Below are 230686 nucleotides of genomic sequence, written 5' to 3' on the forward strand. Positions count from 1 at the left end.
GCTTGTCCCGAAAAGCCGATACAATTTCTTTTTTCGCAATGATGAGTGTATTCAAACCATGGCCCCCTTTTTAATCGCGCAACTGTCTTCCGGTCAAGGTCAGGAACACGGTTTCCAAATTAGGCGCTTTTTCTTCCAATGAACGAATCTCGGCCCCGTTTTTCATCAGCTTCTCAATAATCTGGTTTAAATTATTGACACCTGCATCCGAGTTGATTTTGATCGTATTGTCTTCAAGAGCAGCCGCCTCCACGCCGCTGATCGTTTTCAGTTCGCCGATATCGACATTTTCCGCCGATTTAAGAACGACCTGAATATCTTTCGTGTTGGTAATGATCGATTTCAGCTGCTCCTTCGTTCCTTCGGCGATAATTTTTCCATGATCCACGATGGCGATCCGCGTACAGATCTCCTCAACTTCTTCCATATAATGGCTGGTGTAAATAATCGTGCAGCCCATCGCATTTAACTTTTTGACGGATTCCAAAATATAATTTCTCGAATGCGGATCAATTCCCACCGTTGGTTCATCCATGATGATCAACTTTGGCCTGTGGGCGATCGCGCAGGCGATATTGAGCCTTCTTTTCATTCCGCCTGAAAAATTTTTCGGGAAGCTTTTATGCTTATCGCTTAAACCGACGAACTGCAATGCTTCTTCCACCCGATTGCGCAATTGGGCCCCGCGGAGACCATAGAGTCCGGCGAAAAACTTCACATTTTCATATGCCGTTAAATCCTCGTAAATGGCCAGATCCTGCGGGACAATGCCGATATTCATCTTGGCGAATTTGCGGTGTTTCGCAATGTTTTTTCCGAGAATCAAAATCTCGCCTTCATTGCATCTCAGCAAACTCGAGATCATGTGAATGGTCGTGCTCTTTCCGGCCCCGTTTGCGCCGAGCAATCCAAATATTTCGCCCTCTTCGATCGAGAGTGATATATTGTCGACGGCAACGAAGTCGCCAAATTTTTTTGTTAGATGATGGATTTCCAATACATTCATGTTCTCACCTCATTTTGATTTCATTATAAAAAAAAGATGAATGGTGCGGCAGTGCAGCATTTCATCTTTTTCACATGAGAAAATTCATATTCAATTCATGAAATCATTCATGCTTGGGCAGCAAGGTGGTGACAGAGAAGCCGTTCGAACCGTCAACAATCACCTTTCCGTTAACAGAAGCGGCCCGTTCCTCCATCCCGATGATCCCCATCCCTTTCTTGATTTTCTGCCGCCCTTTTCCATTGTCTTTCACTTCGGCTTTAATGAGCGTATTCAGCACATGAATATAGATGGATACATGTGTCGCTTCTGCATATTTCACCGAGTTTGTCAGTGCTTCGGTGATATTTTCAAACATAATCTTCCACTGAATTTGAGAAATAACATCCAAATCGCCTTTATGCAAAAATGAAATATTCATATGATACCGCGCCGAACATTCATCGATAAACAGCTTCAATCTATGGATACCCATCTGTTCTGAGGGCGGCTTGACGCTTTTTAACGTCAATCTGATATTTTCGATCCCGTCCTTGGAGATGTTAATCGCGTTTTGCAGGAGCTCGGAAGCTTTTTCCTTGTCTATGTCAAGGACGCGCTTCGCCGCTTCGAGCTGAATTAGCGCTCCTGTCATGGAATGGCCGATTTTATCGTGTATTTCCTGGGAAAGCCGGTTCCGCTCCTCAAGCTTATACGTATATTCGGATTGTCTGATAAACTCTTTGTTTTCCCGCAGCATGTTTGTTACCTTCTCCAGGTCTCTTCTCGTTTGATCGATATGATGTTCAAGCTTTTCAATCCGCGCTGCATCTTGGCTTGCCGCCCAGTACAGCAAAAATTGAAAAGCGGCTGTCAACGCGTAGACCGCTGAGATGCTTTCATTGATAAACAAAACCGGAACGATTGAAGCGGCAAGTACCATCCACTTCGGCAGCCCGAAATCAGCTGCTCCTTCATACAGGCTAAAAGGAAGAAATAAAATAAATAGGGGGTGCACCTCGGCATAAGAAAAAATTGAAATGATGACAGACATAATAATAAAAAGCTTTTTTATTTTTCCTTCAGGTAAAATTGCAATCCCGAGGTTGATACAGGCGTAAACAAGAATGCTGAACACAAGCCACGGCAGATTGTCAATTTCCGAAGAAACGCATTGATAGATGATAAATCCCAGCAAAATCAGTTTGCCGGTCATAATCCGCAATTCCATGGTGATCCCCCAGATTAAAAGTTAACTTTTCCAGTTAAATAATAAATTGCGATTTGCGTCCGGTGTTCAAGCCCTGTTTTCCCCAAAATCGAGGAAATATAATTGGCAATCGTACCTTCAGAAATAAACAGTTCTTTCGATATTTCTTTATTGGACAGCCCTCTGGCAATCAGGGCCATAATTCCGAGCTCGCGTTCGGTAAACAGGCTTTCGTCTATTTTGGATTCCGCTTCTTTATGCTCCGCCAAATTGGATTTAATCTTGTCGAGGATGATATCCTGCATGACAGTATGACCGTTGTACACGCTTTTAATTGCGTCTCTAATTCGCTCAGGATCGGCATTTTTCAGCAAATATCCTTTTGCTCCGTTCCGTATTGCAGCGACGATGTATTCGTCATCATCAAACGTTGTTAAAATAAAAGGCTTGGCGCCCGTTTCTGAAATGAGCCGCGCAGCTTCCACTCCATCCATGTTGGGCATGCGGACATCAAGCAGTGCAATATCCACAGCTTGGCCGCGGCAAAATTCGACCGCTTGCAAGCCATCCTCCACCGTCGCCAGCACTTCACATTCATCATAAGTGCTCAGTATGATTTTCATACCCTCTCTTATGAATGAATTGTCATCCGCAATGATCACTTTAATTTTCATCTTTGAACGGAGACCGGTCCTCCGCCATGCACATCCCTTCTGTCAAAATGCAAAAGCCGGGTCTTTCGCCCTGTTCATAACATTAAATTACCATGAATCAGCCCCTGTTAAAATAAAAAAAAGCCAATCCTTTCAGGAGATTGGCTTTTTAGTAAGCTACAAGTATTTAACAGCTGATACAACAACCATGATCCATGCGGCAATAAACGCCACGCCGCCCAGCGGAGTAATCGCACCGAGGACGCTGATTTGCGTAAGGCTGAGGACATATAAACTTCCTGAAAATAAAACGATTCCTGCAAACATCAGCCAACCTGCCGCAGTTACGCTTCCCGCATCTGTAAGCTTTGATGCGATGAGCGCGACGGCAATTAAACCGAGCGCATGATACATATGATACTGGACGCCGGTCTGCCAGATTTGCAAATATTTCTCGGGAATTTTCCCTTCAAGACCATGAGCTCCGAACGCCCCTAAAGCAACTGCAAGCATCGCATTGACAGCACCTAAAATTAAAAATAATTTCACGATCAAATCGCCCGCCTTTCTTTTATCATCATAGCGCACACGCCTTTAATTTCAACGTTTGCACATCTCATGACACGATATTGTCAAATTTCTTTTTCCGTAGCTGCATCTGTTCCGCAGCAATCGCTACAATTGTTCCAAGGACAAGCCCATTGCTTAAAATGGAAACAAAAACAGGATGCATTCCTTCCAAAGCACTTTCAGGTACAAACATGACCCCCACGCCGGCAAGGAGCGCAATCCCGGTAACAAAACGGATGCGGCCTGCCTCGTCCTTTTCATAAGAATCGAATTCGGCAAATGCCAGGCCGACCATCGTTGAAAACACGACGAAGTTCACCGCAAAGCCGACCGGAGACGGCAGGCTGGCAAAAGTATTCATGACCAGCGGGAAAAAGCTGATGACGATCACGATCAAACTCCCGAGCAAAAACGGTTTTTTCGAAGACATTCTCGTCGTTTGAATAAACCCGGCCGCCCCGGATATCGGCACCGTGCCTACAGCTCCGAGCAATCCGCTCAGCAAATGGCTGACGGAGGCGATAAATCCGGCAGGACGTGCCCGCCTCCTCTCCTCCAGCTTCTCAAACTGTCTGACCGCTCCTTCAACCACCCGTATGCTGGCGAGCATATTGACGATTAACAATACTGTAATAAATAGCGAAGTAACGACTAATCCGCTGTCAAACAGCGGCATTCCGAACGGAAAAATATCCGGAAGGCGGAACAGCTGGTTCGCATGCTCAGGCGCCTTCGCCACGCCGAATACGGCAAATAAGACCCAGCCGCCGAAAAGCGCAATTAAAATTGAATATTGCTTGAGAACCGGAATGTTTGACCGGCTCATCAGAAACGTAGCCAGCATGACCACAACCGCCAGCAAAAACACGGGTATATCGACCTCGTTTTTCCGGTAGCCGATCCCCATGACACCTTTAACGATCGGATCGCTAAGCTGGATGACCAGCAGCAGTAAATAAATGCCCGTCACAACAGGAGTAAACATCACAGCCAGCTTATCAATAACTTTAAATAAACTAAAAATAAAGAAGAAAACCGCGCTTAGCAGCATCGCTCCCTGCAGCCCCTGAAGCGTTTCAATATGAGTCGCAAATACGGTCCCTGTAAGACCGGAATAAATCGTGTACACGCCCCACCAGAGGCCGGCCGGACTCTCATTAATCGGCAGGCGGTGTCCCAATAAACATTGGATAAAAGCCGTTGTGCCGAGCACGAAAAAAGTGCTTTGAACCAGCCCTGCGGTCTCTGCCTGGTTCAGCCCGAATGACTGCCCGATTGCAATGGGCACCACGATTGCGGCCGCAATAATAAATGCCGTCCATTGTAAAGCCCCAAAAAGCAGTTTCAAGTTGATCAACCTCTCTTTTTTAAAACAGCCGACGGCGCCTAGAAATCAAAAATAGAATCTCCGTTGCCGTCATCTTCGTGCTTTTGTTTCTCTTGTTTTTTGTATTGTTCAGCACCGGCGCTCCCCATCATTTTTTCTAGCATCAGCTGGTCGCTCGATGGTTTATTGGCCGTTTGAACATAGGGTGAAGACTGGACGGACGGCCGCTGCTGCGGTTCAACAATGACGTCGCAAAGGGAGCGGATAACCGCGATGTGCATTTTCAATTCATTTTCCTGGCTGCATTCCTTTGCTTTTTTCAATTCGTCCTCCATCTTCTGCAGCAAACTTGATATATGTATGTTCATCAAATCGATCCTCCAAACCGTTTTCAGTTTCCATTTCATTTTACCAAATTAACTTCTCCCGTGCCGAATGCACTTTGCAAATATCCATTGCGAAAAATTGCCTCTCCTGCTGTGAAATATCACCTTTTGCACTTTTAAAAAAGATATCTGCAGGCAAACGCAGGTGGAAAACGCCGATTTATTACGGCTAAAAGTTGACAGCTGAAAAGGCTGTCACACATAATGAAAAAAAACTTCACTCGAATTTCTAAAAGCGAAAGGAATCAGGGAATGGCAGAACGTACACCCTCCATCGAAACGACCGTTACCGAGCAAAAGCGATATTTTTTAAGCGGGGCAACACTCGCTGTTGAAAATCGTCTGGAACAGCTCAACATTCTTAAGAATGCTGTAAAAAAATATGAACGGGACATACTCGAGGCCCTTCAGAAAGACCTTAATAAATCAGAGCACGAAGCCTATATGACGGAAATCGGCATTGTACTGGAAGAAATCCGCTTCATCAGCAGACGATTAAAAAAATGGGCCAAGCCGAAAAAGGCCAAAACGGCCGTCTCGCACATCGGTTCAAAAAGCATCGTCATTGCGGAGCCTTATGGCACGGTCCTGATCATCGTGCCATGGAACTATCCGTTTCAGCTTGCTGTTTCGCCTCTGATCGGCGCACTTGCTGCGGGGAATACGGCCGTCATCAAACCGTCAGAGCTTGCTCCCGCCGTATCCAGCGTCATATCCAAGATGCTTAAAGAAATCTTTCCCCCCGAATATGTATCCGTTATTGAGGGCGGGGTGGAGACGAATCAAGAGCTTTTGCGGCAAAAATTTGACTATATCTTTTTTACAGGCAGTGTTCCCGTGGGCAAAGTCGTCATGGAAGCCGCAGCAAAACAGCTCATTCCAGTCACACTTGAGCTTGGCGGAAAAAGCCCCTGCATCGTGCACAAGGATGCTGATCTTAAGCTTGCAGCTCAAAGGATTGTTTTCGGAAAGCTGACAAACGCAGGACAGACGTGCATTGCGCCTGATTATCTGCTCGTACACAAAGATGTGAAAAGCGGGCTGTTGCACGCTCTGAAGCAATCGATCCAAACATTTTACGGAAAAGCGCCGGAAAGCCATCCGGCGTACGGAAAAATCATAAGCGAACGTCATTTCGAACGGTTACTCCGCTTTTTACACAACGAGAATATCGTAACAGGCGGAACGTATCAAAAAGACGCACTTAAAATTGCTCCGGCCATTATCGATGAACCCGACTGGGAATCGCCGATCATGCAGGAAGAGATTTTCGGGCCGCTCCTTCCTGTCATCGGCTATGAAACAATCGAAGACGTTATCCAAATGGTTCAAAGCCGCCCTAAACCGCTCGCGCTCTATTTGTTTACGAATGAAAAACCGGTACAGAAGCACATCCTCAGCCGGATTTCATTTGGCGGGGGATGCATCAATGACACGCTGATGCACACAGCCACACCTTACCTCCCCTTCGGCGGCATAGGCGAAAGCGGAATCGGAAGTTACCATGGGTATCACAGCTTTAAGACGTTTTCCCACGAGAAAAGCGTTTTAAAACAGACAAACCTGTTTGACATTTCATTCCGTTACCCTTCATCAAAAAACGGGCTGCGAATCATCAAAAAACTTCTCAGGTAGATAGGAGCCAGACAAACGAAGAACCGCTTATTTTAGCGGTTCTCGCGATTTTAAAGATTCGGAAGGGACCAATCAATCGGCTCATCACCGATTTGTTCCAAATACTGATTGGCTCTTGAAAACGGTCTGCTCCCGAAAAACCCGTTTCTAGCCGAGAATGGGCTCGGATGCGGCGACTGGATAATGAAATGCTTGGATGTATCGATTCGCTCTTTTTTCATTTGGGCATGCCGGCCCCAGAGAATAAAAACGACCGGCTTATCTCTTTTGTTTAAAACATCTATGATACTGTCTGTCAGCTGTTCCCACCCTTTTCCTTTATGCGAATTTGCCTGGCCCCGTCTCACAGTCAAAACGGTGTTCAGCAGCAGAACGCCTTGCTTGGCCCAACTGACGAGAGAACCGTGATTAGGGATGTCGGCGCCAATGTCATTCTGCAATTCTATAAAGATATTTTTCAAAGAAGGCGGCGGATTGACACCGGGTTGTACGGAAAAGCTTAAGCCATGGGCCTGCCCCGGGCCATGATACGGATCCTGGCCGAGAATCACGACTTTAACATTTTCATAGGAAGTATAATGCAAAGCATTGTATATATCGTTCGGTTCAGGATATACGGTGTGCTCTGCATACTCCCTTTTCAGCATTTCCCTCAGTTCTTGATAGTAAGGCTTATTAAACTCGTCCTTCAGCTGCTGCCACCAGCTGTCATTCAAAATCTGTTTCAATGTTCAGGCCTCCTTAACTCAATTGCCTTGCAGCGGAAAGCCTGGATGCGACCGGTTTTCCGTCCCAGACGATTTCGCTTTCCGCTTCCCTTTTTTTCATAGCAGGTTCTTCGAGAAGTACGAAAAAGTTCTTTGTCGGAAGCTTGCCAAGCTGATGCTTTTCACTCAAGACATCCAAATAATACTGTCTCATTCCGCCAAGATCTCCGGATTGGTTGTCACCCTGATCTGAAAACGCATAGATGACGCTTGCAAAAGGAACCCTTTTCACGCGAAAGCGCTCAGCTGCTCTCAGGAAAAAGTCCCAATCCCAATAATTGTGGACAGCAGGATCAAAATAGCCGATCTCGTCATGAAGAGACCGTTTGTACATACTCCCTGAAGGAACATATGTAGAAAACTTCCTCATTTCATCCAAGTTAAAGGAATACGCAAAAAGATAACGGCTTGTCGGAATTCTTTTATCCTCTTTTTCTTCGAAAGACACAATCTCAGCATCCGAATAAACAAAATCGGCGGTCTCCAGCGCATTCAACATTCTTTCCATATGGCACGGAGTGAAAAAATCATCATCATCACACAGCATAATAACATCTCCGGAAGCTTCTTTCACCCCTATATTTCTCGCTTTTACATGCTTCACGTTTTCTTTCAGATGGATAACTCTGATCGGAAGGTCTGAATAAAGGCGCTCAACAAAGTCGACGCTCTCCCCGGCATCATTAACAATAATGACTTCAAACGGTGCAACAGACTGTTTTGTAATGGATTCAAGCAATTCGCACAAAGCGGTGACCCGGTTGTGCGTGACAACTACGATAGATATGTTCATATTTGTGATATACGCTCCTTCTTATTTCATTCTAAACATATTAAATCATAATGCGAATAATTTCACATGGATCAAAAGATGGTTTGGTTTTTTATGCCAATCCATTCACGAAATTTGGCAGAGGACCGCTGCACTATAAAGCGGCAGCCATTTCATTGTGATCTTGCGAAAAGCTGTCTATAATAAGTAATAAACCAACTTTGGATGGAATCTCTTATCGTGGAGGATTGACTGAACATGACAATGCACAAAGCACTGACAATCGCCGGCTCTGACTCAAGCGGAGGCGCCGGCATTCAGGCGGACTTAAAAACGTTCCAAGAAAAGAACGTCTATGGAATGACGGCCCTTACGGTTGTTGTCGCCATGGATCCTGAGAACAACTGGGATCACCAGGTATTCCCAGTTGATACAGAAGTCATCCGCGCCCAGCTGTCGACGATTGTGGACGGCATCGGGGTAGATGCGATGAAAACGGGCATGCTTCCGACCGTTGATATCATTGAATTGGCGGCAGACACAATCAAGAAGCACAGCATGAAAAATGTCGTCATTGATCCCGTTATGGTATGTAAAGGAGCAAATGAAGTGCTGTATCCCGAACACGCAAAGGCTTTAAGAGAGCTTTTGGCTCCGCTTGCCACGGTCATTACGCCAAACCTTTTTGAAGCCGGCCAGCTCAGCGGACTTGGAGAAATTAAAACGGTTGAGCAAATGAAGGAAGCGGCAAAAGTCATTCACGGCCTCGGCGCTGAACACGTCCTCATTACAGGAGGAGGCAAACTGAATCACGAAAAAGCGGTAGATGTACTATTTGACGGCCGGGATGCAGAAGTCATCGAAGGAGAAAGAATTGAAACTCCATACACGCACGGGGCGGGCTGCACCTATTCCGCAGCGATTACGGCTGAACTCGCCAAAGGTTCAAATGTAAAAGAAGCCGTTTATTCTGCAAAAACATTTATTACGGAAGCCATCCGCGAATCATTCCGTTTGAATCAATACGTCGGGCCGACGAAGCACTCCGCTTTACGGCTCAGCGGCAAATAAAAGCCAGCCCCATTAAAAGGGGCTGGCTTTTATTTAGCTTTCGCGTTTGATCGTTCTTGCAGATGATCTTAAGAAAGTCTCGATCGATTCCACAAAAAGAGCATATTCTTTCATTTGTTCATAAGTGTCTTGAAGTTTCTTTTGTATTTCTTCATCATCCGGAATTGTTTTATCTTCAATACCGCCGATCAGCTTCTTCATCTGAAGGAGCAAACCATTGTATTCCTCTCTCGTATCCTCAATATGATCCGCTATTTTTTTCAAACGCACAGCTGTCAACTTCTGCTGGTTTTGATCCAAAAAAACAACCCCTTTTTCACTGCACTCTCTCTAAAAAAAGCATATCATAAAGGGATTGTACAGAAAATAGCAAACCGCACCCGCTCCCTTTATGCGACCGTCCAGGATGTTACATTCACTATGATTTCTTTTCTGGCACCGATCCAAACATCATTATTTCCCGGGTAAGGAAAATATCTTGCCGTAAAGACTTCCTCTCCCCCATTGACGAAGATTTCAATCGCAGACGCGTCTAAAAAGATGTTTAAATCGCGGAGCTCATGCAAACGACAATGTCTGGCTTCCGTTCTTTCATCAACATAGCTGTTTCTTTCCAAAGTTATGATGCCGTCAGCTTTATTGTAAATGAGTCGCGCGGCACCCCTGAAGGAAATCTCAAAGCTGTCTTCAATAAGTTGCGGGCTGATGAAAAGCTCGGTTTTGTCCGGTTGAACAATGTCCAGTTTTTCGGTGCCTTGATTAAGTGATATTGCTGCGCGTTTTTCGTTTTGGCGGAGCGTTCTAAGCTCCGCGACCGGTTTTTGAACGATTTTATCGTTTTGCAAATGCAATTCCCTCGGCAATGTCATACAGTGCACCCATTGATGCTGAATCGTCGGCTGGCTCTGTTCATCCTGGTCCGGAACACCCATCCAGGCAACCAGTATCCTCCGGCCTGATTCGTCTTTTGTCGTCTGCGGCGCATAAAAATCAAAGCCGCGGTCAAGCTCTTCAAAGTCTCCGTGTGTAAAACCCGGTTTCTGCTCGTTCAATTCACCGACAAAATAACCTGACTGATAGACGTTTTGGTAGCGCATCTCTTTTGCTTCAAGGCCTTGCGGACAGACAATTAAGACGTCTTTGCCGTTTAGTTCGAACATGTCAGGGCATTCCCACATATAGCCGAATTCCCCGAGCTGATCTGTATTTGAACCTGTGATGTCGCCAAGGAACTGCCAGTCTTTCAAATTATCCGATTGAAACAGAACGGCTCTGCCCTCAAGTTTTTCAGTCTGGGCGCCGAGCACCATGTACCAGCTGCCACTCTTTTTCCATACTTTCGGATCGCGGAAATGAGCCGTGTATCCTTTCGGAAGCCTTGCAACAACCCCCTGTTTTTCAAACGAGATGCCGTCTTTCGAGACGGCGAGACATTGATAGGTCTCCCTATTTCCCTCGTCATCTCTGACATTCCCCGTATAAAACAGGTGGAGCACATTATTTTCAGCGATCGCGCTTCCTGAATAACAGCCGTTTTTATCAAACCAGTCGCTCGGCGTGAGGGCGATCTCTTCATGCCGCCAGTTCACGAGATCTGTTGAAGAGTAGTGCCCCCACAGCTTTGCACCGTGCCCCGTTTTAAAAGGCATCCACTGATAAAAAAGATGGTAAACTCCCTTCCACTGAATGAATCCGTTCGGATCATTCAGCAGTCCGACAGGAGGCATGATGTGATAATGCAGCCGATAGGGATCAAGATTTACAATATCCCGGTATTCTTCAACCCGGTTTATTGCCTTTTGACGAAGCTCCTGATCTTGATTCATCGTTTTCCCCTCCTTCCGTCACTTTTTCTCGTCTTCATTAATTCCTAAGATAAAGGCTGTGATAAACGCGACAGACACAGAGATCGCCATTCCGATTAAATAATGGATCAGGTTGCCCATTCCAAGCGGGGCAACAATCGCAATCATCGGTATTCCCGTCAAACCGTAGGCGTTTGCCGCAACATTCATAAAGACAACGTATGCAGCACCGAGCGCTCCACCGGCCATTGCCGCGATAAACGGCTTGCGGTAACGGAGGTTAACACCGAAAATAACAGGTTCGGTAATGCCGAGAAAAGAAGAGAAAGCAGCAGGTAAAGCGATTTCTTTTGTTTTTGCGCGCTTTGCCAAAAAGAATACGGCAAGTCCGGCCCCGCCTTGGGCGACATTGGACATAGACCAGATCGGAAGCAGGTAGTTCCTGCCGATATCAGCGATAAGGCCGGCCTCAATCGCGTGGAAACTGTGGTGAACACCAGTTAAAACGATCAGCGAGTATGTTCCTCCGAAAATCAGTCCGGCAACAGGTCCGGCAAGATCATACACATAAGTTAAAACGTTCGTGATCCCTGTACCAAGCATTCTTCCTAAAGGACCGATTGCGATAAAGGCAATAAATCCCGTTGAAATAATCGTGACAAACGGTGTCACTAAAAGATCGATCGCGTTTGGAACAATTTTTCTTACGCCTTTTTCGATTTTACTCATCACATACACGGCAAGCAAAATTGGAACAACGGTTCCTTGATAGCCCAGCATCTCAATTTTGAGCCCGTAAAAGTTCATCACATCCGGAGATGCAGTTGCCAGTCCCCAAGGATTGAACAAGCTCGGGTGAATTAAAATACCTCCAAGTACAGCCCCCAGGTAAGGATTGCTGCCAAATTCTTTCGCAGCACTGACACCGATCAAGATCGGAAGGATAATAAATGCCGCGCTTGAGAACATATCAAGCATTTTATACAGCGCTGCATCAGGATCGACCCACTGAAATGCCTTCATCATCCCCAACAGCCCCATTAATAAACCGCTTGCAACAATGGCCGGGATGATGGGCACGAAAATATTTGACAGCGTTTTCGCGAATCGCGCTAAAGGATTCATTTTTCCCTTTGCGGCATCGCTGTGCTGAACCGTTTCCTTTTGGTCAAGATTCAGCTCTTTGGCAAACTGTTCATACACTTTATTAACAAGTCCTGTTCCGAAAATAATCTGGTATTGGCCAGAGCTCGAAAAGGCTCCTTTTACACCTTCCAGCTCTTCGACCTTTTCCTGGTCGATTTTCGCTTCGTCCTTGATCACCAAACGAAGCCTTGTCGCACAATGAGCTGCACTGATGACATTATCTTCTCCGCCAAGAAGCTGTATAAGACGTACGGCGATTTCTTTGTGATTCATGATGACTCCTCCTTTTTTTTAAAAAAAAAGCAGAAAAGACCTAAAATTCACCAACGAATGGCGGATAGATTCTCCCCATTCATCTAGCAAATTTTAGGTCTTGCCTGCTTTACCAGTCACAATCCCCGGTATTTATTTTTTAATACGCTTTCATTTTATTATGTGATAACGCTTTCGTCAACTACTTTTTTATTTTCTGTGAAAATCGACCTAAAAAAAGCCTGATCGCGCGTTATCAGGCGGTATTACCTATAGGAATCATTTAAACGCTGGACATGCAGCGTAATATATCCGACTTCCGATTCCGGAAGATGAAGATCATATTCAGTTTTCACGTAATCCGCCAGCCCTGCCGCACACTGGTAGCTTTCAGAATACTTTTTCCGGATGAAATAAAGCATGTCATCGTCCATGACATGAAACGCTTCATTTGATTCCAGCCTGTTGATGGCATACCTGAGATGCGTGACAAGACGCTGATATGAGATGCTGTTTTCGTCAATCTTCTGATTGAAACAGCATTCGATTTTTTCTATCAATTCTTTGATGATGTTCGTGTATTTAAGCGTCTTCTGCATGTTTTCCGCATCCATTTTTGCGGTATGAATATGCAGCGCAATATAACCCGCTTCATCATCAGGCAATTCGACTTTCAATTTTTCTTTGACCAAATCGATTGCCCAGAGTCCGATCTCATATTCTTTTTTATAAAGCGCTTTGATTTCATTTAATAATTTATTTTGAATGACGAATCCTTTGCGGACTCGCTCGATCGCAAATGACAAATGATCCACAAGGGCGATGTGGATATGATCACTCAACGGTGCGGACAGCCGCCCTTCCGCATAGCTGATGATCTCTTCGGCAGCTTCAATATGTTCTTCCGGAAGTGTTTCGAGGATTTGTTTAAACTTTTCATTTTCTTCATGAATGGTAAAAATTTTTTCTACCTTGTTTCTTGGAATGGTATCGTTTTTGCCTTTTTGAAAAGCGATACCAGGCCCCATGACAATTTTTTCTTGACCATCCTCCTTTATGATTGCTGCATTGTTGTTCAATACTTTATAGATTTTCAAAGCCGTCACCCACTTCCCGTTATGAGTGGGATTTTACCTTGTTTAAGTTCCCGTGTAAAGAGTTGGTCCGGCTCTTACCCTCTTCACCGCTTTTTGGCAAACAGCCCGGTCGGGTTCTGTCGTAAAACTGCCGGGCATCGCTCTCTTACAGCCCGACATCCGCTCTGTTGATTCTTCTCTTTTTTCCGAAAAGCCGCCTGCCTGATAAGCATCGGCAGCCTGATATGTACCGCCGGCGAACGCCATCACCTTCATTTGAGTCTCTCTGACAGGCACCACCGCATTCAGCAGCACGGCCGTCCATAATTTTAAAAATGATATCAAACCTTTCATACCGATCCCCTCCAGTTTCGTTGTGGTAAAACTAGCAACTCTATTAAACTTTCTTGCTCTATCTTATCCCAGCAAAATGAAAATGTTTGTCACAATGTGTGTGCAAAATGATTCTAGTTTTTAGAAGTTTTGTTGAAAACTGATGGAAACGCATGATTCAACGGAAACAAACCATGAATGTAACTTACTCACAGCTTATCCTAAGGATAAACACATATTACCCACAGGGTATATCCACATATCCACATATTTATTCAACATTTAGTATAAGAACGTATATTCCCTACAATATCTATACACAAGTTTATTCACTTATACACAGTAAATTGTGCATAAATCTAAAGACATCCACTCCAATACATTGAATCTTTGAAAATTATTTCTATATATAGAAGGATTTTTTTGAAACTGAGAGAATATTTTAAAAGTTCGAAACTCTAAGGATTACAAAGAAACCATTTATCCGTAAGGGGGAAAACAGATTGAGAAAAAGTATCATGCGCTATTTCGTTATGGCTTTTATTCTATTATTTTCGTTATCCACATTCCTCACCGGAGTGCAGGCAACATCCGTTCCCGATCAAAAGTCGCCTGAACTTGAGAAAGCTGAAATCTACGGTGATATTGATGTGACGTCTGATAAACAGACAACAGTTATTGTGGAGCTGAAAGAAAAGTCGCTTGCCGAAGCAAAAGCGGATGGGGAAAAGCAAACGAAAGCTTCTTTAAAAACCGCTCGCAGCAAAGCGAAAAACAGTGCGCTGAAAACACTCAAAAAAGCGAAAATAAACCGCGAATACGACCGTGTATTTTCGGGTTTTTCAATGAAACTGCCGGCCAGTGAAATTCCGAAGCTGCTCGCCGTCAAGGAAGTAAAGGCGGTTTATCCGAACGCAGCTTACAAACCTGACAGCATAAAAGGAAAAGACGTGACACTTGCAGCGGATGCCATTTATCCACAGATGGATAAAAGTGCACCGTACATCGGAGCAGATCAGGCATGGAAATCAGGCTATACCGGTAAAGGCATTAAGGTAGCTGTCATTGACACGGGTGTGGATTACACACATCCTGACTTAAAGAAAAATTTCGGCCCATATAAGGGGTATGACTTTGTGGATAATGACTATGATCCACAAGAAACACCGGCAGGCGACCCGCGCGGAGAAGCGACTGATCACGGCACCCATGTTGCGGGGACCATCGCCGCGAACGGTCAGATTAAAGGGGTGGCGCCTGAAGCAACGCTTCTTGCTTACCGTGTGCTCGGCCCCGGCGGCTCAGGAACAACCGAGAACGTGATTGCAGGCATTGAAAAAGCCGTCGCGGACGGAGCAAAAGTGATGAACCTCTCATTGGGCAATTCACTGAACAGCCCTGATTATGCAACAAGCATCGCACTGGACTGGGCGATGGCCGAAGGAGTTGTCGCCGTTACGTCAAACGGAAACAGCGGACCGGAAAACTGGACGGTCGGCTCGCCGGGAACTTCAAGGGATGCGATTTCCGTCGGCGCCTCGCAGCTTCCATATAATGAATATTCTGTGACGCTTCCTTCGTATTCGTCAGCAAAAGTGATGGGATACCAGGAGGAAAAAGATCTTGAAGCTTTGAACGGTCAAGACGTGGAACTTGTTGAAACCGGCATCGGACAAGCTGACGATTTCAAAGGCAAAGATGTGAAAGGAAAAGTAGCGGTTATCCAGAGAGGCGTCATTCCATTTGTGGATAAGGCCGAAAACGCCAAAAACGCCGGCGCTGTCGGAGCCGTGATTTACAATAATGTAACAGGGGAAATCGAGGCCAACGTTATGGGGATGGCCGTACCGACTGTCAAATTGTCGAAAGAAGAGGGTGAAAAGCTTGTTCAGCAGATCAAAGAAGGGGAACGCTCTGCTGTCTTTTCTTTCAAATTGGACAAAAAGCTCGGGGAAACGATTGCCTCCTTCTCGTCGCGCGGACCTGTCATGGATACATGGATGATTAAACCTGACGTTTCAGCGCCAGGCGTCAATATCGTCAGCACCATTCCGACCCACGATCCGAAAAACCCTCACGGTTACGGTTCAAAGCAGGGTACAAGCATGGCTTCCCCGCATGTCGCGGGAACGGCAGCCCTATTAAAGCAGGCCAAACCGGATTGGACGCCAGAGCAAATCAAAGGCGTGCTGATGAATACGGCGGAAAAATTGACGGATGAAAACGGAAAGCCTCTCCCTCACAATACGCAAGGAGCGGGCAGCATCCGCATCATCGAGGCCCTTCATGCTTCATCAATTGTAACGCCGGGCAGCCACTCATACGGAACGTTCCTGAAAGACAAAGGAAAACAAACGAAAAAACAAGCGTTCACAATTGAAAACCTTTCTTCATTCAGAAAAGCCTATCAGCTCGAATACTCCTTTAAAGGAGCGGGCATCACGGTATCAGGAACGGAACGAGTCGTGGTACCGGCCCATCAAACAGGTAAAGCAACGGCAAAAGTAACCGTCAATTCCGCCAAAACGAAAGCAGGCACATATGAAGGCACGGTTTACGTCCGTGAAGGAGGCAGAAAAGTCGCCGAAATTCCGCTCCTGTTGATCGTCAAAGAGCCTGACTACCCGCGCGTCACATCCGTAACGGTTGAACCGGGGGCAAAGCAGGGTGCTTACACGATCGAAGCCTACCTGCCGGGCGGGGCTGAAGAGCTCGCATTTCTCGTCTATGATGAAAATCTGAACCTTCTCGGGCAGGCCGGCGTTTATAAAAACCAAGGCAAAGGCTATCAATCTTATCAATGGAACGGCAAAATCAATGACGCCGCAACCCTTAAGTCCGGAAAATACTATATGCTAGCCTATGCGTCCGCCAAAGGAAAATCAAGCTACATTCTGACGGAAGACCCTTTTATCGTCGAATAATGACAAGCCTTGTTGAGAACCACTCAACAAGGCTTTTATATGTTAAAATACGGATAATGCGTTCAGGAGAAGCTCTCCCTTCTCTTCAAAACGTGAAAAAAGCAATCGGAGGACATCGTATATATGCTTTCTTTTATCGTATTATTCGGCTTATCCTTCCTTATTGTCTGCTTTATATTTTTCACGATTTTGTACTTCGCCGTCAACCTGCAGAAGCGCGAGCCCAAGCCTTTTCAAAAAGCAACGGAGCAAACCGTCGATACCGTCATCCTCGTTCCGCTCAGCTGGCTGTTTACCGCTTTATACATATGCATTCTGTTTATTCTTTTCCCGATCCGCCATTTTCTCGATTTTTTTCAGCAAAAACGTTAAATTGACTGATGAAACGCTTCGGCCAGCAGCCGGTAAGATTCCAGCCTGTCTTGAAAATCGTGGGTGATCGTCACCGCCATGATTTCATCCGTTCCGTAAGCGCCGGCCAGTTCAAGCAGCTGTTCCTTCACCTGCCGCGGCGTCCCGATGACCATCCGTTTTCGATTGTCTTCCACTCTCTTTCTTTCATAAGGAGAATATTGATATGACAGCGCCGTTACCAATGATGGAAAGCCTTCGGTCACTATCCCCTGTTCATTGGCTAATAAAGAGAAATCCAAGCTTTTTGCAAGGTTCTCCGCTTTCTCTTCTGTCTCAGCGCAAATCACAAATACAGCAATGATCACGTTTGGCTGTTCACCCAATACAGAAGGTTCGAACCTCTCTTTGTAAAGTCTGGCCGCCTCTTCTCCGCCTTCGCCGTTAATAAATTGGGCAAATGTATACGATGCCCCTGTTTGGGCGGCAAGCCTCGCGCTTTCCCCTGAGGAGCCGAGCAGCCAGACAGCGGGCGCTGCGGCCACGTTCGGCGATGCGGTCAAGTTGGGAAAGCGGTGGTGTTCATCGGCTTGATCGTGTAAATATGTGACGAGATCCTGAATTTGTTCGGGATATTGGTCAGTCATCCGTCTTCCTCCATTTTGAAGAGCCATGGAAGCGATCGGCATCCCTCCCGGAGCACGTCCGACACCGAGATCAATCCTGCCGGGCGCAAGTCCTTCCAAGACGCGGAAGTTTTCTGCCACCTTGTAGGCGCTGTAATGGGGAAGCATGACGCCGCCGGATCCTATACGGATCTTCTCTGTTTTAGCCGCAAGATAACCGATCAGAACCTCCGGACTTGACCCTGCCAAGTTCCTTGAAAAATGGTGCTCAGAAACCCAAAATCTCTTGTATCCGAGCCGCTCCGCCGCTTGCGCAAGCTCCACCGTATGCTGTAAAGCCTGTTCAGGTGTGCTTCCTTCAGAAACCGGAGTCTGATCAAGTATGCTTAATGACAACATCTTTTCCACCCCAAATCTTCGTTTACTTTTCCTGCGCAAAAAGAAATAATAGTATCATGGATAAACCTAAAGGAGCTCATAATACTGATGAATGAGACGAAGCAAAAAACGCACCCGCCAGTCGTAGAAGAACGCTTTGCAAAAGGCTGTTTATTCGGAATCCTTTTCAGTCTTCCCTTTTGGCTGATGTTTTATCTTTTCCTTCAATACATGCTGACAAGATAAGTCCCCTCCGAGTCGGAGGGGACGTTCCTTACCTTTTGTTCAAACCTTTTCCTTTAACGAATTCATTCATATACGCACGCGGCGGCTTTTTGAGGCTGCCGGTGATCTGGTCTGTCCATTTGTCAGACCGTTTGCCGTCTGTCCGCTTTTGATAATAGTTTGAAATCGTTTCGTCATATGCGGACATATGTTTTTTAAACTCGGCATCGTCCGCTTGATAGGCATTTTCATGATAAATGTGATCAAGCGGCAGACGCGGCTTTTTATCCGACAGGTTGGCCGGATGGCCGACGACAAGCCCGAACAGCGGCAGAACGTATTCAGGTGTTTCCAGAAGCCCGGAGACTTCGTTCAAGTTATTGCGAATCCCGCCGATATAGCAGATGCCGAGGCCCATTGATTCGGCCGCTATTGACATATTTTGAGCGGCAAGAGCTGCATCGATGACGCTGACCATAAAGGTCTCCGTCCCTTCAAGAGAAGCTGTGATATCTACACCCTTTTCCCGGGCCATTTTGTCATGCCGGTAAAGGTCTGCGCAAAATACAAACAGATGGCCGTTTTTTTCAACATATGGCTGATTTCCGGCCAATTCCGCAAGCTTGCGCTTCTTGTCCGGGTCGGTGACACCGATGATTGAATAAGCTTGAATATAGCTGGACGTCGATGCGCTTTGAGCGCTCTCCACAAGCAGGCGAACCTCTTCTTCGGTCAGGAGCTGATCTGTAAAAGACCTGATCGAACGGTGATTTAAAATTGTTTCAATCGTTTTATTCATCCTTTTACCTCCTCAACCTTTATCATATCCAATATCTGCTTTTCCCTAAAGCAAAACGGTTTGGCGGACTGCAGATGGATTCAATTTCATATGGTAAAATGATAGAATCGTCTTACAATTTTTGAAGCGGAAAGGGAGATGACGGTGAAGTCTGTAATTGAAGAATTAGATGCATTATATCCGGAAATGATCGAACTCAGGAGACATTTTCACCAATATCCGGAGCTTTCCCACCGCGAGGTCAATACACCGCGCACCATTGCAAATTACTTGGAAAACCTCGGGATTGACGTGAGAACAAATGTCGGCGGACAAGGGGTCGTCGGTCATATTAAAGGCGGCCGCCCCGGCAAGACGGTCGCCTTGAGAGCCGATTTCGACGCTCTGCCATTACAGGATCAAAAAAATGTTCCGTACCGGTCGACTGTCCCCGGCGTCATGCACGCTTGCGGACACGATGCCCACACGTCGGCTCTCCTCACAGCCGCAAAAGCCCTGGCAAAGCACCAAAAAGACTTGAAGGGAAATGTCGTGCTGATCCATCAATTCGGTGAAGAGGTCACACCAGGCGGCGCCAAGCCGATGATTGAAGCCGGCTGTCTCGAAGGCGTGGATGCCATTTTCGGCACCCACATCTGGGCTCCGATGCCCGTCGGTCAAGTCGGTGTTACATCAGGCCCGATGATGGCAGCCGCTGATAAATTTAAAGTCACGATATCCGGGCGGGGCGGACACGGAGGCGCGCCTCACTTAACGACGGACGCTTTAATCACAGGAGCCTCGGTCGTCAACCATCTTCAGCAAATCGTCAGCCGCAGAATCGATCCGACAGAAGCAGCCGTTTTGTCGATCGGAACATTTCATTCAGGCCAGGCATTTAACGTCATCGCCGAAGAAGCGGTCATCGAAGGAACGGTCCGCACCTTTTCAAAGCATGTCCAAGAGACGATCATCGCCGAGATGGAACGCGTCATCAAGGGCGTCTGCGACAGCAATGGCGCTTCATTTTCACTCGATTATGAAAAAGGCTACCCGCCTGTCGTCAACCATGAAAAAGAAACGGACATCGTCCGCCAATGTGCCAAACGAATCGTCGGCCTTGAAGCTGTCATCGAACTCGAACCGAATATGATCGGCGAAGATTTCTCTTATTATCTAGAACATGTCCCTGGATCATTCTTTTTTACCGGCGCGGGCAATCCGCAGACTGGAGCCGTTTACCCGCACCATCACCCGCTGTTTGATATCGATGAAAAAGGCATGCTGAACGCGGCGAAAATTCTTGTGTCGGCAGCTCTCGCATTTTTAAACCAAGATTAAAGACAGCCTGATTCGGCTGTCTTTTTTACTTAAACATATACCCTTTATATTTTGTCAGCTGGCAGCTGGCGTTATAAACGATCGCATAGCCGATCAAAGCAGACAACACAGAGCTCCCTCCGTAGCTGATGAACAGAAGGGGAACGCCCGTAACCGGCATCAGTCCGACGTTCATTCCGATATTTTGGAATGTATGGATGACGATCAGCGCCGTATACCCAACACAGAAAAATGACGCAAACTTATTATAAGGATGTATCTTATCGATCAGCACGACAAGCCGGTAAATGAAAAGGAAAAACAGGATGACGACAAAAGTACAGCCAATAAAACCGAAACTTTCCCCGATGACGGCAAAGATGAAATCGGTTTGGCCTTCAGGAACGTAGACTTTCAAATTGTTCATACCCGTTCCGAAGATTTCTCCAGAGCCGATCGCCGTAACGGCCTTTTCGGTCTGATACGTATCGTTCGCGTCCTGCTGGCTCGAATCGACCCATGTCATCACCCGGTTGATCTGATATTGCTGGATGTGCAGCGTATCCTTCGAAAACTCCGGAAAATTGATCACCAAAAACAGAACGAGCAGTACGAGGGTGATTCCTGACCCCGCCACAATCGAAATCAGCTTCCAGTTCACACCTGATAAAAACACCATAACGGCGACAAAGAACATGCAGATACCGGCCGTACCGGCGTCCTGCATTAAAATCAAACCGACCGGAACCGCAGATACCCCTGCGATTTTCAGCAAAAGGTGAACATCCTCCTGCATCGAGCGCGAGCCTTTCGGACTTGCTTTGGAAATCACCGAAGCCAGCATCATAATCAGGCCGATTTTCATAAATTCCGACGGCTGCAGCGTGACCGAACCAAATTGAAACCAGCTTTTCGCTCCTTTGATAATCGGTGCGATCGACGTTGGACTGAACTTTAACACGATCAATGACAAGATGCCGAATAGATATATGTATATGCTGAATTTTTCAAGCTGCTCCAGATCAAAATAGAGAAAGCCGACGATCACCGAAATGCCGAGCAGATAAAAGAACAATTGCTTTGCCGGATAGCCCTTCAGTGAAAAAGACGGCTCTGCAGCGTAAACAGCGATCACACTGATTAAAAAGAACATGGCTAATATAAAAATCAAATCTCCCTGATAATAGGGACTTGTCGTATTTTTCTTCTGACCCATTGTACCCCGCCTTATTTCTTCATCAAAAGCACTAACTTTCATTATAACATGAACAACCGTTCACATTGCGAAAAAGGGTGAATAAAATAACAGCCTGCATGCATCAGGCTGTTATTTGAACATATAGCTTTGATACTTTGTTAACTGGCAGCTTGAATTGTAGACAACCGCGAAGCCGATCAAGGTTGCTACGACTGAGCTTCCTCCATAGCTGACCAAAAGCAGCGGGACGCCGGTCACGGGCATAATGCCGATATTCATTCCGATATTTTGAAAGGTATGAATGACAATTAAAGCGGTAAAGCCCGCACAGAAAAATGAGGCAAACCTGCTGAACGGATGTATTCGGTCTATGAGCACGACAAGCCGGTAAATTAGGAAGAAAAACATAATGACAACAAAAGTGCATCCGACAAACCCGAAGCTCTCGCCGATGACGGCAAAAATAAAGTCTGTTTGCGCCTCAGGTACATAGACTTGAAGATCGCTTACACCATTTCCAAATACTTTCCCCGAACCGATCGCCAGCTGCGCCCTTTCGACCTGCATTTTATCGTCGGCATTCTGTTCGCTCGGATTGACCCAGGTCATGACGCGGTTGATTTGGTATTGTTCAACCCCGAGTGCTCCCGCGACATCGGGAAATTTGATAATGACAAACAAAATCAAAACAATGACTGTAAGACCCGTTCCGAAGATGAGAGAAATCAATTTCCAGTTCACGCCCGACAGGAATACCATCACAAGAATGACAAACGCGACGATTCCGGCTGTACCCGTATCCTGTTCTAAAATCAAGCCGAACGGAACAATGATAATACCGGCGATTTTCAGCAGAAAGATGCAGTCTTCTTTCAACGTACGCTTGCCGACAGGCCCGTTTTTCGACATGAAGGAAGCCAAATACATGATCAGCCCGATTTTCATGAATTCCGACGGCTGCAGCGTAAACCCGGGAAGCATAAACCAGCTTTTGGCACCGTTGATAACCGGCGCAAACCTGTATGATCCGATATATGCCGGACTGAACTTTAACACGATCAGCATCAAAATCCCGAGCAGATAAAAATAAAAGCTGAGCTTTTCAAGCTGCTCCAAATCAAAATAAAGAAACACGATGATGATAAAGGCCCCCAGCAAATAGTAAAGGGACTGTTTCATCGCAAAGGGTTCATTATATTGATTAAACTGCTGAGCGGCGTACACAGCCACAACGCTTATGATAAAAAAGACAATATAGACAAAAATCAAATCCCCCTGATAAAAGGGATTTGTAATATTCTTTTTCTGACTCATTCGAAATCCCGCCCTTATAATATGACACGATGAAATAATCCAGGAAGACGGCATCCGCTTCCTCACAAATGATATGACGTACAAAAGAATAAAATGTTTCGATTTTATTGCGAACAAATTCCTATTCTATTTTAAAGGATTTTTCCAACTATTGTCGAATGTGATAAATTCATTGATTTTTGATTGATTTGTATTAAAATGAGTAATGTTGCATAAAATTAAACTTTTGCCTCCGGCAGAAGCGATACAGAATCACCAATTCATAAGGAGTTTTTCATTTGGATAAAGCACTTCAAAAGCGTAAACGGCTTGATCTCATAAAATTTTTGGTCCCTTCGCTTATCGGAATTATTCTGTTTATGATTCCCGTTAAAATCGAAGGAAATTTAACGATTCCAATTGCTGTCTTTTCAAATGCATTGCAGAAGCTGCTTCAGCAGCAATTGCCGTTAATCATGACGGTCATCGTAACCGCAACATTTATCTTAACCTTTATCACCAAAACCTTTCATCCGGCTTTCATTAAAAAAAGCGAGTTTTTCTATAACTTGCTGAATGTATCTTTATTTTGGTATATCGTCCGCCTGTTCGGCATGATTTTCGCAGTGATGGCATACTTTAAGATCGGCCCTGAAGCGGTATATGCCGACAGTACGGGCGGAACATTATTATTCAGCTTGCTGCCCGTTCTTTTCTCCGTCTTTTTATTTGCAGGCCTGTTTCTGCCATTTCTGTTGAACTTCGGCTTGCTTGAGCTGTGCGGCGCTTTGATGAAAAAGCTGATGAGGCCTGTCTTTAAGCTGCCGGGACGGTCATCGATCGATTGTATGGCCTCATGGCTCGGCGACGGCACGATCGGCGTGCTCCTGACAAGCAAACAGTATGAAGAAGGGTTCTACACGAAGCGTGAGGCCGCCGTCATCGGCACGACTTTCTCAGTCGTCTCCATCACGTTTTGCCTCGTGATTATTTCACAGGTTAACCTTGCCCATATGTTCGTTCCGTTTTATTTGACGATATTGCTGGCGGGTGCCGTAGCCGCGGTGATCAGCCCGCGGATTCCGCCTTTATCAAGAAAGGCTGATACTTATATTACAGACCAAGCGGATCAGGATCAAGAGGAGATTCCCGAAGGATACACTCCATTCCAATGGGGACTCAGCCGGGCTGTCGCAAAAGCAAAACAAAATACAAGCGTCAAAGATTTCTTGCAGGACGGAGCCAAAAACGTGCTCGATATGTGGATGGGCGTCGCTCCCGTCGTCATGGCGCTCGGCACAGCCGCACTGATTGTCGCTGAATATACACCTGTTTTCAAATGGCTCGGGCTGCCGTTCATTCCCCTTCTCGAACTGCTCCAGGTTCCTGAAGCCGCCGAGGCCTCACAAACGCTTGTCGTCGGGTTCGCCGACATGTTCCTTCCGTCTGTGCTCGGAAGCGGGATTGAAAGTGAAATGACCAGGTTCATCATCGCCTGTTTATCGGTTACACAATTAATCTACATGTCGGAAGTCGGCGGTCTTTTGCTCGGTTCCAAAATTCCGGTGACATTCCTTGACCTCGTCTTGATTTTTCTCGTTCGGACGCTGATTACGCTGCCTGTCATCGTACTGTGCGCCCACTTTATTTTTTAGACAAATAAGAGGCTCTCGGCGCCAAATGCCGAGAGCCTTTTTTGTTTAGAAAAAGTCGTTGATCCAAGGGGGCTGCGGCCTTATCGTGCGGTCCAGCCTGTCACTTTCTCTTCGTTTTCGGAATCCTGCCGGTTTCGTATAGGGAACGCGCGGTCTTGACTAACTTTTGCAGGATCAATTTCCTCCACGCATTTTCTCTCCTTCATCCTTTATGTCCTATTGAATCGCCGCGAAAATTGAGCCGATAGTTGGAGCGGAAAATGCTTTCCAGTATGTATCATTTTTCGAAGAACGTGGTATAATAAATGTAACAGAATGTTCACAAATTATTCTCCAATTAGACACAATTGTTGTTTCATTCCGCTTTTTTGGCAGCGCTATCATTATTGAAAGGGGCTGAAAACGCATGGATATGTTTTTCGCTTACTTGCTGATCGCAAGCGCCACTCCTTTATTTTTATGGCTGGACAACAAAAAGGTCGCAATTTCTTCTATTCCGCCAATCATTTTAATGTGGGTCTTCTTCTTTTTCTATATGACCAGCAGCCTTTCTCCTACAGGACACTCTCTCATGATCGTACTCTTTATTCTCAACGTTGTCATCGCCCATGTCGCCGCTTTCATCATTTACGGACTTCCATTGATTCGAAAGCACATGAGCCGATAAAAAAGTGCCGGTTGTTCCGCCGGCGCTTTTTTTGCTGTAAGAGACACCATTATAGATCAAAGTTAAATGCTGAATGGGAGTAATCTTTGATGAATGTTTGATACCGGCCGCTGAAATCAAGTAGGTTGTATATTTTTGATTTTTCTGCAAACCGCTTTTGGTTGTCTCTGGCCGGATAATAAACGGACATGCCGCTTCCTCTCGGGTGCTCAGGAGACTTGATGTTCATGATGACAGCCTTTTTGACGGATTTTACGACCTCTTTTGCTTCTTTCTCAGCTCCGATCTGCTGGCCGATCAAGCTTGACAGATCCGCCAAATCAACCATATCCGATTCATCTGCATAATCTTCGGCTGCGAGACGAGCGTAGTGAAGCAGGCGCTTTCCATCCGGCTCTTTCAATGCCCGGTTCATGCTTAAGCTCAACCTGTCGAGGGCATCGACAGCGCCTTTGACGCGGTTCAATTGAATTAAAGACTGCTGCAGGTCTTCTGTTTCACCGTTTTCTTTTGACTGCTTTATGTAGCCTGCCGCGATTTCCCTGCCAAGCTCTTTCGGATCGATTGAAGGGTCGTCTTGAACAGACTGCAGCGCATATTTGTAATCCCAGCCGTTTTGATTCGTATAGTCGACTGAAGCCAGCATGTACTTTCCATAATCCCTCAAGGCATATGCCGTTTCAATCCCGGCCATTTTACAGTTGTCAAAACCGATTAAATCAAACTTTTGCTTCGTATGTTCATAGGCCTTTTTGATTCCCGACTGGAGCTCGCTTATTTTCATTTTTTTATTGCCGAAGTTTTCGTCTCCCCCGTAGCCGTCAACGGAGCCAAGCCCATGCCCCCAGAAGATCAATACATATTTTTTAGCCGGGTATGTTTTGACTCCCCATGTGATAAAATCTGTGACGGAGCCGGGACTGTCCATATTTGTCTTCCCGATATTTTCGAGGGGCGCCAGCTTCTGATGTTCGACTTTCCACCTCTGATTCACCTTGTGACTGATCGACGGGTTCGCCCATTTTTTTGCTCCTCCTGTCTGAAGAACGACATTGACGTTTAAAGATGAACCCGCATCCATCATTTCCTGAATGTCATCGCTTGCCATATGAAAATCGCTTTCCATGTCAGAACCAATCATATATACAAGAATAGTGTAGTCGTCTTTTTCTTTTAATAGAGCGGCTGATGCCGGCTGAAAAAAGGCGACTGAAATAACGGAAACCACAATCCATTTGATCAAGTTCATCTTCTTATGCTCCTTATTTAAGATTCCGGGAAATAAATAAGAGAGTAGTAGCCGTCCTCGTCCGGCTGTTCATGTTCCAATGAATATCCAACGGATCGGAAGCACGCTAAGCACCTCTCGTTATCCTCTTCAATTCCGGCAAACCATTTGTTGATCCGGCTCATTTCCGGCAATGCCATCGTCCTTTTGATGAGCGCTTTTCCATATCCCCCTCCGCGCAAAAACGGATCGACTACAAGGGCAATGTTCCCGGTCAAGTCCTCCTCAACTTCAACCATGACAACGCCGACAGGCTTGCCGTCCTCTAAAGCCGCCCATACCCGGTAGTTTTCATTCCCGTCTGCAAAATTGAACCACTCGTCAAGCGGCATCATCCCTTCCAGCCGCCTTTTCACTTCTGCATCCTCAAACCAAGTCTGCAGCCATTCAATATCTTCTTTTCGAAACAGACGTAGTTCTTCTATATTGCTCATTGTTTTCTCCTTTACTGCGCGTATTTTTCAGCCTGCAGGCGATACAGCTCTGCATACTGGGCCTGATTTTTCATCAATTCTTGATGGGTGCCGGCCTCCGCTACCCTTCCTTTTTCTAAAAATACGATGTGATCGGCAAAACGGGCCGTGCTTAACCGGTGCGAGACAATAATGACTGTTTTGCCTTGCGTCAGCTTTTGCAGCTTATCAAATATCTCTTCCTCAATAAACACATCCAGCGCAGAGGAGGGTTCATCGAATATCAAAATGTCGGCAGACTCATCACGCATAAATGCGCGGGATATGGCGATCCGCTGCCATTCTCCCCCCGACAAATTCCTGCCGCCGAACAGTCTGCCAAGCTCTGTTTCATAACCGTCTTCAAGCTTATGTAAAAACTGATCCACTCCGCCGAAGGCCGAAGCACTTTTTATTTTAGCCAAGTCGGTGCAAGAAGAAATGTCGCCCAAGCCGATATTGTATTTCAATGTCATTTCGTACCGTAAAAAATCCTGAAACACAGCCGCGGCATTTGACCGGTAATGTTCAATATCATACTTATAAAGCGGTAAACCATTATAAGAGATCGTGCCTTGATTAGGATCAAAATAACGCAGGAGCAATTTAACGAGTGTGCTTTTGCCTGATCCGTTTTCTCCCACGAGAACGGTCGTCTTATTCAATGGAATATCGAGCTTATGAATATCAAGAACCGTTTTGGTTCCATCATAAGAAAATTCCACTTGATCACATGTAAATCCTTTTTCCTTTTGAGCAGCTGGGGCGGTTTCCCCATTTTCCATGGCATTTTTGCTGTTTAAAAAGGAATGAACATTTCCGAGGTGCCTCGTTTCTCTTGCACCGATCGCAAACGCAGCGAACATTTCATTGATTCCTTCGTTGAACTGAACCGCGGCTCCGATAAACAGCATCACATCCCCGATGGACAACCGACCATAAAAAGCCTGGTGAACGATGTAAATCAGAACGGCACCTGCGGCCAAAGATTGTAATACCGACCAGAACAGCTGATACAGCGCCAGTTTTTTTTGATCGTTGGACAGCGTATGGAGGAGCTCCATCGAGGTGTTTTTATAAAAAGATTTAAAAAAAGGAACAAGATTGTATATCTTGACCTCTCCGGCTGTTTCAGACATGAGAGGGACACCTGCATAATATTCCGCGCGCCGTCTCAGTTCCTGAACCTCTTTCCGTCCTTCAAAGGTCGCGTTGTTTAATTTCGCCTCCCAGTACAGTTTAGGAACGGCCAATATGAGAAACAGCAGCGGCACCCACGGTGCAGACATGCCGATCAGTAAACTGCTGGCTGCAATCATCACCATTCCGCCGAAGGTTTGAGACACGATGGAAACCCACATCGTGACAAAATATTCATTATAGCGGATGATTTGTGTATTGGTATGAAAAGATGCGTCTTCAAAAGCCGCGATATCAGGAATGGAAATTGCCTTTTTCATGAGCATTTCATCAAGATAAGCTTCGAGCTTGGCGGTAAGGAGCCTTTTCTGCATTTCAGCCACAGGCTGAAGGGCATCTACGATCAGCGTAAAAGCAATGTATGCAAAGGCCGCCCAAACAAGCGCATTCCAAGAAGACAGCTCAAACGGCGCCCGTGCAATCTCATCGATCACCTCTGCACTCAGCCAGACTAGGAGCGGTCCGAGCATTGCATTCAGCAGTGTAATAAAAAATAGAACAGCCGACTTAAAAGGGTCGCAGCGCCAAAACAACGATAAACCATAAAAGATGATGGAAGCGGTTTGAGGCAGCTTTTTGAAAAAGGAACAAAATTTCAGCAATATACCTCATCCTTCCCCTGAAACGATTTGGCCTGCATGCGGAACATTCTGCTGTATTCCCCGTTCTTGTCCATAAGTTCCTGATGGCTTCCCTCTTCCGCAATTCTTCCGTTTTTCAAAACCAGTATGCGGTCAGCCATTTTTACCGTACTGAACCGATGGGAAATCATGATCACCGTTTTTCCCTCTGTGAAGCTGTGAAATTGCCGAAAAATATCATACTCAGCCCGAATATCCAAAGATGCGGCCGGCTCGTCCAAGATGACAAGTCCGGCATCTTTCATAAACGATCTGGCTAAAGCAATCCGCTGCCATTGGCCTCCCGAAAAATCGGTGCCCCCCCATTCAGGGCCGATCATTGTTTCCAGCCCTTCAGGCAACTCTTCGATGATTGGTTCCAGCTTAGCGGACCGGGCGGCGGCGCGAAGTTTTTCTTCATCACCTAAAGCTTCCGTTCGGCCTACCGCGATATTGTACCGGAGTGACAATTCGTACTTACCAAATTCCTGAAACACGACCGCCATCTTGTTTCTCAGCTCTTGAAGATCGATCTTGCGGATGTCTTTGCCGTTCACTTTAATCTCACCCTCATCATATTCATAAAAACGGCAGAGCAGTTTGATGAGCGTTGTTTTCCCCGATCCATTCGCCCCTACAATGGCAATTCTTTCTCCCGGTGATACTGAAAAGCTGATTCGATTTAGAACATCGCCTGTGTGCATGTCATTCGGTTCAGGCTGCTCGTCGTGTTCCCGCATTTCTTCATCTTCAAGCTCATCGAGCATATCCAAATCTTCCTCATTCACATCAGCTTCATTTTCCCGGGAGCCGGCAGCCGCTTCTCTGAAAGGATAGCGGAAGGTGACATTTTTGAATTCGACTGCCAGCGGTCCTGCGTCCCCGAGAGATTCGCCATTGGAAGGAAGCCTGATATCCTTTTCGGCGTTCATAAAAAGAAAAAAGTCTCTTCCCATTCTCCATATATCCAACGTATCTGCACCTTCCTTGGCGATATCCCGGAGAGCCGTTGATAATTGGAACACGGCCCCCAAGTACAACGATATATCCCCCACAGAAAAACTGTTTGAATGGGATTGGGACAGAATCCAAAAGTACCCCAAACCCGTCCCCGCCCCCGATAAGAAACCCGTTAAAACCGACCAGCGCGCGCTTCTGACTTGAATATTCCGCAGCACAGAATACAAGCCTTTAAAAGCAGATTGATATAAATCAAGAAAGAAAGATCCCAAGCCAAACAGGCGTACTTCTTTGGCGGATCGTCTCCCGAGCAGAATGTGGCGAGCATATGCGGCCCTCCTTCTGACAGGGGCGTAATCCTTGTGATATTCCCACTCCATTTCATTGTAATGATTATGGACAAAAGCGAATGGAGCGGTAGATAAAATGAGGATGACAGCAAGAATTGGCGACAGATAGGCAATAATTAAAACAACGCCCGCCAAAGACATAACGGCTGTCACCAAGTTCGAACTGATATTAATGAATTGGGAAGGAAGCCATGTCGAGCGATCCCGCAGTGTTTCCAGCCGGTCCCTGTACTTTGGATCCTCAAAAAAACGCATCCCCGGAATGCGGTCAAAAGCGTCGATTAACAAACTGTTGACTGTGATCATCGACCTCTCAGAAAGCATGGCCTTCACCCATTTTTCCAATGATTTAACGACACTGATCATGACCAGGCTTCCCGCATAAATGACAGCCCATATTTCCGCATAGATGACCGCTTCCTGCTCGACAATGCCGTCGATCATTTGCTTTGAAGCGTACAATTGGATTAAAGGTGCTCCGGCTTCGATCAGCATGAAGATAACCATGCAAATCATCAGCCGCGGACCGGATTTCCAGACCATTTTCCCAAGCAGGCCCGCCGTTTGCAGCGGCTCTTGAATATGCTTCATCTTCCACACATGCTTCACCTTCATTTTCTATACCTATTGTGGTCATTGATACGAGTATATTTTGGCTTTCTCCGGCGTATTGACGGTTTCGATATCAGCCATGACCCTTGGTTTTCCAGGACGGCTCCGGTCGAGAAGGTGCTCCTTCCCCTTGGATGCTTCCCTGAGCCATATTTCCAAGTCAATGACAGATCTCATGTACTGATAGCCCATGCCCAGATCATTATTTGGATCTTCAGAGCGAATAGCCATAGCCAGCAAGTGTTTCCACCATATACCGCGCTTAATGATGCCGAGCTCTTCAACAAAGACGCGCTCTCCCGGTTCAAATAGCTGAAGAACGTGTCTGCGGTCATTCATAAAGCTTTTCCTGGCCATATGGGCATATGTTGTTTTCGTTGATCTGTTATAAACATAGGCAGGCAGGATATCGGTGAAAGATTTGCGAAGAAGCATTTTAGAGCCTGCATAATGTTCTTCAAGCCCTTTTAAAACATCAAAATGCTGTTCAGGCGGTACGGAAAATGAAAATTCGATCAGCCTCCGATCCAAAAACGGATGGTACGTAGGCAATGTCACACCAACAGCATCCATGTACCTCGCTCTCGGCCACAAAAAGTCATAATGGAACCTCTTACCCCACACCGAGAGCTCCCGGCTTTTTCGATAGCGAAGATGATCCTCCTTATTGATCTCCCGTTCTCTCTTTCGGTGTTCTTCAGTAAAATATTCAGGCAGCTCATATTCCGTATCTGACCACAGCAGGTCGTAATAGAGCTTTTCTCCGATATAAGGCATGAAAGGGGCGATTCCGTATTGAAATCCCAGCTTCAGCATCTCTTTCATGCTGCCGCCTGACCATTCGCGAAGCAATTTGTAGATTTCAGAAAACCGTCTCTGCCGAAGCAGAGAATCGATCACTGACACTTCTCCGCTAAAAATGAAATCCCCGCCCTCACCCGTCAGGACAGACGAAGCACCATACTCCTCAGCGATCACTGTAAAAGTCTCATTAACCAGTGAATTGGCTCTCGGATCAGGACCGTCTACAAACCAAAGCGGATCACGCCCGATTTCCGCGTTTGGAATTTTGGCTGTGGCGTCTCCGAGAATGATCAGGCCGGGAATATCCATATCGCGCATCATATTTTTTACAAGGTCCTTGTCATGGCTTAATATCATGTCAGGTTCGGCAAATGATATATTGACGGCCAGCAGCTGTTCCTTCCGTCCGCCTGCAATTGCGGCGGCGGTTACGGCAGCTGAATCCAGTCCGCCGCTTAATTCGACAATATGCTTTTCATCTTTTAAACGATCTGCTGTCACTTCCTGAAAAAGCTCCCGGAACCGCGGAACTGCGTCTCCAGCAAGATCTTTCCCGTTTAACAGCTGCGAAAGTCCCCAATAGCTGTGCGCATGAACCGCATGATCCCGGCCAAGAAAAGCGTAGGACGCCGCAGGCACTTTGCGTATTCCTTTAAAAAACGTCCGATCTTCAAAGCCGTTTTCTCCTACAGCAAAGCCTGAAGTAGGAAACATTCTGCACACATTTTGATCGATCGCAAAAGGAATGTCATGAACAAGCAAAAGGATGCGCAAGTCATTCGCTGCAAACCATTCTCCTTTCGGACTGACCCAGTAGTAAACAGGACGGGTTGCGTATATATCAGTCGCCAAAACAAGGCTATGTAGACTGTCATCCCACCACATCATCGTAAATTCGCCATGCGAGTGAGACAGCATGGCAGCTTGATCCTGCTTCAAAGACCCGTACAGCTTGTCATATTGTTCAATCTTTCGGGTGCCATCCGATTTTGCGTTAAGACCGCCGCTGATCCAGCCGTCTAAGATGACGGGATGCAAAAGATTTATTTGAGTTGTAGGTCTAAAAGCTTCATCGTATCGGATATGCGCTTCAGCCATGTTGGCGATCCCGCGGCTGTAGCTGTGAATCCGTTCCACCCGTCCCCATTTCTTGACGGCGGAAACCCACTCATGCCATGCAACGGTGTTGTCTCCCTGCATTCCAAACCATACTTTCATACTAGAGATAACACCCACCTTTCAGCGTAAGCGCTCATCTTATACGTCTGTAAAACTTTTAAACCCTTATTTTTATGATTCGGATCGATCGATTTGCCGTTTTCCGTTTGAACCCACGCATGAGAAAACAGCTTGTCATCAATTTTCTTGACCCCGATCATGAGATCAGCATCAAACCCATTGCTGAATAATATAGATTGAATCGTTAATGCAATAGAAACGCATGAAGTAACCAAATGGTCGTCTTCATCAAGCGAATATAAATATTCGCCGTTCTGGTGCAGTTCGTCTATATCAAGCAGCCCTGCACCTCTTTGCTGTGCGCTTGCATACAGCGGAAACAGATGGATCGCAATTTTTTCATAAGCTTCTTCAAAATCATGATTTAACAGCATCATACGTACAAAAGCATGAACGGTTGTAAAATATTCGTGATTTTTGACAAGCGCTCTTTTTTTCATCAGCTTTTATCCTCTATTTCAATCAGCTTATGATGTGTCAGTTCCTGTATCGCCTCATTTAATATCGCTGACAGTTCTTCCTCTGTCTGATCGAACGCCGATTGCCACTTGATTAGAATGTCTTTTTTATCCTTTCGCTCATTTTCAATTTCGATCCACAGCTCTTTTAAAGCCCCTTCCAATCCGAAATACTGCCCATTGTCCAGGTTTAGGACGATGCATTCATTTTCCAACACGGTTGTCGCTGTCTCTTGATTTCGAATAATTTTCAAAAATTAGACCTCCCCGGTATGCATGATTTCAGAAAAATAAAGGAGAAGAGAGCCGGCAAGCTCTCTTTCAGCACTTTATGCATGATGTTCTTTCCACGCCCTAGGCGAATGCCGTTATCATTTCAGCTTTGGAGCGTTTTAAAAAGAGTCTGCAATGCGACGATACCCCTGAATTTACCAACTGACCACATGAATCAGATTATCACAGGACAATATCAAAAAAACCGCAAAAAACTACCGAAAACCGACATGAATAGCCAATGGCATCAATGGGCCATTATTACGGGATTTATTCGGAGGAAAAAGAAAAAGAGAGCCTATCGACTCTCTTTTGCAGGGAAAAGCAAATATATACTTTGTCTAAACTTTCTGCTTGATCAAATTAAGCATCGTTCCTTTTTTTACTGCGCAGTACCGTGACGTTACTTTGAGCTTTTTATAGATTTTGCTCAAGTGATACTCTACGTTGCGCGTCGACATTTGTAGGTCTGCTGCGATCTCTTTATTTGTTTTACCGCTGGCCACCTTCTGCAAAATATCCAGTTCTGTGTCTGTTAAATGCTCGTCCACCGCGAGATCCGAGTCGAGCCTCAGTTTTTGCAGCAAGCCATCGGGAAATAACACAGCCCCTTTTAAACACAATAAAATACTCGAAGCAATCATGCTGTCTGTATACGATTTATCGATAAACCCTTTAACTCCGGCCTCAATCAGCTTATTAAAATATGAGTGAATTTCATCTCCCGAAAACATAATGATAATTTTGGATTGAGGTGCGGTTTCCAGCGTTTTAAGAGACAGTTCCAACCCGTTCATCCCCGGCATTTTTAAATCATAAAGAAAAACGTCTATATGTACCTCTTGATTTTTTAAGAGGTCGAGAGCTTCATTTCCTTCGTGGCAAACGATGACATCCATATTATATTTTTTTAAGATTTCCTTCATTCCGGATGTCAGAACCCTGTAGTCGTCTACTAACAACACGCGTATCATCAGTAACACTCTCCTTAAATCAGTTTCCTCCGAACAAATACCGCAATAAAAACCCTATGAATAGAATTGAAGGATGATGTCGGGTTTTAGTGCCTTTTTGTGGTTTTTACCACTTTATTCTATGATAGCATGAATATGTAATCAACTGGAAGTAATAAGGAGGTGACACAGATGCGCAAATTGGAAACTGCACAAGTTAAAAACTATGGTACATTCCTGACTGTTACTCTTTCTAAAAAGAGCAAGCCGGGCGACGGCAAATTCGGCCGCGGCGTAAAACGCGGTTAAGAGTGTATGAGAAAGAGAGAGCCTGTGGCTCTCTCTTTTTCCGTTCAGCAACCAAAAAAGAGTGCGGATCGTTGAAATCCGCACTCTTTTGCCAATCAATTAATGTCCGCTGTGCTCAGAATGTTTTGCACCTGGAGTACCGCCCTCAGGGTTGTCTCCGTGATAGTTGTGAGCAGCGAAGATCCAGACGGAACCGGCAATAATCGCAACCGCAATAAATGCGGCAAACAGCGTATTCCCGACTTGGATTTTGCCGCTGTCACTTTCAGTCATATGCATAAACATTAAGAGCTGAAGTCCAGCTTGGATGATCGCAAAACCGAAAATAATCCACAGCTTTGCAGCCATGCTTAAGTCCGTATAGATCACCCACAAGGCCAATAAGGTCAGCACAATGGACAACACGAACCCGACAATATGCTTCCAAGGAAAGTGGCTGTGTTCAGCCGATTGTTTTGCTGCCATTATACATTCACCAACCCTATCAAATAGACGCCGGTAAAGATGAAAATCCATACCACGTCTAAGAAGTGCCAATACAAACTTGAGATAAACAGCTTAGCAGACGTTTGCGGGGTTAGGCCGCGCTTTTTCGTCTGAAGCAAAATGCCGATAATCCAGAAGATACCGATCGATACGTGCAGTCCGTGTGTTCCCAATAGAACAAAGAAAGATGACCAGTAAGCACTTGTCGATAAAGTGGCACCTTCGTGTACATAATGATTGAACTCATAAAGCTCATAGCTGACAAACCCAGCACCGAGCAACAGGGTAATGATCATCCAGATCATCACGCCTTTCAAACTGCCGCGGCGCATCTCATGCACTGCGATGCCGCATGTGAAACTGCTCGTTAACAGCAGGAACGTCATGATTAAAACGAGCTTTGCGTCGAACAGTTCTGCCGGCAGTACGCCCCCCGCTGTTCTGTTATGAAGAACAGCATAGGTCGCAAATAACGTAGAGAATAAAGCAATCTCCGCTCCAAGAAAAATCCAAAAGCCAAGGATATTCAACCTTCCGATTTCAGAACGGTATTCCATAGGAGCGTTAGAATTGCTGTGTTCTGCATGTTCCATCAATCCCGCCTCCTTTACTTGGCATTCTTTCGTTCAGTCTCTTTTATTTCCTCAACACTTACATAGTAGCCGTCGTCATATTCAAATGAACGAAGAATCATACAGAGGAATACACCGATCAGACCGACGATTCCCATCCAGAACCATTCAAAGACAAGCCCGAATCCAGCAAATCCGAAGCATAATGACATGAGAAACGGACGGCCTGAATTGCTCGGCATATGAATCTTTTTAAACTTGCTTTCAGGATGAATCTCGACATTGTCTTCTTTCATTTGCGCAAATGCGTCAGGTGATGTAACCTCAGGCAGAACCGCAAAGTTATAGTGCGGCGGGATCGCAGAAGATGTAGCCCATTCAAGCGTACGACCCATTCCCCAAGCATCTCCTGATTCTTCGCGTTTTGAATGACGGAAGCTGTAGAAAATGTTGTAGCAGAGAACGATGAATCCTGCGGCCATCAGCAATGCGCCGAATGTCGCAATCATGTTCAATGCAGTCCAGCCGTCTTCTGCTCCGTATGTGTAAATACGGCGAGGCATTCCTTGCAATCCAAGGAAATACATCGGGAAGAAGCAGATGTTAAAGCCAGTCATGAACAGCCAGAAGAACCATTTTCCGATGCGTTCGTTCAGTTTGTGACCGAACATTTTCGGATACCAGAAGATCAATCCGGCGAAACATGCAAACACAGTACCCGCGATCAGCACATAGTGGAAGTGCGATACGAGGAAGTATGTGTTGTGATATTGATAATCCGCAGCTGCCATCGCAAGCATAACGCCCGTAACACCGCCGATGACGAAGTTCGGAATAAATGCAAGCGACCACAGCATCGGCGTTGTGATTTTGATTCTGCCTCGATGCAGCGTCAACAGCCAGTTAAAGATTTTAACTCCGGTCGGCACCGATATCGCCATCGTCGTAATCGAGAAGAACGAGTTGACCGCCGCACTGTTGCCCATTGTGAAAAAGTGGTGCAGCCAAACGACGAAGCTGAGAACCGAAATGGCAACAATTGAATAAACCATTGCTTTGTAGCCGAACAGCTGCTTTCTTGCGAATGTCGCAATGATTTCTGAAAAAATACCGAAAGCAGGCAAAATAACGATGTAAACCTCAGGATGTCCCCAAATCCAGAACAAGTTCGCCCACAGCATCGGCATACCGCCGTTCGCCAAGGTGAAAAAGGCTGTTCCGAACAAGCGGTCAAATGTCATCAGCGCCAAAGCCACTGTCAAGACAGGGAAGGCGAAAATGATAATCACACAAGTAATCAGCGTTGTCCAAGTGAACATCGGCATCCGCCATAGGGTCATGCCTTTTGTACGCATTTTCAGGATGGTCACCATAAAGTTAATCCCGGTGAGAAGCGTACCGATACCCGCTATCTGAAGTCCGAGCAAGTAATAGTTCTGCCCAGGCCCAGGACTCAGCTCATTGCCTGCAAGCGGCATGTAAGCCGTCCATCCTGCATTCGGCGATCCGCCGATGACGAATGAAATATTAAACAGCATCGCTCCGACCATGAAGGTCCAGAAGCTCAAGTTGTTCAAATACGGGAATGCAACATCGCGCGCACCGATTTGGAGCGGTACGACGACGTTCATTAATCCAATAAGAAACGGCATCGCCATGAAAATGATCATGATCGTACCGTGTGTCGTAAACACTTCATTATAGTGGTTTGAATCTAAAAAGCTATTATTAGGAAGCGTGAGCTGGGCACGCATCATTAACCCGTCGACACCGCCGCGGAAGAACATAATGACTGCGGCAATGAGGTACATGATTCCTAAACGCTTATGATCGACGGTGGTAATCCATTCTCTCCAAAGCCATTTCCATTTTTTGAAGTATGTCAGCACAAATACGATTGCAATGGATGTAAGCAAAATGGAAATCTGTGCTCCAAGAATTAATGGGTCACCTGTAATTATGAATTCGTCCCATTTCAAATTCATGCAAGCTTCCTCCTTTCCTAGTGAGAATCTTGGTCTTCAGATTGTTTTTGATCTTTGTTTGTCTTCACGTTTTCAAACGGATCTGATTTTGAGTGCGGAGACAATGGTTTATAGCCCAATCTTTCGCGCGCTTTAATGGCGTATTCCGCATCATTTCCGTGGTTAACATACTTCAGGTGTGTCGATGAGAACGTCATTTCGTCCGCATGCTGAGGAAGCATCAGTTCATCGTACTGGTTTTTCGTCAGCTTAGGAGCTTCTTTCTGCGTTTTCTTCACCCAGTCGTTAAACTTGCTTTCAGATACCGCTTTGACATTAAACTGTTGTTCTGCAAAACCTTCACCTGTGAAGTTTGCATTTCGGCCTTTATAAGTACCCTCATGGTCTGCCTGTAAATATTGCTCCATTTCCATTCCGGACATGGCATATTTTTGCCCGCCAAGCTGCGGAATCCACAGTGACGCCATAGAATCGGCAGATGAGATTTTAAACAAGATCGGTCTGTCTGTCGGGATATTCAAATAGTTGACCGTTTCGATATCCTGTTCCGGGTAGCTGAATACCCATTTCCAATCGACAGATGTCGCATATACGACCAAAGGTTCCTTGTCCTTTGATGCTTTTGGAGCCTCTTCTAGAGAATAAATTGTTTGAACTGTCGGCACTGACAGCGCAATAACAATTAAAATCGGAACCACTGTCCAGACGATTTCTAAAAATGTATTGCCTTCTACTTCCGGGCTGTAAGGAGACTTTCTGTCTTTACGCTCACGGTATTTCACAATCATCACAGTAAAAAGGACAAATACGACCGCTACGATAAACAGCATAAATCCAATCGATAATAGAATAAGATCTCTTTGCTGCGAAGCAACCGGTCCTTTAGGATCCAATACCGCGATTTGACTGCAGCCGCCCAATAAAAAAATGGAGGAAAGTAGAGTCAGCATAATCAGTGGTTTAAATGCTCTGAACAAGAGGATCACCATCCTTCCTTAAATGATGTCTAAAATTTGGTCAGAATATCTAAGATAAAAGGATTCTGAAAAACTTTTTTCTTCTACCTTGCTATGCTATCAAAATCTTCACCAATTAGCCTTATTTTTTTCGATTGTTCACCTTTTTTTCACCCAAATGTCACAAAATCGTCAAAATTTGTTCATGATATTATGAATAATGAAGGAAATAGACTGGTAATTTTTTAGTTCTTTTTACACACATAGCAAGAGCTGACAAATCCCTCCGAAACAAAAAATCTGTCAAATTTAGGTTTACCACAATAAAAAACTTTGGTCAATCATTAATTTAACATTGTTAAATTTTTTCATAGTGAATCATTATCTTCCTCCATTCCTTTTCCCTGTTGACAGCACGCTTTAAACATCAAAAAAGAGCTTCCTTCTGTAACTGAAAGCTCTTTTTCATCCTATTTAATAGGCGTCACCGCATTCTAGCTTTGATAGCCGTTCGGATGTGCTTTAAACCACTTCCACGCGCTGTCAATGATCGTTTCCAGCTCGGCGTATTTCGGCTGCCATCCCAGTTCTTTCACTGCTTTTTCAGAAGAGGCGATCAGCTGTGCCGGGTCTCCAGCACGCCGCTCTGCAACCTCCGCCGGTATCGGGCAGCCTGTCACTTTCCGGGCTGTTTCAACGACTTCTTTGACCGAAAAGCCCGTGCCGTTTCCGAGATTGTATACAGTGCTTTCTCCGCCCTTTCGAAGCCTTTCGACAGCGAGAATATGCGCGTCGACCAGATCCATTACATGGATGTAGTCTCTGATGCACGTACCATCTGCAGTCGGATAGTCGTCGCCGAAAATCATAATCTTGTCGCGTTTGCCAAGCGCGACTTGAAGAATGATCGGGATCAGGTGCGTCTCAGGCTGATGATCTTCGCCGACCAATCCGTCTACATGCGCACCGGCAACATTAAAGTAGCGAAGGACGACATGACGGATTCCATATGCTTTTTCAGACCACTTCAGCATTTTTTCAATCGCGAGCTTCGTTTCCCCATACGGGTTTGTCGGATCCGTCGGATCTGTTTCCATAATCGGCACACGATCCGGTTCTCCGTATGTTGCAGCCGTTGATGAGAAGACAATTTGCTTTACATCGAACTCTTTCATGACCTTTAACAGGCAAACGGCTCCGTAAACATTGTTGTCATAATATTTGAGAGGATCTGTTACGCTTTCTCCAACCAAAGAATCGGCCGCGAAATGCATGACAGCCTCAATCTCGTTTTCCTGAAATACTTTTCTTAGGAATGCTTCATCGCGTAGATCTCCATTATAGAAAGAAGCTCCCTTTAAAGCCGCCTCTTGATGTCCAGTTTGCAGGTTATCAATAATCACGACTTCTTCATTGCGGCTTAACAGTTCCGCTACAGCATGGCTTCCAATATAGCCCGCCCCTCCGCATACTAATATTGCCAATTCATTTCTCTCCTTTCAGCGGCGTTATTCTTCCATTTTAAGTCTATAAAACGCCTGTGAATCTCTTTTTTAATCCTAAGATGATATATTCGCTTTTCATTTTACCACCTTCAGCATTTTCCAGCTCGTATTTTCATCATTTCTTCAAATAAAAACTAGGGGCAAAACAAGTGGAAAGGTTTCTGTTCCATTAAATGCCTTACAAGGAATAGTTCGGGTTTTTATCCATTACAATGGTTTCATCCTGGTGAATTAAAGCGATTTTGAGGCAAAAGCTATACTTTTTTCTCTGCATTTGAAACCAATGTTCTTTTTTTCCACTTAATACTGGTCGATAATAGTATTTTCGTATTACCCTTCTTTAACCCATACAGCAACTAAGCCGAAAGGACCCTCCCTACCCACCATGTCTTTATTCTAAATCATTCCTTGAAACTATTGATTTTCCAATACTTTTGCGTAATAATCTGCCAAAAATCTCTTTCTTATTTTTAGAATATTCAAAGGATATTCGGCTGCAATTGAGAAATTCTTAATAGGGAAAAATGATCATTTTTAATTGAATACTATCCAGTCAGTAATTGATTGTTTATTATTATAAGTAAGAATCTAAGATTTTTTGGTTTTTTTAGTCAGTTATTTAGGGAATAGGTAGGTTTATCAAAGATGACTTTGTGAATTTTTTATGAAATTTGTCATTGTTTTCACATGGCTGTTGTTTTATAACTTTTATTGCATCTCAAGGAAAAACCGTTTTTTTCTTTGAGGTGAACAACGTCTTATCATATTGGAGGAAGCTATGAATACTCAAACGAAACACAAGTTGGACAAAGATTGGGTGATTTTGATGAAGGAGGCGAAAAAACTTGGGCTGCAAATTGAAGATGTGAAAGAATTTCTTCACAGTCAGCCCGTCCAAAGCGATGCTGAAAAACCGATAAAGCAGTAAGCGTTTAGAAGCATCAGTTATCCAAAAAAACAGGCGGTTCTGTTGAATCTTGATCTATCAAGATGATCCAACCGGCTGTTTTAACGAGTGTTTTAATTGATAATGACGTATTTGAGCAGCAGGCCTGCTGCCTGTGTATAGATTCTGTCTGCTCCATAGAAACGCGCGTTTTAAGGAGCAGCCTTACCTTTGCCCTGTACATAGGTCGTTTCATTTTTCCAGCTTCACTCTCTTAAGGGGTACCAGACCGGATTGAATAAGGCGTTTTAGAGCCATTGCTAACCAACGCTGACGCCAGCAGTCCCATTCACTTTCTTCTGCATCGGTTTCGATTGCCTTTCTCCCGAAGGGGGGCGGAGCTTTTCGTCTTGATCCTTCTGATAATATCCTCATGCTTCCTTTCCATTCTCTCTTTTCTGTTAAGTTTGCCTATATAATCGATTTTTCCGATGGTAAATATCTAAAATATCAATTTTACTGATGATTGTTGTTATCTTAAACTGAATTCATGACCGATTCCAAAGGAGGATGAAACAATATGGGGATAGCAGCAATCTGCGGAAGCTCCCGTGAAAATGGAAATACGGAAGAACTGATGAATCGATTAGTAGACGGACTTGATGCCGATAAGATATTTCTGCGAAACTATCACATTCAGCCCGTATCGGACTACAGGCACAGCAATACAGCCCCTTTTTACCCTGATGATGACTACAGAGACCTGATCAGCCGGGTGCTGGAGAAGGATATCCTAGTTTTCGCCACTCCGATCTATTGGTACGGCATGTCGGGTCTGATGAAAAATTTTATTGACCGCTGGTCACAGACATTGATAGAGCATGGAAGATCTGCATTTAAACAGCAAATGGCGAAAAAAACGGTCTACGTGGCAGCTGTCGGAGACGATGATCCCCGCTTGAAAGGGCTGCCGCTCATTCAACAGTTTCACTACATATTTGATTTTATGAACATGACATTCGACGGCTATTTGCTCGGCAAAGGAAACAAGCCCGGGGGCGTGATAACAGACCGGGAATCGATTGCGTCTGCAAATGAACTGAGAAGGAAGCTGACAGAGGCGGAAACGAGGCGGAAGGTATGACAAATGAGAAGAAAAAGGTGAACAAACGGTTTCTTTTATGGAAAAAACATTTATTCGAGATGATCAGGTCTTTCATCTTATATAAATAAAACGCTGTGTGAAAATTGAAGAATAAATCCGGAGCGTGTTACATACCTTTGTTGTATCTTTTCAGACAAACACAAGGAGGGGCAAAGAACAAATGAGAGAAGGCAAAATAGATTACAGCAAAGCTGCGGCATCTCCGGAGTTCCAGCGGTTGTTATCACGGAAACGGGCTTTTATTGTACCGATGACGATTTTCTTTCTGCTCTTTTATTTCCTGCTGCCGGTTATGACATCATACTTCACATTTTTGAATCAGCCGGCAGTCGGAGCCATCACATGGGCATGGGTTTTTGCGATAGCTCAGTTTGTTATGACATGGACGCTGTGTATTATGTATACAAAAAAAGCCGGTCAATTCGATCAAATTGCAAGCGATTTCAAAAAGAAGATTGGAGGCGTTGATTCATGAGTGCCACAGCCTTTATTCTGTTTCTTGCCATTGTTGCTCTCACGCTTGTCATTACGTATTTCGCGGCCAAACAGACAAAAACGGCCAATGAGTTTTACACGGCGGGAGGAGGGCTTACCGGCATTCAAAACGGACTGGCTATTGCGGGAGATTACATGTCAGCGGCTTCTTTCCTCGGCATTGCCGGGATGATCGCTTTGAACGGGTTTGACGGTTTTTTCTACAGCATCGGCTTCCTCGTCGCTTATTTAGTCGTGCTTTACATTGTGGCAGAGCCGCTCCGAAACCTCGGCAAATTTACAATGGCGGACATGATTGCCTCTCGTTTTAAACAAAAGAAAATTCGCGGTGTCGCCGCATTAAACACGATCACGATCTCCACCTTTTATATGATTGCACAGTTAGTCGGCGCCGGTGCGCTGATCAAGCTTCTGCTCGGCATCGATTATACGCTGGCCGTGTGCATTGTCGGGGTTTTGATGACCATCTACGTCGTATTCGGAGGAATGATCGCAACCAGCTGGGTCCAGATCATCAAGGCCGTTCTCTTGATGGCAGGGACGCTCATTATTTCAATCATCGTTTTTTCAAAATTCGGCTTCAGCCTGACGAACATGTTTGAACAAATGAAAACAGCTACTCCGCTTGGGGCTGATTTTTTGAACCCCGGCAATAAGTATAATGTTCCTCTTGAAACACTCTCACTCAATTTGGCACTCGTCCTCGGGACAGCCGGCCTGCCTCACATTCTCATCCGGTTTTATACAGTAAAAGATGCCAAAACGGCAAGGAAATCGGTAATCTCGGCTACATGGATTATCGGTATATTTTATATTATGACGGTCTTTCTCGGTTTTGGTGCTGCCGCGTTTGTCGGTTTTGAAAACATTTTAGCTGCCGATAAAGCGGGGAACATGGCTGCACCGCTGCTTGCTCAGGCGCTCGGCGGAGATTTTCTGTTCGCCTTCGTCTCAGCCATCGCGTTCGCAACGATTTTGGCGGTGGTCACAGGCCTTGTGCTGTCGGCGGCATCCGCTTTTGCGCATGATATATACAGCCAGATTATCAGAAAAGGCGCGGCTACGGAAAAAGAGCAAATCATCGCTGCAAGATGGGCTTCCATCGGCGTATCCGTCCTTTCGATTCTGCTTGCTGTCTTCGCCCAATCGCTGAATGTCGCGTTTCTTGTCTCGCTTGCATTTGCCGTGGCGGCAAGCGCCAATCTGCCGCTCATTATCTTCACCGTCTTCTGGAAAAGATTTAATGCGGCCGGCGCTTTGGCCGGCAGTCTGACCGGTCTTTTAAGCGCGCTGATTCTCGTCTCCATCAGCCCGAGTGTCTGGGACCCGGCCGGAAACGCTATCTTTGTTGGAGAACCGCTGATCCCGCTTTCCAACCCGGGTATCATCTCCATTCCGCTCGGCTTTTTAGGCGCTTATCTCGGGACGATTCTGTCTTCAAAAACCCCTGATCAAGAAGCATTTGCAGAAATTCAGGTCAAAGCACATACAGGCATTCACATGGATCAATCTTAAACTGGATGCACACCCGAAAAAAACTTATGAGCCGGCCGGCTCATAAGTTTTTTTATTCCCGAAAGCTCGCCAGCCGCTCGTTCAGCGCTTTCGTGTGCCGGTAGACATCTCTGTAAATTTGAAACAGAGCTTTGTATTGTCTGCTGTATTCACGGCGGGGTGAAAAGGTTTCTTTGATGAGAACGAATCGGTCTGCACAAGCTTCAAGCGACGGAAACCAGCCGCACCCGACGGCCGCGATCATGGCTGCTCCATATGCCGGCCCCTGTTCGCTTGTGAGTCTGATGATGTCGGCGTTGAAGATATCCGCCTGGATTTGCAGCCATTGATCGCTTTTGGCGCCTCCGCCGATTGAAATCACGCGGCTGATATCCTTTCCCGCGGCACGGAATTGTTCAATGCTCTCGTGTAGGGAGAATGTGATGCCTTCAATGACGGCTCTGACGAAGTCCGCCCGTGTATGTGCGCTGTCCATCCCGATGAAGCTGGCGCGAATATCTGCATCGGCATGAGGGGTTCTCTCCCCTGACAAGTAAGGGGTAAACAGCAGCCCCCGGGCACCGGGACGGGAATGGTCAATATCGCTAATTAATTCGTCAAATGACGTTTGCCCGGCAAATACATCTTTAAACCAGCTGAAGCTGCGTCCTGCGGAAAGCGTCACTCCCATTGAATAAAACGCATTGGGGGCGGCGTGGTTCAGAAAATGAATATTGCCATCAAACTCTTGATCTCGGTTTGATTCATATGTGAGAACAACCCCTGAGGTGCCTATGCTGCAAAGGGCCGTTCCTTCTCTTAAAATACCGGCGCCGACCGCGCCGCATGCATTATCAGCGCCGCCGGCAAACACCTTGACTTCAGGAGCCAGACCGGTTTCGGCCGCGAATTCCGGACTGACGCCGCCGACACAGGCGCCCGGCTCAATCAGATCCGGACATAAGGACTCCGGGATGCCGAGCTTGCTGCAGATTTCCCCGCTCCATGTCTGATGTTTCACATCGAGCAGGAGCGTTCCGGCCGCATCTGAATATTCGCTGTGCAGACGCCCCGTCATCGTGTACCTGACGTAGTCTTTCGGCAGCAAAAAAACGGCCGCCTTTTCAAACAACTTTTTTTCATGTTCTTTCACCCATAAAAGCTTCGGAAGGGTAAAGCCTTCGAGCGCCGGGTTTTTCGCGATCTCGAGCAGGCGCTCCTTTCCGACTTTCTCGTTAATCAGACGGCATTGTTCGGTTGTCCGTGTATCGTTCCACAGGATCGCGTTTCGCAAAACCTCTCCTTTGCCGTTTAAAAGTACCAATCCATGCATCTGTCCGGAAAAGCTGATCCCTTTAATCTGAGATGCTTTTCCCGGGAAATGCATAACTAATTCCTTAATGGCTTCCTTCGTTTTTACCGCCCATTCTGCGGGATCCTGTTCAGAATAACCGGAATGGGGCTGAATGATGGAAAATGGTTTGGAGACCTCGCCGCACAGCTCTCCCCGCTGATTGACAAGGATGATTTTAACCGCGCTGGTGCCGAGGTCGACCCCGATCACGTATTCCACTAGCGTGTCTCCTTTTCTGCCGGCGCTTCGCGCAAAGCGTTCAATAAGTAACGGTTAACGGTCGCTTTCAGTCGTTCCTGGCGGCCTGACTGATTTTCAATTTGGTCGTGTTCAAGAGCGTATGCGGCAAGCTTATTCAGATCGGTGCGGCCTTCTTTGATCTCAAGCCCGATCCCTTTCGTATAGCTTTCATAACGCTCTTCAATGATCTGGTCGAGGGCTTTGTCTTCAAGCAGACGGGAGGCGACTTTCAAGCCGACTGCATACGTATCCATTCCTGCGATATGAGCGTGAAATAAGTCTTCATCCGCAAAAGACGGGCGCCTTACTTTAGCATCGAAGTTAATGCCACCGGTTTTAAACCCGCCTGCTTTCAAAATTTCATACATCGCAAGTACTGCAGAATACAGATCGGTCGGGAACTCATCAGTATCCCAGCCCAGGAGCAAATCGCCCTGATTGGCGTCAATGGAACCCAGCACATCGTGCAAGGCAGCCACCCGTAGTTCATGCTCAAATGTATGCCCGGCCAAGGTCGCATGGTTCGCCTCAAGATTGAGTTTAAAATGGTCTTTTAAACCGTAAGTTTCTAAAAAAGCGATCGTTGTGGCCGCATCAAAATCGTACTGGTGCTTCGTCGGCTCCTTCGGCTTCGGCTCGATCAAAAATTGGCCGTCAAAACCGATTTCGCGCGCATACTCAACCGCCATTCTATAAAATGAAGCCAAGTTTTCGAGTTCAAGCTTCATATTTGTATTCAGCAATGTTTCATAACCTTCTCTTCCGCCCCAGAACACATAGTTTTCCGCTCCAAGCTCCTTGGCGATATCCAGTCCTTTTTTCACTTTTGCGGCCGCATAGGCATAGACATCCGCATTGCAGGAAGTTGCGGCCCCGTGGACATACCTCGGATGGGTAAACATATTGGCTGTATTCCAAAGCAGCTGAACACGGCTAGTCTCCATCATTTCTTTAAGAAAAGACGACATTTGATCCAAATACGTAAATGTCTCACGCAACGTTGCTCCTTCATCAACGATATCAACGTCATGAAAGCAGAAATAGGGCACGCCGAGCTTTTCAAAGAATTCAAAAGCCGCTTCCGCCCGGGCTTTTGCTTTATCCAAAGGATGTGTCATCCGGTTCCACGGCCGGAACATCGTCCCGTCACCGAAAGGGTCTTTCCCGTCCGCATCAAAGGTATGCCAATACGCAACAGCGAAGCGAAGATGTTCCTTCATCGTTTTGCCGCCGACGTATTCATCAGGGTTGTAATATTTAAATGCGTAAGGATTTTCCGAATCGGCTCCTTCATACTCAATCACTCCGACATTTCTAAAAAACATTCCGATCTCCCCCTTCACTTTTCCTTGCAAAGCAAACGTTAAAAAATAAGTTTGTTTAACCATTAAACTAACTTCCTTGTATTTATTTTACAAGATGAATCAACCGCTTTCAATGGAAATGAAGGAAAAAATTGAGTTTTCTAAATTTGTTATACTATAATAAATTCACAGCTTCAAAACAATGGAGTGATTGACATTGAATACAGCGGATCAAGCCCTTGTAAAAAAAATGAACAAAGCTCTGATTCTTGATCAGATTATTGAGAACGCACCCATTTCAAGAGCAAAACTTTCGGAAATAACGGGATTAAATAAAGCGACCGTTTCCTCCCAAGTATCTTCCTTGCTTCAAAAGGACATCATTTATGAAACCGGCCCCGGCGAGTCAAGCGGCGGCAGGAGGCCCGTGATGCTGAAATTCAATCGAAAAGCCGGCTATGCGGTCGGTATAGATATCGGAACCAATTATCTGATTGTTGTGTTAACCGATCTTGAAGGGCATTTGATTGAACAATTCGAACGGACGCTGGATGAAGAAGACATTCAGGCGACAGAAGAGGCATTAATCGAATTGACAGGGCTAGCCGTTGACAAAATACCGCCTTCCCCATACGGATTGACCGGAATCGGCGTTTGCGTACCCGGCTTGGTAGACAACGAACGGCAGGTGGTGTTTACGCCAAATAAGCCAATCCATTTGATTCCGTTAAAGGAAAAACTGGAAGAAAGGTTCGGCGTTCCCATTTTAATTGAAAACGAAGCAAACGCCGGCGCCGTTGGCGAGAAGAAATACGGAGAAGCCGGACAGCTGGAGCATGCCGTGTTTGTCAGCATTAATACCGGGATTGGTTTAGGGATTTTAATGAATGGAAAACTGTTTAGAGGTGTGCAAGGTTTTTCCGGAGAAGCCGGGCACATGTCCATTCACTTTGACGGCCCATTGTGCCGGTGCGGGAATAGAGGCTGCTGGGAGCTTTACGCTTCGGAAAAAGCCGTCTTCTCTCACTATGGAGCGAATTCCGAAGCCCCGCTTTACGAAACCGTTAAAGAACTTGCAGACCGCAGTGATCCGGGGATGATGGAGACGTTTGAAAGATTCGGTTTTCATATCGGCATCGGACTTCTCAACATCTTGAAGACGTTGAATCCCGATACGATTATCTTGCGGAATACCATTGTAGAATCCTATCCGATCATCGTCGATGCGATTAAAAAAACGATTGCCTCAAGAAGTGCTGCAGAAGCCTTGTCTAATTATCATTTGAAAATCTCCTCGCTTGGCCGCACTGCCTCATCGCTCGGCATGTCCTCCCTGGTGATCGGGCATTTTCTGGAACGGTTTATGAACGAGAGATTTTAATTTTTATATCAAAAAGCGCATATTCCATTTAGGAATGCGCGCTTTGTTTAGCAGCTTGCACTTTCTTGCTGAACGCCTCGGCGGCCGCCTTTGGATCGGCAGCTTTGCTGATGGCGCTGATGACACTGATGCCGTCAGCGCCGGCCTCGATGACGGGGGCGCAGTTTTCGGCCGTGATCCCGCCGATTCCGACCACAGGTATGCCAATCCCCTGCCTGCGGAGCTCTTGAATGAGCGAGACACCCTGCACAGCTTTTGTATCCCGCTTTGTTTCAGTCGGGTAAACCGGTCCTGCACCGATATAATCCGCTCCATCCTTTTCCGCCTTTACGACTTCTTCAAGTGTATGCGCGGAAACACCGAGGATTTTGTCCCCGATTCTCGCTCTGACGTCGGCGGCCTTATCATCATCCTGCCCGATATGCACCCCATCGGCGTCAAGCGCAAGCGCGAGTTCTACATCATCGTTGATGATAAACGGAACATTGAACTGTTTGCAAAGAGCCTGCACCTGTCGAGCAAACGCCTTTTGATCTCCTGCTTTTAACGCGCCCTCGCCTTTTTCGCGGAATTGAAAAAGTGTCGCACCGCCTTTTAAGGCTTGTTCAATGACAGTTAAAGGATCGCCTGCAGTATTGTTTGAACCCATAATAAAATAGACTGACAACAGATCTTTTATCGTTTCTTTTGAGACTCGCGTCATCTTATTCCACCTCTCTGATCCTGCCGCGTTCTTTTATATCCATCGCTTCAACAGCGGCAAGCTGATTCAAAAACTCGATTTGAAAGCTTCCGGGCCCCAGGTTTTCCGTTTTCTCCGCGGCCAACTCGGCCGCCGTTCCATAAAAAGCGGCTGTAGATACAGCGGCATGGCAAACGTCTTTTTCAACGGCGCAAAACGCACCGATGACAGAGGTAAACAGACAGCCTGTCCCCGTCACTTTCGTTAACAGTTGATGTCCGTTGCCTACGGTATACGTTTTTGTTCCATCCGTTATGACATCTTCAGCTCCGGTTATGATGACGGCTGTATCCCATAATTTCGCGGCTTTTTTGGCGAGCTCTGTTCTGTCGCCGCTCCCTTCGCCTGCATCCACGCCTTTGATCAGCCAGTCCTCTCCAAGCGTGTTGGCAATTTCCGCGGCATTGCCTCTGACGGCGGAAACCTTCACTTCGCGCATAATCGCTTGAGCCGATTCTGTTCGAAACGGCGTCGCCCCAGCACCGACTGGGTCAAAAATAACCGGCACACCGTGTTCATTGGCGGACTTTCCTGCAATGATCATCGATTCAACAGATTCCCGGCTGAGCGTGCCGATGTTCAGCACAAGGGCTCCGGCGATCTTTGCCATGTCGGCGGCTTCTTCCCTCGCATACGCCATCACCGGCGATGCGCCGAGAGCCAGTAAACCGTTCGCCGTAAAATTGGTGACGACATTGTTTGTCATATTGTGTACGAGCGGTTTTTGCTTTCTGACTTTCTGAATTCCTCTTGCGGCATCTTCTAGATTCATTCGGCTGCATTCCCTTCTGTTTTTGAATTTTCGCTCCATATATACGATTTTGTATGATCAATCCACGCCCTCGCCGCGAACGACAGATAGCGGTCTTTTCTCCAAATGACGGCGACATGCCAAGGAATGGCCGGCCTCACCAGCGGAATGATTCTCACTCTTTCCGGGTCAAGATCGCGGCAGATTCTTTCGGGCAAAAGCCCGATTCCAAGGTTAGCGGAAACCATTTCGCTGATGAAATCCCATTGCGAGGTTTCATAAATGACATTCGGCTGAAATCCAGCCTTCAAGCAAGCCGTAATGATCCGTTCGTGAAGAACAAAGTCTTCCCGGAAAAAGATAAACGGTTCTTCGCTTAACTGCCGAAGCTCGATCTCATCCGCATCGGCAAAACGATGAGACGGGTGGACGATCAGCATCAAGTCTTCTTTTACGATTGTAAAGGAGTGAAAAATCTCCTCTTTTGCAGGCAAGACGACAACGCCGATATCAAGCGATCCGTCTTCCACTCCTTCCTGCACTTTCACAGAGCCGTGCTCAACAAGCTGAAAGGTGACGTTCGGATATTTGTCTCTGAAATCCCCTATCACTTTCGGAAAAAAGCCGGAGCCGATCATCGGCGGCAAACCGATCCGCACGTGCCCTTTTTTGACGTCCATCAAGTCATTCAGCTCTGAAGTTAAATTTTGAAACGACTTGGTGATTTCCTGGGCCTGCACATACATGCTTTGCCCCGCATCAGTCAGCTCGATCTGACGCCCCCGCCGGTAAAACAGCTCAATCCCGAGCTCTTCTTCAAGATTTTTAATCATTTTGGAAATTGTCGGCTGAGATATGTATAATGACTGAGCGGCTTTTGTGAAGCTTTTCAGACGGGCTACCTCCAAGAAATAGGTTAAGTGGCGTATGTCCATTTGTTTGACACCCTTTCAGAGTTCCTGCTTGTATTCATATTCTAAACCAATTTCATTGTTTTCTGCACCCCCGCGGAGCACCCCTCTACATCAACATAAAAAAACGCCGCCGGCATACAGCCGGCAGCGCCTATCTTCGGGCAATCGCTTCATCCTGTTCCTTCAGCGTGTCCACATTAGAGCGGGTGTCCTCAATGTTTTTACGAACAGCCTCTTTATACTGTTCGACCATATTGCAAATTTCGGCTTCGCGTTCAAGCCACTTTTTCGTAAAATCAAGGTTGTTCCGCCCGAGCGCTACGGCTGACGGGCTTTTTAAAGACACGGCTTGAAGCGTGCTGCTTACTTGCTCCAGCTGCTTCATAACCGCTGCATGGTTAAGTTTAATCGTTTTGCTCATTTCAACCACCCTTTTAAACCGTTGATTGTGCTGTGCAGAGCGTCGACGGCCTCCTCTCCTTTTTCCATCAGAAAGTCCGCCCGGTCGGCCGACCAGCTTGCAGCTTGAACAGCCCCTTTTTCAGAATCTAAAGCAAATATCTTTAAATCAATTTTATGAATATACCGATCATATTCATCGGTGAAAATTCTGTACATTGCTGTGTGCGCTTCATCACGTGCTTCGTCAAAATCGGCTGCCCTGCTTCCGGTCCACGACTCATCAAGGTTCGGACGCAAAATCTGCCTGATTTCTTCGATTCCGAGGTTTTGTTCCCGCTCTACATCGCGCTTTGCCCGCTCCAGCCTTGCAATTTGTTCTTCCAGCTCTGCCGCCTTATGAGAGAGGACACCGTGTATTTTTTGCAGCGTGTCTGAGTAGTCCATTATTGTCACCTCTGAAATTGCAGTATGATTCGCATGGATTGTTTCCTTGTCAAATTATGATTCAGTTGGTTTTTCATAGATTCACATCTTTGACTGGACTTGCTCTCATTTCCAATATTTATAGTTTAAGTCGAAAATCACGGATGTTGAATAGGCTGTAAATACTGTTTTTAGGGATATATACACAGTTCATCATCTTCCTCATAGCGCATTTTAAGGACATATAACCCGTCTTTTTGAATCATCTGTACACCGCTTTCATCGCGGACAAGTCTAAAGGCACGGGAATACGGCAGTTTAATGGTCACAAAAAATCGCCAAATGATTCCGGACGACAATTTCTAATTTTAGTCAGGAAACTGTTTCTTTTGACCTGATTTGCGCTTTTAACTATAGACAAAATGAATAATATCTATTCTGTATATGTATTTTACCTATACTTAAAACTCATGTACACTCATGTTTAGAAAGGGGGATAATGACATGAAAACATTCATTAAAGGATTAGGTCAGGTCGCTCTTTTGTTTTTATTCGCGCGTTTCATGAATCTGATTGCCGAGGTTCTTCATATAAACATTCCCGGCAGCATTCTCGGGATTATCGTCATTTTTGCGCTTCTTCATTTCAAAATCATTAAGCTGGAATGGATTGAAATCGGCGCCTTGTGGCTGCTCGCGGAGCTGCTTTTGTTCTTTGTCCCTTCAGCCGTCGGGATTATGAACTACGGAGATATTCTGGCTGAATTCGGCACAAGCATTATACTCGTTGTCCTCATCAGTACATTCGTCGTCATGGTGTCGACCGGAATGCTGACTCAATTGATTGCCAAAAGAAAGGAAAGGAAAAAAACATGCTCATCGGATGCTTAAGCCTGATCGCAACAGTGTTAATTTATCTGGGCGCAAAAGCGGTGTATTCACGCCATCCAAAGGTATATGCGTCACCTTTATTGGTCACGCCGGTGATACTTGTCGGCCTGCTGCTTTTCATCAACGTGCCCTTTGAAGCGTACAATGCGGGCGGTCGCTTGTTGACAGACATGCTCCAGCCGGCAACCGTGGCTTTTGCGATTCCGCTGTACAAATACTTTCCAGTCTTGAAAAAATACGCGGTTGAGATCATTATCAACGTGACTGTAGGCTGCTGTATCGCGATCCTGTCAACAGCGTTTATCGCAAAACTTTTCAAGCTGAATGAAGACCTGATTGAGAGCCTCGTTCCCAGATCGGTCACAACGCCAATTGCAATGAGCGTTTCTGAAATGATCGGCGGAATGCCCGCGGTGACCGCTGTTTTTGTTATATTGACCGCCCTGTCCGGGTCAGTGATCGGACCGATGGTCATTCGCTACTTCCGGATTGATAATGAAATCGCAAGGGGCGTGCTGCTTGGCACAAGCGCCCACGGCGCAGGTACGTCAAAAGCATTTGAGCTCAGCTCCGTGTCCGGAACGATTTCAAGCGTATCGATGATCCTGGCTGCGATCATCACGCTTTGCGCAGCGCCGTTTCTCATTTCCCTTATTGCAGTATCATAGCCGAAAAATAAAAAAACCAAATTGGGGAAGTTTTTTTCCGCCAATTTGGTTTTTTTCATTTAGACATCGAGCAGCACATCAGCAATACTATAAAAGAAATACACCAAAATCCCAACCGAAAAGTGTGAAATTTCCCCGATCCATCCGCCGCCATTTCCGAAAAAATTCATCGCTTTTTTCTTTGGAAAATGTCCACAGAAATCCCGTGAAAGCCCCTGTGAGAAAAGCGGCCGTCAACAATACTTTGACAAAGACCATCACCATATTCTCAACCTTTCAGCTGTTCAACCGCCGTCTCAAATTCCTTTTCAATCTCTGCGGACGGCTTCTTTGTCATCAGGCTGACGACGATGATCACGACTGTACAAACAATAAATCCGGGAATGATTTCATAAACCGGGTCAAAAGCTTTTACTTGCTCCCACACAATAACAGTCAACGCCCCGGACAGCATCCCTGAAAGCGCGCCCCACTTCGTCATTCGTTTCCAATACAGACTCAGCAGAACGACAGGACCAAAGGCCGCTCCGAAACCTGCCCACGCATAGCCGACAAGATTCAATATCGTTTCATTCGGATGAAGCGCCATCATGAGGGCGATCAGTGAAATCGCGAGGACAGACAGCCTTCCGACAAGAACAAGTTCTTTGTCAGAAGCTCCTTTCCGGACAAACGCTTTATAAAAATCCTCTGTAAGCGCGCTTGAGGTTACAAGAAGCTGTGAAGAAATCGTGCTCATGACAGCTGCTAAAATGGAAGCCAGCAAAAACCCCGTAATCATCGATGGGAACAAAAGGTCTGCCAACTTAATGAATATCGTCTCGGCATTCTTTAACGAAAGATGATTTGCGCTGAAATAGGCGATGCCGACGAGTCCTGTCAGCATCGCGCCGCAAATCGAAAAGATCATCCAGCCCATGCCGATTCTTCTGGCACTCTTCAACTCTTTCACGCTTGAAATCGCCATAAACCTGACAATAATATGAGGCTGTCCAAAGTAGCCGAGCCCCCACGCCAGTAAAGAAACAATACCGATTGCGGTTGTTCCTTGAAACGGACGGAGGAGGTCCGGGTTGACCGCGTTCACTTCCGAAAACGCCGGCGCAATTCCCCCCAATTGGACAAAAACGACGATCGGCATTAAGATGAGCGCAATAAACATGATCGTCCCTTGAACAAAATCGGTCCAGCTGACAGCCAGAAAGCCCCCGAAGAGCGTATAAAGAATGACAACCCCGGCCGTCAGCCAGATGCCGATCCGATAATCAAGGTGGAATGCTGTTCTGAACAGCTCTCCGCCCGCCACCATTCCGGATGATGTATAAAAAGTGAAAAATACTAAAATAACGAAAGCCGACGTCACTCGTAACAGCCTTGAACCGTCTTTAAAACGGTTTTCGAAATAATCGGGTATGGTAATGCTGTTGCCGGCCGTTTCCGTATACGTTCTCAGCCTCGGCGCAACATACACCCAGTTCAAATAAGCGCCGATTGTCAGACCGACAACGATCCAGCCGCTGCTCAATCCGTTCAGAAACATCGCACCGGGCAGCCCCATTAATAGCCAGCCGCTCATATCGGAAGCACCTGCGCTTAACGCGGTGACGGCGGGGCCCAGATTTCTTCCGCCAAGCATGTAGTCGGTCAAATTTGAAGTTCTTCGATATGCAAAATATCCGATAAAAAGCATTCCTGCCATATAAATACCTATCGATATTAAAATTCCGTAATCCATAACTTCCCCCTGCCTGAGTTTTTCGCGTAATATCAATATACATGAATAATTGATCGACAGGTATTGTTTTTATCGCAAAATTTTTCCCCAGCCTTACATTAACGGCGGCGGATCCGCAAAAAGACAACTTTTAAATAATCACCTTCAGGATAGCTTTTCACCGTTTTAAAATCTTCGGGCAGCGAATGCTCCTCAAGCACTGTAAAGCGCGTCCCCGTTTCTTTGCATGCCGCTTCGATAAAACCTTTGAATTTTTTCATCCCAAAAGCGCTGCTGTTCGTCGAAGCGACGATCACACCTTGATCTTTAGTGATTCGAATCGCGTCTTTCAACAGATTTTTATAATCCTTTGCCGCGCTGAATGTATGCTTTTTTGTTCTCGCAAATGAAGGCGGATCAAGGATGACGAGGTCAAAGGCGAGTTCTTTTTTGGCCGCGTATTGAAAATATTTAAAAACGTCCATGACTTTAATATCATGAGCTTCATAATCCAGCCCGTTCACGCTGAATTGTTCGATCGTCCTGCTTAAACTGCGGTTTGCAACATCAACGCTCGTCGTTTTTTCAGCGCCTCCAAGCGCCGCCGCCACAGAAAATGCACCTGTATATGAGAAGGTGTTGAGCACGGTTTTTCCTTCCGCATACCGGTCCCTAACCGCCTTGCGGACATGGCGCTGATCGAGAAAAACGCCTGTCATCGCACCGTCATTGAGGTAAACGGCAAAATGTATGCCGTTCTCTTTCACAATGATCGGAAATTCCCCTCTCTCTCCTCTGACAAAGTCGTCATCTTCTACATACTGCCCGGCCGTATTAAACCGTTTTTTCTCATATACGGCTTTATAGTCTGTCAATTCATCGAGGGCTTCCATAATCGCTTCCTTAAACGTATAAATCCCTTTGCTGTACCATTGGAACAAATAGTAGCCGTCATAATAATCAATCGTAAAGCCGCCGATTCCGTCGCCTTCCCCGTTAAACAAACGAAAAGCGGTCGTATCCGGGTCTTGAAAAAGCGATTTTCTGGCCTGAAAGGCGTTCACCAGCCTGCTTAAAAAGAATGATTGATCAATTGATTCCTCTTCGTTTCGGGTCAGAATCCAGCCGATCCCTTTGTTTTGCTCGCCATAGTAGCCCTTTCCCAAAAACGTGCCGTTTTCATCGGCAACCCTGATCAGCGAACCTTCTTTTATGCCGTTTTCTTGCGAAGAAACAGCTTCTTTTTCAATTAAGGGATAGCCCTTTTTCATTTTTGCAGCGAATGGATGTTTTATTTTTAATGTATGCATTTGATTTCATTCCTTATTTTAAAGTCTTCTCTATCCTACCATAACGCCTGATCAATATTCTTATTCATCATGTAATCGATATAATTGACAGATGATTCCGACCTTTCTAAAATGATGGAGAAACAAAAGGAGGAATGGCGGAATGGCGCGAATTGACCACGTAGGACTGATGGTGAAAGACATTGATGCTTCGATCACATTCTACCAAAATGTGATCGGAATGACGCTGAAAGGCAGAATGACCCATACAAACGGCATCATGAAGCTGGCTTTTTTAGGCTTTCAGAACAGAGACGAGACAGAGCTTGAATTGATCGAGGGATATAACGACAGTCTTCCTCAGGAAGGAAAAGTACATCATTTTGCCGTCTCAACCGATGATATCGAGGCTGAATTCGCCCGCGTAAAAAGCGCCGGCATCAAGCTGATGGAAGACGAGATCACCGTATTACCAAACGGCTTCCGCTATTTTTTTCTTTTTGGGCCCGAAGGAGAAATAATTGAGTTTTTTCAAAGAACATAACCGGATGCGGCTTTTCGCCGTTTCCGGTCTTTATGAAACGCGGAAAGCCGGCGGCTGTTTTTCGATAAACCTTTTGATGTTTTGATATGTCACCTCTTCGATGCGCCTGATGCTCTCATACGTAGCGCCGCCGATATGCGCCGTGCACATGACATTGCCGAGACTAGTGATCCGGGCGGCCGGCGGTTCGGTTTCAAAGACGTCCAATGCTGCACCTCTGATCTGTTTTTGTTCAAGCGCTTGAATGAGCGCGCTTTCGTCTACCACTTCTCCGCGGGCAATGTTGACCAGGTACGCGGTTTTCTTCATTTTTGCCAGCTTTTCTTGATTGATCAAATGATAGGTGGCAGGTCTTAATGACGTGCTGATACATACAAAGTCAGATTTTGCCAGGATATCGTCAAGCTCTGCAAACCGTACATTCAGCCGTTTGGCTGCATTGTAGTCTTTGTATGTGCCGTACGCCAAAACGTTCATATGAAACCCGGAAGCCCGTCTTGCAACCTTTTTGCCAATTTCCCCAAAACCGATAAGCCCCAGCGTTTTTCCATCGAGCTCATAGCCCATCTCGGATTGCCACAAACCGGCTTTGACTGCGGCGTTTGACTGCGGGATCGAACGGGCGCCAGACAGCAGAAGGCCGAATGCCAAATCGGCGACTGCCGAGGCGTTTTGGCCAGGTGCATTCGTGACGAGGATTCCTTTTTCGCTTGCATATTCTACATCAATATTGTCGATTCCCGCGCCGAATTTCATGATATATCTTAGTTCCGGGGCGGCGTCGATCAGCTCCCGGTCCACTTTTTCAACGCCGGCGATATAAATATGAACATCCTTGATATGAGTCAGTAAATCCTGTCTCGTCAACCGATTGGAATCCAGAAATGCAAATTCGGCGCCGAGCCGTTCGACCCTTTCCTTCAACAGTGGCGCTGTGCGGTAAAACAGTCCGTTAAGTGTCAACAGCACTTTAACCAAAAGCACTCCTCCATTCGTCAAAAATTTTTGCACGCCAAGAAAAATGCTTGTTTCCGAAAGGAAACAAGCGAATATGGGGATACGTCAGGGTTTGTTGTCATTATATCGATTCATCCTGCGATTTAAAATGAGATTGGCATGTTAGCTGACATGGTTTTTAGACAATTTGGCCGGCTGGTTAAAGGCTGTGGACTGCAAATACTTAAAATATTGACGGGCGTACGGGTGTGAGGTGTTTGAATTCCAAGGCTTGTTTCCGCCGCAGAAATGAACGATTGCCGGGTTTGCCCTTGTTTCCATATAGCGCTTTTGATCGATGAGGGAAGCCGGCGTTTTTTCTTTTAAAATAATGTGTGTTTGGGCGTTCCATCTCGGATGAAGTTCGAGCCACTGATCATAAAGAATCGCATTCAGCGCGTCTTGGTCATGAAACACAAACATGTCTTCATCGTTGTTATTGATAAAGTCGATGACTTTTTTCGAAATGTTGTTTTTTCTCCAGGCTTCCATATCGATGATCATGATACCTGAGTTAAAATATTTTGCTTCGTCGCTGATGTTCATCTTTTTCAGCCGTTCATGCTGGCCTGCATCTTCAACCGCCGCTGCGAAATAAGGTGAAATGTCCTTGTCCCACAACTTCGATATATCCTCTAACACTAAGGCGTCGCAATCGACATAGATCATTCGTTTGACGGATTCGTCATCAATCAGATCGGGGATGGAAATCCGATAGTATGCCGCTTTTGTAATATGGCTGCTTTCGACCGCACGGTCATACTGGCTTTTTTCTACATTCAGAAATGTAATAGGGGCTCCGAATTGAAGGGTCGTCTCTTCCAGACGCTTTTTATTTTCCGGTTCAATCCCTCCGTCGATGACATACAGTTTCACATCGCGCGTCTGATCCATATTCGTCAGCAATGATGCGAACATCACGCTTAAATGCTGTGCGTAGTTATTGTCTGTACATGAAATAATATGCATGGTTCGGTCGCTTTTCATATGTCTTCCATCTCCTTTTCTTTTTTTGTTCTATTCCCTTTTTTTAAAAGATAAACACCGTCGATAGGCTGAAAAAAAAAAGGATCATGCAAGATCCTCAGATTGTATGGCGTCTATTTCACTATCTTTTGGCAAAAAGCTTCTTTGAATAAAAGTAAGGGTAGCCAATAATGATGATTGGAGCTGCTAATGTAAGGAGCATCCATGAGCCTGAGTGCCTGTCTCTAATGACTCCAATGAATATACAAGTACCGATGAGAAAATATAATAAAGCACCTAAATACCAATACATGTTCATTCCTCTTTTTCTTTACACGTGCTCTTGGATTGACTATTTTTGTTTCTATGTTTGTCTGTTTTTTCGTTCGTATTGCTTAATCGATCAGGGCACTGATTTTTTGACACTTTCTCAGTTCTGATTCCTTTTCTTTTTAATGATAAAATTGTGAGATCAATCGATTTCAATGTTGATCATTCCTTTAATAAATAGTGAGTTCCTTATGATTTTAAATGTAAATTTGAAAAGATAAAACGTACATAAAGGCAGAACGCTTATGTACGTTTGGGCAATGATCATATGTTTGGGAACATCTAATGGTTCACTGCACCTCGGTATTGTTGTGTTCTTTCTCTTCCTATAAAATGATTGGATAAATGTATGTTCACGTTCAATAAATTACATGAATCTCTGTTCGGTTAAACTGTTAAAGGAAGTGGATGAGGTTTGAATCCTTTTAAAGAAAAGCATTACTCACATGATAGACGGGCATTAAATATGCTTGCGCTCAGAGTTCCGGGACTGGCTTTTATTCTCATGATCTATGTAGCCTCTATCGTGCTGCAATTTATTATTGGGAGCTGGTCCATTTTATTGCTTAACGTGTTTACAGTATTGACCGCCATTTTTGCTTTGCTGCATTGGCATTCATATCGCTGGGTTAAGAAAAGGGTCATTCTATATTTTGTGCTGCAAGGTTTGATCACTTTTACACTGGCTAATATCATGACTGGCTTCTTAGTGCTGGTCATCATCGGCCTTTATGCATTTTTGATGGGACAGATTGCAGGAATAGCAGACAGAAGAAGGACTTTCCTTATACTGTATTTACTGCTTCTGCTGTCAATCAATGCAACACATCAGATTCACAAAGGTGATTATTTGCATTTTCTTGTCATTGCCGTACCTATTATGATCGTGATTATTACTTATGCCGCTACATTATTTGCCCAAGTCGATGAAAAGATAAAAGCTCAGCTGACTCTTGAACGGCTGGAGCTGGCTCATCAGCAGGTCGAACAGCTGACGCTGCAAAACGAAAGGCAGCGTATGGCCCGGGACTTACACGATACGCTTGCTCAAGGGCTGGTCAGTTTAAATATGCAGCTCGATGCTATTCATGTTCATCTCGCCAAAGGCAACACAGAGAGAGCAATAGAAATCATTCAACAATCAATGAAAAGAGTGAGAGGTACATTGGCCGACGCGCGTTCAGCGATTGACGATCTGCGCAGCAAATCAGAGGAAATCGGTTTTCTAAAAGAAAGAATTACCTCACTAATGGATCATTTTCAAGAGTCGACAGGCATGGGTGGTTTTTTAGACTACCGATTACATCAGATATTAGACGTTCGTACAGCTGAAAACTGTTATTACATCATTGGAGAATGCATAACGAATGCAGCAAAGCACGCTGAAGCAGAAACGATATCGGTATCCATTTGGGATGATGATAAGGGGAGGCTCCATTTAACTGTCAAGGACAATGGCAAAGGATTTGATGTTGAAAAGAGCAAGAAAAAGAGAGGACATTACGGGCTTCTCGGCATAGAAGAACGCGTCAGAGCCATGAAAGGCCAATTTAATATAAAGAGTACAAAATCAAAAGGAACACAAATTGAGATCACAGTACCAATTCAGGGAGAGATGCAAGATGAATAAGGTTTTAATCGTTGATGACCATCTTGTCGTGAGGGAAGGTCTGAAGCTTTTAATTGAAACGAATGATCATTACACCATCATAGGAGAGGCCGAAAATGGCAAAGCGGCAGTCCGTCTTGCAGATGAATTAAAACCGGATATCATTCTCATGGATTTGTATATGCCGGAGATGAGCGGGTTAGAAGCCATTAAACAAATAAAAGAAAAACATGACATCCCTATCATTATTTTGACTACTTATAATGAAGATCACTTAATGATCGAAGGAATTAAATTAGGGGCGAAAGGATATCTATTGAAGGATACGAGTTCAGAAACCCTTTTTCATACAATGGATGCAGCAATAAGAGGAAACGTGCTGTTGCAGCCTGAAATCTTAAAACGTCTGCAAGAAATCCAATTGGAGCGGATGAAAAAACAGAGCAGTGATACGCAGCTGACAGAAAAGGAAGTCATTGTTCTAAAAGCAATTGCTAAAGGTCTTAAAAGCAAAGCGATCGCCTTTGATTTGGGCGTCTCTGAGAGAACAGTAAAGTCCAGGTTAACGTCCATTTACAATAAATTAGGCGCGAATTCAAGAACTGAAGCCGTAACGATTGCCATGCAAAGAGGCATTCTGACATTAGACAAATAACATCAAATTTGAAATTTGCCCAAACGTACATACCCGAATGTACGTTTTTTTTATTTCATTGTCCACTACAATGAGAAGGAATATGATCAAGCAATGTACTGAAAGGAGATTATCATGTCAAAAATGTTATATAAATTAGGAGGATGGGTTGCTCCCAATCGCATAAAAGTTATATGTGCGTGGATCGTTGTGTTAGTTGCTTCGATAGGGCTTGCCATTACGTTAAAACCAAGTTTTTCTGAGGATATGTCCATACCTGACACACCTTCGGAAAAAGCGATGGATGTGATTCAAAAAGAATTTCCTCACGGCCCTGATAAAGGGAGCATACGGGTGATTTTCGGTGCTGAAGATGGAGAGAAACTTACTGCAGAGTCAGCCAAAAAAGCAATAGAAAATACGTTAAAGGAAATCGATAAAGATGGTTCTGTTGACTCGATTGCAAGTCCTTTTGTGACAGGAACAATCGCGAAAGACGGCACAGTTGCCTATGCTGATATCAAGTATAAATCATCAGCAGATGATATAAAGGATTACTCTATCAAACACTTAAAAGACAGTTTGAAAATGGCTGATTATGAGGGATTGCAAACTGAGCTAAGCGGAGATGTACCGGGAGCCGAGATGGAGATAGGCGGTATCTCTGAAATTGTCGGCATTATTTTGGCCTTTATCGTTTTAGCCATTACATTCGGCTCTTTATTAATAGCAGGCTTACCGATTTTAACTGCACTGATTGGATTAGGTGTTAGTATTGGACTTGTTTTGATTGGAACACAAGTTTTCGATATTGCTTCCGTCAGTCTTTCATTAGCCGGAATGATTGGCCTTGCTGTTGGGATTGATTATGCTTTATTTATTTTTACGAAGCACCGTCAGTTTCTAGGCGAAGGCATACAAAAGAATGAATCTATTGCCAGAGCTACCGGAACAGCTGGGAGTGCAGTCGTTTTTGCCGGACTTACTGTTATTGTCGCACTTTGCGGATTGACGGTTGTTAACATTCCTTTTATGTCTGCAATGGGGCTGACAGCAGGGCTTAGTGTATTGTTAGCTGTTCTCGCCTCAATCACGCTTGTTCCTGCCGTCTTATCGATAGCGGGGAAACGGATGGTTCCGAAATCAAACAAGAAAAAAGAAAAACAAAGCGCTGAAACAAATGTCTGGGGACGCTTTGTCACAAAAAACCCTATCATGCTAAGTGTATGCAGCATTTTCATTTTGCTCGTCATTAGTATTCCATCTATGCATTTGGAACTGGGCTTGCCTGATGCAGGGATGAAAGCGAAGGATAATCCGGAACGCCAGGCATATGACTTGCTTGCCGACGGTTTTGGAGAAGGATTTAATGGTCAATTAACAATCGTAGCGGATGCTACAAGTGTGACAGAAAATAAGGTGGAAGCCTTCACAGATGCAGTGAAAGAAATAAAGGAACTAGACCATGTAGCGAGTGTCACTCCTGCAATGCCTAATAAAGAAGGGAACTTTGCTATCATTACGGTCGTTCCTGAAACAGGTCCAAATGATGTGGCAACGAAGGATTTGGTAAAGGAAGTACGCAGCTTATCAGATAAAAACGGGGTAGATTTGCTCGTTACTGGATCGACTGCCGTGAATATTGATATTTCAGATCGCCTGAATGATGCGATACCGGTGTTTGCTGTGCTCATTGTTGGTTTTGCGTTTGTATTGCTGACAATCGTATTCCGTTCGCTGCTTGTGCCTCTTGTTGCAGTTGCTGGTTTCGTATTGACAATGACTGCCACTCTTGGGATCTGTGTATTTGTTTTACAAGACGGGAATCTCATCGACTTTTTCAAAATACCAGAAAAAGGGCCGATACTCGCGTTCTTGCCGATTTTATCTATTGGAATTCTGTTTGGATTAGCCATGGATTATCAAGTATTCCTTGTCAGCAGAATGCGTGAAGAATATGTGAAAACAAAGAATCCAGTACAAGCGATTCAAGCCGGATTAAAACACAGCGGTCCTGTTGTCACCGCAGCCGGCCTGATCATGATCTTCGTTTTTGCAGGATTTATCTTTGCTGGAGAAGCTTCTATTAAAGCCAACGGGTTGGCTCTTTCCTTTGGTGTGCTCTTTGATGCATTTATTGTACGAATGACACTGATTCCAAGTGTCATGAAGCTGATGGGGAATGCAGCCTGGTACTTGCCAAAATGGCTGGACAAGATTATTCCGAATGTGGACATAGAAGGGCATCAACTCACGAAGGAAATACAGCCAGAAATAGATTATGAACAAAAGAAACAAATCAGTATGTAATAGAAAGCAGATCTTTTACGAGATCTGCTTTTTTCTTCATATTCCTGATCACGGTGTGAATGATTAGTTAAAAAGGAGACACTCATGGCGTAATCACTCATTTTGATTTTTTAAAGTCTCTTGGCCAATGGAATACGGCCGAACCTATTCAGAAATACAGGAATCATGCAAGATCCTTTTTTTCTTTCACCTTCCTGGCGATCCAAAACGGCAGATAGAGAAGATAGAAGAAGACGATCGTGACCGCTTCCGCTGATAAAAGATACCATGGCCACGGCCCGAGCACGTCTAACAGCGAAGCTCCGCCGCCCGGCTTTTTCATCATGTACATATAGTTCGACTTCAGCAAACGGTTGATTAAAAAGATGAATGCCCCATAAATATTGACGAGAAGAAACGTGACCCAGAGAGAGCGCACGGTCGGCTTATACTTCTCGGCTGCAATCATCAGAAGGCAGGCCAGTACGACGATTCCGTGGGAAATGAAAAATTCAAAAAAGCGGAAATGAGGAAAGCCGTACCTTCCCAAGTCAGGCGTCAGAATCGCTTGCAAAGCGCTCCCCAAACCGGCAAAATAAAGAAATTTAAACAAGGTGAGATTTTTCGTCAATAACAGAATGATGACAAGATAAACCGAAAGGTCGCTGAGGTGAAGCGGCAAACAATAACGCGGCGTCCAGGAATTTACATAGATAAACCAGGAGTGGTAGCTGATTTCAGAAATCAATAAAACCGCCACAAACGCATAGCGAAGCATCCGGTTCCACCGCGGTTTTTGCAGCGTCTTGCGAAAGACGAACAAACAAACACCGAGCGCTGCAAGCACCAGCAAAGTCAGTATATGAGATGTTGAAAAAAATTGAAACGAGCCGAGCTGATAATCTTTTTGAAAATATGTTTTCATCTTAAGCACCTGTCATCAAAATATTTTAACGTTATTTTGTGACAAACCATGATCTATTATTCAAAAAGGCCGCCGAATGTCCGGCAGCCGGGTGTCACATAGAAATAGAATCGTTTTCTTTTACATTATCATTGACCTGAATCCGTTCAACCTTTCCGACAAGAAAGATGTACGAAAGGGCTCCCAAAAGGGCAAGGGTGCCGATAAAGACGAGGGCGGGCGCAAAGCTTCCCCCGTTTGCGAGAAATGATCAAGTTCAGCCTTATTTACCTTTGGATGACGGTCGGGATCACGGTAAAAAATATACCAGATAAGGCCCCAGATGATGCCGATCACCCCAGTTACGATGAACAGGCCGCGCCAGCCGACGACATGCTGGATGGCGCTGAGCGCCGGCGTTAAAAACGCAAGGCCGGCAAATTGCCCCGACGTATAAAACGCAATGGCTGAAGCCCTTTCCTGTTCAGGGAACCATGAAGTCACCACCCGGTTATTGGTCGGAAAAGCCGGCGCTTCAAACGCCCCCGTCGCAAGACGCAACCCGAATAGAGAACCGAAGCCGCGGACAAACCCCTGAAGCAATGTTGCGAGCGACCAAGTAACCAAGGTAAAACCGTAGACAAGCCTCGGGCCAAACCGATCGACAAGCCCGCCTCCCGGTATTTGCAGGGCGCAGTATGCCCAGCCGAAAGCGGAAAAAATCAAACCCAGTTGAACGGCAGACAAGTTTAAATCGTCTCCTATTGCAGAAGCTGCGACGGAGATATTGCTTCGATCCATATAATTGATCACGACACATACAAAAATAAACAGCAGTACCCGCACTCTAACCTTTGTCGGCTTCTCTTTTACAGCAGCTTGTTTCATGACAGGCCCTCTCCTTTTATTTGTTTGTAATGACGGACATCTTTTGAAAACGGTATCATTTTTACCATTCAGCTATGCTTCCGTCCTTGTGCCGCCATACCGGATTGCGCCAGTTATGCCCGATATCAGCCATTTTCCGGACATGATCTTCATTGATGTCCACCCCAAGGCCCGGGCCATCCGGAATCCGGACATAGCCGTCTTCATAGAAAAACACCTTTTGATCCACTATATAATCAAGCAAATCCGTGCCTTTGTTGTAATGGATTCCTAAGCTTTGTTCCTGTATAAATGCATTGTGGCACGTTGCATCAACCTGAAGGCAGGCCGCCAGAGCGATCGGGCCCAGCGGACAGTGAGGAGCGGCGGCGACATCAAATGCTTCCGCCATCGACAGGATCTTTTTGCATTCGGTAATTCCGCCGGCGTGTGACAAGTCAGGCTGAATAATATCGACATAGCCGTCAGTCAGCAGATCTTTAAACTGCCACTTTGAAAACATTCGTTCTCCGGTCGCAATCGGAATTGAGACGAGGCTGGCGATATCGCGGAGCGCCTCGTTGTTTTCCGGCAGAACAGGCTCTTCTATAAACATCGGGCGAAACGGTTCAAGCTCTTTTGCCAAAATCTTCGCCATCGGCTTGTGCACCCTGCCGTGAAAGTCGATGCCGATTCCAATGTACGGGCCGACAGCTTCTCTGACGGCTGATATTCTTTCAATCACCTGATCGATTTTTTCATGTGAATCAATGTATTGCAGCTCTTCCGTGCCGTTCATTTTGACGGCTGTAAAGCCTTGGTCAACCACCTCCTTGGCAGCGAGGCCGACGTCTTGAGGCCTGTCTCCGCCAATCCAGGAATAGACCTTGATCGATTCCCTGCTCTTCCCTCCGAGCAGCTGATGCACGGGCGCATTGTAAAACTTGCCCTTAATGTCCCAAAGCGCTTGATCGATTCCTGCAATCGCGCTCATCAGAATGGGTCCGCCCCGATAAAACCCGCCTCTGTACATGACATTCCAGTGGTCTTCAATGTTCATCGGGTCTTTGCCGATTAAATATTCCATTAACTCGCCGACAGCCGCCTTAACTGTCGCCGCCTTTCCCTCGATTACCGGCTCTCCCCACCCTGTAATGCCTTCATCCGTTTCGATTTTTAAGAAAAGCCAGCGCGGTGGAATTTGGAAACACTCGAATCCCGTTATTTTCATCTCTGATCTCCCCTTTTACTGTTTTGCTGCTTCAACAAATTGCTTTGCTTTTTTGGACAGCTCTTCTAAAAACGCGTCATTCACATCTTGATGAGCCCTCACAAGTGAACCGCCGATTCCAGCACCGACCGCACCGGCCTGTAAAAACTCGTGAAGGTTTTCCAACCCTACCCCTCCCGTCGGAAGCAGCGGAATATGCGGAAGCGGTCCGTGGATATCTTTGATATAGCCAGGCCCCATCGTTCCGGGAAATACTTTGATGATGTCTCCACCGCTTTCATACGCCGTCAATATTTCCGTCGGGGTAAAGGCGCCCGGAATGCTGATCGCTCCATATCGCTTTGTCAGCTTGATCGTCTCTTCATGAACAGTTGGCGACAGGATAAACCGCGCGCCGGCTAAAAGCGCCGCTCTCGCAGATTCGGGATCAAGAACGGTTCCCGCTCCGATAAGCATTTCGTCTCCAACATCTTCTGAAACCGCTTCAATCGCTTTGATCGCTTGAGGGGAATTAAGCGTAATTTCCACAAGCCTGATGCCGCCCGCTTTTAAGGCGCCTGCAATGCTCACTGCCTCCTCCGGATTGTATCCGCGGATGATCGCAATCACTTTTTGTTCTTTGATTTGTGACAATACATGCATTTCTGCCACCCTTTCTTTACGGTTTTTTATCGGCTGACATCTTCTTCATCAGATTGTTCCATAAACGCAAACAGTGAATCGCTGTCAGGCAGCCCTTCAATATCACCGTTTACCGCAGCTACCATGGCGCCGACGGCACAGCCGCGTTTGACAGCTTGAGAAAGCGGAATATGATCAATCAAACCCGATAATACACCGGCTGCAAAGCCGTCTCCGGCACCCACGGGGTCCGCTGCAGTCTGAATCTGATAGCCTTCCGCATAGCCGTTTTCATTCCCGCTGGAATAATAGGCGCCTTTTGCACCAAGCTTGACGATGGCGGTTTCAGCCCCGTGCCCGCGGATGGCTTCCGCTATTTTTTTCTCATCAGTGGTGCCGAACAAAAAACGCCCTTCGCTCAAGCCGGGAAGCACGATATCAGACTGTTTGATCAAATCAAACATCGTCTGCCGCGCCCGCTCTCCGTCCCAGAGCTTTTTTCGAAAATTCGGATCAAATACAACACATTTATTATGCTTTTTGGCGAGCTCCACTGCATAAAACACTGCATCTGAAGCGCTTTCACTTAAAGCCGGGGTAATTCCCGTAATGTATAAAAACCCCGCTTTCTCAATGTATGGCTCATCAATATCGCTTTTTTTCAAAAAACTCGCCGCTGAAAGCGTCCTGTAATAGAAGACATTGACTTTGGCCGCGCTTTTCCTTTCTTTAAAAAACAAACCGGTCGGCGCCGTGTCATCGAGCTTCACTTGGCTGACATCGACTCCTTCTCCTCTGACAGCAGAAAGAATCATCGCCCCGAACTCGTCTTTTCCAAGCCGGGTAATCCAGCCGGCTTTTTTCCCGAGCTTCGAAAGCCCGATCAGCGTGTTGGTTTCTGCGCCCGCTATTCTCACCTGATAGTTTCTTGCGTATCTGAGAGGGCCGTCTTCATTCGGAGTGAACAGCGCCATTGTCTCTCCTATGCTAATAACATCCATCAGAACTCTCCCCCTTTGCTAAAGCGGCTTTTTAAATCCGCCAATGCTTTCTGTAATTTTTCCGGCTGTGTGAAGCAGCTGCTCAACGATAAGTGCCTTTCTTGCGAGCATGCGCTCCTTTGGCCCGGCGGTGCTGATCGCCGCCTTCATTACGCCATCCGGACCATAGACAGGAGCCGCCAGACAAAACAAACCTTCTTCATTTTCTTCATTGTCAACGGCATATCCCTGTTCCAAAAATGTCTGCAGCTGCTTTTCCAGCTCATCTCTGGCGGTGATGGTATGCCCGGTAAACCGGATAAATTCCATGCGGTCGAGCAGCCCTTCCCTTTTGTCCTCCGGCATGAATGCCAAAAATGCCTTGCCAAGCCCGGTGCAATATAGCGGCTTGCGCGAACCGGGCTGTGCGGTTGTTCTGATTGACCTGTTGTTATCGATTTTTGCGATGTAGACGAGCTGATCATCGGATAGAACGGCCATAAACACCGTCTCCTGAACGCCGTCCATCAGCTGTTTTAAAAACGGAACACCTTGCGACGAAATGTCGATCGACTCCATGGCAGCGGTTCCAACTTGGATCAGTTTTGCCCCCAGCCTGTAACGCTTGATAGCATCCTGCTGAAGGTATCCTTCATCCAAAAGTGTAGCAGCCAAATTGAATGTACTGCTCTGCGGCAGCGACAATTCTTTGCTGATCTCCTTTACGGTTAATCCATCCGGATGATTTGACAGCAATTCAAATATACGTACAACACGTACCGCGGATTTTACTGACATGACACCCTCCAACATTCACATATGTGATTCAAAATCAGGATCCTGATAATTCGGACGTATTCTAAACAGAAAGAATGCTCACGTCAACTATCCTATTAAACAAAAAAACTTTTTTATCAAACTTCAAATTACTGGTCTATCGAATCATTTATCAGATGCATGCAGGATTCACCCGCTCAGCTGCGAATATCTCTTCTCAGGAAAACAAGACCATCAAGGAGGTTTATGTATGAAGAGAAAAATGATGATGATCGGATTGGCGCTATCCGTAATAGCAGGCGGCGTGTTCGCCGATGGAACGGGAAATGCTGTTCAAGCGGCGCCTCAGGAAACAGCCATCGCAAAAGATGTCGAAAAATTCAGCAAAAAAATCAACGAAAATCGCGCCTATCAAACGATTTACCATTTAAGCGAAACAATCGGACCGCGTGTGACAGGCACGGCGGAAGAAAAAAAGAGCGCCGCTTTCATCGCCTCACAGATGAAAAAATCAAATCTGAAAGTGACCACACAAACCTTCAGCATACCTGATCGGCTGGAAGGAACGCTTACCGTTCAGGGAAATAACGTGCCTTCGCGGCCTGCCGCCGGTTCCGCCCCGACAGCAGCAGAAGGCCTGGCAGCTCCTCTCTATGATGCCGGCCTCGGCCTGCCCGGCGACTTCACCGAGGAAGCGAGAGGCAAAATCGCCGTCATTTTAAGAGGCGAGCTGACATTCTATGAAAAAGCAAAAAACGCTGCTGACGCAGGCGCAAGCGGAGTGATCATTTATAATAACGTCGACGGCCTCGTCCCTCTGACTCCAAATCTCAGCGGTAATAAAGTCGATGTTCCGGTAGTCGGCGTCAAAAAGGAAGACGGAGAAAAGCTGCTTTCTGAACAAGAAGCGATCTTGAAGCTGAAGGCTCATAAAAATCAAACATCGCAAAACGTGATCGGCGTCCGCAAAGCAAAAGGTGTCAAAAATCCGGACATCGTGTATGTGACTTCGCATTATGACAGCGTCCCTTATGCTCCCGGAGCCAATGACAATGCCTCCGGCACTTCAGTCGTCCTTGAACTGGCCCGGATCATGAAGACGGTTCCAGCCGACAAAGAAATTCGCTTTATTACATTCGGTGCCGAAGAAATCGGTCTCCTCGGATCGCGCCATTATGTCAGCACCTTGTCAGAGCGGGAAGTCAAACAGAGCGTTGCCAACTTTAACTTAGATATGGTGGCGACAAGCTGGGAAAATGCTTCACAGCTGTACATCAATACACCCGACGGTTCGGCAAACCTCGTCTGGGAGCTAAGTAAAGCCGCTTCTTTAAGCCTTGGGAAAGACGTATTATTTTTACATCAAGGCGGATCATCCGACCATGTCCCATTCCATGAAGCCGGCATCGACTCGGCCAACTTCATTTGGAGAGAGCCGGGAACAGGTGCATTGGAGCCTTGGTACCACACCCCTTACGACACGATTGAACACATCAGCAAAGACAGGCTGAAAACAGCCGGTCAAATCGCGGGAACAGCCGTGTATAACCTGAGCAAAAAAGAAAACAGAAAACCGTCTTACAGCTCAGTCGCCCAATAATATTAAAAAGGAGCAGATCGAATTGATCTGCTCCTTTTTTTATACCGCTTCTTTTCAATCCTTCATCAGCTTAATAAACCGGAAGCTCATCAAAACGCTGCCGATGGCAACCACAATCATGACCACCCCCAGATCCTGAAAATGACCCGCGGTTATTTCTTCTCCAAACAACAGACCCAGAATGACGGACGAAAAGATCGAGCCAAGATAGCGGCATGTTTGGAAGAGCCCCGAAGTGGTCCCGACGATGTCCGGCGGACTTGCCGTAAACATGGCAGCCTGCAGGGCGACATTGCCGAGTCCGTAGCTGACCCCCAGCAAAGAGAGGATAATGCCTTTCCACAACATCGGTGCATCGACAAAAAACAATGTAAGCAGGATGGCGCCGGCCGCCATTATGCAAGAACCAATGAAAACAGGCTGCGTTTCACCTGAACGGTCAATCCATTTCCCGACGAAAGGTGAAACCAATACGCTCGTCCCGGACATGAACAGCATCAAAAGACCGCTCGCTTGAACGGAAAGATGCATTTCATCCTGAAAATAACTCGGAAGTCCAAAAAACAAACAGTAGTTAAAGATGTTCAGCATAATAAATTGAGCATAGACCGAAGTTAGCGTCCTGCGCGCGATCAACAGTCTGATATCAATAAACGGGCTGCTCACTCTCAGCTCCCACCAAACAAACATCAAAAGCAAGACAAGCCCGAACATCCCCTCGGCAAAACGGGGCTCGCCCGTGCTTAATGAGAGCAGGAATGCCAGCAGGAGAACGATTCCTCCCGCAAACAGAAGAATCCCGGTCAGATCAAGCCGCTTGATGACGGCGCGGACATTTAAGCCGGCTTTTTTCTCATCTTTCGGAAACATGTACATCCCCAGCAAAAAGCTGAACAAAATAAATGGAAAGTTCACAAGGAAAATGGCGGGCCAGCCCCCGAGAACGATTAAAAATCCCCCCACAGTCGGTCCAAAAGCGGTCATAGCCGAAGAAAAAATGGACAGCACACTTAGTGCCGACGCCCGCTTTTCATGAATGTGACTTCTGATCAGGCCCACTCCCGAAGGATAAATGGCGCCGCTCCCAATCGATTGAAACAAACGCATGATCAGCAAGACGGAAAAAGCCGGTGCGAGAGGAGCGCCGATTGCCGATACGGCAACGAGAACAAGCCCTGACAAAAACATCTTTTTCCGACCGATTAAATCGCCGATTTTTCCCGTGACAGGCTGCGCGACCGCACTGGCTAAATAAAAAGATGAAATCAGCCACGATACGGTTGCAAATGAAAGATGAAACTCATGCTGGATGCTGTGCAGCGCCAAAGAAATCATTGAAGAATTGAGCGGATTCAGCATCGTCCCTGATGCAACGGCTGTTAAAAACAGGGCGCGGTTCTTTTTCAATCCGGCCATTTACTTAGGGTAAAGCAGCCTTTCGCCAGCTCCGTCCGCTTTACCTTCCGTACCCGCATCACGGCCGAAAGCATTGCCGACGGTCCCGTATAAAGCAGCATCAAGCCGTTGCGACTCCCGGTTCATCATCGCTGCCGCTCCGTTTTGCAAACCGCATTCCGCAAGTTTTTCAATATCCGATTTCATTTTTAGACCTCCTCGTGCTCTTATCATTTTCTTGTTTTCTTTTTTCGATTCATGACAGTCATAACCTTTGATACAAAGGAGCGTTCTTCCTCTTTTCTTTTAGTTGAAAAACATATTTGACGAAGCTGGCATAGTGAAAAGTTCACAAAAGAAGAACGCGAAGGCATCGCCGGGCCATGATTTCCAAAACAAAAAGCGGAAAGAAGTCGAGCGTCTTGCCGGAGATCAGGTGAAAGTGTGGATGAAGAGCGCGCTCGGCAAACTGCAGGGTGAATACCGGACGGACGTCTTGAAATTCTGGAATCGAAAAAGCGGAAGGGAAATGGGATGAGATTTTCACCGAATCCGATATTACATATGAGGTTGATATTCAAGGATTGACAACTTCGGGTCAAGCGGCAAAAAAAAATAGCAGCCGGGCTAAAAAATGCCCGGCTGCTTTTTATTGATCCGCTTTTGTTCGAATATGAAGCATCTTTTCATCCAGATAGTTCGCGATGTCAGCCGCTTCTTTCAGCTCATCCGTGAGCTGGTTCGGCACTTCATTGTTCAATTTGTAGTAGATTTTATGTTCGAGGCTCGCCCAAAAATCCATCGCGATCGTCCTGATTTGAATCTCCACCTTGGCGTGCTCGACGCGGTTGGTCAAGTAAACAGGCACTTCTACAATCAGATGGAGGCTCCTGTATCCGTTCGGCTTCGGATTTTTAATGTAGTCTTTCATGTTTAAAATCTTGATGTCTTCGTGTTCCTTCAGCACTTCAACCATATTGTAAATATCGGATAAAAACGAGCAGACGATTCTGAGACCTGCGATATCATTGATGTGCTCCTTAGCGGCCTTTGTCGTAATATCGCAGCCCTTCCGCACAAGCTTGTTGATCAGGCTTTCAAAGCTTTTTACCCTTGATTTCGTATGCTCAATCGGGTTATGGCCATGGATTAAATTATATTCCTGGCTGATAATCGAAAATTTCGTATCCATTTGATCCAAGGCAAATTTATAGACAAGGAGTTCGTTCTTCCAGTCCTCCATCAGGTTTCTTAAATCTTCTATCTGGGCTTCAGGCAGTCCTATCATCTTATCTATCGCCATATCCATTATATTTTTCTCCTTATGACATCATATCGTTTTTTCAGTTAGTAGACGGGCACATCCACGGTAAAGTTTCGACTTAAATCGCAAGATCAAAAAGTGGTCTGGTTGATCATTTTCCACTTTTATAAATTTATTTCCCTTTCAAAAGTCATAAAACATTCATATTCTGTATTACCACTTTTCGGAGGTGAGAATATGTCATACTCTAATAGCTTCGCTTTGATCGTTGTATTATTTATTTTGCTGATCATTGTGGGTTCCGCTTTTGTAAAGTATTAATTCCTTCACGCACTTCCGACAAACTGCAGGTTCATATCGAAAAGCGCTCCGCTTTTCATATGAGCCTGTTTTTTTGTGATTTAAAAAGAAGTTATTTCCACAATAACAAAAAATGTTTATAATAGGATAGGCTCTGAGCTGACAACGCTCAGAAATAAAACTCTCCCACAAATGAAACTTTTATACAACATTTTCGTCTTATACTGTTGTTAAGGCAATTCAATAACGGAAAGGAAAAGATCAATGTTAAATAAGCTAAAAATGTTGTATGAAAAAACAACAATGAAGTGGCTGCTCAACACTTCCTATTACTTTCTTATTCTCGTACTGCTGTTTTTAATTTACGGATTCCACACAGCAAATACAGGTTCATATATTTATAATGACTTTTAATGGAGAAAAAAACAATGAAACTGATAGAAACTATTAAAAAATACGCGCAAACACAACCCGATACCCTTGCTTTTGTGAATGAAGAAGAAAAGCTGACATACGGAGAGCTTTGGTCACAATCTGAGCGCCTTGCCGCGCGGATTCAAAGCGAAGCATTAACAGAGGCTTCTCCGATCATTGTCTACGGACATATGAAACCGGTCATGGCGGTTTCTTTCCTGGCTTGCGTGAAAGCCGGCCATCCGTACATTCCAGTTGACGTATCGATTCCGGCAGACCGGATTCTGAAAATCATCAACAGCTCAAAAGCCGAGCTTATACTCAATAACTCAGGCACTTCGGTTGACACGGGAGATGCCCTCATTTCCGTTGTGGAACCGGGCGTTCTTGAAGGAGACGGGGTGCCGGAGACAGATCCCGGCCGCTGGGTTCACGGTGAAGATACCTTTTACATTATCTACACATCCGGAAGCACGGGAAATCCAAAAGGCGTGCAAATCTCAGCCGCCAATCTTCAGAGCTTCACAGATTGGATCACGAATGACTTTCCGGTGGAAAGCGGCCAAGTGTTCTTAAATCAAGCCCCGTTTTCCTTTGATTTATCGGTGATGGACCTTTATCCGTGCCTGCAGTCCGGAGGCACATTATGGACGGTTACGAAAGATATGATTAACCGGCCGAAACTGTTGTTTGAAGCGCTGAAACAATCCAACGTCAACGTCTGGACATCAACGCCTTCATTCGCACAAATGTGCTTGATGGATCCGTCTTATTCTGAAGAGCTGCTTCCTGAACTGAGCTTGTTTATGTTCTGCGGAGAAACGCTTCCCGCGTCAGTCGCCAGACAACTTAAAGAGAGATTTCCGAAGGCTCGTGTTTTTAACACATACGGCCCGACCGAAGCGACTGTTGCCGTCACTTCCATCGAAGTAACAGACGACGTATTAAACAAGTATTCTTCTCTTCCCGTCGGTTCTGAAAAGCCGGAAACCGAGATCGTGATCATCGATGAAGACGGAAAAGCCGTCCAAGAAGGGGAAAAAGGCGAGATCATTATTACCGGAGCCAGCGTCAGCAAAGGCTATTTAGGCGAAAAAGCGCTGACGGAAAAAGCGTTTTTCTCTTACAACGGCGCCCCTGCTTATCGCACCGGTGACGCAGGGTACAAAGAAAACGGCCAGCTGTTCTTCCTCGGAAGACTCGATTTCCAAATCAAACTGCATGGCTACCGGATTGAGCTTGAAGAGATCGAATACCAAATCAATCAGTCCCGATACGTGCAGTCGGCGGTCGTTATTCCATACTACCGCGAGGAGAAAATCGAGTATCTGATCGCCATGATCGTGCCTGCCGAACACGATTTCGAAAAGGAATACCAGTTAACCAGCGCGATTAAGAAAGATTTGGGCAGCAAGCTGCCTGCATATATGATTCCGAGAAAATTCATGTATCAAAAAGAGATTCCGATGACAGCAAACGGTAAAATTGACCGCAAGAGATTAAAAGAAGAGGTAACCGTATGACACCCTATGGTTCATTTCTTTTCTTCATCATATTAGGAATTTTACTGGCGCCGACCATCATTCTCGGACTGAACGGAAAAAGCTTCCGCTTATATAACATGGCGGTTTCCGTTCTGGTTCTGGCGCTTATTTTTTCAAACAGCCTGCACGGGCTGATCATGCTGTGCCTGTTTACGCTTTGGCAGATGGTTCTGATCAAAGGCTATATCGCTTACCGTCTCAAAGCGAACAGCGGCATCGTATTTTGTCTCGCTGCAGCAGCTTCTATCCTGCCTCTGGCACTGTCAAAGCTGCTGCCGTTTTTCGCCGTTGACAACTGGGCAACATTTCTCGGTATCTCGTATTTAACTTTTAAAGGGGTTCAGCTCATCATTGAAACCCGCGACGGTCTCATTAAAAAGCAGCTCCCAATCAGCAGACTGCTTTACTTTATTCTCTTTTTCCCGACCATCTCGTCAGGTCCGATCGACAGGTACCGCCGTTTTGAAAAAGACGATCAGACGGTATGGACGAAGGAGCAATACGAAGAACTGCTTTACAAAGGAATCAATAAAATCTTTCTCGGCTTTTTATATAAATTCATTATCGGCTATTGTATTAATACGTATGTCATTATGAAACTGCCGTTTTTGACTTCCGGCAGCATCTCGCATGGATTGGCATACATGTATGCGTACAGCCTTTATCTGTTTTTTGATTTTGCCGGCTACACTGCTTTTGCGGTCGGCGTCAGCTATATCATGGGAATCAAATCCCCTGAAAACTTTAATAAGCCGTTCATCAGCCGCAATATTAAAGATTTCTGGAACCGCTGGCATATGTCGCTTTCATTCTGGTTCAGAGACTACGTGTTCATGCGCTTTGTCCTTTGGATGACGAAGAAAAAATGGATCACAAACCGGATGGCTGTTTCCAATATCGGATATGTGCTGCTGTTCCTTCTGATGGGTGTCTGGCACGGCCTTGCCCCTCAGTACATCGTCTACGGGCTGTATCACGCGCTGCTCATGGTCGGCTTTAACTTCTTTGAAAAATGGAATAAGAAATACAAGTGGTGGCCGAACAATAAGTGGACGACAGCCGTCTCAGTCGTGGTGACCTTCCACTTCGTATGTTTTGGATTTTTAATTTTCTCAGGGAAACTAATACACTAAAAGGAGATTTTCATAATGGATTTTAATCAAGAAGTACTTTCAGTTTTAGCAGAGGTATGTCAGGACGATATCGTAAAGGAAAATCCGGATATTGATATTTTTGAAGAGGGAATCCTCGATTCCTTCGGCACGGTGGAATTGCTGCTTGCATTCGAAAGCCACTTTAACATCACAGTGCCGATTACAGAGTTTGACCGGGATGCATGGAACACGCCAAATCAAATCATAAAGCAGCTGAATGAGTTGAGATAATGAAAAAGCGTTTTTTATTCGGGCCAATCATCTTGGCATTTTTACTTTTTTTCACCGCGATCTTGATTCCAAATGCATGGCTGGCAAAACTGGTTCCTAAAGATCGTGTCGAAACTTCAGCTACAGAAATAAACCCGATGATGTTCCAGGGTATGTATCTTCAAGGCAAAGCGCTTGAAGATCCGAAATATCTGCCGATTTACGGATCATCGGAATTGTCCCGGTTAGATGCCTTTCATCCGTCTAACTATTTTAAAGTAAACAACCAAGGGTTCACGCCTTACCTGGTCGGGAAAGGCGGTTCACAGTCCTTGATTCATGCAATCAACTTTGCGGCGCAGTCTGGTCAATTAAAGGGCAAGAAAATCGTTTTCATTATTTCTCCGCAGTGGTTTCAAAAAGACGGCTCGGACGAATCCCACTTTGCGCCGAACTTCTCGGCTTTGCAGGCATACGATCTTGTGTTCAATCAAAATGTCGATCCCGAGCTGAAGAAAAAAATGATCAAACGCATGCTTAAATTTCATGCAGTTACAAACGACGCTCTGCTTTCAGCCCTTTTTAAAGCCGAGCTCGACCAGGACAAAGTGGCGCTGTCTCTTCTGACGCCGCCGGCAAAAGCTTACCGGAGCATTCTGGAGAAAAAGGACATCTACTATTCCATGGTTGAAGGAAACGGACCGAAGCGGACCATTTCCCAGGATGTAAAAAACAAATCGTGGGATGAATTAAAGCAGATGGCCGAAAAGGTCGGCGCCAAAGAATCCCGCAACAATGAGTTTAAAATTTCAAACGGCGTTTATAAGAAATTGAAGCCGAAGCTGAAAAAGCTTAAAGGCCACAATAAAAAGATGAACTATGCCGAGTCAGTCGAGTTCCACGATTTCCATCTCATGATGGATGTTCTGAAAGAATCCGGCGCAGAACCGCTGTTCATCTCGGTTCCGGTCCACGGCAAGTTTTACGACTATACCGGCTTCCCTAAAAAAGGCCGGACAGATTTCTATAAAAAGATTAAAAAAGAAATCGAACAAGAAGGCTTTCAAGTTGCTGATTTAACGAATCATGAATATGATCCATACTTCTTGAAAGATACGCTCCACCTTGGCTGGAAAGGCTGGGTTTACGTCGATCAGGAGATCGAATCCTTTTATAAAAAGTCATCATAAAAAAGGATTCCCCCATGGGGAGTCCTTTTTTTGTCCGATTTAAATTTTTAAAGTTTCCAAAAATTCTATTTTACAAATTTCTCTGAAATCTATTGCGATTATCAAGAGAAGGTTTAAAATAGAAGATAAATATTTTTTGGAAAAAGACTAGAAACGGCAGGGAGAATGAATATGACAAAACAAACGATCAGCGTACAGCTCAGTACAGCAAAAAAGCAAAAGCCAGAGGCTGACCGGCTCGAATTCGGCCGGACCTTTACCGACCACATGTTTATCATGGACTATACGGCTGAAAACGGCTGGCACGATCCGAGAATCGTTCCTTATCAGCCGATTGAAATGGACCCGGCTGCAATGGTTTACCACTACGGGCAGTCCGTTTTTGAAGGGTTAAAAGCTTACTTATCAAGCGAAGGCAGCGTTCTTCTCTTCAGACCTGAAAAAAACGTCGAGAGGCTCAATAAATCCAACGACCGCCTCTGCATTCCGCGGGTTGATCCTGACACCGTTCTGGAAGGGCTGAAGCAGCTGGTTCAGATCGACAAAGAGTGGATTCCTCAAGCTGAGGGGACATCCCTTTATATCCGTCCGTTCATTATTTCAACGGAACCGTACCTCGGCGTCGCTCCGTCCAATATGTATAAAATGCTGATCATTTTATCGCCGGTTGGATCTTATTACAAAGAAGGCATCCACCCTGTGAAAATTGCCGTTGAAAGCGAATTTGTCCGTGCTGTGGCAGGCGGTACAGGCAATGCGAAAACGGCCGGCAACTACGCGGCGAGCCTGAAGGCTCAGGAAGTGGCGGAAAGCAAAGGCTTCTCGCAAGTACTTTGGCTTGACGGAGTAGAAAAGAAATACATTGAAGAAGTAGGCAGCATGAACATCTTCTTCAAAATCAGCGGTGAAATTGTCACTCCGGCTCTAAACGGAAGTATTTTGGAAGGCATTACGAGAAATTCCGTCATTCATCTATTAAAACAATGGGGACTTTCCGTAACCGAAAGGAAAATTTCAGTTGATGAACTGGTTCAGGCTCACAAAGACGGTCTGCTTGAAGAAGCGTTCGGCACCGGAACCGCCGCTGTCATTTCCCCGGTCGGCGAGCTGATCTGGAAAAACGAAAGCCTTGTGATCAACAGCGGACAAACAGGCGAAATCGCCAAAAGGCTCTACCAAACGATCACCGGTATTCAAAAAGGCGCTTTGCCTGACACATTCGGCTGGACAGTTGAAGTTGATAAAGTCAGCCAATCCTGCTAAGCGGTTTAAGCTCTCTTTTGCAAAAAAGAGGGCTTGCACCCTTATCGCGAAATGTACCGGCGGCAGGCTCTGTTTCCACACCGCTCGCCCCTCTTTTTCATTCCGCCTAGTCAATCCCCCGCACAAAACGATTCCATTTTATATATTTTATGTTAAAATTATCAATAACCACACCGGAAAGGAGAGATTATCCGTTCTCATGTAACATGCAAATCAAGAAAGGACGCTGAACAATGGATCAAACAAAATTGAGCGTCTGGGAAAAGAATTACACGTTCCTTTTCATCTCCAGGCTAATCAAAATCTCGGCTGACTGTTTTGCCTTCAACTCTATTTTATGGTTCTTAATTTTTGACGGAAAAGGTGCAATCGGCACCTCCCTGCTTCTTGCCGTCACTTTCCTCCCCGAAGCCTTTTTGGCGCCGGTTACAGGGCCTTTAGTCAAAAGAAGCGCCCTGAAATTCTGGATGTATTTTTCGGATTTAACAAGAGCAGCCGTCGTCATTACAATACCGATTTGCTACTTAAACGGCTTTTCACCGATGTGGTTTGTTTTAGGGCTCATGATCATCCATTCGGCAACTGGTGCGACTTATAACCCGGCGTCGATTACGCTGATTCCGCAGATCGTGAACGAAAATCTCATCCAAAAAGCCAACGCGATTCTCCAGTCTTCTTCAGAAATCATCAGGCTGGGAGCCGTTACATTGTGCGGTGTGCTGCTGACTTTTATCGGTCCTGCAACGACTTTGGTCTTTTCATTTATCTTTTATATCATATCGGGCCTATTCGTGCTTTGCATCAAATACACCATCATCCGGAATCAATCACAATCTAAGTCTCTTGCTCAAAGAGGTACATATTTTGCGAGATTAAAAAGAGGATTTACATTGGTGAAAAACCACAAAATATTATATCCGCTGGCGATTTACTGCATCTTCATGAACCTGGCGGCTTCACCCTGGGAAGCCCTTTCTGCGGTATATGTTGCAGAGGATTTAAACGGAACGCCGTTCATCCACTCGCTGCTGAAGGCTACGACGGCAGGAGGAGCATTTTTACTTGGTTTTATCCTTGCAAAAGTAAAAATCAACAGGTACGGACTCCTTTTCATCACGGCAGGCATTCTTGAAGGTGCGGCTTATTTTATCGCTGGACTGAATACTTTCCTGCCGCTCGTATTTCTCGCAGCCTTTGCATTCGGAGCAGCCATCAGTTCGATCAATGTCCCCGAATTCACGATTATCCAGACATCTGTCGAAGGGGATGACCAACCTCAAGTGTTCGCAGTCATCCATATGATCACAAATCTATCGCTTCCTTTAGGAGCAATTGCCTGCGGATATGCCGCAAAAACGCTTGGCGCGGGAAGCGTGATCGCAATCGGCGGCTTCATCGAAATCATTGCGGGCATCGGCATCCTCATATTCACTCAGCTTGCCAAAGCCCGGCAGTCAGATCTGGTCAAAGAAAAAGAAGCAAGCGCAAATATGTAGGCATGAATGGAACGGCCGCTGTTTCGCCGGGCCATTCGGACACGGCGGCGCCTATATCTATTAAAAGGTTCCGGCTGACACACCGGAACCTCAATTTTATTCCTATGCTTCTACAGATCTAAAAAACTGCGGAAGATGCTCTTTATGCGCTTCAAGCATTTCGTCCAGTATTTGTTTCGCAATCTTGTCGGACGGAACGAGCGGGTTGATTGTCATGGCGACAAGCGCGGTGTTGTAATCACCTGTAACAGCCGCTTCAGCCGCAACGCGTTCGAATGATTTGATTTGCTGGACAAGGCCCCTCACGGTGACAGGCAAATCTCCGACCGCGATCGGTTTCGGCCCGTTTTTCGTCATGACACAGTTGACTTCCACTGCGGAGTCATCCGGAATGCTTGCGATCGCTCCGTTATTCATCGTGTTGACAGGCTGAATATCGTGCTTGTCATTATAAATCGAGCTGATCAAATTGCAGGCGGCATCACTGTAATATGCGCCGCCGCGCTTTTCAAGCTGGGGCGGTTTGATCGCCAGCTCCGGATCTTTATACAGCTCAAACAATTCCTTTTCAACTTGCTGAACGACCTCTGCACGCGTCCCTTCCGTTTTTGAAGCCTCCAGTTCATGTTCAAGCATCTCCTGCGTTTTGTAGTAGTAGCGGTGGTAGCCGCACGGAATCAGGCCGAGCCCCCGGATAAAGTCAGGTTCCCACGATTCTCCGGAAATGTTTTTCATCGTCATCGCATTTTCGGGATCTGCCATCGCTTCGATCACTTTGTCTTTGACGCTGACGCCGTCCAGGAAAACGTCGAGTCCGAACACCATATGATTTAATCCGGCAAATTGAATGTTTATGCGGCTTTCATCAACATCAAGCGCTTTTGCAACCCCCATCTTCATGCCGATCGGCACATTGCAGAGCCCGACGACTTTTTTCAAATTAGAGTAGCGGAGCAGTGCTTCAGTCACCATGCCTGCCGGGTTGGTAAAGTTGACAAGCCACGCGTCAGGGCACAGTTCTTCGATGTCTTTTGCAATCTCAAGGATGACCGGAATGGTGCGGAGCCCCTTGAAAAGACCGCCCGGTCCATTTGTTTCCTGTCCGATCACCCCGTATTTTAATGGAATTCGTTCATCTTTTGCCCTCGCTTCGAGCAAACCGACACGGAATTGCGTCGTGACAAAATCAGCGTCTTTTAAAGCCTCCCTGCGGTCGAGCGTCAGATGGACTTCGATCGGGACGCCCGCTTTTTCGACCATTCGCTTCGCCAGCGTGCCGACGATATTGAGTTTTTCTTCCCCTTCCGGTATATCGACGAGCCAGAGCTCGCTGACCGGAAGTTGGTCATGCCGTTTGATTAATCCCTCGACAAGCTCGGGCGTATAACTAGAACCTCCGCCAATTGTTACGATTTTCAATCCTTTTTTCATCAATTGACACCTCCGTGGACATTCATTTTTTCATACAGCTCGACAATCTCCGCGGCCAAATCTTTCATGGTCATCGCATTCATTAAATGATCTTGGGCATGAATCATGAGAAGTGAGGGTTCGGTTTTCGCCCCCTTCGCTTCATTTTGAATCAAAGCTGTCTGAAAATGATGCGCCTTGATCAGTTCTTCGTCAGCCGCCCGGATCTTTTCTTTTGCAGCGGCGAAATCGCCCTTTTTGGCTTCGGCTATCGCTTCCATGCAAAAGCTCCTGCCGTTTCCTCCGTGAAGGATAATTTGAAATATCGTTCGTTCCAATTCCTCGGACATCTTGGCACCCCTTTTCTATACACTGGCCTGTTGACCGTCGCTTACGGCCGTTCCGGCCTCCAGTTCGCTCTCTTCTCTCAGCTTTTGTAGATCCCACATTCTAAAGAACGGATAGTATACGACAAACGAAATCAACAGATTAATCAACTGCATGACCGCTCCGGAAATTTTCCCTCCTGTTGCTAAATATCCGGAAAAGCCGGGCGGCATTGTCCACGGCACCGCAATCCCAGCCGGCTTTGCGACAAGACCTGTACTCATTCCAATATAGGTTGCCGTTAACATTAACAGCGGCGACACGATGAACGGAATCAGCAGCATCGGATTCATGACGATCGGCATGCCGAAAATAATCGGTTCGTTGATGTTAAAAATAGCGGGACCGATGGCTAATCTGCCGAGCTGTTTCATCTGTTTGCTTCGCGCTCTAACAAACATCGTAATGACCAAAGCCAAAGTGGCGCCGCTTCCGCCGATGTTAACCCAAATCTCAAAAAACTGTGTCGTAAATATGTTTGGGAGCGCTTCACCGGCTTGGAAAGCGAGACGGTTTTCGTCCATCGCACCGTACCAGATCGGCGACATCACTCCGCCGACAATGTTTGCTCCGTGAAGGCCGCAGGACCACAGCAGCATTTTCACAGTTTCGGCTATAAGGCTTCCGCCGAGACTGCCTCCAAGGATGGACAGAGGTGTGCCTAAAAGTACGTTGACGACATTATGGAGGCTTCCAAACGGCGTCATCTCAATTAAAAGGCGCGCCCCCCAAATCGAGCCGATAACGGCGAATCCCGGAATCAGAGCGATAAATGATTTGCTGACAGCCGGCGGTACGCCGTCCGGCATTTTGACGACAATATCCTTTTTAACGACCCAGCGGTAAACCTCAGTCGAGAACATTGCAATCAGCATGCCGACAAACAGACCTTTGCTTCCCATTAATGAAATCGGGATGCCGCCCGACACTAAAATTTCCTCTGTTGCGCCTTCCGGTGTGAACGGAATCTGGTAGGGGGTCGCAAGCAGAAAAGCTGCTACGGCAATGGCACCTGATGACAGAGCATCAATGTCGTATTTTTCGGCCAGCCGGTAGGCGATGCCGAACGTTGCGATCAACGCCATAATGTCAAAGCTGACATTAACCGGGTAGCTTAATTTATCAGCCCATTGCTCGCCGAAAATCCCCGCCATGAATTCCGGATATCCCGGAATCGGCAAATTGGCTAAGATGAGAAACAGCGATCCGATAATGATTAATGGCATGGTCAGAATAATACCGTCTCTGAGTGCCTGCAAATGGCGCTGGGCGGCAATTCTGCCGGCAACCGGCATGACCTTCTCCTCTAAAAACGCATTAAACTTATTCACTTGTGCCGCCTCCTTTAAGAGCCGGCAAGCTGTTCGGCGGATTTTAACACCTCTGCCCCATTACAAGTTCCGTAATGGACCGTATTGATGACATCGACGGGTACACCTTTCGATTCTCCTAATTTTTTTAATTGCGGGAGCATGTAACGGACTTGCGGGCCAAGAAGCAATACGTCGGCTTTATCGATATGATTCTGAACCTCTCCTCCGGAAACGGCCCAGATTTTATAGTCTTTGCCTTGTTCCTCTGCACTTTTTTCCATTTTCGTCACAAGCAGACTCGTTGACATTCCTGCAGCGCAAGCTAGTAAGATATTCATGTTCATATGTCCCCCTTTTACGTATCGTGTATGATCTCTTTTACAGTTCCATCATACAATGAAACCGCTTTCATATACACTTAATGATTTTCCTCATTGAAGAGGAAAAAAGACAAGGGGACATCTTCATTTTGCATATCGATGAGCCGGCCTGCTTTTTTTGAAGACGGACATAAACTCCCCGTACGTTTTGCATTTCAGAAGCTCCCGGACAATGACCCTGTCATCTAAAACACGGCCCAAAAATTTGTACATCTCTTGCAAATTTGCTGTATTGTCCTTTTCCACGCAAAGAAGGCAAACGAATTGAACCCTCTTATTCTCCCAGACTATCGGTTTTTGCAGCGTACAAACCGCCCAAAAAGTCGAATCGGTTTTTGGTGCCATCGGATGCGGAATTGCAACCAGATTACCGAAGCAAGTGGGCGCAACGGCCTCCCGTTCAAAGACGGAGGCTTCAAGCCCAGCGTCTGCAAGCCCTGATTGCATCACTTTTCCGCACAGAAAGCGGAGGACCTCCTCTCGGGAAGACAGACTTTCCTGCAAAAAGACGAGCTGTTTTTTCGTATAGGTCGAAGCGATTCCGTCATCTTCAGCAAGCACCTGTTCTATTTTCGTTAAATCTCCCCCTCCCAATATGGCGTTAACTTGAATCACCGGAATAGGAAGATCAGCGGACAGCGGTATGGTGCTGATGACAAAATCGAGTGCATGGAGAGACATTTGATTCAGCTTGTAGTAATCAACTGTTCCAAGGATTTCAAGCTTTGAACCGAATGTAGCCCGCAGTCTGTCTTGAAGCAGCATGGCGCTTCCGGCTCCTGACGCGCAGACAATCATGCAGCGTTTTGAGGGCCTGTTCATGTTTCGTCTTTCCATGGCTGCGCCGATATGCAGAGCGAGATAGCCGACCTCGCTTTCCTGAATGTCAAATCCCGTCTCTTTTTTGATGACTTCACCAGCTTGAATCCCGGCTTCAAATGCGAGGGGATAATTGGCTTTAATTGCGTCCAGCATCGGATTTCTGATATTCATGCCGTATCTGCAGCGATTCAGAGCCGGTTTCAGGTGAAGACCGAGACCGATTTTTAATTCTTTGTCATTCCCAATGCCAAGGGTAAATTTTTGATCGATGGCTTTCATGATCAATTTCGTCACCCGGTCTGTCTCTTCATCCATCATATTTTCGATTGCATCGCTGCGAATGGAGGCCATAACCGTCCTTTTCGCGCCAAGCAGATGGATGGCGATGTAGGCCGTTTCTTTATCCGGAAATGCCACTTGCAGCTTTTGTTCAAGAGTGCGGACAATCTCCTTCGCCACTTCATATTCTTTATGATTCATAATCTCCTTTACATCTTTGGAATAAAGAGAAACATGTTTGCCGCTTCGAATACGTTTGCATGCAATGGCGACGTGAATGAGAAGGTTGTTTAGTCCGATATCTGAAAGAGAAATGTGATCTTCGCTTATTTTTTCTAAAATCGTCTGACGGATCATAGCCAGCTCTTCTTTTGGGAGGATGGATATCCGGGTGTTCATAATATCAATATCCGTTTCCCGCTTTGGAAAAAGGTGCTCTGCGATGCAGGATCGCAGCTTCATCTCATCTCCCTTCAGCTTAAAGCCGTAATTCGGTTTGATCTCCAGTTCGATGTCGTAAGGTTTAAGCCTTTTCTTCACATCTCTCATATCGTTTTGGACCGTCGATTTGCTGATAAACATCTCACCGGCTAAATCTTCAAGTTTGACATACTCCTCAGTTAAGAGAAGCCTTTTTAATAAATAGAGAATACGCTCATTCGGAAAAACGGGAGTAGAAAGCTCTTCATGAAATGTGTGCTGCAGAAGCTGGCGAAAGAGGCGGTCATTCTTGATGGAGAGCCGATAGCCTGCACCTCTGATCGATTGAACGGCAGCGCCGTTTTTGGAGAGAAGCCGGTCTAATTCTTTCACATCTGACCTGATCGTCCGAGAGGTCACATTTAGCTCATTGGCCAAATATGTGCTGGTTAACGGTGATTCTGCTCCTATCAATTCGCCGAGGATAAGCTTAAGCCGAGCATTGAGCATAGAAAAAGACCCTCCCACTAAGATACTTGAACCGAGACCAAACCCATACACTCAGGTATATTCATTCTTTTTGTGAAATTTGTCTCATAGTTAAGTAAATTCTATTATGGCTGCGCTTTCAAGTCAATTTGGCCTTTCTCCAAGAAAAAAAGCCGGTTTACCCGGCTTTCAGATTCTTTTTCTCTCTTCGGCTTTTGATGATTTTCCATGCGATCGGATAGATGACAGGCGCCCATTTGACGGCGCTTTTAAACACTTTTTTCATAGCTTGACTCCCTCCTGTTTTTTTATTGTTTTCCCTGTTGAACGGGAGCCAAACCTTTTAACTATCTTGAGACATAGCGGTTTTCTTTTATCCAGAAACGCCAAGGGTATTCCCTCGCTTCTCCAGAGTTGTCAATTCCAATTCGCGGGCCGCACAAAATGTTCTGAGGTTCATATCCTTTTGCGATATAAAGCGGCGGCGATGTCAGCGGTCTGCCGTAATCGTTCATCGTGATGGAAAGCGCTTTTGTCAGCTTTCCCGGTCCGTTCGTCCAATCGCGCGGTTTCTTTCCGCTCCTTCGCTTCTCCATCAGCGCGAGGCCTTCATGGGGTTCAAGCGCTCTGATCAGCACGGCCTCAGGTTCATCGGCTCCTCCGCTTACAACATTGATGAGTGTGTGGGTGTGCATGGTGTACGTATAGACCAAGCCGGCTTCATGAAACATGATTTCCGTACGTTTCGTCCGGCGGTTGCCGTAGCTGTGCGCCGCTCTGTCCCCGGGCCCTCTATAAGCCTCTGTCTCCACAATATATCCTGAAGCAGTCCCTTCTTCTGTTTCCTTGACAAGAAGACAGCCTAACAGGGATTGAGCGAGTTCAATTGTTGGTTTGCTATAAAATTCGAGCGGGAGAGGTTCGTGAGCTGGATTCATTTTTGGATGGCCTCCTTTTTGCTCAAAGGCGAAATGCCTCTTTGTCGATTGTGATATATTTTACCATTTTCGACAGACGGGATGCCAGAAAATGAAGGTGCCTTGATTAAGATGAGGATCTCCCATTGATTTTATTTTTCAGTCTTTCATGGATGACATTGACATATCTGTATTATTGTATACAATAATAATTATATTCTGAAAAAAGGAGGCGAAAGCTTTTTTCATGCACTCTTCAAATCCAGTCAAAAGACAGTCTGCAAGTGATTACGCTTACAATGAATTAAGAACGAAGATCATCGAACTTGAATACCCTCCCTCTGAACAGCTTGCTGAAGACAGTCTTGCAAAGGGTTTAAACATCAGCAGAACTCCTCTTCGCCAGGCTCTTTACCGGCTGGAGCTTGAAGGATTGGTCAGTAAACAGCCGAACGGCCGGCTTCGCGTATGCCCGATTTCGCTTGCTGAAGCGAAAGAGGTTTTTAAAGTTCGGGAAGCGCTTGAAGGACTGCTCACTGCCGAAGCCGCACAGCTGGTGACACCGGAGAGCCTTCATCAGCTTGAAGACCGCATCGAACTGATGAAACTGGCTGCCGTAAAGGGCCGCAAAACAGATACGGTCAAATACGGATCAGAATTTCATTCCATCTTGCACGCCATCAGCACAAACGCAACCGCAAAACGTTTTCTGGATCAGCTTGAAAGCAGGATTGAACGGTATCGCAGAATCAGCGGATACAAAAATCCTGACTACAAACCGTCTGTATCTTTCAATGAACACTTGGACATTTTTAATGCCGTCAAAGAAAAAAACAGCGTTTTGGCAGAAGCCGCCATGCGTTCCCACATTAAACGAAGTTTGCGTTCCATTGAAGAAACGCTGGAACGTTCATACTAATCCGCCGAACAGCCAATGCCATTCTCACAGCACGTTTTTGACACAAAAGTTAAAAAACGAATAAGAGGTGGAAAAATGGGCAAACAAGGTGTATTTAAACCGGGATTAGAAGGCGTTATTGCTGGGGAAACGAACATTTCCTTCTTAGATACGGAAGCGGAACAAATCGTCATTAAAGGCTATGATTTAATCGAACTTGCAGAACAAAAAACATATCTGGACCTCGTCTATCTCCTCCTTCAAAATAAACTGCCTGATCCAATGGAATTGCAAGGAATTGAAAGCGCTATAAAAAATTCGTATGAACTGCCCGGCGGAATCTATACCATTCTGAAGGCGCTTCCGAATAACACCCATCCAATGGATGCGCTCCGAACCGGGATTTCCGCTTTGGCTGGATATGATCCTGAATTGAATGACAGGTCTCCATCAGCAAACAGAAGCAAAGCGCTGCGCTTGATCGCACAGGTTCCGAATATTACCGCCAACAGCTACCGCATCCTTCACCAGAAAAATGTCATCACGCCTGATAAACAGCTTTCATTCAGCCAGAACTTTTTATACATGCTGACGGAAAAAGAACCGACTCCGGAAGAAACAGCCGTCTTTGATCAGACATTAATGCTGTACAGCGAGCACGAAATGCCGAACTCCACATTTGCCGCAAGAGTGATCGCATCGACAAACACAGACATATACGGTGCTTTCACAGGCGCCGCTGCATCGCTTAAAGGACATTTGCACGGCGGCGCGAATGAAGCAGTGATGTACATGCTGCTCGAAGGAGAAACAAAATCGGGCTTCTGCAAGCTGATTGAGCATAAGTTAAGCAGAAAAGAAAAAATCATGGGCTTCGGCCACCGCGTCTATATGAAAAAAATGGACCCGCGCGCAGCCCTGTTGAAAAAGGCGCTCTATTCGCTATCTCATAAAACCGGCCGACAGGATTTATATGAAATGTGCGATGCCGGCGAAAAGCTGATGCGCGAAGAAAAAGGCCTGTATCCGAACCTCGACTACTATGCGGCTCCGGTCTATTACCTGCTCGGCATACCGATCGATCTCTATACTCCGATATTTTTCGCGGCACGTTCTGTCGGTCTAAGCGCGCATGTCATTGAACAGCACGAAGACAACAGGCTGTTCCGCCCGAGAGTTCACTATACCGGACCGCGTCATCTTCATCCATAGTTCGCCTTTGATTCAGAAAGAAGGGAGATAAATGTTATGAAAACAGAAAGTCAAACGCTCCAAAATTGCGATCAATTGCTGGAAGAGATCGCAGACTATACGGTAAATGCCAAGATTTCAAGCGAAGAAGCGATTGAAACCGCCCGCTACGTCTTAATGGATACACTGGGCTGCGGCATTTTGGCGCTCAAATACCCGGAATGCGCCAAACATCTCGGCCCGATTGCCCCGGGTACCGTCGTCCCGAACGGCACCCGCGTCCCGGGAACGCAATTTGAGCTCGATCCTGTTCACGGAGCCTTCAATATCGGCTGCATGGTTCGCTGGCTCGATTATAATGACACATGGCTGGCAGCCGAATGGGGCCACCCGTCAGATAACCTTGGAGCGATTTTAGCCTGCGCTGACTATGTCAGCAGGCAGCGGCTCGCGGCGGGCAAGGAACCGCTCACCATTCACGATGTATTAACGGCAATTGTGAAGGCTCATGAAATCCAAGGCGTCCTTGCTCTCGAGAACAGCTTAAACAGAAACGGGCTTGACCATGTGCTGTTTGTAAAAGTCGCCTCCACTGCTGTGGCATGCTCACTATTGGGGGGGACAAAACAGGATGTTGTCAATGCCGTCTCCCAAGCCTGGGTCGATAATTCAAGCCTGCGGACGTACCGTCACGCTCCGAATACCGGTTCGCGAAAGTCCTGGGCAGCCGGTGATGCGACAAGCCGCGGCGTGAGGCTCGCAATGATGACCTTGAAGGGCGAAATGGGATATAAAACCGCTTTGTCCGCTCCAATGTGGGGTTTTCAGGATGTCTTATTCGGCGGAAAAGAATTGACGCTCGCCAGACCGCTCGACTCTTATGTCATCGAAAATGTCCTTTTTAAAATTTCGTATCCGGCGGAATTCCACGCACAAACGGCTGCTGAAGCCGCGATCAAGCTTCACCCTGAAGTGAAGAACAGACTTGATAACATCGATCAAATCGTGATCACGACGCACGAATCGGCCATCCGGATTATCGACAAAACAGGAGAATTACAAAATCCGGCTGACCGTGATCACTGCCTTCAGTATATAACAGCGATCGGGCTGATCTACGGCGATATTACCGCTGACCATTACGAAGACGAAACCGCGCAAAATCCGGAAATCGACAGACTGCGCGAAAAAATGACCACAGTCGAAAACAAACAGTATTCTACCGATTATCTCGACCCGGAAAAACGCTCGATCGCCAACGCTGTTCAAGTGTTTTACAAAGACGGCACACAATCGGAAAAAATCGCGGTCGAATACCCGATTGGTCATCGGCGCCGCCGCAACGAAGGCATCCCGCTGTTAAAAGAAAAATTCACCAATAACTTAAAAACGCGCTTTCCGGCGGGGCAAGCGGAGCGAATCAACGCCCTGCTGAATGACCCTCGCCAATTAAGCGGTACACCTGTGCCGGACTTTATGGAATTGTTTGTGATTTAGGAGGTTTTGAATATGTGGATTGTCTCGAAACAATCAACTCAGGAAGAACTGGCCAATACATTCAGAAAGCTGATGAAAGCGCCTGATATTTTGAAAATACCAGGCGTTCATGACGGGATGGCAGCCATTACCGCAAAAAACATCGGCTTCAAAGCGCTCTACCTCTCCGGGGCAGCCTACACGGCAAGCCGCGGACTCCCTGACCTCGGAATGATTCATTCCCAGGAAATCGCTGAAAAAGCCAGCGAACTTGTGAGAGCCGCAAATCTTCCGCTTTTGGTCGATATCGACACCGGCTACGGCGGTGTCCTAAATGCGGCGCGCACGGCGGCCGAAATGGCTGAAAGCCGGGTCGCAGCCGTTCAAATCGAAGATCAGCAGCTGCCTAAAAAATGCGGACATTTAAATGGAAAGACGCTTGTCCCGGCAGAAGACATGATCGCAAAAATTAGAGCGATAAAAGAAACCGCCCCTTCACTCGTCATTGTGGCACGCACGGATGCAAAAGCAGCGGAAGGAATGGAAGCCGCCGTCAGACGCGCCAATTTATATGCCGACGCGGGAGCCGATGCCATCTTTCCGGAAGCATTAACGAGCGCAGCCGAGTTCAAGGAAATGGCCTCATCCATTAAAGCGCCGCTCCTCGCCAATATGACCGAATTCGGAAAAACGCCTTATTACACGGCTGACGAATTCCAAATGCTCGGCTGCAGCATGGTTATTTACCCGGTAACCTCCCTGCGCGCTGCCGCAAAAGCTTATGAACGGGTCTTCGCAGAAATTTTCGAAAAAGGCACGCAAAAGGGTGTACTCGATGACATGCAGACGCGCGAAGAATTATATGATGCGATTCAATACTACGACTATGAAAAACTGGACGAAAATATCGCCAAAACGGTGCTTCCCGAAATCGGAAAAGAACACCGTTAATACGAGAAAAAAGGCTGCCGAATTGTCGGCAGCCTTCTCCATTTACAGCAATTGCATCAATGCACCGCCGGCAGCACCGGCCGCAACGATGATCCATGGCGGAAGCTTCCAGTAGACAAGCAGGCTGAATAAAACCGCGGCGAATGCAAAATCAACCGGCGCCAATATCGAGCTGGTCCAGATCGGATGATAAAATGCGGAAATCAATATTCCCACAACGGCTGCATTCACTCCCATTAAAGCGCCTTTCACATTAGGATTGCGGCGCAGCGTATCCCAGAAGGACAGCGTCCCCAAAATCAGCAGGAACGCCGGCAGAAAAATCGCCGCTGTGGCGAGCAATCCGCCTTGCCAACCGTTGATCACCGCACCAAGATATGCAGCGAATGTAAACAAAGGCCCCGGAACAGCTTGAGCGGCTCCATACCCGGCTAAAAATGCCTCTTCGCTTAACCAGCCCGTCGGAACAAATTCCCGTTCTAATAACGGCAGGACCACATGCCCTCCGCCGAAGACTAAAGAACCCGACCTGTAAAAACTGTCAAACATGGCAATCCAGCTGGAAGATGTCAGTTCTCTGAGCATCGGCAGCAGTATGAGAAGCCCGAAAAACAAGCTGAGACAAACCGCCGCAAAACGGCGCGACACTGGAAACCGCATGACAGAATCATCTGTCTCAACTTGCTCTTTATAGATGAGATAACCGGCGAAAGCGGCGAGCAGGATGACTCCGACCTGTGTAAAAGCCGTCTGCCAGAGAAGGGTGGCGACTAGAGCAAACAGCGCGATCGCCTTGCGCCTTTTATCAGGTGTCAGCTTTTGCGCCATCCCCAAAACAGCATGGGCGACTACGGCTACGGCTACGATTTTCAACCCATGAATCCAGCCGGCTGTCCCGATATCGAAGCCTTGCAGAATCATAGCAAATAATACGAGTGCTATGACAGATGGGAGAGTAAACCCGATGAACGCTAAGATGCCTCCAATGATGCCGGCTCGCATGACGCCGATTCCGATCCCCACCTGGCTGCTGGCAGGGCCGGGCAGGAACTGGCATAAAGCGACCAGATCGGCATAGTTTTTTTCGTCCATCCATTTTCTTTTGCGGACATATTCAGCATGAAAATATCCCAAATGGGCGATCGGCCCTCCAAACGATGTCAATCCAAGCCTGGTTGAAACGAATAGAATTTCAAGCAGCGACCTCAAGCTTCGGTCCGCTTTATGCATTGTCATCATTTCACTCCTCTATTCTTTAATTTCTTTAAACAGTTCATATGCTTTCAACCTTGCTTCCTTCAGTACGCTTGCTCCTTTTTCCGTAGTTGAGTAGTATTTTCTGATTTTCCCGTCCACATTCTGTTCTTCTTTTCGAAGAAGTCCGTCAGATTCCATTGAATGAAGGATCGGATACAGCGTTCCCGCACTGATGTTATATCCGTGCTCTTTCAATTCCTCAAGCATCCACAAGCCGAAAATCGGATGTTCGCTGGCGTGGTGCAAAATATGAATTTGAATAAATCCCAGAAATAGCTTTCGCAATACTTTATCTTCCAATACCGCACCCCCTTTAACGAAACTCAATATCGAAATCCGATATCGACAGTTTATAACGAAAGTGTAGCAACGGTTCTCTCTCTTTTCAAGGTCTTTTGCCATTAAAAAAACAAGCCCAAACATGGGCTTGCCTGTTTCAAACATTTACGACTGATACTGTACACGATGAAGATTCGCAAAAATACCGCCGCGCTCAACCAGTTCATCATGTGTTCCTTCTTCTGCGATTCCGTTTTCTGTCACGACCACAATCCGGTCGGCATTGCGGATCGTAGCAAGTCTGTGAGCAATGACAAGCGTCGTCCTGTCTTTTGCGAGCTCTGTCAAAGCGTTTTGAATCACCTGCTCCGTCTCTGTGTCAAGTGCTGATGTGGCTTCGTCCAATATGAGAATCGGCGGATTTTTAAGAAACATCCTGGCGATTGCGATCCTTTGCTTTTGGCCCCCTGACAGCTTCAGCCCTCTTTCGCCGACTTGGGTCTCATAACCGTCCGGGAGCGACTCGATCAGCTGTTCTAAATGCGCCATTTTGGCGGCCCGCTGAATCTCTTCATCTGTCGCATCCAGTTTTCCGTAGGCGATGTTTTCGCGGAGCGTCCCCGTAAAAAGAAACACATCCTGCTGGACGATGCCGATTTGCGAACGGAGAGAACGTTTTGTCATGTCGCGAATATCGATGCCGTCAATTGTGATAGACCCGCCGTCTATATCATAAAAACGCGGAATCAGCGAGCTGATCGTCGTTTTGCCCGCTCCCGAAGGGCCGACAAAAGCGACCGTTTCTCCGGCTGTAATTGACAGATCGACGCCTTGCAGGACGGGTTTATGTTTTTCATAGCCGAACGTCACATTCTTGAAGACGATGTTTCCTTCCAACAGCGGAACATCAATCGCATCTTTGCGGTCGACAATCTGCGGCTTTGTATCGATCAACTCCGTAAACCGCTTAAATCCTGCCATTCCTTTCGGATAAAGCTCCAAAATGGCGCTGATTTTATCAATCGGCTTAAACAACACGTTGACATAAAGAACAAACCCGACGAATTCCCCGTAGGACATATTTCCGGAAAAACTGAGCCAAGCTCCGTACACAAGCACTGCCAGAATCATCAGCCGCGTCATCAAAAAGGTCCCGGCAGTCGTGAGAGCCATCGTTTTGTAGCCTTTCAGCTTCGCCTTGCGGAACTTTTGATTGTTCTTTAAAAACCGGGAAATCTCAAAGCGCTCATTCGTAAAAGATTGAACGACGCGAACGCCTGAGACGCTGTCCTCAACCCTGGCGTTAACATCGGCGATTTCGCTGTACATCTGGCGCCAAGCGCGGTTCATCCTGATATTTGAATAAGTGATTAAAATAATCAATAACGGCACAAACAGAACAGCAACCAAGGCAAGCTTCACATTAATCGTCAGCATGATCCAAAATGCACCGAAAAAGGTCATCACGGCGATGAACAAATCCTCCGGTCCGTGATGGGCCAGCTCTCCGATATCAAACAGATCATTTGTGATGCGGCTGATGATATGTCCAGTTTTTGTATTGTCAAAGTAGCGGAAAGATTGGCGCTGTACATGTTGGAAAAGCTCCTGGCGCATATCCGTTTCAATATTGATGCCGAGCTTATGCCCGAGATAATTGACAATGTATTGCAGGCCCGTGCTGAGCAAATAAATCAGTAAGAGGCCGATACTAACCCAGACAATTTCAAGCCAGTCTCCCCCGGGAATCAGCGTATCGATGAACCACTGAACGACTAGGGGAAAAGCCAGCTCAAGCACTGCGACGATGATCGCACTGCTGAAATCGATGAAGAACAGACGTTTATGAGGTTTATAGTATGAAAAAAAGCGGCGTATCATAAGATGATGTGCACTCCTTTTGAGAATCTTTACGAGATTGATCGTATCACAGTTTGGCATCAGAAGTGCAAAAATTTTGAAAAATAATTGAAAATTATTCTCAAGTAGACTGTTTTATAAAGGAATTCCCGTTTCTTTTGCTCCCTGTGCAACAAGCTTAGCCATTTCATTTGCACCGAAATCGCAAAAATGGGTGTCGTCCCTGGCTCCGTCCGGATAGTTGGGGTGTTCCCCCGGTTCAAGCCATAAAAACAGCTTTTTGGAAGCTTCCGGGCCCAGCGATTCAAGCAATTGACGGCTTTTGGAGGCGAGATCGATGAGCGGCACCCGAAGCTCTTCAGCAAGCTGTATCATCGCATCAGGATAGTCGCCGTGGGTATTTTTGAACCGGCCGTCGCTTTCAAATGATCTTCTCTGGACCGGTGTAATGAGGACCGGATTGGCTTTTTTTAACCGGGCGTCATCTATATACCGGCGCAAATGCTGCTTGTAAGTTGTAAATGGCTCTGTATAGCGATCATCCGGCTTTTGGTCGTTATGACCAAACTGGACAAACAAATAATCGCCGCTTCGGATCTGTGTCATGATTCGCTCCAGCCTGCCTTCTTCAATAAAGCTTTTTGAACTTCTCCCTGATGCCGCTTCATTGCCGATCAAAACACCGTCGCTTAAAAACGCGCCAATTTTCTGTCCCCAGCCTGCACGCGGCGCCCTGTCGCTATCATAATCGCAAACCGTTGAATCCCCGGCCAAAAACCACTGAACGTCTCTCATTATCCATCCCCCTCATTCCTTTTTGTTTTATATTAAAAGGCCCCTCAAAGAACCGCAACCCAACATACATATTTGCCCATTTTGTTCTTTATACGACTCCTTTTTATAAAAAAGGCTATAAATTGATAGAAAACTATCAATTTATACTAATTTTTTTTAGAAATTTATCTAAAAATATTTACTTGGATGGTAAATGGTGATAGATTAAGTAAACAAGAAAAGGAATATAGTTGATCGCGATCTCGTTTCTACCTTTTCTTGAAAATAATAGGACGTCCTCTACTTTTTAACTTTAACATTGCATTTAGGAGGAACTTATCGATGCTTAAACGAAAATTCATTCGCAAAATCAGTGTTGGTCTATTAGCTTCTGCAGCATTGTTTTCATTTATCATTCCTACCCAAGGGGCAAATGCCCAAGAGGTGAAAACAAATCATTTTAGAGGACCGATCTTTTGTCCGCCGCCATTCAAGCCGTGGCCTAAGCCGCAGCCGCCTCAAAAACCGCAGCCGGATTATCCGCAACCGGATAACCCGACTCAGAAGCCTGTGCTTGAGGCAAAAACCATTAACAGCAATAAAGAGTGGTCAACTTCTGACATCGAAATTACTTATAAACCAAACACTTTTGTCGGTTCAAGCTATGTTGAATTTCATTTTCCATACCGTTTTCATGCAAGCACAAGAGATACACTAAATGGAAAAACACTTGACTATACACAAATTTTAAATGATGGACAAACGGTCCGAGTTCCCGTCTATGCTTTAAGCTCTTCTGAGTTCAAATTAGTGATGGTTCGGAAAACGCTCCCAAATGCAGGGACTCACAGAATTACTGCTGAACTGCAACAAAATGGAAAAAACATCAACCATGCTGAAACAACTTTGGAGATTGTTCCTCGTTAAATCAATGTTCGGCCTGCCGGCATCAATTTGCCGGCAGCCGTTCTGCTGTATTTCCCTTTACATATCATGCATTTTTTAAAAGTTTTTAGAATTTTTCTCAAAAAATATTTACTTGAATGGTAAACGGTGATAGATTGATGGAGCAGGAAAAGGAATATAGTAGATGATGAACTTATTTTTTCCTTTTTCATCTTTTTTAACAACATTCATTAGGAGGGGGAAGTACATGTTAAAACGTAAATTTATCGGTAAAATGGGAGTCGGGCTATTAACTTCAGCAGCATTGTTTTCTTTCATTCTTCCGACGGAGGAAGCGAGCGCCACTTTTTTCAGAAACGCTCCGACGCTTCATGTCGAAACGGTTGACAGCAACAAAGAGTGGACAACCTCAGACATTGAAGTCACTTACAAACCGAACTCTTTTGTCGGTGCAAGCTATGTTGAATTTAACTTTCCATACCGCTTCCATGCGAACACAAGAGATTCGCTGAACGGCAGAACACTGAACTATACACAAATTTTAAATGACGGGCAAACCGTCAGAGTGCCGGTTTATGCTTTCAGCTCTTCTGCGTTCAAACTGGTCATGGTTCGGAAAACGCTTCCAAACGCAGGAACCCACAGAGTCACTGCGGAGCTGCAAAAGTTCGGACGAAACTACAACCACGCTGAAGCTACAGTTGATATCCTGCCACGCTAAAACATTTCAGCCTGCCGGCAAAAGAACCGGCAGGCTTTTTTCATTTAAGCGCTGCCCGCCGAACCAGCATGTTAAAACAAGCGAGCGCGCTTATATTGCAAAACAGAATGACGACTGCCATCGGTAAAGCTGTATGGCTTCCGCCAATACCGACGAGCGGCGCCGCGGCAGCTCCTAAAATAAACGGAAGCAGTCCTAAAAGCGCAGATGCGCTTCCGGCCGATTTACCCTGGCTCTGCATCGCTAAGGATCCGCTGGTCGTCGTCACGATTCCGATGCAGGAAACCACGACAAACAGCGGAATTAAAATCAGAATCAGCGGTGCTTTGAAAAAGACAGAAACAAATAAAACAACGCTTGCGGTAAAAGACAGCAGCAAACCGCTCCGCAAAAGGGAAGCTTCGCCGAACCGGCCGGCAAGCCTGCCCGTAATCTGGGCCGCGATAATGATGCCCAAGCCGTTTAATGCGAAACAAAAACTAAAGGCTTGCGCCGACAATTTGTAAATGTCCTGCAAAACAAACGGAGAGGCCGATATATAGCCGAACATCCCCGCTACGATCAGCCCTTGCGCCAAAGCGTATCCCATAAATGTGCGCTGGCCGAAGAGCCTTCCAAATGATACAAACGTCTCTTTAAACCCGCCTGCCGTGCGGTTTTCCGGAGACAGCGACTCTTTCACCCCGAATATCACGGACAAAATCATCAGCAAGCCAAAAAGGCCGATAATGAAAAATACGCCGTTCCAAGTCGTCCATTTCATCAGCTGGCCGCCCGCTACCGGGGATATGATAGGCGCAATCCCGTTAACCAGCATCAAGAGCGAAAAGAACTTTGTCAATTCTGTACCAGAATATAGATCACGGGCAATCGCGCGTGATATGACAATGCCGCCTGCACCCGCTGCACCTTGAATAAAGCGCATCGCAATCAAGACCCATACAGAGGATGTCATAGCACATAAAAATGAGGCCGCGGCAAAAACGGACAGCGAAACGATCAGCGGGAGCCTTCTTCCAAGGACATCGCTGAAAGGACCGATGACAATTTGGCCGATTGCCAGCCCCAGTAAACACGATGTTAAACTGAGCTGAACGACGGAAGCATTCGTATGTAAATCAGATGCCATCTGTGGAAGGCCGGGCAAATATAAATCGATCACAACCGGACCGATTCCCGATAAAATACCCAATATGACAGCGATCCATACCCTGTTCGGCTTAACTTTTGACTGAGCCGCAAGATCTGCCTGGCTGTTAAGCGTACCCATTGGATCACTCCTTTTTTATATTTTGAAATACGCCCTCGAAACCTTTCAATGTATTGTACACCTTAAGCTATGAAGATAACAATTAGAAAAACCGGGCAAGCCCGGCTGATTAGTAAGATTCATATCTTTTAAAAACAAAAACGGTGCACATGAACAAAAGAAGCACAATTCCCAAAGACGAAAACACCATCCAGCCGAAAGCATTATCCCATGAACCATGCATGATAAAATAGTCAGCCTGGCTTTTCGCCTTATCAGGCATCCATTCGGTAAAACGGGGAAATAAGGAACCCGCCAGTGAAACGAAGGCGATGAAACTGATGCTCATGCCGGCAATCCCCCCGATACGGCGAAACAGGGCACCGAAAAACATCGTGACCGACATGACAAATACAATCCATATACTGTACACGAATAAACTAAATAAGAACCGGTCAATTTCAACCTTGCCGAATAGAAGGTTTGTATAATAAAAAGCCAAACCGTAGCTCACAGCAAACGAAACCAATACGAGCAGCACCTGCTGAAGCCACTTGCTGCCGATATACTGCAGCGGGCTGACAGGTCTCGCCATCACCAATGAAAGGGATCCTTGGTTTCGTTCGTGGACAATGCTGCCCATCACACTGAAAACGAAAATTGCAGTACCAATCGTGCCGAACTGGGACAAGGTGCTCGCCATCACCTCTTCACTTCCCGGCTTTGGTATGTCGATCACAGCTCCCTCAGGCAAATTCCCGGCCATATCGATAATCTGAGGCATATAATACAGGCTGAGCGGCTGAATCAAGCCCAGAAGGATCAAAATGACAGGCAGCCAAAGCAGCTTTCCGTCCCTCCAGCTTTCCGTCCATTCTTTTTGAAATAACATAAAAAATGAATTCATAGCCCCATCACCTTCAAATACATATCTTCCAAGGACATCGTTTTTTGTTCAAAACGAACAATCGATACTTGTCTGCTCAAGCATTCAGCCAACAGCCGGCGACTGTCAGACCGATCTGTTAAATAAAATTCAGCTTGTGAAGGCTTATGATACACGACTTTGCTGACATAAGGCAGGTGTTCCAGCCATCCTTCAAGGCTTTCTTCAGCTGTCAGGATATAAGATGGCTTTAAATGCCGGTTCTTCAATCTGTGAAGCGGACCAGACCATTTGACAGCCCCTTCTTTCAGCATGATCACTTGATCGCACACCTCTTCGGCATCATGCAGCACATGAGTCGAAAATAGGATGGTCATCTTCTTTTTTAAATCCTTCATCATATCAAGCACTTCGCGCCGCCCCGCCGGATCCAGCGCGGAAACAGGTTCATCCAAAATCAACAGCCTCGGCTCATGAACCAAAGCCTGCGCCAGCCCGAGCCTTTGCTTCATCCCTCCTGAAAAACCGCTGATTTTCCGGTCTTCTTCCTTTTCCAGACCGACATAGCGCAAAGCGGTTCGACTCTTTTCCAGGGCTTCACGACGTTTCATTTTAGAAAGTCTTGCAGCAAACACCATATATTCCAAAGCTGTCATCCATGAAAAAAATGCAGGATGCTGAGGCAAATATCCGATTTCCAGCCTGTTTATCGATTCCCTCCCCAAAAAGCGGATGCCTCCTGATGTAGGCGCCAATAAACCGGAAAGCATTTGCAATGTCGTCGTTTTTCCCGCTCCGTTCGGCCCGAGAAGGGCAACGCATTGCTGATATTCAAGGTCGAAGCTGACATTTCGGACAGCTTGGTGCTGCTGGTACATTTTTGTTAAACCATTGACGGACAGCATCACACACGCCTCCTTTCATATGTTTTTTTACCGATGATAAAGTAAGAGACGGGACCGACAAAACTGATCCCGAAAATGATCAAAATCCACATCCACTTTGGGCCATTCGTTTTCTCCTGTTTGATGCAATTGACCAATGCGGACACTGCTAAAATGAAATACAGCACAATGAAAGGAGCGAGCAGCGCCCAAGGTATATCTGTTTCAGTCATGATGACGGCCTCCTTTTCTTATGAAACGGCCTTACAACAAATAAATAATAGAATAATAAAGGCATCGGTATTTGGATCAAGCCCCATATGCCCCAAAACCACGCATTGGCTCCTTTTTTCTTCGCATTAAGAAATAGAAAGATACTCTGCGCAAATAAAAGCGGTGAAATGTAAAGCAGCAGCATCAATTTTTCCTGAGTCATATCAAGATTCATTTAATCAGCCTCCCCGTCAGCCGCACGCCGCCTTTTTTCTAATAGGGCGAGCGCTGGCAGCAATATAAGCGCCGCACCCTGCACCATGATAAAAACAGCCGGCACTTGAACGGAAATCGTCAAGTAAGCCGATAAAATCACCAGCGCCATGACGATAAAACAAAGCAATTCCTTTTTGAGCGCCCGCTTGCGTTCTTGCTTAAACCGCGCTAAACGCTGATTCAGTTCAAATACTTGAGGAACCGGCGGCACAAAAGTATCATCCATTCTTTCGAGTTCGCGTTTCAACTGTGTAATCGTTTCTTTTTCGTCTCGGTCGTTCACTGTCCGCACTCCTTTCGAATCTTCTTTAATCCATGATGCACGCGCGATTTGACGGTACCTTCTTTTATTTTCAGCATGTTTGCCACTTCAGGATAAGTAAACCCGTAATAGTGCCTTAACAAGATTGGCATTCTGAACTCTGGCTCAAGAGCAGCAAAAAGCTCCAAGTATTCGCTCCATTCGTGGCCGTGAAGGGCAGACTTCCATTTCATTTTTCGCAAGGCTTCCTCTCCTGCTGCTTGCGTTTTGCGGTTTTCGCGTTTTTTCCGGCGCTGATGGTCGATAAACAGCCGGGAAGCAATTGAAATCAGCCATGTTGAAAATTTCGCGTTGCCTTGAAACTGATGAAGGCTGACATACGCTTTCAGCATCGTTTCCTGGACCAAGTCCTCTGTGAGATCTGGGTTCAGCGTTAATTTCAGAACATATTGATATACAAAAGGATAGTGAAGCTGAAACAGTATCGTAAAAGCCTCATCTTCCCCGTCTTTTGCCCGTATGATCAGTTCTTTTTCATCTGCTTGATCCACTAAAACGCCTACCCCCTTTCTTTTTGTCTCTGTATCTAGGACGACGGCTGCAAGCAAACCGTTCAATTGTATTTCAATAAGATAAAAAATCATCTTGTTTTCCGAGCGGGGTTTATGATGTACTGGAATTTAAAGGGGTGTGAGTAAAAAGGGATGGAACTGCAAAAACAAATCGTCTATGAAGAAAAACAAATTTTAAGGAAAGATCATATCATCTTTTGGGGTGCCGTCTTTTGTTTCTGGTTTGCTACATACATCTATGTCCCTGTTTTCGGATTATATTTAGACAACATCGGATTTTCATATTCAGCGATAGGAATAATACTCGGAAGCTACGGCGTCACCCAGATATTACTGCGGTTTCCGTTCGGCATCCTGTCAGATGTTCTTTCGCCGCTTAGAAAACAGCTGTTGATCAGCGGCTTTGCAATGTCTCTGTTGAGCTGCTGCATATTTCTGTTGTCCGATTCGTTCATCATGGTGATCACGGCCAGGCTGCTCGCCGGTATGACTGCGGCGATGTGGGTGATGGCAACCGTTTTATACTCGCAGTATTTCACAAAAGATCAATCGTCAAAAGCGATGGGCATCCTGCAGTTCTTAACGGTTCTCCCCCAATTTGTCAGCATGGCTGTCAGCGGATACCTCGTCCATTTGTTCGGCTGGATGTTTCCGTTTTGGATCGGTGCTGCCGTTTCATGCATCGGGCTGATTCTGTCATTTTACATTAAAGATAACGGCCCCCGCCATACGGCCAAGGAGATGGCTTTGTCAGACTATGTTAAACAGACGTTGCGTCTTCCTGATTTAAAAGCGATTACAACATTATCGTTTTTAGCCCATGCCGTGCTATTTATGACCGTGTTCGGTTTCACGCCGATTTACGCGGAATCGGTCGGCATCGATGAGAAACAGCTGATTTGGGTCATGTGCGCTTTTTTTGTTCCGCAAACGCTGGCTTCCGTGTGGTGTATCTTTTACAAAGTAAAGGCCGCCGATGCACTGATATGGATATCTTATGTGATAACGGCTGTTTTCTTTTGCTTGCTGCCGTTTGCCGAGACTCTTTTCGCGGTGTGTGTGATCCACGCCGTGACAGGACTGACATTGGGATTTATTTTTCCGCTTTTGGTCAGCAAAGTCGTTCAGCTTGGTACGCCTCAGCTCAAAATGTCTGTGATGGGTTTCTATCAATCTTTTTATGCGCTCGGTTTCTTTCTCGGACCGGTTGTGGCGGGAAAAGTGGCTGAACTGTTCGGGCTGCGGGAGGTGTTTTGGTTTGCCGGAGCTTTGTCATTGGCGGGAGCAGGAGTGATGCTCGTTTCAAAGCAGTTTTCGATACGTACAAAAAGCAGGCGGGGATGATGCCTGCTTTTTGCTTTGCTCAATAAGATATTTTAGCAGAACCGGCAGGATACCAATAGCCATTCTGCGCTTTTGCCCATCCGTAAACCATATCGCCTGAATTGACCTTTTCTCTGATCAGCTCAAGCCTTTCGCTCGAGTTTGCCTCATACCTGCTTCCCGTTTTCGCTGGTATTTTCACAGATAAAATGTTGTCCTTCAATGTATCAGGCTCCTCATCAGTGCTTGTCCATGCGACTCTTTCATAATAAGTCTGATTAAACGGACTCTCCAATCCTTTAATATAAAAGCGGACTGTTTTGCCAACCACCTTGACATCTGTATATGCCGTGCTGTAGGGATGAATCGATTCCTGAGAAATTGACTTTCCGTATGCCAAAACAGACGTTCCGCCGGCACTGCAAAGCATGATTCCCAACATTAAAACGATAGCTGCCAACTTTTTCAACATGAAAACTCCTCCCTTTTGTTTTTGTTTTCTATACATGTTTAATTTTACCATATAGATCGTTTGCTTTTTTGCTGTGAGTTTGTACATTTATTGAATATAGGAAAATATTAGTTTAATAATGTGAAGCGGGCTTTTATAATGATGAGTTGCTTTTGCTCGTTATTTTTCTCGCAAATTGGAGCGGACATCCCAAGCCTCTTTTTGTATTCTCCCTTTTTCCTCCTCAGCTGAACCGATTGTCTCCATTATTCCAAAATAAAAAGGATACGCTGAAGCGCATCCATATCTTAATATCAGTTTGAATAGATAATGATGATCCTTTAATAAGGATCTTCACTATGCCCTTTTTCTTCCGCCTGTCTCGGCGCATCTTCGGCGCCTTCTGCTCCGATCGGCTCCCGGCTGGATGTATTTTGGCTGGAAGCGTCTCTTAATCCTTCCTCGACCCTGCTTCCATATTCCTTGTCGCATTGCTTCAGCATATCGATCATTTTCGTTTGAATTCTTTGATCGCATGGGGCAAGTGTATTGACCAGATTCGTGATCAGCTCGTCCTTTTCCCAATCTTCGAAATGCCTGTACGTGTCCCCGGCCTGCTTGAAATTATTCTGCCTGTCGATACTTTCGCGCACCAGATTTCCTTCGACATGCGGGGTGTATTCTTTGCCATCCTGCTTTGCTTCTTTCAGCCCGTTGATTGTTGAAGGTTCATAGTTGATGTGCGGGCTTTGATTTTTGCCTAAATCGACCTTGTACTGCATCTGGCCGCCCCGCTGATTGGTTGCCACTCTTTTTTTCGGCGCATTGATCGGCAGCTGCAGATAGTTGGCCCCTACCCTGTATCGCTGTGTATCAGAGTAGGAAAACGTACGTCCCTGAAGCATTTTGTCATCGGAAAAATCAAGCCCGTCGACAAGAACCCCTGTTCCGAATGCCGCTTGTTCGACTTCTGTAAAGTAGTCTTCCGGATTTTTGTTTAATACCATTTTGCCGACAGGCAGCCAAGGAAATTGATCTTCAGGCCACAGCTTCGTGTCGTCAAGCGGGTCAAAATCGAGCTCAGGATGCTCATCATCGCTCATGATTTGAACGAACAGCTCCCACTCGGGATAATCTCCCCGCTCAATCGCTTCATATAAATCCTGTGTGGCGTGATTGAAGTTCTTCGCCTGAATTTCTTCCGCCTCTTTTTGCGTCAAGTTTTTTATGCCCTGCTTCGGTTCCCAGTGATATTTCACAAGGACTGCCTCTCCTTCTTGATTCACCCATTTGTACGTGTTGACCCCGGACCCCTGCATCTGCCGGTAGTTTGCCGGAATGCCCCAAGGCGAAAACAAAAATGTGATCATGTGCATCGCTTCAGGCGTGTTGGAAATGAAGTCAAAGATTCTTTCGCCATCCTGCAAATTCGTAACCGGGTCCGGTTTAAATGCATGGATTAAATCAGGAAACTTCACCGCATCGCGGATAAAGAAGATCTTCAAGTTGTTTCCGACCAGATCCCAGTTCCCGTCTTCAGTGTAGAACTTAACGGCAAATCCGCGAGGATCCCGCAGTGTTTCCGGTGAAGATATCCCGTGAGTCACCGTCGAAAAACGGACAAACACCGGGGTTCTCTTGCCTTTTTCCTGAAACAGCTTTGCTCTCGTATACTTTGAGACCGGCTCATCGCCTGCTGTCCCATAAGCTTCAAAATAGCCGTGCGCTCCGGCTCCCCTGGCATGAACGACCCGCTCGGGAACCCTCTCCCTGTCAAAGTGGCTGATTTTCTCCAAGAAATCATAGTTCTCCAATGTAGAAGGCCCCCGGTTGCCCACGGTTCTGATATTCTGATTGTTTGTGATCGGGTGGCCCTGCCGATTTGTTAACGTATCATCCGTCTCCATGTCAGATTTCCGCTCGTTTGAATGCTGATCCATCCCTTTTCCTCCTTTATTTGGAATTAACAATAATTTATCCCAAGTTCAGGAAGTTATTCAAGTTTCAATACATTAAATCAACGATAATGAATTTTTCTTTATAATAATTATAAATAAATATTGTTTTTTTCTTGAGAAATGTTATCATTGTTTTGTAATTAAAATTTACGCGAGGTGATCCTTTGATGACGACAAATAAAAACAACCTAACAACCAGCTGGGGCGCTCCAGTTGGAGACAACCAAAACTCAATGACAGCTGGTTCACGCGGACCGACGCTGATTCAGGACGTCCACTTGCTCGAAAAGCTTGCCCACTTCAACAGAGAGCGTGTGCCTGAACGAGTTGTGCATGCAAAAGGCGCCGGTGCGCACGGTTATTTTGAAGTCACAAATGACGTTTCCAAATATACAAAAGCTAAATTTTTATCAGAAGTTGGAAAACGCACGCCGTTATTTGTCCGTTTTTCAACTGTTGCCGGCGAAAACGGTTCAGCCGATTCCGTCCGCGACCCGCGCGGATTTGCTGTTAAATTTTATACAGAGGAAGGGAACTATGATCTCGTCGGAAACAACACACCTGTTTTCTTTATTCGCGATGCGATTAAATTCCCTGATTTCATTCATACACAAAAGCGCCATCCGGTCACACATTTGAAAAACCCGGATGCCGTATGGGATTTTTGGTCATTGTCTCCAGAGTCCCTTCACCAGGTGACCATCCTGATGTCTGACAGAGGCATCCCCGCCACTTACCGGCACATGCACGGTTTCGGTTCCCACACATTCAAATGGGTGAATGCCGAAGGAGAAGGCGTCTGGATCAAATACCACTTCAAAACAGAACAAGGCATTAAAAACCTGACCGAAGAAGTGGGGACAAAGATTGCAGGTGAAAACCCCGATTATCATACACAGGACTTGTATGAGGCGATTGAAAAAGGAGACTTCCCGGCATGGAAGCTGTACGTTCAAATCATGCCCCTGGAGGATACGGATACGTACCGTTTTGATCCGTTCGATGTTACAAAAGTATGGTCGCAAAAAGATTATCCGCTGATTGAAGTCGGCCGCATGGTTCTAAACCGCAATCCGGAAAACTATTTCGCAGAGGTTGAACAAGCTACATTCTCCCCTGGAACATTGGTGCCCGGCATTGAACCGTCTCCCGACAAAATGCTCCAGGGACGCCTGTTCGCATATGCGGATGCGCACCGCTACCGCGTCGGCGCAAACCATAACAGCCTGCCGATCAACCGTCCGAAAGCGGACGTCCATAATTATCAAAGAGACGGACAAATGCGCTTTGATTCAAACGGCGGGGGCTCTGTCTACTATGAACCGAACAGCTTCGGAGGCCCTCAGGAATCTCCGGAAAACAAAACAACGGCTTATCCGGTGTCAGGTTCGGCGGACAGCACTTCTTACGACCATAACGACCACTACACACAGGCTGGCGATCTTTACCGCCTCTTGAGCGAAGAAGAGCGGACTCGTCTTGTCAGCAATATCGTAGGTTCGATGAAGCAGGTGACAAAAGACGAAATCAAGCTTCGGCAAATTCAGCATTTCTATAAAGCAGATCCGGAGTACGGCACACGAGTTGCCGAAGGATTGGGCTTGTCTGTTCCGCAGGAAGTTTAAGGCTAAATCATTTCAATCATTCTCAATGAATATTCTCATTTTCTCAGGTACAGGCACCCGTCTTCTTAAGCATGCGGGTGCCTGACCTTAATCAAAGAACGACAGGGGATGTTACGTGTGGAAGACGAACAGCTCGTCCCTTTCTTAAAGAAGCGGGGTTTACGAATAACGGCTCAGCGCGTCCTGATTTTAAAAACGATCGCTTCTCTGGGCGGCCACCCATCGGCGGAAGACATTCACCGGGAATTGCCGTACATGAGTCTCCCGACAATCTACAGCAACTTGAAATTATTTGTGAAGCTCGGCATTTTAAAAGAGCTGTCCCACGGAGACGCAAAAAGCAAATATGAATTATTTACATCAGAGCACTATCATGTTGTCTGTAAATCATGCGGAAAAATCGCTGATCTGGACTATCCTCACCTCAAAGAGGTTGAGCATGCAGCAGCACAATTGACGAACTTTAAAGTGAACTCGCATTATTTAGGGATTTACGGAATCTGTACAACATGCCAAGAACAGCAGCAGAGGTGAAGACATATGAACCGAAAAAAAGTCGGCCTGTTAGTCATGGCATACGGAACCCCTTATCAGGAAGAAGATATCATTCCGTATTACACGCATATCCGTCATGGAAAGCGGCCGTCCGATGATATGATTGAAGACTTGAAAAAACGCTACAAGCATATCGGCGGAATCTCTCCGCTCGCGGAAATTACGCTCGCTCAGGCAAAAGAGCTGGAAAAAACGTTGAACGAGCGCCAAGATGAGGTCGAATACGTGATGTATCTCGGCTTAAAACACATCTCTCCGTTTATCGAGGATGCGGTTGAACAAATGAAAAAAGACCAAATTGAAGCGGCCGTTTCCGTCGTCTTAGCTCCCCACTATTCCACCTTCAGTACCGAAGTATACAATCGGCGCGCCAAACAGGCCGCAGCAGCAATCGGCGGCCCCCGGATCGCATCGATTGACGAATGGTACCAGGAAGAAGGCTTTATTCGCTATTGGTCTGAAGAAATCGGCAGCATTTTAAACGGCATGTCTGAAAAAGAACGAAAAAAAGCGGTTCTTGTATGCTCAGCACACAGCCTGCCGGAAAAAATCAAGGAGCATGGAGATCCATACCCGGATCAACTCGAGAAAACGGCCCAACTAATCGGAGAACAACTGTCGTTTGACCAGATCGCCGTAGGCTGGCAAAGTGAGGGCAACACACCCGATCCGTGGCTTGGTCCGGATGTCCAAGACTTAACAAAAGAACTGTATCAGGAAGGCTTCCGGTCATTTATTTACGCACCGGTCGGATTTGTCTCTGACCACTTGGAAGTGCTGTATGACAACGACTATGAGTGTAAAGCGGTTACGGACGAGCTTGGCGCAAGCTATCACCGTCCGCCTATGCCGAACACCGATCCGCGCTTCATCGATACGCTTGCCGCAGTCGTTGAGCGAACATACAACAGCACAGAACAGGAGAAAGCGGGACTGTAAATCGCTCCGAAAATGAAAAACTGAAGAAAACATGATTTAGAAGCAGAATCTATGGCTATTCATTTCCATAGATTCTTTTTTTTGCACCATTATGATGAAAGACCTCCAACTAAAAATGCGCTTATTCTCAGATTCGTGTCATTTGGCATAATCACCAGCTTATGCGCAAATCCAACTCACATCATGATTATTCAGATTATTCAGAAACGTATGCTATGCTCTCTCTGATTCCAATAAAAGGGAGGGATCATCAGTGTCCATCACTTGGCATCCGCCGTAATTGTAAGCGTTTCCTATATAGCGGCGGCATGAAAAAAGAATAGGAGGAATGAATGTGAAGAAATTAATCAGCATCATCTTTATCTTTGTATTAGGGGTTATCGGGTCTTTGACAGCGGCGGTTTCGGCAGAAGCAGCTTCTTCGTTAAGCTCGGGCAAAGTAAATCCGCTTGCCGATTTCAGCTTAAAAGGCTTCGCGACACTAAACGGCGGAACAACAGGCGGAGAAGGCGGTCAGACGGTAACCGTAACAACGGGAGATCAGCTCATTGCGGCATTAAAAAATAAGAATGCAAATACGCCATTAAAAATTTATGTCAACGGCACCATTACAACCTCAAATACATCCGCATCAAAGATTGACGTCAAAGACGTGTCAAACGTATCGATTGTCGGGTCAGGGACCAAAGGCGAACTCAAAGGCATCGGCATTAAAGTATGGCGTGCCAACAACATCATCATCCGCAACTTAAAAATTCACGAAGTAGCTTCCGGCGATAAAGACGCGATCGGCATTGAAGGCCCTTCTAAAAACATTTGGGTTGATCATAACGAGCTTTACCACAGCCTGAACGTTGACAAAGATTACTATGACGGATTATTTGACGTCAAAAGAGACGCCGAATATATTACATTCTCTTGGAACTATGTGCACGATGGCTGGAAATCCATGCTGATGGGCTCATCGGACAGCGACAATTACAACCGGACGATTACATTCCACCATAACTGGTTCGAAAATTTGAATTCGCGGGTGCCGTCATTCCGTTTCGGAGAGGGCCACATTTACAACAACTATTTCAATAAGATCATCGACAGCGGAATTAATTCGAGAATGGGCGCACGCATCAAAATTGAGAACAACCTTTTTGAAAACGCCAAAGATCCGATTGTCTCTTGGTACAGCAGTTCACCAGGCTATTGGCATGTATCCAACAACAAATTTGTAAACTCCAGGGGCAGCATGCCGACTACCTCTACTACAACCTATAATCCGCCATACAGCTACTCACTCGACAATGTCGACAATGTAAAATCAATCGTCAAACAAAATGCCGGAGTCGGCAAAGTCAATCCATAAACTTTGAGGTGAAACGTTCGGAGGCATTCCGAGCGTTTCACTCATTTCCATCCTCATACGCTTTCCAAACCGTAGGCAGCAGATGGGAAAGTTCATGTGCGAGAAGCGTATGGGCCGATCTGGTCTTTGTCCATGCGTCAGCACATGCGCCATGCAGGTGGACAGCATTCAACACCGCTTCTCTCGGATTCTCATGACAGCACAGCATTCCGAGAAGCATCCCGGTTAACGTATCTCCGGTTCCTCCCTTTGCCAGCGCCCCGTTTCCCGTTACATTCCTCCAGCACTTGCCATCCGGGAAAGCAATGATCGTTTCATTGCCTTTCAATACAAGAGTAACACCGTGTTCCTCTGCATAATCTCGAGCATAACCGGCCCGGTTCGTCTCAATTTCTTGAATGGACAAGCCTGTCATTTTCGAAAATTCCCCCGGATGCGGCGTTAATATCACAGGTGCTTCCCTTTCTTGATACGTTCGTTTTGAAAGAGCACCCGCATCAAGGACAACCGGGCAGTCTTTCGTCAATACGTTCCGGACCGCTTGCTCAGTCATTTGCGAAAGCGGCAGCCCCGGCCCGATCGCAATCGCCCGGTAAGGTTCGGCAATCTCGCCGGACGCCGCCTTTTCTAAGCCGTCCCGCCAATACGTCGCTTCAGGGAGAACGGGGACGATCAACGGAATGGCACTTCCGCACGTTCCGATGACAAGCTTTCCAAGACCGCTCCGCATCGCCCCAATTCCTGCAAGGAGAGCCGCTCCCGGCATATCATCGCTTCCCGCGAGCAAAAGGCCGGTTCCATAAGTTCCTTTATGACTTCCATTCCCCCTTTTCGGCAATGAGCCCTTCACACAGTCTTTCGTCCATATCGGCAATTGTTCTGCAGACATCCCGGATCACACCTTTCAATACAAAGTTTAAACAAACGTTTAATTAAATACTAACTGAATCATACCCTTCACCGCTCTTTAACATGCAAAATAAAAGCAGTTGATGAGCGGGCCATATAAAAAAAGACAGCTTCTCGACTTGAAGCTGTCTTTTGCGGTTTTCTACTAAGAAAGCCGGCCGACAGGCGCATCCAGACGATAAAGTCTTGAATAGCGCGGATTGTTTTCCAAAAGCTGCTGATGGCTCCCTGCCATTGCAAGCTTCCCTTTGTCTAAAAACAGAATCCGGTCGGCCGCTTCGGCTCCTGCCAAATGGTGTGTAATCCATAGAACCGTCTTTCCATCAAGCACTTGAAACATCGTTGATAGAAGCTCTTTCTCTGTTTTAGGATCAAGACCTATAGTCGGTTCATCCAATACAACGATTGGCGGATTCTGCAGCAGAATCCGCGCCAATGCAATCCGCTGACGTTCTCCGCCTGAAAAACGAATGCCCGTTTCCTGAACAGATGTATGATATCCTTCGGGAAGAGACTGAATATAATCGTGAAGCTTCACCTGGCGCGCCGCCCAATACACGTCCTCATCGCTCGCGTCAGGGTTTCCGAGCCTGATATTATTCAAAACCGTCGTATCAAACAGATGCGGCTGCTGATTAAAAACGGAGACTGCGCGTGAGATTTCTCCCTGAAGAGACTGCACAGAAATGCCGTTCAATGTAATGTTTCCTTTAGAAGGAGCGAGCGCCCCTTGTATCAACGACAAGATCGTCGATTTACCAGCGCCGCTCGGCCCGAGCAAAGCGGTCTTTTCCCCCTGCTTTAATATAAATGAAACACCGTCCAACACCGGATGGCCTTCTTCATAAGAAAAACAAACATCTTCAAAGCGAAGCGTGACATCGTCCAAACCTACAGCCTCCGCCCGTTCCTGCTGAACAGCGCCTCCAATTTCTTCCCTTTTCGGCGGCTCAAGCCCGTCCATTCTTTCTAAAGAATCCTGATACTCAGGGATTGACGCCGCTGCGTCTGAAAGCGGAAAGAAAGCTTCTGTCAAAGGAAACACAACAAGGACAAACGCTGCAATAAACACAGGAGCCAGGGCGCCTTCCGCGCTTTGTCCGCCCGCCCATATTAACATCAGAAGAACAAGTCCTGCCGCCAGGCATTGCATGGCAAAGTCCCTCCAACGACTGAAGCGCATCCGTTTCTTTTCGATCGCCAGCCATTCCTGCTCTGCCGCTTCATACGCATGGACGAAGTCATTTTGCCGGCCGCTGAACACCCAGTCGCTCACGCCCATGACCGCGTCTGTCAGCTGACGGTACAAGAGGCTTCGTCCTCTTTTCAGCGCAACATTTTTCGCCCTTGTCACAAGCAGGGAAACAAGCGGAACAAGAAACACGAAAACCGCTGCATAGATCGCGATCAGCCCTGCAAAAGGCCATGAAAAAAAGCCAATAGCAGTGATGAATACGCCATATAAAAGAAGCGCCGACAGCCCGGGAAATACCGTTCTCAAATACATGTCCTGCAAATGCTCAACATCGTCGGCCAAAATGCCGAGCATATCCCCCGTCCGAAAGCGTTCACGCCATTTTAAAGCTTGAGGTTCCAGCATCCTGTAAAGCCTGACGCGCATATCGGATAAAATTTTCAAGATGATATGGTGTCCGGTCAATCGCTCAACATAGCGCGACACCGAGCGCAGAATCCCGAAGGTGCGGACCGCTACGATCGGGACATAAATCATCAAAACATTTTCCGGACGCGTAGCCGCTTTGGATATTAAATAACCGGAGGTAAACATGAGAGCTGCAGCCGAGCATGCCGTCAATCCGCCAAGCAACACGACAATGATCAAAAGCCTTATATTTTTCTTGATATAGGGCAGAATCCACCCGTCTTCATTGTTCATGATGCACCTCCAAACGACTGCGCCTGCACAAGCTCGTAATAAACGCCCCGCTTTTCAATCAATTCTTGATGTGTACCGGTTTCAGCCACCTGTCCATTCTTCAGCACGATAATTTCATCCATATCAAGCATCCAGTGAAGACGATGAGTTGCCATAAAAACCAGCTTGTCTTCAAACAATTTCAGCATCGTTTTTTTCAATTCGTATTCTGTTTCGATATCCAAGTGAGCAGTCGGCTCATCTAAAAGGAGAATCGGACGGTTGCCCAGGAAAGCCCGGGCAACGGCTGTGCGCTGCGCCTGTCCGCCGCTTAATGCCCTCCCGCCTTCACCGATCCGTTCCTCTAAGCCGGACGGAAGCTGATCAATCAGCTCCGTCAGCCCGGCGGCTCTTGCTGCCTGTTCAACTTCTTCGTCAGAAGCGCCGGGATGATAAAAACGGATATTGGCTCCGAGCGTATCCGGAAAGATATAGGGATGCTGCGGAATATACAGGAGCTGATTTTGCCAGCTGTCTGTCTGCAAATGCGTCCTCTCTTTTCCCCCGACTTTGATCACGCCGCTTTTCGTTTCCAAGAAACCGCCGAGCACATCGATAAGCGTAGATTTTCCGGCACCGCTTTCTCCGATGATTCCGATTTTTTTCTTTCCTTTAAACGATAGAGAAATGCCGGATAAAGAGAAGTTTTCCTCCTCATCATGCCGCACCTCTACATCCTTGAACTCGATTTGATCTTCGTCTGACCATCGCTCAAGATCCAAAGGTGCCTCATCCTTGAAACCGGGCGACTCCAATATCGCCTTGATCGCTTTACCGGCTTCCCGTCCGTTCAACGTAGCATGATAGTCATTGCCGACTTCCCGGACAGGGAGAAAAAACTCAGGCGCAAGAATCAGAATGGCTAGCGCCGGCTCCAGTATGATAGTGCCGTCAACAAGACCGAGACCGAGAAAAACGGCTACGGTTGCAACGGACAGCATGGTGAAAAAATCCAGTGCAAACGAAGACAGAAAGGCAATTTTAAGCGTGCCCATCGTCGCTTTCCTGTACCGTTCGCTCACATGAAAAATATTCTTCGTATGTGAACGGCTCATGCCCAGCACTTTCAATGTTTCCAGGCCGCGCAAGGAATCAGTAAAATGATTTGAAAGCATCTCATACGTCTTCCACTGGCTGTCCGCTTTTCTCTTTGCCGCATAGCCGAGAAGGATCATAAATGCGATTAAAATCGGCAGCGTAATCATTAAGACTGCAGCGGAGGATGTGTCTTTAAAAAAGACATAACAGACAACCGCCGGCGGTATTACAGCCATGCTGATCATTTTTGGCAAAAACAGCTCCAAATAGCGGCGAAACTGCGCAATTCCTTCCATCGCGAGTGTGACGACGTGACCTGTTCCTTCTTTTCTCGCCAGTCTGGGGCCGGATTGGAAAAGCTTCTCCAAAAACTTTTTCCTCAGGTCGGCCCCCGTCTTGGCGGCATAATCAAAAATCAGCCTTTGCCTGACAAGGGTCACGGCATGGCGGAATAAAAAAGCGGCGGTAAATAAGATGATCAGCGGAACAAGCGAACCGACCCGCTCGCCGTTAAAAAGGCGGGTCACCGCTTCAGCAAGCCATTCGGCCTGCATGATAATAGCTGCGCCCTGCATGCATGTCAGTACGGTGAGTGCTGCAAGAATTCGCTTCATTCCTTTATATTGCAAAAGATCTTTTCCCATTAATAAATCATTGGCTCCTTACTGCTGACCCGTTTTCGAAAAACATAGTAGCTCCAGATCTGATAGCCCAGCACGAACGGAAGCAGTGACAGCGCGACGATCGTCATCACTTTTAAAGAATAGTCTCCTGATGAAGCATTATAAACCGTTAAATCATATGCGCTTTTGACCGAGCTGATCATGACGCGCGGGAACAGCGCAGTGAAAATCGTCGCCACTGTGAGGGCGATCCCAGCCCCTGTCATAGCAAATGTCCAGCCGTCGCGTTTTTGTTTCATAAATACGATCGACAGCACATAACAAACGACAATCAGAGTCGCAAGAGGTATTGTCACATGTCCCCTGCCCGTGAACAAGTCCGTTTCAAAAATGGATAAAGCAACAAAGGCAACAAGCGCCGCCAAAACGGCGAATACGACTTTTTTAGCCAGCTGTCTTGCCCGGTCGCGCAAATCGGCTTCAGTTCTCAACGTAATAAAGATCAGGCCGTGCAGCAGGCAGAGAAGCGTAACGGTGACTCCCCCTGTTACGGAATAGACGTTCACATAGTCAGTAAAACCGGCGTGCAGATTCATATCGGCATCAATCGGCATACCGCGCAAAATACTAGTAAATAAAACACCGAACAAAAACGGGGGCAGAATGCTGCCGAAAAATACGACCCAATCCCATGTTTTCTTCCATTTTGCGGTTTCGACTTTCCCTCTAAATTCAAACGCGACTCCGCGTCCGATCAATGCAAGAAGAACAAAGACAAACGGAATGTAATATCCGCTGAACATCGTGGCATACCAGTTTGGAAAAGCCGCGAAAATCGCGCCTCCCCCAGTCAGCAGCCAGACTTCATTGGCATCCCAGAAAGGGCCGATCGTATTGATCATCACCCTCCGTTCAAGCTCGTTGCGCCCGAGAAACCGGGTCGCCATTCCGACGCCGAAATCAAAACCTTCAAGAAAGAAAAAACCGATGAACAGCACAGCGACTAATATAAACCAAAGTTCATTAAGAGATACCATGGTAAACCTCCTGATCAAACGGGTCTGTCGATACGGAATCATCATGATGGTGGTCATGGTGTGCAGCCCCTTTTTTAATCTCCCGCACAAACAAGTAGACAAGAACGAGCGCCAGTACAAGATAAATCGCTGTAAACGCGATGACGGAAAACAGCAGCATTCCTGCTGATACGTTCGGCGACACGGACTGCGCCGTTGTCAAAATACCGAACACCGTCCACGGCTGGCGTCCGATTTCAGTCATGATCCACCCCGCCGTATTTGCAATGAATGGAAAGGCGATTAAAGCCACCATCGTCCGCAAAAACCATTTGCTTGTTTCAAGTCTTTTACGGAAGCTGAGATAGAGGCCAGTCAAAGCGGCAACGATCATTAAAAGTCCTGAGCCGGCCATGATTCTGAAGCTCCAGAACGTCGTTTTCACCGGCGGAATATAATTTCCTTCTCCGTATTTTTCTTCATATTGCTTTTGCAGCGTCTTCATTCCGGGCACATCGCCGCTGAATTGTTTATAAGCCAAATAGCTGAGCGCATACGGGATGCTGAGCTCTGATTTGTTTTCCTGCTTGTCCGCATCAATGTTCGCAAGCACCGTCCAAGCTGCAGGATCGCCGCTGTCATCCCAAAGCGCTTCGCTGGCAGCCATTTTCATCGGCTGGCTCTTCATCAGATGCTGGGCCTGCTCATGTCCGCTGAACGCTACGCCGATGCCGGAAACAAGCGCCACAATCATCGCGATTTGAAAGGATTTTTTAAAAAAGAGCAATTCCTGTTTTTTCAGCATTTTATACGCGCTGACACCGGCAATAAAAAACGCCCCGGTGGCAAGCGCACCGAAAATGACGTGCGGAAATTCAACCCATAGCTGCGGATTTTTAATAATCGCAAAGAAATCGGTCATTTCCGCGCGGCCGTTTTTGATCGCGAATCCGACAGGCTCCTGCATAAACGAGTTGGCCGCTAAAATCCAAAACGCCGACATGATCGTTCCAAGCGAAACAAGCCAGATGGACAGCAAATGGATCTTCTTCGGAAGCCGATCCCAGCCAAATATCCACAAACCGATAAACGTCGATTCCATAAAGAAAGCAAGCAGCGCCTCCACCGCGAGCGGAGCGCCGAATACATCACCGACAAAGCGGGAGTACTCCGACCAGTTCATTCCGAACTGAAATTCCTGTAGAATCCCGGTGACCACACCGACTGCAAAATTAATTAAAAATAAGTGCCCCCAAAATTTAGCCATCGTTCTGTAAATGTCTTTTTTCTTTACGACGTATAGAGTTTCCATTAAAGCAACCATAAAGACAAGCCCGATTGACATCGGTACAAAAATAAAGTGAAAGATCGTTGTTGAAGCAAATTGAAATCTTGCCAAAATGAGTTCGTCCACTGTTCCAGTCTCCTCCTCTTTGTTCTAGCCGGACCGTTGCCGAATGGCATCACCCTTGCTCAAAGTTTCACATGAATCTTATGAATATGATCACAGACAAAAGGGTGACCTTGGCCCGCATTGATGTTCCGTTATTATCCGGATGGTTATTTATACCTGTACTTTACCGCGAATCCCTTCTTAAATAAAGTACATATTCCCTAATTTATGGATGTCATTGTGACAATTATCCGAAGAAATTATAGATATTTTGTGACGCGGTGGTTAACAAGAACTAAATCAGCATGAGAAAAATGCCCCTCATTCCCGCGGAGCATTTTGTCATTCAACGATTGCGATTCTCTGCGCAAAGCCTTGCGGATCAAAAGAATACCGTTATATGCAATTAAACAAATTCGGCGCTTTCCTTCAGCTTGAAAACGCCTGACGGAAAGTCCTGCTATTTTGTCCAATCTGTGAAATCTTCCCTCAGCCTTTTGCGCACGTCCTTCATCTATGCCTTCATGCAGCACCTGCTGATTACACTGCGCATTTACCTGCTTGCTGCCGTATCCCTCCCTGTCGAGCTATTTTTGAAACATCGCTCCCTCAGGCTTTTACGAATGGATGGAATATTTATTACTTAAAAATAAACAATAACGATACCCTGTTTATTCTATGAAAATCGAACCATACATTTGTTCAAACAAAATACACAAAATTTGTGAAATGTTTCACAATATCCTGCTATACTTAGTTTGTATTTATGATAGATACTTCTTTAGTAAACACTTGATGGTGGTGGAAAACATGGAATCAAAATCACTTGTTCTAGTCGAAGAGCTTGCCTTAAAAAAGCAAAGCATCTTTATGCAAAGCCCGCTTCGTTATCTTTTACGAGCTATGCTGGCCAGTATGTTTATCGGGTTCGGAGTCATTGTAGCGTTTAAAACGGGGAATCTATTTTATGTTGAACATTCTCCGTTCACATATCCAATTGCAGCAATCACATTCGGGGGTGCCATTATTCTGATCGTCTATGGCGGAGGAGATTTATTTACGGGAAATACATTTTATTATACATTGGCTGCGCTTCGTAAAAAAATGCGTTGGCCCGCTGTTATCAAGCTGTGGATGTTCAGCTATGCAGGAAATTTAATGGGCGCCGTGTTTTTCGCAGGCCTCATCTTTGCGACCGGTTTATTTAAGGATCCTTCTTCCACAGGCTTTATACTTAGCGTGGCGGAACATAAAATGAATACGCCGGTGACCGAATTGTTCTTCAAAGCGATTTTGTGTAACTGGCTAGTCTGCCTTGCGTTCTTTGTTCCGATGGCGCAAAAAGGAGACGGAGCGAAAATGTTCTCTATGATGCTGTTTGTTTTTACTTTCTTTATTTCCGGTTATGAACACAGCATCGCGAACATGGCCACTTTTGCCGTCTCTCTGGTCACCGAGCATCCGGATACGATTTCGATTGCAGGCGCAATCCATAACTTGATTCCGGTAACCCTTGGGAACCTGATCGGAGGCGCGTTTATGATGGGCTTCATGTACCACTATGCAAACAAGCCGGGCGGTGAAGAAATCATCAAATAAAAAGATTGTCCATTTTTAAAGGATTCTAAATATGCGGGTTCCCTTCATAAAATCGTGGTAACTTTAAAAATGGAGGTTCAGCAGATGCAAAGTTTTCATTCGCTTTGCCAGCAGTTTGGACATATTTTAAATGGGGAGCCGCACATTGAACACGGTGTCTGTTCTGTCAGCATCAAACGGAATTTGCGCGTCACGATTCAAGGAAGGCCAAGCCGTGGAGTCGGCATGGAAGAAGTCATGTTCGAGTCGCTCGATCAAAACGGAATCGCCTTGAATATGGCCGAAGTTGCCATTTTGCCTGAAGAAATTCTGTTGTTTACAAAAAAGCTTGTCGATCAAGGCATCATCATCAGCGCTCTCCACAATCATTGGATTTTTACAAAACCGAATATTTTATATATTCATTTTCAATCTGTAGAACCGCCGTTAACATTCGCAAGAAAAACAGCTGCCGCTTTATCCGTATTGCGATAAAGCAGCAGCTGTTTTCTTTATCCGTTCATTTTTCCCATTTCTGAAAGTGCGACCCTTTCGACTGCTTTGGCCACAATCTCGTGAACATCAGGATTCAGCGGATCAGGCACAAGATCGCCTTGTTTTGTGCAGGATGCAATCGCTTCGGCGGCCGCGACCAGCATCGGGTGGCTGATCGATTCCGCTCCGGCATTTAACACGCCCCTGAAAATACCGGGGAACCCCAGCACATTGTTGACAGACCGTCCATCCGCAGCGTAGGCTGCCCCGGCCTCGAGCGCATCCTCAGGCTCAATCTCCGGCTTCGGATTGGACAGAGCCAAAATCACCTGGCCTTCCCGAACCCATTTCTTATTGATCAATCCCGGAACGCCGGTTGTCGCGACGATGATATCGCAGCTTTCCATCAATTCTTCGATGCTTTCAGCCGCATGGCCGCCATAGTTCTCTAAACGCGCCATCGCCTCAAGCGATTTATCCGTTCCGATGACACGTTTTACCCCATATGCCATAAACATTCTGCAGATCGCGACCCCTGCCGCACCCAGGCCGATTTGGCCGACATGGGCCTGCTTCAGATCGACCCCTGCACTCTTGGCGGCTGAAATGGCGGCCGCCAGTGTCACCACCGCAGTACCGTGCTGGTCGTCATGCATGACCGGAATATTCAGGTCGTTTTTCAGGCGCTCTTCGATTTCAAAACAATGCGGTGAACCGATGTCTTCAAGCAAAATACCGCTAAATCCGGGCGCAATGTTTTTAACCGTCCGCACGATTTCGTCAGGATCATTCGTATCAAGCAGAATCGGAACTCCGCTGATGTCTGCAAGCTGGTCGAAAAGCGCGGCCTTCCCTTCCATAACAGGCATTCCCGCCACAGGCCCAATGTCTCCCAAGCCTAGGATGGCCGTACCGTCCGTTACAATTGCAACCGAATTGCCGATGCCTGTATAGATATTCGCTTTTTGCGGCTCTTCTTTAATAAGCTCGCACACATTCGCGACACCCGGCGTATACACCCGCCGCAGATCAGCGAGCGAGCGGATCGGCATCTTGCTTTTCACGCGGATCTTGCCGCCTTCATGGGCAGCCAGTACGTCGTCTGAAACGGTATGAAGATGGATGCCTTCTTTTAAGTTGCGGATCACTTCAAGGATCTCGGTAAGCTGTTCTTCATGCTCAACTTGAACCGTAATGTTCCGCATCGTATAATTCGGCCCCACCTTGATCGTTTCAACCTCTCCGATATCACCGCCGGCAAGGCCGATCGCCGTTGTCACCTTTCCAAGGTTTCCTGGTGCTGAAGGGATTTCCAGCATCAAATTCCGAATAATATTGTTGCCATTCATAACAGAATACCTCCATCAATTGTTTTAAAATCGGCTACTGAACCGGCGAGTCTTTTTTATCGGTGTACCAAATAAATTTACCTGTGTATCCGTACAAAATCGCAAGGCCGATTGAAACAAAGCTCAGCCACATGAACGGCAGATAAGAGAAGGTTGACACGCCGAGAATCCCCGCCATATATATGCCGTTGTCTGACCACGGCACCATGCCTGACGTCATCGTACCGCCGACTTCCGCGTTTCTGGAGAGCACCCTCCGGTCAATTCCGAGCTTGTCATAGCTTTTCTCCATAATTTTCGGTGTTAAAATGAGCGAGACGTACATCGCGCAGCCGAACACATTCGCCAGGAAAGCGACGATAATCGTCGAGAATGTGACGTTGCCGGCAGAAGTCAGCTTTTGCTGGAATTTGGACACGATCACTTTTAGAACGCCTAAGTGCTCCAAAAGGCCGCCAAAGCCCAGACCGAGAATGATAACGACGACCGAACCGAGCATGCCTTGAATTCCTCCGCGGTTTAAGAGCTCGTCCATAAATTTGATCCCGGTGTCGATGGAAAAGCCGTTGTATGCCGTGCCAAGTGCATCCGCAAAATTCATGCCTTGGAAGACCGCAGCCCAGATCGCCCCCAAAAGTGCGCCGATCGCGATCGTCGGCACAGACGGCTTTCTCATGGCCAAAAGAACGATAACGATAACAGCCGGAACAAGCATCCAAATATGAATATCAAACGTGTTTTGCAAAGAAGTTTTCAAAAATTCGACTTTCTGCAAATCGACATTTTTACTACCGTAAATAAATCCGGTAATGGTGAACAACACCGCCGTGATCAAATAGGCGGGAACCGACAAATACAACATCGCTCTGACATGGGTAATCACTTCGACCTTTGAAAGGGATGACGCAAGCACTGTACTATCGGAAAGCGGTGATAATTTATCTCCGAAATAGGCGCCGGACAGCACGGCTCCGGCTACAAGCGGAAGCGGAAGCCCCAGCCCTTCACCGATTGCCATCATGGCGATCCCGGCCGTTCCTACAGTACCCCAAGACGTACCTGTGGCCACAGAGGTGATCGAACAAATAATGAGCGTGGCAAGCAGGAATATGCTCGGGTGGATAAACTCAAGCCCGTAATAAATCAAAGTCGGCACAACACCGCCGGCTATCCATGTACCGATCAGAGCGCCGACGGCAATCAGGATCAATATCGCTTCGAGTCCGTTTGAAATTCCGTTTGTAATCGATTTTTGCAAATCTTCATACCGGTGCCCCAGGCGCAGACCGAGCAAAATCACTAAAAACCATGAAATAAACAATGCCAGCTGAATCGGCAGATCAAATTTGACTGTAAATGAACAAACTATCGCTAAAAATGTACCTAATACACAAATGATTTCCAACATTGATGGCAACCGTGCTGTTTTCAACCTAAATCCCCCTTATTATTGAAACGCTTTCAAAATAAGCTACATAAAAATAGCAATCTGCTTCAATTTTTTCTTAAAAATTTAACTAACAACGAACAGTATACCACGAAAAAGGCTGACGCGGTACCACTTCACCGCTGTTGTCCTTTCTCTTCATAAAGTTATTGAAGGAAAGCGAAAACACTCTGTGTTTCTATCCCGGTAAAATGCTTCAGAGTGTTTTCGCGTACTGTTTTTTCAGCTTAATCCCGATTTAAAAGTTCAGCCCCGGCAATCCCCGGTTTTGTCATTTCATAAGGATTCAAAATCAGATCAAGCTCTTCTTCTGTCAACACATCGTTTTGAAGACAGAGATCGCGGACGGATTGCCCTGTTAAAATCGCTTCTCTTGCAATTCTTGCAGCTGCTTCGTAGCCAAGATGCGGGTTGACCGCAGTAATGACGCCTGCGCTTTTTTCTACATATGCCTTTAAGCGTTTTTCATTCGCTTCGATTCCTGCTACACAGTGATCGGTAAACGAACGGAATCCGTTGTTCATGATGCTGATGGACTGCAGGAGATTAAAGACGAGCACTGGCTCCATCACATTCAGTTCGAGCTGTCCGGCTTCAGAAGCGAGACAAATCGTATTGTCGTTTCCGATGACTTGGAATGCGATTTGGTTGATCAGCTCGGCCATAACCGGATTGACTTTCCCCGGCATGATGGATGAACCCGGCTGTCTTGCCGGAAGAGAAATCTCAGCAAGTCCTGCACGCGGACCTGATGCCATCAACCGAAGGTCGTTGGCGATTTTCGACATGTTCATCATGCATACTTTTAATGCAGCCGAAACTTCTGTGTACGCGTCCGTATTTTGCGTCGCATCCACCAGATGGTCAGCGCCGACTAGCGGAAGACCGCTGATCTCAGCCAAGTGCTTGACAACATTTTCAATATAGCGCGGATCCGCGTTCAATCCTGTTCCAACCGCGGTAGCGCCCATATTGACTTCATACAGATGCTGACGCGATTGTTTAATCCGTTTGATGTCGCGTTCAATCACGCGGCTGTAAGCTTCAAATTCCTGCCCAAGGCGGATCGGCACTGCGTCTTGAAGATGTGTGCGGCCCATTTTAATGACGTGGTCAAAGTCGCGCGCTTTTTTCTTAAACGCGTCAAGCATGTATTCCATTGTGTCCAGCAGCTTTTCCAGCTGCTTGAGCGTTGAAATGTGAATCGCCGTCGGGAATACGTCGTTTGTCGATTGAGACATGTTAACGTGCGTATTCGGACTCAGGTGAATATACTCGCCTTTGTTGTGGCCGAGCAGTTCAAGTGCACGGTTTCCGATGACTTCGTTCGCGTTCATATTCATTGAAGTTCCTGCGCCGCCTTGAATCGGATCAACGATGAATTGATCGTGCAGCTTTCCTTCAAGGATCTCATCAGCGGCTTGGACAATGGCATCTCCAAGGCCATTATAAAGACGTTTTGTCTCCATGTTGGCAAGCGCGGCCGCTTTTTTCACCACTGCCAGCGCTTTGATCATTTCTTCGTGGATTTTATATCCTGTAATTGGAAAGTTTTCCGCTGCCCGCAATGTCTGAATACCGTAGTAGACATCGGCCGGAATCTTTTTTTCTCCGAGAAAATCCTTTTCCGTCCGGTATGTCATTTCAGTTTTCATTTTTTAACCCTGCTTTCTTTTTTTAGATGATGATATCGTCTGCAATTGGCGTTTCCATAATCTTTTTGACTTCAGCTTGTTGTCCGGTTTTTCCTAGTGCCCACATCAGCTTCGGAACGATCGCTTCGGTGTTCATATTCCTCGAGCGGATGATGGCATCTTGGTTTACCTTGCGGCCGACCTCGTAAATGCTCATATCCTCTCCTTCTTCAAGGCATTGTGTCGTAATAGCTACGACTACTCCGGAATCGATCAGCTCGTTCACTTTTTCTAAAATGTTTCTTTTCTCAAAAGGAATGCCGCCGCTTCCGTAGCTCTCAATCACAATACCTTTATATGAACCTTTCAGACAATCAAAAAACTCAGGCTTTAATCCGGGATGAAGCTTCACCAGACAAACATCGGTATTTAAGGACGTATCGAGTTTCAAAGCGCCTGGCTTCACTTCGGGAACCCGTTTGTTATACTCGATCTCCTTGTCATGAATGAAAGCAACGTAAGGATAATTGATGCTTTCAAATGCATCGTAGCTTTTTGTTCTTAATTTGATCGCTCTCGTGCCTAAAATGACGCGGCCGTCAAAGACGACGTAAACTCCGCCGATACCGTCGCACGCGAAGCGGACCGCATCTTTAATATTTTTTTTCGCATCCGTTTTCTTAAATGTAATCGGAACTTGGGAACCCGTAATCGCAACAGGCTTATCAATATTCTGCAGCATGTATGAAAGCGCCGCCGAGGTGTAGGCCATCGTATCGGTTCCGTGCGTGATCACAAATCCGTCGTAGCTGCTGTAATTCTCATATACAGCCTCAGCCATCATCACCCAATGTTCAGGCTGCATGTTGGTGCTGTCTATATCCATTAAAGATTGGCAATCTATCGTATAATTAGAATGGTCATCAGATAAATAGTTGAGAAGCTCTTCCGCTTTAACCCCCGGAGCCAGTCCGTTTTCGCCTTCTACTGAAGCGATGGTCCCGCCGGTGGTCAACAGCAGTAACTTTTTCATGTGCTACACCTCTTTAAGAAGTAGTTTTATACAGTATAAAGCATGTTTTGTTTTTACGAAGAAGGCTTGATACATCAGGAATGTATACGCTTTATGCGTACCTTCAATGCAATTATAGTCCTCAAATGTGAAATAATCAAGAAACTTTATTCATTTCGCGTACACTTTTGCTGATAATGTGCTATAATCACTGTGTATTAAAAGGAGCGTAAGATATGAATTTAGATCGATTAACAACACTGAGAAAAAATAAAAAATGGTCATTGCAATATACTGCCGACCGCCTCGGTATTGCGAAAAGCACTTACGCGGGCTATGAATCGGGCTACCGCCGCCCTTCTTTAGAGGCGCTTATCGAAATCGCTGATTTATTCAATACTTCCACTGATTTTTTGCTTGGCAGAGTTGACGATCCCCGGGATGAAAAGGCTAAAAACGAAGCCATTGAACTGACGGAATGGGATAAGCTCAAGCTGGCAGTCGACGGGACGCTTCTTTCCGAAGAAGAAATCAAGCAGATGGTTGCGTTTATCAAGGTCAAAAAAGAGCTGGATGCGGGGTAAAATGACAGCGGTTAACCGCATGCTGCAAGTGTTATAAAAAGAAAAAAACTTGACTGGCTAAAAAGGCCAGTCAAGTTTTTTTGCTTTTATTGATGTAAAAATTTCACACAAACCGCTTCAGGAGCAGGAACTCCGGACTGCAAAAGCGTCAGCCGGCCCGTTGTCCAGTCTCTTTCAAACAATGTCAATGTCCCTGTTTCCTGGTTGGAAGCGATTAAAAATTGCTCTGAAGGATCAATCTCAAAGTCACGCGGCCATTCCCCTTCAGTTGATACGTGTTCAACCAGGGAAAGTTCGCCCGAATACTCGTTGATGCTGAAGACGGCGATGCTGTCGTGTCCCCGGTTTGAAGCGTATACAAATTTGCCGTCTTTAGTGACATGGATGGCGCCGCCTTGGCTTGCACCGTCAAACCCTTCCGGCAATGCCGAAATGACTTGAATCTCCCTGAATTCACCCAAATCAGGATTGTATTCCAACACGATGACTTCATTGCTCAGCTCCGTTAATACATACGCATACTTTTCCTGCGGATGGAACTCAATATGCCTCGGCCCTGACCCCGGTGCAGTTGCGTGTTTTTTCACCGCTTCAAGCCGGTCCTCTTTCAATTGATACGTAATGATATGATCCGTACCGAGATCGACGGCTACTGCATACTTCTCATCAGGTGTGAATCCGGAATAATGAGTATGCGCTTTTTCCTGCCTCTCATGCGGTCCTGTTCCCTCATGCTGCACTTTTGCTGAAGGCTCAAGCAAGCCGCGGCTTTCATTTAAAGGGTATGCCATGATCGTCCCGTTGTGGTAATTGGCGGACAAAACATAGCGGTTATTCTGATCGACGCTGACGTGGCAAGGCGATGGTCCTTCCCCGGCCTGCTGGTTGACGAAAGTCAGCTCTCCTGTGGAGCCGTCAACACGATATGCGGCAACCCCACCCTTATCGCCGTCTTTGACCACTGCATAGAGCATTTCATTGTCTTTGGCGATATTCAAATATGTCGGACTGCCCAGCTTTGCTGCCGGCTTTGGCGTGCTTAACGCCTTTTTTTCCGTATCAAGCTCAAATGTATAAATCCCTTCGCTGTCTGCTTTTGTATATGTTCCGATATAGCCTCTGTATTTTGCCATTTGATCCTCTCCTTTTTTGACAGTCGTCCATTCCTATTTTAACTCACAGAAACTGAATTATCATGATCTGGTATGCAAAAACCTTAAGCGCTCACATGAAAAAAAATTTTTTATGATATTCTTAACATAAGAGACCTTCACTGCCGCTTTTATAATGGAATCGCTCATTTTCGGCAGCGGAGACTTGTTCATAGGAGTGTTCAAAATGACGAAAATCATGATTGTCGAGGACAGCGAAGACATTCGGAAGCTTTTATGCGATCATTTAGAAAAATACGGATACGAAACTGTTGCAGCGACTGATTTCACCTCTATCCTTGAAATGTTTCTCCAAGAGAAGCCCGATCTGATATTGCTTGACATCAATCTGCCGGCATACGACGGGTACTACTGGTGCCGGCAAATCCGCCAGCATTCGACTTGTCCGATCATTTTCATTTCAGCGAGAAGCGGAGAAATGGATCAGGTCATGGCGATTGAAAACGGCGGCGATGATTATATAGAAAAGCCTTTTTCCTATGAAGTGGTGCTCGCTAAAATTAAAGGCCAAATTCGCAGGGCATTTGGAGAATACGCCGTTAAGCAAGGAGAAAAAGTGATTGAATTTGAAGGCGTTCAGCTGTTTGTCGAACGTTTTGAGCTGCGCTGCCGGGATGAGAAGCTCGAGCTTTCAAAAAAGGAAAGCAAACTCTTGGAAGTGCTGCTTGAAAGAGGAGAAAAAGTGACAAGCAGAGACCGGTTGATGGAGAAGACATGGGAAACCGATACATTTATAGATGAAAACACGTTAAATGTCTATATTACAAGGATTCGCAAAAAATTGCGAAGCATGGACGTGCCCTTCTCAGTTGAATCCGTGCGGGGCGAAGGGTATCAGCTGAGGGCGAAATCATGAAGCTGTTCCTAAAAAACCATGCCGTTCTCATTCTTCTGTTTCTTTTTCAGGGCGGATTCGTGTTTTTTTACTATTGGTTTGCCGGCATGCAGACTTTCACCCACCTTTTTTACATTCTCGGCGTTCAGCTTCTGGCGCTGGCGCTTTATCTTTCGTACAAATGGTATGAAGAACACAGAGTCTACCAGTGGCTCGGCTCAGAACAAAAAGATACAGAAATTCCTTTTTTGGGGACGGCTGAATTTTGCTCAGAGCTCTATGAAAAACATATGGAGCTGAGTCGGCTCCACCACCGCAAAATACATGAGATGGAGTCCAAGCTGGAAGACAGGGTAACCTACATGAATCAATGGGTGCATCAGGTGAAAACACCGCTTTCCGTCATCAATCTGATCATCCAGGAAGAGGACGAACCCGTTTTTAAACAAATCAAAAAAGAAGTCCAGCAGATTGAATACGGACTGGAAACACTCCTCTATTCATCAAGGCTTGACCTGTTTGAAAAGGATTTTAAAATTGAAGCCGTGTCACTTGGCGAGCTGCTTCATTCTCAGATTCAGCGCTATAAACGCTATTTTATACAGCATCGGGTCTATCCAAATAAACAGGTTCCCGCTGAAGACGCCGTTATTTACTCTGATCGCAAATGGCTCAAGTTTGCCGTTGGCCAGGTTATCACCAACGCTGTGAAGTATTCGTCAGGAAAAAGCGAACGCATCGATATGTCGATATTCCGTAATGGCGAACGCATCATCCTGGAAATCAAAGATTACGGAGTCGGAATTCCTTCACAGGATTTGAAAAGGGTATTTGAGCCTTATTACACCGGGGAAAACGGACGACGCTTTCAGGAATCAACGGGCATCGGCCTCTACCTTGTAAAAGAGATTGCGGAAAAGCTCAATCATGATGTGAGCATCGCTTCAGAAGAAGGGAAAGGAACGACTGTGCAATTTTCGTTCCTTACAAAAATGTAAGTCTTCTTTAATAAAACCGCATAGCTCATCCACATCCTCCTTGATATGATTTGTTTACACAAACAAACGTGGCAAGGAGGATTTTTTATTTGCAATCCAAGTTTATGAAAAGAATCGACACAATCGATGATAGAGGATTCGCTTTATGCGGAATCATTTTTATGATCTACTTCAGGGCAGGCGGATCCTCAGCCATCTGATCGCCCAAATAAACGTCACTTGTTCAGCGCTTCTACACGATCTTTTCCTTTTTGTTCGTCGTTATCGACGCGCTGAACAAAAAACGAGGCCCGCCATACTTTGCTTCTGCACACCGGCCATTCAGCATTCCGAATGGGCACTGGAGTGGATTTGAAGAATCGCAACATATTGGAAGCGGGCACCCCTAAAAAGCACCGCAAAAGGAGGATATCATGACAGACATGCTGATCGTTAAAAACATCAATAAAACATATAAAGGACAAGTCTCTCATCAGGCTTTAAAAGATATTTCATTCAATGTCGAGGGCAGTGAGTTCACGGCGATCATGGGGCCGTCCGGCTCCGGAAAAACGACGCTTCTCAATATCATTTCGACGATTGACCGCCCCGATTCCGGCGACATTTTGATTCGCGGAGAAAATCCGCATCATCTGAAGAGGGCCAAGCTTGCCCACTTTCGCCGCAGACAGCTCGGATTCGTATTCCAGGATTTTAATTTGCTGGATACGCTGACGATCGGTGAAAATATCATGCTGCCCTTAACGCTTGAAAATAAACCGCTTTCCGTCATGGAAGATAAACTTCAGGCGATTGCTGAAAAACTCGGCATCGAACAACTTCTGAATAAACGGACGTTTGAAGTATCCGGCGGACAAAAGCAGCGGGCGGCCATCGCAAGAGCCGTCATTCATCAGCCCGCTCTCATCCTCGCCGACGAACCGACAGGAAACCTCGATTCGAAGGCGTCAAAAGACGTAATGGAAACGATGCAGCATCTTAATGAAAACGACAATGCCACGATATTGATCGTCACGCATGACCCTGTTGCCGCAAGTTATTGCCGGCGCGTCATTTTTATTAAAGACGGAACATTATTCAACGAAATCCACCGCGGCGCCAACCGCCAAATATTTTATGAAGAGATACTGAATGTGCTGTCCATGCTGGGGGGAAACGCCAATGACCTTTCTTCAGTTCGCTTATAAAAACGTCGTCCGGAATAAAAGAGCCTATCTTGCCTTCTTTTTAAGCAGCGCGTTTTCAGTGATGGTTTTTTTCACATTTGCGATGCTTTTGTTCCACCCCGCTTTAGAGAAAGGCTACTTAAACACCATTGCAAAGCGGGGATTATCGGTGGCTGAATGGATGATTTTCGCCTTTTCCATTCTGTTTGTGCTTTATTCCGTCAACGCCTTTCTCAAGTCGAGAAGCAGAGAATTCGGGATCCTCACCATCCAGGGAATCGCTCCGGGTCAATTGAGGAAGCTGATCACCGCAGAAAACATCATCATCGGCGTGCTTTCGATCGTTACAGGGATCATCGGCGGTCTGGTTTTTGCAAAAACATTTTTTACGATCGGCGCTTATATTCTGGAAATGGACGCTTTGCCATTGTATCTGCCTTGGAAAGCGCTGGCTCTCACAGCCGCCTGCTTTCTCATGCTGTTTATTTTGCTGTCGCAATTTACGGTTTTGTTTATTAAATCAAAAACCGTTACCAAGCTGATCAAAGGCACCGGGAAAATAAAACCTGACCCAAAACCGTCTGTTATCTTTTCGGTCATCGGCATCGGCTGCCTCGGCTCAGGCTTCTGGCTCGTATTGTTCGCCGACATCCATTTTCCCCAAGCCGTCACGATCTTAATTCTGACGATCATCGGGACTTATTTCTTCTTTCGCCAAAGCAGCATTTGGCTGCTGCGGCTCTTAAAAAAACGGAAGTCATTTTATTTGCGCGGAAAAAACGTGCTTTGGGTATCCGATCTTGCCTATCGGCTGAACGATAATGCCCGTCTGTTCTTTCTCGTTTGCATTATTTCAGCCGTCGCCTTTACCGCCACTGGCACATTGGTGATTTCCAAGACTTCCATCGGAAAATTGGATTCTCAATATGAGATAGAGTACTTATTATACAGCGGGAACCAAAAGGAACAGACACACGTTAAGCTGATCGAACAAAAGTTGAAGGACGGACATTTTTCATATGAAAAGGAAGTGACAAAAGGAATTTATATGAGCTATAGCCAGGGACCCTGGGTGCTCCTGACCTCTGAAGGCGAATTCCAAAAGCACTTTAAGTCAGATTCCGGCGAACTGAAAGACGGCGAGGCGATGTATTATCCGAACGCCATCGAGGCGAAAGAAAAGCCGGAAATTCCCAAGACCTTGAACATGTTAAACAAAGATTCGAAGCCGGCAAATGAACGCCTAAAAGTGAAAGGTATTAAAAAACCCCTCATTTTGTTAAACAGCGTCGTTGTCGTAAACGGCAAAACCTTCGAAAAACTGAAAAAACAAGGCGAATTCGTCACATTGTATGGCTATAACTACAACCGCTGGAAAGAGAGCCTTGATATGATCCAATCACTGGAAAAAGATATTGGAGAAAAAGCTCCCAATATCCGATTTCAATTTGACGCAAAGGCCAGTACTTATTTTGAAACTGTTCAGCTTCCAAGCCTGAGTCTGTTTATCGGCCTTTTTATTGCGGTTCTCTTTTTTACGGCATCCGGAAGTTTTCTCTACTTCCGCCTGTTTACCGATCTTGAAGAAGATCAGCAGCGCTACCGGTCGCTTGCAAAAATCGGCCTGAGCGAAAAGGAAATGTCGCAGAGCGTGACGATTCAATTGGCCATCCTGTTCTTCTTTCCGTTCGCTCTTGCAGCAGTTCATACGTATTTTGCGATGAAGACGCTCGAGGCGCAGAGTCTTGGTCATTTTGCAGCTCCGGTGTTGATGACGATAGGCGGATTTCTGACCTTCCAACTATTATTCTTTATGATCATTCGAAAAAGCTATTTGAAAAAATTAAAAGGATTTTTAAGGTGATAAAATATGAAAAAAACAATTTCTCTGATTACAGCCGGTTTGGCTGTTGTATGCATCGGTGCATTTCTATTAATTCATAATGAGGTGACAGACAGGTTCAATCCACTTGTGAAAAAAGAAAGCGTGTATATCCAAATCAACAAAGACGGAAAGCACTTGAGTCCGGGCCGCTATGAGTACACGCTGGAAGGATATAATGACACTGGGAAGGAAAAAGAAATTACATTCTCCTCCAGCGGCTCCCTTCGAAAAAACGCCTACCTAAAGGTACACGCGAAGGGAAAATACGTTGAGACATGGGAAGAAGTACAGCCCGGCGATATGCCGAGTGCAGTTCGGACCAAATTGATCAGGCAGTAAAAAAACGGCGTCTAGCCGTTTTTTGTGTTACTATAATTTTACAGATTTCCGAAACTTTTTGGCCCGTTGTTCGTAGTAAAACAGAAGTCATATTGGTTAGGAGGTTTTCATATGATTGTTGGAATGATCGGTTTTATCCTGGTGGGATTCTTCCTCTACGCCGCCATGGCGCCGTCCGACGGAAACAACAGCGGCAGCAGCTCTTCAACTTTCTTTGTCGGGGGTCCTGATTCATCCGGCGACAGCGGAAGTGATTTCGGTGGCGGCGGAGATTGTGGCGGCGGCGGTGATGGCGGCGGCTGTTAAGACCCGCGGGCTGCCTTTCCCTATCTTCTGCTCGGACCCTTAGGCTGTATGCAGTTCTTGCTGCAGTCAGCCGGGTATGTTCCAGCCATCTCACTTCATCATTCATTCACCATCTAACTCCAAATACGCCATCATCAATCCAGTTGTTTAACCAGACTTCCGATTGGGAATGATGTAAAGACAGCAGATTCCCGCTCTTCAAACGATTTAAAAGTCACAATTAATCGATTCTGTTACAAAATATATAAAACTTTGCACCTACTTGTTCGATATTAAAAGAAGACATTCACAATAAGGAGGGTTTTTTCCAGATGATTTTTTTACTGGTTTTATTGGCTCTGTTTATTTTGTATTCATTCTTTTTTGACAAGAGCAACAAAAGATCTTATACAAAAGCGGCACCGAAAAGCAGAATATTGATCCGCCAGGCAGCTGCGCCGACCGGATTTTTGAGGGTCATCGAAACCGCACCCGGGCAGCCGGTAAACCGCCGAACCTCTGAAGGTATGCGTCCAAATCTGCGGCTTGTCATGAGCCCGACGGACCAAAATGAAAAAAAATAAAGAAAGCGGCATCATGATAAATGCCGTCTTTCCTATTGTATGCTGTGTTCCACCATTCTTCCAAAGGCGTCCGGCGACATTCCCGGCGAGATGCGGACCCTGTGCAGCGCATACATCCCCTGATCCCTAGCAGCCGCCCCCGGCTCTGTCGTCACCGCCATTTGATACCCCGCCTTCTCAGCCTGTTTGAGCGTTTCGGCATTATAGCGTCCAACTGGATAACTCAGCATGGTTGTGTTCTGCTGAAGCACGCCGTCAAACAATGTTTTGGAACGAGTCATTTCACTCAGCTGCTGCTCTGGAGCAAGTCCGTTCAATTCGACATGATTGATCGTATGGCTTTCGATAGCAATACCGTGTTCGGCCATTTCTTTCATTTGGCTTTCGGTTAAATGATTTTTTCTGCCGACCGATTTACCGATCATGAAAATTGTCGCCTTCATCTCATAATCTTTCAAAATCGGGTACGCTTTTTCAAAGTTATCTGTATAACCATCATCAAACGTAATCAGCACGCATTTTTCACTCGGCATTTTGTCTTGTGTTAAGACAATATAGGCTTCTTCAGGTGTCAGTGTGTAATAGCCGTTATCCTTCAGCCATTTCATATGTCCGCGGAACTCCGCCTCCGGTACGCGCAGGCTGTTTCCTGTGGAAATGCTGTGATACATGAGAATCGGAATGCGGGCGGGGCCCTTCACTTTGATCCACTTGGAGGATGGATCATGCTCCGCCTGCTGTTTTGATTGTTTTGCCGCTTTTTGAGCCGTATTTGGTTCTGTTTTTTCCTCTCCTTTTGCTTCATGACTGGAACACCCGTACAGCATTCCCATCAACATAAGCAGCAAAATGAGCAGTTTCGTTTTTTTCACAAGTATTCCCGCTTTCTATCTATTGAATCCTTTTTAATATCGGTTTCGGAACGAGCATTTTTCACCGTTCCTGCTTTGATGATGAAAGCCAAGCTTTACGCAGTATGCTGATCCCTTCTTCAATTTCCGCTTCAGAAAGCCCCCCAAATCCCGCCATGACGATGGAAGAGCTGCTTTTATGTGGCTCAAGCCAGAAATCTGATACCGGATAAACTTTCACACCGAGTTTTTCCGCTTTATGTATGAGGTCTTGTGCATGTCGGTCTGTCTTCATCAAAATATGGAGCCCCGCTTTTTCGCCGATGATTTCCATGTCATTTCCGAAATGCGTTTTAATGGCCGATATTAATGTTTTGTGCTTTTCTTGATATACTTTTTTCATTTTACGGATGTGTCTTTCGAAAAAACCTTCTTTCATAAATAAAAACATCGCTTTTTGAATAATGGGTGAAGCGGACTGGCTGTAGCGGCCAAGCGTTTCTTGAAATTCATCCGCCAGCTTTGAAGGCAGAACGATATAACTCAATCTCGCTGCCGGAAGAAATGACTTTGAAAAAGTCCCTAAATAAATGACTTTTTCTTTTTTATCAAGCGCTTTTAAAGATGGAATAGGCCTGCCCTGATAGCGGAATTCACTGTCATAGTCGTCTTCGATAATGTAGGCATTCTCACGGCTTGCCCATTCAAGCAATTTCAGCCTCTTCTGTACCGGCAGGACCATTCCATACGGAAACTGATGAGATGGCGTAATATAAACGAGTTTGGCTCGGCTTGCAGCAAGCTGAGACAAATTGATCCCGTCTGTCTCGAGACCAATCGGCTGAAGTTCACATCCATGGTTGAGGAAAACGGAACGCACACCATCATATCCCGGATTTTCCGCCGCAACCAATCGGCCGTGCATTGAGAGCAGCTGGCAAAGAAGTCCGACTGCATACTGCGTACCGGAACAGATCACAATTTGCTCCGGTACACAGCGCACACCCCTTGCCTGAAATAAATACTTCGCCAATTCCGTGCGAAGGCCGAAATCGCCTTTATGATCGCCATACAAAAATAAGTCATGATCTCCACTGTCCATTGCATTCTGCAGACAACGTCTCCATGTTTTGAATGGAAAATGGCTTAAATCGATATCACCATATTTAAAATTATATGTTGCCGCTGCAGCTTGTCCTGTGTCTTTTTGTTCCCGATTGGTATGAATCTTCAATTGACTAGGCGGCATCAGTGTTTTCTCCAAGGGAAGCACTTTGATGCCGATCCTTGGCCTGCTTTCTGTATAGCCTTCTGCAGTGAGCTGCTGATAGGCGCTTTCAACTGTATTTTTGCTTAGATGCAAATGTTCGCATAAATAGCGGATCGGCGGCAAAAGAGCTCCCGCTGGGATGCCGCCGGCCTCTATTTCTTTTTTGATATATTCGTAAAGCTGTATATACAGAGGTGTTTTAAGCTGTTTATTGAGTAAAGGCGTTAACTCTATCATCATCTGACCTCATCAAGTTTTCTATTATTGTCTCTTTTTAAAGGGACAATAACAACTTAAAATCAGTTTAATAATAAAAAGGAGCGTGAATGTGATGGCTCATTCCATTCGGCAAAAACAGCTTGTCTGCACAGATGAAAAAAAGATTGATCAATTTTTAACAGAAGCGCAAACCGGTTATCTCGGCATGTCCACAGATGAATATCCATATGTCATCCCTTTGAATTTTGTCTGGAAAAACGGCTACATTTACTTTCACGGTGCATCAGAAGGGCGGAAAATAGCTATGCTGCAAGAAAACCCCAATGTATGTTTCACAGTGAGCGAACAATATGGAACAATGGTTCATCCCATTCCCGCTAAAACCGATACCGCTTATATGAGCGTCATTCTTTTCGGCACAGCGTCAATCATCACAGACTTAGATGAAGCAACATCCGCGATGCAGGCTCTTCTCGACAAATACGTACCAGGATACTACAGTACTCCGCTTCACAAAACACATGTTGAAAAGTACAGATCGAGTTTAGGCAGCAAAACCGTTGTCCTTAAAATTCATCCCATAAAGATAACAGCTAAAGAAAACATGCTGAATCAAAGTATGAAATTCGAAAACGGGCGGACCGTACAGGAAGACCGTTGATAAAAAAAGACCCGCAGCTTATGCTACCGGGTCTCCTATGGATTGTGCCGCATTTCCATCTATAAATTTCAATCCCGCTGTGTACCGCTTTTTCCGCTTCTTTATCCAGCAGACGAGCGCCAACCGCTGATCCAGATCCTTCTCATTGATAGAAACCAACACATGTTCATTCATCTCAAGCGGGACGCCGGATTCAATCTGACAGCCTGACAAGCTGATGTCCTTAATCATGATCTCGTGGGCGCCTTTCTCTGCATCATCGGGAAACAGCAGTGTTCCCAGACCTTGAAAGGCCTCGCGGACGTGTTTTCTCTTGTATGCATCCGGGCTTTTTTCTGTTTTCATGAAAAAGCGCAGCACTGTTGACAACGTATCAGCCCGCTTTTCCCGGTCGGCCTTTTTTGCATTTTCTTCATCAAACATAAAACCGATCAGTTTCACATACAGTTCCTTGTCCATCTCTTTGAAGTGCAGCCCGATTTCAATGTCTGCCTCGACTTTTGTCGTCCACATCACCCGAGCCAGCACTTTTCCGACCGCATCTATGATCAGACCGTCCACATGATAGTACATGTGCAAATCAGCCTGATAAGGCAGCCTGATACGCGCGCCCGTGTCGCTCACATCGATCAGTTCGCATTCGTGCTCATCGCCAGAAACGGTGGAAAAAGCCGCCGGCTTGTTGACTGTGAACCGTTCAGAGCTTCGAAATCTCGGCCTGTCAAAGGCAACGAGCAGCGCAAGTATGAGTCCCGTCATATTATAGAGAACCCAAAATAAATGATACGATGTGACGTTCATATCAAAAGTATGCAGAAACCAAAGTTCATAAAGAATTTTCCCGAGAGCAAACAGCGTCATTGCAAGCAGAATCGCACACGGCAGCGCCGTCGTATATTTGAATTTTCGCCGATCTGTGTTGACTCCCTTCGGTGTGACTTTAAAATCAAACCGCTTTTTAAAAATGAATTCCGACAAAGCCGATATCGCCATGTGCGGCGCCATCGATGTATCGTAAATATGACTCCAGCTCATGCTGCGCTGCCGGTCCGAAACGGCTTTAAATGAAAGGTAAGAACCTAAAAACGCAGGCAGCCAAAACGAGGTGATCGACCACAAATCGGTCTTTAAGCTATGTATGCCAAACAGCAAAAACAAGAGCGGCGCCAGGATGTAAACCATCTTAAAAACGCCGAAAAACCAAAAGAGAATACCGTCAAAATAAAGAATGCGCTGCATTGGTGTAAGACCTTTTAAGAAAAGCGGATTCCACTTCTTTCCGCACTGAATGTTTCCCCTGCACCAGCGGTCGCGCTGCTTCAAAAGATCCGTCCACGTTTCCGGCGAGAGACCGACGGCAAGCACTTCCTTGACGAAAACAGATTTAAATTTCGTTTGCAAAAGCATTCCGGTTGCCATATCCTCCGTAATCACGCCTGTCGCAAAACCGCCGATTTCCTCCAAAGCGGTTCTTCTGAAAACCGTATTGCTGCCGACGTACATGACGGCATTAAAACGGTCTTTCCCGGCCTGGAGCCTGCGCATAAAAAAGTCCTGCTCATTCGGAATGTTCGCACCGGAAAATAAGTTGTACTGATAAGGATCTTCATTATAGAAGGCCTGCGGCGTTTGAACAAAAGCCACTTTTTCCTTCTTAAAATAGCCGACAGTTTTCTGCAAAAATGAAGGGAGCGGAACCATATCGGCATCCATCGTCACAATCAGTTCCCCGTTCGAGCAGCTCATCGCATGGTTTAAATTCCCCGCTTTTGCATGCTCATTGTTTGGCCTTGTAACGTAATGAACGCCAAGTTCCTCAGCCAGTTTTTGAATATCCGTCCGCCTTCCGTCATCACACAAATAAATATTGACAAGCTCTTTTGGATAGTCGAGGCTCAGACAGCCTGCCACTGACTTTTTCAGCACATGGCGCTCCTCGTTATAAGTTGCAATGAGAATATCAACGCTCGGCCAATAGTCTTGATCGCCCAGCGTTTCCGGCTCCCGCTTCCTTTCCTTCCATACTAGCGTATAAAAGACCAAGAGCTGTAAAAAGCCGATACATTCAGTTGCAATCAGGATCACGCCCATCACGATGTCGGCGGGGCGAGAGACAGGCAGTGTATAGCCAAACCGCCAAACAATATACACGCCGTTCGTCATAAGACACAATATGATTAAAAATTTCTTGAAACGCGGATTCATCCAAGATCCCAAAAAACCGATGAGAATAAGGGCAATCATTGCGACGGGATAGTAGTGTAAGATAAATTCCATTTTCTTCTCCTTATGTGCTGATAAAAAACCCTTCGGGAAGGGTTTCTCTAAAATTTCCCTTAATTTCATTCTTTTGCACTCGAATATATTACCACCTTTAGACCTAAATTTCCTTAAAAATAATAAAAAAATATATCTAATTGTCTTTTAAACGCAAAAAATATAAGACTATAGACTCTGTTCCGAAAAATCCATAAGGCTCACATTAATAACCCTTCACATATATGCCCCCTCAAGATTGAATCTTTTGTCGCAGACGTCCTCTGTCTCTTCGGAGACGGGAGCTGAATGTATCAACGGTTCACACAGGAAAAAAGGTCTCTGCTCCTAAATGTTTGATTTATTTTTGACGGATTGACAGCTTTTTTGTGTCGATTTTGATTCCAGCAAAAGGAAATTCGGGAATTATCGCATCAAAAAAAGCCTGCACAAGGCCATTAAACAGTGTCCAGACACGTCTTTAACCAAATGGACCCGCTCTAGATCATCATGTGAAAACAGCTAGGTCTTCCTGCACGGTTGTCTGAATTTTGATTTTTTTAGTATACTTAATTTAGTTAAATAACTCAGAGCAAAGGGATAACAAAAAGGATGGGGGAAAGAAAATGGAAGCAAAACCAAAGGTACAACATATACCGATTCAAACAACGAAAGAACCGGATGAAAATTTTTTTGCAAGAGCAATGAATGTTAAAATCGGCATCATTCCGCTGCCCGTATACTTGCTGCTCTTCGCTTTGATTGTGACGTTTGTCTATATGCACGATCTGAAAAGCGACATTTTAACTGCTATTGCGGTTACGGGCTTTTTCGGATTCACCTTCGCCCAAATCGGAAAGTCGCTGCCGCTTCTTCGTTCTGTCGGCGGTGCCGCTATACTTGCGACATTTATTCCTTCAGCTATCGTCTATTACCATCTCATTCCCGATGACATTATCAAATCAACAACTGAATTTACAGAAAACTCAAACTTTCTTTATTTGTTTATCTCAGCCATTGTAGTGGGAAGCATTTTAGGGATGAAAAGAGAAACGCTGGTCAGGGCCTTCATTAAAATTTTCATTCCGCTGATCGCAGGGACAATTGCCGCAGCGGCAGTCGGTCTGACAGTTGGTACAATGCTCGGCCTCGGATTTCAGCATACGCTGCTGTACATTGTGATTCCGATCATGGCCGGAGGGGTTGGCGAGGGAGCCATTCCGCTGTCCATCGGCTATTCGGAAATCATGCACATGTCACAAGGGGAAGCTTTTGCACTTGTCATTCCTTCCATTATGTTCGGAAGCTTAAGCGCTGTCATTTTGTCTGGGGTTTTAAATGTAATGGGGAAGAAAAAGCCTGAATGGACAGGCAATGGAAAAGTCGACCGTTTCGAAAGTGGGGACGCACTGCCGCTTGAAAGCCGCGACAAAGACAAAGAAAGCGTTTTTAACCTTTCCCACTTTGCATCGGGAGGCATTCTTGCCGTCTCATTATATTTGGTCGGTATGCTTTCACATGACTTGTTCGGATTTCCAGCACCCGTCATGATGCTTCTCTTGGCTGTTGCCGTGAAACTGTTTCGTTTGGCTCCGGCGAATTTGGAAAACGGCGCCTACGGCGTGTCACGTTTTTTTTCAACTGCTGTGACATATCCGCTGCTTTTTGCCATTGGCGTCTCCATGACACCGTGGGACAAGCTGATCGCTGCTTTTAATATTGCCAATATTATTACGATCGTATCTGTCGTGATCACGATGATAGCCGTCGGCTTTTTTACAGGAAAGTGGCTGAACATGTACCCGATCGAAACCGCGATTATCAATGCCTGCCATTCAGGTCAGGGCGGAACGGGGGACATCGCCATTCTCAGCGCCGCCGAGCGCCTCGAGCTCATGCCGTTTGCTCAGGTATCCACAAGAATCGGCGGAGCGATAACCGTTACACTGACATTGCTGCTGTTAGCCCAGTTTTATTGATGAATGAAAAAGCCTGCAGAGCAAACTGCAGGCTTCAGATTGTTGACAAAATCCCAAAACGGCTTTTTGTTTTGGGATTTTGTCATCTTTTCAGCGTGATTGAAAACCTTTGCAGTCTAGGAAGGCCGAGCATCGGAGCGGAGCGAATGTTGGAATTCGTGAGCACCGACGCGCAGGCCTGACAACGAATGCGAGGGTTTGTCGACACGCTGAAGCCTGCAGAGCAAACTGCAGGCTTTCTGTTTAGTATCTAGCGTACTTTTTTCGGAACATAGTCGGGAAAGTCTGTCACAATCCCGTCCACGCCGGCCTTTAAAAGCGGAGGCACTTCATCGCGGGAGCGGACGGTCCATGGCGTAATTTTCATGCCGAACGCATGGATTCTCGGCACAAGTGTAGGATCAGCGGCCACATTTTTTAAGTTGGCGTTCACATATTTTGCATAGCCGGAAAATGCCTTGAGCTTTGCATCTGTTAAGTCCGCTGTTTTTGACGTTAAGACACCTGTCGGCATTGATGGGAGCAGCTGATGAATTTTGTATACAGAGTTGAAATCAAACGATTGTACAATGATTTTTCCGTGTTTAGGCTTATCCATTCTCCGCTCTTTCAATGCCGCTGATACTTTTTCTTCGATTCCCGGATAGCGTGCAGGTTCTTTCAATTCGATCAGCATTCCGATCTTTCCTTTATACCGGTCAAGCACTTCTTCAAATGTCGGAATGCGTTCCCCGGCGAACTGCGGCCCGAAGTAGCTGCCAGCATCAAGCTTGCGCAGCTCGGCAAGCGTCAAGTCCTTTACGGCGACCGGCAGCACTGAGCCGATGTCTGTCGTACGGTTTACAGTTGTATCATGAATGACGACAAGCTCCCCGTCCTTGGACATTTGAACATCCAGCTCGATATAATCCGCTTTCATCTGATGCGCCTTTTCAAAGGCAGCCATCGTGTTTTCCGGCGCGTATCCCGAAGCACCTCTGTGCGCAATGACAGCCACTTTTTTAGGCTTCGCCGCCGGCTCTTGCGCTCCCGCGTCCGGTGCAAACAGTGCTGACCCGATAGAAACCCCGATCAATGAAGATAACATCAATTTCTTTAATAAAGCTGACACATCATCCACTCCCCTTTTGCTCTTCTCTTGCCAAAGTATAGGTTCGCACTGTTAAGATTATGTTTCAGCAGTCTTTAATTTTCATAAATTTCCTGATAAACAAAAAAAGACCCCCTCAGCAAGAGATCTTTTTTTGGATATATCAGCGCTCACAGGCAATTTTGTCTTTATCGCGGTCCAGCTTTTTATTGGCGTCATAAAGCGCTTTTGAAACATACGGCTTGTACTTCGTTTTTCCGCCTTTGTTTTTGACCGACTTCGAACGTGCGACGCCGCCTTTATAGTCTTTGTTTAAAGCTTTGCAGTTTTTGTACGTTTTTACCTTCGTTTTTGCTTCTGCCACATCGCCGGCACCCCAGGAAAAACCGATGATAAGACCGGCAGACAAAAGACCCGCTGCTATTTTTTTCATCCCGTTTGACCCCTTTCGTCTAATTCTTATGTATCTTTTACCATGATAAAATATTTTTCTTATTCACTCAAGAAAAATATGACATTTTATTGAATAAAAAGTATGTATTGAACAAAGGACTTTTCACACAAAAAACCGGCCGCGTTATGCGCCGGCTTCATCAACATATTGATGTTCACAAGTCTTTTTCAAAACAGCGTGAATCTCATAGGCCAATTCCTTCGGATGGATGCACAGCATGTCTTCCAAAGGACTGTTCCAGTTCCCGTTCTTAATCAATTTCAGCGCATAATGGCCGGCCGGACTGCACTCGGGATACCACTCTATATCGAGGAGGAGGCATTCTTCCTCATGCCGCAGCTTCAAAAGATCCCGTTTGAAATCTGACCGCCAGGCCTTGCTGTCAGGCGCCAATTCATCGGGGTTTGTATCGGTTAATGAGTGATGCACAACCGTCCAACCGGCCGGGATTCTAAGCCTCAGCAAATTGCGGGCGCCGCCAGAGGCGCGAATCCTATCTTCCAACCGTTCGACCAGCTGTTCATACGGCGTATCTGAATCTTCACTGACCAGCGTTTGATCAGCATTTAGCATCCTGATAACGTACTTCAGTTCTCCAGCATATTCAACTTGTACCATTTTACCGGAGGTTTCATTCTCCAAGGTGAAGAGCGTACGGCGGGGATCGCGAATCGGCTTTTGATACAAATGATTTTCTTTCACTGTCCAGCCGGCCGGCACCATTAAAGGATGCAATTTAAAAAAATACTGAGATTTGGTCAACGTTCTCACATCCTCTATCCTTGTTCTGTCCTCTTTCCTATCAATCTATGTGCCGGGCCGGCTTCTTAGAACAACGGCGGACCAGCCTCACAAAAAAAACCGCCTGACGCTTCATAAAGCAGTCAGGCGGCTTTTCGTTTTTACTCGCCGGTTTTTTCTTTTCCGTAATGATACGTTGATGGATCAACAGGTTTGAAGTCTGAAATTTCGTGGAACCTTAACAGATCTTTATAGAGTACTTGGTCGGACAGATCCAGCTGTTCGGACACCTGTGATTTGAGGTTTTCCGTTTCCTGGTTGCCTTTGATCTCTTTTCCTGTCTTTGTATCGTATACGGTCGTATCAATCATCGTGTACTTCGGCGTTACATAGTTTCCATTTCTGAAAGCCACGGTTTCGTCGTGGTCTTTAGAAAAGAGGTCTGTACCAAAGTTGATGTATTTTTTGCTGTCAATACCTTGCAGGTGAAGAAGTGTCGGCATGACATCCATTTCACCGCCATACGTATGATTGACTCCGCCTTTTTTGCCCGGAACGCGGATCATAAGCGGTACGCGCTGATTCATCGCGTTTTGATACGGTGTAATCTCTTTTCCTAATACTTCTTTCATCGCACGGTTGTGGTTCTCTGAGATTCCGTTGTGGTCGCCATAGATGACGATGACGGAATCATCATATAATCCCGATTTTTTCAGCTCTTTAAAGAAATCTTCAAGCGCTTCGTCAAGATAACGCGCCGTCTGGAAGTACCCGTCTACCGTTTTGTCTCCCGTCGTTCCCTTTTCAAGGGTGGCATCCTTTTCATCCAAAATGAACGGATAGTGGTTTGTCAGCGAGATTAAATGCGCATAGAACGGCTGTTTCAGCGATTTCAGCTTCGGAATTGATTCTTCAAAGAACGGCTTGTCTTTCAAGCCAAGGTTGACGAGATTCTCCTCTGACATGTCATATGTGCTGGCATCGAAGAATTTGTCATAGCCAATTTGTTTATACACCTGGTCGCGGTTCCAGAATGACTTGTAATCCCCGTGGAGCACGGCGCTTGTGTAGCCTTCTTTTTGGTTCAGAATCGCCGGCAGGGACTGGTACGTATTTTGCCCTTTGGTTACAAACGCGCTGCCTTCAGGCAGTCCGTAAAGGCTGTTGTCCATCATCAATTCGGCATCCGCGGTTTTACCTTGACCGGTCTGATGGAAAAAGTTATCGAAATACATCATGTCATTCTGGCCGTGCGCCAGCTTGTTCAAGAACGGCGTGACTTCTTTTCCGTTCAGCTTATAATCGATCAAAAACGTCTGGAAGCTTTCCAAATGAATCTTGATGATGTTCTTGCCTTTTGCTGCGCCGAAATACTCGTCATTCGGTTTTGCATAATGCGAATTGGTATAGTTGATGACGCTCGTCAGGTCGTCGCTGCTCGCATATGCCTTTTGGCTCGCGTTTTGGGCAGCCTGAACACCATCATAGATCATGTAATTGTAAGGCCCCAAATACTTGACGATATAATTTCGGTCAAATGTTCTTGTCAAAAGCTCCGGACGGTCTGTCTCAGCAACTGCAAGGTTGATGAAAAACAGCGCCACTCCGCCGATAACGACAGTTGCAGCCCATCTTTTTTTCAGTTGTGCCGCCTTCAGTTCAGGCAGCTTCACACATAATGCAATCAGAATGATCAAATCGACGAAATAGATAACGTCATGAAATGCCATGATGTCAAAAACGCCATCCGACATGTTGCCGAGGTTTCCGGCTTGTTTTAAGTTTGCAAACGTCAAAAAGTCATCAAAGAAACGGTAAAACAGGATATTTGCATATAAAGCAAACGTCATCACAGCATCAATGATGATGATCCATATCGCCGACCGACGGCCTTTAGCAAACAAAGCCAAACCGAGTGCAGCAATCGTGAAGCTGAATGGGTTGATAAACAGCAGCATGTGCTGCGTAGACCCTTTCACACCCAAATTAAACTCTAAAAAGTAGGAAGCATAGGTTTTAGCCCATACAAAAACAACAGCTAACACAAAAAAGCTTAGCTTATGAGAGAATATTTTTTTCATGATAACCTCTACCTTTTTAAACTTTTTTCAGACCGCTTTCTGTTTCAGTCAATGAAGCGTGAGGAAACGATAATATATCATTCTACTAAAAGTCTCGGCGGTTTTTCAAGCACGTCCACGATGAAAATCCCCCAGCTTCCCTCACTCAAACAGTCCACGTCTGCGTAAAAAAATTCCGCATTAAGACTACGGCCTCTAATTAAGACGAATGAATTTCCCCAAAGGTTTCAGTTATTTTCATTCATCTCGAAAATTGCTCTTTCCCGGACGATTAAATATCTTTATGAAATTCATTTAAATAAGCTTTTCTTTGCGCTTCTGTGAACCGGCCGATCCAGTCCGCACGCGCTTCCTCCGTCATATAGGGCAGAATGTATAGCTCGACCGCTTTATAAAATGCCGGTTCAGGAAGAATGTTGTACGTCGGAATCCGCACCATGCCGTTCCCGCGCGTCTCTATCAGTATATCCATAAAGAAAATGCCTTTCGGGCTGAAGCGGTGCTGCGCCATTTTAAGGCTTTTGATGTCCTTGAACAGCACAGATTTATTCCCTGAGAACAGCCGCCCGCCTTCTCCCTCGATCATGCTGAAGATGATGTTTCCTTTTTTCGTGAATGCCGGAAATATCATTAGAAAAGTAATCAAACCATAGATGATCCCGAAAAGTCCGACTCCCAGGTAAAGCAATGAATATTTCGATTCGAGTTTTATTGCTTCATAAAAGAGCCACACTCCGACCAATCCGAAACCTGCCGTCCCCGCAAAAGCCCATACTCTAAAGAACATTCGGCTTTTCACATCAATTGGCTTTTTTTCTTCCTGTTCCAAAAATAATAGACCTCCTTTACTTCAGCAAGCGGATTTCTATATTAATGATATTCATGCCACAATCTACCTTACCACAGAAACCGGTTTCTGCATAAAACTTGCAGTGTGAATGATCACGTATTCGTCCAATCAGCAGACGATCTGTCCCTAATCACGACCCGATGAATACAAAAAGGCTCCCGGCCATCTGCCGGCAGCCTTCCCCTATTTTGAAATATCAACAAATCCCTCGCCGAATACATCCCTGACATCGTGGATGATGACAAATGCTTTTTTATCTGTGCTTCTTATAATTTTCTTGAGCATGGACAGCTCTTGTTTGTTAATGACAATGTATAGAATTTCTTTGGAATCGCCCGTATAGTGTCCGCGTCCCGTTAATATCGTGACGCCGCGGTCCATCAAGGTATTGACCTGCGCGGCGATCTCGTTTTTATGCTCAGAAATGATCGTGATCGCTTTTTTCGTGTTGAGCCCTTCGATAATGAAATCCATGACCTTTGTGGCGATGTACAGCATGACAATCGTAAACATCAGCTTTTCAGCACCAATGATAAAGTAGGAACTGAACACGACAACTAAATCGATCATCAGCAAGGCATAGCTGATGTTCCAGTCGAAATATTTATTGGCGATTCTCGCGAGAATCGCAGACCCGGCAGTGGTTCCGCCGACACGGATGATCATGCCGATGCCGACGCCGGCAAATACCCCGGCAAAGATCGTGCTGATGATCACTTCATCAGCCGGCACAGTCCAATCTTCAGTCACGTGCAGAAAAAATGAATTGGCCGCCACCGCAATGATGGTATAAATCGTCGTTTTTTTATCCAAAAAGCGATAGCCGATAATCAGAAGAATGCCGTTCAGCACAAAGTTTGTGATGCCCGGAGACCATTCAAAAACGTAGTATAAAATCAGCGTGATCCCCGTGACGCCGCCTTCTCCCAAGTCATTCGGGATGGCGAACAGATTCACGGCTAACGCAAAGAAAAATGCGCCTATAACAAGCAGGATCATATCCATTGCTTTCTTTTTCATAAAACTGCATCCCCTTCCTTATTCGTAGTCGATTTCCTGTAAAAAGTAAAAAAGCCCCGGAGAGAAGCTCTTTGATTAAGAGCAAAAACTCCTGGGCTTTTATCCCACCGTGTCATAACGATATCTTCGCTATGTGTTTTCTCTCGGACCAGACCAGCGCGGAACCCACTGCGGAACCCTAGAAAACCACCTTTTCTCTGTTATCAATTTGTCATCTTCAAGCATTATAAGTGAAATTTTGGGGTCTATCAACCCCTTTAACAGACTGAAAGATTTGTTTTTTTGTAAAATAGCTTCCATCTGCCGACGATAAAACCGTCCTATAATAATAGATATACGTGTTTTGCCTGGGAGGCGCTCTTATGAACAAACAAAAACGGCAATGGCTCATCAAGCAAACCATTCTCGAACATCCGGTAGAAAATCAGGAACAGCTGGCATCCCTGCTGGAAAAACGGGGCATCGCCGTTTCGCAGTCTACCATTTCCCGCGATATTAAAGAAATGTATCTTGTGAAACAGCCCGGTGAAAACGGAAAGCTTGTCTACACGACAAATGCTTCCTTATCCATCAACCCTTCCAAAATATTAAAAGATAAAATCTCCGACGTTGTCCTTCATGTGCATCGGACGGACAACTTGATCATTATTAAAACAATGCCCGGCAACGCCCATGCCATCGGCGTCCTTCTTGATAAGCTGGGAAGCCCGGAAATGCTGGGCTGTATATGCGGGAACGATACATGCCTTGTGATTTCCCAATCGCCTGAGGCAGCCCAATCATTTTGTGATCACTTATGCTGATCCGGCCATCCGGATCAGCTTTTTTTCCCTCAAAAAAAATTTTTTCAAAAAATCCCCTTTAAAAATATACACGTTTTATACGTTCTATTCTCTGCTCCTGCAAGGACTCATTTTCGATTTATCATAATTATTCATTTTTGTTTTTGCTTCATCAAAAAACATGTGAAATATATCACGTTTTCGTTGTTATCGCTTTCACATCGAGCTTTTCCTTCCTGTTTTAAGCTGTACATGTAACAAAAAGAGCTTAGGAGGCGGGATGATCATGACAACATCGATACACGTTTACTCTGAAATCGGCCCTTTGAAAACCGTCATGCTGAAGCGGCCCGGTCGGGAACTGGAAAACCTCACACCCGAATATCTGGAAAGGCTTCTCTTTGACGATATTCCCTTTTTGCCAGCGGTGCAAAAAGAGCATGACCAATTTGCAGAAACGTTAAAGAAACAGGGAGTTGAAGTTCTTTATTTAGAAAAGCTGACGGCTGAAGCCCTGGATGACGCTTTCATCCGCGAGCGGTTTATCGATGAGCTGTTAACGGAAAGCAAAGCAGATATCAACGGCGCTTACGACAGACTGAAAGAGTTCTTGCTCACCTTTGACGCCGATTCGATGGTCGAACATGTGATGAGCGGGATTCGAAAAAATGAGCTGGAACGCCAAAAGAAATCGCATCTTCATGAGCTGATGGAAGACCATTATCCATTTTATCTCGATCCGATGCCAAACCTTTACTTCACAAGAGATCCGGCGGCCGCCATCGGAAGCGGACTGACCATCAACAAAATGAAAGAGCCTGCTCGCAGGAGAGAATCGCTGTTTATGCGCTACATTATCAATCACCACCCGCGTTTTAAAGGGCATGAGATTCCGGTTTGGCTTGACCGTGATTTCAAATTCAATATCGAAGGCGGAGATGAGCTTGTCTTAAATGAAGATACCGTAGCGATCGGGGTATCAGAACGGACAACGGCTCAGGCGATCGAGCGTCTTGTCCGGAACTTATTTCAGCGGCAGAGCCGGATTCGCCGCGTACTGGCCGTCGAAATACCGAAGAGCAGAGCCTTTATGCATTTAGATACCGTCTTCACGATGGTTGACCGAGATCAATTCACGATCCATCCCGCCATCCAGGGGCCTGAAGGAGACATGCGGATCTTCGTTCTTGAGAGAGGGGAAACGGCAGGCGACATTCGTACGACTGAAGAACACAATCTGCCGGAAGTGCTAAAAAGAACGCTCGGCCTTTCAGATGTCAACTTGATCTTCTGCGGCGGCGGAGACGAAATCGCTTCAGCCAGGGAGCAGTGGAATGACGGCTCCAATACACTCGCGATCGCTCCTGGTGTCGTCGTCACCTATGACCGGAATTACATTTCTAACGAATGTTTGAGAGAACAGGGCATTAAAGTTATCGAAATCCCGAGCGGGGAGCTTTCAAGAGGACGCGGCGGCCCGCGCTGCATGAGCATGCCGCTCTATCGCGAAGATGTGAAATAGCCAAACCTAAAGAAAAAGGAGAGAGATCCATGAACCAAACGATTGATTTAAAAGGCAGAAGCTACTTAGCTGAAAAAGATTTTTCCGAAGAAGAAATCCTCTATTTGCTCGATCTCGCCCAAAAATTAAAAGAAAAAAAAGCGCAAGGCATCAAGCATCGCTATTTGGAAGGTAAAAACATCGCTTTGCTGTTTGAAAAGCCTTCTACAAGAACGCGCTGCGCTTTCACGACAGCCTGTATCGACCTCGGTGCGCATCCCGAATATTTGGGCAAAGACGACATTCAGCTCGGCAAAAAAGAATCGATCGAAGACACAGCCAAAGTTCTCGGCCGCATGTTCGACGGAATTGAATTCCGCGGATTTGAACATGAAAAAGTGATTTCCCTGGCAGAGCACTCCGGTGTGCCGGTATGGAACGGGCTGACCGATTTATGGCATCCGACGCAGATGCTTGCGGACTTTATGACAGTGAAAGAACATACGGGACATGTAAAAGGGATCAAACTCACCTATATCGGCGACGGCCGTAACAACGTCGCGAACAGCCTGCTCATCGGCGGCGCCAAAGTCGGCATGGACGTGAGAATCTGCTCGCCTCAAGAGCTGTTCCCTGATCAAGACATCGTTAAAATGGCGGAAGCGTTCGCCGAAGAATCCGGCGGAAAAATCACCGTCACAAGCGATACAGATGAAGCCGTGTCCGGAGCCGACGTTCTGTATACGGACGTCTGGGTATCCATGGGAGAAGAAGACAAGTTCGCTGAAAGGATCAAACTGCTCAAACCTTATCAAGTGAATATGGATCTCGTCAAGAAAACAGGAAACGATAACGTCATCTTCCTGCACTGTCTGCCTGCCTTCCACGACCTTCATACAACTTACGGACAAAACGTTTACGATCAGCACGGCCTTAAAGAAATGGAAGTGACGGACGAAGTGTTCCGCAGCAAACACTCTAAAGTGTTCGATGAAGCTGAAAACCGCATGCACACAATTAAAGCTGTCATGGCAGCGACACTCGGCGATCTTGACTGACAGGAAAAGGGGCTCATTCCCTTTTCCATTCTAAACCGAATGAGGTGACAAAAATGGCGGAAGAAAAGAAACTTGGGCTGTTTGCACTTATCGCGCTTGTCATCGGATCGATGATCGGCGGGGGCGCCTTCAACCTTGCAAGCGACATGGCTTCAGGAGCGGGGGCGGGAGCCATTTTAATCGGCTGGATCATCACCGGAGTCGGCATGATTGCCCTGGCCTTCTCTTTCCAAAACTTGACCACGAAAAGGCCTGATTTAGACGGCGGTATTTTCACTTATGCGCGGGAAGGATTCGGCCATTTTATGGGGTTTAACAGCGGCTGGGGGTACTGGTTCGCAGCCCTTCTCGGCAATGTCGCATACGGAACGCTGCTGTTCAGCGCAGTCGGATATTTCATCCCTGCGTTTGGAGACGGACAAAACGTCGCATCGATTATCGGTGCAAGCGTAATCCTCTGGTGCGTGCACTTTTTGATCCTGCGCGGGGTACAGTCCGCTGCCATGATCAACTTAATTACGACCATTTCAAAACTGGTACCGATTTTTGCTTTCATTATCGCCATTATCTTTGTGTTTCATCTTGATTTATTTACGAACGATTTCTGGGGAAAAGGGCTGTCGCTCGGTTCCATCGGGACACAGGTCAAGAGCACGATGCTGGTGACCGTCTGGGTGTTTACCGGAATTGAAGGGGCCGTCTTATTCTCAAGCCGTGCCAAAAAATCAAGCGATGTCGGCAAAGCGACTGTCATCGGCTTGATCAGTGTACTTGTGATTTACGTCATGATTACGATGCTGTCGCTCGGCGTCATGAATCAGCAAAACTTGGCCGGGCTTCCGAATCCTTCAATGGCCGCGATCATGGAGCATATCGTCGGCAAATGGGGAGCTGTGCTCATCAACTTGGGATTAATCATTTCCGTATTGGGCGCCTGGCTGGCCTGGACATTATTCGCGGGCGAACTCCCGCTGATCGCGGCGCGCGAAGGGGTCTTCCCGAAATGGTTCGGCAAAGAAAATAAAAACGGCGCGCCGACAAATGCGCTGACTTTGACAAACGCCATTATCCAGCTGTTTTTGCTGACGTTTCTCATTTCGGATGCGGCCTATCAGTTTGCATTCTCCTTGGCTTCCTCGGCCATCTTGATCCCGTATCTGTTTTCCGGGCTTTATCAGCTTAAATACAGCTGGCTGCACAAAGAACCTAACCGGGGAAAGAACCTCATCATCGGGATCATCGCAAGCATTTACGGCGTCTGGCTCGTATATGCCGCAGGACTTGATTACCTGCTTTTGACCATGATTTTATACGCTCCCGGCATTCTCGTATTCCGGGCTGTCCGCAAAGGAAAAGAAGGCCCCGTCTTCAATAAGGCCGAGCTTTTGATTGCCGCCGCGATTCTTGTATTGGCTGTCATCGCCGTGATCAGGCTGGCTGCGGGAAGCATTTCAATTTAACAAAACAGAGGTGATGATCAAATGAAAAAAAGAAAAATTGTCGTCGCACTTGGCGGTAATGCCATCCAAACCGGAGATGCCAGTGCAGAAGCGCAAAAGCGCGCGCTTGAAGAAACCGCCATGTATTTGGCGGATATGATCGACAGCGGCGCCGAATTAATCGTCACGCACGGAAACGGCCCGCAGGTCGGAAACCTGATGATTCAGCAAAAAGAGGCGGATTCCCCGAAAACACCGGCCATGCCGCTTGAAACTTGTGTTTCCATGACCCAGGGAATGATCGGCTATTGGCTGCAAAATGCTCTTGACCGGGCGCTGCATGCAAAAGGGAAAGGCGGACATGCGGCAACCGTCATCACCCGCGTCGCCGTCCGAGGCGATGATGAAGCATTCCGCAACCCGACAAAACCGATCGGTCCGTTTTACAGCGAAGAAGAAGCGAAAGAACTGATGAACAGCCGCAACGGCGGCCTCGTTTTTAAAGAAGACGCCGGAAGAGGCTGGCGCCGGGTCGTACCGTCTCCGGCTCCGGTATCGATCCTTGAACACGATGTTATCAATGATCTTGTCGAACACGGACATATCGTCATTGCGGCCGGCGGCGGAGGCGTTCCCGTCATTGAAAACGGCGATGCCGTCTCCGGTATTGACGCCGTCATCGACAAAGACTTTGCCGCCTGCAAACTGGCGGAACTTGTGCAGGCTGACGAACTGGTCATTCTAACAGGTGTCGACTATGTTGCCGTCGATTATTTAAAGCCGACAGAACGCGCGCTGAAACGCGTCACCACCGAAGAACTGAAAGGTTATATAAAAGAAAAGCAATTTGCAGAAGGAAGCATGCTGCCAAAAGTCAAAGCAGCCATCCAATTTGCCGAAGCCAAAAAAGGCAATAAAACGGTCATCACATCCCTGAAATTAGCCAAAGACGCTCTCCAAGGAAATGCCGGCACGATTGTCGAACAAGCCTAAAAGCAAAAGGAAGGGCTCGGGGAGGGTTCTTCCTTTTGCCAATCGTCAAAAACAAGTAAAATTTAAACTATATAGCCGCAACATAAGAAAATCGATAAGGGTGGTCCATATGAAGAACAAAGACATCGTACATCAACTGAAAAAGTTTCCTCTTCTCGCTTCCCTGAATAAAAGAGATCTGGAAGATATGAAACAGTTTATCTATTGGCGCACTTACCATAAAGGCCAGATATTATTTATGGAAGACGACCCCCGGGAACGAATGTACCTTCTTCTCGACGGCTTTATCAAACTCGAAAAATCAAACGAAGCTGGATCCATGTTTTATACCGACTATGTACGTCCTCATACCCTCTTTCCATTTGGAGGCTTGTTTCGGGATGAGCATTATCACTATGCCGCCGAAGCCTTAACAGATATTGAACTCTACTATATACCCATGAACATCTTCGAAGATCTCGTCCGGGACAACAAAAACCTGCTTTACGATATTCTCAATCATTTATCAGACATTCTTGCCCTCCACGAGGAAAGGCTGAAGCGCATTACACTCTCCCATGCACACGACAGGGTCACACAAGCCATTTACTATTTAACCGAAAGCCTCGGTCAAAAAGAAAGCAATTCAACCGTCATCAACTGTCCGATCACCGCTGCTGAAATTGCCAAAATCTCTGGGACATCCCGCGAAACCGTCAGCGCCGTCCTGAAAAAGCTCCGCTGCGAAGGCGTGATCAGTCAAATGAACAAGCAGATTATGATCAACCGGCCGGAGTATTTTATGTAAACGCGACAAAAAAAGTAAAACTGACGTATGATATCATTCCGTTTTCATCGGGATGATATCATAGAGAAATCATGTCCTGTCTCTTTTCTGCCTGCTTCAACCACATGTCATAATAGAATCCCTTTTTTTCTATTAATTCTTGATGCCGGAAGTTTACCAAAAGAAGTTAAGTGAATTTTAAACTTCATTTCTTAGATATCCTTAAGTTGTTGGAGGAAAATCATTCTTTTTCGTGACTTAAACCATATCCCTCCGTGAAAAATTTCTTACTCCAAGTACCGTAAACAGGATAAACAAAACAATTAATATACTGTAAAACAACGGATATGAGTCAATTGGCGACTCATCAGGAGGAGACATCCCCAGCATAGGCAGGGTCCAAGGATAAATTTGCCCTAATGGCGTATTGGCAGCTATTATGGCCGGCAGTGTGAATCCTATGCTGACCGCGAGCGGTATACCGAATGTCTTATACCTGATGGAGGTGATCAGCTGCAGCACGATAAGCGGAAGGCAGGCAATGGACCCTTGGACGACATATCCTAAAATTGCGAGAAACGGCAGACCTCCTTTTAAACCATTAAGGAACCCGAATAGAATAAAAAGTATGAATAAGATGCCCATCGTCGCAGCAACCATCATCACAACCATCACACTTTTCGCAAAGAAAACCCGCGACCTTAAAACCGGCAGGGCCAACAATTGCTTCCATCCTCCCCCTACATGTTCTCCTCTGCATACAAATGCAGCATATATACCTACAAGAATCGGCAATACAAAGGATCCCATAAAAACGGCAACCTGCGTCCAAGCTTCAACCCACTCGTTGTCACCCGGCTGCACAAACAGATGATAGTTATTTCGAAAGTTAGTGTAAGCCAATAGGACGCTAATAAAAGGGGCCAATACATACAACACCCACATTTTCGAACGCTTTAATTTCAACCTTTCAGCAGCTAATATATTTTTTAACATGGTACATCCTCCTACAGAACATCTCGCTTTTTAAAATGAAAGGTCCCAATGATCAAAAGCATCATTCCGACAAAAACATTAATTACGACAAAAGCCGATAGATCCGGATTGACTCCAAGTCCCTCATATTGCAAGATGATGGTCGATGACTGGCTCGGATAAGCGAGCGGAAACCACCGCGTCGTCATTCCGGCGGCTAAAAAGAGACCGACAATGGAACTGACCGTACCGATGAGAATTGCAAACGCCTGGTTTTTAAATGTGATGGACAGCCATAATTGAAAAGACATGATCGGCAATGCCGTCAGCAGCATAACATAACTATCCCCAAATAAAAGACCCCACGGTATCGGCCCTTCAAATCCCAAAGCCTTGCCCAGTACAACCATACCTATTGCAAATATGGTTGCAGTTAAGAGCAGACTGTTGAAAAGACAAATATATTTGCTTAAGTAAATCCCTACTCTTGATACTGGCAGAGACAGCGTTTGTTTCCACGAATTTGTCTGATGCTCTATATTTGCAATAATGGAGGCAATAATCGTTACGGCTAAAGGAAAACCCAGCCCAAACAGCATGCTGTTGTCAAAAAGCATATACTGCCACATAGAGGACGCCTTAAACATTTCAGCTTGCTTTTGGACATACTCTCCCCGGTAAGTTAAATTCAACAGCTCATAAGCCAGAACAACAAGGGGAACCAAGAAGACGACGATAAACAAAGAGGATCGCTTCAGCTTCAGGAGATCACCGCGCAGCACTTGTCTCATAAACTTCCCTCCGTACCTGTCAGCTCCAGGAAGATGTCTTCTAAAGACCGTTTTACTTCTTCTAATCTATAAACAGAGACTCCCGACTGTACCAGAATTCCGTTGATTTCTGAAACAAATTCAGGCGATGTTTCGCTGATCCACAAGTTTCCTTCCTGGAGTTTCACATGCAATCCCCGTTTCTGTATAATAGATTGGGCTTCATGAATATTATTCGCTCCAATCTTCAGGAGCGGTTTTTGTTTTTTCCTTAATTCTTCGATATCATCTTGGAAAATGAGCTTCCCGTTCATAATAATACCCACTTGTGTCGCCATCTGGTCAATCTCGCTTAATAAATGACTGGATACCAGCACGGTCATGCCATATTGATCAGGTAACTCCTTTATCAACTCCCTGATTTCGTGAATACCTGCGGGGTCCAGGCCATTCGTCGGTTCATCCAGCACCAGGAGATCAGGTTTGCTCATTAAAGCAGCCGCAATCCCTAATCTTTGCTTCATTCCCAGCGAGTACTCTTTCGCTAATCGATCAGCCACTTTCGCCAGACGCACAATCTCAAGCACTTCCGCAATCCGCGCCTCCGGCAAATCACGAACCCTGCGAATCACCTCGAGATTTTCCCTTCCGGTTAAATTTCCGTAATAAGACGGTGATTCAACTAGAGAACCGATTCTCCGCAGGATTTGCAGGCGATGTTTGCGGATATCCTGGCCAAATAGCTGAATATCTCCTTTTGTAGGCTTGATCAACCCTAACAGCATCCTGATCGTTGTGGTTTTTCCGGCACCGTTCGGTCCTAAGAAACCATATATTTGTCCTTTTTTTATTTTCATCTCCAACCCGCTGACCGATGTTTGTTTTCCAAATTTTTTTGTTAAATTTTTTGTTAATACGATATGTTGTTCCACTGTTCCTCACCTCATCTTTATCTTAGACTCATTTGCATTAATGCGCCTTAAACCCTTCCTAAACATTGCCTAAACACGGGAAAACAGCTGCTGCATCGCCAAAAAAGGAACCCGACAAATATATGCTATATAAAATAAGAGGCTGTTTTTCTTGTTAAGAAACAGCCTCTTGCAATATGAATGATGATGAAATTAGCAAATGCACTCAGAAGTGATTGTACATACACCGCCTCCGCCAGGCAATGTTAAGGAATATAGAAGTTTGAATTTTAAGAAAATTGAACATCACTTAAATTTCAGCCGCCATAACTTTCTTTGCCTGCTATTTCATGTGAAAATGAAAGCGTATCATTAATGGAGGTCATAAAATGGATCATTCTTTCGGACAATGCAAAGTGTTAATCGTTGATGATGACCAGCATATTTTAGACTTATTAAACGTGGTGTTTGAAAACGAAGGGTTCTCTGATGTCTTAAACGCCAAGAACGGAGAGGAAGCACTCCATCTTTTAAAACATCAAGAGCCGGATATCGTCCTGCTTGATGTGATGCTTCCGGATTCAGATGGATTCACTCTTTGCAATCAATTCCGCCAATTTACAAATATCCCCGTTCTTTTTCTTACAGCTAAAACGTCTGATTTGGATAAACTGCAAGGCTTTAGTTTTGGGGGAGACGACTACATTACCAAACCTTTTAACCCTCTTGAAATCGTTGCCCGTGTTAAAGCCCAGTTAAAACGATATAAAGATTTTACAACCTCATCATCCAAGCCGTCTTATAATTTCGGGGATTTTCAAGTAGATGAAATATCGGGGAAGCTGGTTGTTGATGGAATAAGAGTCGAGTGTCCGGCTCAGGAGTTTAAGCTTCTGCTGTATTTTTGCAACCACCCCAATCAAATCTTAAGCAAACAAAAGATTTACAGAGATGTTTGGGGAGAGTTTTATAATGGCGACAGTACGGTCATGGTACATGTTCGCCGGCTTAGAGAAAAAATTGAAAAAGATCCGAGCCGCCCAAAATGGATTAAGACGGCAAGGGGGCTGGGTTACATTTTTGAAGTTCAGCCGACAGGTGGAAAGCAATGAGGCTAAGAGATCGGATTGCTTTTCACTTTATATCCCGAATCATTCTCCTAATCGTTATTTGTATCGCTTTATTTGTGATCAGCACACTTTTTTTTACTTTTTTTCTCAATAATCGAGAGACGCATCAATCCCCGCTCTCTTTATCAAGCTTAGTTCGCCAAACATCCGTAAAAGATGGAAAAATATCAGTTGAAGCTGATACGATCAGACATTTAAAGGAATATCATATGTGGCTTCAGATTCTTGATGAAGAGGGAAACGAACTTTATTCATCCAACAAGCCAGGCAATATTCCCAGCCATTATATTCCCGGCGAACTTGTCTCGGATTATGTTTATCCCGCTAAAAAAGGCTTTCATCTTTCAACATGGTTTGATACGAAAGACAGCCAGACATTGACGTGGATATTGGGTGAACCATTTAAAGCTGACAACCCGTTTCTCTATTGGACAAACCAGCTGTGGATCCTTTCAATGATCATGATGGGGATTATTGTTGCGCTGTACTTCGGAAAACAGCTTGGCGCACCTTTGCTTTATATCGTTTCATGGATTGAAAATCTCTCCAAGGGAAAATATGCAGAGCCGGCATTTTCTTCGTTCATTCCAAAGAAAAAGAAAAAACCCGGATATAAGCTATACCAAGAACTAATGAATGCAATGAGCAATCTTACATATATCCTTCAGAAAAACAAATCGGAAAGCGAAAAACTGGAAAGAACACGGGAAGAATGGATGACAGGCGTATCCCACGACTTAAAGACGCCGTTGTCAGTGGTTAAAGGATACACAATTCTTTTATCATCTGAAAAACATGAATGGAATCAGGAAAAAGTACGGGATTTTGCAAACATAATGAACGAGCGGGTAGAGTATATGGAAGAATTAATAGAAGAATTCAACCTAACTTTCCGCTTAAAAAATGGTGCCCTCCCGATTCAAAAAGAAGAAAAAGACATTGTAGGCTTGTTAAGGGAAACTTTATCCGCATTACAAAGCTTGCCGGAATCGAAAGATAAACATTTCGAATTTCAGACGGACCGAGACGCAATTGCTTTTTATATGGATGAAAAATACATGCAGCGCGCCTTGGAAAACCTGATCGCCAACAGTATTAAGCATAACCCTACAGGGACTGAGGTAAAGGTCAGTATTCAGCAAGATGAATCTCTTTCTTTCACTATTTTAATAGAAGACAACGGAATCGGCATGGAAAAAGAAACATTGGAGCATTTATTTGATCGCTATTACAGAGGAACGAACGCCTCTTCAAACACTTCAGGGACTGGATTGGGCATGACGATTGCCAGACAGATCATTTATGCACACGAAGGTGATATTGAAATTTACAGTGAACCTGATCACGGTACTCAAATTAAGGTTATTTTTCCAACGAAGAGAGAATAAAGGGTACAGATCATAAGAAAGAATCATCCCGTTTTTGATCGGGATGATTTCTCTTTTTGTTTATTTATAGAGCAGATCCGGTTCTGTTTGAAACTGTCTGTTTTGAATGATTTCCCGATAAAAATGAGCGGATTTCTTCAGCGCCCGCTTGCGGCATTGCTCTAATTGAATCTCAACAAGGCCGTAGCGGTTTTTAAAGGCGTTCATCGGAGAGACGTTGTCCGTGAACGCCCAAAGCATATAGCCTTTGCAGTTTGCGCCGTCTGCGATCCCTTTCATTGCCTCTCGCAAATGGGCCGAAATAAAATCGATTCTGTAGTCATCCTGAATGACACCTTCTTCATTTTTAAAACGCTCCTCATGTCCGACGCCCATCCCGTTTTCCGCAATCAGCCATTCGATATTTCCGTACTCATGTTTGAGTCTCATCGCCATATCATAGACAATTTGGGGATAGATCTCCCATCCTCTGAATGGGTTCATTTTTCTGCCGGGCAGCTCAAAGTATTCATAGTAATAAGCGGGATGAAATGGCGTTGAGTCATTCCACTGTCTTGACGGAGCTTTTACACGGCGGGGGTAATAAAGGTTAATGCCGGCAAAATCTACTGTATGCTGTTTGATGATATCAAGATCCGCCTCATCATGGTCAAACAGAATATCGTGTTTAACCAAGAGCTCCATCAATTCATCTGGATAGGCGCCTTTGATGCTCGGATCCAAAAAAACCCTGTTAAAAAACAAATCATAGATGCGAGCCGCTTTTTGGTCATGAGGCGCGCTTGACCTCGCATAAGTAACCTCCGGATTCAAAATAACGCCGATTTTGGCGCCTTCCAGGCAATCGGACTTGCGGGCGTGAAAAAGCCGGACGCATTTCGCCGTCGCCAATGCCTTATTAAAATTCCATTGCATCCATTTTTTCGTGTTCTGCTCATATGGATATCGAATTGCATCAAGGAAAATCCGGGTTTGCGGGACAATCGGTTCATTAAAAGTAAACCAATATTTCACCCTGTCTCCATATCGTTCAAATACTTTTTTCGCATATGCCGCAAATAAATCTATGACATGTTTAGACCCCCACCCTCCGTATTTCTCCATTAAAACTGCGGGAATCTCATAATGTTCAAGGCAAATCATCGGTTCCACACCTGATGCAATCAGCTCATTGATGACATCATCAATATAGCCTGCGTACACTTCATCAACTTCTGCTGTTTCATAATCAATCAGAAAGCGGGACCAGTTAATCGATGTCCGGTAATGTGTCAAGCCGATCACTTTCATATGATGAATATCCTCTTTATAGCGGTTATAAAAATCGGTTGCCACAGCCGGTCCGTATCCGTTATGCCATACATGCGGGTCATTCTTGTACCACATATCCAAATAAGAATCCTGTGTCGGCCGCTTCCCGGTCCACCCCTCTGTCTGCCACGCCGACGCTGCTGCGCCGAGAATAAAATCGGCGGGAATCTTCCACGTTTGTCTCGCCATTTCGTTCGCTCCTTTCAACGCCTTTACATGGAAACATTTTTTTCAGAATTGACCGTAAGGCTTCGATTCATCAACATCACAAACGGAAGATAAATAAGGGCAGAGACGATGATGCATACGATTTGTGTGACGACGGCGCCGAGGCTTCCTCCTGTCGACAGCCAGGCATTGATAATCGGCGGTGTCGTCCACGGCACCATGACAACGGCTTTTCCGGCAAAGCCCGCCGCTGTCGCGATGTAACCGATCGCCCCCGTCACAAGCGGCGTCACAATAAAAGGAATCGCCATTAACGGATTCAGCATGACGGGAACCCCGAAGATCACCGGTTCATTGATATTGAAGATGCCGGGACCAAACGAAATTTTTGTAATGCTGCGCAAATCCTCCCGTTTCCCCGCGATAAAAATCGCGATCAACAGGCCGATCGTGACGCCGGATCCGCCGATGCTCATGTACACATCCCAAAACGGCATCGTAATGATATTCGGAATCGATTCGCCGGCAGCGTATGCATTCATATTGACGGTAATCGAAGCGAGCAGCAAAGGCTCCCTGATCGGCTTCACCATCTGGTTTCCGTGTATGCCGATGACCCAGAAAAACTGTGCGACAAACACTAGCAGCAAAATGCCGGGAAGGCCTTGAATCGCACCCTCAAGCGGTTTTTGCACGACATTGTACACAGCTTCATGAAGGTATACGCCCGTCAGCCGATGAAAAGCAAATCCGAAGCTGGCGATGATCGTGACCGTAATAATCGAAGGAAATAAAGTGCCGAAAGAGACAGAGACATTGGCCGGCACGCTGTCCGGCATTTTAATTTTGAGCCGGTCCATGCTCGAAAGCTTGCTGAAGATTTCAACAGACACAATCGAAATAAACATCCCTAAAAACAGTGACTTCGGATCCGTAAATTCCTTGGCCAGCACGTTAACCACTTCCTGCATCGAACCGTTCACTTCCAACAGCACCGTCGATGGAATGACAGAGATATAGGACATCAGCGCCATCAAGCCGGGAAAAAATGATTCATGCCCATTCAGCTTCCCGAGCTCAATCCCGATCAAAAACACTGCGCCGATCGTAATAAAGTTCAGCGTCGCATAATTGATCGACGCCATAATCGGCTCAAGCGCAGACAAGAACCGAAAAGGCTCGAAAACCGCAAGTCCCGTCTCGGGGCTCATCACCATATTCTGCATCAGAACCGCAAACGCCCCGGCAATGATGACCGGCATCAGCGTAACAAACGCCGACTTAATGACCATGATATATTTGAAGCTTGTAATTTTAAAAGCGACCCGCTCAAACATCTCGGTCACCTTCGCCATCCTGCTCATTTACTCTCCCCCTTTTTTTGGTGGTTTGCTTTTACTTTACAATGAAAACGCTTTCTTTTTGGTGCATATTTTTTCCTTTGGGAGAGGAAATTTTTCAGGTTGGGAGGCCATCAAAGCAGACAACCCGCCGTTTCACTGAAACAGCGGGTCATATATTTTACTGTGGCAATTGCACTTTGATCGGCTTGAACGGTGTGGAATAAAATGCACTTAAATAACCAAACTCGACATCAAGCGAATATTGGTCAAGACTGAAGTTTTTCGCTCCAAATTCACCATCTAACGTAAAGTCTGAACGGAATCGAAGTTTTTCAGGATCTAGCACTTTTGTAAAATTACCTTTTACGCTGTGTCCCTCCGGCGCCTCGTCAAAGCCTTTATAAGCCGAATCAACCAGCGACATCGTTTCTAAAAAATTTTGCATGCTGTCCATATCGATCTTAGATTGATCGACATGTTTCAAATGATAGTCGACAGACAGTTTGCTGCCGTTTTGTTTCACCTGATCAACGGCAATCTGGAAATCATGACGGTCAGCGCTCAGCACGGCGGGCGTTTTTGTGAGTGGCAGCGTTTTTTCGGAATCGCCCATACTGCTGCTCGCCTCAATCTTGAGGTATTTTGTTCCTTTATTCACTTTTTCAAGGATCAGCCTTTCTTCGTGACGAACCTTGTTTCCTTTCTTTGTACTGTCTGTCGTCCACTGCCCTCCACTTATATAAGGGATTTCGTTTCCTTTATCATCGGTCACTTTCATAATCGATGTACGATCGTTTGGATGTTCCTCTGAATTCGATACTTCATAGTCGATGACAGTCGATTCTTTTCCGAGAATTACCGTTTTTACGGCGAGCTTATGGCCATCAACCGATTGTGTATTGTTTTTGGTTATGTTCAGCTTTTTATATGGCAGTTTATCAACCGGAATGTCGAACTTCCATTTCCCTCTGATTCCGTTAATATCTGTGATCGTAACCGGGAGTGTCAGTTTATCGGGAATATGTTTGTCTGGATAGCCCATTTGAATGTAGCCGGTATAGCCATCCTCTGTTTTCTTTATGTCTCCTTGAGAAGCGATCGCCCATTTGCGCTCGCCATTAAATAATGTGAAATGAATCATTCTCGCTCCATCATCTAAATCTTTTCTTGTATCACTTTGCACCTTAAACGTCATACCGATGATTCCACCGTCAAAATAAACGCTTGTCGCCGTCACGTCTATGTTGTTGCTGGACGCTTTCTCGTTCAGTTCAGTGACAAGCTGGCCCGCCACCAAGTTTTGACCGACATAGTCATGGAATTGTTGATACGCTTTCCCAAACAGCGGGACGTCAGCTAACACGCTTTGTATCGCTGGGGAAACGAAGCCGCTGCCGAGAAGGAGCACAGCGGCCGCGCCTGAAACAAAAATGGTTCGTTTCACGGCGTGCTTCGGCCGAAACCTTTTTTCCCGCTTGGCCCGATTGATGCCTTTATCGATTGATTCGCGGATTTCTTTTGTAGGAACATTGATCTTGTTTACTTCGTTTTTGAACCATTGTTTGTCCATGCGTCTTCTCCCCCAGTCAGTAGTTGTTTTAATTCAAGCTTCGCTCTTTTCAAATAGGTCTTAACGGTTCCTTCAGGAGCATTCATCACCTCGGCGATATCATGTATCGGCAGGTCGTGATAATAAAATAGAATGATGGCGGTATGATATTCTTTTCGCAACCGCTGAACGGCTTCAAGCATCCCCATTCTGTCGTCCGCATCCATCTCCTGCTCCTGGCCTTCATCCTGCAGCGGCCTGTCCATTAAAACCACTTTCTTTTTCTTGTCTAATAAGGCATATGCATGATGAATGAGGATTTTCGTCAGCCATGTCAAAAAGTATTCGGGATTCCTCAGCTGGGCAATCGATAAAAATGCCTTGTACGCCGTCTCCTGAACGATATCTAACGCGTCCTCCTTATTTCGCACATATATGTAAGCTGTTCTGTAAAGCTGATCACTGTGCTTTTGAAACAGCGTTTCAAAAGCTTTGGCATTGCCTGCGACAGCTTTCTTAACTAATCTGATTTGCTTCACTGTTGCGCCTCCTTCAAACATTAGAGAAGAGAATGGATGAGAAAAGTTTCAAAAGGACGGAATTTTTTCTCTGCATTAAAAAAATCCGCTATTTCATCGAAAATAGCGGATTCTATTTACTTCTTTGTCAGCGTCACTTTAGAAGTTCCGGTTTGGCCGTGCGGTTCCTGTTCATATTTAAGCTCTTCCCTCAGTTCATTCATACTTGATCGTTTGATTCGATAGACGGCTTCAAGCCGAACCAAATATTCGGCCCTTGTTTTGAAAGCATGAATGATTGAGATGATCCAAACGATAAGCAAGGCTTTCATAGCCAAATCGAAAAGGAACGTTCTGGCTGTAAAAGCAGCGAATAAAACAGCCGCTGCATATCCGATCCCGGCAAATAACCATTTTCTTTGTTTCGTTCGTGCTGCGATATAAATAAATGCAAACCAGCTTAAAAATCCAAAAGGAACCCATGTGAACACAAGCCAGAAAGAATGTGCAAACTCCCATTTTGTTCCTTCATTTGTATAACCTTTAGCCATTGTGATACTCCCTTACAATTGTAATGATCCTTTAGAACTATATTATACTAAATTTTCCTATACAGGAATAAAAGTTTTCGATTCGCCCGCCATGAATGATAAGATAAACATAAAACCAACAATTGGAGATGAAGGAAACATGAAGAACAAACTGATTGAACGTCTCATTTCTTATGCGAAAGTGGATACGCAGTCAAACGAAAACAGTCAGACGACGCCTTCCACTCCCGGGCAGCTGACGCTCGCCAATATGCTTGTTGAAGAGCTGAAAGAGATCGGCATGAAGGACGTCACAATCGATGAAAACGGCTATGTGATGGCGACGCTTCCTTCGAATACGGAAAAAGAGGTGCCGACGATCGGCTTCCTGGCTCATGTGGATACAGCAACAGATTTTACCGGAAAGAACGTCAATCCGCAGGTTATCGAACAATACGACGGAAAGGACATTGTGCTGAATGAATCTCTCAATGTCGTCTTATCGCCCAAGGAATTTCCCGAGCTTGCAGATTATGCGGGACATACATTGATCACTACCGACGGAACGACTTTGCTCGGCGCCGATAATAAAGCGGGAATCTCTGAAATCATGACGGCAATCGAATATTTAATTGCGCACCCCGAAATCAAACACGGGAAGATCAGAGTCGCTTTTACGCCTGATGAAGAGATCGGCAGAGGGCCCCACAAGTTTGACGTAGAGGCGTTCAACGCCACATTCGCGTATACGGTTGACGGCGGACCGCTCGGCGAACTGCAGTACGAAAGCTTCAATGCTGCAGCCGCGAAAATCACTTGTAAAGGAACGAACGTCCACCCCGGCACAGCAAAAGGAAAAATGGTCAATGCCGCCAAAATCGCGATGCAGTTTCACGCCGGACTTCCGGAAAACGAAGCTCCTGAATTTACAGAAGGTTATGAAGGCTTCTACCATCTGCTTTCGATCAAGGGCGATGTCTCTGAAACCACTCTCTCCTATATCATCAGGGATTTTGACAGAGACCGATTTAACGAGAGAAAAGAAACCGTCCAAAAAATTGCAAACGACCTTAAAGCCAAATACGGCGAAAACAGCATCACAGTAGACATGAATGATCAATATTACAACATGAGGGAAAAAATCGAAGCGGTCAAAGAGATTGTCGACATTGCCTATGAAGCGATGAAAAATCTGGACATCGAGCCGGTTGTGAAACCGATCCGCGGCGGTACAGACGGCTCCCAGCTCTCATACATGGGGCTTCCTTGTCCGAACATTTTTACAGGCGGGGAAAACTTTCACGGAAAATACGAGTATATTTCCGCCGACAATATGGTAAAAGCCGCGAATGTCATCGTGGAAATTGTGAAGCTGTTTGAAGAAAGAGCGTAATATGAAAAAAAGCGGAAAGCGGCTGCAAGACACGACAGCCGCTTTTTTGTCAGATCAATCTTTATCTGCGCTTTGCCGATATAAGAACATGTTTCGGGTTAAAGCCGATTAACGTCTCACCGATGCAAAAAATTCTGCTCATTCGGCTTCATCGCCTTTCCAAATATCTTTCAACGTCCAGTAAGTGAACTCTTCGACCCGTACATTGCCTTTCTCAGAAAACAGCTCAATCCCGGCTCTTCCTTCTTTGGGATATATGCGGCTGGTCATTGTCGCTTCACCATGGTTTGCAAATACTTCAATAGACGATCTGTCAAGAAACAGATGCAAGGTGAGCTTCTCCTCCGCTTCAAGCCGTACATTTCTCACACCGTCCCGCGCTTTGCCGGACTTTGAACAGTCGAGCGTCAGCTTTTGATCAACCAAGCTGTACTGGATGATTGTCTCTTCCTGTTCAATCCCCCGAATCTTTAAGCCAACCGTTTCGGCACTGCAAATTGTCAAATCAAAAACGGCCACCACTTCAAGAAGCTTTTCGGCTGTCTTTATTAAATAGCTGCCGGAAATCGATTGATTGGCACATTCATGATGTTCCGATTCACGAAGTAATTGAGTCTCCTCAACCGGATTCATTAAAATTTTGTGATCATTCTTCAACGTCAATTCACGCGGCAAAGTTAAAGCCCCGCACCATCCGTCCGCTTTCGTCGGCATCTCTGACTCCCACATATCCATCCAGCCAATCGCAATTCTGCGCCCTTTGTCATCCAACAAAGTTTGCACGGCATAAAAGTCATGGCCATGGTCCAATTCCTTAAAGGAGCCATGTACAAACTCATTCGTGCCTTCATCATAATCTCCAATCAAATAGCCTGTTTGATACAGATTCTGATATGAATCACCATCCGCCTCTATACCCTGAGGAGAAATCAGCAAAATGTGTTTGCCGTCTAATTCAAAGAAATCCGGACATTCCCACATAAAGCCGAGATTCCCGTCGCTTTGGGCGAGGACGCCTGCATATTCCCAATCTACAAAGTTAGGCGAGCGATATAAAATGACCCGACCGACATTTTCTTTTGAGGCGTTTCCGATCACCATATACCAGGTCTCACCATGCCTCCATACTTTCGGATCGCGAAAGTGGCGGGAGCTGTCTTCCGGCGGCTCTGCGATGACAGGGTTTTCTTTCAGTTTTTCAAAGGTGATACCATCTTTGCTGACTGCTATATTCTGATTTTGATAGAAATCGTCTTTCTCTTCATCTATCATATTATGCCCTGTATAAATTAAAGCAAGGTCGCCGTTATATTCGACTGCGCTTCCTGAGAAGCAGCCGCTCCCATCAAATGCATCGCCAGGGGCTAAAGCGATCGGCAAGTGTTCCCAGTGAATAAGATCCCTGCTCTTCAAATGGCCCCAATGCATCGGACCCCAATTCTCATCATACGGATGATGTTGATAAAAGACATGATACTCCCCTTTATATTGAATCAGTCCGTTTGGATCATTTATCCAGTTTGCCCGGGGCATCATGTGATAGCCCATTCGGTATCGGTGATTCACTTTTTTTCCGGCTTTCTTCAATGCTTCTTCTGCCTGGTGAATTCTATTCATCTGTGACACCCTTTCTATATATGCTTTCTTTGTAGACTTTGAGCAAATTCAACGTCTTTCTTTGAGTCTAGCAAGGTAAAAATCGAAATAATGGTGAAACAAAGGACCATTGCTCCCATGATAAGATAAGTGTGGCGAAATCCGATGCTGTCGTATAAGCCTCCCGCAAGCGGCGAAAAAATCGACGTGCCTACCTGGGATGCGAATTGAAAGCCGACAAGATAAAGTACGGATGAAAGACGATTATCAAAATTAGTCGCCAAATATTTAAACACCGCAATCAGCATAATCGGCAATTCTAAAGCATGAATGAGTTTCATCGATGAAATTCCGACCGGTCCGCTGACAAGTCCGGAGCCGATAATGCGGAAAGCCATTAACAGCCCCGCTAAAATCAAACTTTTTTTAGGACCAAGCTTATTGACGATGAAAGGCGCAAGAAACATCATGCCCGCTTCAATGAATACTTGGAATGAGTTAAGGTATCCAAATATTTGGTTCCCCAGAGCCGGAGTCGGAAATAAGGAAGCGTAGTAAAGCGGGAACTGCTGGTCATAGACGCCGTATACGCAAGTTACGCCGATCACGTACAACATCAAAAACCAGAAATCTTTTAAGAGAAAAAGCCCTCCCACGTCTTTTAATCCGACCGAGTCTGCCCTTTCCTTTTCATAATCTGTCATCTCAATTTTTACGGAAACAATAATGGCTACCAATATGACTGCTGAAACGGAAGCAACCCAGAAGTTGATATTCGGGTCGATATTGAACAGCTGACCTGCAAAAAATGTCGCCGCAGCCCAGCCGAGGGATCCCCACATCCTTGTTCTTCCATATTCAAAGTGATATTTGCGGCTGACCTTTTCAATAAAGGTTTCAATCGCGCCGATTCCGGCGAGAAAAGCAGTTCCCAAATAAATTCCGCCGACGATAGCCCCGAGAAAGACATTGTATTGTAAAAGCGGTCCGTAGACGAAAATATAAAAGGGACCCGTAAATACGAGAAGCAAGCTGATCATAAATAATATGTTTTTCTTCAGACCGAGCTTATCAGAGATAAAACCGTACAAAGGCTGCATGCACAAAGTAAAGATAGCGTTTACAGAAAAGATAATGCCTGTCGCGGACCCGTTCAAATTGATTTCTTGCCCTAACCAAATCGCAAATAAAGAATAGCTGGAAGACCAAGTAAAAAAGAAAAAGAAAAAATAAGCGCTTAGTTTCCAATACAGACTGTTTGAGCTTTTCATTTTCATTTGCTCCTTTAACCCGATTTGGATATATCTATTTGATGCCTGTCCCTGAACCGCCCAGGCCATCTAAAATGTAGCGTTGGGCTACAATGTAGATCAGAATCAGCGGAATCGTGGAAATCGTCAGGACAGCCATTACCTGGTTCGTATAAACCGGCTCGGTGCTGTTGATGGCTGTAATCGCCACCTGGATCGGAAATTTCGACTTATCCGTCAAAACCATCAGCGGCCAAATATAGTCATTCCAGCTGCCGATAAAAGCCAATGTCCCCACCGTAGCAACAGCCGGTTTCGACATCGGGAGCATCACCCGCCAGAAAATCTGCCATGTATTGGCTCCGTCCAGCTTGGCCGACTCAATCATCTCCCCCGGGATCGCCATGAAAAAGTTTCGGAACAAATAAATATTGAAAGCCCCGGCAAGCGCCGGCAAAATCACGGCAAGGCGCGTATCAACAAGTCCGAGCTTATGAACAATTGTAAACTGCGAGATTAAAATCGTTTCCATCGGCACGATTAAAAGCGCCAGCAATATGGTAAACAGCACTTTTTTACCTGTGAATTGCAGCTTGGCGAATGCGAAGCCCGCCATTCCGTTGATAATGACCGCTCCCGCTGCCACACACAAACCGTAAAACAGACTGTTACCGATATACATTAGTAAATCAAACCGTGACAGCACTTCCCTGTAGGATTGAAACCATTCCGACGGATGAAAAGACGGGAGAAACGCTTTAATGCTGCTGATATTGTTGTAAATATCGGCTTCCGGTTTCATCGATGAAGCGACCATCCAAATCAGCGGAAATATAAACAGAACCGCCAGCAAAACAAGGCATATATATTCCAGTATCGTTAAAGGCCCGAATTTCCTTCTCATCCGCCTTCATCCTCCTTCACCAGCTTGCGCTGCGCAAGCGTCACCAATCCAATTATCGTGCCAAACAAGAGCGCAATTGAACTTGCATAGCCGACCATCCGATCGGTAAATCCCGTTTGATAAATATAATAGACAACTGTCATCGTTGAATTGACCGGTCCCCCCTGGGTCATGACCATTGGCTGCACGAGGAGCTTAAACGCACTGATCAGCGTTGTAATAAAGATAAAAATCGACGTCGGTTTCAACAAAGGCAATGTAATATAAATAAACCGCTGCCATTTATTCATACCATCCAATTGCGCCGCCTCGTAGACATCTCCGGGAATGTTTTGCAGGCCCGCTAAAAAAATCAGCATCTGAAATCCCGCTCCCTGCCAGACTGAAACGAAAACAATTGTAAAGATCGCCTGTTCAGGACTTGTCAAAAACGGCTGTGGCGGTAAACCGACATGCGTCAGTACGTTATTGATCATTCCTTCATTCGGATTCAGCAAGTACAGCCACAAAACGGAGATGACAACAAGCGACATGACGACGGGGCTAAAGTATGCGACTTTGAAAAACGTATTGGCCTTGCGCTTTTTATTCAACAGAAGGGCCAGCCCGAGAGCGGCCCCGATCTGTAATGGAATCACAAGGACAACAAATTTCAATGTGTTGCTCAAACTTTTCAAGAAAATAGGGTCTTTGAACAATTTGATAAAGTTGTCAAAACCGACAAACTTGCGCAGGTCAGGTGTTAACAAATAATAATCTGTAAATGCGTAGTAAACCGCCATAATCGAAGGAATCACGAGAAACACTGACAAAATCAGCAAGGCCGGACCTAAAAATGTATAGGCCAGCACATTGTCCCGCCACCCTATTTTATTGGCAGGGGTTTTTTTCAGCAGAAAAGCCGTCCTTGCTTCTTTCAACGGAATTTTATTCATGGCTCCACCTTCTAGTTTGCCTTATCAATGGCTGATTGCATTTCTTTTGCACGCGTATCCAGCACCGATTGAATATCCTGATGCTGATCAAAGAAGCTGATGTCATCGATCGCTTGCTGAAATGCGCGTGTCACCTGTGGATATGCCGGTGTCACCGGTCGTGCATGCCCCGTTTCTTTCAGCTGCTGCAAGAAGACATTCATTTCATCTGAGAATTCCTTTGCCATCACTTTCTCTGATGAATAGCGCACAGGCAGCGCGGCGATCGAACGGCTCAATTCCAGGTTGGATTCCTTGTTTGTCATCCAATCGACCAATTTTGCCGCCCATTCCTTGTTTTCAGACGTCTGTGTCATGGCGAACTGCCAGCTTCCTGAAGGGGACACAAGCTTTTTTGTTTTTGGCGAAACAGGGTACGGCATCACACCATAATCGACATTAGGGAAATTTGTTTCCATGTCGGTTACCGTCCAGACACCGCTCATTTTCATCGGATATTTTTCCGTTTCAAACGCCTGCTTAACCGGAGTCCGGGTCGTGTAACCCTCCTTCAGCATTGTTTGAATAAATGTCATCGCTGCAACGGTCGGTTTGTCGTTAAAAACACCCTCCGACTTCTTGCCGTCTTTTGAAAGGACATCACCGCCAGCCGACCAAACAAATGGCAAAAGCGCATAAGTCAGCATTTCGTCTTTTGACTGCAACTGCATATCGATGGCCGGTTTGTCATATTTATTTTTCAGCTTTTTGCAAAGCTCAAGAAATTCGTCCCACGTCCATGGATTCTCAACCGTTGGCAGCGTTTTCAAGTCAACGCCGGCATCCTTCAGCATTTTTTTGTTATAGTAAATACCGACCGACGATTCGCTGACGCCGATCGCATACAGTTTCCCTTGGTAGGTTCCCTGTTGCTTAATGCTCGGCAATAAATCATCCTGGTCTTTGATATACTCATCCAATGGCGCAATTACGCCAGATTTCGCATAAGCCGCCGTATTCGGTCCGTCCAAAGTGATCACATCCGGCAAGGTGTTCGTTGTCAGCGCCGCGTTCACTTTGTCTTCATATCCGCCGCCGTTTCCGCTTCTGGGGATGAAATCAATTTTTGCCTTGACGTTTTCGGAGGCATACTTTTTATTAAAAGCGTCCACCCGCTTTTGATAGACCTTTCCTTCTTCACTATCATCAGATACGTGCACCCACATCGTAAGCGTTTTCCCATCTTGGCTATTTGCACTTTTGCTATTGCTGCAGCCCCACATCGCAAACATCAGTAACAATGAAAAAATTCCGAAGAGCCACCTTTTCATCTTTGTCACTTCCCCCCATTTTTCATAAATCAACAGATAAAAGCGCTTTCAAGTGAATTGTATGTCAACCGGTTTCATATGTCAACCGGTTGACATATTTTTTCCCCAATTATTCATCCCGGTACATTTCTCAGAATCATGGCATTTTCTTGCACATATCAGTCCGATTCTCTAAAATAAGTGCGTGACGAGAATTGTAAGCCATTTCAGTAAACTAGCAGGGGGAAAAGGGAATGAAGCCTAGCATTCACGACGTTGCAAAAAAAGCGGGAGTTTCACCAACAACCGTATCGCGCGTATTAAATAACCGCGGCTATATTAGTGAAAAAACAAAAGAAAAAGTCTATAAAGCGATGGAAGAAATCAATTACTTTCCAAACGATTTGGCCCGCTCTTTATTTCGTAAACGAACTCATTTAATAGGGCTCATCATCCCTAACTCCAGCAACCCGTTTTTCGGCGAACTGGCCTTTCATATTGAGAGCATCTGCGCTGCCATGGGCTACAAACTGCTGCTTTGCAACAGCTTGAACCGCAAAGACAAAGAAGAAAAATACTTGGAAATGCTGATGCGAAATCAAGTGGACGGCGTCATCGCCGTGACCTACAACAGGGGAATCTTAAACTATCATCGGCAAAACCTGCCGATTGTCGCCATCGATCATTACTTATCGGAAACGATTCCCGTCATTGGCTCTGATAACTATGACGGAGGAAGAAAAGCGACAGAACTGTTAATTGCAAAAGGCTGCCGGCACATCATCCATCTCAACGGACCAATTGAGCTGAAAACACCGGCAAATCTTAGACGAAAAGCATATGAAGATGTGATGCGACAACACGGAAGGCAGCCGATTACATATGAGGTTCCCTTTCATCAAAATTACCGGGAAATCATCTCAAAACTGTTTGATGAACAGCCTGCGGCTGACGGCATTTTTGCCAGCGATGACCTCATGGCCGCTACAGTCATCACCGAAGCAAAAAAACGCCGAAAAGACATTCCCGGGCAATTAAAGGTGATCGGCTACGACGGAACGGAAGCCGTTCAGTCCATCCTCCCGGAATTGACAACCATCCAGCAGCCGATTGAACTCATTTCCAAGACGGCCATCGAGATTTTGTCCAAAGCCATCGAAGGCGAATTCGATGATTTACCGCTGGAAACCTATTTGCCCGTACAGCTTTTAGAAGGAGAGACGACTTAAATGAATCGCACAAAAAAAGGAGACATTGACGTCTCCTTTTTCCATACATATCCTGATCTATCCAATTGTTAAAAATATAAAATTTACATTACTAACCTAAAATTTAACTTATTTTTCTAGACAAACGCATCTCCACATGATAAATTTAAAGACAAGTTTTCAAAAAATTCTAATTTTGGTACGGGGGTGCCTTTCATTGAGCGTAAGCCACTTTTTTCCTGAAACTCTAGTTGCTCTTGTAAAAGACATGTTAACCAAAACCGATGGTTCAACAACCAAAGCGATTGAAACGCTGATCGGTGGCAAAGCCGAAATCGAAGTTTTTCAGCAAAATAATATTGATTATGACAAGCTGTCACCTGAAGAAGCGAGGCTGTTTCAACGCGATGATGACATCTTGTTTAGAACTTCCTCTTTGAAAACAGGCGATGATTATTTATCTTATAATTATGTCTATGTTAAAACAAACTTACTGCCGCCCGCCATCAAACAAGATTTGCAGGCAGAAAGGCTTCCCATCGGGAAAATCATTGCAGAACTGGAGTCAAGGCGTGAAATTTTCAGTACGGGCGACTGCCTGGGAAAACATTTCACACAACTTGTACCTGTTTCAGCAGACCGGACATATGCTTTTAAAAAATATCAGATTATCAGCGGCCGGCAGTGCATGTTCTATGTCTGCGAGCTATTCGATTTAGAAAAAATCTGCGAACGGACTGCGGGCTGAATCATGCCCGTCAGCTGCCACTTCATGAAAAGGCTTCCATAACCTCCCCATTCCTTCTTCCCTCAAAACAAAAACCCCTGCGAAACAGGGGCTGTTATTTATTGATACACCGTTTTCGGAACGGCAACGACCGGATTTCCGGCAGCATAAGGAGCGACATCGTATTGCTGGAAGACGATCGCAATGCCGTCTTTTGTGTAATAAAAAGCCGTGTTTTTACCAAGGACGATGTCTTTCTTCTTCACATCCGGGAAGAAAATGTCGCTGTGTTTTTGAATATAGTCGTAAATGTATGTTTTTGTCTTATCCATTTTCGATTTTGTATTTAAGATATCTGATAAATACACCCGCTTTTTAGAGGCAAGGTCATAGTTGAAAGAGCGGACTGCCGTATTTCCGTGCGCTCCGCCGGAGTAGACGTAATTACTTGTCAGAATGCTCAGCTTTTGGCCGGTCCGGTATTTCACTTCAAAGGACGTTTGATAATCTGTTTGGTATCCGTGCTGTTGGCCGTCTTTCTTGTTTTTTACATAATCTTTGTAGGACTGCTCAATATAACGTTTAAAATCTTTGTTGATCCTATTTTGGAGAGATTTGCTGCTTACATTTGCAACCTGCGGGTATTTCAAAGCCTTAATGTTTTTGTAAGTATGGCTCGTGACCGTCGGCTTTTTTTCATTTGCCGCGTGTGCAGAAGGAAGTGCGGCCGCACCGTACAGCGCAAAAAACAATACCCCTGTCATCAGCATACCTAACGCTTTAAACACTGTTTTTTTGTTCATAAGAACCCTCCTTAATCTGTCATTGTTTATCATACCCATTTTGAAATCAGGTACACATGATAGACCGGTGAACTCGCGAGAAAGTTTCTATTTTCGGAGATAAAAATTGAAAAATATTCTAATTCACCCTGTTCGTTCAGCACCTTGTTGACCATTTGAACGACTGTCTTGACAAAAAATTCACACGCTGATTCGATACGCCCTCCGGTTTAACCGCAGAAGAAGAAAATGAAAAACCAAATAGTTTTTTTAAACCCATTGACATTTTTATAAAAAGTATTAATATTAAAACTATTAAAAAATTGCATAAAAAGGTTTTCCTTATCAAGAGTGGTGGAGGGACTGGCCCTGTGAAACCCGGCAACCGCTGTCTATGACAGAATGGTGCTAAATCCTTAAGAGCATGTTCGTGCTCTTGAAGATAAGGAGGAGATTGAATATATCAAGCTCTTCCTTATCGGGAAGAGCTTTTTTATGTCTATAAAGAAAGAGGGATGAAGCATGACACAATCAACCGATGTACTGAAGCAAACGCCTGGGAAAAAAATCGGACCGTACAGAGCTGATCAGGTGGGGAGTCTTTTAAGGTCTGCGCCCGTAAAAAAAGCGCGTATTCAAAAAGCGAACGGTGAAATTAGCGCTGAACAACTGCGCGAAGTCGAAAACGAAGAGATCAAGCGCATTGTCGAAAAGCAAAAAGAAATTGGCCTTAAAGCCGTTACTGACGGGGAATTCCGCAGGTCATGGTGGCATTTCGATTTTCTTGAAGGGCTTGACGGCGTAGAAGGATATACAGCGGACAAGGGCATTCAATTTCATAATGTTGAAACGAAGCCGCGCGGAATCAAAGTAACAAGCAAAGTCGATTTTACAAACCATCCGATGCTGGAAGATTATAAATTTCTTCATGATATTGCGGGCACACATACGCCGAAAATGACGATTCCGAGCCCGAATATGCTGTTTTTCAGAGGAAAACTTGGAGAAAGCCCGTACGAGGATCTGGATGAGTTCCATCACGATGTCGCGCAGGCTTACAAAAAAGCGATCCGCGCATTTTACGATGCCGGCTGCCGCTATTTGCAACTGGATGACACGGCCTGGTCGGTATTTTTCTCAGACAAAGGACATGAGCAGATCAAAGCCTTCGGCCGCCAGCCTGATGAACTGCGCCAGTCCTTCGCCAACACGATTAATGAAGCAGTTGAAGGACGCCCGGACGATTTGACGGTCACCATGCACATCTGCCGCGGCAACTTCCAGTCAACATGGGTGGCGGAAGGCGGCTACGATGCGGCTGCAGAAACGATTTTCGACGGACTCAATTTAGACGGACTTTTCCTTGAATTTGATGACGAGCGCTCCGGCGGCTTCGAACCGCTTCGCTATGTCAAACGGAAAGACTTGCAGATCGTCCTCGGCCTGATCACATCAAAATTCGGAGAGCTTGAAAACCCGGATGATATTAAGCGGCGCATCGACGAAGCAGCTCGCTTCGTCAACCTGAACCAATTGTGCCTAAGCCCGCAGTGCGGCTTTGCCTCCACAGAAGAAGGCAACCTCCTGACGGAAGAGCAGCAATGGGAAAAACTGCGCCATGTCGTCGAGATCGCTGAAGACGTATGGAAATAACACCTCATATTTGAGACATGCCTCCTGACGGCATGTCTCTTTTTTTTGCCCCTCTATACAATTTAAAATTCCTTCTTGATTTGTTCATAGTTTGATCATATTTGGCTTCTATAATGCTCTTTAGTGAGGTGATCGAACAATGATTAAGAAAAGGAAAATCGATATATTCCTGGTCTTCATTCTTGTATTATCTGCAGCTTTAAACTTGTACGGCATCTGGAATAGTGACACAGACAACGCCTACTATACGGCGGCCGTTGAAAGTATGACCCAAAATTTTCATAACTTTTTTTATGCATCATTTGATCCGGCAGGCTTTGTAACAGTTGATAAACCGCCGGTTGCACTCTGGATTCAGACACTTTTTGCACTTGTGTTCGGCGTGCACGGCTGGAGCGTCGTTCTCCCTGAAGCGATTGCCGAAGTGATTTCCGTAGCACTGTTGTACTTTATTGTAAAACCTACTTTTGGCAAAACGGCGGCCAGAATTTCAGCTCTTATTATGGCGTGTACGCCGATTGCCGTTGCGGTCAGCCATACAAACAACGTCGACAGCATTCTCACCCTTTGTTTGATGATTGCAACCTGGATGTTGTTTAAAGCAGTCCGGAAAGGAAAAATCGGCTGGCTGCTCGGCGCATTCTGTATGGTCGGCGTCGGCTTTAACGTCAAAATGCTGCAAGCATACATGGTATTACCGGCATTCCTGCTGTTTTACATGATTGCAGCAAAAACGACGATTCGCAAAAAAATTGTGTCTCTTATCACAGCCTTGATCGTTCTGGCAGGCGTTTCCGTTACCTGGGCGGTAGTCGTCGACAGTCAGCCGGAGAGTTCACGCCCTTATATTGGAAGCAGCCAGACCAACTCTGTCCTTGAGCTGGCGTTTGGCTACAACGGCATCCAGCGTCTCACAGGCCAAAACGGTGCTGGCGGGGGCGGAACCCCCTCATCTGATCAAAATCAAAAGAACCAGCAGCAGGAAATGCCGCAGCAGCAAAGCGGCGATACCGAAACCAACTCAGACTCGGCAAATGGACAAATGGCTCCGCCGAGCGGGGGCGAGATGCCTTCAGGCGGACCGGACGGCCAGCAGGGTGATGTTCAAAGCGGCGGCGGAGGTCCCGGCGGCGGCACGAGCGGCATGTTTGGCACAGGAAACCCCGGCCCTCTCAGACTATTCCAATCCGAGCTTTCCGGACAGGCAAGCTGGCTCATCCCGTTTGTACTCTTCGGCATCATCGGTTTGCTGATCACGGGCCTTCGCGGTCAACGCAAATTCAATGAAATAACGACTGAAACGATTTTCTGGATGATGTGGCTTCTGCCAGTCGCTGCATTCTTCAGCGTCGCAGGATTCTTCCATCATTACTATCTGATCATGCTGGCAGCACCGATTGCCGCTTTATCAGGTGCAGGCTGGACGGCGCTCGTTCGCCTCTATCAGGAAGAAAGCGGCTGGAAAAAACAGCTTCTGCCGATCGGAATTTTGCTGACAACCGCATTTGAATTGTATATTTTGAGTCCTTATCTCAGCGAAATCGGCATCGTTTGGAGCATATTGATCGGCGCTTTTGGCATTGTCACAAGCTGCCTTCTCATCTTTTTCAAAAAAGGAAAGTCATTCAGCTACTATGTATCACTTGCAGCGCTGCTCGGCATGCTGATCGGACCTTTCTATTGGACAACAGCAACGCTCGCTGACGGTGTAAACGGCATGATTCCTCAGGCCGGACCTAAATCCGCACAATCATTTGGCGGCGGTGGCGGAGGGAAGATGCAGAATAACAACGGCAGCGGACCTCCCGGATTCGGCAGCCAAGACGGCCAAACAGACAGTGATCAAAACAACAATAACGGCCCTGGCTTCGGTCCTGGTTCAAACAGCAATGATTCTTCAACTGATACCGGTTCCGGCCAAAACAGCCAAAATCAGAACGGCGAAGGCGCAAGCGGCCGTCAACAAGGCGGACCAAGCGGCGGCAGCCCTGGAAGCGGCGAATCAGTCGATGAAGAACTGTTGAGCTACCTTGAAAAGAACAACACGGGTGAAAAATATTTATTTGCGGTCTCCAGCGCAACGTCTGCTCAATCTTACATCATCAAAACAGGTAAAGCTGTCATGGCGATGGGCGGATTCTCTGGAAGCGACCCGATTTTGACGGTTGAAAAACTTGAGAAGCTCGTCAAAAACGGCGAAGTCAAGTACTTCATGATCGGCGACGGTCGAGGCCAAGACAACTCAGAAATCACTAACTGGATTAAAGAAAACGGAAAAGAAATTTCAAAAAACGAATACAGCAGCTCTTCTTCAGATAACGATTCCCAGTCAGGCGGACCTGGCGGAAATCAGACGCTTTATAAAGTGGAGCTTGATTGATGAAAGGAAAGGTGATGAATATGCAGAGACAAGTCACATTTTCAATCGTAGTCCCTGTCTACAACGAAGCGGAAGTGCTTCAAAGCACCTATGACCGATTAAAAACCGTCATGGACTCGACAGGCGACCCTTATGAACTGATTTTTGTAAACGACGGTTCAAGCGATGACAGCATTCACATGCTGAAGTCGCTTGCTCAGTCAGACCCGGCAGTAAAATGCATCAATTTCTCAAGAAACTTCGGTCATCAGATCGCCATTACGGCCGGTACCGACTATGCTGCCGGCGAAGCGATCGTGGTGATCGATGCCGATTTGCAGGATCCTCCCGAATTGATTTTGGAAATGGAGGAAAAGTGGCGCCAAGGCTTTGACGTTGTATACGCCGTCCGCACAAAGCGGGAAGGAGAAACATTTTTCAAAAAGCAAACGGCCGCCATGTTCTACCGTATTTTAAGAAAACTCACAGACGTTGATATCCCGGTGGATACGGGAGACTTCCGGCTCATGGACCGGAAGGTGGTCAATGAAATGAACAAGCTGAAAGAAAAAAATCCGTTCGTCCGCGGCCTTGTCAGCTGGCTCGGGTTCAAGCAGACCGCCGTCTATTACGAGCGCCACGAACGGCTTGCAGGGGAAACGAAGTACCCGCTCAAAAAAATGCTGAAGCTCTCGCTCGACGGCATCACTTCATTTTCCTTTCAGCCGCTGAAACTGGCAAGCTACTCAGGAATCGCGCTGTCAGCGGTCGGTTTTATATATGCCTTCATCGTCGTCTGCATGAAGCTGTTTACGACAAGCACCATTACCGGGTGGTCTTCGATGATCATTCTGCAATGCTTGTTCAGCGGCTTTATCCTGATCATCCTCGGAGCGATCGGCGAATACATCGGCCGCATTTATGACGAAGTAAAAGACAGGCCGCTATATATCATTGACGGCAAATACGGATTTGAAGAACAGCGGCGGGCGGCAGCTCCGCAGCGCCATATCATGTAGAAGATAAGAGATCCAAAAGGAGGGATTCCGATGAGCATACTTGTTGTCGGGGGAGCCGGTTATATCGGTTCCCACGCTGTTTACACGTTAATTGAGAAAAAAGAAAAAGTCGTCGTTGTGGATTCCCTGGCAACGGGACACGCAGAAGCCGTTCACCCCGAAGCTGCGTTTTATGAAGGGAATATTCGCGACCGGCATTTTCTCAAGCAAGTATTTGAAAATGAGGACATTGAAGCCGTCATGCATTTCGCAGCATCACCTATTCCATTACAGTCGAATCGCGTTTTTTCTTCTTTCAACGAAAACATGACAGGCATGGAAACACTGCTTGACGTGATGAAAGAATACGATGTCGGCCGGATCGTTTTTGCATCAAGCGCTGCGGTCTACGGCTGTCCGCAGAACCTCCCTGTCACAGAAGAAACCGAACCAGAACCCGTTCACCCGCACGGGAAGGTCAAATGGATGATGGAGAAAATGCTGATGGAAGCGGAAAAAGCGTACGGCCTGAAATATGTGATCCTCCGCTCCTTCAATGCGTGCGGCGCCCACCCATCTGTCATCATCGGCGAAGACCGGGGAAGTGAAACACATCTCATTTCCAATGTTCTGCGAACCGCTCTCGGACACCTTCCTTTTGTTCACATAGATCAACCTGAAGAAGCAACTGGCTTCCGCGATTATGTTCACGTGCAGGATTTGGCAGAAGCACACGTGCTCGCCATCAGCCATTTGCGGAAAGGCAGGGATAGCCGAATCTACAATCTCAGCTATGGCGAAAGCTACTCCGCTGAACAAATCATCCTTGCCGCCCAATATGTCACAGGCATTCCTCTCATCGCCGCAAAGCTGACAGAAACGGACAACGATTCACAAGCAACATTTGCCGCTTCTTCTTCCAAGGCCAGAAAAGAACTAGGCTGGACCCCGAAGCACAACAGCCTGATCGCAATCATCCGCGACGCCTGGAACTGGCACTCTGCGAATCCGAATGGGTATACGTCGGAGAAGGTGAGGCAAGGGTGAAAAATGAACTCCACCCCTATCGTTAGGCAGTGTCTAACGATGGAGGTGCGGTTTTTTCTCCATCGTCTTTGCGGTAGTTGGTGATGATCGGCAGGCCATTGAAATGTTTTTATTTGAATTCCAAAAATGACAGAAGGCTTATCCCACTTTTGTGGCCTACCTTTGTCAAATAAGAAAAGGACTGAATAAAAACTCTTCAGTCCCTCTATGATTCAATTCCTAAATCAACTAAGTAAGCCGTTGGCTGTTGTTTACTTTTTTGCAAATCGATAAGTACATTAACAGAACCTGCTGTACCAATCGTCTTCCCGTGATAGGAAATATACAAAACTACATAATCTTTATTAAAATATTGAATATTAGCTATCCTTGCATCGCCCGCGTTAAAATCCATCTCTTTTGCAATTTGTTTGAAGTCAATCTTAAATTGAGCTTCATATTTTTCATTTCCTTTTAGATAATTATCCACTGTTTGTATCTGTTGAATACCCTCAGGCATTACATTTGTTTCTTTTTCTTTTGCTCCGTTAATAAAAACATATTTACCATCTTTACTTAAATAATCATCTTTTTTAATATCAATTAATTGATTGGTCCTTTTATCTAAAATCATATCATCAAAAAATAAAAGCGAATATCTTCCCGATTTGTCTACCTTGGTGAATAAATCATAGTAATCTTTTAACTTTCCTGTTGATAATGTGTTTTGCAGTTTTTCTTTAGTGATAACTGTCGACTCAATATTTGTTAAGTCTTGCGTTATGAAAAGTCCTATTGTGCTATTAATACGATCTTTCATACTAAAATCTTGAATAACCACGGAAAAGCATTTAGAATTCACTGCATATAAATTAATCTCTAATTCATCGGATTTCTTTACTCCATAGTTTTTCAATAGCTGCGGCAAATCCAATGTTTTTTTATTTTTCTTTGTTTTCACTTCCAGTTGATTGTTCGGCAACATTTTAATAGCAGGAAGATGATATTTTTCTTTGTCTTGAATAGGATGGTGCAACAACTTTTCTAAGCGTTCTATTTGGTACAAATTATTTAAAGTCTTTTTAGGTTCTTTTGCAGTAAACAAGGGCTTATAATATTCTTTTAACTGATCCTGAGTATATTGAAAGTACCGAATTGCTTGTCCTTGGTGATTGACTGTTGAAAATAAAGTAACATCATTCACTTCTATGATTTTTTTATCTGTACTGCCAGTAAGGTAGGATTTCATAAACTCAGTTAATCCACGGCTATCCTCCTTAGGAAAGCCTTTTTTATACGTTATCTCCTGATTTTGACCTTTTCCGCAGCCGGTGATTACCAGCAAGAGTACTATTAATGCGCTTAAATTTATAAACCTTTTTCTTATCATTGAACTGCTCCTATTCTGCTTCTTTTTTGTTAACTTCTTGAATTAAGTCAACAAATTCAGAGTCTTCAACTTCATAAATATGTCCAGGATTTGTGACACCGGAACCTTTCACTTCAATTTCTGGCTTTTTATCAATGAGATCGCCTAATATGTCCCCATGTTGACTTTCAACTGAAACGATATCATCACTGTTTATTTTATGTTTTCCACTTGCAGTATAGTAAGGGGAAAAACTCACAGTATCCTCTGTTCTGTATCCCGCAGCTGCAGTAATGTCCATTTTCTGAAGCTTTTGGTAGACTTCAGGATTGGCAGATTTCAAATGATTAATGTCTTCAGTCATCGCCTCACTGTCCATATCTGTATAAGCATTACTGTAGTCTTTTCCCTCATCATTATTTCTGTTATCTTCTTTAAAATCTAAATATTCGCTCGTATCCATAGTATGTCTTTTAGCAAGAGGACTGTCTGCGAGCCAACGTGCTCTATTAGCGCCGATAGCTAAGATATTTTTATCATATGGGGTTCCGATTGTTGTGATGCTTCGGACATGATCAGGGTAATCCATCGCAAATTGCAGCGATCTTCTCCCGCCATAGCTGTGGCCGAACATATCGATCTTTGTCTCCTCATTCATCAGCCCCATCTCATTTAGCTTTTCTGCTAAATCATCACTTGTTGCTTGGCGATGTTCATTCATATGCTCTGTTTCGTAAACGATATGCAATCTTCCCGCTTTTTCTTTGTATTGTTTTGTATCCTTTAACTTTTTCAATCCTTCTACTCTCTTAATTACTTTTTCACCATTTATTATTTCAATGATATAGTATTCTCTTGTTTTATCACTATTTATACGTATTATAATATCACCGTCTTTTGCTGCTTTTCTAACACTATTATTGAATCCATCCCCATCATCCTCAATCCCATGCACATAAACAGAAACATTCTTATAATCCGAAAAATCACCTTTCACATGGTTAACTGAATTATACAAGATTGAGATATCTGTCAAAGCTTCGCGCATTGGGGCGCGGTGGGTGCGGGCGACATTGCTGAAATCTTGTTCCACCTGATCAAGGCCATTTTTTAGATTCTCGTATTGGCTAATTAAAAGAACGACGTCACTCGTAATATTGTTGCGTTTCTGTATGTCTTCCGGTGAGGGGTCTTCCATAGACTCAAACTTGCGTCTGGCATTCTCCTGACAATCTTTTAAATCCTTTATCCAATCGTTGATTTCCGATTTGATATCCGCCACATTAAAATTCATGACGTTTTTTGATACAAAGTTCGGAAGTTCTTTATTTTCTATCGAAATCCATATTTTATTAAAAGCTTCAAGCAAACGGCTGGATTGAGCATGCTGCAGCATTCGATTAGCTCTTCTTTCATGGCTTTTGATAATATTTGTGATTTCTGGCTCTCTATTATAATATGCCATAACTCTAGTTCCCTTCCATCATTTCACTCTTTGCAGTTGTTGTGAGATTACGTTATCGACGCGCTTTAATTCCTTAATGATGTTTTTGGCGTTTGCCGAAAGTTCTTTGACTCTTTTTTTAAGCTCCGTCATGATCGATTTGATGTGCGACTTTGCATCAGACCAGACGTCATCGAATTTTTCCCACGGAAACTCTGTTTCATACATCATTTCTCTGAGCATTGTGTCAAAATGGTGCAAAACTTCATCTAGTGTTGATAGATTTGATTCAAACTTTCCGGTTGCCTGGTGTAACGATTCGCCGTTTACTTTTATTTCACTTTGGACTCTTTCAGCCGAAAATGTATGGTTTCTTTCCGATCTTGACTGCGGCTGAACATTGGCCGGTTTGTCGGATTCGTCCGTTAGTTCGACCGCTTTTGCAAAACACCGCACACTGTCTGCAAAATATAATAAACAGCTGCTCGCTTTACTGAAAAAGTTGATGTTGTCACTCATTTTTTTCTGCAGCGCTGCGGCGGCTTTCCCGCTGTGCCGGTCTAATTCTTCACGAAAAAACACCATGTTCTCAAATACATGGCTAAAGGCGTTTTCCAGCTGACTAATGGTCCCCGCTGCCTTATGTGAAAGTTCTTTGTTGAAGCGAAAATGTCCCATCGTCATTGCTCCTTATTTTCGTTTTTTCCTGCTTCAGCTTCTGTTAGCAACTCATCAAGCTGCAATTCTTTTTGATCTACATATCCGTAATGGTACACAACTTCTATATCATGTTTATTAAATAAAACTAGCTGCTCTTTCGGATCGGTAAAACCGTTTGGATAGTCGACAGCTGCATAATCTCTGATGACATGGTTTGTCTCAGAAAACATTTGCCGCCCGATGATAAGCAGACGTCTTGAATCATTATGTAAGCCGACAACACTGCCGACAGGAAGATAGTTCTTTTTTAATAGCATAATTGATTATCCCTCTTTTTCTCTGAAATTGGACATATATACAAGTTGTAAAAACATAGGAAAATCATAGCAAAAAGGTATCATTTCATTCAACGAACTAAAGTACCGTGAAATTTTACCTATTCAAATTAAAGACTTTTGATTTAATGTCCGCTCTTTATGTAAGGTTTGTCGGTGTCATTAGTATGTTACAGTGAGCACTTAGCACTGAAACGATTCATCATACTTACGGAACCTTTCAGATAAAGTTTCACAAAAAAACCGCCATAGTAGGCGGCGGCATCATGAAATATAAAGCGCAATCGCTTACGATTCTCCTCTAATAAAAAGAACCTTATCACCTTCCATTTTTCGTCTGTTGTTCTGTGCATGGTGACTTCCCGCTTGAAAAGCCGGCTTTCTCTCAGATGATTTGCTGTGCATCTCTCAATATGCAACCTTCTTTAGACGTGACTTTATTTGAAAAATTATTGTGAAAATATATTTTTAGCTTGAATTTTACACAAACTCGAGATAAAATACAGTCAAAATAATAGAAGCTCACTTCTTGTATATAATCAGTAATAGGGTCTGATTGTTTCTACCTGGCAACCGTAAATCGCCAGACTACAAGGAAGTTTGAATAGATTTGATCATGTAAAAAGTGTATTGCGCAAACAATATATCTATTTTTTATTTGCTCTTATTTTTCATGCTTTCTTTATCGGAACCCATGAAAAGTAAGAGCTTTTTTATTTTCAAAAAACATTCGGGAGTTGGCATCATGTATTTTCTCATTAACATTTTAGGCATTTTCATTGTCATGTCCGTGATTTATTTTTGTTCCCCGCGAAAGAAAAGCGTAAAATGGAGGCCGATTCTCTCCCTTTTCATCGTTGAGCTTTTGGTGACTTGGTTTATGCTTGGGACAAAAATCGGCGGATGGGCCATCAACCTGATCGCCTCTTTCTTTTCGTGGCTGATCGCTTGTGCAAGCGACGGTATTGCGTTTGCCTTTCCGTCAGTGATGGGCAATGAAACCGTTGACTTTTTCTTCAGCGCCTTGCTGCCGATTATCTTTGTGGTGACATTTTTTGATATACTGGCTTATTTCGGAATTTTAACATGGATGATTGATAAGATCGGCTGGGTGATTTCGAAAGTCTCGCGCCTTCCTAAATTAGAAAGTTTCTTTTCGATTCAAATGATGTTTCTGGGCAATACTGAAGCGCTCGCCGTGATTCGCGGGCAATTGGCCGTATTAAAGGACAACCGCCTGCTGACGTTCGGCATTATGAGCATGAGCAGTATCAGCGGATCGATTCTCGGTTCTTATTTAACGATGGTTCCTGCAACATACGTATTTACAGCGATTCCATTGAATTGCTTAAATGCGTTGATCTTGGCCAGCATTTTAAACCCGGTAGAAGTCACTAAGGATGAAGACATTATTTACGTACCGCCAAAAGAAGAGAAAAAGGACTTTTTCTCAACGATTTCAAACAGCATGATGGTCGGAATGAACATGGTCATCGTCATTCTCGCCATGGTCATCGGATATGTCGCTTTAACCTCATGTTTGAACGGAATGTTGGGGTTGATCATGGACGGTTTGACGATTCAAAAAATCTTTTCTTACATCTTCAGTCCGTTCGCATTCCTGCTTGGACTGGCGCCGGGTGACGCGATGTATGTCGCACAGCTGATGGGGATGAAACTCGCCACAAACGAATTCGTCGCGATGATGGATTTAAAAACGCAGCTAGATGCGATTTCGCCCCATACAGCCGCCGTGGCCACAACATTTTTGACGTCGTTTGCCAACTTCAGTACGATCGGAATGATCTATGGAACGTACAATTCCTTATTTAACGGAGAAAAATCAGCGATTATCGGAAGAAATGTGTGGAAGCTCCTTGTCAGCGGAATAGCGGTGTCGCTGTTGAGCGCGGGGATTGTCGGGCTGTTTGTGTGGTAGAAAAATAGAGTAAAAGGGCAGGCATTTAGCCTGCCTCTTTTTTTATTAAACTTGTCTATCCCAATGGCGGTGCCCGCCGATCGCTTCGACCAGCTTTTTGCCGAAGTCGTCTTTGCTCTTATCATCGCGAGAGGTGATAATGCCCGGCTGTGCTGCCGCGTGGGACCCGGCGGCGGACAGCAGGAGATCGATCCCTTTGCCTGCGGCTCCGATCGCTTTATAATGTCCGAATGCTTCATTGATAAAATCCGATGCGGCTTTATGCAATTGCAGGCGTTCAATGCTTTCTTGGCCGCCCGGAATATAAACGGCATCGTACAGCACGGAATCGACCGTCTGCAAAGTGTTACCGACTTCTATTTCTGTACCGCCGGTCCCTTTGATCACGCCGAGTGCCGAGCTGACAATGTCCGGAATGATGTCGGCTTTTTTGAACTCTTTCAACACCCGGCTGAGGTCCTCATCATCAAAACCTTGCTCTGCTAAAATGGCGACGGTCCTCGTCTGCGGCAGTTTGACCGTGTTTTCCTGGCTGAGCGCAGGGGATTTGAACGTCACATTGGAGCCTTCGTCTTTTTCAGGGGGCTCTACACCTACACCCGCAGCGATTTGCTTGGCAAGCTCCCTGTCAACCCTGTTAAACATATGAACGACTTGGCGGCGGACGTCCTTGCTTTTGACCTTTCCGACTTCAAAGCGGAACGCCGAAATGATATGTTCTTTTTCAACGGGAGACATGCTGTTCCAAAACAGCTTCGCTTGCGAATAGTGATCGTTAAAGCTTTCGCTGCGCTGGCGGATTTTTTTGCCCTCGACTTTTTCCTCGTAATGCACATATCCGCCTTCTTCTTCTGAAGCAGGCGCCGGATCGTTGTTTTGCAGCGAATTTTTATGATAAGCGACAGGCCCTTTGTTAATCGTCATTCTGTGATAGCCGTCATACTGGTTGTTATGGAACGGACAGACCGGCCGGTTGATCGGAATTTCATGAAAGTTCGGACCTCCCAATCGGATCAGCTGTGTGTCCGTATAGGAAAAGAGCCGGCCCTGCAAAAGCGGATCGTTTGTAAAATCGATTCCCGGAACAACGTGGCCCGGATGGAAAGCGGCCTGTTCCGTTTCGGCAAAAACGTTATCCTGGTTTCGATTCAGCGTCATTTTACCGATGATCTTAACAGGAACCATTTCTTCCGGCCAAAGCTTTGTCGGATCAAGGATATCAAAGTCAAACTTGAACTCGTCTTCTTCGTCAATCATTTGCACGCCGAGCTCATACTCCACTTCATCGCCTCTTTCGATCGCTTCCCAAAGATCGCGGCGGTGATAGTCGGGATCTTTCCCGGCGATTGTCTGCGCTTCGTCCCAGACGAGCGAATGGACGCCAAGGACGGGCTTCCAGTGAAATTTAACAAAGCGCACCTTGCCTTCTTCATTTACAAACCTGAACGTATGAACGCCGAAGCCTTCCATCATCCTGTAGCTTCGCGGAATCGCCCTGTCAGACATCGCCCACATGATCATGTGAGCCGTTTCTTCATTGTTGGCGACAAAGTCCCAAAACGTATCGTGCGCCGTAGAAGCCTGCGGCATTTCGTTATTCGGTTCCGGCTTAAAGGAATGCACCAGGTCAGGGAACTTGATGGCATCCTGAATGAAGAAAACAGGGATGTTGTTGCCGACGAGATCATAGTTCCCTTCTTCTGTATAAAACTTTGTCGCGAATCCTCTGACATCACGGACGGTATCACCCGAGCCCCTGGAACCGGCTACAGTCGAGAACCTGACAAACACCGGTGTTTTCACTGACGGATCTTGAAGAAACTTTGCTTTCGTATATTCCGTCATCGGCTCGTAAACCTGGAAATAGCCATGCGCGCCAAAACCCCTCGCATGGACGACCCGCTCCGGAATCCGTTCATGGTCAAAATGGGTCATTTTTTCACGGAAATGAAAGTCCTCCATCAGCGTCGGACCGCGCACGCCTGCTTTTAAAGAGTGCTCGTCTTCAGATACGCGTAAACCTTGGTTCGTCGTCATTTTTTTGCCCCGGTTGTCAGACCGGTACTGTTCAAGTTGTTGATCCTTGCTGTGCTCATTGACGTTGCGGCGGCCATCATTGTTATTCACTTGTCATCCCTCCCCATATTTATTCCCTATGTAGTTGATCTGGATTGCTATTTTATGATTTACCCTGTCTGTCAGCGAGTTAAACGCAACGCTCGTTAAAGGGAAATGTAATTTTAATAAATTCAAAGTTTGCACAAGAAAATGAATTAAACCGATTTTAAAGGTACACATATTTCACAATACGGGTTGCTCACCATATCCCCCGTGTATTTTTCCATTATTGGTCTATTGTCCAGTTGAAATTCATTGTTTTGCAGAGATGAAAAAATATCAGAATATGCTTTTTGAATATCTTCTGCTGTATGTTTAACATCATAAATCAGGTATTTTCCGCCGGAAATTTCCCCTTCAAAAACTGAATCATCGACTTGATAATCATGCGGTATCACAATACAAGCATCAAATCTACACTGATCAGGAGATGTTGTTTCCGGGTTATCCTGTGGAATCGCAAACAGAATGGCAGACTCAAGAAGACCTGTTTCCTTAGCCCATTTTTTTAATGCCTCCATTACCTCAATATTGGCAGGACCGTACGAACCAACTCGTCGCATATAAGCAATACGATAGTTTGGAAGTGTTTCAACTTTGAATGTCATAGATTTTTTCTTCCTTTCCTGATTGTTGTTCGTTACGTTTCGAATGTAACATGCTTTAAAACTAATTACATTTACATTTTTAAAATTTTCTGTAAATTTTAAAATGATCATTTCCACAACAAAAAAGAGGATATTCATAGATCATCTGAACATCCTCTTTCTTTGTTTAATCTAGTGTTTCGCCGTTTGAAGCAATCAAGTCTTTATACCAGTAAAAGCTTTTTTTGCGAATGCGGCGCAAGTCTTTCAAATCAAATTCGTCGCGGTTCACATAAATAAATCCGTAGCGTTTTGAACAGCCTTGATGGGTTGAAATCAAGTCGATGGCAGACCATGGGGAGTAGCCGAAAACATCGACTCCATCCGTGATCGCCAGCTGAATTTGCTTGATATGTTCCTTTAAATAATCGATGCGGTAGTCGTCATTTACGACATCTCCGTCTTCAAGCTGATCAAACGCGCCGAGGCCGTTCTCAGTGATGATCAGCGGCAGCTGATAGCGGTCATAGATCTCGCGCAGCGTCGAACGGAAACCGACAGGGTCGATCTCCCAGCCAAATGCGTTTTTCTTTAAGTGCGGATTGCTGCTTCCCCTGTATACGCCTTCTTCTCCCGTCTGCAAATGCTGGTCGCCGCCTCGGGCAGCCGTGTCGCTGCCGTCATCCCTGCTCGCTTCAGCCGTTTGCGACGTATAGTAGTTAAACGCGATAAAGTCCGGCTTGGCTGACCGCAGAATATCCATATCTCCTTCGGCGATGACCGGTGTGCAGTCTTTTTCTTTCATATATGCCCATGCCGTTGTATTGTAACGTCCGAATACGGCCATATCCAAGTAAAGCCAGTTGCGGATCGCATTATAGTTAAAAGCCGCCAGCACGTCCTCCGGTTTCGAAGAAGCAGGATAGATGAGCGCGATATTCGGCGCAGGGCCGATTTTCGCTTCCGGCAGCATCTCATGGCAAAGCTTGATCGCTTTTGCCTGTGCGACAAGCATGTGATGGTTTTGCTGATAAAGCTCTTTTTTCGGGTTTTCCAAGTTTGGATCAAGTGTGCCGAGTGCAGATCCGTGGAGAATCATCATATTTTGCTCGTTGATGGTCAGCCAGTATTTGACGCGGTCTCCGTAGCTTTCAAAAAGGATTCTCGCATACTTTTCAAAGGCGTCAATCGTGGCCCTGTCCGACCAGCCGCCTTTTTTCTGCAAAGCATTCGGCAGATCAAAGTGGTACATCGTAACAATCGGTTCGATTCCATATTTCAGGAGTTCATCGATCAAACGGCTGTAAAATTCGATGCCCTTCGGATTAATATCGCCGTCCCCGTCCGGAATGATGCGCGTCCAGGCAATCGAAAAACGGTACGCTTTGAAGCCCATTTCCGCAAACAAAGCGATATCTTCTTTATAGCGGTGGTAATGGTCGCTTGCGACTTTAAAATCGGTTGTCCCTTCCGGGTAGCTTTCGCGCGCATCGATGACAGAAGGCCCTTTTCCATCTTCATCCCAAGCGCCCTCCACTTGATAAGCGGAAGTAGACGCACCCCACAAAAATTCTTCCGGAAATTGAGCTAATGTTTTATATTTCATGATTATTTTCCTCCCATGGTGATGAAATTAAAGTGATGATCGGTTCTTCAGTTTTCACCTGTTTTTGATCCGTTGGAATGATATCCGTGTATTGACCGGAATTTGTAACGATGATTGGTGTTTTCACGTCAAACCCTTCTTCTTTCAAAGCGTCCAGATTGAATTCTGCGAGTATATCACCCCGTTTCACTTTTTGCCCTTGCTCGACCTTGGAATTGAAGTGCCTTCCATCGAGTCTGACCGTGTCCATCCCGATATGAATCAAAATCTCGGCTCCGCTATCCGACGTTATGCCGTATGCGTGACCCGTCGGAAATGCCGTTGTCACGATGCCGTCCGCAGGGGCGGTGACAACGCCTTTTGACGGAAGCACCGCGATTCCTTTTCCAAGCGCCCCCGATGCGAACACTTTATCTGTTACTTCTGTTAACGGCAGGACTTCTCCTTGCAAAGGGCTGCAAATTGGTTCACCGGCGCTTTTTTCAACGGGCTGCTCTTTCGTCTCCTCCACAGGGTCGTCAAAGCCGACAATGTAAGTGAGCAAAATTGATAAAACAAACGAAACTGTAATTCCGATGATAAAGCCGAGAAAGCCCGGTCCGTAAAAAATCGGAATCGTCAACAAGCCCGGAGCGCCGGAAGCGAGGGCGACACTGCCGGAGTATCCGATAATGGCTCCGCCTGCCGCTGCACTGATGACACCGCATACAAACGGCTTTTTCAGCCTGAGTGTCACCCCGTAGACGGCCGGCTCTGTAATCCCGAATATCCCGGTAACGGCAGCAGATCCTGCCAATGCTTTCAACTTCTTGTTTTTCGTCTTCAGCATGACACCAAACGCAGCTCCTGTTTGGGCAAAGACGGCGGCTGCCGTCGCCGGTTTGATGTAGTCCTTGCCGTGGACGGCAATGTTGTTCAAAATGACAGGGACGATCCCCCAGTGAATGCCGAAGATGACAAGGATTTGCCATAAGGCCGCGATAATCGCTCCTGCCAGAATCGGGCTGAAATCAAAAACGGACAGAATCGCCGCCGCAATCCCGTTTCCTGTGTAAACACCGAGCGGTCCGAATACGATCAAAGTTAACGGCACCATCACCGTCAGGCATAATAAAGGGGTGATAAAGTTCTTCACGCTTTCATGAATAAAGCGCATACATAATCTTTCAAGATAGCTCATTACAAATACGGCAAGGATAATCGGGATAACGGTCGACGTATAATTCATCAAGACGACCGGAATGCCGAAAAACTCCGTCTGGGCGCCGCTGTTTTTCAGTTCGAGTATCGTTGGATAGATCAGCGCCCCGGCAATCGTCAGCGCTATGAACGGGTTCGCTCCAAATTTTTTGGCGGCCGTAACGGCGAGCAGCAAAGGCAGGAAATAAAACAGGCTGTCGGCTGCCGCGTATAGAATCGTATATGTCGTCTCTTCCGGCGAGAGCCAGCCGGCGTTTGTGCAAATCAAAAGCAGGCCTTTTAAAATCCCCGCTCCTGCCATGACGCCGAGCAGCGGAGTGAAAATGCTAGATACGATATCTACCAATCTACCGGCGAGGCTTCCTTTCTCTTTTTGGCTGTGATCGGCCGCAGAACCTTCCAACAGTTGAGAGATCCGGCCGATTTCTTTATAGACTTCAGGAACGTTATTGCCGATAACGACTTGAAATTGTCCGCCGCTCTCCACTACGGTTACCACGCCATCCGTATTTTCAAGCGCTTCCCTGTCTGCTTTGGAACGGTCTTTCAGTTTGAAGCGAAGCCTTGTCGCGCAATGGACAAGCGATACAACGTTCTTCTCCCCGCCGACGCGCTCCAGAATTTCTTTTGCCATTGATTGAACATCCATCGTTGATCATCTCCTGTCTCTCCTAAAGCCCTATCAAGCTGTTAAAAAATAAAAAACCTAAACTAAAGCCTGTACAAAGAAGGCTTAGTTTAGGTTTTGCCTGCCGAACAGTAACAATCCCGTTTTAAGACATCAAGTAAATAAAAAAACCTAAATCACTGTGAAACAAGGGCATAAGAGTGCCGCTTCACAGTCATTTAGGTTTTGCCTGCATGATCAGTAACAATCCTAACAACCTGTATAAGTTGATGTAAGTAAAAAGTAGCATACATTTATCCAATTGTCAACGCTTTCATTTTAGCATCATCCTCTATTTTTGATGAACGACCCGCTCGATATGAATCGTCAAATACAGAAGCTCTTCGTTTGTCAGCTGATGACCGTATTCTTTTTCGATGTACTGTCTGATTTTATTAGTGCAGACATACGCGTCGCGGTACTTATTTTTGACGGTTTCAAATAAAAAGTCGTCCCGGCTTTCCATATAGGCTCCGCTGAACAGCCGCTGCGCGAAAAATTTCAAATGGGTAATGAAGCGGTAATAGTGAAGCGATTCTTCATCAAAATCGATATGAAAGTGATATTTGACGATGCTTAAAATCTCCTGCATGACTTTCGTAATATTGACGATGTTCGGCATTTCTTCATTCAGCTCGGCGTTTACGATATGGAGTGCGATAAAAGCGGCTTCATCCTCCGGAAGAGCTGTCCCCGTCTTCTTTTCAATGATGGCCAGCGCCTCTTTGCCGATGGCGAACTCATCTTTATACAGCCGTTTTGTCTCCCAAAGCAGGGCGTTTTTAATATCCAGACCCTTTTTATGCCGTTCGACGGCGAAATGAATATGGTCGGTCAGCGAGACATAAATGCTGTCATTCAGCTTCTTGCCGAGCTTTAATTTCGCATAGGAGATAATTTCTTCAGACATTTCCATAAATTCGATCGGAATTTCGTCCAACAGCGTCTTAAATCTTTCTGATACATCTTTATTATCAAGCCTGAAAATCTTCTCGATTCTCGATTCATCCACCGCTTCCCCAGGCTTTTTTTGAAAAGCGATTCCCCTGCCCATGACCACTAATTCCTGACCCTGTTCATTTAAAACACTGATCACATTGTTGTTGATCACTTTGGCAATTTTCACATCGCGCCACTCCCATCTTGTAAGGGGATTTTTTATATTTCTTTTTTCATATGGTACACATTGATTGTACAATCTTTTTGGCCTAGGTCAATATGTTTCAGTCAACGTCCGAAATATTTACATTTTACAGAATGCCCGATTTATAAAAAAAGAGCCGCAGTGCGGCCCTGTAAAAAACCCTCTTAAAAAATGAGCAAAATTCCCGCTGTGACTGACGCCAGACCCGCAAAATAAACGAAGTCTTTTCCGGAAAGCCGCGCTGTTTGATAGTAGGTGCGGTCTTTTGCACCGGTAAACCCTCTCGCTTCCATGGCAACGGCGATTCTTTCCGACTTGCGGATGCCTTGCGAAAACAAAGGCAGCGCATAGCGAATAAACGCCTTCCAGCTGTTTTTTTGCTTATAGCCCCTGATTTTGTGCGCCGCCTTCATTTGCGAAAGCTCAGACTGAAAAAGCGGGACAAAACGGAAGCCGGCCAGCAAGCCATAAGCCCATTTAGGCGACAGCCTGCATTGATGAACCAGGCTCATAATAAACTGCGTCAAATCGGTTGTTGATGTAAACAAAAGACCGTATGTGACAAACCCGAGCATCCGGAGCGCGATTGTCAGCCCATTGCCGACGCTTTCCTCGGTGACGCGGAACCAGGCCCATTCCCAAATCGTTTCCTCGCCTTTTCCAAAAGCGGCCATCATCCAAAAGACGAGAATAAAAAAGACGAGATAAGGCAACAGCCGCTTACTTAAATAAGACAAAGTCCATCCCCCGAAAAAAATTCCGATGGCAACCGCAAACAGCCAAATGAATAGAGTCGGTTTCGGATTTGAAACAAACATGAGCAAGCACATGACCAGGAGGTGGGAAAAGAGCTTGGCGCTCGGGTTCAATGCCGAAAGAAGTGAACCATTGCTTTTCATACGGGAACCCTCTCCTTTCTTTCATGCATGAACCGGTAATGAAGCGGCGGTATCAATGAAAAGCGGCGGACGAGGCCTTGATTAGAAAATAATCGATACGGCGTTCCTTGAAATGCCGCTTTCCCTTGATGAAACACGATGACACGGCCGGAATGCTCATCTACGATGTCCATGTCGTGCGTCACCATCACAATCGTCGTTCCCCGTTCCTGCCGTTCCTTTAACCGCTTGATTAATTCTTGCGCCGTCCTTTCGTCCTGACCGAATGTCGGCTCGTCAAGCAGCAGCAGATCCTGGTCAAACAAAAGCATTGTCGCAACGCTTAAACGCCGTTTCTGCCCGAGGCTTAATGTAAAGGGGTGCGCTTTTTGATGAGCGTCAAGTCCGAATTCCCGCAGCAATTCAGCCGTTTTCTTTTCGACCCGGTCCTCCGGCCATCCCCGCTGCCTCGCCCCGAACGCGATCTCGTCAAACACCGTGTCCCGAATAAATTGAAGCTCGGGATTTTGAAAAACAAAGCCGGCCTTCTCATAGAGCGTACGGTCGGACCATTTCTTCAGCTCCCGATCCTCAAGATAAAGGCGCCCTTTTTTGACGGCTTCAAGCCTGATCAGACTTTTTAAAAACGTACTCTTTCCGCTCCCGTTCTCGCCGATGACCGAAATCCATTCTCCCCTTGGAATCTCAAGGGTGATGCCGTCGGCAACGATCTTTTTCCGATAGCCGATCGCCGCGTCGTCTGCGCGGATCAATATGTCTCTGTCAGCTGTAGGCCTGTTTTTCGCCTCCTCCTCTTTCATTTTCAATGTAGAAGAGAGCTTGACGGCGAGCGGATGATCATCTTGTGTGATGACATCTTCCCATACCGCAGGGTACAGTTTCGGCTGCCAGATGCCCGCCGCTTTCATCTCCGGCTGAAAATGTTTCACGATTTCTTCCGGCTTTCCGTCAGCGATGATCTGTCCCTTTCCATTGAAAAGAATGACGCGGTCCATCCACTCGATACAGCCGTCCAGCACGTGTTCGACGAACACCATCGTCTGTCCGCTTTTTCGTGAAACGTTACGAAGCAAGGCAAAGATGTCTTTCCGGCTGGCCGGGTCCAGCTGCGCCGTCGGCTCGTCAAAAAACAGCACTTCAGGCTCCAGAGCGAGCAGGCACGCTAATGCCAGTCTCTGCTTCATACCGCCTGACAAGGTTTCGATCGGCGTTTTCTTATCTATCTTTAATCCGACTTGCTCCATCAGCTCCGAGATGATGCCGTCCATATCTTTTGGGGAGACAGACCGGTTTTCTAGGCTAAAAGCGATTTCCTCATCAACATGAAGCATGCAGAACTGCGAATCCGGATCCTGAAACATAACGCCGGCGCTCTTTCTGCGATTGACCTCTCCGCTGACCTCAGCTTCGACATGTTCAGGAATGATGCCGGAAAGCACGGACAACAGTGTCGATTTGCCGCTTCCGCTCGGACCGAGTATCAGCACTTTCTCTCCCTGCCCAATCGACAGCGAGACCCGGTCTAGGACTGTTTCAGGACGATGATAAAAACGGACGGAAAGGTTACTGCATCCGAGAAATGAACGCATCGGCATCATCCTTCTTCCGCTGTTCCTTCATGATCTCATACTGATTCAGGACGCCCGTTTTCGCAAGCGCTTCGACAACGGCTTTTGCCAGCCAGCCGCCGAGTACAATGCCGCTGATGATTTGGATGATAAGCGTCATGATCAGCGTTTGCGTCGTATAGTAGGCAAAACCGTTCGCCATCAGGCTGTATGTCATGCTTCCGACCGCGGCAAGCGCACCGGAAAGCATAAGGGTAAACAAGTTGTAACGCTTATAGCGAAAGATCGCAAAAGCGATTTCCGCACCGGCTCCCTGGAACACACCGATTAATAATGCTGACAGTCCAAAGTGGCTTCCGGTCAGCAGTTCGACCGCCGCAGCTGCCGTCTCGGCAATCAGCGCCGCACCCGGTTTACGGATGATATAAGCGACAATCGGGCTGGCGATCACCCAAATGCCGAACATAAAGTTCGCTCCGACAGGCCCGACAATAGCTGAAACAGGGATCCACAAGGTGGACCATCCTAAGTAAATGACGCCGCATGCAACGGACAAGATCACTGCCATCACGACTTCTTTCATGTTCCAATTCATCGTCTCACCGCCTCCATTTCCACAGGCCAATCTTCAACTGTATAAGCCATCTCCCAAAAGCCGTATTCAAGCTGACAGCTTTGCAAAAAAAGCTCCTTCATTTTTTCTTTTTCAGCCTTGCCCGCTGTTTCGGCCCATTCATCCAGGCGGGCGCAAAACTTCGTCGTGATTGAATCGGTTCGGTCTCCGTAAAAACAGATCCAGTCATAAAATGGATGCGACGGGTCAGGCTGAACGTCCATCATCAGTTTTTTTCCGATCTCCCAATATGTCCACGGACAAGGCAGCAAGACGGCTAATATCTCTCCCAGCGTGCCTTCGTGCGCCGCCGTCAGCATATGGCGGATATAATGATGGGCAGAAGGCGCAAGCGGATAGCCCTGCAGAGATTCATACTCCACCCCCGCGGCCCGGCACAGGTTGTTGTGCGGGTGCACTTCGCTGTTTAATACAAATGAAATCTGCTCATGAAACATCTCCATGTCTTTCCGGTTTTGACACTTGGAAATTGCAATTCCGTAGATTTGAATAAAAGCGTTCAAATACTCGTAATCTTGCTTCACATAATGAATAAGCTGCTCCTTTTTCAGCTTGCCGGACGCCAGTCCCAATACAAACGGATGCTCAAAAATGGCTTCAAAAATAGGGTCTGCCTCACGGCGAAGTTCTGCAGAAAAACTCATGTAGATAGCCTCCTCAGCAATCGGTTTTATAAGGAAGGCACAGGGGGAGCGAGCCGCTTTTTACGCAAAAAAGCCGCCCCAAAATGGAGCGGCCTTTGTATGATGAAATCATAAAGACACCGGCTCCACTTCCCTACGCTAGTATGAACTAGATCAGGTTCAAAGGGTCCAAGATCGCTTCTTGTCTCAGCCGGCTTACGGCTCCCCTAGTGGACTTCCTATTACATTAACTTTTACTCTACACATCAATGATTATGATGTCAACCTGAGTTTTTCAGTTTTATTCTTGTATAGAACCGCCGGGTTTCATCCAGAAGATGCAGCGGGTAAAAATATTTATGGAAAAATGTTAATTTTCTGAAACCTTTTGCAGGCTTGTTCGTCTAATATAGTGAAGACAAAAAAATTTGGAGGGGATATTTATGATGATGTTTATCTTGATTTTGACAATGGCTGTGTATTTGTTCTATTCTTTCAGCAAAGACAACCGGCCGGCCAAAAGAAACAACAAGAATCATCAGACACTGACTGTTATTAGGGAAAACCCTTTTACCGCCCCTTCCAATGATGTCAATTGCTAACTTGATAGACAACAAGCAAGCCGCCCCATGACGGGCGGCTTTTTACGTTTTTAGGATTGAAATTGTTCCGCTTCAGTCGATCCCTTCAGTGCAGTGGTTGATGAAGTCCCGCCTGTCACAACCTGGGCGACTTCATCAAAGTAGCTCGTTCCGACTTCGCGCTGATGCCTTGTCGCCGTATAGCCGTGGACTTCGCTGGCAAACTCGGCCTGCTGCAGATCAGAATACGCCGCCATTCCGCGGTGCTTATATTGGCGGGCCAATTCAAACATGCCGTGGTTTAAGGCGTGGAAGCCTGCCAGTGTGACAAATTGAAATTTATAGCCCATTTCACTGAGCTGTTTCTGGAAGTTCAAGATGGTGTTGTCATCCAGTTTGGCCTTCCAGTTGAACGAAGGGGAGCAGTTGTAGGCGAGCAGTTTGCCCGGGAATTTTTCATGGATCGCCTGTGCAAACCGGCGGGCTTCTTCAATATTCGGCTCAGACGTTTCACACCAGATCAAATCGGCATACGGCGCATACGCCAAACCTCTCGCAATCGCCTGATCAAGACCCGGCTTTGTTTTGAAGAACCCTTCCGCTGTTCGCTCTCCCGTCAAAAACGGCGCATCATATGAATCGACGTCGCTTGTGATCAGGTCGGCCGCATTCGCGTCCGTACGGGCAATAAGAATGGTCGGGACTCCCATCACGTCTGCGGCGAGGCGCGCGGCAATCAAATTACGCACCGCCGTTTGCGTCGGAAGCAGCACTTTCCCGCCCAAATGCCCGCACTTTTTCTCAGACGACAACTGGTCTTCAAAGTGAACTCCCGCGGCGCCGGCTTCAATCATACCTTTCATCAGCTCGAACACATTCAGCTGTCCGCCGAAGCCTGCTTCAGCATCGGCCACAATCGGAGCAAACCAATCGATGTCTTCTTTTCCTTCCATATGGTGAATTTGATCGGCGCGCTGCAGCGTACGGTTGATTTTTTTGACAACTTCCGGCACGCTGTTTGCCGGATAAAGGCTTTGGTCAGGATACATGCTCCCTGACAAATTGGCATCGGCCGCCACCTGCCAACCGCTTAAATAAATCGCTTTCAATCCGGCTTTTACTTGCTGCATGGCTTGATTTCCGGTCAAAGCGCCCAGCGCCGGCACGAAGTCCTCTGTGTGGAGAAGCTTCCACAGCTTTTCAGCGCCGCGCCTTGCAATCGTGTATTCAATCTCAAGCGTGCCCCTCAACCGAATGACGTCAGCCGCCTGATACGGCCTTGTGATCCCTTTCCAGCGTTCTTCATGCTCCCAGCTTTTTGCGAGTTGTTTTTCTTTCAGCATCGCACATTCCCCCATCATATTTTTTCATAAGCGGGTATCGTTAGAAATTCCGCGAATTCATCATCCAAAATCAGCTGTTCAAATAACTGTCCGGCCTCTTCGAACCGGCCGCTCCGAAAATGTTCTATGCCGGCTTCTTCGAAGATTTTCTGCATTTCTTCCTCTTTCATCATCTTGACCATTTCGGCGTTGACTTTCCGGCCATCGTCAAGAACCCCTTTCGGATGGCGAATCCATTGCCAAAGCTGGGCTCTGGAAATCTCCGCCGTTGCTGCGTCCTCCATTAAGTGGTCAATCGGAGCGGCGCCTCTGCCCGACAGCCATGAAGCTAAATAGCGGATGCCGGCGCTGATATTGGTACGGACGCCTGCTTCTGTAATCCGGCCTTTCGGTACTTCCAGCAAGTCTTTTTCCTCGACCTTTACGTCTTCCCGCTTTCTATGAATCTGGTTCGCCGACGGCATATGCTGATTGAATACATCGAGCGCCGTTTGAATCATGCCGGGATGCGCGATCCATGTTCCGTCATGTCCGTCTTTTACTTCACGTTCCTTATCTTCGCGGATTTTGGCAAATGCGGCTTCATTGATCTCAGGTTTGTCTTTAGCGGGAATTTGCGCCGCCATTCCCCCGATCGCATGGACGTTGCGTTTATGACACGTTTGAATCGCCAAGAGGGAGTACGCTCTCATGTTTGGAACCGTCATCGTCACGGCTGAGCGGTCTGGAAGAATGACTTCTTCCCTGTTCCTGAATTTCTTAATAAAGCTGAAAATATAATCCCACCTGCCGCAGTTAAGTCCGGCTGAATGCTCCTTCAATTCATAGAGGATTTCATCCATTTCAAAAGCCGCCAGGATCGTTTCAACGAGAACCGTCGCTTTAATCGTCCCCTGCGGAATGCGCAAGTCGTTTTGCGCATAAACAAACACGTCGTTCCACAGCCTTGCTTCCAGATGGTTTTCGATTTTTGGAAGGTAGAAATAAGGGCCGCTTCCTTTTTTAATCAGCTCTTTTGCGTTATGGAAAAAATAAAGGCCAAAATCGAACAGGCTTGCTGACACGGACTTGCCGCCGATCAGCACATGCTTCTCTTCCAAGTGCCATCCCCTCGGTCTTACAATGATGACGGCGGGGTTTTCTTTCAGCTCATAGCGTTTGCCCTGTTCATTCGTAAAAGAAATCGTCCCGCGAACCGCGTCCCGCAAATTAACCTGGCCTTCAATGCAGTTTTTCCAAGTCGGCGAGTTCGCATCTTCAAAGTCGGCCATAAAGACTTTCGCTCCTGAATTTAAAGCATTGATGACCATTTTTCTGTCGACCGGGCCGGTGATTTCAACCCTGCGGTCCTCCAAATCCCGGGGGAGCGGCGCGACCGTCCACTCCGCCTCGCGGATGTGCTTCGTTTCCGCCAAAAAACCCGGATTCTTCCCTTGATCAATTTCAGCCTGCCTGATCGTTCGCAAATGCAGCAATTCCCGTCTTCTTCCCCCGAAATGTCGTTCAAGACGTCCGATAAACTCCAGCGCTTCTTTTGTCAAAATCTCTTCATACTGCGGATTCATCGATCCGGTTATCTGAGTTCTCTTCTCCTCTGTTTTCATGTCTCCCTACCCCTTTACATGCATTGTTATAAAACAGTTTGCTTACTCGCCTTTTTTGGAAAGACAGCGCTCACATTCCATAAAGTAAGATTCAGCCTGCTCCTCCATCTTTTCACCGCATTCAGGGCAAGTTTTTTTTGGAAGCGTTCTGAAAAATTCCATCGGACTTTTCAAGCTCATTTGTGTCACTCTCCTTTTTATAGAACAGTTTTATGTTTTTAATTTCTGTTGTAGTACAGTATACAGCGCAAAAAGAAAAAAGTACACACCTTTTTCCAAAAAATATTTATTTTTTTCCATTCAAACAAAAATAGATTGTTCTCTTTTTATTCATAACTTGTTCATATTTTTCTTCTAGAATAGGGAACATAAAGAGGTGAAAGTAATGATGAAAATAAAAAACAAACAACTTGATGTCATTCTGATTCTTATTTTGTTGGCAGCTCTTATTCTGAATACATATAACATTTGGCAGGACAATGCCGCCAACCAGTATTACTTGGCGGCGGTCAAAAGCATGACGCAAAGCTTCCACAATTTCTTCTTTGCGTCATTCGACTCTTCCGGATTCGTGTCAGTAGATAAGCCGCCCCTCGTTTTATGGATTCAGACCATATTTGCGAAAATTTTCGGCGTGCATACGTGGAGTGTGATTTTGCCGCAGGCGCTTGCAGGTGCGGGTTCCGTCTATCTGCTATACGCACTGATTAAACCGAAATTCGGAAAAGGAGCCGCCCGCATTTCAGCGCTGGTGATGGCGCTGACGCCGATCGCGGTTGCCGTAAGCCGGACGAATAATATCGACAGCATGCTCGTTTTCACGCTCCTTCTTGGTACATGGTGCCTGATGAAGGCGGTCAAACAAGGCAGGCTGATCTGGCTGCTCGCTGCATTTGGCCTCATCGGCCTCGGGTTCAATATGAAGATGCTTCAGGCATTCATGGTGCTTCCCGCGTTCTTGCTGTTTTATCTCATCGCGGCCCATGCGAATTGGAAGAAAAAAATTGTGTCCGCTGTTTTATCGCTTATTGTTCTCACCGGCGTTTCGCTTTCTTGGGCGCTTGCTGTCGACTATACATCGGCCGACAGCCGCCCGTATGTCGGAAGCAGTCAAACCAACTCCGTGCTTGAACTGGCTTTCGGCTACAACGGCACAGAGCGGCTGCTCGGCCAGACGACGGGCAACGTCCGCGGCGATATGAACGGTTTTAGAGGAGACATGCAGCAGCCGAACGGCAATGCACACACTCAGAACGGGAACAATGCAGTCGACAGCTCCAATGGACAAAATGGCGCGATGCAGCCGCCGGGTGCAAGCAGCGCGACCAACGGCAATGCGCAAACTCAAGACGGAAGCCGTTCATCCGACGGCTCCGATGGACAAAACGGTGCAATGCAGCCGCCGGCTGCGGGCAACGCGACCGATGACGGTTCTCAAGGAGCAAACGGCGGCAGTCAGCCGCCAACCGGAGGCGGACCGGGTGCAGGTCAAGGCAGCGGACAAAGCATGAACATGTTCGGCACCGGTGACGCAGGACCCCTGCGGCTCTTCCAATCTGCTTTATCGGGCCAAATTAGCTGGATGCTTCCATTCGCATTATTCGGACTGCTCGGCATGATCATCAGCTGGCTCCGCAGCCGCCGCGAAAATGCAGGCGAAATGAAAGAAACAATCTTTTGGGCTGCATGGCTCGTTCCTGTTGCCGGGTTCTTTAGCATCGCCGGATTCTTTCACCACTACTACTTGATTATGCTGGCGCCGCCGATCGCCGCACTGTCAGGAATTGGATGGTACGCGATGTACGCCCTTTACAAAAATCACAAAGACTGGGCAAGCTATCTGCTGCCGGCTGCCGTTCTGACAACGGCAGCATTCCAAGTGTATATTTTAAACGCATATACAAGCCAAATCGGCAGCGCCTGGATGTATGTCATGGGCCTCTTGGGGCTGGGTGTCAGCATCGCCTTACTGACGCTGAAGCGAAGTCATCCATTCGGAAGGCAGCTCACCATCATCAGCTTGTGCGTGCTTCTTTTGACACCGGTCTATTGGTCGGCAACACCGATCCTTTACGGAGGAAACAGCGTTCTTCCTGAATCAGGGCCTCAGCTGCAAAGCTCCAACGGAGGCGGAATGTTCAGCTCGGATGTGGACACAGGACTGCTCACATACCTCCGGAAAAATAATACCGGCGAAGAGTACCTGTTCGCGACATTGACAACGGTAACCGCAGCCCCGTATATCATCAATGCCGACGAAAATGTCATGGCGCTCGGAGGCTTCAACGGCACAGATCCGATCTTGTCGGTCAGTGAGCTGAAAAACCTCGTCAAAGAAGGAAAAATAAAATACTTTCTGATCAGTGACAACTCAGGCAACAGTGAGCTCGTCTCCTGGATTAAAGAAAACGGAACCGAAATTTCGTCTGATGAATACAACAGTACCACGAACAATACAGACAGCTCCGCACAGCAGGGCACAAGAGGCGGCCTGGGCGGCGGACAGCAGCAAACACTCTACAAGGTTGAGCTGTAGGAAATATGAGGAAGCCCATCGGACTCATCCGATGGGCTTTTGATTATGCTTTTCTAAAAATAACCGGCGGATGATGTTCAATATGGTCAAGAAGTTTTTCTCCATATAGGGTCATCGTTTGCCGCCAAGGGTCGCCAAGCACGCCCCATTCAAAATCCCGCTGGAAAAAGAAATAGTAATCCCCATTTGGAAAGATCGGAACCGGCCAATCCCCATATTCATCTTTAGGAAGCTGTCCGTGCGGACGAAACATATATCCTTCATGCTGCCAATCGAGCGCGTACATCGTCTCCAGCGGATCTGTACACGCTTTGAAGACGCCGATCATCTTCTCCTCCAAATCGGCAAGGAACCGGCCGTCTTCTTTAAACCCAGCGGACACATCATAGACAATATACGGCGTCGGCGGCTTCATCCTTGAACATTGAAGGCCGGGTTTCCATTTGACGACCCGATTCACCTTTGTCCACACTTTATCATTTTCCCGGCTGCTTAAAACGGTCCAGCTCATTTGATATCGTTCTCCTTTGCCCATTCAACCGTATAGGTTGGCTTCTGATAGCGCGCTTTCTGCTGGTGTTGATGTTTAACCCTTAATAATTCTCCAATTCCGCCAAAATGTCTTCCAAAAGAATATCGACCGGCAATGTAATCGCGTCTTTTGAATTGAAAAAGATGGACGGCTGAATCCCGTCTTCTTTCATGCCCGGCAGCCACTCATTCACGAATTCTTCGAGATCGATCGGCCTGGCTGTGCATTCCCTCCATTCCTGTTCTGCGCACAATTCGGCGTAGTCCTTTGCCGGCCAGAACGGAATCAATTTGCCGCCTTGATCATCCTCCGTCATCACCCATCCGTCGCCATATAATGACCAGACCTCTTCAAAGTCGGCGATTCTTTTAATAAAATACTCGTACCGCTTCTCTTTCGAAGCCTTTAATAAAGCCTCGACTTCTTTTTTGTTCAGCCTTGGCACGATTCGTTCAATGCGTGAAACATCATATGTATGGCAATAAAATTGGAATGTCCCGTCTTCATAATCTTCAACAACATAATTGATATTCTCCCAGCCGGCGTTTAATTGATCGATTTTGAAACCGCCATGCCGGCTTTCAAAATCGGTTAACCGAACAGAAGAAACCTCCTTAAATGTCAAATCAATATGATAGCTGTCATTCTCATCTTCATAGAGAACCGTCATGTCGATCGAGCTGATGTCTTTTCCTTCATGAAATTCTTTGTAGTATTGAAACCGGATAATTTCTTTAATATGAACCGGTGAAAACTCGGGTATTTCCAGATTAAGCTTTTCGTGTTTAGACAACTCCACTATAGTCACCTCTGTATGGGTATGGTCAAGTCTTCCTGCGGTTTACAATCGAACACAACAATCTCCTGACATTTTCATGCATGGCAACCACATGAAAAGTCTCAGGGTAATTTTCGATTTTGTTCTTTGGATAAACTTCAAAAAACGTTTTTTCTAGTGATTGGCGTTGCACCTTAGGCATTTTTTTATCCGCCAAAACGTAACCTAAACTGCCGGCGACGAGCGCAAAATACTCGTAAAAATCCCCTGACAAGCCGTGCCCGTCTTGTTCAAACGCATCCAAATCTGCCGGAAGCGGTCCTGACAAGCGCTTGTCCATATCCTTCAGTTGATTTACAGTATCAGCATCAAGCCGATAATATCTGTATCTTTTCTTCATTGTCCTTCACCCGCAGATCGTAAAAATTCTGTTTTATCAAAAGAAAAGTGGATCTCAATTATTGCCTACATATTGCTCATCACCTTTTACAATCACATTTATATACCTTTAGCTTCGACTTAGAATACGACATTCCGGAAGAGAGCAAAAAATATGTTTCGCCGAAGAAAAACGCCCCTTTAATGATGCATTATTCCACGACATAGACATCAGTCGCATCAAATTCAAACCAGATGACCTTCTCCTTTGATTCAATATGTACATCAACCTTTTGAGTCACGCTATTAAAATATTTTTTATTGTTAACCGGGTCTGCTACTAAAACAACAAAATCATTGATTGAAGCAAGAAAAGAGAGGTATTCTGTCAGCTTGTGTCTTTCTAGCAGTTCTTCTTTAGTCAACATGCACTCAACGTGGATGAGCCTTTTCGATAGGGCATTTACAGCAAATTGTTTATATTCAATGAATGGGTTCATTTCATCTATGAAATCGGGCGTTCCCATAATTTCGATAAGAATCTGGTTAAAATCGAGATGTTCAAAAAATGTAATGAGGTCATTGTTTGACAGAAGATCGGATGAGTACAGTGAATGGTAATGCAGAAGGTTGATCACATCCAGATTTCCTATACTCGTCAAAGACTCGGTATTTAATTTACACACGGACCGCACTCCTTCTAGTTAATCCAGGTCAGATATGATAGCTTTTGTCTGCTTTCCTTCATAAAGTCACTATTTGCAGCATTCCGTTCTAACTCAAACAATTCTTGAATGGATATATCCGGAAAGGTTTCGTCTAATAAACGGTTTCTTCGATTTGTATACAATACACGAGCGAGCGGCTCATGATTTGAGCTGATAACCTTAAAGGTATAATCGATAATATAGCTTTCTTGTAAACACATTGCCGCGAAGACATGTTCTTTTAATAAGTCTTTCCCTATTTCTGCTGAAGCCGCCTCGTCCATTCCCTTGTAAACCTTATTGAACAGAATGCAGACCGCACTACCTTCATATTCATCTATCATCTGCATGATATGAAAGAAAGTGTTATGGCTGTCAGGCACAATGATTTTATCCCCAATTTTATAATTTTGTCCTTTAGGAATCTTATAGTTCGCAATCTCTTCTTTAAAACTGTCGCGCAGTTCTTGAGAAACCATAAAGGAAGGGTTATACAGTTCATTTATAACCGCGGCCACTTCAAACACTTTTTGGCCATCCCGATAGGAAACTGAGGTTCCATCGGCTTCTGAATCAAAGGCTATCCTACCGAATCCTCTTTGCTTTAATTCTTTTCTAATGAGAGAGACAGCCTGCTCTGTCGTTTCTTGATTCAATAATGCTGCCACATCTGCATAAAACCAATATTTTTTGATGACAGAGTCAGGAAAGTAGATATCTATTTTTCCTAATCGAAACGTTCGTTGGTGCACTTTCTCACCTCATCAATGGGGCCGTTCCAGTATTCTTCTATCCAATCCTTTAGTTCCTCTTTATCATGCAAATATGTTTCAGGTGAATCCTTTAAATCGAATCCGCTTAGTAAAATCAACAAATTCCATACCCTCTCATCTTCTACTTCCGGATCGTCAGCGTATACATAACCCCCTGCCCAATCCGAAAGTTCCTCTCTCGCCAAATCTCCTTTTAACACCTGTTTCATTTTGCAGATACAGTCCGATAATTCAGGTTTTTCCACATCTAACACCTCTTTTGTTATCGAATGTGATTCTCCCCATAGGCTTTCTAAACATGCCTTAGTCGATATCGTAATCTTCCCACTGTTTCCAATCATTATTTGGGACCCCTGCACAAACCCGACCTTGTCCAGTTTCAAGATATTCTGCAAATGATTGAAATGAAACTAATTCACTTGGGCTAGTTAAATAATCGGGATACTCCCAATTCTCTGTTTCATACACTCCTTCATAATCGCCTTGTAGTCCTAATTCATTCAGAAGATTTTCGGGTTTTATCCAAAGAGCCTCTCTGAAAGAAGGATCTTCAAACAAATTTCTAAAGTATGTTTTCCACGCTCCTTCTTTTGTCTGTTTTTGGTATCTGTTTCTCTGGTTAGCTTTTATACAGTAAAGAGTCTCCGCAATTTCAATTTTGGCTACTTCGCTTAATTGAACCAGATTACTTTCATGATATGTTACCAGCTCACCTGCTTTGGTCGTTAAAGAGAAGTCGTCCATAATGATTAAGCTGTAGTTGTCTGAAAAACTGTTGCTGTATGCATGAATAGACAGAAAAGGCCCTTTATCATCTATTTGAAAGCACTGTATTGAAAGTAACCAATCATCTTTATTTAATCGCATTAACGTACATTTACTGCCGATATAGTTACATTCGCGCCATTCAAAAATCGGTCTGTTTAATTCACTAAATTCACCGTCTAATAAACTAAGAATTTCTCTGCTTTTAATCAATGGATTTCTCCCTTAAATACTTTTTAAAAATAATCGACAGAATCTGTGGATGCCCACATTGGCCACTCTGTATTTCCATTGGCATAGTCTGATAGATATGTTGCTTTTTTGCGGCATATTGCTTCGGCAATTGATTGAAAGAAAGGAGAAAGACTTGGCAAATCCTTTTCTGTTTCTGGATGTATCCACGTTTCTGTTGAATACAATTGGTCATACATTAACGGGAGATCAGCAGTTTGGAGTTGTTCATGTTTTGTCAGCCAGAGAGTGTCGAGAAATAAACGGTTTTTACTCATCTGCCTCAAACAGGTAATCCATTCATTCTCCGCATTAATATTTGCTTGCACTTTTTGCTCAATGAAAAAATGAAATACTTTCTCTCTAAGGACAATGCTAAACGGATTTTTTGCAAAACCGGTTTCCACATCCTCCAACTCTAATTTGTTTCCTTTTTCGTCCAAAAACGCAAACGGCTCATCAACTAAAAAGCTTACTTCATGATTGGTTACTTGATTGCCCATCGCATGAAAATCAATAGCCGGCCCCAATTTTGACAATCCGAACAACTGAAACGTCAAGAGCCAGTTATCCTCTTCAACAAATACCGAAAGTTTGCCTTTTGCGAAGTCGAAATTTCCGTTATCAAGCAATGGAAACTCTCCCTTTTTGAATGAATCATCAAGCAATGCAAGAATCGCTTCTTTATTTTTGAGCACACTCATCACCCCCGTTTTGCCTTTTGCTAACACTTTTTGGTTTTTTGTGTAATTAAATTGCTATTCGTCTAAAACGCCTTACCACTAATCCAATTTCCGAAAGCTCATGGTGTTTTATGATCGTTTAACAGCTACCATGGCTACTCCTAGTTAATATATCAGGCCACACTGGATATTTATTTATGTTTCATACTTAATGATATCTTCCATTGAAATGCCGTTAGAATACTTCATTAGAATCGTCTCTATACATAAATGGCCGAATATTCCTATGGGGTTATAAATGGCCTTACCTGTTTTCTGATCTACTTCTGTTAATACATCATCTCCACCTAAAGAGCCTTCTTTTCCTTCACTAATAAAATATTTTCCTTCCTCATAAGTAATAAATCTTAATTTGGATTCATCATATTGTTTCAACAAATCTTGAGTTGCTTTAGAAACAACCTTCCAATCATCCTGCAAAAAACCAGTGTAACTTGTATTTGCTACAAATAGCTTATTTTCTTCTTTTAGTAAATCAAGTATCATAGCTTTACTCAGCTTTTGATCTACAAAAATGTCATAATACTGAATTAGCACATCATCATCTTTACGTTTTGCCAAGTTTCCTTCCAAAACCCATGCATAGCTGTATTTATTTATCTCCTCTAAGGGAATCTCAATAATAGCGCCGGGCACAATTTTTGACAGGGACTTAGCTTTTTTTGTTGAAGCTTTTATATCTGTAATTTGTCTTTCGTTTAGCTCCGGAAAAAATGACTCTCCATTTGTGTTCAATACATGAAGCAATGTTACGAAAAATTCGTCTAAAGCCGGTTCCCTATCCAAATGCTCCTTGGACATTTTATAGAATTTCTCTACCGCATCGTGAAGGATATCCAATCCGTCATCACCGATCATAATGTTCTTGTTTTTATGTTCTTCTTCCCAAATGCCCAATAGAAAGCTCCCTTCAACTCTTTCTTCTCTATTGCAACTGACAGCAAGTATTCATAGCGTTTCTTCCGTATGTATACAGCCGCCTGTCCAGTACTATTTTAAATGTTTCTGTACCTGGACAACCGCAAGCTGTGGAATTAACCAAGGTATCGTCAAACAATCGCTCTTTTGTATCAAAATGGTTGAATCACAAACTCATAATCAACGGTATCTCTTTTTCAGCATAGATCACTTTTTCCATCGTTTAGCTTCATTATTATCTATATTTTAACCGATGCATAGAACTGTTACAATATTCCTAAAATATTTAAGGGATTAAAACCCAATAAAAATTACATTTTTTTATATTCATTAAGCGAAGCAAAAAAGGCTGCCCCCACTCGGGAACAGCCCTTTCATTCGTCTCTGATGCTGCGGCCGAGATTCCACACGGCTCAGCTACAGCGCCGACTTGATCACTTTCTTACCGTAAAGAACGGACAGCAAACCGAAAATAGAATACAGAACGGTGTACAGCACCATCACGATGATCATCGGCGTCCGCACCTCTGCTCCGAATAAGAACCAGCCGGATTGGACAGCAAAGTAACTGTGAGACAGGCCGATAACCAATGGAATTCCGAAATTATACATTTGCTTGATTCGTATCCCCTTCAGAAGATCCCCGCGCGTGAAACCAAGTTTTCTCAAGATCGTGTAATTCGGTTTCTCATCTTCGCTTTCGTCCATTTGTTTAAAGTAAAGGATGCATCCTGATGTGATCAGAAACGTAAGTCCTAGAAATCCTACGATAAACATGGCAAGTCCGAAAAGCGATTTTTGAGCTGTGCTTGCATCGAGGAGCGATAAATGCTGATCGTTTTGATTCACTGTTGCAAACAATTCATTTGCCTGCTGAATCTGATCTTCATCTTTTAAATTGATCCCGTAAAAAAGACTCGACTTCTGCTGTAATTTTGGATCTTTGTCTTGGCTCAGACGTTTAAACAGCGCATCATCCACAACGGCTACAGGCAATCCGCCGCTGGTAAAGTTGAAGGATAAGAGCGACTCTTTTCTCAAGCCTATATAGTTTAATGGGATTGTCTCATGCCTGCTCTTTACCTTTACGGCACCGGTCTCTTTTAAAGCCATAAATTTCTGGAGAAGGTCGGTATACCCTGAGAAAATGACGTCTCCTTTGTGCACGTCAATCCCGTCAATTTGTGCATCGCTGACCACAGCAAGAGGTAATTTCCCCGGGTCGCCAGCCATATTTTCAGGATCCCCTTCGACAACTTGTTCCAGATTGAAAGTCGCCTGAATGACATGAATTTCTTTTTTGCTGTATGGAATGTTGTTTTCATCCAATAGTTGTTCGAACCGTTTTGCATCCTTTTGATTTGTCATAGCGAAATCAGCCGCCACATTTTGTTCGGCGGCTTTCTCTGCAGAGTAGTACGAAATATAGCACAAGGATAACAAACCGATCGCCAGTGCCGTAACAGTGGTGATGATCGTTAATAATAGAGCGTTTGATTTCAGCCGGAACATGATCGATGAAAGGGACAGCACTTCATAAATATTTAAGTAGCCTCCTTTGCTTTTGCGGATGATGTTGGAGACAAAGCTGACCGATCCTTTATAAAAGAAGTACGTTCCGATGATAACGGTACCGAGAATAAAGCTCATCGCATAAAACAGCTCATCTATGGTCTTGAATTTTCCGCTGAACAACTCAGTGGAAATGTAATATCCCGACAAAATAAACAAGATGCCCAATAAGCCAATGATCATTTGAAAAACGGATATTCTCTTTACCTTATCTTCCGTAGCTGATGTCGCTTTAAATAATGACAAAATGCTTTGCTTTTTGATAAACGTATAATTCATCACCATCACCAGCAGGTAGATTCCGCAGAATACAATGACAGTTTGCACAAGCGCTTCTCCGGAAAAATTCAATTCGGTTTCAGCTTGAACATCTACTATTTTAAATAAAGTCATAAGCACGAGCTTTGAGATCGAAAACCCGGCAAACACCCCAATGACCAAAGAGCCGAAATACAGCATGACATTTTCCAAACTTAAAATGCGGAAGATTTTTTGCTTCCTCATGCCGATTAGCTGGAATAAACCGATTTCTTTGCTGCGCCGCTTAATAAAAATCGTATTGGCATACAAAATAAAAACTGCTACTACTGCCACTAGAAGAATGGAAGCTGCTTTCAAAGCCGCTGCGCCTTTTATCGATGCCTTCACTTCATCGATCGCCGGATCATACTGCAGCGTAACAAACGCAAAATAAAGCGCCACGCTGAAGATTAACGCAAACACATAAAGGTAATAGTTCCGTATATTCTTTTTCAGGTTGCGGAAGATCAGCTGATTAATACTCATGCTGAACCCCGCCTAACACGCCTTGCGTTTTCATGATGTCCTGAAAGAACATCTGCCTGTCTTGTCCGCCTTTATTCAGCTGCGTATAAATTTGTCCGTCTTTAATGAAAACCACTCTGCTGCAGAAGCTCGCGGCGACGGGATCATGGGTGACCATAATGATTGTGGCCCGGCGCTTTTGATTTAACTGGCTCAGCTTGTTTAACAAGTCTGATGCGGATTTCGAATCAAGCGCACCGGTCGGTTCGTCAGCGAAAATAATGCTCGGTTCATGAATAAACGCCCTGGCTGCTGATGTGCGCTGTTTTTGCCCGCCGGAAATTTCATTCGGATATTTATTCTTCAGCTCAAAGATGCCTAATTCTTTCGCGACTTCCTCAAATTTTTGACCGGCTTCTTTTTTTGATATTTTTGTAATCGACAGCGGCAGAAGGATATTTTCTTTCACTGTCAGCGTATCGAGCAAATTGTATTCTTGAAAGATAAATCCTAAATGCTGCTTCCTGAATTCAGCAAGCTGTTTTTCCTTCAGATTCGTCATCTCAGCTTGGTTGATGTTAATCGTTCCGCCGCTCACCTGGTCAATAGAGGACAGAACATTGAGCAATGTTGTTTTGCCTGAACCTGACGGGCCCATAATACTGACAAATTCACCCTTTTGGATCTGAATGTCGATTCCCTTTAACACTTCGTGTTTATTGTGCTTATTTCCATAGCTTTTTCGTATTTTTTTCGCTTCTAAAATCATCATTTTTAAAATCTCCTTTTGACTGGATATTTTTATTATAGAAAGGAGGACAGCCGTTTTCCTTCGATTCAGCGAACAAAAAAGAAAAGCGTGTGACACTTTTGTCACACGCCAAGCACACGGGAAAATTCGTTCCGCTTCGGAAAAATCAGCGTAAAGGTTGTCCCCGTTCCTGGTTTAGAATCAACCTCGATATGAATCAGGAGCGGCTTTGCCGCTTTTTTCGCCAAGTACAGCCCCATTCCCGTGGCGGCCTGATCATGATGCTCCGTTGTTGATGTGAAACCTTTGTCAAACACACGCGGTATATCTTTTGGATCGATGCCCCGTCCAAAATCTTGAACTGCGAGATGTACCTGGCCATCTTGTTCATAGCTTTTAATCAAAATATCGGATGCTTCGCTGTATTTCACTGCGTTTGTCAGCAGCTGCCTCATGATAAAAGACAGCCATTTCGCATCGCTGAGCACTTCCCCGGCCTCAAGCTGTATATCAAACCCGATCCCTTTTGGAATGCACCATGATTGCAAATCTTTTAGTTCTTTAAAGATTAAAGGTTTGAGCTCTAGAGCTTCAAGAGACAAGTCATTTTCGATAAATGACATCCGCTTTTGATGAAGCTGGCGATCGAGCAGCAGGTGAACGCGCAGCCATTCATAGTCGAGTCTCGATTTTAATGATTGATCGTCAATCGTCTCCATGATCAAATGCATGGCGGTAAGCGGCGTTTTGACTTCGTGTATCCAGGCCATGAGCTCATCTTTTTCATTCTCCAATGCCAGGCGATGCTGCGCCGCCTCTTGCTTTAACTGTTTCGTTTGTTCGGCTATGCTTTTTTCAATCATCGTTTCGAAAGGCGTTTCCGCCTCTCGAATGTTTGTCACATCGAGATTGTGATCCCATTCTTCCAGGCTTTGATAAAACTTCGTTTCCCTCCGAAAGCGGACAAGTACAAAAACGATAAAAATAAATGAAGACAAATAGGTCATATATAAAATCGATGCAAAAGGAATGGATGAATCGACATAAGCGATAAACAGAAAGACGATCTGCTGCAAGACAAATATGGCGATCCAGCTTCGCCTCTCGGTCAAAAACGCTTTCAGCATTCTCATCATCCTTCTTCTTTCGCCATATAGCCCTGGCCGACCTTTGTCTCAATATATTGCCCCAAGTTCAAGGTATCCAGTTTTTTTCTCAAACGGTTTACGTTGACCGTCAGCGTGTTATCGCTGACAAAACGCTCATCGTTCCATAAGCTTCTCATCAATTCTTCCCTGCTGACAATTTTGTTTTTTTGGTCGATCAATTGTTTTAAAATGAACATTTCATTCCTCGTCAACTCGATCGACCCCGCCTTATTGCTGACGCGGTTTTGCTCGGGATCAACGGTTGCACCGCACCACGCTTTCTTCAGAATCTCAGGCTCTGTATTATAGTCGTAAACACGGCGGAAAATCGCCTGGATTTTGGCAATCAGCACGTCAAAATGAAACGGTTTCTGAATATAATCATCTGCTCCAAACTGCATGGACATGACCATATCAGCCGGATGGTCGCGCGAAGATAAAAAGAGAATCGGAACGTTGGAACGGGAACGGATCTGCCGGCACCAATGAAACCCGTCATATTTCGGCAGCTGAATATCGATAATGACGCAATCGGGCTTAATCGCCGCAAACTCCTGCATCACTTCGCTGAAATCGTCGATGCCGTACACCTCGTATGACCACCCGGTTAACCGTTCTTTTATTTCCTGAAACAGCGATTCATCGTCTTCGATCAACAGCAGTTTAAACATTTGCCTCACCGCACTTTTTGTCTTTTTTCTAAGTCAAGTGTATAGCAAATCGTTTTCATACGCTACAGAGAAAAAAGCTGTCCTGTAAAGGACAGCCATTTTAAATATCACAAACTCTCGCCATTCGTTTCGATCACTTTTTTATACCAGTAAAAGCTTTTCTTTCTCGTTCTTGCAAACGTGCCGTTTCCTTCATTGTCACGGTCGACATAAATATAGCCGTAGCGTTTTTTCATTTCGGCGGTGGATGCGCTGACCAAGTCGATCGGGCCCCATGATGTGTAGCCGATTAAGTCGACGCCGTCTGCGATCGCTTCTCTTACTTCTTTTAAGTGATCGCGCAAATAGTTGATTCTGTAGTCATCTTGTATCGAACCGTCTTCTTCGACGACATCGACGGCGCCGAGCCCGTTTTCAACAATGAAAAGCGGCTTTTGATAGCGGTCGTACAATGTATTCAGCGTAATGCGGATTCCTTTAGGGTCGATCTGCCAGCCCCATTCGGACGATTCAAGGTACGGGTTTTTAACCCCTCCGAGCAAGTTGCCTCCCGTTTTTGCCAAATCTTCCGGATTCGTGCTCGCAACCATTGACATGTAGTAGCTGAAACCGATATAGTCGACTGTGTTTTCCTTCAGAATGTCTTCATCACCTTCAGCCATCTCAATCGCAATTCCATTTTCCTTAAAGAAGCGCTTCATATAGCCCGGATAAGCTCCGCGTGCCTGTACGTCCGAGAAAAACAGCGTTCTTCTCTCATTTTCCATCGCGGCGAGCACGTCTTCCGGTTTTGGCGTCATCGGGTATGTCGTCGTTGCGGCAATCATACAGCCGATTTTAGCGTCCGGAATAATATCCTTGCCTGCTTTTACCGCAAGGGCGCTTGCGACAAATAGATGATGCGCCGCTTGGTACATCGCATTTAACTGGTTTTCGCCTTCTTCAAATACAAGGCCACCGCCTGTAAACGGCGCATGCAGGACCATGTTGATTTCGTTGAACGTCATCCAATATTTCACTTTGTCTTTATAGCGGGTGAAAACCGTTTTCGCATAATGTTCATAGCACTCGATCACTTTCCGGTTTTTCCAGCCTCCGTATTTTTTAATTAAACCGAGCGGCATTTCGTAGTGGGATATCGTCACGACTGGCTCAATATTGTATTTTAATAGCTCATCAAAGAGGCGATCGTAAAATTCGAGTCCCTCTTCATTCGGTTCACTTTCATCACCGTTAGGAAAAATCCGCGTCCAGGCAATCGATGTTCGAAACGCTTTAAATCCCATTTCGGCGAAAAGAGCGATGTCTTCTTTGTAGCGGTGGTAAAAATCGATGCCTTCGTGATACAGGTTCAATGACTCCATCGACTCATCGAATGGATACATGACCCCGTTCGGCGACACATCAGCTGTCGAGAGCCCCTTTCCGCCGACATTATAGGCGCCTTCTACTTGGTTTGCGGCAACCGCTCCGCCCCATAAAAAACCATCAGGGAATTTTTTCGTTTGTTCAGTCATATCCTTTCACCTCATCCAAATTTGTCGAGCTTTCCTCTCTCTACGCCAGCGCGATCAGCGCTTCCTCAATGTCAACGCTTTCATCTGTTTTCAAAGGCTTGATCGACTGGTACCGGTCCGTATTTGTGATGATAACCGGCGTGATTAACTGATAGCCTGCATCCTTAATCGCATCCATATCAAATGAGACAAGCTGGTCTCCCGGCTTTACAGCGTCTCCTTTATTGACATGCACGGTAAAGTGCTCACCGTTCAATTTCACCGTATCGATTCCGATATGGATAATAATTTCTGCCCCATTGTCGCTAGTGATGCCGAGGGCGTGCTTCGTTTGAAAAACGGTCGTGATCGTGCCTGATACAGGCGACACCACTTTGCCTTCTTCTGGCTCAATGGCAACACCTTTTCCCATGACTTCTCCTGAAAATGTCGCATCATCCACTTCACTCAATGCTTTGACTTCGCCTTTCAACGGGCTTTGAATGATCTCACTACCGCCAGCCGTAGAAGAAGCAGCCGCCGGATCATCGGCTTCATCTGACGGAATGTCTTCAAATCCCAATACAAAAGCAAACGCCGTTGCGGCAAAGAACGCGATGACGATCCCGATCATGGCCTGTATAAAAGTCGGGCCGATAAACGTCGTAATTCCAGGCAAACCGACGTTTCCGCCAATAATATATGCTGCTACGCCGGTGATGCCGTAGAATGCACCTCCGACAGCGGCGCCGAGAAGCGCGGAGACAAACGGCTTTTTCAGTCTCATGTTGACACCGTACATCGCCGGCTCTGTAATCCCCATCAAAGCCGTGATGCTTGTCGTCAGCGACAATGATTTGAATTTCTTATTTTTGGATCGCAGGAAGACGGCAAATGACGCACCAGCCTGCCCCATATTCGCCAAGAACATCGCAGGTATCAAATAATCGTAGCCGTTTTGCGTAATGTTGTTGAACATAACCGGAATGAAAGCATAGTGCATTCCTGTCATGATGATCAAAGAAAACGTTCCGGCTAAAAGAACCATTGTGATTAAACCGGCATTTTCAAATAAACCGTTTACACCGACAGACAGATAGTTCCCTGCAATCGCACCGAGCGGACCGACTGTAATTAATGTGACAGGCACGACAATCAGCAGCGTCAGTGTCGGTACAAAAATCATCTTCAACGAAGTCGGGGTGACTCTGTCAATCCATTTCTCAACGTAAGATGCAATCCAAATCGCGAGCAGGATCGGAATGACTGTGGACGAATAAGTGGCAGCGGTTACAGGCAATCCGACAAAAGAAATGCTTTTCCCTGAACCGAGGAGCGCTGTCAGATCGGGATGCAGAATCGCCGCTCCGATCGCCGCCGCAACATAAGGATTGCTGCCGAATTTTCTCGCGGCGCTGACCGCCAGCAAAATCGGCAGGAAGTAAAATGCTCCGTCGCCGATAGCCGATAAAATGGTATGGACCTGGCTATTTTCACTCATCCAGCCGAACGTGACGGCGATAGCAATGATCCCCTTGATCATACCCGCTCCAGCAATCGCCGGGAGAATCGGCGTAAATACGCCTGATATCACATCAAAAATGGCGGACAGCACGTTTTTCTTTTTGCCAGCTTGCTGATCGCCCGCTTTTTCATCGCTGAGCCCGCTGTTGGCAATGATCGCTTTGTACACCTTAGGGACATCATTTCCAATGATGATTTGAAACTGCTGGCCGCTGATGTTGGTGCCCATTACAGCCGGCAGACTTTCCAGTTTCGCGCGGTCTGCCTTCGCATTGTCATAAAGGTTGAAACGCAGTCTTGTCATGCAGTGAATCACGCTCTGTACGTTCTCTTCACCGCCCACGAGTTGTAAAATGTCCTTCGATACTTTATTATAATCCATATGAGTACCTCCTCTTTTGGGGGAATCTGCCGGACTGAAGGTGGCCGCCTTCACCCGGCTATTTTATTGGCTTGAAGCCGCAATGAATCCTCGGAATCTCACATCACCTCCTCATTTTGGGTATAAAAAAAACCTAAATTACGCCGGCTTGAACGGGACGATGTCCCAGAAAGCTGTACGCAACTTAGGTTTTGCCTGCAAAAGCAGTAACAATCCTTAAGAAACTTGCTGATATTAGTTTGTAACTATACTGTAGCACCTGTTTTTGTTCATGTCAACGCTTTCATTACAATTGTCTCATAAAAAATAGAATACACGCAAACTAGAAACTAAGACTATATACCTTTATTTCTATGTTTTCTAGCTTTCGCCGCCTTTTTCATAAGCAATGCAGGGTTTCGCCTTGCTTTCCTTCGTGCTGCTGGCTGTGCAACTGCGTCTTTCGGTTCCTGCTGCTTATGAAGAATGAATCCTGCGGCCATGAACGGAATCCCTGATAAGTTTGTGAAAATGTTTTTAATGCCCATCGCTAAAATAAAAGAGCCCCATGGAGAAAACGGATCTTTTTTGATTTTCACGTAAGCGGTGATTTCCAGGGCAATAAAAATGACCGACTGTACTAAAATTACAATCAACAAGCTCAAAATGAACAAGAGAGCCAAATTAAACAACGTGCCTGAGTAGATCATCAACTTCAGCGCGGCTACGAAAGTCCCAGCCTCCATATATCCGTCCGTGACATTCGGATTCCAAACGGCATAAACGTCAAATTGATGTTTGAAATGAAAAAACAAAAATAATATAAACAACCAATATATGCTATGTAAGCTAATGCCTAATAAAATGAGTCTGTTTGCTGCTTTGTTTTGCAATATTGTTCCTTCTTTCGTTTATGATTGAAGAGAATGAAACGTCTCTTCCTGCTTTGGCGGAAACGCCTTTATTTCGTTGCTGTCCAGGTCTTCCTGTAATATGCAAACCTTTTGAATCTGCCTGTTTTGATAATGGTGAAAATAGTAGCTGCACGTCTCGCTGCACATCACCGCCGTATATTGGGTGTAATCGTCTTCGCCATTGTCAGTTATGACAATCCCTTTGGGAATATTCATATGGGAGAGAATATGAAACGCGGCAGAAACGCCTTCTGTTTCATCGGACACGGGCTTCATGTGCTCTTTCAAAACTGCTGCCCTGACAAAACGGGATGGCGGTGTAAAGTCTCCCGGCAATCCGGACAGCCCGGAACCTTGGCCAAAAGCCGACAGCGTCAGGTCCCCCATCTTTTTCGCGGCAAACTGTCCCGGCTGAAGACCGATATAATTGCGCAAATTGGTCAAATGCCAAGGAAAATCCGGACTGTTCGTCAGCACGCCGACCGGATTATCATGAATTTGAATGCCTCCGGCCGCCGGTTCAACAACGATGCTCGCACCGGAGCGGTCCGTTAATAGCCAATGAAGCGGCGTCACCGTACTGAGCAAGCTGACCTCTCTCTCAACAATGTTTACGGAAACAGCCGCTTTTTTCACTTCCTCCAAATCGCCGCATTCCGACAGCACCCATGTCACAAATTCGTGCGGCGCAAGATTGCGGCATTGCTCTTTCGTCTCGCTTTCATACACAGCATAATCCGGGAAATAAAGCGCCGCGCAAGACAATCCTTTTTCATTCACACCATCGGCAAACAGCGCATTATTGAGCCTTCTGCCCATCCCGATAAACGCATACCGGCCGGCATGCTCGCTGCCGTCTGCTTCACTTTTCCATTTGTAGCGACGCGGATGCAACAGCACTTCCCCGTTAAGCTCAAAATCAAAATCCATCGTCCTCGCCAATAAATGCTCCCGACCCGCAGTCGTCAACGTGATACTTGTACACATTGCGCTCCATCCTTTTTGTTTGATATTACACTTCGTGAACTATTTTTATGTTATCGAATTGGAAAAGATTCGTCAAAATGAAAGGGGTTATAGAAAAAAGCCGGGTTTTCATCCCGGCACAAATTCATTCAATTGTTTTTAATTAAAGGACATACGATCTACAGGTTGGAGACCCTTAGTCTTTTTAAAATCCAAACTAGTTTCAAACAGTTGAAGAGTATCAATTGGTTTAATGTAATTAATATTTAAAGCCATGAACTGCTCTTTTTTAAATTTAACGCCAAAGATAGTCATGGTTTTCTCATGTCCATCCACTGTATCAATTCTTTTTTCTAAAACATTAATCAATACAGTCTCAACAGGAATTATTTGAAAAATTACTTTTGCTAAACCTATAGAAAGACTGGCAATAAAGTTTAATTGGTTTTGATAATATTTTGTTTTGGTTAGGTTTTTAGTTAACAAGTTCCCAGCAGAAGAGATGTATTCTTCTTGGTTCGGTAAAATTGATGTGTCTACTAATAGATTTAATAAAACTTCACTATTTTCATTCGAAATAATCTCTTTTATTTTACCTATAGTATCTTCAATCTTAATAATATCTTCTAAAATTTCACTATAAGCAACACTGTTTTTGTCATCAATAATTTTCACAAATTTTTGTTGCTTTGCCCACTCATCATATTCTTTCTTATATTTAATTTCTGCATCAGCAATATCTTTATTTAACTTTTCAATTTTTGTTTTATCTAATCTAAGAATTTTCTCGAAGAAATTGGGTTTATAATTATTTAATTCACTTTTTAATTGAGATACATTAGTCTCTGGCGGTGACTCTTTTTTAATTTCTTCCCAATTTATTTGCGTGCTCGTTAATCTCGTATGAAATGAAGTTAAATGATTGAGGTAAGCATTAAGCTCTGAATTATTTGAATAATTGTTATTATTCAAATGACTTTGTTTTTGTGATGAAGAAATAGATTTACTGGAACTATAAGATAGACCTGTACCGGGGATTTTTGCACTTGTTGTTACTCTGCCAGAAGTATTATAAGTTATCCTGCCATTTTTGCCCCCTAAAGTCATCCCAACACTTTTTTTATTTATATTAAGTTTGACACCAGGCATTATTTTAAAACTCTTTTTAAAACCCATTTTATCAACACCCCTAGTTGATTCTTCTTCATAGAATCTCACGAACAATTATGTAGTAAAAAGGACTATATATGTATTATCGTATAATCCGTCCTGGATTTCCATATTAAAACAACCATTTGATCTAAATCATTTCAAAAGCACATACCTTTAATCAGGTATGTGCTTTTTGAGATGAAATTCCTTTTAAAATTTCGCTATCTTTTTAAACTACTCCCCCAAACCGCATCTCCCTCATGAGACAACGCACTAAACGTCATCACCTTCCGCTCAGAAGCTGCATCCCACTGGCGCAAAAATACACCGTCATATGTTTTTCCGTCGAGCTTGAGTTCGATTTTGTTGTCTCCCGTGTTCTTCCACGTCCCGGCCGCTGCGCCGGTTATTTTGCCGTTTTGATTTAAGCGGATTTCTTTCGATTCTTTAATATCTGCAGATATGTCTTTTCCATGACGCACCAATTCGTAGGCGCCAATCACATCTGACTTTTTCACCTTGTCGAGCTTCTCTCCGGCATAGCGGTGAGGGGCGGCAACCGGCCAGCCTTGTTTGTTCATCAACAGTTGGTGGACGCGGACTTCGTGCTCCTCCCCCCGTCCCGGGAAGCGGGTGTGGAAGATTAAATACGATTTGCCGCTTTTTTCATCGTAAAAGGCAGAGTTATGGCCCGGCGATACATAGCCGTTTTGATTGCTAAATGAGAAATTCCCCATCAGTTTGACACCGTACGGTTCGATTGAGCGATCGTCAAAAAACGTTCCTTCTTTGCCGCGGACGTCAATCATCGCATGGCCTTCTGCGTCATAATAAGGGCCGTCAGGGTTTTTTGAGCGGGCGACGCGAATGTTGTACCCGCCGTCAGCGGCAAGCCCTCCGAAGGACATGTACAGGTAGTAATACTGTGTTTCAGGATTGTAGAGAATGTATGCGCCTTCAATCCGGCTGTGATTGCCGCCGATCAGCTTTTTGCCGTACCCCTGTCCCGGAAGCGGAAGTCCGGTTTTCTTATCCATTTCTAAAATAAAAATTCCCCCGGAATAGGAGCCGTACACCATCCACAGCTTTCCTTTTTGATCAAAGAATGTATGCGGATCGACGACATTTGGGTGCTTTGTCGCGTCATAAGGCGTGCCGTCATTGCTGATCCCGTCCATTCCCGACTTTAGGAAAATGCCTTTATTTTTGTATGGGCCTTCAATGTCGTCCGCGACAGCAAGTCCGAGCGCAGATCTCGGAGAATCCCCGCGGCAGGCGTTGTAATACATATAAAACTTGCCGTCCTCAAGCTGGGTGACATCAGGCGCCCACAACGTATCAGATTCAGCCCATTCAAAGGCCTCTTTTAATTCTTCATATACGTTCGGAATCAGAGGATTGCCGTCGTGGACACTCGAGGAAATTTGCGTCCATTTCATGAGGTCCGTCGATTTGGCCGAAGCTAAATGGGAGCCGAAGACATAGTACGTGCCATTCGCTTTAATAATGGATGGATCGTGAACCGCCACTTCTGAAAATACAGGTTTTTGAGTTTGTGCAGAAGCTTGGTTTGGCGCGAAACATGCAGCCATGATGAAAAGCAATGCAAGGACTTGGATGAAACACTTTCTCATATTCATTTGTTCTCCTTTATTTTGAAGTGCTTTCATTTTTTGACAATTCATCATATGCTGCTTATCCAAGGTTTATTACGAACAAAAAAGCTCCCGACAAAGTCGGCAGCCTAAGTTTATTTCCTCGCTTTATGCACTTTCAGCAATTTCCCTTTCACGGTTGTGTTTTTCATCGCTTCTAAGACGAGGGGTCCTTTGCCGTTTAAAATTTCAACGAATGAACCTTGCTCTTGTATCGTGATAATCCCAATATCCTCAGCGGAGACGCCGTCAATTTTAGTAATCGTCCCAACGAAATCAACAGCTCTCAGCTTCTTCTTTTTTCCCCCGTTAAAGTAGAGCCTCATAATTTCTTTATTTAACGATTCGCTCTTGTCCTGTTTAAGCTCAGGCTTCCTATTGATTTTCTTTTGAAATGCCGCTTTTGCCCGTGCAATTTCTTCTTTTGACGGCGCCTCAATAATAGGAATGGAAAAACCGATATAGTCTTCAATGTCAGCGATCATCCTTTTTTCACGCGGACTGGCAAGCGTAATCGCTTTTCCCCGGCTGCCGGCTCGGCCTGTTCTTCCGGTACGATGCACATAGCTTTCTTGATCTAATGGCAGCTCATAGTTGATAACATGTGTGATGTTCTCAATATCGATGCCCCTTGCCGCCACATCTGTCGCGATTAAATAGCGGAACGCTCCCCGTCTAAAGCGGTTCATCACGGCAAAACGTTCCTCCTGAGGCATGCCGCCGTGAATTTTCGCGCATGGATAACCCAAACCGGCTAAGCGCCGCTGCAACTCATTCACTTGCTCCTGTGTGCGGCAAAAGACGATGCAGCTGTCCGGATTCTCAACAATGAACAGATCCACTAAAAGCGGAAATGAATTATTTTCATTTACAAAGATCAGTTGATGCTCGATATCTGCAGTTGTCGTACCGCCTGCTTGAATCTCGATTTTCAAAGGATCTTTCATATATTGAAGGGATAGATGCTCCACATCCTCCGGAAAAGTTGCTGAAAACAGCATCGTCAGCCGTTCTTCAGGCAAATGGCGGATGATCGCTCCTACTTGATCGATAAATCCCATATTCAGCATTTCATCGGCCTCATCGATGACAAGGTATTTCAGTTTTTCTAATGGAAAGGTCCCTTTTTCAATGTGATCCAATACGCGTCCAGGTGTCCCGACAACGATATGGCATTTTTGTTTGAGCTCTGTTTTTTGCCGTTCAAAGGACGATTTCCCGTAAACAGCCGCTGCTTTTATTCTTTTATAGCGGCCGATGTTCGTCAAATCCTCCTTAACCTGAGCGGCAAGCTCGCGCGTCGGTGTCAAAACCAAAGCTTGTGGTTTGTTCTCTTCCCATTCTGTCAGCTCGCAAAGCGGAATTCCGAACGCGGCCGTCTTCCCGCTCCCCGTTCGCGATTTCACCACAACATCCCGCTTTTTAAGCGCCGCGGGAATCACTTCGCTTTGCACCGCAGTCGGCTGCTTATACCCTAAATGATCGAGCGCTTTCGTAATATCGCCGCTTAATGCATAGTCTGTAAAACTGGCTTTGCTCATGTATGAACTCCTTTTGGTCATATGATTTCCAGTGAATGATGTTGTTATGAATGTGATTATACGCGAATCATGACTGATTTCAAAAAGACATGAAAAAGAGGCTGCAATAAACGCAGCCCTTAAAACTGTACGGTATCAAAAGTTCTCAAATTAACCGACTATCGTAAAGCCCGAACATGAACATAACGTCCAGGAGACGCGCAGTACAAAAAGAGAAGGCGGGATAAATGATTTTGCGCAGAAAATCGTTTATCATTCATTTGGCCCTTCTTATATATTGTATTCGTAAATTTTTAATTCTCATGACAGCAGAAGTGACACAATCATTAAAAGCACATAGACCAGAATCCTTTCTTCTATAGTCAAAAAATTCATCCTCGATTTTCTCAATATATTCGTTTTAGAAACAGCCCGGATTTTCCGGCGGTTCTCTTTTAACTGCTCCATTTCTTGAATTTTTTGAAATATATACAAAAGGAAATGATTCCGCCAATTATGCCTGTCAAAATTGCCAATATGAATGAAATAAACAACAAACCCAAATACCCCCATCCCAGCGCTTCATCCTGGGAAGGTTCGCCCGTCACAAAAGATTGCATGTAAAAATGCGACAGTATGGCGTATAGGATAAATGAGCATATACCTATAAGGATAAAGATTAAAACACTAATACCAGAAGATACTAGAATACGTTTGGCCACGTTTAAAAAAACCTCCTATTTATCTATACCTTTCCGTCCATGTAAAAAGATGACACCTAAGACGTATTCATGCTACAAGAAAGATTAAAATAGGTAAATGAGAAAAAAAGCCCATAAAAACAGCACACACCCAAGGGTATGTGCTGTTTCTGCATGTTCTTCTATTCCGTAATCACCGTATGCACGAGCTTCGGCGCTTCGGCTTTTTCAGCGATTTGAATGTTGTCGTAGACTTTTGCGATGACGTCATCGACATTTTCGCGGTTTGCGTATAGGGTAACCAATGGTTCGCCTTTTTCGACTGCGTCGCCGACTTTTTTGCGAAGCATGATACCGACGGCGAGGTCGATTTTGTCTTCTTTTGTTGCGCGGCCGGCGCCCAGCAGCATGGCCGCGACGCCGATTTGATCGGCGACGATTTCAGACACGACGCCCGCTTCTTTGGCAGGAATGTCGATTTTGTAGGCAGCCTGAGGCAGCTTTTCAGGGTTATCCGCGACAGAACTGTCGCCGCCTTGGTTCTGAAGGAAATCCTTGAATTTTTGCAGCGCTTTTCCGTTTTTCATTACATCGATCAGTTTCTCTCTTGCTTCGTCAAGGGTCTCTGCCTTTTTGGCAAGAACGACCATTTGGCTGCCCAATGTTAAGACAAGCTCAGTCAAGTCTTCCGGACCTTCCCCTTTTAATGTATCGATCGCCTCTTTCACCTCAAGGGCATTTCCGATGGCAAACCCCAGCGGCTGGGACATGTCGGAGATGACAGCCATCGTTTGGCGGCCGACATTGTTTCCGATGCGGACCATCGCTTTTGCAAGGTTGACGGCGTCTTCATCCGTTTTCATAAAGGCGCCGGCGCCTGTTTTGACGTCAAGGACAATCGCGTCCGCCCCCGCGGCGATTTTCTTGCTCATAATCGAGCTGGCAATCAGCGGGATCGAATTGACCGTGCCTGTCACATCGCGAAGGGCATACAGTTTTTTGTCAGCTGGCGTCAAGTTTCCGCTTTGGCCGATGACGGCAACCTTGTCGCGGTTGACAAGTTCGATGAATTCGTCTTTAGAAAGTTCCACGTGAAACCCTTTGATCGCTTCGAGCTTGTCAATTGTTCCCCCTGTGTGTCCAAGGCCGCGGCCCGACATTTTGGCGACCGGGACGTCGAGAGCCGCAACAAGCGGTGCAAGTACGAGCGTCGTCGTGTCGCCGACGCCTCCTGTTGAGTGTTTGTCGACTTTGATGCCTTCAATCGCGGAAAGATCGATCGTTTCGCCTGAGTTGACCATCGCCATCGTGAGATCGGCCCGTTCTCTGTCCGTCATGTCCTGAAAATAGATGGCCATCGCCAGAGCGCTCGCCTGATAGTCAGGAATGCTGCCGTCTGTGTAGCCTTTAATGAAAAATTGAATTTCTTCTGTTGTCAATTCTTCTCCATTTTGTTTTTTAGTGATGATATCAACCATTCTCATTGTGATCACCAGTCCTTTTTTCAATGTTTATCAATAGATCAATCCTACAACGGTCGCTGTCAAGAAACTGACGAGCGTTGCGCCATACAGCAATTTCAAGCCAAAGCGTGCGACGACGTTTCCTTGTTTCTCATTCAGTCCTTTAACAGCGCCGGCGATAATTCCGATCGATGAGAAATTGGCAAATGAGACGAGGAAGACAGAAACAATCGCTTCGGTGCGGCCGCTGAAATGGAAGCTGCCTTGTGCGAGAGACTGCATCGCGACAAATTCATTTGAGACCATCTTGGTTGCCATGATACTTCCAGCATTCACCGCTTCATGCCATGGAATACCCATCAGGAAGGCAAACGGCGCAAAAATAAATCCGAGCAGTTCCTGGAATGATATGCCTAGTGCGGCGCTGAAAATGCCGTTAATCATTGCGATGATCGCGACAAATCCGATCAGCATAGCGGCCACGACGACGGCGACTTTAAAGCCGTCCATAATATATTCGCCCAGCATTTCAAAGAAGGATTGTTTTTCCTCTTCCTGTACCTCTACCATATCATGTTCTCGATCGACTTCATAAGGATTGATAATCGAAGCAATAATAAATCCGCCGAATAAGTTCAATACGAGCGCGGTGACAACGTATTCTGGCTTCAGCATCGTCATATAGGCGCCGACGATAGACATCGAGACAGTTGACATCGCTGAAGCGCACAGCGTGTAAAGTCTGTGCTTAGGCAACAGGCCCAGCTGCTTTTTTAACGAAATGAATACTTCAGATTGCCCCAGTATCGCCGAGGCCACGGCATTGTATGACTCAAGTTTGCCCATCCCGTTGATTTTGCTAAGCGCAAGACCAATATATTTTATAATGAACGGAAGGATTCTCCAATATTGCAAAATACCGATTAAAGCAGAGATAAAAACAATCGGGAGCAGCACGCTGATGAAGAATGTGGATTCATTCACATTCACCAGCCCGCCAAAGACAAAATTTACACCTTCTGCGGCATATTCAAGCAAATACCCGAAGCCTTTGGCAAACCCGCCGACGAGATAGTTTCCGACGCCCGTGTTCAGCAAAACATATCCCAATGCAAATTGCAGCACGATCATGACGATAACCGGACGGTACTTCACTCTTTTTTTTCCGCTGCTGACCAGCCATGCAAGCCCTAAGACGACAAATAAACCGATGAGCCCGATAAGATATTTCATGTTTTGATCCTCCTGAGGATGTATTCGCTTACATTTTTGTGTCTGTGCGCAGGAAGCTTTCGCTTCCCGCCGCACTGGATCTTAGTAGTTATCTTCATTTTTTCCTTCTGCTCCGCTGACGATGGAAACGCCTGCACTTGCACCGATCCGGGTCGCTCCGGCTGAGATCATGCTTTCAACGTCCTCTTTTGTTCGAATGCCTCCAGATGCTTTGACACCGATGTCGGGTCCGACTGTTTTCCGCATGAGGGCAATATCTTCCGCTGTCGCTCCGCCGGTTGAGAACCCGGTTGAAGTTTTGACAAAGTCGGCACCGGCAGCAACAGCCAAGCGGCAAGCCCGCTCTTTTTCCTCGTCTGTCAACAGACACGTTTCAATGATGACTTTAACAAGCGCTTTACCTTTTGCGGCTTCAACGACTCCGCGGATGTCCGCCTCGACAAAGTCATCGTCTCCGTCTTTTAAAGCGGCGATGTTGATGACCATGTCCACCTCTGTCGCGCCTTTTGCGATCGCGTCTTTTGTTTCAAACGCTTTTGTTTCTGTCGTGTTGGCGCCCAGCGGAAAACCGATGACTGTGCAAACATCGATTTCCGTTCCTTTCAGCTCTTTGGCGGCGAATTCAACCCATGTCGGGTTGACGCAAACTGAAGCGAATTGGTGTGTTTTCGCTTCTTCTATTAATTTTTCAATCTCGGATTTTTGTGTATGCGGTTTCAATGCTGTATGATCAATGAGATTTGCAATCGTCATATACTAGCACTTCCTTTGTATAAGATAGTTTCAGCATAACCGATTTTTGAACAAATGTAAATTACCATATGAAATTTTGTTCAATAGAAAATAAAGTAAAATCCAGGCTGTTCTTCCTGGACACTTTAATCATCTAGCAGCTCTTTCGCCGTATGCTGATCAATAATCAGCACATTGGCATATTTGCCTTTTAGTGCACCATGAATAGCGGCTTTTTTCCGGCTGCCGCCCGCTACGAGAATCGACCGTTCTTTTTCCCTCAAGTCAGCCAATTCAATGCCGATCGTCCGCGAGTCGATAGCATGGCTGCAAATGTTTCCCTCCGCATCAAAAAAGCGCGAACAAATATCGCCGACTCCACGTTCTTTCAGAAGGGCTTTTTCCTCTTCATGAAAATACCCCAGCCTGAACAGCAGGGCTTCATCACGGACTGTGCCGACTGTAAATAACGCAATGTTCGCCTGTTTGCCCATTTCTATGATCCGCTTAATGTGCCTGTCCCGCTCTACCATCTGTTTAACTTCCGGATTGTCAAACACGACCGGAAGCGGCAGATACCTCGGCATCGTTTGAAAGGCTTCGGCAAACAGCTGAATCGTTTCAGACGAATAGGTGTTGACACTTGAGTGGCTGATTCCGCCTTTCAGTTGTACGACCTCTGCGCCCTTCACCTGTTTGGGCTGCATATTTTGGGCGATTTGGTACATTGTCGTTCCCCAGCTGACGCCGACAATGTCGCCGTCCTTGACTGCGCCGTGCATGTATTCGGCTCCGAAGCGGCTGAGATAATGCGTGATGGTCGTATAATCCGCGGTCGGTGAAAAAACAACATGTGCTTCCATGAGCCCGTATTTTTCCTCAAGCATCGCACCGAGCGCATCCATATCTTCAAACGGATCCATGACGCGGATTTGGACATACCCCTTTTCCTTGGCGAACTGCAGCAGCCTTGATACCGTCGGTCTTGAAATCTGCAGCTGTTCGGCGATTTGCTGCTGGCTGTAGTCAGACTGATAATAGAGCCTCGCTGCTTCAATGCTCAATTGCTGTTTTTCCTTGTCCATCACGTTCCTCCCCTTTAGTAACGCTTTAACCCATATTATATAGGTTCATGCTCCTTCTCATCCAGCTGAATTGCAAAAAGACGGTCAGTATGCCGGCCTATGCGCCACTACATGTGTTCATATCATATCTTTATCCTTTATATATACATCTTTTTCTGCTGTCAGTTCTTCAGCTGCGCTTGTCCGCCGGTAAAACACGGTTTCATCTCATAGCTGAATCAATACCTCACCAAGATTTTTTCTGGTTGCTCTGGTCTCACACAGGCTATCCATTCACGTCCTCCGTTTATTTCTTTTGGTATTTTTTATGAAAATCAATACGAAAATCCTTCTATTGATGGAAAAACATTTTATTATTGGACTTACGTCCTCTTTTTGGATAGTCCAAAAAGATCAAAAAAATCTAGCAATCTCCATTTTTTCATTTATAATAAGTAAGTCAAAATTATTCTCAAAAAAAACATTCGGGGTGATCTATCGTGAAAGCACCCGTGAGGTATATATGGATTGGTATGATCCTGTGCTTTTTATCGGCCAGTCTGGCCGTCGGTTGTATCAAAGCTGAAGATCAGTCAGATGATGACAGAAATGATGAAGCGCTGCAGCCTGCCGAACACTTCGTTTACCATCATTTAATGAGCGATCAGGGGCTGATTAAAACCAGCTTTTCTGACCAGCCTGTTTACTTGTCGGAATCGCTTGGCTTGTGGATGGAATTTTTGATCAGTAAAAAAGACAGCGAGCATTTTCATGAGCAATATCAGCACCTGACCGAATCCTTCCTTATGAAAAACAACCTGGTCTCATGGCAAATCCAAAACGGCCAGGCAAGCGGGGTAAACGCCTTGATCGATGATCTCAGAATCATGGTGAGCCTCGATCAAGCGGCAGCTCTATGGGGAAACAGCGAGTATAAACAAACCGCTCTGAACATCGGTTCCGCATTAAAAACGCACAACATGAACAACGGGATATTGACGGACTTTTACGACTCCACCTCTCAATCCGCATCAAAGGATATCACGCTTTCCTATATCATGCCAGATGCGCTATCCGTCTTGAAAAAAAACGGAGTGATAGATAAGGATACCGAAAGGCGGAACGCCAACATTCTTTACCGCGCCCCTTTGAAAAACGGTTTTCTCCCGAAAGTGTACAGTACAGAAACGAAAGCATACACCTATGACCATGAAGTCAATCTCATTGATCAGCTTTACACAGCTTGGCATTTACCGCCGAAGGATCAAAAAGCCGCTGTATTAGCGGATTGGCTCAAACAGACGTTTCAAACCGGCGGCAAACTGTATGGCCGGTACTCGATCGATACAAAAAAGCCGGCGGTTCAATACGAATCTCCATCCGTCTACGCTTTGGCGATATTATTTTTCATCAACCAAAACGAAGATCAAGACGTCATCAAAGCGCTGTATGATCGAATGAATGATTTTGAAATTCTTGATTCGTCTGAGACGTATTATGGGGGATATATGAGCGGAAATGATACGCATTCTTTTGATAACCTGCTGCCCCTATTAGCCGAAAGGAAGCTTTTAAATGAAAATATCATTCAATGATTCGCAAAAAATGTTCGCTTATATGACGGGAATAGCAGCAGCTCTTGCGTTGTTCATCCATTATGTCTCAGCCCCGCAGTCCGAATCCATTCTCATCATTTGCATCACACTTGCCATCATCGCAGCGGGAATATGGCTCGGATCGATTTACGCACTGGCTGGGACGATCATCGTCCTGTTTGTTCTCGGAACTTTGATGATGTTTCTTCACACAGACGCTTCGTCTGAAACGGAATTGCAAACCCTCGTCATCTGGGGAATAGCGCTTTTGCTGTTCTCCTTCATGTCAGGGAGAATCCATGACATCGCGATCGGACTTCACCGCTCTGTCAAACACCTTCAAGACGAGATCAATAGCTTCGTTGCAATTGACAGGGTGACAGGCTTTGATAATAAACAGAGGATGAAGCTGGAGCTCTCGGAAGAAATCAAGCGGGCGGAGCGGTATGGCAACTCATTTGTTTTTTTACTGCTGCAAATGCATTATTTCAAAGAGTTCAAATCCCTGTACGGAGAAAAAGAAACCGACCGTCTCTTTCAATTTGTCAGCAGTCAAATCAGATCATGTGTCCGGGAAACGGATAAAAAATTCCGGCCTGCCGAAGAGCGGTTCGGCATCCTGCTGACACACACGCCTGCTGAGCATATGCCTGCCGTCCTTGAAAAACTGAAGAAACAGCTGGACACATACCAGCTGAAAAACGGCAAGTATGTCACCTTGACCTTCCACGTGTGCCACTTATCATATCAAAACGATTTAAAGACTGCTGAGCAATTTTTAGAAGAACTAGAAAACGAGATGATGATGAATGAACTGTAAGCGGATATTACTTCTATGCGCGGCTGTCCTTATCCTGGCTGCGGTTTTTCATGTTCCGGACACCGCCGGGGCAAAGCAGCAGAAGCGCGGCATTCTCATCATCTATTCAACATTGGACGGCAAAAAATCAGCCGATGTGAAAATGCTCGACCTTATCGCCGGCCATTTTACATCTCATGTGAACGTTGTAAATGATGCGGATGTCAAAGCTGCGGATCTGGCAGGGAAAGACCGCGTCATCTATTACGGACAAACGAAAAAAAAGCTGAACAAAAAGCTCGCGCAGCTGATCAGCTCCTTCCAAAAACCTGTGACAGCGATCGGCTTTAACGCCGGGCAGTTCAGCCAATTTGCAGATCTTTCGCTGAAAAGCGAAGACAATGTGTATCAGATTCGCAGCACAAATGAGGAACACGATACCTCTTTAGAAAGCGGAATTCGTGTCCTTGAGGTATCAGGCTTGAAGGGAAAAGCGTTGTACACATACAAAGCTGACGACG

General features: G+C 45.7%; 218 protein-coding genes, 1 pseudogene and 4 riboswitches (2 of these 223 cut by a window edge). Of the genes and pseudogenes, 74 read left to right on the forward strand and 145 right to left on the reverse strand.

The window, feature by feature from the left end:
• From MHB72_RS20535 to MHB72_RS20565, 7 genes are all read right to left on the reverse strand, one after another.
• Positions 1–55 carry the 5' portion of an ABC transporter permease gene (locus MHB72_RS20535; RefSeq protein ID WP_216919307.1) on the reverse strand. The gene continues 1070 nt to the left of window position 1, outside the view, so only the first 55 of its 1125 coding nucleotides appear in the window; it begins with the start codon at positions 53–55; the stop codon falls past the left edge of the window.
• Between the two features lie 15 nt (positions 56–70).
• Positions 71–1006, reverse strand: a complete 936-nt coding sequence (locus MHB72_RS20540) for an ABC transporter ATP-binding protein (RefSeq protein ID WP_023857031.1) — start codon at positions 1004–1006, stop codon at positions 71–73.
• 103 nt (positions 1007–1109) lie between these two features.
• Positions 1110–2216, reverse strand: coding sequence for a sensor histidine kinase (locus tag MHB72_RS20545; protein WP_145929966.1), 1107 nt, complete (start codon positions 2214–2216; stop codon positions 1110–1112).
• Positions 2217–2230: 14 nt separating this feature from the next.
• The gene (locus MHB72_RS20550) at positions 2231–2869 is read right to left on the reverse strand and encodes a response regulator (protein ID WP_216919306.1); all 639 of its coding nucleotides are present in this window, start codon (positions 2867–2869) and stop codon (positions 2231–2233) included.
• A 156-nt stretch (positions 2870–3025) separates the two neighbouring features.
• Entirely contained in the window at positions 3026–3397 is a 372-nt protein-coding gene (locus MHB72_RS20555; RefSeq protein ID WP_025810614.1) for a DUF423 domain-containing protein, read from the reverse strand.
• A gap of 67 nt (positions 3398–3464) precedes the next feature.
• Complete coding sequence (locus MHB72_RS20560; RefSeq protein WP_023857027.1) at positions 3465–4766, reverse strand: purine/pyrimidine permease; 1302 nt, start codon at positions 4764–4766, stop codon at positions 3465–3467.
• A 38-nt stretch (positions 4767–4804) separates the two neighbouring features.
• Positions 4805–5113: a YwdI family protein gene (locus MHB72_RS20565; RefSeq protein ID WP_023857026.1), complete on the reverse strand. Its 309-nt coding sequence runs from the start codon at positions 5111–5113 to the stop codon at positions 4805–4807.
• Positions 5114–5383: 270 nt separating this feature from the next.
• Here MHB72_RS20565 and MHB72_RS20570 point away from each other — a divergent pair, with 270 nt between their 5' ends.
• On the forward strand, positions 5384–6766 hold the full coding sequence (locus MHB72_RS20570) for an aldehyde dehydrogenase (protein WP_216919305.1): 1383 nt from the start codon (positions 5384–5386) through the stop codon (positions 6764–6766).
• A 50-nt stretch (positions 6767–6816) separates the two neighbouring features.
• On the opposite strand, the gene MHB72_RS20575 is transcribed toward MHB72_RS20570, so the two are convergent.
• Positions 6817–7494 (reverse strand): uracil-DNA glycosylase, encoded by a 678-nt coding sequence (locus tag MHB72_RS20575; RefSeq protein ID WP_020453337.1) that lies wholly within the window; start codon positions 7492–7494, stop codon positions 6817–6819.
• A 13-nt stretch (positions 7495–7507) separates the two neighbouring features.
• Complete coding sequence (locus tag MHB72_RS20580; protein ID WP_020453338.1) at positions 7508–8326, reverse strand: glycosyltransferase family 2 protein; 819 nt, start codon at positions 8324–8326, stop codon at positions 7508–7510.
• A 237-nt stretch (positions 8327–8563) separates the two neighbouring features.
• Between MHB72_RS20580 and MHB72_RS20585 the strand changes: the two genes are divergently transcribed.
• A complete protein-coding gene (locus tag MHB72_RS20585) occupies positions 8564–9376 on the forward strand; it encodes a bifunctional hydroxymethylpyrimidine kinase/phosphomethylpyrimidine kinase (RefSeq protein ID WP_216919304.1) in 813 nt (270 codons plus the stop codon).
• Between the two features lie 33 nt (positions 9377–9409).
• On the opposite strand, the gene MHB72_RS20590 is transcribed toward MHB72_RS20585, so the two are convergent.
• The 5 genes from MHB72_RS20590 to MHB72_RS20610 all read right to left on the reverse strand — a co-directional run bounded on the left by MHB72_RS20590 (position 9410) and on the right by MHB72_RS20610 (position 14009).
• On the reverse strand, positions 9410–9676 hold the full coding sequence (locus MHB72_RS20590; protein WP_023857023.1) for a hypothetical protein: 267 nt from the start codon (positions 9674–9676) through the stop codon (positions 9410–9412).
• A gap of 89 nt (positions 9677–9765) precedes the next feature.
• Positions 9766–11202 carry a sucrose-6-phosphate hydrolase gene (locus MHB72_RS20595; protein WP_145929965.1) on the reverse strand — a complete coding sequence of 479 codons (1437 nt, stop codon included), beginning with the start codon at positions 11200–11202 and terminating at the stop codon, positions 9766–9768.
• A gap of 18 nt (positions 11203–11220) precedes the next feature.
• Positions 11221–12600, reverse strand: a complete 1380-nt coding sequence (locus tag MHB72_RS20600; protein WP_023857021.1) for a sucrose-specific PTS transporter subunit IIBC — start codon at positions 12598–12600, stop codon at positions 11221–11223.
• A gap of 245 nt (positions 12601–12845) precedes the next feature.
• Positions 12846–13676 carry a PRD domain-containing protein gene (locus MHB72_RS20605; RefSeq protein WP_216919302.1) on the reverse strand — a complete coding sequence of 277 codons (831 nt, stop codon included), beginning with the start codon at positions 13674–13676 and terminating at the stop codon, positions 12846–12848.
• Between the two features lie 42 nt (positions 13677–13718).
• Positions 13719–14009 carry a hypothetical protein gene (locus MHB72_RS20610; RefSeq protein ID WP_216919300.1) on the reverse strand — a complete coding sequence of 97 codons (291 nt, stop codon included), beginning with the start codon at positions 14007–14009 and terminating at the stop codon, positions 13719–13721.
• A gap of 482 nt (positions 14010–14491) precedes the next feature.
• Here MHB72_RS20610 and MHB72_RS20615 point away from each other — a divergent pair, with 482 nt between their 5' ends.
• Positions 14492–16912, forward strand: coding sequence for a S8 family peptidase (locus tag MHB72_RS20615; protein WP_216919297.1), 2421 nt, complete (start codon positions 14492–14494; stop codon positions 16910–16912).
• Positions 16913–17035: 123 nt separating this feature from the next.
• Positions 17036–17284, forward strand: coding sequence for a hypothetical protein (locus MHB72_RS20620; RefSeq protein ID WP_023857017.1), 249 nt, complete (start codon positions 17036–17038; stop codon positions 17282–17284).
• Here MHB72_RS20620 and MHB72_RS20625 read toward each other — a convergent pair.
• Positions 17281–18288, reverse strand: coding sequence for an LLM class flavin-dependent oxidoreductase (locus MHB72_RS20625; RefSeq protein WP_216919295.1), 1008 nt, complete (start codon positions 18286–18288; stop codon positions 17281–17283). The two genes, MHB72_RS20620 and MHB72_RS20625, sit on opposite strands and share 4 nt — an antisense overlap.
• Before the next feature lie 87 nt (positions 18289–18375).
• Between MHB72_RS20625 and MHB72_RS20630 the strand changes: the two genes are divergently transcribed.
• On the forward strand, positions 18376–18513 hold the full coding sequence (locus MHB72_RS20630) for a hypothetical protein (protein WP_023857015.1): 138 nt from the start codon (positions 18376–18378) through the stop codon (positions 18511–18513).
• A gap of 28 nt (positions 18514–18541) precedes the next feature.
• On the opposite strand, the gene nfsA is transcribed toward MHB72_RS20630, so the two are convergent.
• Positions 18542–19291 carry an oxygen-insensitive NADPH nitroreductase gene (gene nfsA / locus MHB72_RS20635; RefSeq protein ID WP_216919293.1) on the reverse strand — a complete coding sequence of 250 codons (750 nt, stop codon included), beginning with the start codon at positions 19289–19291 and terminating at the stop codon, positions 18542–18544.
• Positions 19292–19435: 144 nt separating this feature from the next.
• Between nfsA and MHB72_RS20640 the strand changes: the two genes are divergently transcribed.
• Entirely contained in the window at positions 19436–20611 is a 1176-nt protein-coding gene (locus tag MHB72_RS20640; protein WP_340903809.1) for an amidohydrolase, read from the forward strand.
• 25 nt (positions 20612–20636) lie between these two features.
• Here MHB72_RS20640 and MHB72_RS20645 read toward each other — a convergent pair whose 3' ends face one another.
• Together MHB72_RS20645 and MHB72_RS20650 are read right to left on the reverse strand one after the other, a co-directional pair.
• Positions 20637–21806: an FtsW/RodA/SpoVE family cell cycle protein gene (locus MHB72_RS20645; RefSeq protein ID WP_023857012.1), complete on the reverse strand. Its 1170-nt coding sequence runs from the start codon at positions 21804–21806 to the stop codon at positions 20637–20639.
• A 111-nt stretch (positions 21807–21917) separates the two neighbouring features.
• Entirely contained in the window at positions 21918–23102 is a 1185-nt protein-coding gene (locus tag MHB72_RS20650) for an FtsW/RodA/SpoVE family cell cycle protein (RefSeq protein ID WP_023857011.1), read from the reverse strand.
• Between the two features lie 278 nt (positions 23103–23380).
• Between MHB72_RS20650 and MHB72_RS20655 the strand changes: the two genes are divergently transcribed.
• On the forward strand, positions 23381–24736 hold the full coding sequence (locus tag MHB72_RS20655) for a YjiH family protein (RefSeq protein ID WP_026580270.1): 1356 nt from the start codon (positions 23381–23383) through the stop codon (positions 24734–24736).
• A gap of 406 nt (positions 24737–25142) precedes the next feature.
• On the forward strand, positions 25143–25403 hold the full coding sequence (gene ywcE, locus MHB72_RS20660) for a spore morphogenesis/germination protein YwcE (RefSeq protein WP_020453353.1): 261 nt from the start codon (positions 25143–25145) through the stop codon (positions 25401–25403).
• A 49-nt stretch (positions 25404–25452) separates the two neighbouring features.
• On the opposite strand, the gene MHB72_RS20665 is transcribed toward ywcE, so the two are convergent.
• The 8 genes from MHB72_RS20665 to MHB72_RS20700 form a co-directional block, all read right to left on the reverse strand.
• Positions 25453–26652 (reverse strand): clostripain-related cysteine peptidase, encoded by a 1200-nt coding sequence (locus MHB72_RS20665; RefSeq protein WP_216919289.1) that lies wholly within the window; start codon positions 26650–26652, stop codon positions 25453–25455.
• Between the two features lie 17 nt (positions 26653–26669).
• A complete protein-coding gene (locus MHB72_RS20670) occupies positions 26670–27125 on the reverse strand; it encodes a GNAT family N-acetyltransferase (protein ID WP_146874623.1) in 456 nt (151 codons plus the stop codon).
• Positions 27126–27136: 11 nt separating this feature from the next.
• Complete coding sequence (locus tag MHB72_RS20675) at positions 27137–28945, reverse strand: ABC transporter ATP-binding protein (protein ID WP_216919288.1); 1809 nt, start codon at positions 28943–28945, stop codon at positions 27137–27139.
• Positions 28939–30864 carry an ABC transporter ATP-binding protein gene (locus tag MHB72_RS20680; RefSeq protein WP_254121892.1) on the reverse strand — a complete coding sequence of 642 codons (1926 nt, stop codon included), beginning with the start codon at positions 30862–30864 and terminating at the stop codon, positions 28939–28941. Before MHB72_RS20680 ends, MHB72_RS20675 begins: the two co-directional genes overlap by 7 nt.
• Before the next feature lie 42 nt (positions 30865–30906).
• Positions 30907–32907 (reverse strand): asparagine synthase-related protein, encoded by a 2001-nt coding sequence (locus MHB72_RS20685; RefSeq protein ID WP_216919283.1) that lies wholly within the window; start codon positions 32905–32907, stop codon positions 30907–30909.
• On the reverse strand, positions 32904–33368 hold the full coding sequence (locus tag MHB72_RS20690) for a lasso peptide biosynthesis B2 protein (RefSeq protein WP_216919281.1): 465 nt from the start codon (positions 33366–33368) through the stop codon (positions 32904–32906). The genes MHB72_RS20685 and MHB72_RS20690 overlap by 4 nt, the downstream gene beginning before the upstream one ends.
• Positions 33368–33640 carry a hypothetical protein gene (locus MHB72_RS20695; RefSeq protein ID WP_026580277.1) on the reverse strand — a complete coding sequence of 91 codons (273 nt, stop codon included), beginning with the start codon at positions 33638–33640 and terminating at the stop codon, positions 33368–33370. Before MHB72_RS20695 ends, MHB72_RS20690 begins: the two co-directional genes overlap by 1 nt.
• Before the next feature lie 360 nt (positions 33641–34000).
• Positions 34001–34633, reverse strand: coding sequence for a response regulator transcription factor (locus MHB72_RS20700; RefSeq protein WP_026580278.1), 633 nt, complete (start codon positions 34631–34633; stop codon positions 34001–34003).
• 171 nt (positions 34634–34804) lie between these two features.
• On the opposite strand from MHB72_RS20700, the gene MHB72_RS22940 reads away from it, so the two are divergent.
• Entirely contained in the window at positions 34805–34921 is a 117-nt protein-coding gene (locus MHB72_RS22940) for a lariocidin family lasso peptide (protein ID WP_423734433.1), read from the forward strand.
• Between the two features lie 99 nt (positions 34922–35020).
• Here MHB72_RS22940 and qoxD read toward each other — a convergent pair whose 3' ends face one another.
• From qoxD to galE (MHB72_RS20725), 5 genes are all read right to left on the reverse strand, one after another.
• Positions 35021–35386, reverse strand: a complete 366-nt coding sequence (gene qoxD / locus MHB72_RS20705; RefSeq protein WP_023857000.1) for a cytochrome aa3 quinol oxidase subunit IV — start codon at positions 35384–35386, stop codon at positions 35021–35023.
• Complete coding sequence (gene qoxC, locus MHB72_RS20710) at positions 35386–36000, reverse strand: cytochrome aa3 quinol oxidase subunit III (RefSeq protein WP_023856999.1); 615 nt, start codon at positions 35998–36000, stop codon at positions 35386–35388. The genes qoxD and qoxC overlap by 1 nt, the downstream gene beginning before the upstream one ends.
• A 14-nt stretch (positions 36001–36014) precedes the next feature.
• A complete protein-coding gene (qoxB, locus tag MHB72_RS20715; RefSeq protein WP_025810604.1) occupies positions 36015–37964 on the reverse strand; it encodes a cytochrome aa3 quinol oxidase subunit I in 1950 nt (649 codons plus the stop codon).
• A 17-nt stretch (positions 37965–37981) separates the two neighbouring features.
• The gene (qoxA, locus tag MHB72_RS20720; protein ID WP_095291511.1) at positions 37982–38950 is read right to left on the reverse strand and encodes a cytochrome aa3 quinol oxidase subunit II; all 969 of its coding nucleotides are present in this window, start codon (positions 38948–38950) and stop codon (positions 37982–37984) included.
• Positions 38951–39414: 464 nt separating this feature from the next.
• Positions 39415–40404 (reverse strand): UDP-glucose 4-epimerase GalE, encoded by a 990-nt coding sequence (gene galE, locus MHB72_RS20725; protein ID WP_023856996.1) that lies wholly within the window; start codon positions 40402–40404, stop codon positions 39415–39417.
• A 799-nt stretch (positions 40405–41203) separates the two neighbouring features.
• Between galE (MHB72_RS20725) and MHB72_RS20730 the strand changes: the two genes are divergently transcribed.
• The 4 genes from MHB72_RS20730 to MHB72_RS20745 all read left to right on the forward strand — a co-directional run bounded on the left by MHB72_RS20730 (position 41204) and on the right by MHB72_RS20745 (position 44486).
• Entirely contained in the window at positions 41204–41353 is a 150-nt protein-coding gene (locus tag MHB72_RS20730) for an anti-repressor SinI family protein (RefSeq protein WP_023856995.1), read from the forward strand.
• A gap of 538 nt (positions 41354–41891) precedes the next feature.
• Positions 41892–42455, forward strand: coding sequence for a flavodoxin family protein (locus MHB72_RS20735; protein WP_145646081.1), 564 nt, complete (start codon positions 41892–41894; stop codon positions 42453–42455).
• Positions 42456–42636: 181 nt separating this feature from the next.
• Positions 42637–42951 (forward strand): DUF485 domain-containing protein, encoded by a 315-nt coding sequence (locus MHB72_RS20740; RefSeq protein WP_023856991.1) that lies wholly within the window; start codon positions 42637–42639, stop codon positions 42949–42951.
• Positions 42948–44486 (forward strand): solute symporter family protein, encoded by a 1539-nt coding sequence (locus MHB72_RS20745; protein ID WP_216919279.1) that lies wholly within the window; start codon positions 42948–42950, stop codon positions 44484–44486. The genes MHB72_RS20740 and MHB72_RS20745 overlap by 4 nt, the downstream gene beginning before the upstream one ends.
• A gap of 52 nt (positions 44487–44538) precedes the next feature.
• Here MHB72_RS20745 and xylB read toward each other — a convergent pair whose 3' ends face one another.
• Positions 44539–46038 carry a xylulokinase gene (gene xylB / locus MHB72_RS20750; protein WP_130569279.1) on the reverse strand — a complete coding sequence of 500 codons (1500 nt, stop codon included), beginning with the start codon at positions 46036–46038 and terminating at the stop codon, positions 44539–44541.
• Positions 46038–47384: a xylose isomerase gene (gene xylA / locus MHB72_RS20755; RefSeq protein ID WP_023856988.1), complete on the reverse strand. Its 1347-nt coding sequence runs from the start codon at positions 47382–47384 to the stop codon at positions 46038–46040. Before xylA ends, xylB begins: the two co-directional genes overlap by 1 nt.
• A 196-nt stretch (positions 47385–47580) precedes the next feature.
• On the opposite strand from xylA, the gene MHB72_RS20760 reads away from it, so the two are divergent.
• Entirely contained in the window at positions 47581–48744 is a 1164-nt protein-coding gene (locus MHB72_RS20760; RefSeq protein WP_023856987.1) for an ROK family transcriptional regulator, read from the forward strand.
• Between the two features lie 28 nt (positions 48745–48772).
• On the opposite strand, the gene thiE is transcribed toward MHB72_RS20760, so the two are convergent.
• The 5 genes from thiE to MHB72_RS20785 all read right to left on the reverse strand — a co-directional run bounded on the left by thiE (position 48773) and on the right by MHB72_RS20785 (position 51997).
• The gene (gene thiE / locus MHB72_RS20765; protein WP_026580283.1) at positions 48773–49447 is read right to left on the reverse strand and encodes a thiamine phosphate synthase; all 675 of its coding nucleotides are present in this window, start codon (positions 49445–49447) and stop codon (positions 48773–48775) included.
• Between the two features lies 1 nt (position 49448).
• Entirely contained in the window at positions 49449–50258 is an 810-nt protein-coding gene (gene thiM, locus MHB72_RS20770) for a hydroxyethylthiazole kinase (protein WP_216919277.1), read from the reverse strand.
• Positions 50255–51172, reverse strand: a complete 918-nt coding sequence (gene cidR, locus MHB72_RS20775; protein WP_023856984.1) for a cidABC operon transcriptional activator CidR — start codon at positions 51170–51172, stop codon at positions 50255–50257. The genes thiM and cidR overlap by 4 nt, the downstream gene beginning before the upstream one ends.
• 130 nt (positions 51173–51302) lie before the next feature.
• Positions 51303–51572, reverse strand: coding sequence for a YwqI/YxiC family protein (locus MHB72_RS20780; protein WP_216919275.1), 270 nt, complete (start codon positions 51570–51572; stop codon positions 51303–51305).
• Entirely contained in the window at positions 51569–51997 is a 429-nt protein-coding gene (locus tag MHB72_RS20785; protein WP_020453375.1) for a YwqH-like family protein, read from the reverse strand. The genes MHB72_RS20780 and MHB72_RS20785 overlap by 4 nt, the downstream gene beginning before the upstream one ends.
• A gap of 483 nt (positions 51998–52480) precedes the next feature.
• Here MHB72_RS20785 and MHB72_RS20790 point away from each other — a divergent pair, with 483 nt between their 5' ends.
• Together MHB72_RS20790 and MHB72_RS20795 are read left to right on the forward strand one after the other, a co-directional pair.
• Positions 52481–52867 (forward strand): CidA/LrgA family holin-like protein, encoded by a 387-nt coding sequence (locus MHB72_RS20790; protein WP_020453376.1) that lies wholly within the window; start codon positions 52481–52483, stop codon positions 52865–52867.
• On the forward strand, positions 52849–53535 hold the full coding sequence (locus MHB72_RS20795; RefSeq protein WP_023856983.1) for a CidB/LrgB family autolysis modulator: 687 nt from the start codon (positions 52849–52851) through the stop codon (positions 53533–53535). The genes MHB72_RS20790 and MHB72_RS20795 overlap by 19 nt, the downstream gene beginning before the upstream one ends.
• Before the next feature lie 268 nt (positions 53536–53803).
• Here MHB72_RS20795 and putP read toward each other — a convergent pair whose 3' ends face one another.
• Positions 53804–55270, reverse strand: coding sequence for a sodium/proline symporter PutP (putP, locus tag MHB72_RS20800; protein ID WP_023856981.1), 1467 nt, complete (start codon positions 55268–55270; stop codon positions 53804–53806).
• Positions 55271–55368: 98 nt separating this feature from the next.
• Positions 55369–56559, reverse strand: coding sequence for a class I SAM-dependent rRNA methyltransferase (locus tag MHB72_RS20805; protein ID WP_145929957.1), 1191 nt, complete (start codon positions 56557–56559; stop codon positions 55369–55371).
• Between the two features lie 142 nt (positions 56560–56701).
• Between MHB72_RS20805 and MHB72_RS20810 the strand changes: the two genes are divergently transcribed.
• Positions 56702–57082 carry a VOC family protein gene (locus tag MHB72_RS20810; protein WP_128822189.1) on the forward strand — a complete coding sequence of 127 codons (381 nt, stop codon included), beginning with the start codon at positions 56702–56704 and terminating at the stop codon, positions 57080–57082.
• 30 nt (positions 57083–57112) lie between these two features.
• Here the strand turns inward: MHB72_RS20810 and MHB72_RS20815 are convergent, their stop codons facing one another.
• The 4 genes from MHB72_RS20815 to MHB72_RS20830 form a co-directional block, all read right to left on the reverse strand.
• Positions 57113–58051 carry a phosphoglycerate dehydrogenase gene (locus MHB72_RS20815; RefSeq protein WP_340904188.1) on the reverse strand — a complete coding sequence of 313 codons (939 nt, stop codon included), beginning with the start codon at positions 58049–58051 and terminating at the stop codon, positions 57113–57115.
• A gap of 150 nt (positions 58052–58201) precedes the next feature.
• Positions 58202–59065: a glycosyltransferase family 8 protein gene (locus MHB72_RS20820; RefSeq protein WP_216919271.1), complete on the reverse strand. Its 864-nt coding sequence runs from the start codon at positions 59063–59065 to the stop codon at positions 58202–58204.
• Positions 59066–59186: 121 nt separating this feature from the next.
• Complete coding sequence (locus MHB72_RS20825) at positions 59187–59363, reverse strand: hypothetical protein (RefSeq protein WP_216919269.1); 177 nt, start codon at positions 59361–59363, stop codon at positions 59187–59189.
• Positions 59360–59530, reverse strand: coding sequence for a hypothetical protein (locus MHB72_RS20830; RefSeq protein ID WP_145929954.1), 171 nt, complete (start codon positions 59528–59530; stop codon positions 59360–59362). The genes MHB72_RS20825 and MHB72_RS20830 overlap by 4 nt, the downstream gene beginning before the upstream one ends.
• Before the next feature lie 310 nt (positions 59531–59840).
• Between MHB72_RS20830 and MHB72_RS20835 the strand changes: the two genes are divergently transcribed.
• From MHB72_RS20835 to MHB72_RS20845, 3 genes are all read left to right on the forward strand, one after another.
• The gene (locus MHB72_RS20835) at positions 59841–61004 is read left to right on the forward strand and encodes a sensor histidine kinase (protein ID WP_144497902.1); all 1164 of its coding nucleotides are present in this window, start codon (positions 59841–59843) and stop codon (positions 61002–61004) included.
• Entirely contained in the window at positions 60997–61638 is a 642-nt protein-coding gene (ydfI, locus tag MHB72_RS20840; RefSeq protein WP_216919268.1) for a two-component system response regulator YdfI, read from the forward strand. The genes MHB72_RS20835 and ydfI overlap by 8 nt, the downstream gene beginning before the upstream one ends.
• A 114-nt stretch (positions 61639–61752) precedes the next feature.
• Positions 61753–63927 carry an MMPL family transporter gene (locus MHB72_RS20845; RefSeq protein WP_216919266.1) on the forward strand — a complete coding sequence of 725 codons (2175 nt, stop codon included), beginning with the start codon at positions 61753–61755 and terminating at the stop codon, positions 63925–63927.
• A 163-nt stretch (positions 63928–64090) separates the two neighbouring features.
• Here MHB72_RS20845 and MHB72_RS20850 read toward each other — a convergent pair whose 3' ends face one another.
• The 6 genes and pseudogenes from MHB72_RS20850 to MHB72_RS20875 all read right to left on the reverse strand — a co-directional run bounded on the left by MHB72_RS20850 (position 64091) and on the right by MHB72_RS20875 (position 69307).
• Positions 64091–64831, reverse strand: a complete 741-nt coding sequence (locus tag MHB72_RS20850) for a YwaF family protein (RefSeq protein WP_023856971.1) — start codon at positions 64829–64831, stop codon at positions 64091–64093.
• Positions 64832–65050: 219 nt separating this feature from the next.
• Positions 65051–65698: pseudogene (locus MHB72_RS20855) on the reverse strand (MFS transporter); the annotation flags it as partial.
• A 61-nt stretch (positions 65699–65759) separates the two neighbouring features.
• A complete protein-coding gene (gene dgoD / locus MHB72_RS20860; RefSeq protein WP_023856969.1) occupies positions 65760–66908 on the reverse strand; it encodes a galactonate dehydratase in 1149 nt (382 codons plus the stop codon).
• A 15-nt stretch (positions 66909–66923) separates the two neighbouring features.
• On the reverse strand, positions 66924–67550 hold the full coding sequence (locus MHB72_RS20865; protein ID WP_023856968.1) for a bifunctional 4-hydroxy-2-oxoglutarate aldolase/2-dehydro-3-deoxy-phosphogluconate aldolase: 627 nt from the start codon (positions 67548–67550) through the stop codon (positions 66924–66926).
• Between the two features lie 26 nt (positions 67551–67576).
• The gene (locus MHB72_RS20870) at positions 67577–68530 is read right to left on the reverse strand and encodes a sugar kinase (RefSeq protein WP_216919264.1); all 954 of its coding nucleotides are present in this window, start codon (positions 68528–68530) and stop codon (positions 67577–67579) included.
• Between the two features lie 18 nt (positions 68531–68548).
• Positions 68549–69307, reverse strand: coding sequence for an IclR family transcriptional regulator (locus MHB72_RS20875; RefSeq protein ID WP_020453391.1), 759 nt, complete (start codon positions 69305–69307; stop codon positions 68549–68551).
• A 229-nt stretch (positions 69308–69536) separates the two neighbouring features.
• On the opposite strand from MHB72_RS20875, the gene MHB72_RS20880 reads away from it, so the two are divergent.
• The gene (locus tag MHB72_RS20880) at positions 69537–70886 is read left to right on the forward strand and encodes a M28 family peptidase (RefSeq protein WP_216919262.1); all 1350 of its coding nucleotides are present in this window, start codon (positions 69537–69539) and stop codon (positions 70884–70886) included.
• A gap of 54 nt (positions 70887–70940) precedes the next feature.
• Here the strand turns inward: MHB72_RS20880 and MHB72_RS20885 are convergent, their stop codons facing one another.
• Entirely contained in the window at positions 70941–72302 is a 1362-nt protein-coding gene (locus tag MHB72_RS20885; protein WP_216919260.1) for an MFS transporter, read from the reverse strand.
• Complete coding sequence (locus tag MHB72_RS20890; protein WP_216919257.1) at positions 72303–72488, reverse strand: hypothetical protein; 186 nt, start codon at positions 72486–72488, stop codon at positions 72303–72305. It lies immediately after the preceding gene.
• A 133-nt stretch (positions 72489–72621) separates the two neighbouring features.
• Between MHB72_RS20890 and MHB72_RS20895 the strand changes: the two genes are divergently transcribed.
• A complete protein-coding gene (locus tag MHB72_RS20895; RefSeq protein ID WP_216919698.1) occupies positions 72622–72819 on the forward strand; it encodes a hypothetical protein in 198 nt (65 codons plus the stop codon).
• Positions 72820–72930: 111 nt separating this feature from the next.
• On the opposite strand, the gene MHB72_RS20900 is transcribed toward MHB72_RS20895, so the two are convergent.
• Positions 72931–73569: a GTP pyrophosphokinase gene (locus MHB72_RS20900; RefSeq protein ID WP_031305127.1), complete on the reverse strand. Its 639-nt coding sequence runs from the start codon at positions 73567–73569 to the stop codon at positions 72931–72933.
• 213 nt (positions 73570–73782) lie between these two features.
• On the opposite strand from MHB72_RS20900, the gene MHB72_RS20905 reads away from it, so the two are divergent.
• The 8 genes from MHB72_RS20905 (at position 73783) to MHB72_RS20940 (ending at position 81116) form a co-directional block, all read left to right on the forward strand.
• Positions 73783–73866 (forward strand): YjcZ family sporulation protein, encoded by an 84-nt coding sequence (locus MHB72_RS20905; RefSeq protein WP_016885663.1) that lies wholly within the window; start codon positions 73783–73785, stop codon positions 73864–73866.
• Positions 73867–74109: 243 nt separating this feature from the next.
• Entirely contained in the window at positions 74110–74259 is a 150-nt protein-coding gene (locus tag MHB72_RS20910; RefSeq protein ID WP_023856959.1) for a teichoic acid D-Ala incorporation-associated protein DltX, read from the forward strand.
• A gap of 14 nt (positions 74260–74273) precedes the next feature.
• On the forward strand, positions 74274–75782 hold the full coding sequence (gene dltA / locus MHB72_RS20915) for a D-alanine--poly(phosphoribitol) ligase subunit DltA (RefSeq protein WP_023856958.1): 1509 nt from the start codon (positions 74274–74276) through the stop codon (positions 75780–75782).
• Complete coding sequence (dltB, locus tag MHB72_RS20920) at positions 75779–76936, forward strand: D-alanyl-lipoteichoic acid biosynthesis protein DltB (RefSeq protein ID WP_023856957.1); 1158 nt, start codon at positions 75779–75781, stop codon at positions 76934–76936. The genes dltA and dltB overlap by 4 nt, the downstream gene beginning before the upstream one ends.
• Before the next feature lie 15 nt (positions 76937–76951).
• Positions 76952–77188 carry a D-alanine--poly(phosphoribitol) ligase subunit 2 gene (dltC, locus tag MHB72_RS20925; RefSeq protein ID WP_003186284.1) on the forward strand — a complete coding sequence of 79 codons (237 nt, stop codon included), beginning with the start codon at positions 76952–76954 and terminating at the stop codon, positions 77186–77188.
• On the forward strand, positions 77188–78357 hold the full coding sequence (dltD, locus tag MHB72_RS20930) for a D-alanyl-lipoteichoic acid biosynthesis protein DltD (RefSeq protein ID WP_023856956.1): 1170 nt from the start codon (positions 77188–77190) through the stop codon (positions 78355–78357). The genes dltC and dltD overlap by 1 nt, the downstream gene beginning before the upstream one ends.
• Positions 78358–78528: 171 nt before the next feature.
• Positions 78529–79620, forward strand: coding sequence for a branched-chain amino acid aminotransferase (locus tag MHB72_RS20935; protein WP_020453399.1), 1092 nt, complete (start codon positions 78529–78531; stop codon positions 79618–79620).
• Between the two features lie 233 nt (positions 79621–79853).
• Positions 79854–81116, forward strand: a complete 1263-nt coding sequence (locus MHB72_RS20940; protein WP_020453400.1) for an MFS transporter — start codon at positions 79854–79856, stop codon at positions 81114–81116.
• Positions 81117–81218: 102 nt separating this feature from the next.
• Here the strand turns inward: MHB72_RS20940 and licH are convergent, their stop codons facing one another.
• The 6 genes from licH to MHB72_RS20975 form a co-directional block, all read right to left on the reverse strand.
• The gene (gene licH / locus MHB72_RS20945) at positions 81219–82547 is read right to left on the reverse strand and encodes a 6-phospho-beta-glucosidase LicH (protein WP_020453401.1); all 1329 of its coding nucleotides are present in this window, start codon (positions 82545–82547) and stop codon (positions 81219–81221) included.
• Positions 82547–82876 carry a PTS lactose/cellobiose transporter subunit IIA gene (locus MHB72_RS20950; protein ID WP_020453402.1) on the reverse strand — a complete coding sequence of 110 codons (330 nt, stop codon included), beginning with the start codon at positions 82874–82876 and terminating at the stop codon, positions 82547–82549. The genes licH and MHB72_RS20950 overlap by 1 nt, the downstream gene beginning before the upstream one ends.
• Before the next feature lie 15 nt (positions 82877–82891).
• Positions 82892–84244, reverse strand: a complete 1353-nt coding sequence (celB, locus tag MHB72_RS20955) for a PTS cellobiose transporter subunit IIC (protein WP_216919255.1) — start codon at positions 84242–84244, stop codon at positions 82892–82894.
• 14 nt (positions 84245–84258) lie between these two features.
• Positions 84259–84564, reverse strand: coding sequence for a PTS lichenan transporter subunit IIB (gene licB / locus MHB72_RS20960; RefSeq protein ID WP_003186297.1), 306 nt, complete (start codon positions 84562–84564; stop codon positions 84259–84261).
• Between the two features lie 126 nt (positions 84565–84690).
• Positions 84691–86637: a BglG family transcription antiterminator gene (locus MHB72_RS20965; RefSeq protein ID WP_145625111.1), complete on the reverse strand. Its 1947-nt coding sequence runs from the start codon at positions 86635–86637 to the stop codon at positions 84691–84693.
• Between the two features lie 326 nt (positions 86638–86963).
• Positions 86964–87554, reverse strand: coding sequence for a DNA-3-methyladenine glycosylase (locus MHB72_RS20975; protein WP_020453407.1), 591 nt, complete (start codon positions 87552–87554; stop codon positions 86964–86966).
• Positions 87555–87780: 226 nt separating this feature from the next.
• On the opposite strand from MHB72_RS20975, the gene MHB72_RS20980 reads away from it, so the two are divergent.
• From MHB72_RS20980 to prpB, 4 genes are all read left to right on the forward strand, one after another.
• Positions 87781–88452 (forward strand): GntR family transcriptional regulator, encoded by a 672-nt coding sequence (locus tag MHB72_RS20980; RefSeq protein ID WP_003186304.1) that lies wholly within the window; start codon positions 87781–87783, stop codon positions 88450–88452.
• A 75-nt stretch (positions 88453–88527) separates the two neighbouring features.
• Entirely contained in the window at positions 88528–89643 is a 1116-nt protein-coding gene (gene mmgD / locus MHB72_RS20985; RefSeq protein WP_020453408.1) for a citrate synthase, read from the forward strand.
• 36 nt (positions 89644–89679) lie between these two features.
• Complete coding sequence (locus MHB72_RS20990) at positions 89680–91119, forward strand: bifunctional 2-methylcitrate dehydratase/aconitate hydratase (protein ID WP_216919253.1); 1440 nt, start codon at positions 89680–89682, stop codon at positions 91117–91119.
• Positions 91120–91131: 12 nt separating this feature from the next.
• The gene (gene prpB, locus MHB72_RS20995; RefSeq protein ID WP_026580301.1) at positions 91132–92049 is read left to right on the forward strand and encodes a methylisocitrate lyase; all 918 of its coding nucleotides are present in this window, start codon (positions 91132–91134) and stop codon (positions 92047–92049) included.
• A 42-nt stretch (positions 92050–92091) separates the two neighbouring features.
• Here the strand turns inward: prpB and MHB72_RS21000 are convergent, their stop codons facing one another.
• The 4 genes from MHB72_RS21000 to MHB72_RS21015 form a co-directional block, all read right to left on the reverse strand.
• Positions 92092–93285: a chromate transporter gene (locus MHB72_RS21000; protein ID WP_216919250.1), complete on the reverse strand. Its 1194-nt coding sequence runs from the start codon at positions 93283–93285 to the stop codon at positions 92092–92094.
• 12 nt (positions 93286–93297) lie between these two features.
• Positions 93298–93606 carry a PadR family transcriptional regulator gene (locus MHB72_RS21005; protein WP_020453412.1) on the reverse strand — a complete coding sequence of 103 codons (309 nt, stop codon included), beginning with the start codon at positions 93604–93606 and terminating at the stop codon, positions 93298–93300.
• Positions 93607–93750: 144 nt separating this feature from the next.
• Entirely contained in the window at positions 93751–95466 is a 1716-nt protein-coding gene (locus MHB72_RS21010; protein WP_101561324.1) for an ABC transporter ATP-binding protein, read from the reverse strand.
• A 114-nt stretch (positions 95467–95580) separates the two neighbouring features.
• Positions 95581–96243 carry a rhamnogalacturonan acetylesterase gene (locus MHB72_RS21015; RefSeq protein WP_340904196.1) on the reverse strand — a complete coding sequence of 221 codons (663 nt, stop codon included), beginning with the start codon at positions 96241–96243 and terminating at the stop codon, positions 95581–95583.
• A gap of 318 nt (positions 96244–96561) precedes the next feature.
• Between MHB72_RS21015 and bslB (MHB72_RS21020) the strand changes: the two genes are divergently transcribed.
• The gene (gene bslB / locus MHB72_RS21020) at positions 96562–97146 is read left to right on the forward strand and encodes a biofilm surface layer hydrophobin BslB (RefSeq protein ID WP_023856952.1); all 585 of its coding nucleotides are present in this window, start codon (positions 96562–96564) and stop codon (positions 97144–97146) included.
• 226 nt (positions 97147–97372) lie between these two features.
• The gene (gene bslB / locus MHB72_RS21025) at positions 97373–97846 is read left to right on the forward strand and encodes a biofilm surface layer hydrophobin BslB (protein WP_023856950.1); all 474 of its coding nucleotides are present in this window, start codon (positions 97373–97375) and stop codon (positions 97844–97846) included.
• 40 nt (positions 97847–97886) lie between these two features.
• Here bslB (MHB72_RS21025) and MHB72_RS21030 read toward each other — a convergent pair whose 3' ends face one another.
• The 7 genes from MHB72_RS21030 to sigY all read right to left on the reverse strand — a co-directional run bounded on the left by MHB72_RS21030 (position 97887) and on the right by sigY (position 102167).
• Entirely contained in the window at positions 97887–99116 is a 1230-nt protein-coding gene (locus tag MHB72_RS21030; RefSeq protein ID WP_216919248.1) for a multidrug effflux MFS transporter, read from the reverse strand.
• 109 nt (positions 99117–99225) lie between these two features.
• Positions 99226–100002 (reverse strand): ABC transporter permease, encoded by a 777-nt coding sequence (locus tag MHB72_RS21035; RefSeq protein WP_216919246.1) that lies wholly within the window; start codon positions 100000–100002, stop codon positions 99226–99228.
• Positions 99999–100886: an ABC transporter ATP-binding protein gene (locus tag MHB72_RS21040; RefSeq protein ID WP_216919245.1), complete on the reverse strand. Its 888-nt coding sequence runs from the start codon at positions 100884–100886 to the stop codon at positions 99999–100001. The genes MHB72_RS21035 and MHB72_RS21040 overlap by 4 nt, the downstream gene beginning before the upstream one ends.
• On the reverse strand, positions 100886–101098 hold the full coding sequence (locus MHB72_RS21045) for a PLD nuclease N-terminal domain-containing protein (protein WP_020453420.1): 213 nt from the start codon (positions 101096–101098) through the stop codon (positions 100886–100888). Before MHB72_RS21045 ends, MHB72_RS21040 begins: the two co-directional genes overlap by 1 nt.
• The gene (locus tag MHB72_RS21050) at positions 101095–101313 is read right to left on the reverse strand and encodes a transcriptional regulator (RefSeq protein ID WP_302052703.1); all 219 of its coding nucleotides are present in this window, start codon (positions 101311–101313) and stop codon (positions 101095–101097) included. Before MHB72_RS21050 ends, MHB72_RS21045 begins: the two co-directional genes overlap by 4 nt.
• Positions 101314–101637, reverse strand: a complete 324-nt coding sequence (locus MHB72_RS21055; RefSeq protein ID WP_025810584.1) for a YxlC family protein — start codon at positions 101635–101637, stop codon at positions 101314–101316. It lies immediately after the preceding gene.
• Positions 101634–102167 carry an RNA polymerase sigma factor SigY gene (gene sigY, locus MHB72_RS21060; RefSeq protein WP_216919677.1) on the reverse strand — a complete coding sequence of 178 codons (534 nt, stop codon included), beginning with the start codon at positions 102165–102167 and terminating at the stop codon, positions 101634–101636. The genes MHB72_RS21055 and sigY overlap by 4 nt, the downstream gene beginning before the upstream one ends.
• A gap of 153 nt (positions 102168–102320) precedes the next feature.
• On the opposite strand from sigY, the gene MHB72_RS21065 reads away from it, so the two are divergent.
• The gene (locus MHB72_RS21065) at positions 102321–103532 is read left to right on the forward strand and encodes an MFS transporter (protein WP_216919243.1); all 1212 of its coding nucleotides are present in this window, start codon (positions 102321–102323) and stop codon (positions 103530–103532) included.
• A 19-nt stretch (positions 103533–103551) separates the two neighbouring features.
• On the opposite strand, the gene MHB72_RS21070 is transcribed toward MHB72_RS21065, so the two are convergent.
• The gene (locus MHB72_RS21070; protein WP_216919241.1) at positions 103552–103983 is read right to left on the reverse strand and encodes an enoyl-CoA hydratase; all 432 of its coding nucleotides are present in this window, start codon (positions 103981–103983) and stop codon (positions 103552–103554) included.
• A 320-nt stretch (positions 103984–104303) separates the two neighbouring features.
• Positions 104304–105902, reverse strand: coding sequence for a catalase (locus MHB72_RS21075; RefSeq protein ID WP_254121885.1), 1599 nt, complete (start codon positions 105900–105902; stop codon positions 104304–104306).
• 185 nt (positions 105903–106087) lie between these two features.
• Here MHB72_RS21075 and katA point away from each other — a divergent pair, with 185 nt between their 5' ends.
• The 4 genes from katA (at position 106088) to MHB72_RS21095 (ending at position 110399) form a co-directional block, all read left to right on the forward strand.
• Positions 106088–107545 (forward strand): catalase KatA, encoded by a 1458-nt coding sequence (gene katA / locus MHB72_RS21080; RefSeq protein ID WP_216919239.1) that lies wholly within the window; start codon positions 106088–106090, stop codon positions 107543–107545.
• Positions 107546–107662: 117 nt separating this feature from the next.
• A complete protein-coding gene (locus MHB72_RS21085; protein ID WP_020453429.1) occupies positions 107663–108079 on the forward strand; it encodes a Fur family transcriptional regulator in 417 nt (138 codons plus the stop codon).
• A gap of 6 nt (positions 108080–108085) precedes the next feature.
• The gene (gene hemH, locus MHB72_RS21090) at positions 108086–109039 is read left to right on the forward strand and encodes a ferrochelatase (RefSeq protein ID WP_020453430.1); all 954 of its coding nucleotides are present in this window, start codon (positions 108086–108088) and stop codon (positions 109037–109039) included.
• A gap of 334 nt (positions 109040–109373) precedes the next feature.
• Positions 109374–110399 carry a pectate lyase family protein gene (locus MHB72_RS21095; protein WP_026580314.1) on the forward strand — a complete coding sequence of 342 codons (1026 nt, stop codon included), beginning with the start codon at positions 109374–109376 and terminating at the stop codon, positions 110397–110399.
• Positions 110400–110436: 37 nt separating this feature from the next.
• On the opposite strand, the gene MHB72_RS21100 is transcribed toward MHB72_RS21095, so the two are convergent.
• The 5 genes from MHB72_RS21100 to MHB72_RS21120 form a co-directional block, all read right to left on the reverse strand.
• Positions 110437–111288, reverse strand: coding sequence for an NAD(P)H-hydrate dehydratase (locus MHB72_RS21100; RefSeq protein WP_216919237.1), 852 nt, complete (start codon positions 111286–111288; stop codon positions 110437–110439).
• Between the two features lie 165 nt (positions 111289–111453).
• Entirely contained in the window at positions 111454–113205 is a 1752-nt protein-coding gene (cydC, locus tag MHB72_RS21105) for a thiol reductant ABC exporter subunit CydC (RefSeq protein ID WP_216919229.1), read from the reverse strand.
• Entirely contained in the window at positions 113202–114926 is a 1725-nt protein-coding gene (gene cydD / locus MHB72_RS21110) for a thiol reductant ABC exporter subunit CydD (RefSeq protein ID WP_216919227.1), read from the reverse strand. The genes cydC and cydD overlap by 4 nt, the downstream gene beginning before the upstream one ends.
• Positions 114926–115942 carry a cytochrome d ubiquinol oxidase subunit II gene (cydB, locus tag MHB72_RS21115; RefSeq protein ID WP_216919225.1) on the reverse strand — a complete coding sequence of 339 codons (1017 nt, stop codon included), beginning with the start codon at positions 115940–115942 and terminating at the stop codon, positions 114926–114928. Before cydB ends, cydD begins: the two co-directional genes overlap by 1 nt.
• Positions 115929–117335, reverse strand: coding sequence for a cytochrome ubiquinol oxidase subunit I (locus tag MHB72_RS21120; RefSeq protein ID WP_020453436.1), 1407 nt, complete (start codon positions 117333–117335; stop codon positions 115929–115931). Before MHB72_RS21120 ends, cydB begins: the two co-directional genes overlap by 14 nt.
• A 789-nt stretch (positions 117336–118124) precedes the next feature.
• On the opposite strand from MHB72_RS21120, the gene MHB72_RS21125 reads away from it, so the two are divergent.
• On the forward strand, positions 118125–118913 hold the full coding sequence (locus tag MHB72_RS21125; protein ID WP_020453437.1) for a formate/nitrite transporter family protein: 789 nt from the start codon (positions 118125–118127) through the stop codon (positions 118911–118913).
• Between the two features lie 84 nt (positions 118914–118997).
• Positions 118998–119387 (forward strand): DUF1259 domain-containing protein, encoded by a 390-nt coding sequence (locus tag MHB72_RS21130; protein ID WP_095291342.1) that lies wholly within the window; start codon positions 118998–119000, stop codon positions 119385–119387.
• 17 nt (positions 119388–119404) lie between these two features.
• Here MHB72_RS21130 and MHB72_RS21135 read toward each other — a convergent pair whose 3' ends face one another.
• The 4 genes from MHB72_RS21135 to MHB72_RS21150 form a co-directional block, all read right to left on the reverse strand.
• The gene (locus MHB72_RS21135; RefSeq protein ID WP_020453439.1) at positions 119405–120736 is read right to left on the reverse strand and encodes an NAD-dependent malic enzyme; all 1332 of its coding nucleotides are present in this window, start codon (positions 120734–120736) and stop codon (positions 119405–119407) included.
• 34 nt (positions 120737–120770) lie between these two features.
• On the reverse strand, positions 120771–122168 hold the full coding sequence (gene nhaC / locus MHB72_RS21140; RefSeq protein WP_216919223.1) for a Na+/H+ antiporter NhaC: 1398 nt from the start codon (positions 122166–122168) through the stop codon (positions 120771–120773).
• 242 nt (positions 122169–122410) lie between these two features.
• Positions 122411–123838 carry an aspartate ammonia-lyase gene (gene aspA / locus MHB72_RS21145; protein ID WP_026580319.1) on the reverse strand — a complete coding sequence of 476 codons (1428 nt, stop codon included), beginning with the start codon at positions 123836–123838 and terminating at the stop codon, positions 122411–122413.
• Between the two features lie 22 nt (positions 123839–123860).
• Positions 123861–124850 (reverse strand): asparaginase, encoded by a 990-nt coding sequence (locus MHB72_RS21150; protein ID WP_020453442.1) that lies wholly within the window; start codon positions 124848–124850, stop codon positions 123861–123863.
• Positions 124851–125065: 215 nt separating this feature from the next.
• Between MHB72_RS21150 and MHB72_RS21155 the strand changes: the two genes are divergently transcribed.
• Complete coding sequence (locus tag MHB72_RS21155; protein ID WP_020453443.1) at positions 125066–125413, forward strand: helix-turn-helix domain-containing protein; 348 nt, start codon at positions 125066–125068, stop codon at positions 125411–125413.
• Between the two features lie 86 nt (positions 125414–125499).
• Here the strand turns inward: MHB72_RS21155 and MHB72_RS21160 are convergent, their stop codons facing one another.
• On the reverse strand, positions 125500–126546 hold the full coding sequence (locus MHB72_RS21160; RefSeq protein ID WP_216919221.1) for a lactonase family protein: 1047 nt from the start codon (positions 126544–126546) through the stop codon (positions 125500–125502).
• Positions 126547–126751: 205 nt separating this feature from the next.
• Between MHB72_RS21160 and MHB72_RS21165 the strand changes: the two genes are divergently transcribed.
• The 7 genes from MHB72_RS21165 to MHB72_RS21195 all read left to right on the forward strand — a co-directional run bounded on the left by MHB72_RS21165 (position 126752) and on the right by MHB72_RS21195 (position 132677).
• Positions 126752–127441: a response regulator transcription factor gene (locus MHB72_RS21165; protein WP_020453445.1), complete on the forward strand. Its 690-nt coding sequence runs from the start codon at positions 126752–126754 to the stop codon at positions 127439–127441.
• The gene (locus MHB72_RS21170; protein ID WP_216919219.1) at positions 127438–128418 is read left to right on the forward strand and encodes a sensor histidine kinase; all 981 of its coding nucleotides are present in this window, start codon (positions 127438–127440) and stop codon (positions 128416–128418) included. The genes MHB72_RS21165 and MHB72_RS21170 overlap by 4 nt, the downstream gene beginning before the upstream one ends.
• Before the next feature lie 413 nt (positions 128419–128831).
• Positions 128832–129605, forward strand: coding sequence for an ABC transporter ATP-binding protein (locus MHB72_RS21175; protein ID WP_216919217.1), 774 nt, complete (start codon positions 128832–128834; stop codon positions 129603–129605).
• Complete coding sequence (locus MHB72_RS21180) at positions 129580–131448, forward strand: FtsX-like permease family protein (protein WP_216919214.1); 1869 nt, start codon at positions 129580–129582, stop codon at positions 131446–131448. Before MHB72_RS21175 ends, MHB72_RS21180 begins: the two co-directional genes overlap by 26 nt.
• Before the next feature lie 6 nt (positions 131449–131454).
• Positions 131455–131808: a YxeA family protein gene (locus tag MHB72_RS21185; RefSeq protein ID WP_216919212.1), complete on the forward strand. Its 354-nt coding sequence runs from the start codon at positions 131455–131457 to the stop codon at positions 131806–131808.
• A 111-nt stretch (positions 131809–131919) separates the two neighbouring features.
• Positions 131920–132114 carry a hypothetical protein gene (locus MHB72_RS21190; RefSeq protein WP_020453450.1) on the forward strand — a complete coding sequence of 65 codons (195 nt, stop codon included), beginning with the start codon at positions 131920–131922 and terminating at the stop codon, positions 132112–132114.
• A 311-nt stretch (positions 132115–132425) separates the two neighbouring features.
• Positions 132426–132677: a hypothetical protein gene (locus MHB72_RS21195; protein WP_020453451.1), complete on the forward strand. Its 252-nt coding sequence runs from the start codon at positions 132426–132428 to the stop codon at positions 132675–132677.
• 32 nt (positions 132678–132709) lie between these two features.
• Here MHB72_RS21195 and MHB72_RS21200 read toward each other — a convergent pair whose 3' ends face one another.
• Positions 132710–133516 carry a polysaccharide deacetylase family protein gene (locus MHB72_RS21200; protein ID WP_216919673.1) on the reverse strand — a complete coding sequence of 269 codons (807 nt, stop codon included), beginning with the start codon at positions 133514–133516 and terminating at the stop codon, positions 132710–132712.
• Positions 133517–133610: 94 nt separating this feature from the next.
• Positions 133611–135035, reverse strand: a complete 1425-nt coding sequence (gene pdxR / locus MHB72_RS21205; RefSeq protein WP_216919210.1) for a MocR-like pyridoxine biosynthesis transcription factor PdxR — start codon at positions 135033–135035, stop codon at positions 133611–133613.
• Positions 135036–135129: 94 nt separating this feature from the next.
• Here pdxR and MHB72_RS21210 point away from each other — a divergent pair, with 94 nt between their 5' ends.
• The gene (locus tag MHB72_RS21210) at positions 135130–135678 is read left to right on the forward strand and encodes a pyridoxamine 5'-phosphate oxidase family protein (protein ID WP_216919208.1); all 549 of its coding nucleotides are present in this window, start codon (positions 135130–135132) and stop codon (positions 135676–135678) included.
• An 18-nt stretch (positions 135679–135696) separates the two neighbouring features.
• Here MHB72_RS21210 and MHB72_RS21215 read toward each other — a convergent pair whose 3' ends face one another.
• A complete protein-coding gene (locus tag MHB72_RS21215; protein ID WP_216919206.1) occupies positions 135697–137955 on the reverse strand; it encodes a glycosyltransferase in 2259 nt (752 codons plus the stop codon).
• A 605-nt stretch (positions 137956–138560) separates the two neighbouring features.
• Here MHB72_RS21215 and MHB72_RS21220 point away from each other — a divergent pair.
• Positions 138561–139913, forward strand: coding sequence for a 2-hydroxycarboxylate transporter family protein (locus tag MHB72_RS21220; RefSeq protein ID WP_020453456.1), 1353 nt, complete (start codon positions 138561–138563; stop codon positions 139911–139913).
• A 250-nt stretch (positions 139914–140163) separates the two neighbouring features.
• On the opposite strand, the gene MHB72_RS21225 is transcribed toward MHB72_RS21220, so the two are convergent.
• From MHB72_RS21225 to MHB72_RS21250, 6 genes are all read right to left on the reverse strand, one after another.
• The gene (locus MHB72_RS21225) at positions 140164–141024 is read right to left on the reverse strand and encodes a glycerophosphodiester phosphodiesterase (RefSeq protein WP_216919204.1); all 861 of its coding nucleotides are present in this window, start codon (positions 141022–141024) and stop codon (positions 140164–140166) included.
• Between the two features lie 142 nt (positions 141025–141166).
• The gene (locus MHB72_RS21230) at positions 141167–141436 is read right to left on the reverse strand and encodes an excalibur calcium-binding domain-containing protein (protein ID WP_020453458.1); all 270 of its coding nucleotides are present in this window, start codon (positions 141434–141436) and stop codon (positions 141167–141169) included.
• A gap of 144 nt (positions 141437–141580) precedes the next feature.
• Positions 141581–142228 (reverse strand): hypothetical protein, encoded by a 648-nt coding sequence (locus tag MHB72_RS21235; RefSeq protein WP_020453459.1) that lies wholly within the window; start codon positions 142226–142228, stop codon positions 141581–141583.
• Positions 142229–142359: 131 nt separating this feature from the next.
• Complete coding sequence (locus MHB72_RS21240) at positions 142360–144279, reverse strand: LTA synthase family protein (RefSeq protein WP_023856932.1); 1920 nt, start codon at positions 144277–144279, stop codon at positions 142360–142362.
• A gap of 271 nt (positions 144280–144550) precedes the next feature.
• Entirely contained in the window at positions 144551–145108 is a 558-nt protein-coding gene (locus MHB72_RS21245; RefSeq protein ID WP_195536771.1) for a YfjD family protein, read from the reverse strand.
• A gap of 204 nt (positions 145109–145312) precedes the next feature.
• Positions 145313–146149 (reverse strand): YitT family protein, encoded by an 837-nt coding sequence (locus MHB72_RS21250; RefSeq protein WP_216919202.1) that lies wholly within the window; start codon positions 146147–146149, stop codon positions 145313–145315.
• A gap of 86 nt (positions 146150–146235) precedes the next feature.
• Positions 146236–146342, reverse strand: a riboswitch (guanidine-I (ykkC/yxkD leader).
• A gap of 169 nt (positions 146343–146511) precedes the next feature.
• Here MHB72_RS21250 and argR point away from each other — a divergent pair.
• The 6 genes from argR to MHB72_RS21280 all read left to right on the forward strand — a co-directional run bounded on the left by argR (position 146512) and on the right by MHB72_RS21280 (position 152709).
• Positions 146512–146952: an arginine repressor gene (gene argR, locus MHB72_RS21255; RefSeq protein WP_020453463.1), complete on the forward strand. Its 441-nt coding sequence runs from the start codon at positions 146512–146514 to the stop codon at positions 146950–146952.
• 265 nt (positions 146953–147217) lie between these two features.
• A complete protein-coding gene (gene arcA / locus MHB72_RS21260) occupies positions 147218–148453 on the forward strand; it encodes an arginine deiminase (RefSeq protein WP_216919200.1) in 1236 nt (411 codons plus the stop codon).
• Positions 148454–148482: 29 nt separating this feature from the next.
• A complete protein-coding gene (gene argF, locus MHB72_RS21265; RefSeq protein ID WP_095323596.1) occupies positions 148483–149490 on the forward strand; it encodes an ornithine carbamoyltransferase in 1008 nt (335 codons plus the stop codon).
• 53 nt (positions 149491–149543) lie between these two features.
• On the forward strand, positions 149544–150950 hold the full coding sequence (arcD, locus tag MHB72_RS21270) for an arginine-ornithine antiporter (RefSeq protein ID WP_020453466.1): 1407 nt from the start codon (positions 149544–149546) through the stop codon (positions 150948–150950).
• Between the two features lie 21 nt (positions 150951–150971).
• On the forward strand, positions 150972–151922 hold the full coding sequence (gene arcC, locus MHB72_RS21275; RefSeq protein WP_020453467.1) for a carbamate kinase: 951 nt from the start codon (positions 150972–150974) through the stop codon (positions 151920–151922).
• A gap of 109 nt (positions 151923–152031) precedes the next feature.
• Entirely contained in the window at positions 152032–152709 is a 678-nt protein-coding gene (locus MHB72_RS21280; RefSeq protein WP_020453468.1) for a Crp/Fnr family transcriptional regulator, read from the forward strand.
• Between the two features lie 237 nt (positions 152710–152946).
• Here MHB72_RS21280 and MHB72_RS21285 read toward each other — a convergent pair whose 3' ends face one another.
• The 3 genes from MHB72_RS21285 to MHB72_RS21295 are packed head-to-tail and all read right to left on the reverse strand — an operon-like array spanning position 152947 to position 155365.
• Positions 152947–153684: an ABC transporter permease gene (locus MHB72_RS21285; RefSeq protein ID WP_216919198.1), complete on the reverse strand. Its 738-nt coding sequence runs from the start codon at positions 153682–153684 to the stop codon at positions 152947–152949.
• Between the two features lie 11 nt (positions 153685–153695).
• Positions 153696–154454 carry an ABC transporter permease gene (locus MHB72_RS21290; RefSeq protein ID WP_216919196.1) on the reverse strand — a complete coding sequence of 253 codons (759 nt, stop codon included), beginning with the start codon at positions 154452–154454 and terminating at the stop codon, positions 153696–153698.
• Positions 154451–155365 carry an ABC transporter ATP-binding protein gene (locus tag MHB72_RS21295; RefSeq protein ID WP_216919194.1) on the reverse strand — a complete coding sequence of 305 codons (915 nt, stop codon included), beginning with the start codon at positions 155363–155365 and terminating at the stop codon, positions 154451–154453. The genes MHB72_RS21290 and MHB72_RS21295 overlap by 4 nt, the downstream gene beginning before the upstream one ends.
• A 368-nt stretch (positions 155366–155733) precedes the next feature.
• On the opposite strand from MHB72_RS21295, the gene MHB72_RS21300 reads away from it, so the two are divergent.
• Both MHB72_RS21300 and MHB72_RS21305 read left to right on the forward strand, forming a co-directional pair.
• Positions 155734–156456 carry a response regulator transcription factor gene (locus tag MHB72_RS21300; protein WP_216919192.1) on the forward strand — a complete coding sequence of 241 codons (723 nt, stop codon included), beginning with the start codon at positions 155734–155736 and terminating at the stop codon, positions 156454–156456.
• The gene (locus MHB72_RS21305; protein WP_216919191.1) at positions 156453–157862 is read left to right on the forward strand and encodes a sensor histidine kinase; all 1410 of its coding nucleotides are present in this window, start codon (positions 156453–156455) and stop codon (positions 157860–157862) included. Before MHB72_RS21300 ends, MHB72_RS21305 begins: the two co-directional genes overlap by 4 nt.
• Positions 157863–157922: 60 nt before the next feature.
• Here MHB72_RS21305 and MHB72_RS21310 read toward each other — a convergent pair whose 3' ends face one another.
• The 5 genes from MHB72_RS21310 to MHB72_RS21330 all read right to left on the reverse strand — a co-directional run bounded on the left by MHB72_RS21310 (position 157923) and on the right by MHB72_RS21330 (position 163302).
• The gene (locus tag MHB72_RS21310) at positions 157923–159362 is read right to left on the reverse strand and encodes a glycoside hydrolase family 1 protein (RefSeq protein ID WP_216919189.1); all 1440 of its coding nucleotides are present in this window, start codon (positions 159360–159362) and stop codon (positions 157923–157925) included.
• 23 nt (positions 159363–159385) lie between these two features.
• Positions 159386–160705, reverse strand: a complete 1320-nt coding sequence (locus tag MHB72_RS21315; protein ID WP_020453470.1) for a PTS sugar transporter subunit IIC — start codon at positions 160703–160705, stop codon at positions 159386–159388.
• Between the two features lie 157 nt (positions 160706–160862).
• Positions 160863–162254, reverse strand: a complete 1392-nt coding sequence (locus MHB72_RS21320) for a DUF4179 domain-containing protein (RefSeq protein WP_268489523.1) — start codon at positions 162252–162254, stop codon at positions 160863–160865.
• Positions 162224–162793 carry a sigma-70 family RNA polymerase sigma factor gene (locus MHB72_RS21325; protein WP_216919184.1) on the reverse strand — a complete coding sequence of 190 codons (570 nt, stop codon included), beginning with the start codon at positions 162791–162793 and terminating at the stop codon, positions 162224–162226. Before MHB72_RS21325 ends, MHB72_RS21320 begins: the two co-directional genes overlap by 31 nt.
• A gap of 95 nt (positions 162794–162888) precedes the next feature.
• The gene (locus tag MHB72_RS21330) at positions 162889–163302 is read right to left on the reverse strand and encodes a hypothetical protein (RefSeq protein WP_020453473.1); all 414 of its coding nucleotides are present in this window, start codon (positions 163300–163302) and stop codon (positions 162889–162891) included.
• Between the two features lie 139 nt (positions 163303–163441).
• On the opposite strand from MHB72_RS21330, the gene pepT reads away from it, so the two are divergent.
• Positions 163442–164674, forward strand: a complete 1233-nt coding sequence (gene pepT, locus MHB72_RS21335) for a peptidase T (RefSeq protein ID WP_216919182.1) — start codon at positions 163442–163444, stop codon at positions 164672–164674.
• Between the two features lie 138 nt (positions 164675–164812).
• On the opposite strand, the gene MHB72_RS21340 is transcribed toward pepT, so the two are convergent.
• The 5 genes from MHB72_RS21340 to MHB72_RS21360 are packed head-to-tail and all read right to left on the reverse strand — an operon-like array spanning position 164813 to position 170669.
• Positions 164813–166291 (reverse strand): glycoside hydrolase family 32 protein, encoded by a 1479-nt coding sequence (locus tag MHB72_RS21340; RefSeq protein ID WP_340903906.1) that lies wholly within the window; start codon positions 166289–166291, stop codon positions 164813–164815.
• Between the two features lie 14 nt (positions 166292–166305).
• Positions 166306–167541, reverse strand: coding sequence for an MFS transporter (locus MHB72_RS21345; RefSeq protein WP_035338021.1), 1236 nt, complete (start codon positions 167539–167541; stop codon positions 166306–166308).
• Between the two features lie 34 nt (positions 167542–167575).
• Positions 167576–168424, reverse strand: coding sequence for a carbohydrate ABC transporter permease (locus tag MHB72_RS21350; protein ID WP_023856923.1), 849 nt, complete (start codon positions 168422–168424; stop codon positions 167576–167578).
• A complete protein-coding gene (locus tag MHB72_RS21355) occupies positions 168421–169359 on the reverse strand; it encodes a carbohydrate ABC transporter permease (RefSeq protein WP_075212861.1) in 939 nt (312 codons plus the stop codon). Before MHB72_RS21355 ends, MHB72_RS21350 begins: the two co-directional genes overlap by 4 nt.
• Before the next feature lie 11 nt (positions 169360–169370).
• A complete protein-coding gene (locus MHB72_RS21360; RefSeq protein WP_216919178.1) occupies positions 169371–170669 on the reverse strand; it encodes an ABC transporter substrate-binding protein in 1299 nt (432 codons plus the stop codon).
• Between the two features lie 233 nt (positions 170670–170902).
• On the opposite strand from MHB72_RS21360, the gene MHB72_RS21365 reads away from it, so the two are divergent.
• Both MHB72_RS21365 and MHB72_RS21370 read left to right on the forward strand, forming a co-directional pair.
• The gene (locus tag MHB72_RS21365) at positions 170903–171877 is read left to right on the forward strand and encodes a LacI family DNA-binding transcriptional regulator (RefSeq protein ID WP_216919176.1); all 975 of its coding nucleotides are present in this window, start codon (positions 170903–170905) and stop codon (positions 171875–171877) included.
• Between the two features lie 196 nt (positions 171878–172073).
• On the forward strand, positions 172074–172604 hold the full coding sequence (locus MHB72_RS21370; RefSeq protein WP_020453481.1) for a chorismate--pyruvate lyase family protein: 531 nt from the start codon (positions 172074–172076) through the stop codon (positions 172602–172604).
• Positions 172605–172702: 98 nt separating this feature from the next.
• Here MHB72_RS21370 and MHB72_RS21375 read toward each other — a convergent pair whose 3' ends face one another.
• The gene (locus MHB72_RS21375; RefSeq protein WP_023856918.1) at positions 172703–173386 is read right to left on the reverse strand and encodes a DUF3298 and DUF4163 domain-containing protein; all 684 of its coding nucleotides are present in this window, start codon (positions 173384–173386) and stop codon (positions 172703–172705) included.
• A gap of 318 nt (positions 173387–173704) precedes the next feature.
• Positions 173705–173814, forward strand: a riboswitch (SAM riboswitch).
• Positions 173815–173887: 73 nt separating this feature from the next.
• Here MHB72_RS21375 and MHB72_RS21380 point away from each other — a divergent pair.
• From MHB72_RS21380 to galE (MHB72_RS21395), 4 genes are all read left to right on the forward strand, one after another.
• Entirely contained in the window at positions 173888–175018 is a 1131-nt protein-coding gene (locus MHB72_RS21380; RefSeq protein WP_216919174.1) for a 5-methyltetrahydropteroyltriglutamate--homocysteine S-methyltransferase, read from the forward strand.
• Between the two features lie 139 nt (positions 175019–175157).
• Entirely contained in the window at positions 175158–177398 is a 2241-nt protein-coding gene (locus tag MHB72_RS21385; protein ID WP_216919172.1) for a glycosyltransferase family 39 protein, read from the forward strand.
• Positions 177398–178396 (forward strand): glycosyltransferase family 2 protein, encoded by a 999-nt coding sequence (locus tag MHB72_RS21390; RefSeq protein ID WP_216919170.1) that lies wholly within the window; start codon positions 177398–177400, stop codon positions 178394–178396. The genes MHB72_RS21385 and MHB72_RS21390 overlap by 1 nt, the downstream gene beginning before the upstream one ends.
• Positions 178397–178426: 30 nt before the next feature.
• Positions 178427–179422, forward strand: coding sequence for a UDP-glucose 4-epimerase GalE (galE, locus tag MHB72_RS21395; RefSeq protein ID WP_216919169.1), 996 nt, complete (start codon positions 178427–178429; stop codon positions 179420–179422).
• Positions 179423–179627: 205 nt separating this feature from the next.
• On the opposite strand, the gene MHB72_RS21400 is transcribed toward galE (MHB72_RS21395), so the two are convergent.
• The 4 genes from MHB72_RS21400 to MHB72_RS21415 are packed head-to-tail and all read right to left on the reverse strand — an operon-like array spanning position 179628 to position 183191.
• A complete protein-coding gene (locus MHB72_RS21400) occupies positions 179628–180791 on the reverse strand; it encodes a hypothetical protein (protein WP_105979468.1) in 1164 nt (387 codons plus the stop codon).
• A 10-nt stretch (positions 180792–180801) separates the two neighbouring features.
• Entirely contained in the window at positions 180802–182235 is a 1434-nt protein-coding gene (locus tag MHB72_RS21405) for an alpha/beta fold hydrolase (protein WP_216919167.1), read from the reverse strand.
• Between the two features lie 18 nt (positions 182236–182253).
• On the reverse strand, positions 182254–182892 hold the full coding sequence (locus MHB72_RS21410) for a hypothetical protein (RefSeq protein ID WP_020453490.1): 639 nt from the start codon (positions 182890–182892) through the stop codon (positions 182254–182256).
• 2 nt (positions 182893–182894) lie between these two features.
• A complete protein-coding gene (locus tag MHB72_RS21415; RefSeq protein WP_025810558.1) occupies positions 182895–183191 on the reverse strand; it encodes a DUF4176 domain-containing protein in 297 nt (98 codons plus the stop codon).
• Positions 183192–183718: 527 nt separating this feature from the next.
• Positions 183719–183820: riboswitch (purine riboswitch) on the forward strand.
• A 134-nt stretch (positions 183821–183954) separates the two neighbouring features.
• Between MHB72_RS21415 and MHB72_RS21420 the strand changes: the two genes are divergently transcribed.
• Positions 183955–185148, forward strand: coding sequence for a nucleoside transporter C-terminal domain-containing protein (locus tag MHB72_RS21420; RefSeq protein ID WP_065644354.1), 1194 nt, complete (start codon positions 183955–183957; stop codon positions 185146–185148).
• Between the two features lie 45 nt (positions 185149–185193).
• On the opposite strand, the gene MHB72_RS21425 is transcribed toward MHB72_RS21420, so the two are convergent.
• From MHB72_RS21425 to tenA, 9 genes are all read right to left on the reverse strand, one after another.
• On the reverse strand, positions 185194–187275 hold the full coding sequence (locus MHB72_RS21425; RefSeq protein WP_216919165.1) for a catalase: 2082 nt from the start codon (positions 187273–187275) through the stop codon (positions 185194–185196).
• Positions 187276–187421: 146 nt separating this feature from the next.
• A complete protein-coding gene (locus MHB72_RS21430) occupies positions 187422–187874 on the reverse strand; it encodes an AraC family transcriptional regulator (protein ID WP_216919671.1) in 453 nt (150 codons plus the stop codon).
• 166 nt (positions 187875–188040) lie between these two features.
• Complete coding sequence (locus MHB72_RS21435; RefSeq protein ID WP_020453496.1) at positions 188041–189459, reverse strand: glycoside hydrolase family 1 protein; 1419 nt, start codon at positions 189457–189459, stop codon at positions 188041–188043.
• Positions 189449–191308, reverse strand: coding sequence for a PTS beta-glucoside transporter subunit IIBCA (locus MHB72_RS21440; RefSeq protein WP_216919163.1), 1860 nt, complete (start codon positions 191306–191308; stop codon positions 189449–189451). Before MHB72_RS21440 ends, MHB72_RS21435 begins: the two co-directional genes overlap by 11 nt.
• Before the next feature lie 310 nt (positions 191309–191618).
• Entirely contained in the window at positions 191619–192452 is an 834-nt protein-coding gene (gene licT, locus MHB72_RS21445) for a BglG family transcription antiterminator LicT (protein ID WP_020453498.1), read from the reverse strand.
• 182 nt (positions 192453–192634) lie between these two features.
• Positions 192635–193369, reverse strand: a complete 735-nt coding sequence (locus tag MHB72_RS21450; RefSeq protein ID WP_020453499.1) for an energy-coupling factor transporter transmembrane component T family protein — start codon at positions 193367–193369, stop codon at positions 192635–192637.
• Complete coding sequence (locus MHB72_RS21455; protein WP_340904201.1) at positions 193366–194958, reverse strand: ABC transporter ATP-binding protein; 1593 nt, start codon at positions 194956–194958, stop codon at positions 193366–193368. Before MHB72_RS21455 ends, MHB72_RS21450 begins: the two co-directional genes overlap by 4 nt.
• On the reverse strand, positions 194933–195532 hold the full coding sequence (locus MHB72_RS21460) for an ECF transporter S component (RefSeq protein ID WP_020453501.1): 600 nt from the start codon (positions 195530–195532) through the stop codon (positions 194933–194935). Before MHB72_RS21460 ends, MHB72_RS21455 begins: the two co-directional genes overlap by 26 nt.
• Positions 195529–196215, reverse strand: a complete 687-nt coding sequence (gene tenA, locus MHB72_RS21465; protein WP_020453502.1) for a thiaminase II — start codon at positions 196213–196215, stop codon at positions 195529–195531. Before tenA ends, MHB72_RS21460 begins: the two co-directional genes overlap by 4 nt.
• 113 nt (positions 196216–196328) lie before the next feature.
• Positions 196329–196433: riboswitch (TPP riboswitch) on the reverse strand.
• Between the two features lie 204 nt (positions 196434–196637).
• Between tenA and MHB72_RS21470 the strand changes: the two genes are divergently transcribed.
• Positions 196638–196796: a hypothetical protein gene (locus MHB72_RS21470; RefSeq protein WP_020453503.1), complete on the forward strand. Its 159-nt coding sequence runs from the start codon at positions 196638–196640 to the stop codon at positions 196794–196796.
• A gap of 50 nt (positions 196797–196846) precedes the next feature.
• On the opposite strand, the gene aceA is transcribed toward MHB72_RS21470, so the two are convergent.
• The 3 genes from aceA to yhfH are packed head-to-tail and all read right to left on the reverse strand — an operon-like array spanning position 196847 to position 199902.
• Complete coding sequence (gene aceA, locus MHB72_RS21475) at positions 196847–198118, reverse strand: isocitrate lyase (RefSeq protein ID WP_023856903.1); 1272 nt, start codon at positions 198116–198118, stop codon at positions 196847–196849.
• Between the two features lie 14 nt (positions 198119–198132).
• The gene (aceB, locus tag MHB72_RS21480) at positions 198133–199722 is read right to left on the reverse strand and encodes a malate synthase A (protein WP_216919161.1); all 1590 of its coding nucleotides are present in this window, start codon (positions 199720–199722) and stop codon (positions 198133–198135) included.
• Between the two features lie 42 nt (positions 199723–199764).
• Positions 199765–199902, reverse strand: coding sequence for a protein YhfH (gene yhfH / locus MHB72_RS21485; RefSeq protein WP_023856901.1), 138 nt, complete (start codon positions 199900–199902; stop codon positions 199765–199767).
• Between the two features lie 214 nt (positions 199903–200116).
• On the opposite strand from yhfH, the gene MHB72_RS21490 reads away from it, so the two are divergent.
• Positions 200117–202258 (forward strand): ArnT family glycosyltransferase, encoded by a 2142-nt coding sequence (locus MHB72_RS21490; protein ID WP_216919669.1) that lies wholly within the window; start codon positions 200117–200119, stop codon positions 202256–202258.
• Positions 202259–202301: 43 nt separating this feature from the next.
• On the opposite strand, the gene MHB72_RS21495 is transcribed toward MHB72_RS21490, so the two are convergent.
• The 24 genes from MHB72_RS21495 to MHB72_RS21610 form a co-directional block, all read right to left on the reverse strand.
• Positions 202302–202769 (reverse strand): DUF2716 domain-containing protein, encoded by a 468-nt coding sequence (locus tag MHB72_RS21495; RefSeq protein ID WP_216919159.1) that lies wholly within the window; start codon positions 202767–202769, stop codon positions 202302–202304.
• Between the two features lie 82 nt (positions 202770–202851).
• A complete protein-coding gene (locus MHB72_RS21500) occupies positions 202852–203589 on the reverse strand; it encodes a DUF2750 domain-containing protein (protein ID WP_245117641.1) in 738 nt (245 codons plus the stop codon).
• Between the two features lie 25 nt (positions 203590–203614).
• Positions 203615–203968, reverse strand: coding sequence for a YxiJ family protein (locus tag MHB72_RS21505; protein WP_026580354.1), 354 nt, complete (start codon positions 203966–203968; stop codon positions 203615–203617).
• Between the two features lie 190 nt (positions 203969–204158).
• The gene (locus tag MHB72_RS21510; RefSeq protein ID WP_340903930.1) at positions 204159–204632 is read right to left on the reverse strand and encodes a hypothetical protein; all 474 of its coding nucleotides are present in this window, start codon (positions 204630–204632) and stop codon (positions 204159–204161) included.
• 14 nt (positions 204633–204646) lie between these two features.
• Positions 204647–205405: a hypothetical protein gene (locus tag MHB72_RS21515; protein WP_216919156.1), complete on the reverse strand. Its 759-nt coding sequence runs from the start codon at positions 205403–205405 to the stop codon at positions 204647–204649.
• The gene (locus MHB72_RS21520) at positions 205381–205767 is read right to left on the reverse strand and encodes a hypothetical protein (RefSeq protein ID WP_306738993.1); all 387 of its coding nucleotides are present in this window, start codon (positions 205765–205767) and stop codon (positions 205381–205383) included. Before MHB72_RS21520 ends, MHB72_RS21515 begins: the two co-directional genes overlap by 25 nt.
• Positions 205730–206404, reverse strand: coding sequence for a DUF7003 family protein (locus tag MHB72_RS21525; RefSeq protein WP_216919154.1), 675 nt, complete (start codon positions 206402–206404; stop codon positions 205730–205732). The genes MHB72_RS21520 and MHB72_RS21525 overlap by 38 nt, the downstream gene beginning before the upstream one ends.
• Positions 206405–206427: 23 nt before the next feature.
• Complete coding sequence (locus tag MHB72_RS21530) at positions 206428–207120, reverse strand: DUF7003 family protein (RefSeq protein WP_216919152.1); 693 nt, start codon at positions 207118–207120, stop codon at positions 206428–206430.
• 180 nt (positions 207121–207300) lie between these two features.
• Positions 207301–208062, reverse strand: a complete 762-nt coding sequence (locus tag MHB72_RS21535) for a hypothetical protein (RefSeq protein ID WP_216919150.1) — start codon at positions 208060–208062, stop codon at positions 207301–207303.
• Positions 208063–208500: 438 nt separating this feature from the next.
• On the reverse strand, positions 208501–210441 hold the full coding sequence (locus MHB72_RS21540; RefSeq protein WP_020453507.1) for an ABC transporter permease: 1941 nt from the start codon (positions 210439–210441) through the stop codon (positions 208501–208503).
• Complete coding sequence (locus MHB72_RS21545) at positions 210431–211192, reverse strand: ABC transporter ATP-binding protein (protein WP_020453508.1); 762 nt, start codon at positions 211190–211192, stop codon at positions 210431–210433. Before MHB72_RS21545 ends, MHB72_RS21540 begins: the two co-directional genes overlap by 11 nt.
• Positions 211193–211293: 101 nt before the next feature.
• A complete protein-coding gene (locus tag MHB72_RS21550) occupies positions 211294–212298 on the reverse strand; it encodes a sensor histidine kinase (RefSeq protein ID WP_216919148.1) in 1005 nt (334 codons plus the stop codon).
• Between the two features lie 5 nt (positions 212299–212303).
• Positions 212304–212990: a response regulator transcription factor gene (locus tag MHB72_RS21555; RefSeq protein WP_020453510.1), complete on the reverse strand. Its 687-nt coding sequence runs from the start codon at positions 212988–212990 to the stop codon at positions 212304–212306.
• Between the two features lie 107 nt (positions 212991–213097).
• Entirely contained in the window at positions 213098–214507 is a 1410-nt protein-coding gene (locus MHB72_RS21560; RefSeq protein ID WP_023856895.1) for a glycoside hydrolase family 1 protein, read from the reverse strand.
• Between the two features lie 40 nt (positions 214508–214547).
• Positions 214548–216392, reverse strand: a complete 1845-nt coding sequence (locus tag MHB72_RS21565; RefSeq protein ID WP_216919146.1) for a beta-glucoside-specific PTS transporter subunit IIABC — start codon at positions 216390–216392, stop codon at positions 214548–214550.
• 335 nt (positions 216393–216727) lie between these two features.
• Positions 216728–217201: a hypothetical protein gene (locus MHB72_RS21570; protein WP_254121879.1), complete on the reverse strand. Its 474-nt coding sequence runs from the start codon at positions 217199–217201 to the stop codon at positions 216728–216730.
• 81 nt (positions 217202–217282) lie between these two features.
• Positions 217283–218272 (reverse strand): choloylglycine hydrolase family protein, encoded by a 990-nt coding sequence (locus MHB72_RS21575; RefSeq protein ID WP_101561287.1) that lies wholly within the window; start codon positions 218270–218272, stop codon positions 217283–217285.
• 138 nt (positions 218273–218410) lie between these two features.
• The gene (locus MHB72_RS21580) at positions 218411–219427 is read right to left on the reverse strand and encodes a DUF4236 domain-containing protein (RefSeq protein WP_216919142.1); all 1017 of its coding nucleotides are present in this window, start codon (positions 219425–219427) and stop codon (positions 218411–218413) included.
• A gap of 197 nt (positions 219428–219624) precedes the next feature.
• Complete coding sequence (locus MHB72_RS21585) at positions 219625–221043, reverse strand: glycoside hydrolase family 43 protein (RefSeq protein ID WP_216919140.1); 1419 nt, start codon at positions 221041–221043, stop codon at positions 219625–219627.
• A 110-nt stretch (positions 221044–221153) separates the two neighbouring features.
• Positions 221154–222599 (reverse strand): DEAD/DEAH box helicase, encoded by a 1446-nt coding sequence (locus MHB72_RS21590; RefSeq protein WP_216919138.1) that lies wholly within the window; start codon positions 222597–222599, stop codon positions 221154–221156.
• 862 nt (positions 222600–223461) lie between these two features.
• The gene (locus tag MHB72_RS21595) at positions 223462–224763 is read right to left on the reverse strand and encodes a pyrimidine-nucleoside phosphorylase (protein WP_020453524.1); all 1302 of its coding nucleotides are present in this window, start codon (positions 224761–224763) and stop codon (positions 223462–223464) included.
• Between the two features lie 30 nt (positions 224764–224793).
• Complete coding sequence (locus MHB72_RS21600; RefSeq protein WP_020453525.1) at positions 224794–225975, reverse strand: NupC/NupG family nucleoside CNT transporter; 1182 nt, start codon at positions 225973–225975, stop codon at positions 224794–224796.
• 81 nt (positions 225976–226056) lie between these two features.
• Positions 226057–226728 carry a deoxyribose-phosphate aldolase gene (gene deoC / locus MHB72_RS21605; RefSeq protein WP_020453526.1) on the reverse strand — a complete coding sequence of 224 codons (672 nt, stop codon included), beginning with the start codon at positions 226726–226728 and terminating at the stop codon, positions 226057–226059.
• A gap of 125 nt (positions 226729–226853) precedes the next feature.
• Entirely contained in the window at positions 226854–227792 is a 939-nt protein-coding gene (locus tag MHB72_RS21610) for a sugar-binding transcriptional regulator (RefSeq protein WP_020453527.1), read from the reverse strand.
• Between the two features lie 512 nt (positions 227793–228304).
• Here MHB72_RS21610 and MHB72_RS21615 point away from each other — a divergent pair.
• The 3 genes in view from MHB72_RS21615 to MHB72_RS21625 are tightly spaced (each overlapping or abutting the next) and all read left to right on the forward strand, a layout consistent with a single transcriptional unit that may run on beyond the window.
• A complete protein-coding gene (locus tag MHB72_RS21615) occupies positions 228305–229366 on the forward strand; it encodes a lipoprotein YdaJ (protein WP_254121926.1) in 1062 nt (353 codons plus the stop codon).
• Positions 229347–230186: a diguanylate cyclase domain-containing protein gene (locus tag MHB72_RS21620; RefSeq protein ID WP_020453529.1), complete on the forward strand. Its 840-nt coding sequence runs from the start codon at positions 229347–229349 to the stop codon at positions 230184–230186. Before MHB72_RS21615 ends, MHB72_RS21620 begins: the two co-directional genes overlap by 20 nt.
• A protein-coding gene (locus tag MHB72_RS21625; RefSeq protein ID WP_216919134.1) for a DUF2334 domain-containing protein crosses the window boundary here: on the forward strand, positions 230176–230686 show its beginning. Its footprint extends 1220 nt past the window's final position; the window shows 511 of its 1731 coding nt (coding positions 1–511); the start codon lies at positions 230176–230178; its stop codon lies off the right edge, out of view. Before MHB72_RS21620 ends, MHB72_RS21625 begins: the two co-directional genes overlap by 11 nt.

The organism is Bacillus sp. FSL K6-1284 (genome assembly GCF_038002625.1).
GTDB lineage: Bacteria > Bacillota > Bacilli > Bacillales > Bacillaceae > Bacillus > Bacillus paralicheniformis.

What these genes read in the sequence shown, in the direction of transcription:
- MHB72_RS20540 (WP_023857031.1), bottom strand. Translation starts at nt 1,006, where the DNA reads ATGAATGTATTGGAAATCCATCATCTAACAAAAAAATTTGGCGACTTC.
- MHB72_RS20545 (WP_145929966.1), bottom strand. Translation starts at nt 2,216, where the DNA reads ATGGAATTGCGGATTATGACCGGCAAACTGATTTTGCTGGGATTTATC.
- MHB72_RS20550 (WP_216919306.1), bottom strand. Translation starts at nt 2,869, where the DNA reads ATGAAAATTAAAGTGATCATTGCGGATGACAATTCATTCATAAGAGAG.
- MHB72_RS20565 (WP_023857026.1), bottom strand. Translation starts at nt 5,113, where the DNA reads ATGAACATACATATATCAAGTTTGCTGCAGAAGATGGAGGACGAATTG.
- MHB72_RS20570 (WP_216919305.1), top strand. Translation starts at nt 5,384, where the DNA reads ATGGCAGAACGTACACCCTCCATCGAAACGACCGTTACCGAGCAAAAG.
- MHB72_RS20580 (WP_020453338.1), bottom strand. Translation starts at nt 8,326, where the DNA reads ATGAACATATCTATCGTAGTTGTCACGCACAACCGGGTCACCGCTTTG.
- MHB72_RS20585 (WP_216919304.1), top strand. Translation starts at nt 8,564, where the DNA reads ATGACAATGCACAAAGCACTGACAATCGCCGGCTCTGACTCAAGCGGA.
- MHB72_RS20595 (WP_145929965.1), bottom strand. Translation starts at nt 11,202, where the DNA reads ATGAATCAAGATCAGGAGCTTCGTCAAAAGGCAATAAACCGGGTTGAA.
- MHB72_RS20600 (WP_023857021.1), bottom strand. Translation starts at nt 12,600, where the DNA reads ATGAATCACAAAGAAATCGCCGTACGTCTTATACAGCTTCTTGGCGGA.
- MHB72_RS20610 (WP_216919300.1), bottom strand. Translation starts at nt 14,009, where the DNA reads ATGAAAGGTTTGATATCATTTTTAAAATTATGGACGGCCGTGCTGCTG.
- MHB72_RS20620 (WP_023857017.1), top strand. Translation starts at nt 17,036, where the DNA reads ATGCTTTCTTTTATCGTATTATTCGGCTTATCCTTCCTTATTGTCTGC.
- MHB72_RS20625 (WP_216919295.1), bottom strand. Translation starts at nt 18,288, where the DNA reads ATGTTGTCATTAAGCATACTTGATCAGACTCCGGTTTCTGAAGGAAGC.
- MHB72_RS20630 (WP_023857015.1), top strand. Translation starts at nt 18,376, where the DNA reads ATGAATGAGACGAAGCAAAAAACGCACCCGCCAGTCGTAGAAGAACGC.
- nfsA (WP_216919293.1), bottom strand. Translation starts at nt 19,291, where the DNA reads ATGAATAAAACGATTGAAACAATTTTAAATCACCGTTCGATCAGGTCT.
- MHB72_RS20645 (WP_023857012.1), bottom strand. Translation starts at nt 21,806, where the DNA reads ATGGGTCAGAAGAAAAATACGACAAGTCCCTATTATCAGGGAGATTTG.
- MHB72_RS20650 (WP_023857011.1), bottom strand. Translation starts at nt 23,102, where the DNA reads ATGAGTCAGAAAAAGAATATTACAAATCCCTTTTATCAGGGGGATTTG.
- ywcE (WP_020453353.1), top strand. Translation starts at nt 25,143, where the DNA reads ATGGATATGTTTTTCGCTTACTTGCTGATCGCAAGCGCCACTCCTTTA.
- MHB72_RS20665 (WP_216919289.1), bottom strand. Translation starts at nt 26,652, where the DNA reads ATGAACTTGATCAAATGGATTGTGGTTTCCGTTATTTCAGTCGCCTTT.
- MHB72_RS20670 (WP_146874623.1), bottom strand. Translation starts at nt 27,125, where the DNA reads ATGAGCAATATAGAAGAACTACGTCTGTTTCGAAAAGAAGATATTGAA.
- MHB72_RS20680 (WP_254121892.1), bottom strand. Translation starts at nt 30,864, where the DNA reads ATGAAGCATATTCAAGAGCCGCTGCAAACGGCGGGCCTGCTTGGGAAA.
- MHB72_RS20685 (WP_216919283.1), bottom strand. Translation starts at nt 32,907, where the DNA reads ATGAAAGTATGGTTTGGAATGCAGGGAGACAACACCGTTGCATGGCAT.
- MHB72_RS20690 (WP_216919281.1), bottom strand. Translation starts at nt 33,368, where the DNA reads ATGAAAAAAAGAGCGCTTGTCAAAAATCACGAATATTTTACAACCGTT.
- MHB72_RS20700 (WP_026580278.1), bottom strand. Translation starts at nt 34,633, where the DNA reads ATGATACGCGTGTTGTTAGTAGACGACTACAGGGTTCTGACATCCGGA.
- MHB72_RS22940 (WP_423734433.1), top strand. Translation starts at nt 34,805, where the DNA reads ATGCGCAAATTGGAAACTGCACAAGTTAAAAACTATGGTACATTCCTG.
- qoxD (WP_023857000.1), bottom strand. Translation starts at nt 35,386, where the DNA reads ATGGCAGCAAAACAATCGGCTGAACACAGCCACTTTCCTTGGAAGCAT.
- qoxC (WP_023856999.1), bottom strand. Translation starts at nt 36,000, where the DNA reads ATGGAACATGCAGAACACAGCAATTCTAACGCTCCTATGGAATACCGT.
- qoxB (WP_025810604.1), bottom strand. Translation starts at nt 37,964, where the DNA reads ATGAATTTGAAATGGGACGAATTCATAATTACAGGTGACCCATTAATT.
- MHB72_RS20730 (WP_023856995.1), top strand. Translation starts at nt 41,204, where the DNA reads ATGAATACTCAAACGAAACACAAGTTGGACAAAGATTGGGTGATTTTG.
- MHB72_RS20735 (WP_145646081.1), top strand. Translation starts at nt 41,892, where the DNA reads ATGGGGATAGCAGCAATCTGCGGAAGCTCCCGTGAAAATGGAAATACG.
- MHB72_RS20740 (WP_023856991.1), top strand. Translation starts at nt 42,637, where the DNA reads ATGAGAGAAGGCAAAATAGATTACAGCAAAGCTGCGGCATCTCCGGAG.
- MHB72_RS20745 (WP_216919279.1), top strand. Translation starts at nt 42,948, where the DNA reads ATGAGTGCCACAGCCTTTATTCTGTTTCTTGCCATTGTTGCTCTCACG.
- xylA (WP_023856988.1), bottom strand. Translation starts at nt 47,384, where the DNA reads ATGTTTTTTAGAAATGTCGGAGTGATTGAGTATGAAGGAGCCGATTCG.
- thiE (WP_026580283.1), bottom strand. Translation starts at nt 49,447, where the DNA reads ATGACGCGAGTCTCAAAAGAAACGATAAAAGATCTGTTGTCAGTCTAT.
- thiM (WP_216919277.1), bottom strand. Translation starts at nt 50,258, where the DNA reads ATGAATCTAGAAGATGCCGCAAGAGGAATTCAGAAAGTCAGAAAGCAA.
- cidR (WP_023856984.1), bottom strand. Translation starts at nt 51,172, where the DNA reads ATGGACATACGCCACTTAACCTATTTCTTGGAGGTAGCCCGTCTGAAA.
- MHB72_RS20780 (WP_216919275.1), bottom strand. Translation starts at nt 51,572, where the DNA reads ATGAGCAAAACGATTAAACTTAACCATGCAGCGGTTATGAAGCAGCTG.
- MHB72_RS20785 (WP_020453375.1), bottom strand. Translation starts at nt 51,997, where the DNA reads ATGGACTACTCAGACACGCTGCAAAAAATACACGGTGTCCTCTCTCAT.
- MHB72_RS20790 (WP_020453376.1), top strand. Translation starts at nt 52,481, where the DNA reads ATGAAAACATTCATTAAAGGATTAGGTCAGGTCGCTCTTTTGTTTTTA.
- MHB72_RS20795 (WP_023856983.1), top strand. Translation starts at nt 52,849, where the DNA reads ATGCTCATCGGATGCTTAAGCCTGATCGCAACAGTGTTAATTTATCTG.
- putP (WP_023856981.1), bottom strand. Translation starts at nt 55,270, where the DNA reads ATGGATTACGGAATTTTAATATCGATAGGTATTTATATGGCAGGAATG.
- MHB72_RS20805 (WP_145929957.1), bottom strand. Translation starts at nt 56,559, where the DNA reads ATGCATACATTAAAAATAAAACATCCATTCGCTGCAAAAATGAAAAAG.
- MHB72_RS20810 (WP_128822189.1), top strand. Translation starts at nt 56,702, where the DNA reads ATGGCGCGAATTGACCACGTAGGACTGATGGTGAAAGACATTGATGCT.
- MHB72_RS20820 (WP_216919271.1), bottom strand. Translation starts at nt 59,065, where the DNA reads ATGAAAAGCGACCGAACCATGCATATTATTTCATGTACAGACAATAAC.
- MHB72_RS20825 (WP_216919269.1), bottom strand. Translation starts at nt 59,363, where the DNA reads ATGAACATGTATTGGTATTTAGGTGCTTTATTATATTTTCTCATCGGT.
- MHB72_RS20835 (WP_144497902.1), top strand. Translation starts at nt 59,841, where the DNA reads ATGCTTGCGCTCAGAGTTCCGGGACTGGCTTTTATTCTCATGATCTAT.
- ydfI (WP_216919268.1), top strand. Translation starts at nt 60,997, where the DNA reads ATGAATAAGGTTTTAATCGTTGATGACCATCTTGTCGTGAGGGAAGGT.
- MHB72_RS20845 (WP_216919266.1), top strand. Translation starts at nt 61,753, where the DNA reads ATGTCAAAAATGTTATATAAATTAGGAGGATGGGTTGCTCCCAATCGC.
- MHB72_RS20850 (WP_023856971.1), bottom strand. Translation starts at nt 64,831, where the DNA reads ATGAAAACATATTTTCAAAAAGATTATCAGCTCGGCTCGTTTCAATTT.
- dgoD (WP_023856969.1), bottom strand. Translation starts at nt 66,908, where the DNA reads ATGAAAATAACGGGATTCGAGTGTTTCCAAATTCCACCGCGCTGGCTT.
- MHB72_RS20865 (WP_023856968.1), bottom strand. Translation starts at nt 67,550, where the DNA reads ATGCATGTATTGTCACAAATCAAAGAACAAAAAGTGATTGCGATCATC.
- MHB72_RS20870 (WP_216919264.1), bottom strand. Translation starts at nt 68,530, where the DNA reads ATGGATGTTATTAGCATAGGAGAGACAATGGCGCTGTTCACTCCGAAT.
- MHB72_RS20875 (WP_020453391.1), bottom strand. Translation starts at nt 69,307, where the DNA reads ATGTCAGTAAAATCCGCGGTACGTGTTGTACGTATATTTGAATTGCTG.
- MHB72_RS20880 (WP_216919262.1), top strand. Translation starts at nt 69,537, where the DNA reads ATGAAGAGAAAAATGATGATGATCGGATTGGCGCTATCCGTAATAGCA.
- MHB72_RS20885 (WP_216919260.1), bottom strand. Translation starts at nt 72,302, where the DNA reads ATGGCCGGATTGAAAAAGAACCGCGCCCTGTTTTTAACAGCCGTTGCA.
- MHB72_RS20890 (WP_216919257.1), bottom strand. Translation starts at nt 72,488, where the DNA reads ATGAAATCGGATATTGAAAAACTTGCGGAATGCGGTTTGCAAAACGGA.
- MHB72_RS20900 (WP_031305127.1), bottom strand. Translation starts at nt 73,569, where the DNA reads ATGATAGGACTGCCTGAAGCCCAGATAGAAGATTTAAGAAACCTGATG.
- MHB72_RS20905 (WP_016885663.1), top strand. Translation starts at nt 73,783, where the DNA reads ATGTCATACTCTAATAGCTTCGCTTTGATCGTTGTATTATTTATTTTG.
- MHB72_RS20910 (WP_023856959.1), top strand. Translation starts at nt 74,110, where the DNA reads ATGTTAAATAAGCTAAAAATGTTGTATGAAAAAACAACAATGAAGTGG.
- dltA (WP_023856958.1), top strand. Translation starts at nt 74,274, where the DNA reads ATGAAACTGATAGAAACTATTAAAAAATACGCGCAAACACAACCCGAT.
- dltB (WP_023856957.1), top strand. Translation starts at nt 75,779, where the DNA reads ATGACACCCTATGGTTCATTTCTTTTCTTCATCATATTAGGAATTTTA.
- dltC (WP_003186284.1), top strand. Translation starts at nt 76,952, where the DNA reads ATGGATTTTAATCAAGAAGTACTTTCAGTTTTAGCAGAGGTATGTCAG.
- dltD (WP_023856956.1), top strand. Translation starts at nt 77,188, where the DNA reads ATGAAAAAGCGTTTTTTATTCGGGCCAATCATCTTGGCATTTTTACTT.
- MHB72_RS20935 (WP_020453399.1), top strand. Translation starts at nt 78,529, where the DNA reads ATGACAAAACAAACGATCAGCGTACAGCTCAGTACAGCAAAAAAGCAA.
- MHB72_RS20940 (WP_020453400.1), top strand. Translation starts at nt 79,854, where the DNA reads ATGGATCAAACAAAATTGAGCGTCTGGGAAAAGAATTACACGTTCCTT.
- licH (WP_020453401.1), bottom strand. Translation starts at nt 82,547, where the DNA reads ATGAAAAAAGGATTGAAAATCGTAACAATTGGCGGAGGTTCTAGTTAT.
- MHB72_RS20950 (WP_020453402.1), bottom strand. Translation starts at nt 82,876, where the DNA reads ATGTCCGAGGAATTGGAACGAACGATATTTCAAATTATCCTTCACGGA.
- licB (WP_003186297.1), bottom strand. Translation starts at nt 84,564, where the DNA reads ATGAATATCTTACTAGCTTGCGCTGCAGGAATGTCAACGAGTCTGCTT.
- MHB72_RS20965 (WP_145625111.1), bottom strand. Translation starts at nt 86,637, where the DNA reads ATGCTCAATGCTCGGCTTAAGCTTATCCTCGGCGAATTGATAGGAGCA.
- MHB72_RS20975 (WP_020453407.1), bottom strand. Translation starts at nt 87,554, where the DNA reads ATGAATCCAGCTCACGAACCTCTCCCGCTCGAATTTTATAGCAAACCA.
- MHB72_RS20980 (WP_003186304.1), top strand. Translation starts at nt 87,781, where the DNA reads ATGCACTCTTCAAATCCAGTCAAAAGACAGTCTGCAAGTGATTACGCT.
- mmgD (WP_020453408.1), top strand. Translation starts at nt 88,528, where the DNA reads ATGGGCAAACAAGGTGTATTTAAACCGGGATTAGAAGGCGTTATTGCT.
- MHB72_RS20990 (WP_216919253.1), top strand. Translation starts at nt 89,680, where the DNA reads ATGAAAACAGAAAGTCAAACGCTCCAAAATTGCGATCAATTGCTGGAA.
- prpB (WP_026580301.1), top strand. Translation starts at nt 91,132, where the DNA reads ATGTGGATTGTCTCGAAACAATCAACTCAGGAAGAACTGGCCAATACA.
- MHB72_RS21000 (WP_216919250.1), bottom strand. Translation starts at nt 93,285, where the DNA reads ATGACAATGCATAAAGCGGACCGAAGCTTGAGGTCGCTGCTTGAAATT.
- MHB72_RS21010 (WP_101561324.1), bottom strand. Translation starts at nt 95,466, where the DNA reads ATGATACGCCGCTTTTTTTCATACTATAAACCTCATAAACGTCTGTTC.
- bslB (WP_023856952.1), top strand. Translation starts at nt 96,562, where the DNA reads ATGCTTAAACGAAAATTCATTCGCAAAATCAGTGTTGGTCTATTAGCT.
- bslB (WP_023856950.1), top strand. Translation starts at nt 97,373, where the DNA reads ATGTTAAAACGTAAATTTATCGGTAAAATGGGAGTCGGGCTATTAACT.
- MHB72_RS21030 (WP_216919248.1), bottom strand. Translation starts at nt 99,116, where the DNA reads ATGGGTACGCTTAACAGCCAGGCAGATCTTGCGGCTCAGTCAAAAGTT.
- MHB72_RS21035 (WP_216919246.1), bottom strand. Translation starts at nt 100,002, where the DNA reads ATGAATTCATTTTTTATGTTATTTCAAAAAGAATGGACGGAAAGCTGG.
- MHB72_RS21040 (WP_216919245.1), bottom strand. Translation starts at nt 100,886, where the DNA reads ATGCTGTCCGTCAATGGTTTAACAAAAATGTACCAGCAGCACCAAGCT.
- MHB72_RS21045 (WP_020453420.1), bottom strand. Translation starts at nt 101,098, where the DNA reads ATGACTGAAACAGATATACCTTGGGCGCTGCTCGCTCCTTTCATTGTG.
- MHB72_RS21050 (WP_302052703.1), bottom strand. Translation starts at nt 101,313, where the DNA reads ATGAATCTTGATATGACTCAGGAAAAATTGATGCTGCTGCTTTACATT.
- MHB72_RS21065 (WP_216919243.1), top strand. Translation starts at nt 102,321, where the DNA reads ATGGAACTGCAAAAACAAATCGTCTATGAAGAAAAACAAATTTTAAGG.
- MHB72_RS21070 (WP_216919241.1), bottom strand. Translation starts at nt 103,983, where the DNA reads ATGTTGAAAAAGTTGGCAGCTATCGTTTTAATGTTGGGAATCATGCTT.
- MHB72_RS21075 (WP_254121885.1), bottom strand. Translation starts at nt 105,902, where the DNA reads ATGGATCAGCATTCAAACGAGCGGAAATCTGACATGGAGACGGATGAT.
- katA (WP_216919239.1), top strand. Translation starts at nt 106,088, where the DNA reads ATGACGACAAATAAAAACAACCTAACAACCAGCTGGGGCGCTCCAGTT.
- hemH (WP_020453430.1), top strand. Translation starts at nt 108,086, where the DNA reads ATGAACCGAAAAAAAGTCGGCCTGTTAGTCATGGCATACGGAACCCCT.
- MHB72_RS21100 (WP_216919237.1), bottom strand. Translation starts at nt 111,288, where the DNA reads ATGTCTGCAGAACAATTGCCGATATGGACGAAAGACTGTGTGAAGGGC.
- cydC (WP_216919229.1), bottom strand. Translation starts at nt 113,205, where the DNA reads ATGAACAATGAAGACGGGTGGATTCTGCCCTATATCAAGAAAAATATA.
- cydD (WP_216919227.1), bottom strand. Translation starts at nt 114,926, where the DNA reads ATGGGAAAAGATCTTTTGCAATATAAAGGAATGAAGCGAATTCTTGCA.
- cydB (WP_216919225.1), bottom strand. Translation starts at nt 115,942, where the DNA reads ATGGTATCTCTTAATGAACTTTGGTTTATATTAGTCGCTGTGCTGTTC.
- MHB72_RS21125 (WP_020453437.1), top strand. Translation starts at nt 118,125, where the DNA reads ATGGAATCAAAATCACTTGTTCTAGTCGAAGAGCTTGCCTTAAAAAAG.
- MHB72_RS21130 (WP_095291342.1), top strand. Translation starts at nt 118,998, where the DNA reads ATGCAAAGTTTTCATTCGCTTTGCCAGCAGTTTGGACATATTTTAAAT.
- MHB72_RS21135 (WP_020453439.1), bottom strand. Translation starts at nt 120,736, where the DNA reads ATGAATGGCAACAATATTATTCGGAATTTGATGCTGGAAATCCCTTCA.
- aspA (WP_026580319.1), bottom strand. Translation starts at nt 123,838, where the DNA reads ATGAAAACTGAAATGACATACCGGACGGAAAAGGATTTTCTCGGAGAA.
- MHB72_RS21150 (WP_020453442.1), bottom strand. Translation starts at nt 124,850, where the DNA reads ATGAAAAAGTTACTGCTGTTGACCACCGGCGGGACCATCGCTTCAGTA.
- MHB72_RS21155 (WP_020453443.1), top strand. Translation starts at nt 125,066, where the DNA reads ATGAATTTAGATCGATTAACAACACTGAGAAAAAATAAAAAATGGTCA.
- MHB72_RS21160 (WP_216919221.1), bottom strand. Translation starts at nt 126,546, where the DNA reads ATGGCAAAATACAGAGGCTATATCGGAACATATACAAAAGCAGACAGC.
- MHB72_RS21165 (WP_020453445.1), top strand. Translation starts at nt 126,752, where the DNA reads ATGACGAAAATCATGATTGTCGAGGACAGCGAAGACATTCGGAAGCTT.
- MHB72_RS21170 (WP_216919219.1), top strand. Translation starts at nt 127,438, where the DNA reads ATGAAGCTGTTCCTAAAAAACCATGCCGTTCTCATTCTTCTGTTTCTT.
- MHB72_RS21175 (WP_216919217.1), top strand. Translation starts at nt 128,832, where the DNA reads ATGACAGACATGCTGATCGTTAAAAACATCAATAAAACATATAAAGGA.
- MHB72_RS21180 (WP_216919214.1), top strand. Translation starts at nt 129,580, where the DNA reads ATGACCTTTCTTCAGTTCGCTTATAAAAACGTCGTCCGGAATAAAAGA.
- MHB72_RS21185 (WP_216919212.1), top strand. Translation starts at nt 131,455, where the DNA reads ATGAAAAAAACAATTTCTCTGATTACAGCCGGTTTGGCTGTTGTATGC.
- MHB72_RS21190 (WP_020453450.1), top strand. Translation starts at nt 131,920, where the DNA reads ATGATTGTTGGAATGATCGGTTTTATCCTGGTGGGATTCTTCCTCTAC.
- MHB72_RS21195 (WP_020453451.1), top strand. Translation starts at nt 132,426, where the DNA reads ATGATTTTTTTACTGGTTTTATTGGCTCTGTTTATTTTGTATTCATTC.
- MHB72_RS21200 (WP_216919673.1), bottom strand. Translation starts at nt 133,516, where the DNA reads ATGTTGATGGGAATGCTGTACGGGTGTTCCAGTCATGAAGCAAAAGGA.
- pdxR (WP_216919210.1), bottom strand. Translation starts at nt 135,035, where the DNA reads ATGATAGAGTTAACGCCTTTACTCAATAAACAGCTTAAAACACCTCTG.
- MHB72_RS21210 (WP_216919208.1), top strand. Translation starts at nt 135,130, where the DNA reads ATGGCTCATTCCATTCGGCAAAAACAGCTTGTCTGCACAGATGAAAAA.
- MHB72_RS21215 (WP_216919206.1), bottom strand. Translation starts at nt 137,955, where the DNA reads ATGGAATTTATCTTACACTACTATCCCGTCGCAATGATTGCCCTTATT.
- MHB72_RS21220 (WP_020453456.1), top strand. Translation starts at nt 138,561, where the DNA reads ATGGAAGCAAAACCAAAGGTACAACATATACCGATTCAAACAACGAAA.
- MHB72_RS21230 (WP_020453458.1), bottom strand. Translation starts at nt 141,436, where the DNA reads ATGAAAAAAATAGCAGCGGGTCTTTTGTCTGCCGGTCTTATCATCGGT.
- MHB72_RS21240 (WP_023856932.1), bottom strand. Translation starts at nt 144,279, where the DNA reads ATGAAAAAAATATTCTCTCATAAGCTAAGCTTTTTTGTGTTAGCTGTT.
- MHB72_RS21250 (WP_216919202.1), bottom strand. Translation starts at nt 146,149, where the DNA reads ATGAAAAAGAAAGCAATGGATATGATCCTGCTTGTTATAGGCGCATTT.
- argR (WP_020453463.1), top strand. Translation starts at nt 146,512, where the DNA reads ATGAACAAACAAAAACGGCAATGGCTCATCAAGCAAACCATTCTCGAA.
- arcA (WP_216919200.1), top strand. Translation starts at nt 147,218, where the DNA reads ATGACAACATCGATACACGTTTACTCTGAAATCGGCCCTTTGAAAACC.
- argF (WP_095323596.1), top strand. Translation starts at nt 148,483, where the DNA reads ATGAACCAAACGATTGATTTAAAAGGCAGAAGCTACTTAGCTGAAAAA.
- arcD (WP_020453466.1), top strand. Translation starts at nt 149,544, where the DNA reads ATGGCGGAAGAAAAGAAACTTGGGCTGTTTGCACTTATCGCGCTTGTC.
- arcC (WP_020453467.1), top strand. Translation starts at nt 150,972, where the DNA reads ATGAAAAAAAGAAAAATTGTCGTCGCACTTGGCGGTAATGCCATCCAA.
- MHB72_RS21280 (WP_020453468.1), top strand. Translation starts at nt 152,032, where the DNA reads ATGAAGAACAAAGACATCGTACATCAACTGAAAAAGTTTCCTCTTCTC.
- MHB72_RS21285 (WP_216919198.1), bottom strand. Translation starts at nt 153,684, where the DNA reads ATGTTAAAAAATATATTAGCTGCTGAAAGGTTGAAATTAAAGCGTTCG.
- MHB72_RS21290 (WP_216919196.1), bottom strand. Translation starts at nt 154,454, where the DNA reads ATGAGACAAGTGCTGCGCGGTGATCTCCTGAAGCTGAAGCGATCCTCT.
- MHB72_RS21300 (WP_216919192.1), top strand. Translation starts at nt 155,734, where the DNA reads ATGGATCATTCTTTCGGACAATGCAAAGTGTTAATCGTTGATGATGAC.
- MHB72_RS21305 (WP_216919191.1), top strand. Translation starts at nt 156,453, where the DNA reads ATGAGGCTAAGAGATCGGATTGCTTTTCACTTTATATCCCGAATCATT.
- MHB72_RS21310 (WP_216919189.1), bottom strand. Translation starts at nt 159,362, where the DNA reads ATGGCGAGACAAACGTGGAAGATTCCCGCCGATTTTATTCTCGGCGCA.
- MHB72_RS21315 (WP_020453470.1), bottom strand. Translation starts at nt 160,705, where the DNA reads ATGAGCAGGATGGCGAAGGTGACCGAGATGTTTGAGCGGGTCGCTTTT.
- MHB72_RS21320 (WP_268489523.1), bottom strand. Translation starts at nt 162,254, where the DNA reads ATGGACAAACAATGGTTCAAAAACGAAGTAAACAAGATCAATGTTCCT.
- MHB72_RS21325 (WP_216919184.1), bottom strand. Translation starts at nt 162,793, where the DNA reads ATGTTTGAAGGAGGCGCAACAGTGAAGCAAATCAGATTAGTTAAGAAA.
- MHB72_RS21330 (WP_020453473.1), bottom strand. Translation starts at nt 163,302, where the DNA reads ATGGCTAAAGGTTATACAAATGAAGGAACAAAATGGGAGTTTGCACAT.
- pepT (WP_216919182.1), top strand. Translation starts at nt 163,442, where the DNA reads ATGAAGAACAAACTGATTGAACGTCTCATTTCTTATGCGAAAGTGGAT.
- MHB72_RS21340 (WP_340903906.1), bottom strand. Translation starts at nt 166,291, where the DNA reads ATGAATAGAATTCACCAGGCAGAAGAAGCATTGAAGAAAGCCGGAAAA.
- MHB72_RS21345 (WP_035338021.1), bottom strand. Translation starts at nt 167,541, where the DNA reads ATGAAAAGCTCAAACAGTCTGTATTGGAAACTAAGCGCTTATTTTTTC.
- MHB72_RS21350 (WP_023856923.1), bottom strand. Translation starts at nt 168,424, where the DNA reads ATGAGAAGGAAATTCGGGCCTTTAACGATACTGGAATATATATGCCTT.
- MHB72_RS21355 (WP_075212861.1), bottom strand. Translation starts at nt 169,359, where the DNA reads ATGAATAAAATTCCGTTGAAAGAAGCAAGGACGGCTTTTCTGCTGAAA.
- MHB72_RS21360 (WP_216919178.1), bottom strand. Translation starts at nt 170,669, where the DNA reads ATGAAAAGGTGGCTCTTCGGAATTTTTTCATTGTTACTGATGTTTGCG.
- MHB72_RS21365 (WP_216919176.1), top strand. Translation starts at nt 170,903, where the DNA reads ATGAAGCCTAGCATTCACGACGTTGCAAAAAAAGCGGGAGTTTCACCA.
- MHB72_RS21375 (WP_023856918.1), bottom strand. Translation starts at nt 173,386, where the DNA reads ATGAACAAAAAAACAGTGTTTAAAGCGTTAGGTATGCTGATGACAGGG.
- MHB72_RS21380 (WP_216919174.1), top strand. Translation starts at nt 173,888, where the DNA reads ATGACACAATCAACCGATGTACTGAAGCAAACGCCTGGGAAAAAAATC.
- MHB72_RS21385 (WP_216919172.1), top strand. Translation starts at nt 175,158, where the DNA reads ATGATTAAGAAAAGGAAAATCGATATATTCCTGGTCTTCATTCTTGTA.
- MHB72_RS21390 (WP_216919170.1), top strand. Translation starts at nt 177,398, where the DNA reads ATGAAAGGAAAGGTGATGAATATGCAGAGACAAGTCACATTTTCAATC.
- galE (WP_216919169.1), top strand. Translation starts at nt 178,427, where the DNA reads ATGAGCATACTTGTTGTCGGGGGAGCCGGTTATATCGGTTCCCACGCT.
- MHB72_RS21400 (WP_105979468.1), bottom strand. Translation starts at nt 180,791, where the DNA reads ATGATAAGAAAAAGGTTTATAAATTTAAGCGCATTAATAGTACTCTTG.
- MHB72_RS21405 (WP_216919167.1), bottom strand. Translation starts at nt 182,235, where the DNA reads ATGGCATATTATAATAGAGAGCCAGAAATCACAAATATTATCAAAAGC.
- MHB72_RS21410 (WP_020453490.1), bottom strand. Translation starts at nt 182,892, where the DNA reads ATGGGACATTTTCGCTTCAACAAAGAACTTTCACATAAGGCAGCGGGG.
- MHB72_RS21415 (WP_025810558.1), bottom strand. Translation starts at nt 183,191, where the DNA reads ATGCTATTAAAAAAGAACTATCTTCCTGTCGGCAGTGTTGTCGGCTTA.
- MHB72_RS21420 (WP_065644354.1), top strand. Translation starts at nt 183,955, where the DNA reads ATGTATTTTCTCATTAACATTTTAGGCATTTTCATTGTCATGTCCGTG.
- MHB72_RS21430 (WP_216919671.1), bottom strand. Translation starts at nt 187,874, where the DNA reads ATGACATTCAAAGTTGAAACACTTCCAAACTATCGTATTGCTTATATG.
- MHB72_RS21435 (WP_020453496.1), bottom strand. Translation starts at nt 189,459, where the DNA reads ATGAAATATAAAACATTAGCTCAATTTCCGGAAGAATTTTTGTGGGGT.
- MHB72_RS21440 (WP_216919163.1), bottom strand. Translation starts at nt 191,308, where the DNA reads ATGGATGTTCAATCAATGGCAAAAGAAATTCTGGAGCGCGTCGGCGGG.
- MHB72_RS21450 (WP_020453499.1), bottom strand. Translation starts at nt 193,369, where the DNA reads ATGAAAAGCAATGGTTCACTTCTTTCGGCATTGAACCCGAGCGCCAAG.
- MHB72_RS21455 (WP_340904201.1), bottom strand. Translation starts at nt 194,958, where the DNA reads ATGCGTTCATTTCTCGGATGCAGTAACCTTTCCGTCCGTTTTTATCAT.
- MHB72_RS21460 (WP_020453501.1), bottom strand. Translation starts at nt 195,532, where the DNA reads ATGAATTGGAACATGAAAGAAGTCGTGATGGCAGTGATCTTGTCCGTT.
- tenA (WP_020453502.1), bottom strand. Translation starts at nt 196,215, where the DNA reads ATGAGTTTTTCTGCAGAACTTCGCCGTGAGGCAGACCCTATTTTTGAA.
- MHB72_RS21470 (WP_020453503.1), top strand. Translation starts at nt 196,638, where the DNA reads ATGATGATGTTTATCTTGATTTTGACAATGGCTGTGTATTTGTTCTAT.
- aceA (WP_023856903.1), bottom strand. Translation starts at nt 198,118, where the DNA reads ATGCTGAAAGAAAAACAACTCGCAAAAAGCTGGGAGCATGAAGAACGC.
- aceB (WP_216919161.1), bottom strand. Translation starts at nt 199,722, where the DNA reads ATGAAAACAGAGGAGAAGAGAACTCAGATAACCGGATCGATGAATCCG.
- yhfH (WP_023856901.1), bottom strand. Translation starts at nt 199,902, where the DNA reads ATGAGCTTGAAAAGTCCGATGGAATTTTTCAGAACGCTTCCAAAAAAA.
- MHB72_RS21495 (WP_216919159.1), bottom strand. Translation starts at nt 202,769, where the DNA reads ATGAGCTGGACCGTTTTAAGCAGCCGGGAAAATGATAAAGTGTGGACA.
- MHB72_RS21505 (WP_026580354.1), bottom strand. Translation starts at nt 203,968, where the DNA reads ATGAAGAAAAGATACAGATATTATCGGCTTGATGCTGATACTGTAAAT.
- MHB72_RS21520 (WP_306738993.1), bottom strand. Translation starts at nt 205,767, where the DNA reads ATGATTGGAAACAGTGGGAAGATTACGATATCGACTAAGGCATGTTTA.
- MHB72_RS21540 (WP_020453507.1), bottom strand. Translation starts at nt 210,441, where the DNA reads ATGAGTATTAATCAGCTGATCTTCCGCAACCTGAAAAAGAATATACGG.
- MHB72_RS21545 (WP_020453508.1), bottom strand. Translation starts at nt 211,192, where the DNA reads ATGATGATTTTAGAAGCGAAAAAAATACGAAAAAGCTATGGAAATAAG.
- MHB72_RS21550 (WP_216919148.1), bottom strand. Translation starts at nt 212,298, where the DNA reads ATGCTGAAAGCGTTTTTGACCGAGAGGCGAAGCTGGATCGCCATATTT.
- MHB72_RS21555 (WP_020453510.1), bottom strand. Translation starts at nt 212,990, where the DNA reads ATGTTTAAACTGCTGTTGATCGAAGACGATGAATCGCTGTTTCAGGAA.
- MHB72_RS21560 (WP_023856895.1), bottom strand. Translation starts at nt 214,507, where the DNA reads ATGACTGAACAAACGAAAAAATTCCCTGATGGTTTTTTATGGGGCGGA.
- MHB72_RS21565 (WP_216919146.1), bottom strand. Translation starts at nt 216,392, where the DNA reads ATGGATTATAATAAAGTATCGAAGGACATTTTACAACTCGTGGGCGGT.
- MHB72_RS21575 (WP_101561287.1), bottom strand. Translation starts at nt 218,272, where the DNA reads ATGTGTACAAGTATCACGTTGACGACTGCGGGTCGGGAGCATTTATTG.
- MHB72_RS21580 (WP_216919142.1), bottom strand. Translation starts at nt 219,427, where the DNA reads ATGGGTTTTAAAAAGAGTTTTAAAATAATGCCTGGTGTCAAACTTAAT.
- MHB72_RS21585 (WP_216919140.1), bottom strand. Translation starts at nt 221,043, where the DNA reads ATGAATATGAGAAAGTGTTTCATCCAAGTCCTTGCATTGCTTTTCATC.
- MHB72_RS21590 (WP_216919138.1), bottom strand. Translation starts at nt 222,599, where the DNA reads ATGAGCAAAGCCAGTTTTACAGACTATGCATTAAGCGGCGATATTACG.
- MHB72_RS21595 (WP_020453524.1), bottom strand. Translation starts at nt 224,763, where the DNA reads ATGAGAATGGTTGATATCATCACTAAAAAACAAAATGGAGAAGAATTG.
- MHB72_RS21600 (WP_020453525.1), bottom strand. Translation starts at nt 225,975, where the DNA reads ATGAAATATCTTATCGGGCTCATCGGTTTATTTGTCGTCTTAGGGCTT.
- deoC (WP_020453526.1), bottom strand. Translation starts at nt 226,728, where the DNA reads ATGACGATTGCAAATCTCATTGATCATACAGCATTGAAACCGCATACA.
- MHB72_RS21610 (WP_020453527.1), bottom strand. Translation starts at nt 227,792, where the DNA reads ATGGACAAGGAAAAACAGCAATTGAGCATTGAAGCAGCGAGGCTCTAT.
- MHB72_RS21615 (WP_254121926.1), top strand. Translation starts at nt 228,305, where the DNA reads ATGATCCTGTGCTTTTTATCGGCCAGTCTGGCCGTCGGTTGTATCAAA.
- MHB72_RS21620 (WP_020453529.1), top strand. Translation starts at nt 229,347, where the DNA reads ATGAAAATATCATTCAATGATTCGCAAAAAATGTTCGCTTATATGACG.